The 225,776-nt window shown below is 64.7% G+C and carries 210 protein-coding genes and 1 tRNA gene (2 of these 211 cut by a window edge); 95 read left to right on the top strand and 116 right to left on the bottom strand.

Annotated elements, in window-relative coordinates:
- A protein-coding gene (locus GA0061099_RS11570; protein ID WP_036021630.1) for a TetR/AcrR family transcriptional regulator crosses the window boundary here: on the top strand, nt 1-357 show its 3' portion. Its footprint begins 252 nt before the window's first position; 357 of the gene's 609 nt are visible here — the last part of the coding sequence; the start codon falls outside the window, past its left edge; the stop codon is at nt 355-357.
- Here the strand turns inward: GA0061099_RS11570 and GA0061099_RS11565 are convergent.
- From GA0061099_RS11565 to urtA, 15 genes are all read right to left on the bottom strand, one after another.
- A complete protein-coding gene (locus GA0061099_RS11565) occupies nt 354-2,012 on the bottom strand; it encodes a CHASE domain-containing protein (protein WP_036021629.1) in 1,659 nt (552 codons plus the stop codon). The two genes, GA0061099_RS11570 and GA0061099_RS11565, sit on opposite strands and share 4 nt — an antisense overlap.
- Nucleotides 2,013-2,311: 299 nt before the next feature.
- Nucleotides 2,312-2,935 (bottom strand): urease accessory protein UreG, encoded by a 624-nt coding sequence (ureG, locus tag GA0061099_RS11560; protein ID WP_025033975.1) that lies wholly within the window; start codon nt 2,933-2,935, stop codon nt 2,312-2,314.
- Nucleotides 2,936-2,974: 39 nt separating this feature from the next.
- Nucleotides 2,975-3,703, bottom strand: a complete 729-nt coding sequence (locus tag GA0061099_RS11555) for an urease accessory protein UreF (protein ID WP_063822457.1) — start codon at nt 3,701-3,703, stop codon at nt 2,975-2,977.
- Complete coding sequence (gene ureE, locus GA0061099_RS11550) at nt 3,684-4,295, bottom strand: urease accessory protein UreE (RefSeq protein WP_074447691.1); 612 nt, start codon at nt 4,293-4,295, stop codon at nt 3,684-3,686. The genes GA0061099_RS11555 and ureE overlap by 20 nt, the downstream gene beginning before the upstream one ends.
- A gap of 13 nt (nt 4,296-4,308) precedes the next feature.
- A complete protein-coding gene (locus tag GA0061099_RS11545) occupies nt 4,309-4,608 on the bottom strand; it encodes a putative quinol monooxygenase (RefSeq protein ID WP_035998129.1) in 300 nt (99 codons plus the stop codon).
- Between the two features lie 129 nt (nt 4,609-4,737).
- Nucleotides 4,738-6,453 carry an urease subunit alpha gene (ureC, locus tag GA0061099_RS11540; protein WP_036021626.1) on the bottom strand — a complete coding sequence of 572 codons (1,716 nt, stop codon included), beginning with the start codon at nt 6,451-6,453 and terminating at the stop codon, nt 4,738-4,740.
- A 34-nt stretch (nt 6,454-6,487) separates the two neighbouring features.
- Nucleotides 6,488-7,027, bottom strand: a complete 540-nt coding sequence (locus GA0061099_RS11535; protein WP_036021623.1) for an HD domain-containing protein — start codon at nt 7,025-7,027, stop codon at nt 6,488-6,490.
- A 57-nt stretch (nt 7,028-7,084) separates the two neighbouring features.
- The gene (locus tag GA0061099_RS11530) at nt 7,085-7,390 is read right to left on the bottom strand and encodes an urease subunit beta (RefSeq protein ID WP_026202067.1); all 306 of its coding nucleotides are present in this window, start codon (nt 7,388-7,390) and stop codon (nt 7,085-7,087) included.
- 9 nt (nt 7,391-7,399) lie between these two features.
- Nucleotides 7,400-7,702 (bottom strand): urease subunit gamma, encoded by a 303-nt coding sequence (locus GA0061099_RS11525; protein ID WP_007605424.1) that lies wholly within the window; start codon nt 7,700-7,702, stop codon nt 7,400-7,402.
- A 38-nt stretch (nt 7,703-7,740) separates the two neighbouring features.
- Nucleotides 7,741-8,559 (bottom strand): urease accessory protein UreD, encoded by an 819-nt coding sequence (locus GA0061099_RS11520; RefSeq protein WP_370100949.1) that lies wholly within the window; start codon nt 8,557-8,559, stop codon nt 7,741-7,743.
- A gap of 50 nt (nt 8,560-8,609) precedes the next feature.
- The gene (gene urtE, locus GA0061099_RS11515; protein WP_036021619.1) at nt 8,610-9,305 is read right to left on the bottom strand and encodes an urea ABC transporter ATP-binding subunit UrtE; all 696 of its coding nucleotides are present in this window, start codon (nt 9,303-9,305) and stop codon (nt 8,610-8,612) included.
- Between the two features lie 88 nt (nt 9,306-9,393).
- Nucleotides 9,394-10,155, bottom strand: a complete 762-nt coding sequence (gene urtD / locus GA0061099_RS11510; RefSeq protein WP_036021617.1) for an urea ABC transporter ATP-binding protein UrtD — start codon at nt 10,153-10,155, stop codon at nt 9,394-9,396.
- A 6-nt stretch (nt 10,156-10,161) separates the two neighbouring features.
- Nucleotides 10,162-11,331: an urea ABC transporter permease subunit UrtC gene (gene urtC, locus GA0061099_RS11505; protein WP_036021615.1), complete on the bottom strand. Its 1,170-nt coding sequence runs from the start codon at nt 11,329-11,331 to the stop codon at nt 10,162-10,164.
- Nucleotides 11,328-12,935: an urea ABC transporter permease subunit UrtB gene (gene urtB / locus GA0061099_RS11500; protein WP_035998106.1), complete on the bottom strand. Its 1,608-nt coding sequence runs from the start codon at nt 12,933-12,935 to the stop codon at nt 11,328-11,330. Before urtB ends, urtC begins: the two co-directional genes overlap by 4 nt.
- An 84-nt stretch (nt 12,936-13,019) precedes the next feature.
- Nucleotides 13,020-14,342, bottom strand: a complete 1,323-nt coding sequence (urtA, locus tag GA0061099_RS11495) for an urea ABC transporter substrate-binding protein (protein WP_036021612.1) — start codon at nt 14,340-14,342, stop codon at nt 13,020-13,022.
- 480 nt (nt 14,343-14,822) lie between these two features.
- On the opposite strand from urtA, the gene GA0061099_RS11490 reads away from it, so the two are divergent.
- The 3 genes from GA0061099_RS11490 (at nt 14,823) to GA0061099_RS11480 (ending at nt 17,189) form a co-directional block, all read left to right on the top strand.
- Nucleotides 14,823-16,406 carry a DEAD/DEAH box helicase gene (locus GA0061099_RS11490; protein WP_050995837.1) on the top strand — a complete coding sequence of 528 codons (1,584 nt, stop codon included), beginning with the start codon at nt 14,823-14,825 and terminating at the stop codon, nt 16,404-16,406.
- 23 nt (nt 16,407-16,429) lie between these two features.
- A complete protein-coding gene (gene infA, locus GA0061099_RS11485; RefSeq protein ID WP_035998101.1) occupies nt 16,430-16,717 on the top strand; it encodes a translation initiation factor IF-1 in 288 nt (95 codons plus the stop codon).
- 259 nt (nt 16,718-16,976) lie between these two features.
- Nucleotides 16,977-17,189 (top strand): cold-shock protein, encoded by a 213-nt coding sequence (locus GA0061099_RS11480; protein ID WP_035998097.1) that lies wholly within the window; start codon nt 16,977-16,979, stop codon nt 17,187-17,189.
- 91 nt (nt 17,190-17,280) lie between these two features.
- Here GA0061099_RS11480 and GA0061099_RS11475 read toward each other — a convergent pair whose 3' ends face one another.
- The 4 genes from GA0061099_RS11475 to GA0061099_RS11460 all read right to left on the bottom strand — a co-directional run bounded on the left by GA0061099_RS11475 (nt 17,281) and on the right by GA0061099_RS11460 (nt 20,288).
- Nucleotides 17,281-17,895, bottom strand: coding sequence for a TadE/TadG family type IV pilus assembly protein (locus tag GA0061099_RS11475; RefSeq protein WP_036021636.1), 615 nt, complete (start codon nt 17,893-17,895; stop codon nt 17,281-17,283).
- Between the two features lie 23 nt (nt 17,896-17,918).
- Nucleotides 17,919-18,500, bottom strand: coding sequence for a TadE/TadG family type IV pilus assembly protein (locus GA0061099_RS11470; RefSeq protein WP_036021610.1), 582 nt, complete (start codon nt 18,498-18,500; stop codon nt 17,919-17,921).
- 205 nt (nt 18,501-18,705) lie between these two features.
- Nucleotides 18,706-19,209 (bottom strand): pilus assembly protein N-terminal domain-containing protein, encoded by a 504-nt coding sequence (locus GA0061099_RS11465; RefSeq protein WP_035998084.1) that lies wholly within the window; start codon nt 19,207-19,209, stop codon nt 18,706-18,708.
- A 251-nt stretch (nt 19,210-19,460) separates the two neighbouring features.
- On the bottom strand, nt 19,461-20,288 hold the full coding sequence (locus GA0061099_RS11460; RefSeq protein ID WP_074447690.1) for a sterol desaturase family protein: 828 nt from the start codon (nt 20,286-20,288) through the stop codon (nt 19,461-19,463).
- A 272-nt stretch (nt 20,289-20,560) separates the two neighbouring features.
- Here GA0061099_RS11460 and GA0061099_RS11455 point away from each other — a divergent pair, with 272 nt between their 5' ends.
- The 10 genes from GA0061099_RS11455 (at nt 20,561) to GA0061099_RS11415 (ending at nt 29,493) form a co-directional block, all read left to right on the top strand.
- Nucleotides 20,561-20,725: a Flp family type IVb pilin gene (locus GA0061099_RS11455; protein ID WP_025033956.1), complete on the top strand. Its 165-nt coding sequence runs from the start codon at nt 20,561-20,563 to the stop codon at nt 20,723-20,725.
- Between the two features lie 77 nt (nt 20,726-20,802).
- Nucleotides 20,803-20,943 (top strand): hypothetical protein, encoded by a 141-nt coding sequence (locus GA0061099_RS41085; protein ID WP_162130831.1) that lies wholly within the window; start codon nt 20,803-20,805, stop codon nt 20,941-20,943.
- Between the two features lie 122 nt (nt 20,944-21,065).
- Complete coding sequence (locus tag GA0061099_RS11450) at nt 21,066-21,590, top strand: A24 family peptidase (protein WP_036021607.1); 525 nt, start codon at nt 21,066-21,068, stop codon at nt 21,588-21,590.
- A 129-nt stretch (nt 21,591-21,719) separates the two neighbouring features.
- Nucleotides 21,720-22,517, top strand: a complete 798-nt coding sequence (cpaB, locus tag GA0061099_RS11445) for a Flp pilus assembly protein CpaB (RefSeq protein WP_036021604.1) — start codon at nt 21,720-21,722, stop codon at nt 22,515-22,517.
- Nucleotides 22,514-24,004, top strand: coding sequence for a type II and III secretion system protein family protein (locus GA0061099_RS11440; RefSeq protein WP_085971991.1), 1,491 nt, complete (start codon nt 22,514-22,516; stop codon nt 24,002-24,004). The genes cpaB and GA0061099_RS11440 overlap by 4 nt, the downstream gene beginning before the upstream one ends.
- A 20-nt stretch (nt 24,005-24,024) precedes the next feature.
- A complete protein-coding gene (locus tag GA0061099_RS11435) occupies nt 24,025-24,759 on the top strand; it encodes a CpaD family pilus assembly protein (protein ID WP_035998073.1) in 735 nt (244 codons plus the stop codon).
- The gene (locus tag GA0061099_RS11430) at nt 24,756-26,024 is read left to right on the top strand and encodes a CpaE/TadZ family protein (RefSeq protein ID WP_035998070.1); all 1,269 of its coding nucleotides are present in this window, start codon (nt 24,756-24,758) and stop codon (nt 26,022-26,024) included. The genes GA0061099_RS11435 and GA0061099_RS11430 overlap by 4 nt, the downstream gene beginning before the upstream one ends.
- A 21-nt stretch (nt 26,025-26,045) precedes the next feature.
- Nucleotides 26,046-27,515, top strand: coding sequence for a TadA family conjugal transfer-associated ATPase (locus tag GA0061099_RS11425; RefSeq protein ID WP_035998067.1), 1,470 nt, complete (start codon nt 26,046-26,048; stop codon nt 27,513-27,515).
- 16 nt (nt 27,516-27,531) lie between these two features.
- The gene (locus tag GA0061099_RS11420; protein ID WP_057028159.1) at nt 27,532-28,509 is read left to right on the top strand and encodes a type II secretion system F family protein; all 978 of its coding nucleotides are present in this window, start codon (nt 27,532-27,534) and stop codon (nt 28,507-28,509) included.
- A 9-nt stretch (nt 28,510-28,518) separates the two neighbouring features.
- A complete protein-coding gene (locus GA0061099_RS11415; RefSeq protein WP_036021591.1) occupies nt 28,519-29,493 on the top strand; it encodes a type II secretion system F family protein in 975 nt (324 codons plus the stop codon).
- Nucleotides 29,494-29,541: 48 nt separating this feature from the next.
- Here GA0061099_RS11415 and GA0061099_RS11410 read toward each other — a convergent pair whose 3' ends face one another.
- Together GA0061099_RS11410 and GA0061099_RS11405 are read right to left on the bottom strand one after the other, a co-directional pair.
- Complete coding sequence (locus tag GA0061099_RS11410; RefSeq protein WP_036021589.1) at nt 29,542-30,369, bottom strand: tetratricopeptide repeat protein; 828 nt, start codon at nt 30,367-30,369, stop codon at nt 29,542-29,544.
- A gap of 96 nt (nt 30,370-30,465) precedes the next feature.
- Nucleotides 30,466-31,761: a metallophosphoesterase family protein gene (locus GA0061099_RS11405; RefSeq protein WP_244429303.1), complete on the bottom strand. Its 1,296-nt coding sequence runs from the start codon at nt 31,759-31,761 to the stop codon at nt 30,466-30,468.
- A gap of 659 nt (nt 31,762-32,420) precedes the next feature.
- On the opposite strand from GA0061099_RS11405, the gene GA0061099_RS11395 reads away from it, so the two are divergent.
- Together GA0061099_RS11395 and GA0061099_RS11390 are read left to right on the top strand one after the other, a co-directional pair.
- Nucleotides 32,421-33,794 carry a leucyl aminopeptidase family protein gene (locus tag GA0061099_RS11395; protein WP_036021585.1) on the top strand — a complete coding sequence of 458 codons (1,374 nt, stop codon included), beginning with the start codon at nt 32,421-32,423 and terminating at the stop codon, nt 33,792-33,794.
- On the top strand, nt 33,787-34,641 hold the full coding sequence (locus GA0061099_RS11390; protein WP_036021583.1) for a C40 family peptidase: 855 nt from the start codon (nt 33,787-33,789) through the stop codon (nt 34,639-34,641). Before GA0061099_RS11395 ends, GA0061099_RS11390 begins: the two co-directional genes overlap by 8 nt.
- Before the next feature lie 7 nt (nt 34,642-34,648).
- Here GA0061099_RS11390 and GA0061099_RS11385 read toward each other — a convergent pair whose 3' ends face one another.
- The 6 genes from GA0061099_RS11385 to GA0061099_RS11360 all read right to left on the bottom strand — a co-directional run bounded on the left by GA0061099_RS11385 (nt 34,649) and on the right by GA0061099_RS11360 (nt 43,156).
- Nucleotides 34,649-36,286 carry an ABC transporter ATP-binding protein gene (locus tag GA0061099_RS11385; protein WP_036021581.1) on the bottom strand — a complete coding sequence of 546 codons (1,638 nt, stop codon included), beginning with the start codon at nt 36,284-36,286 and terminating at the stop codon, nt 34,649-34,651.
- 4 nt (nt 36,287-36,290) lie between these two features.
- Nucleotides 36,291-37,469, bottom strand: a complete 1,179-nt coding sequence (locus GA0061099_RS11380; protein ID WP_036021579.1) for an ABC transporter permease — start codon at nt 37,467-37,469, stop codon at nt 36,291-36,293.
- Nucleotides 37,469-38,578 (bottom strand): microcin C ABC transporter permease YejB, encoded by a 1,110-nt coding sequence (locus GA0061099_RS11375; protein ID WP_035998032.1) that lies wholly within the window; start codon nt 38,576-38,578, stop codon nt 37,469-37,471. Before GA0061099_RS11375 ends, GA0061099_RS11380 begins: the two co-directional genes overlap by 1 nt.
- Before the next feature lie 2 nt (nt 38,579-38,580).
- Nucleotides 38,581-40,467 carry an extracellular solute-binding protein gene (locus tag GA0061099_RS11370; RefSeq protein WP_036021593.1) on the bottom strand — a complete coding sequence of 629 codons (1,887 nt, stop codon included), beginning with the start codon at nt 40,465-40,467 and terminating at the stop codon, nt 38,581-38,583.
- A gap of 14 nt (nt 40,468-40,481) precedes the next feature.
- Nucleotides 40,482-42,395, bottom strand: coding sequence for an extracellular solute-binding protein (locus GA0061099_RS11365; protein WP_036021576.1), 1,914 nt, complete (start codon nt 42,393-42,395; stop codon nt 40,482-40,484).
- A 209-nt stretch (nt 42,396-42,604) separates the two neighbouring features.
- Complete coding sequence (locus GA0061099_RS11360) at nt 42,605-43,156, bottom strand: c-type cytochrome (protein ID WP_035998026.1); 552 nt, start codon at nt 43,154-43,156, stop codon at nt 42,605-42,607.
- A gap of 231 nt (nt 43,157-43,387) precedes the next feature.
- On the opposite strand from GA0061099_RS11360, the gene GA0061099_RS11355 reads away from it, so the two are divergent.
- Together GA0061099_RS11355 and GA0061099_RS11350 are read left to right on the top strand one after the other, a co-directional pair.
- Entirely contained in the window at nt 43,388-44,128 is a 741-nt protein-coding gene (locus GA0061099_RS11355) for a 3-deoxy-manno-octulosonate cytidylyltransferase (RefSeq protein WP_035998024.1), read from the top strand.
- A gap of 21 nt (nt 44,129-44,149) precedes the next feature.
- Nucleotides 44,150-45,007: a prephenate dehydratase gene (locus GA0061099_RS11350; RefSeq protein WP_035998021.1), complete on the top strand. Its 858-nt coding sequence runs from the start codon at nt 44,150-44,152 to the stop codon at nt 45,005-45,007.
- Nucleotides 45,008-45,191: 184 nt separating this feature from the next.
- Here the strand turns inward: GA0061099_RS11350 and GA0061099_RS11345 are convergent, their stop codons facing one another.
- Complete coding sequence (locus GA0061099_RS11345; protein WP_036021573.1) at nt 45,192-46,205, bottom strand: LLM class flavin-dependent oxidoreductase; 1,014 nt, start codon at nt 46,203-46,205, stop codon at nt 45,192-45,194.
- 374 nt (nt 46,206-46,579) lie between these two features.
- On the opposite strand from GA0061099_RS11345, the gene metF reads away from it, so the two are divergent.
- Both metF and metH read left to right on the top strand, forming a co-directional pair.
- Nucleotides 46,580-47,500, top strand: coding sequence for a methylenetetrahydrofolate reductase [NAD(P)H] (gene metF / locus GA0061099_RS11340; RefSeq protein ID WP_036021570.1), 921 nt, complete (start codon nt 46,580-46,582; stop codon nt 47,498-47,500).
- Between the two features lie 6 nt (nt 47,501-47,506).
- Nucleotides 47,507-51,349, top strand: coding sequence for a methionine synthase (gene metH, locus GA0061099_RS11335; RefSeq protein WP_074447689.1), 3,843 nt, complete (start codon nt 47,507-47,509; stop codon nt 51,347-51,349).
- 282 nt (nt 51,350-51,631) lie between these two features.
- Here metH and GA0061099_RS11330 read toward each other — a convergent pair whose 3' ends face one another.
- Together GA0061099_RS11330 and GA0061099_RS11325 are read right to left on the bottom strand one after the other, a co-directional pair.
- Nucleotides 51,632-52,261, bottom strand: coding sequence for a glutathione S-transferase family protein (locus tag GA0061099_RS11330; RefSeq protein ID WP_036021544.1), 630 nt, complete (start codon nt 52,259-52,261; stop codon nt 51,632-51,634).
- Between the two features lie 130 nt (nt 52,262-52,391).
- Entirely contained in the window at nt 52,392-52,694 is a 303-nt protein-coding gene (locus GA0061099_RS11325; RefSeq protein ID WP_036021541.1) for an ArsR/SmtB family transcription factor, read from the bottom strand.
- A 27-nt stretch (nt 52,695-52,721) separates the two neighbouring features.
- On the opposite strand from GA0061099_RS11325, the gene GA0061099_RS11320 reads away from it, so the two are divergent.
- From GA0061099_RS11320 to GA0061099_RS11310, 3 genes are read left to right on the top strand one after another with little or no spacing between them, the layout of a single operon-like run.
- On the top strand, nt 52,722-53,705 hold the full coding sequence (locus tag GA0061099_RS11320; RefSeq protein ID WP_036021537.1) for a threonine/serine dehydratase: 984 nt from the start codon (nt 52,722-52,724) through the stop codon (nt 53,703-53,705).
- Nucleotides 53,706-53,716: 11 nt separating this feature from the next.
- On the top strand, nt 53,717-54,136 hold the full coding sequence (locus tag GA0061099_RS11315; RefSeq protein ID WP_036021536.1) for a DUF6636 domain-containing protein: 420 nt from the start codon (nt 53,717-53,719) through the stop codon (nt 54,134-54,136).
- Nucleotides 54,133-54,735 carry a hypothetical protein gene (locus GA0061099_RS11310; RefSeq protein ID WP_036021535.1) on the top strand — a complete coding sequence of 201 codons (603 nt, stop codon included), beginning with the start codon at nt 54,133-54,135 and terminating at the stop codon, nt 54,733-54,735. The genes GA0061099_RS11315 and GA0061099_RS11310 overlap by 4 nt, the downstream gene beginning before the upstream one ends.
- Nucleotides 54,736-54,920: 185 nt before the next feature.
- Here the strand turns inward: GA0061099_RS11310 and GA0061099_RS11305 are convergent, their stop codons facing one another.
- From GA0061099_RS11305 to GA0061099_RS11275, 7 genes are all read right to left on the bottom strand, one after another.
- On the bottom strand, nt 54,921-55,514 hold the full coding sequence (locus GA0061099_RS11305) for a GNAT family N-acetyltransferase (RefSeq protein ID WP_036021534.1): 594 nt from the start codon (nt 55,512-55,514) through the stop codon (nt 54,921-54,923).
- Between the two features lie 269 nt (nt 55,515-55,783).
- Nucleotides 55,784-57,289, bottom strand: coding sequence for a glycerol kinase GlpK (glpK, locus tag GA0061099_RS11300; protein WP_036021533.1), 1,506 nt, complete (start codon nt 57,287-57,289; stop codon nt 55,784-55,786).
- A 378-nt stretch (nt 57,290-57,667) separates the two neighbouring features.
- The gene (locus GA0061099_RS11295; protein WP_036021532.1) at nt 57,668-58,441 is read right to left on the bottom strand and encodes an SDR family NAD(P)-dependent oxidoreductase; all 774 of its coding nucleotides are present in this window, start codon (nt 58,439-58,441) and stop codon (nt 57,668-57,670) included.
- 121 nt (nt 58,442-58,562) lie between these two features.
- On the bottom strand, nt 58,563-59,705 hold the full coding sequence (pimD, locus tag GA0061099_RS11290) for a pimeloyl-CoA dehydrogenase small subunit (RefSeq protein ID WP_036021529.1): 1,143 nt from the start codon (nt 59,703-59,705) through the stop codon (nt 58,563-58,565).
- Between the two features lie 183 nt (nt 59,706-59,888).
- Nucleotides 59,889-61,079 carry a pimeloyl-CoA dehydrogenase large subunit gene (gene pimC / locus GA0061099_RS11285; RefSeq protein ID WP_035997966.1) on the bottom strand — a complete coding sequence of 397 codons (1,191 nt, stop codon included), beginning with the start codon at nt 61,077-61,079 and terminating at the stop codon, nt 59,889-59,891.
- Between the two features lie 19 nt (nt 61,080-61,098).
- Nucleotides 61,099-62,793, bottom strand: coding sequence for a dicarboxylate--CoA ligase PimA (gene pimA / locus GA0061099_RS11280; RefSeq protein ID WP_050995836.1), 1,695 nt, complete (start codon nt 62,791-62,793; stop codon nt 61,099-61,101).
- 158 nt (nt 62,794-62,951) lie between these two features.
- On the bottom strand, nt 62,952-65,048 hold the full coding sequence (locus tag GA0061099_RS11275; RefSeq protein ID WP_036021523.1) for a 3-hydroxyacyl-CoA dehydrogenase NAD-binding domain-containing protein: 2,097 nt from the start codon (nt 65,046-65,048) through the stop codon (nt 62,952-62,954).
- Nucleotides 65,049-65,178: 130 nt separating this feature from the next.
- Here GA0061099_RS11275 and GA0061099_RS11270 point away from each other — a divergent pair, with 130 nt between their 5' ends.
- The 10 genes from GA0061099_RS11270 (at nt 65,179) to GA0061099_RS11225 (ending at nt 76,501) form a co-directional block, all read left to right on the top strand.
- Nucleotides 65,179-66,045: an IclR family transcriptional regulator gene (locus GA0061099_RS11270; RefSeq protein WP_035997958.1), complete on the top strand. Its 867-nt coding sequence runs from the start codon at nt 65,179-65,181 to the stop codon at nt 66,043-66,045.
- A gap of 66 nt (nt 66,046-66,111) precedes the next feature.
- Nucleotides 66,112-66,909 carry an ABC transporter ATP-binding protein gene (locus GA0061099_RS11265; RefSeq protein WP_036021520.1) on the top strand — a complete coding sequence of 266 codons (798 nt, stop codon included), beginning with the start codon at nt 66,112-66,114 and terminating at the stop codon, nt 66,907-66,909.
- On the top strand, nt 66,906-67,619 hold the full coding sequence (locus GA0061099_RS11260) for an ABC transporter ATP-binding protein (RefSeq protein WP_035997952.1): 714 nt from the start codon (nt 66,906-66,908) through the stop codon (nt 67,617-67,619). Before GA0061099_RS11265 ends, GA0061099_RS11260 begins: the two co-directional genes overlap by 4 nt.
- Before the next feature lie 13 nt (nt 67,620-67,632).
- Nucleotides 67,633-68,511 carry a branched-chain amino acid ABC transporter permease gene (locus tag GA0061099_RS11255; protein WP_035997949.1) on the top strand — a complete coding sequence of 293 codons (879 nt, stop codon included), beginning with the start codon at nt 67,633-67,635 and terminating at the stop codon, nt 68,509-68,511.
- A 2-nt stretch (nt 68,512-68,513) separates the two neighbouring features.
- Nucleotides 68,514-69,533: a branched-chain amino acid ABC transporter permease gene (locus GA0061099_RS11250; RefSeq protein ID WP_036021517.1), complete on the top strand. Its 1,020-nt coding sequence runs from the start codon at nt 68,514-68,516 to the stop codon at nt 69,531-69,533.
- Nucleotides 69,534-69,563: 30 nt separating this feature from the next.
- Nucleotides 69,564-70,799, top strand: coding sequence for an ABC transporter substrate-binding protein (locus GA0061099_RS11245; RefSeq protein ID WP_036021515.1), 1,236 nt, complete (start codon nt 69,564-69,566; stop codon nt 70,797-70,799).
- A gap of 116 nt (nt 70,800-70,915) precedes the next feature.
- The gene (locus GA0061099_RS11240; RefSeq protein WP_036021512.1) at nt 70,916-72,142 is read left to right on the top strand and encodes an ABC transporter substrate-binding protein; all 1,227 of its coding nucleotides are present in this window, start codon (nt 70,916-70,918) and stop codon (nt 72,140-72,142) included.
- A 248-nt stretch (nt 72,143-72,390) separates the two neighbouring features.
- Nucleotides 72,391-73,620 carry an ABC transporter substrate-binding protein gene (locus tag GA0061099_RS11235; protein WP_036021511.1) on the top strand — a complete coding sequence of 410 codons (1,230 nt, stop codon included), beginning with the start codon at nt 72,391-72,393 and terminating at the stop codon, nt 73,618-73,620.
- 178 nt (nt 73,621-73,798) lie between these two features.
- Nucleotides 73,799-75,028: an ABC transporter substrate-binding protein gene (locus GA0061099_RS11230; RefSeq protein ID WP_035997932.1), complete on the top strand. Its 1,230-nt coding sequence runs from the start codon at nt 73,799-73,801 to the stop codon at nt 75,026-75,028.
- Between the two features lie 189 nt (nt 75,029-75,217).
- Complete coding sequence (locus GA0061099_RS11225; RefSeq protein WP_036021510.1) at nt 75,218-76,501, top strand: glycerate kinase type-2 family protein; 1,284 nt, start codon at nt 75,218-75,220, stop codon at nt 76,499-76,501.
- 31 nt (nt 76,502-76,532) lie between these two features.
- Here GA0061099_RS11225 and GA0061099_RS11220 read toward each other — a convergent pair whose 3' ends face one another.
- The gene (locus tag GA0061099_RS11220) at nt 76,533-77,054 is read right to left on the bottom strand and encodes a MarR family winged helix-turn-helix transcriptional regulator (protein WP_036021509.1); all 522 of its coding nucleotides are present in this window, start codon (nt 77,052-77,054) and stop codon (nt 76,533-76,535) included.
- Nucleotides 77,055-77,227: 173 nt separating this feature from the next.
- Between GA0061099_RS11220 and GA0061099_RS11215 the strand changes: the two genes are divergently transcribed.
- Genes GA0061099_RS11215 through GA0061099_RS11205 form a run of 3 tightly spaced genes read left to right on the top strand, consistent with a single transcriptional unit; the run spans nt 77,228 to nt 80,771 of the window.
- Nucleotides 77,228-78,268: a branched-chain amino acid ABC transporter permease gene (locus GA0061099_RS11215; protein ID WP_036036742.1), complete on the top strand. Its 1,041-nt coding sequence runs from the start codon at nt 77,228-77,230 to the stop codon at nt 78,266-78,268.
- 5 nt (nt 78,269-78,273) lie between these two features.
- Nucleotides 78,274-80,043 carry a branched-chain amino acid ABC transporter ATP-binding protein/permease gene (locus GA0061099_RS11210; protein WP_050995835.1) on the top strand — a complete coding sequence of 590 codons (1,770 nt, stop codon included), beginning with the start codon at nt 78,274-78,276 and terminating at the stop codon, nt 80,041-80,043.
- The gene (locus tag GA0061099_RS11205) at nt 80,040-80,771 is read left to right on the top strand and encodes an ABC transporter ATP-binding protein (protein ID WP_035997921.1); all 732 of its coding nucleotides are present in this window, start codon (nt 80,040-80,042) and stop codon (nt 80,769-80,771) included. Before GA0061099_RS11210 ends, GA0061099_RS11205 begins: the two co-directional genes overlap by 4 nt.
- 157 nt (nt 80,772-80,928) lie before the next feature.
- Here the strand turns inward: GA0061099_RS11205 and GA0061099_RS11200 are convergent, their stop codons facing one another.
- Entirely contained in the window at nt 80,929-81,552 is a 624-nt protein-coding gene (locus GA0061099_RS11200) for a pyridoxamine 5'-phosphate oxidase family protein (RefSeq protein WP_036021505.1), read from the bottom strand.
- 121 nt (nt 81,553-81,673) lie between these two features.
- Between GA0061099_RS11200 and GA0061099_RS11195 the strand changes: the two genes are divergently transcribed.
- Nucleotides 81,674-82,558 (top strand): LysR family transcriptional regulator, encoded by an 885-nt coding sequence (locus GA0061099_RS11195; protein WP_035997918.1) that lies wholly within the window; start codon nt 81,674-81,676, stop codon nt 82,556-82,558.
- Between the two features lie 55 nt (nt 82,559-82,613).
- Here the strand turns inward: GA0061099_RS11195 and GA0061099_RS11190 are convergent, their stop codons facing one another.
- Complete coding sequence (locus GA0061099_RS11190) at nt 82,614-83,033, bottom strand: PaaI family thioesterase (RefSeq protein WP_035997915.1); 420 nt, start codon at nt 83,031-83,033, stop codon at nt 82,614-82,616.
- Nucleotides 83,034-83,448: 415 nt separating this feature from the next.
- On the opposite strand from GA0061099_RS11190, the gene GA0061099_RS11185 reads away from it, so the two are divergent.
- From GA0061099_RS11185 to GA0061099_RS11170, 4 genes are all read left to right on the top strand, one after another.
- On the top strand, nt 83,449-84,465 hold the full coding sequence (locus GA0061099_RS11185; protein ID WP_036021503.1) for a TRAP transporter substrate-binding protein: 1,017 nt from the start codon (nt 83,449-83,451) through the stop codon (nt 84,463-84,465).
- Nucleotides 84,466-84,745: 280 nt separating this feature from the next.
- On the top strand, nt 84,746-85,255 hold the full coding sequence (locus GA0061099_RS11180; RefSeq protein ID WP_036021501.1) for a TRAP transporter small permease: 510 nt from the start codon (nt 84,746-84,748) through the stop codon (nt 85,253-85,255).
- Nucleotides 85,256-85,257: 2 nt separating this feature from the next.
- On the top strand, nt 85,258-86,577 hold the full coding sequence (locus tag GA0061099_RS11175; RefSeq protein ID WP_035997903.1) for a TRAP transporter large permease: 1,320 nt from the start codon (nt 85,258-85,260) through the stop codon (nt 86,575-86,577).
- A 203-nt stretch (nt 86,578-86,780) separates the two neighbouring features.
- Nucleotides 86,781-87,242, top strand: coding sequence for a DUF3237 domain-containing protein (locus tag GA0061099_RS11170; RefSeq protein WP_035997901.1), 462 nt, complete (start codon nt 86,781-86,783; stop codon nt 87,240-87,242).
- Nucleotides 87,243-87,325: 83 nt separating this feature from the next.
- Here the strand turns inward: GA0061099_RS11170 and GA0061099_RS11165 are convergent, their stop codons facing one another.
- From GA0061099_RS11165 to GA0061099_RS11155, 3 genes are all read right to left on the bottom strand, one after another.
- Nucleotides 87,326-87,532, bottom strand: coding sequence for a hypothetical protein (locus GA0061099_RS11165; RefSeq protein ID WP_025033895.1), 207 nt, complete (start codon nt 87,530-87,532; stop codon nt 87,326-87,328).
- Nucleotides 87,533-87,651: 119 nt separating this feature from the next.
- Nucleotides 87,652-87,927, bottom strand: a complete 276-nt coding sequence (locus tag GA0061099_RS11160; RefSeq protein WP_035997898.1) for a YiaA/YiaB family inner membrane protein — start codon at nt 87,925-87,927, stop codon at nt 87,652-87,654.
- A 52-nt stretch (nt 87,928-87,979) separates the two neighbouring features.
- Nucleotides 87,980-88,675, bottom strand: coding sequence for a PspA/IM30 family protein (locus GA0061099_RS11155; protein ID WP_035997892.1), 696 nt, complete (start codon nt 88,673-88,675; stop codon nt 87,980-87,982).
- Nucleotides 88,676-88,778: 103 nt separating this feature from the next.
- Here GA0061099_RS11155 and GA0061099_RS11150 point away from each other — a divergent pair, with 103 nt between their 5' ends.
- The 4 genes from GA0061099_RS11150 (at nt 88,779) to GA0061099_RS11135 (ending at nt 94,075) form a co-directional block, all read left to right on the top strand.
- Nucleotides 88,779-89,408, top strand: a complete 630-nt coding sequence (locus GA0061099_RS11150; protein WP_074447688.1) for a TetR/AcrR family transcriptional regulator — start codon at nt 88,779-88,781, stop codon at nt 89,406-89,408.
- A 70-nt stretch (nt 89,409-89,478) separates the two neighbouring features.
- Nucleotides 89,479-90,933, top strand: coding sequence for a dihydropyrimidinase (hydA, locus tag GA0061099_RS11145; protein WP_036021456.1), 1,455 nt, complete (start codon nt 89,479-89,481; stop codon nt 90,931-90,933).
- Nucleotides 90,934-91,053: 120 nt separating this feature from the next.
- A complete protein-coding gene (locus GA0061099_RS11140) occupies nt 91,054-92,325 on the top strand; it encodes a DUF892 family protein (protein WP_036021454.1) in 1,272 nt (423 codons plus the stop codon).
- Between the two features lie 127 nt (nt 92,326-92,452).
- Nucleotides 92,453-94,075, top strand: coding sequence for an ABC transporter substrate-binding protein (locus tag GA0061099_RS11135; RefSeq protein WP_036021452.1), 1,623 nt, complete (start codon nt 92,453-92,455; stop codon nt 94,073-94,075).
- Here the strand turns inward: GA0061099_RS11135 and GA0061099_RS11130 are convergent.
- Nucleotides 94,072-95,415: a glycoside hydrolase family 3 N-terminal domain-containing protein gene (locus GA0061099_RS11130; protein ID WP_036021450.1), complete on the bottom strand. Its 1,344-nt coding sequence runs from the start codon at nt 95,413-95,415 to the stop codon at nt 94,072-94,074. The genes GA0061099_RS11135 and GA0061099_RS11130 overlap by 4 nt on opposite strands.
- A gap of 188 nt (nt 95,416-95,603) precedes the next feature.
- On the opposite strand from GA0061099_RS11130, the gene GA0061099_RS11125 reads away from it, so the two are divergent.
- From GA0061099_RS11125 to GA0061099_RS11115, 3 genes are read left to right on the top strand one after another with little or no spacing between them, the layout of a single operon-like run.
- Nucleotides 95,604-97,106: a DUF4153 domain-containing protein gene (locus GA0061099_RS11125; protein WP_036021448.1), complete on the top strand. Its 1,503-nt coding sequence runs from the start codon at nt 95,604-95,606 to the stop codon at nt 97,104-97,106.
- A gap of 19 nt (nt 97,107-97,125) precedes the next feature.
- Complete coding sequence (locus GA0061099_RS11120; RefSeq protein ID WP_036021446.1) at nt 97,126-97,830, top strand: response regulator transcription factor; 705 nt, start codon at nt 97,126-97,128, stop codon at nt 97,828-97,830.
- Complete coding sequence (locus GA0061099_RS11115) at nt 97,827-99,413, top strand: ATP-binding protein (protein ID WP_036021443.1); 1,587 nt, start codon at nt 97,827-97,829, stop codon at nt 99,411-99,413. The genes GA0061099_RS11120 and GA0061099_RS11115 overlap by 4 nt, the downstream gene beginning before the upstream one ends.
- Here GA0061099_RS11115 and GA0061099_RS41080 read toward each other — a convergent pair.
- Nucleotides 99,410-99,550, bottom strand: a complete 141-nt coding sequence (locus GA0061099_RS41080) for a hypothetical protein (RefSeq protein WP_167361649.1) — start codon at nt 99,548-99,550, stop codon at nt 99,410-99,412. The genes GA0061099_RS11115 and GA0061099_RS41080 overlap by 4 nt on opposite strands.
- Nucleotides 99,551-99,629: 79 nt before the next feature.
- On the opposite strand from GA0061099_RS41080, the gene GA0061099_RS11110 reads away from it, so the two are divergent.
- The 3 genes from GA0061099_RS11110 to GA0061099_RS11100 all read left to right on the top strand — a co-directional run bounded on the left by GA0061099_RS11110 (nt 99,630) and on the right by GA0061099_RS11100 (nt 102,719).
- Complete coding sequence (locus tag GA0061099_RS11110) at nt 99,630-100,199, top strand: alpha-ketoglutarate-dependent dioxygenase AlkB (protein ID WP_074447687.1); 570 nt, start codon at nt 99,630-99,632, stop codon at nt 100,197-100,199.
- Between the two features lie 229 nt (nt 100,200-100,428).
- A complete protein-coding gene (locus GA0061099_RS11105; protein ID WP_036021440.1) occupies nt 100,429-101,358 on the top strand; it encodes an alpha/beta hydrolase in 930 nt (309 codons plus the stop codon).
- Nucleotides 101,359-101,492: 134 nt separating this feature from the next.
- Nucleotides 101,493-102,719: an ABC transporter substrate-binding protein gene (locus GA0061099_RS11100; RefSeq protein ID WP_036021438.1), complete on the top strand. Its 1,227-nt coding sequence runs from the start codon at nt 101,493-101,495 to the stop codon at nt 102,717-102,719.
- 201 nt (nt 102,720-102,920) lie between these two features.
- On the opposite strand, the gene GA0061099_RS11095 is transcribed toward GA0061099_RS11100, so the two are convergent.
- Nucleotides 102,921-104,483 (bottom strand): adenylate/guanylate cyclase domain-containing protein, encoded by a 1,563-nt coding sequence (locus GA0061099_RS11095; RefSeq protein ID WP_035997835.1) that lies wholly within the window; start codon nt 104,481-104,483, stop codon nt 102,921-102,923.
- A 192-nt stretch (nt 104,484-104,675) separates the two neighbouring features.
- Between GA0061099_RS11095 and GA0061099_RS11090 the strand changes: the two genes are divergently transcribed.
- The 3 genes from GA0061099_RS11090 to GA0061099_RS11080 all read left to right on the top strand — a co-directional run bounded on the left by GA0061099_RS11090 (nt 104,676) and on the right by GA0061099_RS11080 (nt 107,389).
- A complete protein-coding gene (locus GA0061099_RS11090) occupies nt 104,676-105,767 on the top strand; it encodes an enolase C-terminal domain-like protein (RefSeq protein WP_036021436.1) in 1,092 nt (363 codons plus the stop codon).
- An 80-nt stretch (nt 105,768-105,847) separates the two neighbouring features.
- Nucleotides 105,848-106,324, top strand: coding sequence for an NUDIX hydrolase (locus tag GA0061099_RS11085; protein ID WP_035997832.1), 477 nt, complete (start codon nt 105,848-105,850; stop codon nt 106,322-106,324).
- A 207-nt stretch (nt 106,325-106,531) separates the two neighbouring features.
- Nucleotides 106,532-107,389 (top strand): glyoxalase superfamily protein, encoded by an 858-nt coding sequence (locus GA0061099_RS11080; protein ID WP_035997829.1) that lies wholly within the window; start codon nt 106,532-106,534, stop codon nt 107,387-107,389.
- Nucleotides 107,390-107,400: 11 nt separating this feature from the next.
- On the opposite strand, the gene GA0061099_RS11075 is transcribed toward GA0061099_RS11080, so the two are convergent.
- From GA0061099_RS11075 to cpdR, 4 genes are all read right to left on the bottom strand, one after another.
- The gene (locus tag GA0061099_RS11075; protein ID WP_036021432.1) at nt 107,401-107,643 is read right to left on the bottom strand and encodes a hypothetical protein; all 243 of its coding nucleotides are present in this window, start codon (nt 107,641-107,643) and stop codon (nt 107,401-107,403) included.
- 8 nt (nt 107,644-107,651) lie between these two features.
- The gene (locus GA0061099_RS11070) at nt 107,652-108,125 is read right to left on the bottom strand and encodes an L-2-amino-thiazoline-4-carboxylic acid hydrolase (protein ID WP_035997824.1); all 474 of its coding nucleotides are present in this window, start codon (nt 108,123-108,125) and stop codon (nt 107,652-107,654) included.
- 215 nt (nt 108,126-108,340) lie between these two features.
- Nucleotides 108,341-108,415 (bottom strand) — tRNA-Val (locus GA0061099_RS11065).
- Between the two features lie 74 nt (nt 108,416-108,489).
- Complete coding sequence (cpdR, locus tag GA0061099_RS11060; RefSeq protein WP_007597092.1) at nt 108,490-108,849, bottom strand: cell cycle two-component system response regulator CpdR; 360 nt, start codon at nt 108,847-108,849, stop codon at nt 108,490-108,492.
- Between the two features lie 333 nt (nt 108,850-109,182).
- On the opposite strand from cpdR, the gene GA0061099_RS11055 reads away from it, so the two are divergent.
- Together GA0061099_RS11055 and hisN are read left to right on the top strand one after the other, a co-directional pair.
- On the top strand, nt 109,183-110,073 hold the full coding sequence (locus GA0061099_RS11055) for an N-formylglutamate amidohydrolase (RefSeq protein WP_036021434.1): 891 nt from the start codon (nt 109,183-109,185) through the stop codon (nt 110,071-110,073).
- 523 nt (nt 110,074-110,596) lie between these two features.
- On the top strand, nt 110,597-111,379 hold the full coding sequence (gene hisN, locus GA0061099_RS11050) for a histidinol-phosphatase (protein ID WP_036021430.1): 783 nt from the start codon (nt 110,597-110,599) through the stop codon (nt 111,377-111,379).
- 253 nt (nt 111,380-111,632) lie between these two features.
- On the opposite strand, the gene GA0061099_RS11045 is transcribed toward hisN, so the two are convergent.
- Nucleotides 111,633-112,523, bottom strand: a complete 891-nt coding sequence (locus GA0061099_RS11045; protein WP_036021415.1) for a LysR substrate-binding domain-containing protein — start codon at nt 112,521-112,523, stop codon at nt 111,633-111,635.
- Between the two features lie 90 nt (nt 112,524-112,613).
- Between GA0061099_RS11045 and GA0061099_RS11040 the strand changes: the two genes are divergently transcribed.
- Entirely contained in the window at nt 112,614-113,366 is a 753-nt protein-coding gene (locus GA0061099_RS11040; protein ID WP_036021408.1) for a sulfite exporter TauE/SafE family protein, read from the top strand.
- A 5-nt stretch (nt 113,367-113,371) separates the two neighbouring features.
- Here the strand turns inward: GA0061099_RS11040 and GA0061099_RS11035 are convergent, their stop codons facing one another.
- On the bottom strand, nt 113,372-113,782 hold the full coding sequence (locus tag GA0061099_RS11035) for a GFA family protein (RefSeq protein ID WP_036021404.1): 411 nt from the start codon (nt 113,780-113,782) through the stop codon (nt 113,372-113,374).
- A gap of 54 nt (nt 113,783-113,836) precedes the next feature.
- The gene (locus tag GA0061099_RS11030; RefSeq protein ID WP_036021402.1) at nt 113,837-114,469 is read right to left on the bottom strand and encodes a LysE family translocator; all 633 of its coding nucleotides are present in this window, start codon (nt 114,467-114,469) and stop codon (nt 113,837-113,839) included.
- A 221-nt stretch (nt 114,470-114,690) separates the two neighbouring features.
- On the opposite strand from GA0061099_RS11030, the gene GA0061099_RS11025 reads away from it, so the two are divergent.
- Complete coding sequence (locus tag GA0061099_RS11025; protein WP_036021400.1) at nt 114,691-116,487, top strand: adenylate/guanylate cyclase domain-containing protein; 1,797 nt, start codon at nt 114,691-114,693, stop codon at nt 116,485-116,487.
- Between the two features lie 184 nt (nt 116,488-116,671).
- Complete coding sequence (locus GA0061099_RS11020) at nt 116,672-119,437, top strand: di-heme-cytochrome C peroxidase (protein WP_036021398.1); 2,766 nt, start codon at nt 116,672-116,674, stop codon at nt 119,435-119,437.
- A 161-nt stretch (nt 119,438-119,598) separates the two neighbouring features.
- Here GA0061099_RS11020 and GA0061099_RS11015 read toward each other — a convergent pair whose 3' ends face one another.
- Nucleotides 119,599-120,546 (bottom strand): alpha/beta fold hydrolase, encoded by a 948-nt coding sequence (locus GA0061099_RS11015; RefSeq protein WP_035997802.1) that lies wholly within the window; start codon nt 120,544-120,546, stop codon nt 119,599-119,601.
- Nucleotides 120,547-120,762: 216 nt separating this feature from the next.
- On the opposite strand from GA0061099_RS11015, the gene GA0061099_RS11010 reads away from it, so the two are divergent.
- Nucleotides 120,763-121,227 carry an Hsp20 family protein gene (locus GA0061099_RS11010; RefSeq protein ID WP_035997846.1) on the top strand — a complete coding sequence of 155 codons (465 nt, stop codon included), beginning with the start codon at nt 120,763-120,765 and terminating at the stop codon, nt 121,225-121,227.
- Nucleotides 121,228-121,383: 156 nt separating this feature from the next.
- A complete protein-coding gene (locus tag GA0061099_RS11005) occupies nt 121,384-122,154 on the top strand; it encodes an alpha/beta fold hydrolase (protein WP_036021395.1) in 771 nt (256 codons plus the stop codon).
- A 62-nt stretch (nt 122,155-122,216) separates the two neighbouring features.
- Here the strand turns inward: GA0061099_RS11005 and GA0061099_RS11000 are convergent, their stop codons facing one another.
- On the bottom strand, nt 122,217-122,972 hold the full coding sequence (locus GA0061099_RS11000) for a hypothetical protein (RefSeq protein ID WP_036021424.1): 756 nt from the start codon (nt 122,970-122,972) through the stop codon (nt 122,217-122,219).
- Nucleotides 122,973-123,462: 490 nt separating this feature from the next.
- On the opposite strand from GA0061099_RS11000, the gene gltB reads away from it, so the two are divergent.
- Together gltB and GA0061099_RS10990 are read left to right on the top strand one after the other, a co-directional pair.
- A complete protein-coding gene (gltB, locus tag GA0061099_RS10995) occupies nt 123,463-128,208 on the top strand; it encodes a glutamate synthase large subunit (protein ID WP_036021393.1) in 4,746 nt (1,581 codons plus the stop codon).
- Nucleotides 128,209-128,363: 155 nt separating this feature from the next.
- Nucleotides 128,364-129,815, top strand: coding sequence for a glutamate synthase subunit beta (locus GA0061099_RS10990; RefSeq protein ID WP_036021391.1), 1,452 nt, complete (start codon nt 128,364-128,366; stop codon nt 129,813-129,815).
- A gap of 183 nt (nt 129,816-129,998) precedes the next feature.
- On the opposite strand, the gene GA0061099_RS10985 is transcribed toward GA0061099_RS10990, so the two are convergent.
- A complete protein-coding gene (locus GA0061099_RS10985) occupies nt 129,999-131,741 on the bottom strand; it encodes an outer membrane beta-barrel protein (protein ID WP_036021389.1) in 1,743 nt (580 codons plus the stop codon).
- A gap of 191 nt (nt 131,742-131,932) precedes the next feature.
- Between GA0061099_RS10985 and GA0061099_RS10980 the strand changes: the two genes are divergently transcribed.
- Nucleotides 131,933-132,940: a KpsF/GutQ family sugar-phosphate isomerase gene (locus GA0061099_RS10980; RefSeq protein WP_036021423.1), complete on the top strand. Its 1,008-nt coding sequence runs from the start codon at nt 131,933-131,935 to the stop codon at nt 132,938-132,940.
- 158 nt (nt 132,941-133,098) lie between these two features.
- Here the strand turns inward: GA0061099_RS10980 and GA0061099_RS10975 are convergent, their stop codons facing one another.
- Nucleotides 133,099-133,656, bottom strand: a complete 558-nt coding sequence (locus tag GA0061099_RS10975; protein ID WP_036021381.1) for a carboxymuconolactone decarboxylase family protein — start codon at nt 133,654-133,656, stop codon at nt 133,099-133,101.
- 71 nt (nt 133,657-133,727) lie between these two features.
- Here GA0061099_RS10975 and GA0061099_RS10970 point away from each other — a divergent pair, with 71 nt between their 5' ends.
- Complete coding sequence (locus GA0061099_RS10970; RefSeq protein WP_036021422.1) at nt 133,728-134,054, top strand: winged helix-turn-helix transcriptional regulator; 327 nt, start codon at nt 133,728-133,730, stop codon at nt 134,052-134,054.
- 181 nt (nt 134,055-134,235) lie between these two features.
- On the opposite strand, the gene GA0061099_RS10965 is transcribed toward GA0061099_RS10970, so the two are convergent.
- The 4 genes from GA0061099_RS10965 to hemH form a co-directional block, all read right to left on the bottom strand.
- Nucleotides 134,236-134,679, bottom strand: a complete 444-nt coding sequence (locus GA0061099_RS10965) for an NfeD family protein (protein WP_036021378.1) — start codon at nt 134,677-134,679, stop codon at nt 134,236-134,238.
- Nucleotides 134,680-134,704: 25 nt separating this feature from the next.
- Nucleotides 134,705-135,694 carry an SPFH domain-containing protein gene (locus GA0061099_RS10960; RefSeq protein WP_036021375.1) on the bottom strand — a complete coding sequence of 330 codons (990 nt, stop codon included), beginning with the start codon at nt 135,692-135,694 and terminating at the stop codon, nt 134,705-134,707.
- A 343-nt stretch (nt 135,695-136,037) separates the two neighbouring features.
- Nucleotides 136,038-137,015, bottom strand: a complete 978-nt coding sequence (locus GA0061099_RS10955; RefSeq protein WP_036021372.1) for an ABC transporter substrate-binding protein — start codon at nt 137,013-137,015, stop codon at nt 136,038-136,040.
- A 10-nt stretch (nt 137,016-137,025) separates the two neighbouring features.
- On the bottom strand, nt 137,026-138,063 hold the full coding sequence (gene hemH, locus GA0061099_RS10950) for a ferrochelatase (protein WP_036021370.1): 1,038 nt from the start codon (nt 138,061-138,063) through the stop codon (nt 137,026-137,028).
- 83 nt (nt 138,064-138,146) lie between these two features.
- On the opposite strand from hemH, the gene GA0061099_RS10945 reads away from it, so the two are divergent.
- The gene (locus tag GA0061099_RS10945; protein ID WP_035997738.1) at nt 138,147-138,545 is read left to right on the top strand and encodes an MAPEG family protein; all 399 of its coding nucleotides are present in this window, start codon (nt 138,147-138,149) and stop codon (nt 138,543-138,545) included.
- A 6-nt stretch (nt 138,546-138,551) separates the two neighbouring features.
- Here GA0061099_RS10945 and GA0061099_RS10940 read toward each other — a convergent pair whose 3' ends face one another.
- Genes GA0061099_RS10940 through GA0061099_RS10925 form a run of 4 tightly spaced genes read right to left on the bottom strand, consistent with a single transcriptional unit; the run spans nt 138,552 to nt 142,826 of the window.
- Nucleotides 138,552-138,989 carry an acyl-CoA thioesterase gene (locus tag GA0061099_RS10940; RefSeq protein ID WP_035997736.1) on the bottom strand — a complete coding sequence of 146 codons (438 nt, stop codon included), beginning with the start codon at nt 138,987-138,989 and terminating at the stop codon, nt 138,552-138,554.
- Nucleotides 138,990-138,997: 8 nt separating this feature from the next.
- Complete coding sequence (locus tag GA0061099_RS10935) at nt 138,998-140,110, bottom strand: nickel/cobalt transporter (RefSeq protein ID WP_193375173.1); 1,113 nt, start codon at nt 140,108-140,110, stop codon at nt 138,998-139,000.
- Nucleotides 140,107-140,745 (bottom strand): DUF1007 family protein, encoded by a 639-nt coding sequence (locus tag GA0061099_RS10930; RefSeq protein ID WP_036021366.1) that lies wholly within the window; start codon nt 140,743-140,745, stop codon nt 140,107-140,109. The genes GA0061099_RS10935 and GA0061099_RS10930 overlap by 4 nt, the downstream gene beginning before the upstream one ends.
- Nucleotides 140,745-142,826: a M3 family metallopeptidase gene (locus tag GA0061099_RS10925; RefSeq protein ID WP_036021365.1), complete on the bottom strand. Its 2,082-nt coding sequence runs from the start codon at nt 142,824-142,826 to the stop codon at nt 140,745-140,747. The genes GA0061099_RS10930 and GA0061099_RS10925 overlap by 1 nt, the downstream gene beginning before the upstream one ends.
- A 136-nt stretch (nt 142,827-142,962) precedes the next feature.
- Between GA0061099_RS10925 and GA0061099_RS10920 the strand changes: the two genes are divergently transcribed.
- From GA0061099_RS10920 to GA0061099_RS10900, 5 genes are all read left to right on the top strand, one after another.
- A complete protein-coding gene (locus GA0061099_RS10920) occupies nt 142,963-143,217 on the top strand; it encodes a hypothetical protein (protein WP_036021364.1) in 255 nt (84 codons plus the stop codon).
- Nucleotides 143,218-143,890: 673 nt separating this feature from the next.
- Entirely contained in the window at nt 143,891-145,033 is a 1,143-nt protein-coding gene (locus tag GA0061099_RS10915; protein WP_035997723.1) for a type III PLP-dependent enzyme, read from the top strand.
- A 134-nt stretch (nt 145,034-145,167) separates the two neighbouring features.
- Nucleotides 145,168-145,755: a GNAT family N-acetyltransferase gene (locus tag GA0061099_RS10910; RefSeq protein WP_035997718.1), complete on the top strand. Its 588-nt coding sequence runs from the start codon at nt 145,168-145,170 to the stop codon at nt 145,753-145,755.
- 148 nt (nt 145,756-145,903) lie between these two features.
- Nucleotides 145,904-146,293, top strand: coding sequence for a RidA family protein (locus GA0061099_RS10905; protein WP_036021421.1), 390 nt, complete (start codon nt 145,904-145,906; stop codon nt 146,291-146,293).
- Nucleotides 146,294-146,352: 59 nt separating this feature from the next.
- Nucleotides 146,353-147,795, top strand: a complete 1,443-nt coding sequence (locus tag GA0061099_RS10900) for a homospermidine synthase (protein WP_035997714.1) — start codon at nt 146,353-146,355, stop codon at nt 147,793-147,795.
- A 151-nt stretch (nt 147,796-147,946) separates the two neighbouring features.
- On the opposite strand, the gene GA0061099_RS41075 is transcribed toward GA0061099_RS10900, so the two are convergent.
- From GA0061099_RS41075 to GA0061099_RS10845, 11 genes are all read right to left on the bottom strand, one after another.
- The gene (locus GA0061099_RS41075) at nt 147,947-148,285 is read right to left on the bottom strand and encodes a hypothetical protein (protein WP_036021419.1); all 339 of its coding nucleotides are present in this window, start codon (nt 148,283-148,285) and stop codon (nt 147,947-147,949) included.
- Nucleotides 148,286-148,386: 101 nt separating this feature from the next.
- Nucleotides 148,387-149,103 carry an MgtC/SapB family protein gene (locus GA0061099_RS10890; RefSeq protein ID WP_036021362.1) on the bottom strand — a complete coding sequence of 239 codons (717 nt, stop codon included), beginning with the start codon at nt 149,101-149,103 and terminating at the stop codon, nt 148,387-148,389.
- Nucleotides 149,104-149,133: 30 nt separating this feature from the next.
- The gene (locus GA0061099_RS10885; protein ID WP_036021360.1) at nt 149,134-150,153 is read right to left on the bottom strand and encodes a WD40 repeat domain-containing protein; all 1,020 of its coding nucleotides are present in this window, start codon (nt 150,151-150,153) and stop codon (nt 149,134-149,136) included.
- The gene (locus GA0061099_RS10880) at nt 150,153-151,202 is read right to left on the bottom strand and encodes a CobW family GTP-binding protein (protein ID WP_036021358.1); all 1,050 of its coding nucleotides are present in this window, start codon (nt 151,200-151,202) and stop codon (nt 150,153-150,155) included. The genes GA0061099_RS10885 and GA0061099_RS10880 overlap by 1 nt, the downstream gene beginning before the upstream one ends.
- 56 nt (nt 151,203-151,258) lie before the next feature.
- Complete coding sequence (locus tag GA0061099_RS10875; RefSeq protein WP_036021417.1) at nt 151,259-152,122, bottom strand: metal ABC transporter substrate-binding protein; 864 nt, start codon at nt 152,120-152,122, stop codon at nt 151,259-151,261.
- Between the two features lie 2 nt (nt 152,123-152,124).
- Complete coding sequence (locus GA0061099_RS10870) at nt 152,125-152,994, bottom strand: metal ABC transporter permease (protein ID WP_036021355.1); 870 nt, start codon at nt 152,992-152,994, stop codon at nt 152,125-152,127.
- Nucleotides 152,995-153,000: 6 nt separating this feature from the next.
- On the bottom strand, nt 153,001-153,756 hold the full coding sequence (locus GA0061099_RS10865) for a metal ABC transporter ATP-binding protein (protein WP_036021354.1): 756 nt from the start codon (nt 153,754-153,756) through the stop codon (nt 153,001-153,003).
- A gap of 2 nt (nt 153,757-153,758) precedes the next feature.
- Nucleotides 153,759-154,001, bottom strand: coding sequence for a hypothetical protein (locus GA0061099_RS10860; RefSeq protein ID WP_036021351.1), 243 nt, complete (start codon nt 153,999-154,001; stop codon nt 153,759-153,761).
- A 56-nt stretch (nt 154,002-154,057) separates the two neighbouring features.
- Entirely contained in the window at nt 154,058-154,558 is a 501-nt protein-coding gene (locus tag GA0061099_RS10855) for a hypothetical protein (protein WP_074447686.1), read from the bottom strand.
- Nucleotides 154,555-155,166 carry a permease gene (locus tag GA0061099_RS10850; protein ID WP_074447685.1) on the bottom strand — a complete coding sequence of 204 codons (612 nt, stop codon included), beginning with the start codon at nt 155,164-155,166 and terminating at the stop codon, nt 154,555-154,557. The genes GA0061099_RS10855 and GA0061099_RS10850 overlap by 4 nt, the downstream gene beginning before the upstream one ends.
- A 257-nt stretch (nt 155,167-155,423) precedes the next feature.
- Nucleotides 155,424-156,020, bottom strand: coding sequence for a superoxide dismutase (locus GA0061099_RS10845; RefSeq protein ID WP_027573470.1), 597 nt, complete (start codon nt 156,018-156,020; stop codon nt 155,424-155,426).
- 245 nt (nt 156,021-156,265) lie between these two features.
- Between GA0061099_RS10845 and GA0061099_RS10840 the strand changes: the two genes are divergently transcribed.
- The 3 genes from GA0061099_RS10840 to GA0061099_RS10830 all read left to right on the top strand — a co-directional run bounded on the left by GA0061099_RS10840 (nt 156,266) and on the right by GA0061099_RS10830 (nt 158,805).
- Entirely contained in the window at nt 156,266-156,793 is a 528-nt protein-coding gene (locus GA0061099_RS10840; RefSeq protein WP_035997755.1) for a GNAT family N-acetyltransferase, read from the top strand.
- Nucleotides 156,794-156,875: 82 nt separating this feature from the next.
- Nucleotides 156,876-158,261, top strand: a complete 1,386-nt coding sequence (locus GA0061099_RS10835) for an MATE family efflux transporter (protein ID WP_036021335.1) — start codon at nt 156,876-156,878, stop codon at nt 158,259-158,261.
- Nucleotides 158,262-158,370: 109 nt separating this feature from the next.
- Nucleotides 158,371-158,805 (top strand): DUF2147 domain-containing protein, encoded by a 435-nt coding sequence (locus GA0061099_RS10830; RefSeq protein WP_036021332.1) that lies wholly within the window; start codon nt 158,371-158,373, stop codon nt 158,803-158,805.
- Here the strand turns inward: GA0061099_RS10830 and GA0061099_RS10825 are convergent.
- Nucleotides 158,802-159,953 carry a DUF3095 domain-containing protein gene (locus GA0061099_RS10825; protein WP_036021328.1) on the bottom strand — a complete coding sequence of 384 codons (1,152 nt, stop codon included), beginning with the start codon at nt 159,951-159,953 and terminating at the stop codon, nt 158,802-158,804. The genes GA0061099_RS10830 and GA0061099_RS10825 overlap by 4 nt on opposite strands.
- Nucleotides 159,954-160,174: 221 nt before the next feature.
- Between GA0061099_RS10825 and GA0061099_RS10820 the strand changes: the two genes are divergently transcribed.
- Entirely contained in the window at nt 160,175-160,552 is a 378-nt protein-coding gene (locus GA0061099_RS10820; protein WP_050995834.1) for a hypothetical protein, read from the top strand.
- Between the two features lie 4 nt (nt 160,553-160,556).
- Here the strand turns inward: GA0061099_RS10820 and GA0061099_RS10815 are convergent, their stop codons facing one another.
- The 10 genes from GA0061099_RS10815 to GA0061099_RS10770 all read right to left on the bottom strand — a co-directional run bounded on the left by GA0061099_RS10815 (nt 160,557) and on the right by GA0061099_RS10770 (nt 170,067).
- Complete coding sequence (locus GA0061099_RS10815) at nt 160,557-160,766, bottom strand: hypothetical protein (RefSeq protein ID WP_036021325.1); 210 nt, start codon at nt 160,764-160,766, stop codon at nt 160,557-160,559.
- Between the two features lie 126 nt (nt 160,767-160,892).
- Nucleotides 160,893-161,615: an SDR family NAD(P)-dependent oxidoreductase gene (locus GA0061099_RS10810; RefSeq protein ID WP_036021322.1), complete on the bottom strand. Its 723-nt coding sequence runs from the start codon at nt 161,613-161,615 to the stop codon at nt 160,893-160,895.
- Nucleotides 161,608-162,990 carry a class I adenylate-forming enzyme family protein gene (locus GA0061099_RS10805; protein ID WP_036021319.1) on the bottom strand — a complete coding sequence of 461 codons (1,383 nt, stop codon included), beginning with the start codon at nt 162,988-162,990 and terminating at the stop codon, nt 161,608-161,610. The genes GA0061099_RS10810 and GA0061099_RS10805 overlap by 8 nt, the downstream gene beginning before the upstream one ends.
- On the bottom strand, nt 162,977-163,222 hold the full coding sequence (locus GA0061099_RS10800; protein WP_015688794.1) for an acyl carrier protein: 246 nt from the start codon (nt 163,220-163,222) through the stop codon (nt 162,977-162,979). The genes GA0061099_RS10805 and GA0061099_RS10800 overlap by 14 nt, the downstream gene beginning before the upstream one ends.
- A gap of 143 nt (nt 163,223-163,365) precedes the next feature.
- Complete coding sequence (locus tag GA0061099_RS10795; RefSeq protein WP_036021317.1) at nt 163,366-165,171, bottom strand: long-chain-acyl-CoA synthetase; 1,806 nt, start codon at nt 165,169-165,171, stop codon at nt 163,366-163,368.
- Between the two features lie 211 nt (nt 165,172-165,382).
- Nucleotides 165,383-165,661: a DUF3551 domain-containing protein gene (locus tag GA0061099_RS10790; RefSeq protein WP_035997672.1), complete on the bottom strand. Its 279-nt coding sequence runs from the start codon at nt 165,659-165,661 to the stop codon at nt 165,383-165,385.
- A gap of 168 nt (nt 165,662-165,829) precedes the next feature.
- Nucleotides 165,830-167,707, bottom strand: coding sequence for a molecular chaperone HtpG (htpG, locus tag GA0061099_RS10785; protein ID WP_036021314.1), 1,878 nt, complete (start codon nt 167,705-167,707; stop codon nt 165,830-165,832).
- Nucleotides 167,708-167,818: 111 nt separating this feature from the next.
- Nucleotides 167,819-168,241, bottom strand: coding sequence for a hypothetical protein (locus tag GA0061099_RS10780; protein ID WP_036021311.1), 423 nt, complete (start codon nt 168,239-168,241; stop codon nt 167,819-167,821).
- Between the two features lie 237 nt (nt 168,242-168,478).
- Nucleotides 168,479-169,105, bottom strand: a complete 627-nt coding sequence (locus GA0061099_RS10775) for a nuclear transport factor 2 family protein (RefSeq protein ID WP_036021308.1) — start codon at nt 169,103-169,105, stop codon at nt 168,479-168,481.
- 155 nt (nt 169,106-169,260) lie between these two features.
- Nucleotides 169,261-170,067 (bottom strand): response regulator, encoded by an 807-nt coding sequence (locus GA0061099_RS10770; RefSeq protein WP_035997648.1) that lies wholly within the window; start codon nt 170,065-170,067, stop codon nt 169,261-169,263.
- 231 nt (nt 170,068-170,298) lie between these two features.
- Here GA0061099_RS10770 and GA0061099_RS10765 point away from each other — a divergent pair, with 231 nt between their 5' ends.
- Together GA0061099_RS10765 and GA0061099_RS10760 are read left to right on the top strand one after the other, a co-directional pair.
- Nucleotides 170,299-170,532: a NepR family anti-sigma factor gene (locus tag GA0061099_RS10765; RefSeq protein ID WP_036021339.1), complete on the top strand. Its 234-nt coding sequence runs from the start codon at nt 170,299-170,301 to the stop codon at nt 170,530-170,532.
- Entirely contained in the window at nt 170,532-171,080 is a 549-nt protein-coding gene (locus GA0061099_RS10760) for a sigma-70 family RNA polymerase sigma factor (RefSeq protein WP_018316216.1), read from the top strand. The genes GA0061099_RS10765 and GA0061099_RS10760 overlap by 1 nt, the downstream gene beginning before the upstream one ends.
- Nucleotides 171,081-171,167: 87 nt before the next feature.
- Here the strand turns inward: GA0061099_RS10760 and GA0061099_RS10755 are convergent, their stop codons facing one another.
- From GA0061099_RS10755 to GA0061099_RS10745, 3 genes are all read right to left on the bottom strand, one after another.
- Nucleotides 171,168-171,866 carry a nitroreductase gene (locus GA0061099_RS10755; protein ID WP_035997645.1) on the bottom strand — a complete coding sequence of 233 codons (699 nt, stop codon included), beginning with the start codon at nt 171,864-171,866 and terminating at the stop codon, nt 171,168-171,170.
- A gap of 136 nt (nt 171,867-172,002) precedes the next feature.
- Nucleotides 172,003-174,234 carry a CHASE2 domain-containing protein gene (locus tag GA0061099_RS10750; protein WP_036021292.1) on the bottom strand — a complete coding sequence of 744 codons (2,232 nt, stop codon included), beginning with the start codon at nt 174,232-174,234 and terminating at the stop codon, nt 172,003-172,005.
- A 142-nt stretch (nt 174,235-174,376) separates the two neighbouring features.
- Nucleotides 174,377-179,677: a VCBS domain-containing protein gene (locus GA0061099_RS10745; protein ID WP_074447729.1), complete on the bottom strand. Its 5,301-nt coding sequence runs from the start codon at nt 179,675-179,677 to the stop codon at nt 174,377-174,379.
- Between the two features lie 728 nt (nt 179,678-180,405).
- Here GA0061099_RS10745 and GA0061099_RS10740 point away from each other — a divergent pair.
- On the top strand, nt 180,406-181,137 hold the full coding sequence (locus GA0061099_RS10740) for a transglutaminase-like cysteine peptidase (protein WP_036021290.1): 732 nt from the start codon (nt 180,406-180,408) through the stop codon (nt 181,135-181,137).
- A 177-nt stretch (nt 181,138-181,314) separates the two neighbouring features.
- A complete protein-coding gene (locus GA0061099_RS10735; RefSeq protein ID WP_035997615.1) occupies nt 181,315-182,430 on the top strand; it encodes a lysozyme inhibitor LprI family protein in 1,116 nt (371 codons plus the stop codon).
- Between the two features lie 188 nt (nt 182,431-182,618).
- On the opposite strand, the gene GA0061099_RS10730 is transcribed toward GA0061099_RS10735, so the two are convergent.
- From GA0061099_RS10730 to GA0061099_RS10705, 6 genes are all read right to left on the bottom strand, one after another.
- Nucleotides 182,619-183,818: an ABC transporter substrate-binding protein gene (locus GA0061099_RS10730; protein ID WP_035997612.1), complete on the bottom strand. Its 1,200-nt coding sequence runs from the start codon at nt 183,816-183,818 to the stop codon at nt 182,619-182,621.
- Between the two features lie 81 nt (nt 183,819-183,899).
- Nucleotides 183,900-185,738 carry an AMP-dependent synthetase/ligase gene (locus GA0061099_RS10725; RefSeq protein ID WP_036021288.1) on the bottom strand — a complete coding sequence of 613 codons (1,839 nt, stop codon included), beginning with the start codon at nt 185,736-185,738 and terminating at the stop codon, nt 183,900-183,902.
- 95 nt (nt 185,739-185,833) lie between these two features.
- Nucleotides 185,834-186,622, bottom strand: a complete 789-nt coding sequence (locus tag GA0061099_RS10720; RefSeq protein ID WP_035997607.1) for an ABC transporter ATP-binding protein — start codon at nt 186,620-186,622, stop codon at nt 185,834-185,836.
- A gap of 3 nt (nt 186,623-186,625) precedes the next feature.
- A complete protein-coding gene (locus GA0061099_RS10715) occupies nt 186,626-187,384 on the bottom strand; it encodes an ABC transporter ATP-binding protein (protein ID WP_035997604.1) in 759 nt (252 codons plus the stop codon).
- A complete protein-coding gene (locus GA0061099_RS10710) occupies nt 187,381-188,532 on the bottom strand; it encodes a branched-chain amino acid ABC transporter permease (RefSeq protein WP_036021279.1) in 1,152 nt (383 codons plus the stop codon). The genes GA0061099_RS10715 and GA0061099_RS10710 overlap by 4 nt, the downstream gene beginning before the upstream one ends.
- Before the next feature lie 5 nt (nt 188,533-188,537).
- Nucleotides 188,538-189,413, bottom strand: a complete 876-nt coding sequence (locus GA0061099_RS10705; RefSeq protein WP_036021277.1) for a branched-chain amino acid ABC transporter permease — start codon at nt 189,411-189,413, stop codon at nt 188,538-188,540.
- Between the two features lie 274 nt (nt 189,414-189,687).
- On the opposite strand from GA0061099_RS10705, the gene GA0061099_RS10700 reads away from it, so the two are divergent.
- The 6 genes from GA0061099_RS10700 (at nt 189,688) to GA0061099_RS10675 (ending at nt 195,636) form a co-directional block, all read left to right on the top strand.
- Complete coding sequence (locus GA0061099_RS10700) at nt 189,688-190,437, top strand: ABC transporter ATP-binding protein (protein ID WP_036021275.1); 750 nt, start codon at nt 189,688-189,690, stop codon at nt 190,435-190,437.
- Nucleotides 190,434-191,963, top strand: coding sequence for a hypothetical protein (locus GA0061099_RS10695; RefSeq protein WP_036021273.1), 1,530 nt, complete (start codon nt 190,434-190,436; stop codon nt 191,961-191,963). The genes GA0061099_RS10700 and GA0061099_RS10695 overlap by 4 nt, the downstream gene beginning before the upstream one ends.
- A gap of 91 nt (nt 191,964-192,054) precedes the next feature.
- On the top strand, nt 192,055-192,867 hold the full coding sequence (locus tag GA0061099_RS10690; RefSeq protein WP_035997591.1) for an MBL fold metallo-hydrolase: 813 nt from the start codon (nt 192,055-192,057) through the stop codon (nt 192,865-192,867).
- Nucleotides 192,868-192,935: 68 nt separating this feature from the next.
- A complete protein-coding gene (locus tag GA0061099_RS10685; protein ID WP_050995832.1) occupies nt 192,936-193,880 on the top strand; it encodes an EamA family transporter in 945 nt (314 codons plus the stop codon).
- Nucleotides 193,881-193,951: 71 nt separating this feature from the next.
- Nucleotides 193,952-194,473 carry a hypothetical protein gene (locus tag GA0061099_RS10680; RefSeq protein WP_036021294.1) on the top strand — a complete coding sequence of 174 codons (522 nt, stop codon included), beginning with the start codon at nt 193,952-193,954 and terminating at the stop codon, nt 194,471-194,473.
- A 110-nt stretch (nt 194,474-194,583) separates the two neighbouring features.
- On the top strand, nt 194,584-195,636 hold the full coding sequence (locus GA0061099_RS10675) for an amidohydrolase family protein (protein WP_074447684.1): 1,053 nt from the start codon (nt 194,584-194,586) through the stop codon (nt 195,634-195,636).
- A gap of 83 nt (nt 195,637-195,719) precedes the next feature.
- Here GA0061099_RS10675 and GA0061099_RS10670 read toward each other — a convergent pair whose 3' ends face one another.
- Nucleotides 195,720-196,175 carry a cupin domain-containing protein gene (locus GA0061099_RS10670; RefSeq protein WP_036021269.1) on the bottom strand — a complete coding sequence of 152 codons (456 nt, stop codon included), beginning with the start codon at nt 196,173-196,175 and terminating at the stop codon, nt 195,720-195,722.
- 237 nt (nt 196,176-196,412) lie between these two features.
- Here GA0061099_RS10670 and GA0061099_RS10665 point away from each other — a divergent pair, with 237 nt between their 5' ends.
- Entirely contained in the window at nt 196,413-196,967 is a 555-nt protein-coding gene (locus tag GA0061099_RS10665) for a hypothetical protein (RefSeq protein ID WP_036021267.1), read from the top strand.
- A gap of 88 nt (nt 196,968-197,055) precedes the next feature.
- Here GA0061099_RS10665 and GA0061099_RS10660 read toward each other — a convergent pair whose 3' ends face one another.
- Both GA0061099_RS10660 and pcaB read right to left on the bottom strand, forming a co-directional pair.
- Nucleotides 197,056-198,315 carry an aminopeptidase gene (locus tag GA0061099_RS10660; RefSeq protein WP_035997576.1) on the bottom strand — a complete coding sequence of 420 codons (1,260 nt, stop codon included), beginning with the start codon at nt 198,313-198,315 and terminating at the stop codon, nt 197,056-197,058.
- A gap of 113 nt (nt 198,316-198,428) precedes the next feature.
- Nucleotides 198,429-199,790 carry a 3-carboxy-cis,cis-muconate cycloisomerase gene (pcaB, locus tag GA0061099_RS10655; protein WP_074447728.1) on the bottom strand — a complete coding sequence of 454 codons (1,362 nt, stop codon included), beginning with the start codon at nt 199,788-199,790 and terminating at the stop codon, nt 198,429-198,431.
- A gap of 398 nt (nt 199,791-200,188) precedes the next feature.
- Between pcaB and GA0061099_RS10650 the strand changes: the two genes are divergently transcribed.
- On the top strand, nt 200,189-201,745 hold the full coding sequence (locus tag GA0061099_RS10650; protein ID WP_035997571.1) for a winged helix-turn-helix domain-containing tetratricopeptide repeat protein: 1,557 nt from the start codon (nt 200,189-200,191) through the stop codon (nt 201,743-201,745).
- Between the two features lie 43 nt (nt 201,746-201,788).
- Here the strand turns inward: GA0061099_RS10650 and GA0061099_RS10645 are convergent, their stop codons facing one another.
- From GA0061099_RS10645 to GA0061099_RS10630, 4 genes are all read right to left on the bottom strand, one after another.
- The gene (locus GA0061099_RS10645; protein WP_036021255.1) at nt 201,789-202,466 is read right to left on the bottom strand and encodes a hypothetical protein; all 678 of its coding nucleotides are present in this window, start codon (nt 202,464-202,466) and stop codon (nt 201,789-201,791) included.
- A gap of 90 nt (nt 202,467-202,556) precedes the next feature.
- Nucleotides 202,557-203,270 (bottom strand): hypothetical protein, encoded by a 714-nt coding sequence (locus GA0061099_RS10640; protein ID WP_035997563.1) that lies wholly within the window; start codon nt 203,268-203,270, stop codon nt 202,557-202,559.
- A gap of 133 nt (nt 203,271-203,403) precedes the next feature.
- Nucleotides 203,404-203,652: a hypothetical protein gene (locus GA0061099_RS10635; RefSeq protein ID WP_036021252.1), complete on the bottom strand. Its 249-nt coding sequence runs from the start codon at nt 203,650-203,652 to the stop codon at nt 203,404-203,406.
- A 136-nt stretch (nt 203,653-203,788) separates the two neighbouring features.
- Entirely contained in the window at nt 203,789-204,754 is a 966-nt protein-coding gene (locus GA0061099_RS10630) for an NAD(P)H-dependent flavin oxidoreductase (protein ID WP_036021249.1), read from the bottom strand.
- A gap of 108 nt (nt 204,755-204,862) precedes the next feature.
- Here GA0061099_RS10630 and GA0061099_RS10625 point away from each other — a divergent pair, with 108 nt between their 5' ends.
- Complete coding sequence (locus tag GA0061099_RS10625) at nt 204,863-206,425, top strand: AMP-binding protein (RefSeq protein WP_036021246.1); 1,563 nt, start codon at nt 204,863-204,865, stop codon at nt 206,423-206,425.
- 374 nt (nt 206,426-206,799) lie between these two features.
- Here the strand turns inward: GA0061099_RS10625 and GA0061099_RS10620 are convergent, their stop codons facing one another.
- The 7 genes from GA0061099_RS10620 to GA0061099_RS10590 form a co-directional block, all read right to left on the bottom strand.
- Nucleotides 206,800-207,573 (bottom strand): thioesterase family protein, encoded by a 774-nt coding sequence (locus tag GA0061099_RS10620; RefSeq protein ID WP_035997551.1) that lies wholly within the window; start codon nt 207,571-207,573, stop codon nt 206,800-206,802.
- 22 nt (nt 207,574-207,595) lie between these two features.
- Nucleotides 207,596-208,564: an NAD(P)H-dependent flavin oxidoreductase gene (locus GA0061099_RS10615; RefSeq protein WP_036021244.1), complete on the bottom strand. Its 969-nt coding sequence runs from the start codon at nt 208,562-208,564 to the stop codon at nt 207,596-207,598.
- 271 nt (nt 208,565-208,835) lie between these two features.
- Entirely contained in the window at nt 208,836-210,236 is a 1,401-nt protein-coding gene (locus GA0061099_RS10610; RefSeq protein ID WP_035997546.1) for an aspartate ammonia-lyase, read from the bottom strand.
- A 30-nt stretch (nt 210,237-210,266) separates the two neighbouring features.
- Entirely contained in the window at nt 210,267-210,809 is a 543-nt protein-coding gene (locus tag GA0061099_RS10605) for a hypothetical protein (RefSeq protein WP_036021240.1), read from the bottom strand.
- A 47-nt stretch (nt 210,810-210,856) separates the two neighbouring features.
- Nucleotides 210,857-211,459, bottom strand: a complete 603-nt coding sequence (locus GA0061099_RS10600; protein WP_081492862.1) for a YqaA family protein — start codon at nt 211,457-211,459, stop codon at nt 210,857-210,859.
- A gap of 46 nt (nt 211,460-211,505) precedes the next feature.
- Entirely contained in the window at nt 211,506-211,910 is a 405-nt protein-coding gene (hisE, locus tag GA0061099_RS10595; protein WP_036021238.1) for a phosphoribosyl-ATP diphosphatase, read from the bottom strand.
- A 117-nt stretch (nt 211,911-212,027) separates the two neighbouring features.
- Nucleotides 212,028-212,387: a hypothetical protein gene (locus GA0061099_RS10590; protein WP_074447683.1), complete on the bottom strand. Its 360-nt coding sequence runs from the start codon at nt 212,385-212,387 to the stop codon at nt 212,028-212,030.
- 227 nt (nt 212,388-212,614) lie between these two features.
- Between GA0061099_RS10590 and GA0061099_RS10585 the strand changes: the two genes are divergently transcribed.
- The 6 genes from GA0061099_RS10585 to GA0061099_RS10560 all read left to right on the top strand — a co-directional run bounded on the left by GA0061099_RS10585 (nt 212,615) and on the right by GA0061099_RS10560 (nt 220,277).
- Nucleotides 212,615-213,664, top strand: a complete 1,050-nt coding sequence (locus tag GA0061099_RS10585) for an ABC transporter substrate-binding protein (RefSeq protein WP_036021232.1) — start codon at nt 212,615-212,617, stop codon at nt 213,662-213,664.
- A gap of 81 nt (nt 213,665-213,745) precedes the next feature.
- On the top strand, nt 213,746-215,542 hold the full coding sequence (locus GA0061099_RS10580; RefSeq protein ID WP_036021230.1) for a glucan ABC transporter ATP-binding protein/ permease: 1,797 nt from the start codon (nt 213,746-213,748) through the stop codon (nt 215,540-215,542).
- A 189-nt stretch (nt 215,543-215,731) separates the two neighbouring features.
- The gene (locus tag GA0061099_RS10575; RefSeq protein WP_074447682.1) at nt 215,732-217,237 is read left to right on the top strand and encodes a D-alanyl-D-alanine carboxypeptidase family protein; all 1,506 of its coding nucleotides are present in this window, start codon (nt 215,732-215,734) and stop codon (nt 217,235-217,237) included.
- Between the two features lie 190 nt (nt 217,238-217,427).
- On the top strand, nt 217,428-219,113 hold the full coding sequence (locus GA0061099_RS10570) for a long-chain fatty acid--CoA ligase (protein ID WP_036021219.1): 1,686 nt from the start codon (nt 217,428-217,430) through the stop codon (nt 219,111-219,113).
- Between the two features lie 15 nt (nt 219,114-219,128).
- A complete protein-coding gene (locus tag GA0061099_RS10565) occupies nt 219,129-219,683 on the top strand; it encodes a DUF924 family protein (RefSeq protein WP_036021216.1) in 555 nt (184 codons plus the stop codon).
- Nucleotides 219,684-219,791: 108 nt separating this feature from the next.
- Entirely contained in the window at nt 219,792-220,277 is a 486-nt protein-coding gene (locus GA0061099_RS10560; RefSeq protein WP_028180275.1) for a peroxiredoxin, read from the top strand.
- A gap of 161 nt (nt 220,278-220,438) precedes the next feature.
- Here the strand turns inward: GA0061099_RS10560 and rnhA are convergent, their stop codons facing one another.
- Genes rnhA through ispH form a run of 3 tightly spaced genes read right to left on the bottom strand, consistent with a single transcriptional unit; the run spans nt 220,439 to nt 222,858 of the window.
- Nucleotides 220,439-220,903, bottom strand: coding sequence for a ribonuclease HI (rnhA, locus tag GA0061099_RS10555; protein WP_035997507.1), 465 nt, complete (start codon nt 220,901-220,903; stop codon nt 220,439-220,441).
- The gene (locus GA0061099_RS10550) at nt 220,900-221,883 is read right to left on the bottom strand and encodes a homoserine kinase (protein WP_035997505.1); all 984 of its coding nucleotides are present in this window, start codon (nt 221,881-221,883) and stop codon (nt 220,900-220,902) included. The genes rnhA and GA0061099_RS10550 overlap by 4 nt, the downstream gene beginning before the upstream one ends.
- Nucleotides 221,884-221,889: 6 nt before the next feature.
- Nucleotides 221,890-222,858 carry a 4-hydroxy-3-methylbut-2-enyl diphosphate reductase gene (ispH, locus tag GA0061099_RS10545; protein WP_036021214.1) on the bottom strand — a complete coding sequence of 323 codons (969 nt, stop codon included), beginning with the start codon at nt 222,856-222,858 and terminating at the stop codon, nt 221,890-221,892.
- Between the two features lie 263 nt (nt 222,859-223,121).
- On the opposite strand from ispH, the gene GA0061099_RS10540 reads away from it, so the two are divergent.
- A complete protein-coding gene (locus GA0061099_RS10540; RefSeq protein ID WP_035997500.1) occupies nt 223,122-223,817 on the top strand; it encodes a DUF1013 domain-containing protein in 696 nt (231 codons plus the stop codon).
- An 83-nt stretch (nt 223,818-223,900) separates the two neighbouring features.
- On the opposite strand, the gene GA0061099_RS10535 is transcribed toward GA0061099_RS10540, so the two are convergent.
- The 3 genes from GA0061099_RS10535 to GA0061099_RS10525 form a co-directional block, all read right to left on the bottom strand.
- Nucleotides 223,901-224,647, bottom strand: coding sequence for an OmpW/AlkL family protein (locus GA0061099_RS10535; protein ID WP_036021211.1), 747 nt, complete (start codon nt 224,645-224,647; stop codon nt 223,901-223,903).
- Between the two features lie 193 nt (nt 224,648-224,840).
- Nucleotides 224,841-225,110 carry a hypothetical protein gene (locus GA0061099_RS10530; RefSeq protein WP_036021210.1) on the bottom strand — a complete coding sequence of 90 codons (270 nt, stop codon included), beginning with the start codon at nt 225,108-225,110 and terminating at the stop codon, nt 224,841-224,843.
- 179 nt (nt 225,111-225,289) lie between these two features.
- Nucleotides 225,290-225,776, bottom strand: partial view of a propionyl-CoA synthetase gene (locus tag GA0061099_RS10525; RefSeq protein ID WP_036021206.1) — the 3' end only. Its footprint extends 1,424 nt past the window's final position; 487 of the gene's 1,911 nt are visible here — the last part of the coding sequence; its start codon lies off the right edge, out of view; it ends in the stop codon at nt 225,290-225,292.

Below are 225,776 nucleotides of genomic sequence, written 5' to 3'. Positions count from 1 at the left end.
CCGCCCGCGAGCGCGGGCACGCCCGCGGCACGCGCGCGGCGCCACGCCGCCGCCTATGCCGAGGCGCTGCAGGGCGAGTTCGGCAAGGTGCAGCTCGCCGTCGTCTCCGAATGCATTTCCAAGACCGGGTCGGCCGAGCTGTTCTACGCCCGGTACCTGCAATTCCGCCGCGACGCGCTGGTGGACATGATCGCCGCCGGCCAGAAGGACGGCAGCATTCAGGCCGAGGGTCCTCCTGAGAATCTCTACGACGCGATCTATGGCAGCCTGTTCTACCGCTATATCTTCGGCATCGCACCGATCACACCCGGCTACGCGCGCAGCCTCGTCGATCTGGTGTTGCGGCCGAAGGGCTAACTTCGCACCGGCCTGACGGGCGCCGAGATTTTATCCGTGCGGTCGCGCTCGGTCATGTCGACCACCGTCTCCATCGGCGCGGTCAATTCATAGACGTAGGAGACGTCGGTGAAGAAGCGCTTGGCGGTCCCGCCCAGCGCCTCGGGCGCGACGCGGTCGAGCAGGATCAGGCCGAAATCGGAATCGGGCCGGCGCGTCGCCTCGCTGGTGTTGAACTCCTCCCAGCGGAAATGGAAGACCTCGTCGCCCTCCTCGCCGGTCACCGTCCAGTTGGCGGTGATGTGCGGGTGCTTGCCGACCAGCGACAGGCCCTCGTCGGAATGCGAGGCGAGCTCGAAGAACAGCAGCGACAGGCTCTGTGCGGCACGCGCGCTGACCGCGATGTCGGGGCCGGTGACGGCGATGCGATCGGCATGCGGAATCGCGCGCGCCTCGAACAGGCCCTTCAACTTGACACCCTGCCACTGGCTCTCGCTGAGCAGCGACACCACATTGGACATGGCGTGGATGCGCCCGATCAGGAGCTCGCGCGCGATGTCGATGTCCGAGCCGTGGCGCAAGGTGCGCGTCACGATCGACTGGATCACCGCCAGGATGTTCTTGACGCGGTGGTTGAGCTCGTCGATCACCGCGGTCAACCGCCGCTCGAATCCGATCCTGACCTGGATCTCCCGGCTGAGCCGCAGATTGTTGTAGGCGACGTAACCGAACAGGCCGCACACCATTGCGGTGATGGCAAAGCCGATCGCCGCTACGATGATGGCGGTCTGCTCGGCGCGGCGCACCGAATTGGTCTTCGCGTAATAGCCGAGCTGCCAATCGCGGCCACCGAAGCTCACCGTGCGCGTCGCCGACGGCGCCCCGTCCGCCGCCGCGGTCCGCGTCGAGACCACGCCCTGATCATTGGCGATCAGCTCGCCGCCGTCCTTGCGCGGATCCCTGAGCGCCACCGCGAACAGCGACATGTCGTCATTGGCCAGCATCAGCGAGGCGAGCTCGTAGGAAAATGTGACGAAGCCGGCCGGCTCCGTCGCACCCTCGGGAACGACTGGCGCGGCCACGATGATGCCGATCGGACCGTTTCCGCGGATCAACGGCACCGGGTCGGAGGCAACCGACCTCTTTTGGGCGCGCGCCCGCGTGAGCATCGCGCTGCGAACCGGATCCTGATCGTAGCTGCGGCCGGGCAAGGCCGTGGTCTCGTTGCTGCGCGGCTCGAGATCCAACAGCACGTCGATCGGCTGGGTGACATCGGCAGGATTGATCGGCTTGTCGTCAAACGAGCGGATCTGCGGATTCGGGAAGCCGGCGCTGGCGATGGCGGCCTGCGCCGCCGCAAGCTCGTTCGGCTTCAGCCGGGCGATCCAGCCGGCCACCACAAAGTCGGTCTTGAAGGCGTAGATCGCCGAGCGCAGCGGCTCCAGCATGTTCGGCTTGATCACCGACGGCGCGCGGAACAGGCCCGAGGCGACACGCGCGAGCAGCTCCCGCTCGGTCAGGCGGTCCTGAACCAGGCTCGCATGCACGTCGATCGCACGCGCCAGCGCGATCCGGTCCAGCGCCAGCTCCTGGTCGTGGACGCGATAAGCCGCAAGCCCGGAGAGCAAGGCCCCGAGCAGAGCGATGAAGCCGATGATGAAACCCAGCCTGACCACGCGATTACTCAGGCGAAAGCAGGAGGTCGGCAATGAACACGGAGCACATGAACGCCGCTCGAACGGCCAGAGGCCGAAGCAGGGTAAACCCCAGTGGCGGAGATAATGAAGGAGGAGGCATCAGTACGCAACTTAGGTCGCCTGAAAAGCTTAATCCGCCCGGCCGATGGTCTGGCCGGGATGAATTCGCCCCGGGCGCCGGAGGTAGTTAATCGCCGTGTCCGAAATTTGTTCCGCGGGTTGCGGCACGGCCCAGGCGTTAACGGCGAAAAACGCCTGCGCCAACTGGTCGCGTCCGGTCAGCCCGCCCGTTTCAGGCCGCCTTTGGCCTCGATGAAACCGACGATTCGGTCGAGCCCCTCGCTCTTCTTGAGATTGGTCATGACGAAGGGTCGCTCGCCGCGCATGCGCCTGGCATCCGTCTCCATCTTCTCCAGGGAGGCGCCGACATGGGGCGCAAGGTCGGTCTTGTTGATGACCAAGAGGTCGGACCGGGTGATGCCCGGGCCGCCCTTGGACGGGATCTTGTCGCCGGCGGCGACGTCGATGACATAGATGGTGAGGTCGGCCAGCTCCGGGGAAAAAGTGGCAGCGAGATTGTCGCCGCCGGATTCGATCAGCACAAGGTCAAGTCCGGGAAACTTGGCGCGCATGTCCGCGACCGCAGCGAGATTCATCGAGGCATCCTCGCGGATCGCCGTGTGCGGACAACCGCCGGTCTCGACGCCGGCGATGCGATCCGGCGTCAGCGATCCCGAACGCACCAGGAACTCCGCATCCCATTTGGTGTAGATGTCGTTGGTGATTGCCGCAATGTCATAGCGCTCGCGCATGGTCTTGCAGAGCAGGTCCATCAGCGCGGTCTTGCCGGATCCGACCGGACCGCCGACGCCGACACGCAAGGGACCGTGAGATTTCGCCATGTGACTTGTTCTCTCCTGATGACTTGACGGCCGCACCGCTCACGACCGAAACAAGCGGGTATATTGCGTCTCGTGCCGCAAGCTGGCGAGATCGGCGCGAAACGTCGCGCTGCCGAGATCGTCCAAGGTTGCATTCAGCGCGCGATTGGCGGTGGCGGCGACGGCGGCTTCCAGCTTCACCAGCACACGCTGGCTATCGGTCTGGCCGAGCGGAATGAGCCGGCTGGCGGCGGAAATCCAGTTCGAGACCAGCGCATGCAGGAAGGCGTGCAGCGTCGGCGCCAACGGCACGGCGTGCATCGCGGCAACCACACCGACCGCGACCGGATAGACTAGCGGCGCGCCGCATGCCGCGACCGTCGCGTCCAGTCCGTCGGCATCCCACGCGGCGCGCGAAATATCGATGAAGGCGCGGCCCTGTGAGGTCGTCTCCAGCTGCCGCTCGCGCGACGGCACGAAGGCGCTCGCGAGCTCGGCGATCTCGTTCAAAGCGGCCGTCTCGCCCGATTCCGTGGCGCGATAGGCGTGGACCAGAAACGTCGCGTCACAGAAGCCGGAGCCGTCGCCGAGCATCGCATCGAGCCAATCCGCCAGCGTGGTCGTGTCGGTGACGTCGCCCGCCTCGACCGCCCATTCGATGCCGCTGGAGTAGGAGAAGCCGCCGACGGGAAATGCCGGCGAAAGCCAGGTCATCAGCCGGTACAGCGCCGCCGCCTCGCCCTCGGCAAGATCACCGGCGCCGACCGGCTCATTTGTGGTCATGAGCATGCTTGTGGCCGTGGTGATGGTCGGGATGATCGCAATGCTCGTCGTGGTGATGGTGGTGCTCGTGGCTATGGTCGTGCGAGCCATGATCATGGAGGTGACCATGGTCATGGTGATGATGGCCGTGATCGTGATGCGCATGGTCGTGTCCATGCGCGTGGCCGGCATCGGCGTAGGCGCCGCCTTCGGGATCGAACGGCGCCTCGATCTCGATTACACGCGCGCCAAGGCCCTTCACCATCGCCTCGATGACGTGATCGCGGCGGATGCGCAGGGCCTTGGCCATGATCTGGGTCGGCAGATGACGGTTGCCGAGATGCCAGCCGACGCGGACGAGGTGGTGCGGATCGCGGCCGCGGATTTCGAGCAGCGGCTCGGGCGCCGCGACCACCTCGATCAGCCTTCCGTCCTCAAGCACCAGCGCATCGCCGCCGCGCAGCGCGACGGCATGCTCCAGGTCGAGCAGGAATTCGAGACCACGCGTTCCGGTCATCGCCATGCGGCGGCGGTGCCGATCGTCGAAATCGAGCACGACCGTGTCCACTGGTGCTTCCGTGAAGCGGTGCTGTCCCCTGACCTGCGTCGCCCGGATCATGCGTCTTACCTCTTTACCGTGTCTCGACCTTCTCGGGCGTGATGTATTCGATCTTCGGCGGCGCCGTGAAGCATTTCACAGCAACACGGCCGAACGTCTTCATGTGCTCGGCAGCGCGATGCGGCCCCAGCGCTTCCATATTCTCCCACTGCTCGACGAACACCATCTTGGCAGGGTCGGTGACGCTCTCATGCAGGTCATAGGCGATATTGCCGGGCTCTTTCCGCGTCTCCTTGATGCAGGCGGTGGCGGCTGCAATGAATTCGGCGCGCGTCTCGGGCTTGATGGTCAAGGTTGCAACGACGTAGATCACGAGAAATCCTCCCGGCTTTTCTTCTGAAGGTTACGATACCGGGCGGGACATTAGACCAGGCGGGACCGAACGCAAAACCGCAAAAAGCCGTCCCCGGACACCGCCGGGGACATGCGTCGAGGCGCTATTTCAGTACATGAAATATCGCTGCGCCATCGGCAGCACCTCCGCCGGAGCACAGGTCAGGAGCTCGCCATCGGCGCGCACTTCATAGGTCTCCGGATCGACCTCGATATCGGGCGTCGCGTCGTTGTGGATCATGCTCTTCTTGGAGATCTTGCCGCGGGTGTTCTGGACTGCATAGAGCTTCTTCTCGAGGCCGAGCTTGCGCGCGAGGCCACCGGTGATCGCGGCCTTGGAAGTGAACACCACCGAGGAGGCCGTACGTGCCTTGCCGAACGCGCCGAACATCGGCTGGTAGTGCACCGGCTGCGGCGTCGGGATCGAGGCGTTGGGATCGCCCATGGGCGCCGCGACGATGGTGCCGCCCTTGACGATGCAGTCCGGCTTGACGCCGAAGAAGGCCGGCGACCACAGCACGAGATCGGCCATCTTGCCCTTCTCGACCGAGCCGATCAGCTTCGACACGCCATGCGCGATGGCGGGATTGATGGTGTACTTGGCGATGTAGCGCTTGACGCGGAAATTGTCGTTGTCCTTGCCCTTGTCCTGCGGCAGCGACCCGCGCTGCTTTTTCATCTTGTCCGCGGTCTGCCAGGTCCGGATGATGACTTCGCCGAGGCGGCCCATGGCCTGCGAGTCCGAGGACATCATCGAGAGCGCGCCGAGGTCGTGGAGGATGTCCTCGGCCGCGATCGTCTCCTTGCGGATGCGGCTTTCGGCGAACGCCAGATCTTCGGCGATGGACGGATCCAGATGGTGGCACACCATCAGCATGTCCAGATGCTCGTCGATGGTGTTGCGGGTGAACGGCCGCGTCGGGTTGGTCGACGAGGGCAGCACGTTCTTCAGGCCGGCGACCTTGATGATGTCAGGAGCATGGCCGCCGCCGGCGCCTTCGGTGTGGAAGGCGTGGATGGTGCGTCCCTTGAAGGCCTTGATCGTGTCCTCGACGAAGCCGGATTCGTTCAGCGTGTCGGTGTGGATCATCACCTGGATGTCGTGATCGTCGGCGACCGACAGGCAATTGTCGATCGCGGCCGGCGTGGTGCCCCAATCCTCGTGCAGCTTCAGCGCACAGGCGCCGGCCCTGATCATCTCGACCAGCGCGGCGGGCCGCGAGGCGTTGCCCTTGCCGGAAATGCCGAGATTGACCGGAAAGGCGTCGAACGACTGGATCATCCGCCCCATATGCCAGGGCCCCGGCGTACAGGTGGTCGCGAAGGTGCCGTGCGACGGGCCGGTGCCGCCCCCCAGCATCGAGGTGACCCCTGACATCAGCGCGTGCTCGATCTGCTGCGGACAGATGAAATGGATGTGGCTGTCGAAGCCGCCGGCGGTGAGGATCTTGCCCTCACCCGCGATCACGTCGGTGCCGGGGCCGATGATGATGGTGACCCCGGGCTGGATGTCGGGATTGCCGGCCTTGCCGATGCCTGCGATCATGCCGTCCTTGATAGCGACGTCGGCCTTCACGATGCCCCAATGGTCCACGATCAGCGCATTGGTGATGACGGTATCGGCCGCGCCCTGCCTGTTGGTGACCTGCGACTGCCCCATGCCATCGCGGATCACCTTGCCGCCGCCGAACTTCACCTCCTCGCCATAGGTGGTGAAATCCTTCTCGACCTCGATGATGAGGTCGGTGTCGGCCAGCCGCACCTTGTCGCCGGTGGTCGGGCCGAACATGTCGGCATAGACGGAACGCTTCATCTTGACGGACATCACAAGCCCCGTTTGCGATTGAATGTCTGGTTGGTCACAGCAAGGCCTTTGCTGCTTTCACGGCGTCATCGAATTTTTCGTCGAGCCACGCATTGCCGCCGCGGCACCCCGCCACGACCTGCGTGGCCCAGGCGATATAGTCGGCGAGATCTTCGCGCTCCCCAGCACTCGGATCGGTTTGAATGCGCGCGCCCGTATTGCTGATCTTGTCGGCGATCTTGATCAGCTTGGCGCCCGGCGATTTGTGGGGCGCGTCCTCGATCTGCTTCTGCCGCCGCTTCGCTTTCGGCAAGCTCATGTCGTCGGTGCACTCGGCAACGAGGGACGCGACCCGATCGGAAAATCTCTGCGCGAGTTCCTCGCGCGTGGTGTCGGTGTCCTCGATGGTATCGTGCAGCCAGCCGGCCGCGACCAGCTCGGCATCGGCGCCGTTGGTCGCGGTCGCGAGCAGGTTCGCGACCTCGGCGAGATGATTGATATAGGGCTCGTTGCCGCGGCCCTTGCGCGCCATGCCGTTATGGCGCTGCGCGGCGAGCTCGGCAGCTTCCGAGACGAGGCGGATTGGCGAGAGCATGGAAATTACCTCCGTTTCCGCCTCAACCATGCCGCGGCGTGCTCGTTCCTGCGGAGGTCACAGCTTCCCCATCACATCGCCGCGGAAGCCGTAGATCGTCTTCTTCCCCGCCATGGCGACGAGTTGAACGTCGCGGGTCTGGCCGGGTTCGAAGCGGACGGCGGTGCCGGCGGCGATGTCGAGGCGCATGCCGCGCGCCTTCTTGCGGTCGAACTTCAGCGCGGGATTGGTCTCGAAGAAATGGTAGTGCGAGCCAACCTGGATCGGGCGGTCGCCGGTATTGGCGACCGTCAGCGTCACGGTCTTGCGGCCGGCGTTGAGCTCGATCTCGCCGTCCTGAATGAAGAGTTCGCCGGGGATCATGCTCTGCTCCTACCTGATCGGCTCGTGCACGGTGACGAGCTTGGTGCCATCAGGAAAAGTCGCCTCGACCTGGATGTCGTGGATCATCTCGGGAATGCCCGGCATCACCTGGTCGCGGGTCAGAACTTGCGCGCCTGACTGCATCAGCTCGGCGACGGTGCGGCCGTCACGCGCGCCTTCCAGAATGAAGTCGGAGATGATCGCGATCGCCTCGGGATGGTTGAGCTTGACGCCGCGGTCCAGCCGGCGGCGGGCCACGATCGCCGCCATCGAGATCAAAAGCTTGTCCTTTTCGCGGGGAGACAGATTCATGCGACATCTCTTCCGTTCAACACGTCAATTCAACCAGTCTAGTTCAGCCAGAGCCGCGGCAGGGCCGCACCGGTGCGCGCCAGCACCGTCATCATGTCGGCGCGCAAGCGCGCCGCATCTTGGGCACAGAACCGCGCCATTGCAAAGCCATTCCAGGCCGAGATTCCGGCTTCGCCGGAGAACGATTCCGACGCCTCGCGGATGCGCTCGACCAGGGCTTCGTCGCCGGGCACGATCAGGGCTGTGCCGATCGCCGCGCCACCTTTGGCGACCGCGGGCCGTGCAAGCTTGGCACCGATATCGCCGTCGAGCCGGACGGTCTCGGCGAACACCAGCCGCCCGCCGCGGCGTAGCCGCCAGCGGTCGACGAACTCGCCCTGCTCCATCCGCTCGCCCATGGCGGTGCGGCCGAACACCACGATCTCGCAGAGCAGGAGCGAGGCCGCCTCGTCGAGGTCGATGTCGAAGCGGCGCTGGACGCGGGCACGGTCGAACAGAATCGTCTCCTGGGGCAGCCAGGCAAGATGCGCGTCCGCGCCGACCTTCAGGGCGATGTTGAGCTGCGCTGCCGCTCCGGGCGTGCGATAGACCTTTTCGGCGGCCGCTGTGGTCAGCGTCAGCCGCGCTGCATCCGCCGCCGCTATCTCGATATCAAAGCGATCACCGCCGGCAACACCGCCGGCCGTGTTGACGAACACGCCGGACAGGCCCTGATCTTCCGGCGAGGGAAAGCGGACGCGGAGCGAACCGGATTCATGCAAGGTGCCGCGCCGTGTCACCCCGTCGCGCGCATGCACGTCGAAGCGCACGGTGCCACGGGCACGGTTGGCCTCGAACAGCGTGGACGTGGCTGACAATTCGCTGCGCATCCGTCTCCCCCAACCGGTCGCGGCAGGTCTGTTCCGGCTTACAGCGCCATCTGGCGGCTGATCTCGCCCGGATCGAGATTGGAGCGGTCGCAGGTGAACTTCACCGCGCCGCGATCCATCACCGCGAAACTGTCGCCGAGTTCGCAGGCAAAGTCGAGATATTGTTCGACCAGCACGATGGCGATGTTGCCGAGGTTGCGCAGATACGAAATGGCGCGGCCGATGTCCTTGATGATCGAGGGCTGGATGCCTTCGGTGGGCTCGTCGAGCAAAAGTAGTTTCGGCCGCATCACCAGCGCGCGGCCGATCGCGAGCTGCTGCTGCTGGCCGCCGGAGAGGTCGCCGCCGCGCCGGCCCAGCATGGATTGCAGCACCGGAAACAGCGAGAACACATCGTCGGGGATGTGCTTGTCCTCGCGCTTGAGCGGACCGAAGCCGGTCTTGAGGTTCTCCTCGACTGTCAGCAACGGGAAGATCTCGCGGCCCTGCGGCACGAAGCCGATGCCCTTGCGCGCCCGCTCGTACGGCTTGAGGCCGGTGATATCGCTGCCGTCGAACACGATTGCGCCCGACGAGATCGGATATTGCCCAACCATCGCGCGCAGGAGCGAGGTCTTGCCGACGCCGTTGCGTCCGAGCACGCACGTGACCTTGCCGGGCTCGGCCGAGATCGAGACGCCGCGCAACGCCTGGGCAGCACCGTAAAACAGGTTGATGTCTTTCACTTCAAGCATCGGAAACACCTTTGCGGGCGAATAGCGAATGGCGAGTAGCGAATAGGAGAAGCGGCCAGTCCATTCGCCATTCCCTATTCGCCATTCGCTACCTTCCCAAATACACTTCGATGACCCTCTCGTTGGACGAGACCTGGTCGATGGTCCCTTCCGCGAGCACCGTGCCTTCGTGCAGGCAGGTGACCTTGACGCCAAGCTCGCGCACGAAGGTCATGTCGTGCTCGACCACCATGACGGTGTGGGTCTTGTTGATTTCCTTCAGCAGCTCGGCGGTGAGATGCGTCTCGACGTCGGTCATTCCCGCGACGGGCTCGTCGACCAGCAGCAGTTTCGGATCCTGCGCCAGCAGCATGCCGATCTCCAGCCATTGCTTCTGGCCGTGGCTGAGGCTGCCGGCGAGACGATTGCGAGCCTCGGTGAGGCGGATCGTCTCCAGCACCTTGTCGATGCGTTCGGCCTCCGCCTTGCTGCCGCGCCAGAACAGCGTGCCGCGGACCGAATGGTCGACATTGAGCGCCAGCAGGAGGTTGTCCTGCACGGTCTGGCTCTCGAACACGGTCGGCTTCTGGAACTTGCGGCCGATGCCGAGCTCGGCGATGCGGGTCTCGTCGAGGCGCGTCAGGTCGGTGACGCCGTCGAACAGCACGGTGCCTTCATCCGGCTTGGTCTTGCCGGTGATGATGTCCATCATCGTGGTCTTGCCGGCGCCGTTCGGGCCGATGATGGCGCGCATCTCGCCGGGCTCGAGCGTTAGCGATAGATTGTTGATGGCGTGGAAGCCGTCGAAGGAGACGTGCACGCCGTCCAGATAGAGCATCGCGGAGGTCGCGCGGGTGTCCATGACGTTCATGACCGCTTACTCCGCCATCTTGGGTTCGGTGACGCCGTCTTCGGCCGCGGCGCTCACGGAAGTCGCGGGGGTGCGTTTTTCCTTCGACTGATCCCACCAGGCGTTGAAGGTGCCGACGATGCCCTTGGGCAGCAGCAGCGTCACCAGGATGAACAATGCGCCCAGCATGAACAGCCAGTACGGCGCGAGCACGCCCGAGGTGAAGAACGTCTTGGCGTAGTTGACGACGACGGCGCCGAGCGCCGCGCCGACCAGCGTGCCGCGGCCGCCGACCGCGACCCAGATCACCGCCTCGATCGAATTGCCCGGCGCGAATTCGCTCGGATTGATGATGCCGACCTGCGGCACGTAGAGCGCGCCGGCAACGCCGGCCATGCAGGCCGACACCGTGAACACGAACAGCTTGTAGGATTCGACGCGGTAGCCGAGGAAGCGCGTGCGCGATTCCGCGTCGCGCACGGCAATCAAGACCTTGCCGAGCTTGGAGGAGACGATGGCGCGGCAGATCAGGAAGCCGATGATCAGCGCCAGACAGCTCAGCGCGAACAACGCGGCGCGCGTCCCCTCCGCCTGGACGTTGAAGCCCAGGATGTCCTTGAAGTCGGTCAGGCCGTTATTGCCGCCGAAACCAAAGTCGTTGCGGAAGAAGGCGAGCAGCAGCGCGTAGGTCATCGCCTGCGTGATGATCGACAGATAAACGCCGGTGACACGTGAGCGGAAGGCGAGCCAGCCGAAGCAGAAGGCGAGCAGGCCCGGTACGACCAGCACCATCAGCGCCGCGAACCAGAACATGTCGAAGCCGTACCAGTACCAGGGCAGCTTCTCCCAGTTCAGGAACACCATGAAGTCGGGCAGGATCGGATTGCCGTAGACGCCGCGGGTGCCGATCTGCCGCATCAGGTACATGCCCATGGCGTAGCCGCCGAGCGCGAAGAAGGCGCCGTGACCGAGCGAGAGGATGCCGCAATAGCCCCAGATCAGGTCGATCGACAGCGCCAGGATGGCGTAGCAGACATACTTGCCCCAGAGCGCGACGAGATAGGTCGGCACCTGCAGGAACGAGCCCGCGGGAAGCAGCAGGTTGGAGAGCGGAATGAGGATGCCGCAGGCCGCGACGACGGCAAGGAAGATCGTCGCGCTGCGGTCCAGCGATCGCGTCAGCATGTGAGGGGTCATGCTTCCACCGCACGGCCCTTGAGCGCGAACAGGCCGCGCGGCCGCTTTTGAATGAACAGGATGATGAGAACCAGGATCGCGATCTTGCCGAGCACGGCGCCGGCGACCGGCTCCAGGAACTTGTTGGCGATGCCGAGCGTGAAGGCGCCGACGAGCGTGCCCCAGAGATTGCCGACCCCGCCGAACACCACGACCATGAAACTGTCGATGATGTAACTCTGGCCGAGATTGGGGCTGACATTGTCGATCTGCGACAGCGCCACGCCAGCGATGCCGGCAATGCCCGAACCGAGGCCGAAGGTCAGCGCGTCGACGCGCGAGGTGGCGATGCCCATGGAAGCCGCCATGCGGCGGTTCTGCGTCACGGCGCGCATTTCGAGGCCCAGCGCGGTGTAGCGCAGCATCGCGAGCAGGATCGCGAACACGGCGAGCGTGAAGAGAAGGATCCAGAGCCGGTTATAGGTGATGGTGATCTGGCCGAGCTCGAACGCGCCGCTCATCCAGGAGGGGTTGCCGACCTCGCGATTGGTCGGGCCGAACATGGTGCGTACCGCCTGCTGCAGCACCAGCGATAGGCCCCAGGTCGCGAGCAGCGTCTCCAGCGGGCGGCCATAGAGGAAGCGGATGATGCTGCGCTCGATCAAGACGCCGATCGCGCCGGCGACGAGAAAGGCGAGCGGCACGGCGATCAAGAGCGAATAGTCGAACAGGCCGGGATAGCGGGTGCGGATCACCTCCTGCACCACGAAGGTGGTGTAGGCCCCGATCATCACCATCTCGCCATGCGCCATGTTGATGACGCCCATCACGCCGAAGGTGATGGCGAGCCCGATCGCGGCGAGCAGCAGCACCGAGCCGAGCGAGAGGCCGTACCAGGCATTCTGCACCATCGACCAGACCGCGAGCGAATTCTGGATCGAGCCGATCGCGCTCGCGGCGGCCTTGGTGACCGAGGCCGGCTGGTCGCCCATGCCGGTGAGCAGCGCCAGCGCATCCTGGTCGCCCCGCGCCTTGAGGGTTGCGACCGCTTCGAGCTTCTCGACCTCGGTGGCGTCGGACTTGAACAGCAGGATCGCGGCTCGGGCCTCAGTGAGCGCCGCCTTGACGGATTTGTTGGCTTCCTTGGCAAGCGCGGCATCGACCGCCTCGAGCGCGGTCTCCTCGTGCGACTTGAAGACGGACTGCGCGGCTTGCAGGCGCGTTCCCAGATCCGGAGACTGCAGCGTCAGGCTCCCGAGTGCGGCGTCGACGCTGCGGCGCAGGCGGTTGTTGAGGCGAACCGCGCTCGCACTGTCGGGAACGCTGGCAACGGCCTCGCCGGTCGCAGCGTCGATCGACTTGCCGTCCGCATCGGTGACGTAGACCTTCTTACTGTCGGGATCGGCCATGAGGCGACCGTCCTGAAGCGCATTGATGATCGGAAAAGCCAGCTTGCTGCCGCTGCCCGCGATCACACCGATCGCCTCTTCCGTGTCGGAAAAATCATCGTTGGCGAATTTGGCGACCGCATCCTCGAACGGACCGGCGAAGGCCGGCAGCGCGAACGCAATCAGGAACAACGAGAGTGCAAGCGAACAGAGACGAGCGGACAAATGGGCTGGCACTGTGAATGACCCCGGCAGAAATGAGTGGAGAAGGCGGCGGGATCGCCGCCCTCTCCGGTCTTGCAATGGAGCGTCAGATCGGGATCAGGAGCCCGAGCCGAGGCACTTGTTGGACTTGGTGTTGAAGTTGCCGCACTTCTTGCCGACCCAGTCGCCGATCAGGTCCTTGGAGCCGTCGAGCTCCTTCGACCAGGCGTCGCCGGGGACGAGGCTCGGGGTCTTCCAGACCACGTCGAACTGGCCGTTGCCCTTGATCTCGCCGATGAACACCGGCTTGGTGATATGATGGTTCGGGAGCATCTTGGAGGTGCCGCCGGTCAGGTTCTTGGCTTCGGTGCCCGGGAGAGCGTCGATGACCTTGTCGGGATCGGTCGACTTCACCTTCTCGACCGCCTTGACCCACATGTCGAAGCCGATCACGTGCGCTTCCATCGGATCGTTGGTCACGCGCTTCGGATTCTTGGTGTAGGCCTGCCACGCCTTGATGAACTTCTCGTTCTCCGGCGACTTGATCGACTGGAAGTAGTTCCAGGCGGCGAGGTGGCCGACCAGCGGCTTGGTGTCGATGCCGGCGAGCTCTTCCTCACCCACGGAGAACGCCACCACCGGGATGTCCTTGGCCTTGATGCCCTGGTTGCCGAGCTCCTTGTAGAAGGGAACGTTGGCGTCGCCGTTGATGGTCGAGACCACCGCGGTCTTCTTGCCGGCCGAGCCGAACTTCTTGATGTCGGCCACGATCGTCTGCCAGTCGGAATGACCGAACGGCGTGTAGTTGATCATGATGTCTTCCTGGGCGACGCCCTTGGACTTCAGATAGGCCTCCAGGATCTTGTTGGTGGTGCGCGGATAGACGTAGTCGGTGCCCGCGAGCACCCAGCGCTTCACCTTCTCGTCCTTCATCAGGTAGTCGACGGCAGGGATCGCCTGCTGGTTCGGCGCAGCCCCCGTGTAGAACACGTTACGCTCGCTCTCCTCACCCTCGTATTGCACGGGGTAGAACAGGATGCTGTTGAGCTCCTTGAACACCGGGAGCACCGACTTACGCGACACCGAGGTCCAGCAGCCGAACACGACCGAGACCTTGTTCTTGGTGATCAGCTCGCGCGCCTTTTCGGCGAACAGCGGCCAGTTCGATGCGGGATCGACGACGACGGCTTCCAGCTTCTTGCCGAGCACGCCGCCCTTCTTGTTCTGCTCGTCGATCAGGAAGAGGATGGTGTCCTTCAGCGTGGTTTCGCTGATTGCCATGGTGCCGGACAGGGAGTGGAGTACACCCACCTTGATGGTGTCGTCGGCGGCCTTTGCGCCAGTCAATGAAGCCAGACCGAGCATCAGTCCGGCGGTCGCAGCGAGCACGCCGCGGCGGCTAAATGACGCCGCTATATCGTGAGTGGATTTGTTAAACATGAGTGCCTCATCTCCCTGACGCAGACGTGAAAAACGCTGCGAAACGGCCCCACGGCCGCCTGCGGTTAACGGAATCGCAAGAACCATGCCATGGGCTGGGCACCCATCAACTTATTGAATTTGCAAAACTAATTGGCAGAAATCGAAGTTTCTCCGCAGTCTTGCAGCCTAAATCATAGGCAACATAAATGTATGCGAAAGCGGCAGTCAGACTACTTTCTAAGCAAATCGCCAATTCTGGCTAAATTTCTGGCAGCAGTATTTTTGCATCGCACCCGCTGTTTCGGAGGCAAGTGCCTTGAAAGCGCCCCCTCGATGTTCCATATGAGCGTCCGAGACCTCTTGCGAATCAAGGGGTCGTAGCGAGCCGCGTGTTCTTAAGCCCTCTACGGGCCTCTGGCTTGCCCCATATCATCCAAGCCATCCGACACCCCAAACACGCAGGTGTCTTCTCGACACCCTTTTGCGCGCGCCGCGCTGATGCGCCGGGCGTTCGCTTTTGACATGGAAAGAACCCCTCTTTTGACTTCGTTTCAGGACTTCGGCCTCGCCGAACCCATCGCGCGCGCTCTTCGTGAAGAGAATTACGTCACCCCAACCCCGATCCAGGCCCAAACCATCCCGCTGGCATTGACCGGCCGCGACGTCGTCGGCATCGCCCAGACCGGTACCGGCAAGACCGCGTCCTTCGCGCTGCCGATCCTGCATCGTCTGCTCGAGAACCGCATCAAGGCGCAGCCCAAGACCGCCCGCGTGCTGGTGCTGTCGCCGACCCGCGAGCTGTCCGGCCAGATCCTCGACAGCTTCAACGCCTACGGCCGCCACATCCGCCTGTCCTCGACGCTCGCGATCGGCGGCGTGCCGATGGGCCGCCAGGTCCGTGCGCTGATGCAGGGCGTCGACGTGCTGGTCGCCACCCCCGGCCGCCTGCTCGACCTCGTGCAGAGCAACGGCTTGAAGCTTTCAAGCGTCGAGTTCCTCGTGCTCGACGAAGCCGACCGCATGCTCGACATGGGCTTCATCAACGACATTCGCAAAATCGTCGCCAAGCTGCCGATCAAGCGGCAGACCCTGTTCTTCTCGGCCACCATGCCGAAGGACATCGCCGAGCTCGCCGATTCCATGTTGCGCGACCCCGCCCGTGTCGCGGTGACCCCGGTGTCCTCGACCGCCGAGCGGATCAACCAGCGCATCCTGCAGGTCGACTTCGCGGCCAAGCCGGCCTTCCTGACCAAGCTGCTGCAGGACGAGGCGATCAACCGCGCGCTGGTCTTCACCCGCACCAAGCACGGCGCCGACAAGGTGGTGAAGACGCTGGCCAAGGCCGGGATCGCCGCCAACGCCATCCACGGCAACAAGTCGCAGAACCATCGCGAGCGCACCCTGGCCCAGTTCCGCTCGGGAGAGATCCGCACCCTGGTCGCCACCGACATCGCCGCCCGCGGCATCGACGTCGACGGCATCAGTCACGTCATCAACTTCGACCTGCCGAACGTGCCGGAGACCTACGTCCACCGCATCGGCCGCACCGCGCGCGCCGGAGCCGACGGCACCGCAATCTCGCTGGTCGCGGGCGGCGAGGAGCTCGGCTATCTGCGCGACATCGAGCGGCTGATTCGCGTCGCCCTGCCGCGGGAGGACCACCGCACCGACGCCGGCCGCCGCGATGCCGGTCCCGCCCCGTCGCAGCAACGACAGGGCCGGCCGGGCGGTCGTCCGGGCCAGCGCCCGCAAGGCGCACGCCACGGTGACGGACGTCGCGCCGACGAACGGCATGCCGACGGGCGCCACCATAGTGCCGGCAAGCAAGGCGACGGCAGGCACGGTGAGGGACGCCACGCCGAGGCAAGGCATGCGGACGGACGGCCCGGCAGTGGCCCGAATGCCCCCAAGGGTTCTCGCCGCCGCCGCTCCGGTGGTAAGATGCATTCATCGCCTGTCGACCGTCCGGAACAGCGTTCCGCGCATAGCGCCGGGACCCCTGATGGGATACAAGGCGTTGCCTTTTTGCGCCGCCAGAGTCGGCCAAACAGCCAACCGAACCGCAAACCCTATTCGCACTAGCCGTCCACGACCTGGAGATATCAATGGCTAAGGAAGAGCTGATCCAGTTCGAAGGACTGGTCACCGAAATCCTCCCCGATGCCCGCTACCGCGTGCAGCTCGACGCCGGACACGAGATCGTTGCCTATACCGCCGGCAAGATGAAGAAGAACCGCATCAAGACGCTCGCGGGCGACCGCGTGACCGTGGAGATGTCGCCCTATGACCTCGAGAAGGGCCGGCTGATTTTCCGCCACAAGGACGAACGTCCCAGCACGCCGGGCGGACCGCCCCGTCCCGGACAGCGCGGCGGCCAATTCCGCCGCCGCTAGTCGGCTGCGGCGCGGGTTCGAATTCCGATCTGTTAGGTGATCCGCCGTTGACATCACGGCGGATCAAAAAATCGTGCGCGTCCGGATTGTTTCGAACCGTTGCTTCCGATAAAATGAATTAATCGATTTTCGGCCGGACGACATTGGCATCCACCGGTACAGCCGGTTCAGACCCGCTGACGACCCTTCCAGAAATTCGATCTAACCCTGCCCGCGCGAGCGGGCTCCGACATAGTGTTATCTGAGAGGGACTACCCCCGTGAGCATGGGAACCGTGAAGTGGTTTAACGCAACCAAGGGCTATGGCTTCATTCAGCCCGACGATGGCGGCCAGGACGTGTTCGTTCACATCAGCGCCGTGGAGCGCGCCGGCCTCGGCTCGCTCCGCGAGGGCCAGAAGATCTCCTACGAGATCGTGGCCGACCGCCGTTCCGGCAAGTCGGCGGCGGACAACCTGCGCGCTGCGGGCTGAGCCCGCCGGGCGCCGGCCCGATCACCGAGCCAAAGCAAAAAGGCCGTGCGCAACGCACGGCCTTTTTCATGTCACGGGCGGCTGACAGATCTCAACACGTCGACGGCACGTTGTTGTAGGGCACGCAGGTGACCTGACGCGGCCGCGTGTAGGAGAGATCGCTCAGGGTTACGCTCGACTTCAACACGTAGCCGATGGTGGGCGTGTAAGTGTAGTTGGCTTCGCTCAGGATGAGATAGCTCGACGGAATCAAGAGTGCCGGGGGAATCATCGTGGTGACCGTGTCGCCGGCGTTCCGAGCCGAGGTCGCAAGCGTGGCTTGCGTCGCGCCGCTCGCAATCGTGCCGGCCCTGCTCCACTGGACCTTGGCGATGCTGTTGGCGTCGATGTAGATCTGGGAGATCGTGCCCTTCACGAGCGCAGCGTCGTAAGGCATGACGACGGAGATGCTTGCCGTGAACGTATCCTTCATGCTGGCATCGTTGAGCGTGGTCGACTGCGAGGTCAAATCGGACAATGTCCGCGCGATCAACGTGATTTTGCGGTCGATCGCCACGGCGGACGAAAATTCGACAGTGCCGAAGAACATCACCAGCATCAGCGGTACGATGATCGCGAATTCGGTCGCCGCCAGCGCGCGCTTGTCGGCGACGAAGCCGCGCACGGAGCCGCGTGCATTCCTCCAGATGTTCGCAATCGCCCGCATCGGTCCGCCCAGATCCATCTGCCTCAGAAGGGTTCGTTCTTGAACGCCACCGTCGCCACCATCAGCCGCTTGTTGCTGCATCCCGCGTTGTAGCCGAGGCCGGTGACGATGAGCGGCCATTGATAGAACAGGCGCACCACGACGACCTGACCGGAGCTTCCGGCACTGTACTGCATCCCGGAGGGATTGAAGGTGCAGGAATTGCCGAAATTGGTGAGGCTGAGCGTCCCGAACGAGCTGGTGCTGACGACGTCGACGTACAGCTTGCTGCAATCGAACAGCGCCGGAATCTTGCTGCAGACGAAGGTCTTGAACGTCGTCTGATCGCATGCAGCGACTGTGTTGGGCGCGGACTGGCAGGCCGCCACCGAGCCGCCCTGCGCCTGAGCCTGGCCGGTTAGAATCGCGCGCGCGGAGTCCTGCGCGATGGTCTCGAGCACCTGGCTGGAGAAGAACATGAGCGCCGTCTCGAGGATCGCGAACAGCAGCGCGAAGAACATCGGTGCGACCAGCGCAAATTCGACGGCTGCGGAGCCGCGGCGGTTGCCGCGAAACCGGAGCAGCGCTTTCCGGAGCGTGAACCTCGTAGGTGCAGGCGATGGCATCTCGTCAAATTCCCCAGCGGCCGGCGATCATCTGCCCGTTCAATAGCGGAAACTGATTGTCTAAGTGTTTCAGACGATCCGCTTCCGGCGGACCGCGCCGTTAACACCGCGTTAACCAGCGCCCGCAAGCGGGAGGAAGCACGGCATGCAACGAGGTGCCGCCCTCGAATCGAGCGGCTTGGCGGGATCGAGGCCCGCCCGTGGGCTAGTTTGGCTTGGCAGCCGCGCCGGCACCCGCACCTCCGCTGGCGCTGCTGCTCAGCGTACCGGCCTGGCTCATCGCGTTGTTGAAATAGGTGTCGCTGTCGCCGAGCGTCACGCGGCGCTGGCAAAGCGGCACGCAACTGTAGGACTCCCGCTCGACCCCGCGATAGACGGTGACGAGCCGGTCGCTCGGACCTTCGACCTGGATCTGGCGGTCCACCAGAATCTCGCCGCCGCGGTCGAGCGCGATGAAGTTGGTGGCCCCGTAGCCCTTTCCGGTCACGACGATCATGCCGCCGGGCTGGAGCGTGACGTCGGCGATCAGGGGATTGCCGACCACGATGGTCGCCACCTTGCCGGGCAGCCGCACCAGCTTGGCCTGGTCGACATTGACGGCGATGGTATCGGCGACGGGCTCGGCAAGGCTGGCGGCCGGCGAGGCCAGCACCGCAGCGGCAACCAGAACACAGACGCGCACATGACGGCGCAGCATTTCTTTACGCATACTCTTACCCCCGGGACGTCACAGACCGGCAGAAGCGACCGAATACAGCGGAGCCGGTGCCCGACCCGGCTAACCTGCCTTTAATTCGTGAACGTTCCGCAAACTCGCCGAGTATTGTTTGAACGGACGGACATTTGCGGGGCCTGCCCTCTAAAGCGCGATGAGTTTTGGATGAATCGTCATCGCGCTTTAGGTTGTTGTTTACGCATGATCTTTCCGGAAAACTGCTTCGCACTTTTTCGGATTATGCTTTAGTGCCGGAACGGATAGGCGAGCTGGCCCCCGATCTCCTTGGGCATGGCCGCTTCGTCCTTGCCGTAATCCTGTGGCAGCCTGCCCTCCGGCATGCGGAAGGTGCCGAACAGCACGTCCCAGATCGGGAACGTTCCGGCGAAATTGGTGTCGCCGCCCTCTTCGAGCGAGGTGTGGTGCCAGCGATGGAAGACCGGCGTCGCCAGCACGTATTTGAACGGTCCGAAAGTCCAGTTCAGGTTGGCGTGCACAAAGGCCGAGTGGAAGGTGGTGAACGGGCCGACCCAGACCATGACGTTCGGGGAGATGCCTGCCATCAGCAGCACGACGTCGACGCTGATCGTCCCGAGCAAGAGATTGACCGGATGGAAGCGCGCCGCGGAGATCCAGCCGATCTCCTCCGACGAATGATGGATGGCGTGATATTTCCAGAAGCCGCCGTCGTGGAAAAGCCGATGCAGCCAGTACAGCATGAAATCGGACAGCACCAGGAACAGCACGGCCTGCAGCCACAGCGGCAGCTGCGCCAGCGGACCGTGGCCATTGTCGTAAAAGGCCATGAGCTCGTCGGCGTCGTGGATGTTGAAGACGACGCTGGCGCCGACGACCAGCAGCCCGATCCGCATGGTGCGGGCGAACACCGGGACGAAGAACCAGTAGCAGATGTCGGTGACGATCTCCCGCTTGCGCCACCACGGCGCACCGGGATTGCAAGCCCAGAAATGCTCCAGCACGGTGAACACCGCCGCGAGCACGAAGGTGACCGGGATCACCTTGACGATGGTCTCGCCGAACATCAAGGCGACTTGCATGGGCAGGCTCGACATCGTCGCCTCTCTCCGCGAATTCCGCTGTAGCTCAAGGCCTACTCCGCGAAATTTAAGGGAGGGTGAAGCACGCGCCGCGTTGGCGGCGCATCCGGAACCGCAACGAATTTGCAGGTGCCGTCTTAAGGCGAAATTCACTCTGGGCAAAAGCATCGCGCCGGACGTGGGATTACCCGGTCGAATTAACTCTCCCGAAAGAGCTCGGCTCTCATGGTCGTCGCGTCAACGACAGCGCCGAACGAGGCGGTCCCCACCCAGACGGAGTTTTGTTCATGAAGAACTTGATTGCGCGTTTCGCGAAGGATGAATCCGGCGCCACCGCCATCGAATACGGCCTGATCGCCGCCGGCATCGCGCTGGCCATCATCACCGTCGTCAACAATCTCGGCACCACGCTGAACGCCAAGTTCAGCTCGATCAGCACCTCGCTGAAGTAAGCGGGTCCACGAACGACGGCAAAAGCCCCGGACCTCCGGGGCGTTTGTTTTTCTGAAGACGGCGAGTTCCAGTGGCGTTGCACGAGTTCAGAACCGATGCCGCGGTCGCGGCCCACGAGGCGGAAGCGGCGCAGGCCGGCTCGTCGGTCTATTGGATCTGCCTTGCGCTGCTGGTTGCGACGGTCGCGCTCGCCGCACGTATTGCCAGCTTCTGGTGAAAGCGCGTTCGTCGGCCGAGGCGCCGGCGCGCCCGTGCCTCCGTTGTCGGTTTGTTTAGCATCGCGCGCTAGCATCGCCCGAAGCAGCTCCCGCGACAAACCCAGGCCTCAAGACGCAGCCCATGATTCTCGACCTTGCGCGCCTTCTGCTCTTCCCGGCCCTGATGGCGTTCGCCGCCGCGAGCGATCTCTTCACGATGACGATCTCGAACCGCGTATCGCTGGCGCTGGTGGCGGGCTTCTTCGCGCTCGCCCTCGCCGGGGGCATGGCACCTTACGAGATGCTGAGTCATGTCGGCGCCGGTGCGCTCGTTCTGGTCGTGGCCTTCACCTGCTTCGCCATGGGCTGGGTGGGCGGCGGCGACGCCAAGGTCGCGGCCTCCGTCGCGCTCTGGTTCGGCTTCCCACATCTGATGAACTTCCTGCTCTACGCCTCGCTGTTCGGCGGCGCGCTGACGCTGCTCCTGCTGCAGTTCCGGCAGTGGCCGCTGCCTTACGGGCTGGCAGGACAGGCCTGGCTCGCACGGCTGCACGCCAAGGAGAGCGGCATTCCCTACGGCATCGCGCTCGCGCTGAGCGCGCTGATGGTCTACCCGGAGACCGAATGGGTGAAGGCGATCGACCTCGCTCGCCTCGCGCTGCGCTGAACGCCCCGGGTAAACCCGGCGTTAAGGCGATTTAGATACGCCTCATTAACCATGCTTTGACGAATAGCTGGTCAACTGCCGATCACGGCGGCGGCAGCGTCGCGGCGTATTGTTGGAAAGTTGAAGCGTATGAATAGGGCACGCATTGTCGTCCTGACGGTCGCCATCTGCGCCGGCGGCGTCGCCGCGTACCTGGCGAGCGGCTCCGACAATTCTGCGCCGCCTCCGGTTCCGGTCGCGCAGCTGCCGACCGTCGACGTCCTTGTGGCCAAGAACGATATCGGCCTCGGCCAGACTGTGAAGCCCGAAGACGTGCAATGGCAGACCTGGCCGACCGCGACCGCCAGCGCCACCTTCATCCGACGCAACGAGCGCCCCGACGGTGCGACCCAGGTGACCGGCTCGATCGCGCGCGCGCCTTTCATCCAGGGTGAGCCGATCCGCGACCAGAAGCTGGTCAAGGCCGAAGGTTCCGGCTTCATGGCGGCAATCCTGCCCACCGGCATGCGGGCGATCTCGACCGAGATCTCGCCGGAGACCGGCGCGGGCGGCTTCATCCTGCCCAACGACCGCGTCGACGTCCTGCTCACCCGCCGGCTCAAGAACCCGGATCAGAGCAGCGGCGCTCCCGACATCGTCACCTCCGAGATCATCCTGGCCAATATCCGGGTCCTGGCCATCGACCAGGCACCCAAGGAGAAGGACGGGCAGAACGCGGTGATCGGCAAGACCGTCACCCTCGAGCTCAATCCCGCGCAGACCGCAACGCTCTCCGCGGCTCGTCAGAGCGGCACGCTGTCGCTAGCGCTGCGCAGCATCGTCGACGTCAAGATGAGCGAGATCACGCTCGATGACTCCGCGCAGAAGCGCGACGGTGTCTCAATCATTCGCTACGGCATTCCAAGTCAGACGGCTAAGGCACGATGAAGACAGTCGACATCAAATACAGGGCAGATTCGGCGACGATGCGGACCTCACTGGTCCGCGCCCTGTCGTTTTCGGCCGCCCTCGCGCTGGCGCTCAACCCGGCGATCGCCCCGGCGGTCGCCGCCGATTACCGCCCTGTGCCGCAGGCCGCGGCGGACGGCCAGATCAACGCGCGTTTCCTCTCGCTCGGCATCGGCAAGTCGGTCGTGATCGACCTGCCGCGCGACATCAAGGACGTGCTGGTCGCCGATCCCAAGATCGCCAATGCGGTGGTCCGCTCCGCACAGCGCGCCTATATCATCGGCGCCGCGGTCGGCCAGACCAATATCGTGTTCTTCGATTCCGCCGGGCAGCAGATCGCGGCCTACGACATCGCGGTGAAGCGCGACCTCAACGGCGTGCGGGCCGCACTGAAGCAGGTTCTGCCCAACTCAGACATCCAGATCGACGGCCTGGGCGACGGTATCGTCCTGTCCGGCACGGCCGCCAACCCTATGGAGGCGCAACAGGCCAACGAGCTCGCTGCGCGCCTGGCCGGCGGCGTCGACAAGGTGGTGAACTCGATCGTGGTGCGCGGCCGCGACCAAGTCATGCTCAAGGTGACCGTTGCCGAAGTCGCGCGTACGATCGTCAAGCAGCTCGGTATCGACCTCACCGCCAACCTCAACTACGGCACATCGGTGGTGAGCTTCAGCAACTCCAACCCGTTCACGGCCCTCGGCCGTAATCTGGTGGATGGCAACAATCTCACTGCGAGTTTCGGCGCGACGCCTTCGGTGCAGGCGACCCTGCGTGCGATGGAGAGCGCGGGCGTGATCAGGACGCTGGCCGAGCCGAACCTGACCGCGATCTCCGGAGAGTCCGCCACCTTTCTCGCCGGCGGCGAATTTCCGGTGCCTGCAGGTTATTCGTGCGATCCCGTCACGCGCGTCTGTACCACTCAGATCAGCTTCAAGAAGTTCGGCATCTCACTCAACTTTACGCCTGTGGTCCTGAGCGAAGGCAAGATCAGCTTGCGGGTGATGACCGAGGTCTCCGAACTGTCAAATGAGAATGCGATCACGCTGTCGCAGGCGGTGACCTCGAACACGGTCAACTCGCTGACGGTACCCTCAATCAAGACACGCCGCGCAGAGACTTCGCTGGAAATTCCGTCCGGCGGCGCGATGGCGATGGCCGGCCTGATCCAGCAGCAGACCAAGCAAGCTGTCAACGGAATGCCGGGGCTGATGCAGCTCCCGATCCTCGGCACGCTGTTCCGCAGCCGCGACTTCGTCAACAATGCAACCGAGTTGGTCGTGATCGTGACGCCCTATGTGGTCCGCGCGGTGGCGCCGAAGGACCTGTCGCGGCCGGATGACGGCTTCGCCCCGCCTGCGGATCCGCAGGCGCAGCTGATCGGCAATATCAACCGGATCTACGGCGTGCCGGGCCGGACCGAAGCGGCCAAGAACTACCGCGGCACCTACGGCTTCATTACCGACTGAGGCGGAACGGGGATTTCACGATGATCACGAGACCACCCCAGCTTCGCAAGCGCGCCATCAGCCTCGGTGGCGCGCTCATCGGCCTCGCGCTCGCGGTCGGGGGCTGCCAGCACGACGAAGTCCTCACGGCGTCCATTCCCGACGACTACAAGCAGCGCCATCCGATCGCGGTCGAGGAGCAGAATCGCTCGATCGTCGTCTTCGTGGGTCATGCCCGCGGCGGATTAACCGCGGCCCAACGCGCTGACGTGATGGGCGTGGCATCGGCGTGGTTGCAAGAAGGCACCGGCGCGATTCGCATCGACGTGCCTTCCAATACGCCCAATGCTCGCCCGGTCGCCGATACGATGCGTGAGATCCAGGCGATGCTGGCGGCGGCAGGCGTTCCGCCGCGCGGCGTCAGCCTTCACCCCTACCAGCCGCAAGACAAGCGCTTCCTCCCCCCGATCCGGCTCACCTATTCCAGGATTGCCGCAGTCGCCGGTCCCTGCGGCCTGTGGCCGGAAGACATCGGACCCTCGATGAAGAACAAGCGCTGGTTCGAGAACAAGGACTATTACAACTACGGCTGCGCTTATCAGCGCAACCTCGCGGCCATGGTCGACAATCCGTCGGATCTTGAGCAGCCGCGGCCCGAAACTCCGTCATACACGCCGCGGCGCATCACCGGGTTCGAGAAGTATCGCAAGGGAACGACGACGGCGACCACCTATCCCGAGGCCGACAGGGCCAAACTCAGCGACACCGGCAAATGATCAGTTACGCGCGCCAGACACACGAAGAGCAGCCGGCAGCAGCTCCTCCGCCGGTCGAGGAGCATATTGCGCCCGCGCCGCGCGTCTCGGTTCAGGCCTTCTGCGAAACCGTGGAGACGGCCGCCGCGGTGCAGTCGGCCGGCGAGGATCGCCGTCTCGGCAAGGCTCACCTGAAGATCCAGATGGGCGGCATGGCGGCCGCGATCGAAGCCTACCGCTCGGCTCCCACGCCGAACGTGATCGTGCTCGAGAGCGACGGTCGCAACGACCTGCTGGGCGGACTCGACCAGCTCGCCACTGTCTGCGATGCCGGCACCCGCGTGGTGGTGATCGGCCGCATCAACGACGTCACGCTCTATCGCGAGCTGGTGCGCCGCGGCGTCAGCGATTACGTGCTAGCGCCGGTCGGCGCGATCGACGTCGTACGCTCGATCTGCAACCTGTTCTCGGCCCCCGAAGCCAAGGCAGTCGGCCGCATCATCGCCGTGGTCGGAGCCAAGGGTGGCGTCGGGGCTTCGACAATCTCGCACAACGTCGCGTGGGCGATCGCGCGAGACCTCGCGATGGACGCCGTCGTCGCCGATCTCGACCTCGCCTTCGGCACGGCCGGGCTCGACTACAACCAGGATCCGCCGCAGGGTATCGCCGACGCCGTGTTCTCGCCTGACCGCGTCGACACCGCGTTCATCGACCGCCTGCTGTCAAAATGCACCGACCATCTCAGCCTGCTGGCAGCGCCTGCGACGCTCGACCGGGTTTATGATTTCGGCACTGACGCTTTCGATGCCGTATTCGACACGCTGCGCTCCACCATGCCCTGCATCGTGCTCGACGTTCCGCATCAATGGTCGGGCTGGACCAAGCGGGCCTTGATCGGGGCGGACGACATCCTGATCGTGGCCGCGCCCGACCTCGCCAATCTGCGCAATACCAAGAACCTGTTCGATCTGTTGAAGGCCGCGCGCCCCAACGACCGGCCGCCGCTCTACTGCCTGAACCAGGTCGGCGTGCCGAAACGGCCCGAGATCGCCGCCGCGGAGTTCGCCAAGGCAATCGAGAGCCAGCCGGTCGTCTCGATCCCGTTCGAACCGCAGATCTTCGGCTCGGCGGCCAACAACGGCCAGATGATCGCGGAGATCTCCGCCAACCACAAGTCGATCGAGATGTTCCTGCAGATCGCCCAGCGCCTGACCGGCCGCAGCGAGACCAAGAAGCAAAAGTCGTCCCTGCTTTCACCTCTGATTGAGAAGTTGCGGGGAAGATAAGCCGCCGCATGGAGTTGTTAAGTGTTCGGTAAGCGTAGCGGAACAGACACCGACCTTCGGGCACCCAAGCCCGGCGCCGTGTCGCTCGAGCCTGCCCCGGCTCAGGCGCCGACGGTTTCGCGCGCTCCGCCTCCGCCGGCCGTCGCCTCGCCGCCGCTTGCGCCCGCCAAGGCTCCGCCGCCTCCGGCCATGGAGAGCCGGCGTTCGGACAATTATTACGAGGTCAAGGCGACCATCTTCGGCGCGCTGATCGAGGCCATCGACCTCGCCCAGCTCGCCAAGCTCGATTCGGAGTCCGCGCGCGAGGAAATCCGCGACATCGTCAACGAGATCATCGCGATCAAGAACATCGTGATGTCGATCGCCGAGCAGGAGGAGCTGCTCGACGACATCTGCAACGACGTCCTCGGTTACGGCCCGCTCGAGCCGCTATTGTCGCGCGACGACATCGCCGACATCATGGTCAATGGCGCCAACACCGTCTACATCGAGGTCGGCGGCAAGATCCAGCGTACCGGCATCCGCTTCCGCGACAACCAGCAGCTTCTCAACATCTGCCAGCGCATCGTCAGCCAGGTCGGCCGGCGCGTCGACGAATCCTCGCCGATCTGCGACGCGCGCCTCGCCGACGGCTCCCGTGTCAACGCCATCGTGCCGCCGCTGTCGATCGACGGCCCCGCGCTCACCATCCGCAAATTCAAGAAAGACAAGCTGACGCTGGATCAGCTTGTCAAGTTCGGCGCGATCACGCCGGAAGGCGCCGAGATCCTTCAGATCATCGGCCGCGTCCGCTGCAACGTGCTGATTTCCGGCGGTACCGGCTCGGGCAAGACGACCCTGCTCAACTGCCTCACCAACTACATCGAGCACGACGAGCGCGTCATCACCTGCGAGGACGCCGCCGAGCTCCAGCTGCAGCAGCCTCACGTGGTGCGGCTGGAAACCCGTCCGCCCAACATCGAGGGCGAGGGCCAGGTCACGATGCGCGAATTGGTGCGCAACTGCCTGCGTATGCGTCCCGAACGCATCATCGTCGGCGAGGTCCGCGGACCCGAAGCCTTCGACCTGCTGCAGGCCATGAACACCGGCCATGACGGCTCGATGGGCACGCTGCACGCCAACAACCCGCGCGAGGCGCTGTCGCGCTGCGAATCCATGATCACGATGGGCGGCTTTTCCCTTCCGTCGCGAACAATTCGCGAGATGATCTGCGCCTCGATCGACGTCATCATCCAGGCCGCGCGCCTGCGCGACGGCTCCCGCCGCATCACCCACATCACCGAGGTGATGGGCATGGAAGGCGACACCATCATCACCCAGGACATCTTCCTCTACGACATGGTCGGCGAGGACGCCAACGGCAAGATCATCGGCCGGCACCGCTCAACCGGCATCGGCCGTCCGAAGTTCTGGGAACGCGCCCGTTATTACGGCGAGGAGAAGCGCCTCGCCGCGGCGCTCGACGCGGCGGAAGTCGCGCCGAAGACGTGAGCAGATTGGCAGCGCCATGAACATGCAGGTCCTCGCCCTCGCATTCCTCGCCACCGCAGCAGTTGGTGGCATCGCCTGGGTATTCCTCTATCCGGTGCTGTCTGGGGAGCGAAAGGCGGAAAGCCGCCGTGCCTCGGTCGCGCGCGCCGAAGCGCCCACGGCCCGGCAGGCCGAGAAAACCCAGCGCTCTCGCCGCGAGCAGGTCGAGTCCACGCTGAAGGACCTCGAGGCGCGGCGCGCCCAGGAGAAGAGCGCTCCGCTCAGCGTCCGCCTGTCGCAGGCCGGGCTCGACTGGACGCCGCAGAAGTTCTGGACCGTGTCCGCCGTGGTGGCCGGCGTTTTTTTCGCGGCCGCTATGTTCGCGGGCGGGGGCCTGATCGGCGCCGCCGGTCTTGCCTTTGCCGGCGGCTTCGGCCTGCCGCGCTGGGCACTCGGCTTCCTCAAGAAGCGTCGCGAAACCAAGTTCCTGGCTGCACTGCCCGACGCGGTCGACGTGATCGTCCGCGGCATCAAGGCAGGCCTGCCCCTGTTCGAATCGATCAAGGTCGTAGCCGCCGATTCGCCCGAGCCGCTGCGCAGCGAGTTTCTGGCCATCATCGAGACGCAGGCGATCGGCATGCCGCTGGGCGAGGCCTGCGCGCGGCTTTACGAGCGCATGCCGCTGCCGGAAGCCAATTTCTTCGGGATCGTGGTGTCGATCCAGCAGAAATCGGGCGGCAACCTCTCCGAAGCGCTCGGTAACCTCTCCAAGGTGCTGCGCGACCGCAAGAAGATGAAGGAAAAGATCCAGGCGATGTCGATGGAAGCCAAGGCCTCGGCCGGCATCATCGGCTCGCTGCCGCCGATCGTGATGTTCCTGGTCTATCTCACGACGCCGCAATACATCTCGGTGCTTTGGACTCATCCCACCGGCCAGCTGATGCTGGTCGGCTGCGTCGTCTGGATGTCGATCGGCATCCTGGTGATGAAGAAGATGATCAACTTCGATTTCTGACGGTGTTGCATGGTCGAATTCCTCGTCTCGAAACTGCACGACGTCCGTTTCATGACCATGCTGCTCGCGGCCATCGCCGCGAGCGCCACCGTCTATACGCTGGTGATGCCGTTGTTCGCCGGCGAGGGCCTCTCCAAGCGCATGAAGGCGGTGGCGAGCGAGCGTGAACGCATCCGGCAGCGCGAGCGTGAGCGTCTCAACAAGAGCGAGAAGGTTTCACTGCGCCAGACGCCGAAGCAACTCGTCTCCAAGGTGGTCGAGGACTTCAACCTGACCAAGTGGCTCGCGCAGGAGGCTGCGCGGGACAAGCTCATCATGGCGGGTTACCGCGGCCAGGCGCCCTACATCACCTTCCTGTTTGCCCGCATGGTCGCCCCGATCGTGTTCTTGATCGGCTCGGCCCTCTACGTGTTCGTGATCGGAAACATGCAACAGGCGATGCCGATCAAGATCGGCATCTGTATCGGCGCCGCCTATCTCGGCCTCCAGGCGCCGATGCTGTTCCTCAGGAACGCGATCTCCAAGCGCCAGCTCTCGATCAAGCGTGCGTTTCCCGACGCGCTCGATTTGCTCCTGATCTGCATCGAATCGGGCATGTCGGTCGAGATGGCATTCCGGAAAGTTGCGACCGAAATCGTGGGCCAGTCGATCGCGCTGTCGGAGGAGTTCACCCTGACCACGGCCGAGCTGTCCTACCTGCAGGATCGCAAGGTCGCCTATGAGAACCTGGCACGGCGCACCGGGCTCGAGGGCGTCAAGTCGGTGTGTCTGGCGCTGCAACAGGCGGAACGATACGGCACTCCGCTCGGCCATTCCCTGCGCGTCATGGCGCAGGAAAATCGCGACATGCGCATGAACGAGGCCGAGAAGAAGGCGGCCGCGCTGCCGCCGAAGCTCACGGTGCCGATGATCCTGTTTTTCCTGCCTGTGCTGTTCGTGGTCATTCTCGGACCCACCGCCATCAAGGTCACCGAGATGCAATGAGCCGGGCTGGACCGTACGGTCCGCCACCAAGGCCAGGAAGTCAGATGATCAGCCGGGCTGGCTCAGCGAAGCGACCGGCGTCCGCTTCGGCGCGCCGCGCGGGGCCTCGCTACGGCTCAGCATCTCCTTGAGATAGGCGACATTGGCCGCAGCTTGGTCCGGCGGCAGGTCCGCCTTGACGATGGTCTCCGCCTCCGCGAAGCGGCCCTGCAGGCCGACGACCAAGCCGAGATTCTGCCGGACCCGGGCGCTGGCACGCGGCGAGGCATGCGCCTGCCGCAGCGCCTCTTCCGCCTTCGGCAGCTCTTTCGACAGCATGTAGGACAGGCCGAGGTTGGAGAGCACGCCGGGATCACCCGGTGCGATCTTGAGCGCGCTCGCGTAATAGGATCGCGCCTCCTCATGACGGCCCATCTGGTCGAGCGCGGTGCCCTGCACCGAGAGCAGGCGCCAGTCCGGATTGTCGGGCGAATGCGCCTTCGACAGCACGTCGAAGGCCTGCTGGAAATTGCCGTTGTCGGCGAGTGCGCGGCCGTACTGGGCAAGCAGCGCCTTGTTGCCGGGGTTGGCGATCGTCGCCTGCTCGAGCACGGCGGCGGCCTGGGCGCGCTGGCCGTTGGCACGCAAGGCCTGTCCATAGGCGAGCGCGGCGTCGGCATCTTTGGGATTGGCGCGGTAGCGCTCGCCATAGGCTTCGACCGCACGCGCCGGATCGGTGGGCGCGCGATCGGCGGAGGCCGCGTCCGCCCGGGGGCCGACCGAGCCCGTCACCTCCGAGAGCTTCGACATCGCCGTGCAGCCGCCGAGGCTCATCGCCACCGTCGCGACCAGCGACGTCGAAGCAAGTAGCCGGGTAAGCCTGATCCGTTGACGCATGACGCTTTGACTCTCGAGCTGCTCGATCGAGCCGAACGTGTCAGCAGTAGAATGTTAACCCTAACGGCCGGTTAACAGCGCTCAGACGCGCTTCTCTCACGCCGGCGATGGTTGCGGCGGCGCTTTGCCGCCGAGGCCGAGATCGGGGCCGAGCGCCTGCACCTGCTGATCCAGCTCCAGCAGCAGTTGCAGCCTCTGCCGCCCTCGCCGCTGAACGTCGACACCTTCAGAAGGCAGCCGCGGCACCTGACGCAGGAAGTCGTTACAATTGATCAGGCCTCTCCCGTAGAGCTCATCGAGCTGAGCGCGATCGATGCCGAGCACGTCAGCGGATTGCTCGATCAATCGGCCGAGCAACGTTTTCACCGCGGCGAGCGCGTCGCTGTCGAATCCCGGCCGGGATCTCGCGGCCTTACGCTCGAGCTCCGCCCAGGCATGGGCCGAGACCATGTAGGTGTAGAGCGCTATCGCCCAGTTCGGCTCCGCCTCATCGTAAAAGCTGCCACGCATGAACAGCCGGCGGACGATCGCCGCGACCTGGTCGCGTTTCAGTGTGCGGGACGAGGCCGCCTCGATCGCCGACTGGACGGCCGGATCGCGCGAAAAATCCCGCCCCGCCGGCAGCCTGATGACGCCGCCCGGCAGGTTGGAATCGAGCGGCCTGAAGGCCGCATCGTTGCGGAGCCTCGTATAGCGGGTGATCGCGAAGCGGTGCTCGTTGCGGCCGGTATGGGACGCGGGGCCGAAATGGACGAGGTTGAAACCGGCATCGTCGCCGGCTTGCCCGGTCGAGGACGGACAGGAGAGCACGTAGATCGTGCGCCAGAACGCCTCACCGCTCTCGCTCGACGTCGCACGCGGGTCGGGGATGGAATAGCGGGTCAGCCCCTCGACATGGCGATGACCGTGCAGAACCAGATCCACGTTGAGCGAGGTGGCGGCCTCGAGGAAGGTCGCGGGTGCGGCGAGATACATCAGCGGCTCGTCCGGCATGCCTAGAAAGCGCTTTCCTTCGCCGGTGGCCTGCGGCAGTGGGTGATGGTGCAGGGCCAGCACACGAACCAGATTTTCCGCCGGCTCGGCGTAGTCGGCGCACCCGGCCGAACCGATGCTTCCCGCGACCTCGGCGCTCAGCCGGGCGGAATCGGCGACCATCGCCTTGTAAGCGCTCTCGTCGATCTTGCCGCTCGCGAGCGCCTTCAAGTTGGCGCGATTGGAATCGAGCAGCACCAGGTCGAGGCCTGCCTGACGGTAATAGACATTCTTCGCCGTCCGCGGCAGGTGCAGGTAATCGTAGGCGTCGTGACGGCCCGCACGCTGGCTCGGCCGCTTGACGTCGTGGTTGCCTGCCACGGCTTGGATGTCGGTGAATAGCCCGTCTGCCGGAAGCATGCGATGACGGCGAGCGCCTCGTCGAGCGCGCGCGGCGTTGGGTCGTCCACCAGATCGCCCGTGATCAGCAGGATGCGATCGGGAACATTCGCGGCAGCCGCCATCTTCTCGCAAATCGCGGCCCTGAGCGTCTCGATGGCCGGAAGCAGCCGGCCCGACCCGTCCAGATGCAGGTCGGAAATCTGCGCAACAACGAACGATCTATCCATTTTGCGCCGCTCATCTGCATATGCTGCGCCGCCCAAACAATGAGAAAAATGCTTCGACGAGCAGATTCAGCCGTATCGACCCAACCTGGGCAGGCACCATACCGCCGCGTGTCTGCGTTCGGGCTCATGCAGAACAAGCGACACAATCTAAAATGTTCGTCGATAATGCCACAACCTAAGCGCTAGTAAAGCCCTGCGGCCGTGGCGTTGCGAACGGCAGCTCTCGGCGTGAGATACGAGATTTGTCCGCGGACGGTTTCGTCGCGCCCGGTCGATATTCGATCGTAAGCCGCTTGCAGATCTCGTCGAGCGCATCGAACCGCATGCCCACCTTGCGGCGAGTAGCGGCTCGCTGAACGGTGACGGCAAAGCCGATTGCAGCGGCGGCCAAACTCTGCGAAGTCTCGTCCGTTCGCATGACTCGCCTGAACTGACGATCCGGACCCGCCAATGCCTTCTGTCTTCGAGACGTCATCCACCGCCACCCCGATCACCTTCGTCACCAAATCGAGCTGGGATCAGGTCGCCGAGACGCTGCCGCCGCCGCAACGCCAGTTCGCGCGTGCCAGCGCCTTCGCCGCCAAGCCGGGCAGCTATCTGGCGCTGCCCGCGACCGACGGCACCATTGCGCAGGTGCTGTTCGGGCTCGAGGAAGAGGATGCAAGATCGCGCGACCTGTTTCGGCCCGGCGCCCTGCCCGGCCTCTTGCCGCCCGGCACCTATCGGTTTGCCAATGCACCGCACGATGCGCGGCTGGCCGCGCTCGCCTTCGCATTGGGTTGCTACCGCTTTGCCCGCTACCGCAAGGCAGATCGTCCCGAGATCCGGCTGGTGCCGCCTGACAGTGTCGACGCGGCCGAGATCGATCGGATTGCCGATGCGGCAATGCTCGCGCGCGACCTCATCAACACGCCGTCCAACGACATGGGCCCGGATGAGCTCGCCGCAGCCGCGCAAGCGCTCGCCGCCGAGTTCGGCTCGAGCTTTTCCTGCACCGTCGGCGAGGAGTTGGCGAAGAACTTTCCGCTGATCCACGCCGTCGGCATGGCCTCCAGCCGCGCGCCACGGCTGATCGACATCGTCTGGGGCGATCCTGATCATCCCAAGGTGACGCTGGTCGGCAAGGGCGTCTGTTTCGACACCGGCGGGCTCGACCTGAAGCCGTCGAGCGGCATGCTGATCATGAAGAAGGACATGGGCGGCGCAGCCAACGTGCTGGCGCTGGCGCGCATGGTGATGGATGCGAAGCTGAAGGTGCGGCTGCGCGTGCTGATTCCGGCGGTGGAGAACGCCGTCGCCGGCAATGCCTTCCGCCCGCTCGATATCTTCACCTCGCGCAAAGGGATCACCGTCGAGATCGGCAATACCGACGCCGAAGGCCGCCTCGTTCTCGCCGACGCGCTGGCGCTGGCCGATGAGGAGAAGCCCGATCTGCTGATCGACCTGGGCACGCTGACCGGCGCGGCCCGCGTCGCACTGGGGCCGGATCTGCCGCCGTTCTACACCCATGATGAGACGCTGGCTGCCGACCTCGCCCGCTGCGCGATGAGGGAGAACGATCCGTTGTGGCGCATGCCGCTGTGGCCGCCCTACGATGCCTGGCTGGACTCCAAGACCGCCACCATCACCAATGCACCCTCGGGCGGTTTCGCCGGCTCGATCACCTGCGCGCTGTTCCTGCAACGCTTCGTCGAGCACGCCAAGAGCTGGCTCCATGTCGACATCTATGGCTGGACGCCGTCGGCGAAGCCGGCGCGGCCCGAGGGCGGCGAATGCCAGGCCGCACGCGCCATCTACGCACTGCTGAGCGAGCGCTATGCCTGATCCAGGACACGACCCGAGGCTGACGCCGGCGCGGGGCGACCTTGCCGCCAAATATCTCGAAGGCAAGGTCGAGGCGCAGCGCTTCGTCGAGGGTGACGAGTTCGAGGTCGTCGAGCCGATCGCGCCCATACGCGAGCAGCCGTCCTCGAACGCGACGTTGATGACCGAAGCGCTGCGCGGCGAACGCGTCACCATCTACGACCGCAACGGCGAGGGTTGGGCCTGGGGCCAGCTCAGTAGCGATGGCTATGTCGGCTGGCTCCCGGATGCGGCGCTCGCAAAGCCGTCGGCCGCCCCAACGCACGTGGTCGGCGCACTGCGGACGTTTGCGTTCCCCGGCCCCTCGATCAAGCTGCCGCCGGCCGACACGCTCGTGATGGGATCGAAGCTTGCCGTGGCGCGCGAGGACGGCAGCTTCGCCGTGACGCACGACGGCAGATATCTGCCGAGAACGCATCTCATCCCGCTCGATCATCGCGAGCCGGATTTCGTCGCGGTGGCCGAGCGCTTCGTCGGCACGCCCTATCTCTGGGGCGGCAAGAGCAGCTTTGGCATCGATTGCTCCGGCCTCGTCCAGCTCTCGCTGACATCAGCCGGGATCGGCTGCCCGCGCGACAGCGACATGCAGCTCGCCGGTCTCGGCCGCACGCTGGAGCCGCATGAGCGGAGCAGCTCGCAGCGCGGCGATCTGATCTTCTGGAAAGGTCATGTCGCCATCGTGCGCGACGCCACCACCATGGTTCACGCCAATGCGCATCACATGGCAACGGTGATCGAGCCGATCGAGCCGGCGATCGCGCGGATCAAGGCGGCTGGCAGCGAGGTCGTCGCGATCAAGCGGCTCTGACGGAGCGCTACGTCGCCACCGCCCCGTTCCCGGCCGTCTCCAGCCGGAACGCGGCCGCGAACAGCGCTCGGGTGTAATCCGTCTTCGGATTCCTGAACAATTCGGCCGCCTGCCCCTCCTCGACCACCTTGCCGCCGCGCATCACGATGAGGTGGCTGGCGAGCGAGGCGACGACACGCAAATCGTGCGAAATGAACATGTAGGTGAGCTCGCGCTTGCGCTGGAGCTCGCGCAACAGATCGACCATCTGCGCCTGGAACAGCATGTCGAGCGCGCTGGTCGGCTCGTCCAGCACGACGAAATCAGGCTCCAGCACGATCGCGCGCGCGATCGAGATGCGCTGACGCTGGCCGCCGGAGAATTCGTGCGGATAGCGGAAGCGCGTCTCCGGATTGAGTCCGACATCCTCGAGTGCCTTAACCACGCGCGCCTCGCGTTCCTCGCGCGAGAGCGCCGGCTGATGCACGGACAGGCCCTCGGCGATGATGTCGGCGACCGACATGCGCGGTGAGAGCGAGCCGAACGGATCCTGAAACACGATCTGCATGTCGCGCCGGAAGGGACGCATCTCCTTGAAGCGCAGGCCCTGGATGTCGTTCCCTAAGAACACGATGCGTCCGTTCGAGGAGATCAGCCGCAGCAGCGCCAGCCCCAGCGTGGTCTTGCCCGAGCCGGATTCGCCGACCACGCCGAGCGTCTCGCCCTTGCGTACGGCGACACTGACCCCATCGACCGCCTTGATGTGACCGACCGTTTTGCGCATCAGGCCGCGCTTGATCGGGAACCAGACTTTTAGGTCATTGGCCGACATCACCACCGGCGCATTCGGCTGCGGCGGCGCCGGATCGGGCTTGGGCTCCGCCGCGAGCAGGTCGCGTGTATAGGGATGTTTCGGGGTCTTGAAGACCTGCTCGACCGGACCCTGCTCGACGATCACGCCCCCCTTCATGACACAGACGGTGTCGGCAATGCGGCGCACGATGCCGAGATCGTGGGTGATGAACAGCAGGCTCATGCCGAGCCGCGCGCGGATCTCGGCGAGCAGCGCCAGGATCTGCGCCTGCACGGTGACGTCGAGCGCCGTGGTCGGCTCGTCCGCGATCAGAAGGTCCGGCTCGTTGGCGAGCGCCATCGCGATCATCACACGCTGGCGCTGGCCGCCGGAGAGCTGGTGCGGATAGCTGTTCAGCCGCGTCTCTGGATCGGGAATGCCGACCTGGGTCAAGAGCTCCAGCGTCCGCTTGCGGGCCTGCGCATTGCTGGTCGGATTGTGCAGCTGGATGATCTCGCCGATCTGCGCCTCGATCGTGTGCAGCGGATTGAGCGAGGTCATCGGCTCCTGGAAGATGATGGAGATGTCGCTGCCCCTGATCTCCCGCATCTGCTGCTCGGACTGGTCGATCAACTCCTGGCCCTTGAAGCGGATGCTGCCGGAGGGATGGGAGGCATTCGGATACGGCAGCAGCTTCAGGATCGAGAGTGCGCTGACCGACTTGCCGGAGCCGGACTCGCCGACCAGCGCGACGCATTCGCCGCGCTTGATCTGGAACGAGACCTTGTCGACCGCGAGCGTGGTGGCGCCGCCCTGGTGAAAGGCCACCGAGAGGTCGCGAACGGCGAGCAGGGGCTGGTTGATCGCATCCATGGCCTTACCTGAACGTCTTGCGCGGGTCGAAGGCGTCGCGCACGGCTTCACCGATGAAGATCAACAGCGAGAGCATGATCGCGACCGAGAAGAAGCCGGAGAAGCCGAGCCACGGTGCCTGCACATTGGCCTTGGCCTGCGAGAGCAATTCGCCGAGCGAGGGCGATCCCGGTGGCAGGCCGAAGCCGAGGAAATCGAGCGCCGTCAGCGTCATCACCGAGCTCGATACGATGAACGGCAGGAACGTCATGGTCGCGACCATCGCGTTCGGCAGCAGGTGGCGGAACATGATCAGAGGATTGGAGACGCCGAGCGCACGTGCCGCCTGGACGTATTCGAAATTGCGCCCGCGCAGGAATTCGGCCCGCACGAGGCCAACCAGCGAGACCCAGGAGAACAGCAGCAAGATGCCGAGTAGCACGAAGAAACCGGGCACCAGCACCGAGGACAGGATCAGGAGAAGATACAGCGATGGAATCGCGGTCCAGATCTCGATAAAGCGCTGGAAGATCAGATCGACCCAACCGCCGAAATAGCCCTGCACCGCACCCGCCGCGATGCCGATGACCGACGAAACGATGGTGAGGCAAAGGCCGAACAGCACCGAGATGCGGAAGCCGTAGATCAGCCGCGCCACCACGTCGCGGCCCTGATCGTCGGTGCCGAGCCAATTGTATTCGAGATCGCGGCAGCTCTTCAGTCCCTTCTTCTCCACCACCGGCTTGCACTGCTTCTCCGTCAGCATCCAGGTCGGCGGCGACGGCGCCGGCGTCGGCAGATCGAGATTGTGGGTATCGTAGGAGTAACGGATCAGCGGCCAGACGATGCTGCCGCCCTTCTCCTTGATCAGCTTCTGCAAGTAGGGGTCACGATAGTCGGCCGCCGTCTCGAAATCGCCGCCGAACGTCGTCTCCGAATAGGTGACGAAAGCCGGCCAATAGAGACGGCCATCGAACTTGATCAGGAAAGGCCGATCGTTCGCGATCAGCTCGGCGAACAGCGAAATCACGAACAGGCCGATGAAGATCCAGAACGACCAGTAGCCGCGGTGGTTCGCCTTGAAGTTCTGCCACCGCCGCCGGTTAAGCGGCGATGGAGCGAACGGCTTGCGCGTGATCGGAACGGCATCGCCGAGCGGCGACTTCGCTGTGGTCTCAATCGGCGTCGGCGCGGTGATCGTCATCAGACCTCCCGCGCTTCGAAATCGATCCGGGGGTCGATCCACATATAGGTCAGGTCGGAGATCAGGTTGATCACGAGGCCGACCAGCGAGAAGATGTAGAGCGTGCCGAACACCACGGGATAATCGCGATTGAGCACGCTCTCGAAGCTGAGCAGTCCGAGCCCGTCCAGCGAGAAGATGGTCTCGATCAGCAGCGAGCCGGAAAAGAAGGCGTGGATGAAAGTGCCGGGGAAGCCGGCGATCACGATCAGCATCGCGTTGCGGAAGACGTGGCCATAGAGCACCCGGTTCTCGCTGCAGCCCTTGGCGCGGGCGGTCATGACGTATTGCTTGCGGATCTCATCCAGGAACGAGTTCTTGGTCAGGAACGTCATGGTGGTGAAGGCACCTAGCCCCATGGCGATCAGCGGCAACGTCAGATGCCAGAAATAATCGATGATCTTCCAATACCAGGGAAACTGCGACCAGCCGTCCGAGGTCAGTCCGCGCAGCGGGAACCAGTTGAAGAAGGAGCCGCCGGCAAACAGGATGATGAGGAGAATGGCGAACAGAAAACCGGGGATGGCATAGCCGAGCACGAGCACCGTCGAGGTCCAGGTGTCGAACCGCGCCCCGTCGTTCACGGCCTTGCGAATGCCGAGCGGGATCGAGATCAGGTAGGTCAGAAGTGTTAGCCAGAGGCCAAGCGAGATCGAGACCGGCAGCTTTTCCTTGATGAGCTGCAGAACGCTGACGTCGCGAAAATAGCTCTTGCCGAAATCGAAGCGGGCGAAGTTCCACACCATCAGCAGGAAGCGTTCCGGCGCCGGCTTGTCGAAGCCGAACTGCACTTCCAGCTTCTTGATGAAATCGGGGTCGAGGCCCTGCGCGCCGCGATATTTCGAGTTGACGGAATCGCCGCCCGCACCGACCTGTCCCGGCGCGCGCTGCGCAAAATCGCTGCCGCCCGATATGCGCGAGGTGCCGCCGGTGTCGGCGCCCGAGAGCTGCGCGATCACGCGTTCAACCGGGCCGCCCGGCGCGAATTGCACCACGACGAAGGACACGAAGAGGATCCCAAGCAGGGTCGGAATCATTAGCAGGAGGCGGCGGGCGATATAGGCGCTCATGGCTATTTTGCCTGCTCGAGCTTGGCCGCCTTGGCGGGCTCATACCACCAGATGTCGGGCGCGCCGACGCCGTTGGCATAGCGCGGCAGCTTCGGCGGATGTCCGAACTGATCCCAATAAGCCAGCCGGTGCGTCTTGTTGTACCATTGCGGCACCCAATACCGGCCGGCGCGGAACAGGCGATCGAAGGCGCGGCAGGCGACGGTCAGGTCTTCGCGGCTGTCGGCCGCCATGATCTTCTCGATCATGGCGTCGATCGCCGGACTGGCGACGCCAGCCAGATTGTACGAGCCCTTGGTGTTTGCGACCTGCGAGGAGAAGAACGCGCGCATGGCATCGCCTGGCGTCGCCGACATGCTGAAGCGCTGGATGGTCATGTCGAAATCGAAATCTTCCTGCCGGGCTTTGTGCTGTACGGCATCGACGAGGCGCACGCTCGCTTCGATGCCGAGCGTCGCGAGATTCTTGATGTAAGGCGCGTGGTGCGGCTGGAACGAGGGCTCATCCAGCAGGAACTCGATCTTGAATGATTCGCCGTTCGGCAGCACCCGCTTGCCGTCCTTGATGGGCACGCCGGCCTCGGTCAGCAATTGCTGCGCCTTGCGGAGCAGGCTGCGGTCCTGTCCGGAGCCGTCGGAGGCCGGCGGCGTGAACGGCGCCGCGAACACCTCGTCAGGAACCTGGCCGCGAAACGGCTCCAGCAGCTTCAGCTCTTCCGGCGAAGGCGGCGCATTGCCGGCCATCAGGTCCGAGTTCTGGAACGGCGACACCGTACGAGCGTAAGCGCCGTACATGATTGTCTTGTTGGTCCATTCGAAATCGAAAGCGTTGATCAGGGCCTCGCGCACGCGGGGGTCTTTGAATTTGTCGCGCCGCGTATTGATGAACCAGCCTTGCGCACCGGAGGGCGTATCGTCGGGCACGACCTCCATCTTGACTCGGCCTTCCTTCACCGCGGGGAAGTCATAGCGCGTCGCCCAGATGCGCGAAGTGAACTCCTCGCGATAAAGATAGCTCTTGCCGGTAAAGCCCTCGAAGGCGACGTCGCGGTCGCGATAGAATTCATAGCGGACGACATCGAAATTATAGCTGCCGCGGCAGGGCGGCAGATCAGCGGCCCACCAGTCCTTCACGCGCTCGAACTCGATGTAGCGATTGACCTCGAACCTGCCGACCCTGTACGGGCCCGAGCCGAGCGGAATCTCCAGCGACGATTCATCGAACGGGCGGGAGGCGTAGTACGCCTTCGAGAAGATCGGCAGGCTGGCGACATAGAGCGGCACGTCGCGTGCACGCCCCTTGGCGAAGGTGACGACGAGCGTCGCATCGTCGAAGGCTTCGGCACTGACCATGTCGCGCATCTGCACGGTGATCAGCGGATGCCCCTTGGTCTTCAGAGTCGTCAGCGAATAGGCTGCATCGTGGGCGGTGAGCCTGGTCCCGTCGTGGAATTTCGCCTCGGGTCGCATCGCGAAGCGGTAGACCAGCTTGTCCGGCGATATCTGCACGGATTTGGCCGCCAACCCGTACATTGCGTCGGGCTCGTCAGCTGCGCGGATCATCAGCGGCGAGAACGTCATACCCATACCTTGTGCGCCGTCGCCTTTCAGGATGAAGGCGTTGAGCGAGTTGAAGGTCTGGTAGGACTGATTGTAGGCCCGCACCGACGGGATTAGCGAGAACGTGCCGCCTTTCGGCGCGTCGACATTGACGTAATCGAAATGACGGAAGTCGGCGGGATATTTGAGATCGCCGAATGCCGACATGCCGTGCGCCTCGGTCGCCGCTTCCGATGCTCGCGCGCTGCGCAGCAGCGGCGCGCCGACGGACGCCCCGAGGGCGCCGCCAACACCCAGGACCAGCACATGGCGGCGTGACATCTGCGTCATGCGGGGATTGTCCTTCACGATTTCTTTGCGATCCGTGCCGCCTTGTCTGCGTCGTACCACCAGATGAACGGGAAGCCGGACAGACCATACCTGGGCAATTCCGTCGGCCGGCCGAAGCGATCCCAGCGCGCGGTGCGCACCTTGTTGTAGGTCCATTGCGGCACGACGTAGTGATTCCACAGCAACACGCGGTCGAGGGCCTTGGTGGCCGCGACGAGATCGTCGCGATCAGTGGCGTAGATCACCCGCTCGATCAGCTTGTCCACGGCCGGATTCTTGATACCGGCGATGTTGCGCGACCCGGCGATGTCGGCCGATTTGGAGGACCAAAACTCGCGCTGCTCGTTGCCCGGCGATTGCGACTCGCCCCAGGAGTTCGTCACGATGTCGAAGTCCCACTCGCGCGTCCTGTTCTCATACTGGGTCGGATCGACCGTCCGAACGCTCACCGCAATGCCGAGCCGCTCCAGCGACGGCTTGTAGAACAGCGTAATTCGTTCGAAGCTGGGATCCGAGTTGAGCAATTCCAGCGAGAACTGCGCACCGGTCTTGACGTCGACGAGCTTGCGATCTCGCACCTCGTAGCCGGCTTCCTTGAACAGGCGCAGCGCCTCACGCAAATTGTCGCGCACCGCCTCCGGATTACCCCCGACAGGATTGGTGTAGGGCGTCGTGAAGACCTCGGGCGGTACCTGGGCGCGGACGGTCTCGAGAATTTCGAGCTCCTTACCCTGCGGCAACCCCGTTGCCATCAGCTCCTCGATGCCGTCGAAATAGCTGCTGATGCGCTTGTACTGGCCGTAGAAGATCTGCTTGTTCATCTCCTCGAAGTCGAACGCGTAGTTGAGCGCACGACGCACGCGCGGATCGCTGAACTTGGCGCGGCGCAGGTTCGGCACGAAGGCCTGCATCACGCCCGAGCTGCGATTGACGAATTCCTCGAGGATCACCCGCTTTTCGGTCACGGCCGGGAAATCATAGGCGGTCGCCCAACTCTTCGCGCTGTTCTCGGTGCGCCAATCGACCTGGTCGGCCTTGAAGGCCTCGATCGCAACGGTGCCGTCGCGAAAATATTCGTAGCGCAGCTCATCGAAATTATTGCGGCCCACATTGATGGGAAGATCGCGGCCCCAATAGTCCTTGACGCGCTCCAGCGCGATCGAGCGTCCTGCGACGAATTCCTTGACCTTGTAAGGGCCCGAGCCGAGCGGCACTTCCAGCGTGGTGGTGGCGATATCGCGCTTGCGGCCCTGCGCGTCCGTCCCGTCCCACCAATGTTTCGGAAGGACGATCAGCTGTCCCACGATCAGCGGCAGCTCGCGGTTGCCGGGTGCGTCGAACACGAACTTCACGTCACGCTCGCCGACCTTCTCGGCCTTCACCACATGGCTGTAATAGGCCGAGTACATCGGATGGTTCTTCTTGAAGGAATCGAGCGAGAAGATCACGTCCTCCGGCGTAACAGGCTTGCCGTCATGCCATTTCGCCTGCGGGCGCAGGCGATAGGTGACGAAGGAAAAATCGTCGGGATGGCTGACCGCTTCGGCCAGCGCGCCGTATTCGGTCGAGACCTCGTCGAGCGACTGCGTCAGGAGCGATTCATAGATGAACGCGACGGCACCAGCGACCTGGCCCTTCACGCCCGAGACAACGATGTTGAAATTGTCGAACGTGCCGACGGCGATCTGGCGCGCGACACCGCCTTTGGGGGCGTCCGGATTGACGTAGTCGAAGCGCTTGAAGTCGGCGGGGTACTTGACCTTTCCGAACAGCGACAGCGCGTGGCGCCAAGGCAACCCGCCGGAAGGCAGCTCAGTTGCTGATTGCGCATGCGCCACGCCGACGGGAACGCCCGCGAGGGAGCCAAGGGCTGGAAGCGCTGCGGCTGCAGTGCCGGTGAGCAGGAGATCGCGTCGGGTAATGGCCAAATCAACATCCCTGTCTTGAAGGAGGCTACTCCTTTAAGTTCCCAATATAGGCGAGGTTTCGACCGAATATGTTGCTTTTTCCTCATCTTGGAAGCCCGGCCGGCCTATCGGATGCGGCCAAACGCCCCGATAACGTCGCCGCGAGGCCCGGATAAGGAAACGGCCAGACTTTTCAGCCTGGCCGTATTCGAGCGCCGGTTCTTGGGACCTTATTTTGACGCCGTCGGCAGCGGCTGAGGTTTCTCCGACTGCGAATTCAGATAGGCGATGATATCGGCACGCTCGGAATCCTTGGCAACACCGGCAAAGCCCATCGCGGTGCCCGGAATGAAGCCCTTCGGATTGGCGAGGAACTTGTTGAGGTCGTCGAAGCTCCAGTTGCCACCCTTAGCCTTGATGGCTGCCGAGAAGTTGAAGCCACCACGGCCCTGGCCCTTGGGCTCGCCAACGACGCCATAGAGGTTCGGACCGACCCGGTTCGGGCCGCCCTTCTCGAAGGTGTGGCAGGCGCCACACTTCTTGGCGGCCGCGGCGCCCTTCTCGACGGAGGCGGTTTGGAGCAGCTTTTCGATCGGTTCGGACGGTGCGGCGGCGGCGCCCTCCTTGCCGGAGCCGGCATCTTGCTTGACCGCGATCTCGAAGCCCGGCTTTTCCGGCATCTTGGGGGAGAACAGCGCACTCGCGGTGAAGCTCGTCACCAGCAGGAAGAGACAGGTACCGAACACGGCGCCGAGAATCTTGTTGAGTTCGAAAGAGTCCATTTCCGGCCAGGCCCCACCGCAAGAAGGAAACAGCGGCCCGGATGGCCGCAGGACGAGCCTCGGAGAATCAAACGTTCCTTATTGTTTCCCCGAGTTTTGCCATTGAGATATCGGTTTGCCCGGGGTCTGGCAACCCGTATAAGCGATCCGGCTTCAGGCCCGTCCCCACCCCATGTCCCGGTGCGGAAAACGCTCCGTTTTCAGGCTCTTGACCTCAGACCTTTGAACCCGATGATCGATCCCCGCATCCTGGTGCTGATCCCGGCTCGCATGGCCGCCACCCGTCTGCCCGGCAAGCCGCTCGCCGATATCGCGGGATTGCCGATGATCGTGCATGTGCTGCGCCGTGCCGAGGCCGCCGCAATCGGCAGGGTCGCGGTGGCCACCGACACCGACGAGATCGCCTCGGTCGTGACCGCCCATGGCGGCGAGGCCGTCATGACGCGCGGCGACCACCCCTCCGGCTCGGACCGTATCCACGAGGCCATGCAGAAGCTCGATCCCGAGGGCAAGGCCGAGATCGTGGTCAATGTCCAGGGGGATTTCCCGACCATCACGATCGACAACATCCGCGAGGTGCTGCCGCCGCTGCAAGACCCGGCCGTGGACATCGCGACGCTGGCCTCGCGGATCCACACCGAGGAAGAGGATCTCGCCCCAAGCGTGGTGAAGGCGATCGGAACCTCGGTTGGCGGCAGGCGGATGCGCGCACTTTATTTCACCCGCGCGACCGCCCCGACCGGCGACGGACCGCGTTACCACCATATCGGCCTCTATGCCTTTCGCCGCGCCGCGCTGGAGCGCTACGTCTCTCTTCCGCCGTCTCCGCTGGAATTGCAGGAGAAGCTCGAGCAGCTCCGGGCGCTTGAGGCCGGAATGCGCATCGATTTCACCATCGTCGACACCGTGCCCCGCGGGGTCGATACGCCGGCGGACCTCGAGACCGCGCGCAGCATCCTTTCCAAATCCTGAGCCGCTGCTACAAGGCCGAGCATGAGCAAGATGAAGATCGCATTCCAGGGCGAACCTGGCGCCAATTCCCACATCGCCATCGTCGAGGCCTATCCCGACGCCGAACCGATGCCCTGCGCCACATTCGAAGACGCGCTGTCGGCGATCTCGTCGGGCGAGGCCGATCTCGGCATGATCCCGATCGAGAATTCGGTCGCCGGCCGCGTCGCCGACATCCATCACCTCCTGCCGGCGTCCGGCCTCTTCATCGTCGGCGAATGGTTTCTGCCGGTCCGGCATCAGCTGATGGCCGTGAAGGGCACCAAACTCGAAGACATCAAGAGCGTCGAGAGCCATGTGCATGCGCTCGGCCAGTGCCGGCGCATCATCCGCAAGCTCGGCATCAAGCCGATCGTGCATGCCGATACCGCCGGCAGCGCCCGCGACATCTCGGAGCGCAAGGACAAGACGGTGGCCGCGATCGCCTCGCGCCTTGCTGCAAAGATCTACGGTCTCGACATCCTCGCCGAGGACATCGAGGACGAGGCCCACAACACCACTCGCTTCGTGGTGCTGGCGCGCGAGCCGAAATGGGCGCCCCAAGGCACCGGGCCGCTCGTCACGACTTTTGTGTTCCGGGTGCGCAATTTGCCGGCGGCGCTCTACAAGGCGCTCGGCGGCTTCGCCACCAACGGCGTCAACATGACCAAGCTCGAGAGCTACATGGTCGACGGCAATTTCTTCGCTACGCAGTTCTATGCCGACGTCGACGGCCATCCCGATGACAAGGGCCTCGCCTTCGCCATCGAGGAGCTGAAATTCTTCTCGCGCGAATTTCGCATCGTCGGGGTATATCCGGGCCATCCGTTCCGCGCCACGTTCAGCGAAGTGCAGGATTGATCCCTCACCCTCCCCTGGAGGGGTCCGGGAGAGCGCAGCTCGCCCGTGGGTCGCTCCCCATGGAGCGCAGCGCAATGCGTAGCGGGGTGGGTGACGGTCTCTCCACGTCGAATACTGCCCGAGTGGAGAGATCACCCCGCTCGCGCTGCGCGCAATCGACCCGCCCCCTCCAGGGGAGGGTAAGCTACCCCGCCGCTCTGAGCCCGAATGCCTCCGCCAATAGCGAATACGACTTCTTTCGCGCCGCGTGGTCATATACCGCCGTGATCACCATCAGCTCGTCCGGCTTGCTTGCGTAGATCAGCGGCTGCAGCTTCTTCTGCACCGTCGCGGGACTGCCGACGAACAGGCGCGAGCGGTTGCGCAGGATCGAGGTGCGCTCGGCGTCCGTATACGGATAGGCCATCGCCTCCTCGACGCTCGGCAGCGGCAGATATTGACCGCGGTCGCGGCGAAGACGGTTGAGGTCGAAGGACGAGGCGAGCCTTTCGGCCTCCTCGTCGGTATCGGCCGCAATGACGGCGACCGCGAGAATGGCATGTGGGCTCGCACGCCAGGCCGAGGGTTGAAAGCGATTGCGGTAATGCACCATCGCATCGATCGCGTCGTGGGACGCGAAATGATGGGCGAAGGCGAAGCCCATGCCGACCTGGGCGGCCAATTCCGAGGAATAATCGCTGGAGCCGAGCAGCCAGATAGGCGGCAGTCTGGTGTCGTCGGGCATTGCGACGACGTTGTTGTAGGGGTGCCCCGCGGGGAATTCGCGCGTCTCCCACAGGATCAACTCGTGCAGCCGCTCCAGGAAATCGTCGCCCTCGCGGCGGTCGAGCCGGCTCCTGAGCGCGTAAGCCGTCGCACCATCGGTGCCCGGCGCGCGGCCGAGACCGAGATCGATCCGGCCCGGAAATAGCGCCTCCAGCATCTTGAAGCGCTCAGCGACGACCAGCGGCGCATGGTTGGGCAGCATCACCCCGCCGGAACCGACGCGGAGGTGCTTCGTCACCGCCGCGATCTGGCCGATCATCAGGTCGGGCGCGGGGCTCGCGACGGAGGCGAGATTGTGATGCTCGGCGAGCCAGTAGCGGACATAGCCGAGGCCATCCACGTGACGCGCCAAATCGATGCTGTTGCGCAGCGCCGCGGCGGGCTTGGTGCCTGATGTGACGACGGAGAGGTCGAGGACGGAGAGCGGGATCATCGCGGCTTAAGGTAATCGAGGCGGTCGCGGCGACAATGGGCAGGCTGCGCAGGCCTGACGTGTACGGACGGGCTGGCACGCCAGCGGCTGGAGTTGGGACAACCGCCGCTACTTTGCAGACGATTCTGATCTGCCCACCAAGAAAACCGTTCATAAAAGATGGCTCACGAGAGATAATATCTGAAAATTCAACACATTATGTCATGCAGCGCGCTTCCCACCCAAAACATGATCCGCAAGAATGACCCGTCTAACTGCACCTGAATGGGCAACTTCCCATGCATGATGGGCTGTCGATCAAGGGGCCTTTGCCGTATTTTAGCTCTCCGAGGCTAGACCCCGATTGCCGGCCTGACATTGGAGTGAGTGGCGCCATGACTGACCTGACGACGCCTGCGACAGCCGACCGGCAGGACAGGCACCTGAAGCGGCCCGCGATCTCCTTCGAGTTCTTTCCGCCTAAGACGGAAGAGATGGAGCGCAATCTCTGGGAGACCATCAACCGGCTGGCCCCGCTCGAGCCGAAGTTCGTCTCGGTGACCTATGGCGCCGGCGGCTCGACCCGCGAGCGCACCCATTCGACCATCACGCGCATCCTGAAGGAGACCGCGCTGCTGCCCGCCGCGCATCTGACCTGCGTCGGTGCTTCGCGCGGCGAGATCGACGAGATCGTCGACCGCTATCACGAGGTCGGCGTCCGCCACATCGTGGCCTTGCGCGGCGATCCCGTCGGCGGCATCGGCACGCCCTATTCGAGCCATCCCGAGGGTTATCAGAGCTCGGCCGCGCTCGTCGCCGGCATCAAGAAGCGGCATGGCGACATCGAGGTCTCGGTCTCTGCCTATCCCGAGAAGCACCCCGAAGCGCGCGACTTCGATGCCGATATCGACACGCTCAAGGCCAAGGTCGATGCCGGCGCGACGCGTGCGATCACGCAGGTGTTCTTCGACAACGATCTCTACTTCCGTTACCTCGACCGCGTGCGTGCGCACGGCATCGACATCCCCGTAGTGCCGGGCATCATGCCCATGCACAATTTCAAGCAGGCGCGCAATTTCGTGACGCGTGCCGGCACCACGGTGCCGGACTGGTTCGCGGCGAAGTTCGAGGGCCTCGATGACGATGCCGAAACGCGCAAGCTGGTGGCCGCGACCGTTGCGGCCGGCCAGGTGCAGAAGCTCGCCAAGCACGGCGTCGACACCTTCCATTTCTACACCATGAACCGTGCCGATCTCGTGTTCGCGATCAGCCATTTGCTCGGCATTCGCGCCAAGAGCGCGCAGAAGGCGGCGTAAGAGAACATGACCGTGACCGTCTCTCCGAAGCGAACCGCCCTCCTCGCTGCCGCGCGCGAGCGCATTCTCGTGCTCGACGGCGCCATGGGCACGATGATCCAGAATCTGCAGCTCGACGAGAAAGCCTTCCGCGGCGAGCGCTTCAAGAACTTCCATCGCGACCTGCGCGGCAACAACGATTTGTTGATCCTGACCCAGCCGCAGGCGATCGAGGACATCCACGCCGCGTATTTGCGCGCCGGCGCCGACATCGTCGCGACCAACACGTTCTCGACGACCTCGATCGCGCAGGCCGATTACGACCTCACCGACATCGTCTACGAGATGGCGCGTGAAGGCGCCCGCCTCGCCGGCAATGCTGCACGGCGCGTCGAAGCCGAGGACGGCAAGCCGCGCTTCGTCGCCGGCGCCATCGGCCCCACCAACCGCACGGCCTCGATCTCGCCCGATGTTTCCAATCCCGGTTACCGCGCCGTCACCTTCGACGATCTGCGCAAGTCCTATGGCGAGCAGATCCGCGGGCTGATCGACGGCGGCGTCGACCTCCTGCTGGTCGAGACCATCTTCGACACACTCAACGCCAAGGCGGCGCTCTATGCGATCGCCGAGATCACCGAAGAGCTCGGCATCGACGTGCCCGTGATGGTGTCGGGCACCATCACCGACAAATCCGGCCGCCTGCTGTCGGGCCAGATGCCGGAAGCGTTCTGGAATTCGGTGCGGCACGCCAAGCCCATCACCATCGGCTTCAACTGCGCGCTCGGCGCGGAAGACCTGCGCGCGCATATCGCCGATATCGGCCGCGTCGCCGACACGCTGGTCTGCGCCTATCCCAATGCCGGCTTGCCGAACGAGTTCGGCCAGTATGACGAGACGCCCGAATACATGGCGCGGCTGATCGGCGAGTTCGCGCGTGATGGCCTCGTCAACATCGTCGGCGGCTGCTGCGGTACGACGCCGGACCATATCGCGGCGATTGCCGCGGCAGTGGCGCCGCACAAGCCGCGCATCGTGCCGGAGATCACCCCGCGCCTGCGGCTTTCCGGACTCGAGCCGTTCGTGCTGACCGACGCGATCCCCTTCGTCAACGTCGGCGAACGCACCAACGTCACCGGCTCGGCCCGCTTCCGCAAGCTGATCACCGCTGGCGACTACACCGCCGCGCTCCAGGTCGCGCGCGATCAGGTCGAGAACGGCGCCCAGATCATCGACGTCAACATGGACGAGGGCCTGCTCGATTCCGAAGCGGCGATGGTGACGTTCCTCAATCTCCTCGCCGCCGAGCCCGACATCGCGCGCGTGCCTGTGATGGTCGATTCCTCGAAATTCTCGGTGATCGAGGCCGGCCTGAAATGCGTGCAGGGCAAGCCGGTCGTCAACTCGATCTCGATGAAGGAAGGCGAGGAGAAGTTCATCCTTGAGGCCAAGATCGCCCGCCGCCACGGCGCGGCTGTGGTGGTCATGGCGTTCGACGAGGTCGGCCAGGCCGACACGTTCGCGCGCAAGACCGAGATCTGCAAGCGCGCCTACGACATCCTGGTGAACAAGGTCGACTTCCCGCCTGAGGACATCATCTTCGATCCGAACATCTTCGCGATCGCGACCGGCATCGAGGAGCACAACAATTACGGCGTCGACTTCATCGAGGCGACGCGCTGGATCCGCCAGAACCTGCCGGGCGCGCATGTCTCGGGCGGCGTCTCCAATTTGTCGTTCTCGTTCCGCGGCAACGAGCCGGTGCGCGAGGCCATGCACTCGGTGTTCCTGTATCACGCCATCAAGGCCGGGATGGACATGGGCATCGTCAATGCCGGACAGATGATCGTCTATGACGACATAGATCCCGAATTGCGCCAGACCTGCGAGGACGTCGTCCTCAACCGCGATCCCGGCGCGTCCGAGCGCCTGCTCGCTCTCGCCGAAAAATTCCGCGGCAAGAAGACCGAAGGCAAGGAAGCCGATCTCGCCTGGCGCGAATGGCCGGTGGAGAAGCGGCTGTCGCATTCGCTGGTGCACGGCATCACCGAGTTCATCGAGCAGGACACCGAGGAGGCCCGCAAGAAATCCTCGCGCCCGCTCGACGTCATCGAGGGCCCGCTGATGGCCGGCATGAACGTCGTCGGCGATCTCTTCGGCGACGGCAAGATGTTTTTGCCGCAGGTGGTGAAGTCCGCGCGCGTGATGAAGCAGGCCGTCGCTTACCTCATGCCGTTCATGGAGGAGGAGAAGGCGCGCAACCTTGCGAGCGGCATCGGCACCGACGGCTCCTCGTCCGCCGGCAAGATCGTGCTCGCGACGGTGAAGGGCGACGTCCACGACATCGGCAAGAACATCGTCGGCATCGTGCTCCAGTGCAACAATTTCGAGGTGATCGATCTTGGCGTGATGGTGCCGGCCGCAAAGATCGTCGAGACCGTGAAAGCTGAGAAGGCCGACATCGTCGGGCTGTCAGGCCTGATCACACCCTCGCTCGACGAGATGGCGTTCTTCGCCGGCGAGTTGCAGCGCGAAGGCTTGAGGCTGCCGCTCCTGATCGGCGGCGCCACCACCAGCCGCGTGCATACGGCCGTCAAGATCGACCCGAGCTATCGCGCCGGTCCCGTCGTGCATGTCAACGACGCCAGCCGCGCGGTCGGCGTCGCCTCCGCGCTGCTCTCGCCGGAGAAGCGCGAGGCCTATGCGGCCGAGGTGCGGGCCGAATACGCCAAGATCTCGGAGGCGCATCTGCGCGCGCAGGCCGACAAGAAGCGGCTGAAGCTCGCTGATGCCCGCGCCAACCGCGTGCCGGTCGATTTTGCCAAGAGCAAGCCGGTGAAGCCGACTTTCCTTGGCACCAAGAGCTTCGACGATTACGATCTCGCCGAGCTCGTCGACTGCATCGACTGGACGCCGTTCTTCCAGACCTGGGAGCTCGCCGGACGCTTCCCCGCCATCCTCGACGATTCCAAGGTCGGCGAGGTCGCGCGCTCGCTCTATGACGATGCGCGCAAGATGCTCGACACCATCGTCAAGGAGAAGTGGTTCCGGGCGCGCGCGACGATCGGCTTCTGGCCGGCGAACGCGCAAGGCGACGACATCGTGCTCTATGCCGACGATAACAGGACCAAGAGCATCGCGACGCTGCACACGCTGCGCCAGCAGCTGGAGAAGCGCGAGGGCCGCTTCAATGCGGCGCTGTCCGACTTCATCGCCCCTGCCGGCGTGCCCGATTACATCGGCGGCTTCGTCGTCACCGCAGGGATCGGCGAGGATGCCGTGGCTGACCGCTTCAAGATGGCGAACGACGACTACTCCTCGATCCTGTGCAAGGCGCTGGCCGACCGTCTCGCCGAGGCCTTTGCCGAACGCATGCACGCCCGCGTCCGCCGCGAGTTCTGGGCCTATGCACCGGATGAGGCGCTCTCCAACGAGGAGCTGATCCTGGAGAAGTACTCCGGAATCCGCCCCGCGCCCGGCTATCCCGCGCAGCCCGATCATACCGAGAAGGCGACGCTGTTCGAGCTGCTCGACGCGGAAGCCACCGCCGGGGTGAAGCTGACGGAGAGCTTTGCGATGTGGCCGGGCTCGTCCGTCTCCGGGCTCTATTTTGCCAGCCCCGAAAGCTATTATTTCGGCGTCGGCAAGATCGAGCGCGACCAGGTCGAGGACTACGCCGCGCGCAAGGGCATGAGCGTGGCCGAAGCCGAGCGCTGGCTCGCGCCGGTGCTGAACTACATCCCGTCGCAGGACAAGCCCTTCGCCGCCACGCCGGCGAACGACGAAATGCCGAAAGACCTCGCCTCGCATCCGCCGGGCTGCACCTGCGCGGTGCACTTGGTCTGGCAGAAGAAGCGCGCCGGCGCGGGGTAGACGCCGCCGAAACACAAACGTGAAAAACAACCCCATGCACAGTAGCGATGGGGTTGAAAAGGCTTGACGTTTTCGGACTTGCCGAAAACACGGTTGCGGCGTCGGGCAAAACAGGGGTATTATTGCATCATCGACTGCGGTGGCCGTCCGATACTCTCGCCAGGCCCCGCGCTGTCATTCCGGGGCGCGCCTCTTGGCGCGAGCCCGGAATCCATTGCTCCACATCATCCGCTGCACGGATTCCGGGCTCGCGCTTCGCGCGCCCCGGAATGACAGAGCGCTTCACCCCTTCGGCGGGGACAGCGGCTGCACGATCTCCTTGAACGGCGCCAGTGCCTCGCAACGCTCGCTATGGGCCGCGAGCGCCGGATAGCGCGCGGCATCGAACAGCTGCGGATGCGCTTCGCGGGTGAAGCGGACGACACAGGCGACGGCGACGTCGGCGTGGCCGATGCGGTCGCCCAGCCAATACGGCGTCGTCACCTTGGCGCGCTCGGCCTCGAGCACTTTCAGCACGTCCGCGATCTGCGCCTGGCAACGCTTGACCCACAGCGCGAGCTGCTCCTTCCGCAGCACGCGCTCGTAGAGCAGGCTCACCGCCTTGTCGCCGAGACCGGAGGCGAGCGCGCAGATGCGCAAATGCCTGCGCCGCTCGATGCCGCCGCGCGGCAGCATGGCCTTGTCCGCGCCGACGAGGTCATCGAGATAATCGAGGATGATCATGCTCTCGATCAGGGCCTCGCCGTCGTCGAGCACCAGCGTCGGCACGCGGCGGAGCGGATTGTACGGCGCGATCTTGTCGGCATCGCCGAAGGTCGACCATGGCCTGTGCTCGAAGGCGAGCCCGTAGAGCCGGAGCGCAATCGCGACGCGGCGGACGAAGGGGGAATCATATTGGCCGATCAGGAACATGGTTCTCGCTCTTCTCGATCATTGAACACGACAGGGCCGATCAGTCTCCACGACCAGCTCGGCGCGGCGCAACAAATATCTCGGAAACGGAGCATTGCGCCGGCTGCAACGACCCGCGACCGCCTTGCGCTCAAAGGCCGTCCTGGATCGAGCGCTTGATCGCGGCAATGGCGGTCTCGTTGCGCTTGTACATCGTCCACTGCTTGATCCGCTTGGCACGCACCAGCTTGGCCGCCGTCAGCACCCGCATGTGCTCGCTCAATGTCGGCGCGCTGACCCCGAGCTTTTCGGCGATCAGCAATCCGCAGACGCCGTCCTCGACCAGGTCGCCGTCTTCCTGCTCGCGAAAATGCTTCCGCGGATCCCGCAGCCATTCCAGGATCTGCAGGCGGCGTTCGTTGGCGAGCGCGCGCAAGGCGACGGCAAATTTCATTTAGCCATTTTGCTAATTACCTAATTGATGTCAACTCTCACTTGGGCTATCCTGGACGGCATCATGACAGCGACAATGGACATCACACGGGAGCGGATCGCGGCGACCGAGCCGGTCATCCGTCCGCATATCAGGCGCACGCCGCTGCTTCAGGCCGACCTCGCCGATTTCGGCCTACCGGCAGCGCCCGTTACCTTCAAGCTCGAGATGCTGCAGCATTCCGGATCGTTCAAGGCGCGCGGCGCCTTCGCCAATCTGTTGCTGCGGCAGGTGCCGCAGGCCGGTGTCGTCGCCGCATCCGGCGGCAATCACGGCGCCGCCGTTGCCTATGCCGCGCATCGCCTCGGCATTCCCGCCACGATCTTCGTGCCCGACATCACCTCGCCGGCCAAGGCCGAGCGGATCAGGACCTATGGCGCAAAGCTCGTGATCGCCGGCAGCCGCTATGCCGATGCGCTCGCCGCGAGCGAGGCGCGTGTCGCGCAGACCGGCGCGCTGGCCGTCCATGCCTACGATCAAGCCGAAACCCTGCTCGGCCAGGGCAGCGTCGGGCTGGAGCTTGAGCAGGATGCGCCCGGCATCGACACGCTGCTGGTGGCGGTCGGCGGCGGCGGGCTGATCGGCGGCATTGCGGCGTGGTACGGCGGCCGGACACGCATCGTCGCGGTCGAGCCGGAGCAATCGCCGACCCTTCACAAAGCGTTCGAGGCGGGCGCGCCGGTCGATGCGCCGGCCGGTGGCATCGCCGCCGACAGCCTGGCGCCGCGGCGCGTCGGCGAGCTGATGTTTCCGGTCGCGCGGGCCCATGTCGAGCGCGTCGTTCTGGTCAGCGACGATGCGATCCGGCAGGCCCAGTCCGCGCTGTGGTCGCACTTGCGCCTCGTGGCCGAGCCCGGCGGCGCAGCTGCATTTGCCGCGGTGCTCTCCGGCCGCTATCGTCCCTCGGCCGGCGAGCGCATCGCAGTTCTGGTCTGCGGGGCAAACACGACGGCGGTGACTTTCGAGAGCTGAGCGGGAATGACATGACGGCACGGCGCGGACTGATCCTGATGGCGATCCTGCTGCCGATGATCGGCGCCGCCCAATCCCAGGAGCGCCCGATCGGCTTTCTGACACCGTCGAAGAACATCGCCTGCCAGTTCTTCACCGACAACGGTCAGGGCGTCCTCCGCTGCGACATCATGAACATGGACGCGCGCCCGCGCCGGCCCGCCGATTGCGAGCTCGACTGGGGCCACGCCTTCGAGATGAGCGCGAAGGGCACTGCCGGCCGCATCTGCGCCGGCGACACCGTGATGGACCCCTCGCTGCCGGTGCTGGCCTATGGCGAGGTGTGGCAGCGCGGGGGATTCACCTGCCGGTCGGAGCAGACGGGATTGACGTGCTTCAATGCGATGCAGCGGGGGTTTTCGCTGGCAAGGGGGAGGCAGGAGGTGTTTTGAGGAAGCTCGACCAGAACGACAAGAATGCCGACCAGAAGCCATCGCTCAGTATCTTGGGCGTCTACTCGTTCAGCGCGGACAAGGCCGCCTATGCCCGCTTCATCCGGGAGCTGATCGATTCCCACGATCCGCCTAATTTCAGCGAAGAAGTTAAGGATATCCTCCGTAACGGCGGCAGGGGTGACGAGATCGTGCCGTTGACTCCTGAAGAGCGGCAGGATTGGGAAGGCGAGCTGCGTTTCTATATGGACGACGCCGCGGTTCTCGAGGTGCTGGTGAAGAATCCGGACCCACGATTTAATCCCCATGACTTTGCTCAGATTGACCCGTCCAACCCCAAGGACCACTCGGAGATGGCGTGGAACGAGATGTTCCTGACGGCAGACGGCGAGACGGAGATTGAGACCGACTACAAGCAAAGGCTGCCTGCGGCGAAGCAATATCGCGTGGTATTCGTCATCCATCGCTGGGTGCCTAGCCTCCCACTGCTTTCCAGCTACGGAGAGCTTCAGGCTCCTCCCGTGCAGCCGCTTCCGGAGCGATTATGGTGTCTTGCTTCCTATGACCTTCCGGAGCCGAGTGCTGGTGCAATCCAGTAGTCCGTAGCGCACAATCCGAATGGGTCGGCCCGTTACCCCATCCACGGCCGCCAATTGGAAGATTGACAGCAGCGCAGCACTCCGTCCTTAGCGCAGCGGAGCGATCCAGAATCTCTCCGTACAGACATTCTGGATTGCTTCGTCGCAAGGGCTCCTCGCAATGACGGTGAGGAGGCAGCCGCGCACTATTCGATGATCGGCACATGCTTCGCTGCATCGCGCGGTGCCGTACCGTCGAGGCGCGGATCATCGGCGATTTCGATCTGGCGGCGGAAGGGGCGGAAGCCGGAGCGCTGGTAGAAGGCGACGGCGGCGGGATGGTCGAGGGTGCAGGTATGGACCCAGACGCGGCGGACGTCGTGTGACCAGGCGCGCTCCAGCGCGCGGTTCATCAGGAAGCGGGCGGCGCCGGTGCCGATCAAGCTAGACGTGACGCCGAAATAAGTCAGCTCGCACTGGCCGGGCTCGCGGAAGTCGAGCTCGAACAGGCCTTCGTCTCGGCCGTCGAGGACGAGGGCATAGACCTCGATTCCAGGCGCATGGATGATCGCGGCGAGCTCGGCGTCGGTCATGCGCGCGCGCGAGAACCACAGCCAGCCCTCGCCGACGCGGCGGAAGAGATCGCGGTACCAGGGAAGCGCGGGGGCATCGACCTTGCGCAAGGTCCAGGCGCCGGGCGGATCATCGCGGCGCGCGGGCGGTGCAGTCATCTCCAGATGGGTGACGATTGCGGCGATCTTGCCGTTCGGGACGTCGGAATAGCCGTCGGGGACGATCATGCTTCGTTTCTTCTTTTGTTAGCGATTAGCGGGCGGCGCCGTTTGAGGCACCACAGCAGCGCCACACTCCGTCATTGCGAGCGCAGCGAAGCAATCCAGGATTTTTCCGCAGAGGCAGTCTGGATTGCTTCGTCGCAAGAGCTCCTCGCAATGACGGTGTAGAGGCGGTGGTGTAGCCCGGATGGAGCGCAGCGCAATCCGGGATTTGTGCCACCATCGACAGCGGACCCGGATTACGCTGCGCTCCATCCGGGCTACGACATTTGCCGCTACCCCTCCCCCTCGTCGCTCGCCAGCACGCCCTTTACCGCGCGCGCCCAGCCGGCGAGCTTCCGCTCGCGCGTGGCCTGGCTCATGTTGGGCTTGAAGCGGTGCTCGAGGCGCCAATTGTCGGCGAACTTGGTCGGCTCGGGATAAACGCCCGCCTGGAGGCCAGCGAGGTAGGCGGCGCCCAGCGCCGTGGTCTCCTGGATCACCGGGCGGTCGACCGGCGCATCCAGGAGATCGGCGAGGCGCTGCATGGTCCAGTCGGAGGCGGTCATGCCTCCGTCGACGCGGAGCACGACGCTTGCGGTTTCCGAACTCGGCCAGTCCGCGCGCATTGCGGCCCAGAGATCGAAGGTCTGGTAGCAGACGCTTTCCAGCGCGGCATGGGCGAGCTCGGCGGGGCCGGTGTTGCGGGTGAGGCCGAAGAGCGCGCCGCGCACGCGCGGATTCCAATAGGGCGCGCCCATGCCGACGAAGGCGGGGACGAGATAGACGCTCTGCATGGAGTCAGATTGATCCGCGAGAGGTCCGGTCTCGGCGGCGTGCTTGATGATCCCGAGGCCGTCGCGCAGCCATTGCACGGCGGAGCCGGCGACGAAGATCGAGCCTTCCAGCGCGTAGGTGCGTTTGCCATCGAGCTGATAGGCGACGGTGGTGAGCAGCTTGTTCTTGGAGACGACGGGCGTGGTGCCGGTGTTGAGCAGCGCGAAACACCCGGTGCCGTAGGTCGACTTCATCATGCCCGGGCGGAAGCAGGCCTGGCCGATGGTGGCGGCCTGCTGGTCGCCGGCGATGCCGGCGATGACGATGGGGCCGCCGAACAGGTCCGGCGTGCTCTCGCCGAAGCGGGCGGAGGAATCCTTCACCTCGGGCAGCATCGAGCGCGGCACGCCGATGATCTCCAGGAGCTCGTCGTCCCATGCGCCAGTGTGGATGTTGAACAGCAGCGTGCGCGAGGCATTGGTGGCGTCGGTGGCGTGCACCTTGCCGCCGGTGAGGCGCCACAGCAGATAGCAATCGATGGTGCCGAACATCAATTCGCCGCGCGCGGCGCGGGCGCGGGCGCCGGGGACGTGGTCGAGGATCCAGGCGACTTTGGTGCCGGAGAAATAGGGATCGATGATCAGGCCGGTCTTCTCAGAGATCACCGGCTCGCGGCCTTCTGCCTTGAGCTTGGCGCAGATATCGGCAGTGCGGCGGTCCTGCCAGACGATGGCGCGGTGCACGGCCTGGCCGGTGGCACGGTCCCACACCACGGTGGTCTCGCGCTGGTTGGTGATGCCGATCGCGGCGATGTCCTTGGCGGTGATGCCGGCGTGCTCGATCGCCTCGCGACACACCATCACGGTCGAGGTCCAGATGTCCTCCGGCTCGTGCTCGACCCAGCCCGAAGCCGGAAAGTGCTGCGGAAACTCGGCCTGCGCCTTCGCCGCGATGGAAATATCGGAGCGAAACACGATCGCGCGCGAAGAGGTGGTGCCCTGGTCGATGGCGAGGACGAAAGACATGGCGGCTTACCTTGGCGTTTTCTTTGGGCGTCTTCCCTGGAGGGGTCATTGTGTCGGGCCAAAGGGAGCGGATTAGGGCGGCAAGGTCAAGGTTTGGATCAGTGGGGGCCGCTGCCCTTCCTTCTCCCCTTGTGGGAGAAGGTGGCATAGGCGGCCGTCGGCCGCCGTTCTCAAGAACGCCGAAGCAAGGCTTCGGCTACGGCGCCGGATGAGGGGTATGCTTCAGCGAATACAGCCGCAAAAGAGTCACACGCGGAGGGATACCCCTCACCTGTCTCGCCGCTTCGCCATAGCCGATGCGAAGCATCGGCGTTCTTGAGAACGGCGGCCGAAGGCCGCCTATGCCACCCTCTCCCACAAGGGGAGAGGGGAAGAACCCTACACCGCCGCCGTTGTCACGCCGCCGTCGATGACGATGGTCTGGCCGGTCATGAAGCTCGAGGCATCGGAGGCGAGGTAGGCGACGGCGCCGGCGATTTCGTCGGGCTCGCCGATGCGGCGGAGCGGCGTGGTGGCGGTGCGGCGCTTCAGATTGGCTTCGTCTTCCCAGAGCGCGCGGGCGAAGTCGGTCTTGACGAGGCCGGGCGCGATGCAATTGACGCGGACGCCTTTCGGGCCCCATTCGCCGGCGAGCGAACGGCACAGCGCGAAGTCGGCGGCCTTGGAGATGCCGTAGGCGCCAATCACGGTGGAGCCGCGCAGGCCCCCGATCGAGGAGATGATGATCACCGAGCCCTTGCCGCGCTCGGCCATTTGCGGGATCGCGAGCGCGGAGAGCCAGATGTTGCTCTTGACGTTCGAGCCCATGATCTTGTCGAAGGCTTCGTCGGTGATTTCGAGCAGCGGGCCGTAATAGGGATTCACGGCGGCGTTGCAGACGAGAATGTCGATCTTGCCGTAATGCTTCGTCGCGCCCGCGATCAGCGCCTCGACCTCGTTCTTGCGCGCGATGTTGCAGGGAATGACGATGGCATCGCCGCCAGCGGCATTGATGCCGTCGGCGACTTCCTTGCAGGCCTCCGCCTTGCGCGAGGAGACAACCACCTTGGCGCCTAACTTGGCGAGCAACTCGGCGGAGGAGCGGCCGATGCCGCGGCTGGAGCCGGTGACCACGGCGACCTTGCCGGTGAGATCGAACGGGGTGTTTTGCATTGCTGTTGCCTCAGATGCTTCGTCATTCCGGGGCGCGCCTCTTGGCGCGAGCCCGGAATCCATACTCCCGATCGTGGCTATGGATCCCGGGCTCGCGCTTCGCGCGCCCCGGGATGACAGGTCAGATCAACCCGCCCGCATCCGCGACGCGGCGCTGGTGGTAGTCGGTGTCGCCAAAGGTGTTCTCGATCATGGTGAGGCGCTTGAAGTAGTGGCCGATCTTGGCCTCCATGGTCATGCCGATGCCGCCGTGGAGCTGGATCGACTGCTGGCCGACGAATTTCAGCGATTTGCCGATCTGCACCTTGGCCGCGGCGATCGCGTTGCTGCGCTCCTTGGCGTCCTCGAAGTCGTTCGCCATGGTCGCGAACATCGACATCGAGCGCGCCTGCTCGGTGGCGACGAACATGTCGGAGGCGCGGTGCTGCAGCGACTGGAACGAGCCGATCGCGACGCCGAATTGCTTGCGCGTCTTGATGTACTCGACCGTGGTCTTGAGCGATTCGTCCATCAGGCCGACCGCCTCGGCGCAGAGCGCGACGCGGGCTTCGTCCACCACGCGCTCGATCAGCGCGAGCGAATCCTCGGGGTTGCCGAGCACGGCGTCGGGACCGACCTCGACACCGGTGAAGGTGATGTCGGCGGCGTGCAGGCCGTCCTGGGTCGGATAGGACTTTTTCGCGACGCCCTTGGCATTGGCCGGAACCAGAAACACGCCGATGCCTGACTTGTCGCGGCGGTCGCCCTTGGTGCGCGCGGTGACGATCAGGGTATCCGCGTTCTCGCCGTTCAGCACGACGAACTTCTCGCCGTCGATCACGTAGGCATCGCCCTTCTTCTTCGCGGTCGTGGCGACGTCGAACAGATCGTAGCGCGAGTTCTTCTCGAGCTGGGCGAAGGCCAGCGTCTTGCTGCCGTCGATGATGCCGGGCACGTGCGCGGCCTTCTGCGCATCGGTGCCGGCATGACGCAGGAAGCCGCCGCCGATCACCACCGTCGCCAGATAGGGCTCGAGCACCAGCGCCTTCCCGAGCGCTTCCATCACGATCATGGTCTCGACACCGCCGCCGCCGAAGCCGCCGTCAGCCTCGCTGAAGGGCAGGCCCAAAAGTCCCTGCTCGGCGAGCTTGAGCCAGACCGTTTTGCTCCAGCCGCCCTTCTCCGCCATGTACTTCTTGCGCTGCTCGAAATCGTAGGAATCGGTCAGCAGGCCGTCGATGCTTTCCTTGAGAAGCCGCTGCTCCTCGGACAGATCAAAATCCATTTCTTTGGTTCCTCGTACCCGGACTTATTTGACTTCGTCATTCCGGGATGGCCCGAAGGGCCAGGCCCGGAATCCATTTCGCCTCAGCGTATGGGCCCGATGGATTCCGGGTTCGCGACTTCGTCGCGCCCCGGAATGACGGTGGAAAGATTGCCCTCCCCGCGGTCGCGGAGAGGTGGCAGATCACAGCCCCAGCACCGCCTTGGCGATGATGTTGCGCTGGATCTCGTTGGAGCCGCCGTAGATCGAGACCTTGCGGTTGTTGAAGTAGCTCGGCGCGATCTGGGCGGTCCAGTCCATGGCTTCGTTCGAGCCATCGTCGCCGTGCACGTCGTAGGGCGCGGCGAACGGGCCGATCACTTCCATCAGCAGCTCGGTGGTGGTCTGCTGGATCTCCGAGCCCTTGATCTTCAGCACCGAGGAGGCCGGATTGGGCTTGCCCTTGCCGTGCTTGCCTTCGTCGGCGACGACGCGCAGCTGGGTGAGCTCGAGCGCCTTCAGCTCGATCTCGCAGGCCGCCAGCTTCTCGCGGAAGGCGGGATCCTGGATGATCGGCTTGCCGGCGGATTCGACCTTCGAGGCCAGATCCTTGATGCGGCGGATGCGCTCCTTGGAGACGCCGACGCGGGCGATGCCGGTGCGCTCATTGCCGAGCAGGAACTTGGCGTAATCCCAACCCTTGTTCTCCTCGCCGATCAGGTTCTCGTAGGGAACCTCGACGTCATCGAAGAAGACCTCGTTGACCTCACGGCCGCCGTCGATGGTCTGGATCGGGCGAACGGTGACGCCCTTCGACTTCATCGAGAACACGATGAAGGAGATGCCCATCTGCTTCTTGGCGTTGTTGTCGGTGCGGCAGAGGCAGAAGATCATGTCGGCGTGCTGGGCGAGCGTGGTCCAGGTCTTCTGGCCGTTGATGATCCATTTGTCGCCACGGCGCTCGGCCTTGGTCTTGAGCGAGGCGAGGTCGGAGCCGGAGCCGGGCTCCGAAAAGCCCTGGCACCACCAATCGTCGACATTGGCGATGCGCGGCAGGTACTTCTTCTTCTGCTCCTCGTTGCCGAAGGTGTAGATGACGGGGCCGACCATGCTGACGCCGAAGGCGAGCGGCTGCGGCGCCGGATAGGACTGCAGCTCCTCGTTGAAGATGTAGTGCTGCACGCTGGTCCAGCCGGTGCCGCCATATTCCTTCGGCCAATGGCTGACGCCCCAGCCCTTCTTGTTGAGGATGCGCCACCACGTCACCATCTCGTCCTTGGAGAGGTGACGGCCCTCGACCAGCTTGCGCCGCGTATCCGGCGGCACGTTGTCGCGGAAGAACTGCCGCACTTCGTCGCGAAACGCCTGCTCTTCTCTAGTGAATGCGAGATCCATTGGATCCTCCTGTGAAACGTTACTTCATTTTCGTCATTGCGGGGGCATCAGCAGCGCGAATCCCGGATAGCGGTTTCTGCTGCTGGCGCAATTCGTGGCGCGACAATTTCCCGACCGGCGTGCGCGGCAGGTCGTCGACGAACTCGACCGCGGCCGGCAATTCGTGCCTGCCGAGCTTGCCGGCAAGCTGCGCGCGCAGCTCGTCGAGCGTGAACGGCTTTGCCTCGGGCCTCAACTTGATGAAGGCCTTGGCGGCTTCGCCGCGATAGGGGTCGGGAATGCCGAGCACGATCACCTCGTGCACGCCCGGAATGGTGTAGATCGCCTGCTCGATCATCTGCGGGTAGACGTTGAAGCCGCCGGAGATGATCATGTCCTTCTTGCGGTCGACCAGGAAGAAGTAGCCGTCGGCATCGACATAGCCGATGTCGCCGGTGAGAAAGCGGCCATCGACGAAGGCCTCGGTCGATCCCTCCGGCTTGTTCCAGTAGCCCTTGGTGACGTTCGGGCCCTTGATGCGGATCTCGCCGATTTCGCCCGGCGGCAGCACGCGTCTGGGATCGTCGAGCGCGACGACGTCGAGCTCGATGCCGGGCAGCGTCAGGCCGATCGAGCCCGGTTTCTCGGGGCCCTCGGGCGGATGGCCGGTGCCGGGCGAGCAGGTCTCGGTCATGCCCCAGCCGCTCTTCAGCTTCTTGCCGACCTTGCGCTCGAAGAAGCTCGCGATCTCCACCGGCAGCGGCGCGCCGCCGGAGCCGATGGTGACGAGCGAGGAGAAGTCGCGTTTGTCGAGATCGGGCAGCGCGGCGATCGCGATCCACATCGTCGGCACGCCTGGGAAATACGTCGCACGCTTGACCTCGATGTCGCGCATCACGGCTTCGACGTCGAAGCGCTGATGCAGCGAGATCAGATTGCCGCGGCGGAGCGAGGACAGCAGCACCACGGTGAGCGCGTAGATGTGGAACAGCGGCAGCACGCAGATCACGCGCTCGATTGTCTCGCCGCGGGCGGCACGGGCCGGCTTGCCCCAGACGTCGTAGATCGACACCGCCGAGGTGAGATTGCCGTGCGTGAGCATCGCGCCCTTCGGCAGGCCGGTGGTGCCGCCGGTATATTGCAGCAGCGCGACGTCGTCGGCCGCAACGACAGGCCATTGCGCCGGCGCGATGGCGCCCTCGACGAAAGCCGCGAACGTGACGATGCGGGGATCGTCGGGGATTGCCGCCTGCGGCGTGCCGACCTTGCCCCAATGATCGTCCTCGCAGACGACGAGCTTGTCGATCAGGCCCTTCTCCAGGAATTTCAGCGCGGTCGGCAGCAGGGCCTGGAGGTTGGAGGTGACGAGCAGGCGCGAGCCGGAATCGGTGATCTTGTGCGTCAGCGCGATCTCGCCGTCGAGCGGCGACAGATGCGCGACGCGGCCCCCGGCCTTCAGCGCGCCGAAGAAGCTGACGGGATGATCGGGCGTGTTGCCGAGGAACAGCGCGACCGAGCTGTTCCTGCCGATGCCAGCGCGCAGGAACGCCGCGGCGGCGCGATCGGCCAAGCTTGCGAGCTCGGCGTAGCTGATGGGCCGGTCGCGGAATTCCAGCGCGGTGCGCGGGCCGTAATCGGCGGCGGCCTTGGCGAGAAGGTCCGGCAGCGTGCCCTGGACGATGGTGTCGTCCCACCGCACGCCCTCGGGATAAAACTGTTCGCCGGGATGGGTCATTTTCCTGATTGCTCGAGCGAACAACTAACACAGACCGTCATTCCGGGGCGCGACGAAGTCGCGAGCCCGGAATCCATAACCACCAGCTGGGGTTATGGATTCCGGGCCTGCGCCTTGCGGCGCATCCCGGAATGACGAAGGTTGGGACGAAGCCCCGATCACGCTGCTTTCGACTCCGCAGCCAGCGACGCAAACGTCTTGCCCTCCGCGGCGAGCTTCTTCAGCAGCGGGGCGGGCTCGAGGCTCGGATCGTTGGTCTCCTTGGCGTAGAAGGCCAGACGATCGGCGATGTGCTTGAGGCCGACGCTGTCGGCCCAGAACATCGGGCCGCCACGGTAGATCGGCCAGCCATAGCCGTAGAGCCAGACCACGTCGATGTCGCTGGGACGCGCGGCGATGCCCTCTTCCAGGATCTTCGCGCCCTCGTTGATCATCGGATACATCATGCGCTCGAGGATCTCCTCGTCGCTGACGACGCGCTTCTTGCGGCCGAGACGCAGCAAGGTCTCGTCGATCAGCTTCTCGACGTCGGGGTCGGGCAGCGGCGCACGAGAACCCTGCTCGTACTTGTAATAGCCCTTGCCGGTCTTCTGGCCGAAGCGGCCGGCCTCGCACAGCGCGTCCGCGATCTCCGACTTGATGCCGCGGTCCTTACGCGAGCGCCAGCCGATGTCGAGGCCGGCGAGATCGCTCATCGCGAACGGGCCCATCGGCATGCCGAACTTGGTGACGACGGCATCGACCTGCTGCGGCAGCGCGCCCTCGAACAGCAGCTTCTCGGACTGCTTGCCGCGCTGGGCCAGCATGCGGTTGCCGACGAAGCCGTCGCAGACGCCGACCACGGCCGGCACCTTCGCGATTTTTCGCGCGATGGTCACCGCAGTCACCAGCGCATCCGGCGCGGTCTTGTCGGCACGCACGATCTCGCACAGCTTCATGACGTTGGCCGGCGAGAAGAAGTGCATGCCGAGCACGTCCTGCGGACGCTTGGTCGACTTCGCGATCTCGTCGATGTTGAGATAGGAGGTGTTGGAGGCGAGCACGGCGCCCGGCTTGGCGTACTGGTCGAGCTTGCCAAACACCTCCTTCTTGACCGCCATGGTCTCGAACACGGCCTCGATGACGAGATCGGCATCGCCGACATTCTCGATGCCGACGACGCCGTTGATCAGCGCCATGCGCTTGGCGGGCGCATCGGCCGGGATGCCGCCGCGCGCGGCGGTCGCTTCCCAGTTCTTCTGCATCACGCCCATGCCGCGCTTGAGCTGCTCCTCGCCGGTCTCGATCAGGGTGACGGGAATGCCGGCATTGGCGAAGGACATCGCGATGCCGCCGCCCATGGTGCCGGCACCGAGAATGGCGACGCGGTTCACGGGCCGCGGCTTGGTGCCTTCAGGAACGCCGGCGATCTTGTTGGCCTCGCGCTCGGCGAAGAAGGCGTAACGCTGCGCCTTGGACTGGTCGCTGGCGACGAGCTTGAGGAAGCCCTCGCGCTCCTTCTTCAGGCCTTCGTCGAACGGCAGGTCGATGGCATAGCCGACGGCGTCGGCTGCGGCGAACGGCGCCTCGAGGCCGCGCGACTTCTTGGTCATGGCCGCGACCGCATTGGTGAAGATCGAGCGATCGGCCTTGGCGGCTGCGAGCTTGGAATCGTCGTCGCGCAGGCGGCGCAGCGGGCGCTTCTCCGCGAGCAGCTTGCGCACGAAAGCCTCGCCGCCGGAGGCCGGGCCCTCGACGATCTCCTCGATCAGGCCGTTCTTCAGCGCCTCCGCCGCCCCGATCGGGTCGCCGCCGACGATCATCTTGACCGCAAGCTCCGGGCCCACCGCACGGGGCAGGCGCTGGGTGCCACCGGCGCCGGGCAGAAGTCCGAGCTTCACCTCGGGCAGGCCGAGCTTGGCCTCTTTCACCGCGACGCGGAAATGGCAGGCCAGCGCGACCTCGAGGCCGCCGCCGAGCGCGGTGCCGTGGATCGCGGCAACGACCGGCTTGGGCGAGTTTTCGATCTCGGACAGCACGTCGTTGAGCGCGGGCGGCTTCGGCGGCTTGCCGAACTCGGTGATGTCGGCACCGGCAATGAAGGTGCGACCGGCGCAGGTCAGCACGATGCCCTTGATGGAGGGATCGGCGATCGCGGCTTTGATGCACTCGAGGATGCCGCCGCGGACTGCGGCACTCAGCGCATTGACCGGCGGGCTGTTGACCGTGACGATCCCGACTTCATCATGACGCTCAAGCTTGACCACTTCGCTCACGGTGTCCCTCCTTGGTGGGGATTTACTTTTATTCGATTTCGCATTGCGGAATTTAATTCCGCATCTTGACGGCAGGGTTATTTTGAAGCACGGACGTTGTCAACGACTCCGCGCAAGAAGCAGATCAGGGATGAAGCGTACAGGAAAGAAGACCGCGACCGATCGGAATTTCGTCGTCGCGCTTTCCCGCGGACTGGAAGTATTGCGCGCGTTCCAACCCAATGACGGCCTGCTGGGCAATCAGGAGATTGCGTCCCGCACCAATCTGCCCAAGCCCACCGTGTCGCGGCTGACCTACACGCTGACCAAGCTTGGCTATCTGACGCCGGTTCCTCGCTTCGAGAAGTACCAGCTCGCCCCGGCAGCGATGTCGCTCGGCTACGCGGCGCTGGCCAATCTGGGCGTTCGGCATTTGTCCGAGCCGTTCCGCGAAGAGGTGATGCGCGCGACCGGCGGCGCCGTCGCCGTCGGCGGCCGTGACCGCCACAGCATGATCTATTTCGGGCAGAGCCGCGGCAGCGAGACTGTCGGCGTTCAACTTGACGTCGGCTCGCGCGTGCCGATTGCAACCAGCGCGATGGGCCGCGCCTATTTCTGGGCACTCGATGACGAAGGTCGCGCCGAAGTGTCGCGCATCCTGCGCGAACATTACGGCAGCCGCTGGCCGAAGATGCGCGAGGGCTTGGAACGTTCCGGCGAGACGGTCGCGAAATACGGCTTTGCGATTTCGGTCGGCGATTGGCACGACGACATCGGCGCGGCCGGCGTCGCACTCAAGCTCAACGACGGAACCGGACCTTACGCATTCAATTGCGGCGCGCCCGCATTCCGTTTCACGGAAGAGCGTTTGATCAACGACATTGGACCGCGTCTCTTAGCGATGGTAAGGAACATCGAGGCGGCGCTCGGGGGTCTGATGCCGCATTCAAAAAAAGACATCAGCAAAAAGCTGAAATCAGGAGGAAAAGTTGCGCGTGTGGCCGAGGGATTCAGATAGCCTTTGTCATCATCGGGAGCGGCTCGCATCGCCCCATCGCTCACCGAACGACGTGAGCGAGACGAGATGACGCAGGCACAGCTCGCGCAGGGTAGATCGCCCCTGCTCGCGGTTCGCGACGTCAGCGTCGTGTTCGGCGGCATCGTCGCGCTCAACGGCGTGTCCTTCGACATGCACAAGGGAGCCATCCTCGGATTGATCGGCCCGAACGGCGCCGGCAAGACCACGCTCTTCAACTGCCTGTCGCGGCTGTACCAGCCGTCGTCCGGCGACATCTTGATGGACGGCGTGAGCATCCTGACGCGGCCGCCGCACCGGATCGCCGAGATCGGCATCGGCCGCACCTTCCAGAACGTGGCGCTGTTTCCCAACCTTTCGGTGATGGACAACGTCCGCGTCGGCGCCCATTCGAAGACCTCGAGCGACATTATCAGCGACTCCCTGAAGCTTGCCTGGGTCCGGCGCAGCGAGGCCAGCATCAACAAGAAGGTGCACGAGATCCTTGCTTACCTCGACCTCGAGGACGTCGCCCATACCGTCGTGTCCGGCCTACCGTTCGGTACGCAGAAGCGGGTCGAGCTGGCGCGTGCGCTGGCGGCCGATCCGAAGATCCTGCTGCTCGACGAACCCGCCGGCGGCCTCAACCACGAGGAAGTTCATGTGCTCGGCGACCTCATCCGCAAAATCCGCGACGAGCGCCATATGACCGTGCTCCTGGTCGAGCATCACATGGGCCTCGTGATGTCGATCGCCGACCACGTTGTCGCGCTGAATTTCGGCAAGAAGCTCGCGGAAGGCACGCCCGCCCAGGTGCAGGCGGACCCGGACGTCATCAAGGCCTATCTCGGGAGCAAGGATCAATGACGCCACTGCTCAACGTCAAGGACCTGCGCGCTTATTACGGCCAGGTCCAGGCGCTCCATGGCCTGTCCTTCTCGCTCAATGAGGGCTCGCTCGTGACGCTGCTGGGCGCCAACGGCGCCGGCAAGACCACCACACTGCGCGCGATCTGCAACATGGTGCGCTCCACCGGCGGCGTCGAGTTCGAAGGCAAGCCGCTGAACAACCGTTCGACCGAGAGCATCGTGCGGTTCGGCATCGCCCACGTGCCGCAGGGCCGCGGCACCTTCACCAACATGACGGTGGAAGAGAACCTCCAGCTCGGGGCCATCACCCGCAAGGACCGCGCCGGCATCGTCTCCGACATCGAGCGCATGTACGCGCATTTCCCGGTGTTGAAGCAGCGCCATACCCAGCAGGCCGGCACGCTCTCCGGCGGCGAGCAGCAGATGCTCGCGGTCGCCCGCGCGCTGATGCTGCGACCGCGGCTGATGCTGCTCGACGAGCCCTCCTTCGGCCTCGCGCCGCTGGTGGTGCGCGACCTGTTCGGCATCCTCGGCAAGATCAACCGCGAGGACAAGGTCTCGATCCTGGTGGTCGAGCAGAACGCCCAGCTCGCGCTCGAGCTCGCCGACCAGGCCTATGTGATCGAGACCGGGCGCATCGTGATGTCGGGCAAGGCCAAGGACATCGCGAACAACGAAGAAATCCGCAAATCCTATCTGGGTTACTGAGGGAGCCGGCACAATGGAGCTGTTCACCAACCAGGTCCTGGCCGGCATCGCCACGGGGGCGATTTATGCCTGCATGGCGCTCGCCGTGGTCATGATCTACCAGGCCATCGACCATCTCAACTTCGCGCAAGGCGAGATGGCGATGTTCTCGACCTTCATCTCATGGCAGCTGATGCAGTGGGGCGTGTCTTATTGGGCTGCCTTCCTGATCACGCTGGCATTTTCTTTCGTTGCCGGCATCGCGATCGAGCGCATCCTGTTCAAGCCGCTCGTCAAGGCGCCGGTGCTCACCAACGTCGCCGGCTTCATCGCGCTGTTTGCGATCATCAACTCCTCGGCGGGCCTGATCTGGGACTTCACGATCAAGCAATATCCGACCCCGTTCGGCTCCGCACCGTTCCTCGGCAGCCAGCTGATCTCGACGCACCAGGCCGGCATGATCGGCGTCACCGTGGCGCTGCTGCTCGCGCTCTATTTCTTCTTCCAGTACACGCGCATCGGCCTTGCGATGCGAGCCGCAGCGTCGGTGCCCGAATCGGCCCGCCTCGTCGGCATCAACACGAGCTGGATGATCGCGCTCGGCTGGGGCATGGCGACCGCGATCGGCTCGATCGCCGGCATGCTGATCGCGCCTGTCGTATTCCTCGAGCCGAACATGATGGGCGGCGTGCTGATCTACGGCTTCGCCGCGGCGGTGCTCGGCGGGCTGTCGAGCCCGTTCGGCGCCGTGGTCGGCGGCTTCCTGGTCGGCGTGTTCGAGAACCTCGCCGGTACCTACATCCCCGGCGTCGGCAATGAGCTGAAACTCCCGATCGCGCTCGCGCTGATCATCTCCGTCCTGGTCGTCAAACCCGCTGGTCTGTTCGGCCGGCATATCGTCAAGCGAGTTTGATCATGAGCGCAGCAGAAGAAGTCGTCGCCGAGGGCCACGAGGCGGTCGAGGCGGTTCCGAAGCGGGCCATGACGCTGGGCACCGGCACGTCGCTGGTGGTGCTGGCCGCGCTGCTGATCGTGCCGATGTTCGTCAAGAACTTCATCATCTTCCAGATGACGATGCTCCTGATCTACGGGCTCGCGGTGCTGGCGCTGAACATCCTGACCGGCGGAAGCGGCCAGTTCTCGCTCGGCCAGAGCGCGTTCTACGCCGTCGGCGCCTATGTGTCTGCGGTGCTGATGGAACATGCCAACGTCAACTACGCGCTGACCATTCCGATCTCCGCCGTGATTTGCTTCGGATTCGGTTACCTGTTCGGCAAGCCGGCGCTGCGGCTGTCGGGCATCTATCTCGCGCTCGCGACCTTTGCGCTCGCGACCGCGATGCCGCAGTTGCTCAAGCTGAACTTCCTCGAGCACTGGACCGGCGGCGTGCAGGGCCTCGTCGTCACCAAGCCGGACGCACCGTTCGGCTTGCCGATGTCGCAGGACATGTGGCTGTACTACTTCACGCTCGCCGTGACGGTCGCGATCTACATCTTCTCGGTGAACCTGTTGCGCTCCCGCTCGGGCCGCGCCTTCATGGCGATCCGCGACAACGAGATCGCGGCCTCCTCCATGGGCGTCAACGTCGCGCTGTACAAGACGCTGGCCTTCGGCGTGTCCGCCGGCATCACCGGCGTTGCCGGCTCGCTCGGCGCCATCGCGGTGCAGTTCGTCGCGCCCGACAGCTACACCATCACGCTCGCGATCTCGCTGTTCCTCGGCATGGTGGTCGGCGGCGTCGGCTGGCTGCCCGGCTCGTTCGTCGGCGCGGCCTTCATCATCTTCGTGCCGAACATGGCGGAGAGCATCTCCAAGGGCCTCTCCGGCGCAGTGTTCGGCGTGCTGCTGTTCCTCGTCATCTACCTCGTGCCGCATGGCGCAAGGCAGGTGGCGATCCTGGGCCAGCAACTCGTCGGCAAGCTCAGGAAGAACTGAAGACCCGTTGAATTAACCAAGGAGACCGAATTGTATTTTGGAAGAACACTGCGAGCCGCCGCGCTGATCACGGCAACGGCGGCCATCACTCTCACCTCCGGCGCTGCACTCGCCCAAAAGAAATACGACACCGGCGCGTCCGATACCGAGATCAAGATCGGCAACATCATGCCGTACAGCGGTCCGGCGTCGGCCTATGGCATCATCGGCAAGACCGAAGAAGCCTATTTCAAGATGATCAACGACAAGGGCGGCATCAACGGCCGCAAGATCAACTTCGTCACCTATGACGACGGCTATTCGCCGCCGAAGGCCGTCGAGCAGGTCCGCAAGCTGGTCGAGAGCGACGAGGTGCTGGTCGTTTTCAATCCGCTCGGCACGCCCTCGAACAGTGCGATCCAGAAGTATCTGAACTCCAAGAAGATCCCGCAGCTCTTCGTCGCGACCGGCGCCACCAAGTGGAACGACCCGAAGAACTTCCCCTGGACCATGGGCTGGCAGCCCTCCTACCAGAGCGAAGCGCAGATCTACGCGAAGTGGCTGATGAAGGAGAAGCCGGACGCCAAGATCGCGATCCTCTACCAGAACGACGATTTCGGCAAAGACTACCTCAAGGGCACCAAGGACGGCCTCGGCGCCAAGGCCTCGTCCATGATCGTCATGGAGGAGAGCTACGAGGTCTCCGAGCCGTCGATCGACGGCCATATCGTCAAGATCAAGGCCGCCAATCCCGACGTGCTGCTGATCTACACCACGCCGAAGTTCGCGGCCCAGACCATCAAGAAGACCGCCGAGCTCAGCTGGAAACCGCTCCAGATCCTCACCAACGTGTCGATCTCGGTCGGCAGCGTGATGAAGCCGGCTGGCTTCGAGAACGCGCAGGGCGTGCTGTCGGCCGCCTACGCCAAGGACTCCACGGATCCGCAATGGGCCAACGACCCAGGCATGAAGAAGTGGAACGAGTTCGTCGACAAGTACATGCCGGGTGCCGACAAGTCGGACACCAGCATGGTCTACGGCTATGGCGCCGCGTCGACGCTGGCCAAGGTGCTGGAGATGTGCGGCGACGATCTCACTCGCGCCAACATCATGAAGCAGGCCGCCTCGTTGAAGGACTTTGCCCCGGATACGCTGCTGCCCGGCGTCAAGATCAACACCAGCGCCACCGACTTCGCTCCGATCGCGCAGCTGCAGATGATGCGCTTCAAGGGCGAGAAGTGGGAACTGTTCGGCGAGATCATCAGCGGTGACGTCGCCTCCGAGTGACGCGTGACGCGATGATCGAGGACGAGGAGCCCCCGCGGACAGTCGCGGGGGCTTTTTGTTGACGACAGGCGCCAATCTTGTTCAATGCGATCGATCCATCCCGGGGTAGGAGAGCAATGGCCGCCGTTCGTTCCCAGGTTGCGACGCTCTGGGCCGCGCTTGCCTTGTGCACTGCAATGAGCGGCGAGGCGCTGGCGCAGAAGAAATACGACAGCGGCGCCTCCGATACCGAGATCAAGATCGGTAACATCATGCCCTACAGCGGTCCGGCCTCCGGCTATGCTGCGATCGGCAGGACCGGGGAAGCCTACTTCAACAAGATCAATGCCGAGGGCGGCATCAACGGCCGCAAGATCAGATTCATCTCCTATGACGACGGCTATTCGCCGCCGAAGACGGTGGAACAGGCGCGAAAACTGGTCGAGAGCGACAACGTGCTGCTGATCTTCGGCTCGCTCGGCACCTCCACCAACAGCGCCATCCGCAAGTACATGAACGAGAAGAAGGTGCCGCAATTGTTCGTGGCGAGCGGCGCCTCGAAATGGAACGACCCCAAGCAATATCCCTGGACCATGGGCTGGCAGCCGAGCTACGTCAGCGAGGCTCGGATCTATGCCAAATACATCATGAAGGAGAAGCCAAACGGAAAGATCGGCGTGCTCTACCAGAACGACGATTTCGGCAAGGACTATCTAAACGGGTTGAAGGAGGGCCTCGGCGCCAAGGCTTCGATGATCGTGCGGGAGGAGGCCTACGACACGTCCGAGCCCGCAATCGACGAGCGAGTCGTGAAGCTGAAGGCGGCCGGCGCCGATATCTTCATCAGCCTCACCAACCAGAAATTCGCCGCGCAGGGAATCAAGAAAGCCGCGGAGATCAACTGGCATCCGATGCACATCATCTCCAACGTCTCGGCTTCGGTCAGCGGCGTATTGGAGCCGGCGGGCATTGAAGTCTCGCAAGGCATCCTGTCGGCGACCTACACCAAGGACGGCTCCGACCCGCAGTGGAATGCCGACGACGGCATGAAGAAGTTCTACAGTTTCCTCGCGCAATACGAGCCCAGGGCCAACAAGCTCGATGCCGGCGTCGTGTACGGCTATGCCGCCGCACAGACCATCGTGAAGGTGCTGCAGATGTGCGGCGACGATCTCACCCGCGAGAACGTCATGAAGCAGGCCGCCAGCCTGAAGGACTTCGCACCCGACACGCTGCTGCCAGGCATCAAGATCAACACCGCGCCCGACGATTTCGCCCCGATCGAGCAGCTGCAGATGATGCGCTTCAAGGGCAGGAAATGGGAGCTGTTCGGCGACATCATCTCGAGCGAGATGAGCCACTGAACGACGCAATTCAAAATAGCCGCCTTCTCGTAAAGCAACTCAAGCGGTGAGTTTGCCCCGCAAAAAGAATCTCACGCGCCGGAATATTCAGCACCGCCTTCGACGAGATCGCCGCCTGCGCGAGGGCCGTGCAGGCGTTCTTCTTGCTGACGGCCGTGGATAGGTATTGAATGCGTGACGGAGCGACGCGCAACGATCGCTCCCAATAAGAACAAACGACACATTCAATCCTGTCCAGGGAGATCAAAATGCCTGCAATGCATGTGCGATTGGGGGCCTTCTCGGCTGCCCTCGTGCTAGCCGCCACGCTGTCCACGACAGCGCTCGCGCAGAAGAAATACGACACCGGCGCATCCGACACGGAGATCAAGATCGGCAACATCATGCCCTATAGCGGTCCCGCGTCCGCCTACGGCGTGATCGGCAAGACCGAAGAGGCCTATTTCCGCAAGATCAACGCAGAAGGCGGCATTAACGGCCGCAAGATCAACTTCATCACCTATGACGACGCCTATTCCCCGCCGAAGACCGTGGAGCAGGCGCGCAAGCTGGTCGAGAGCGACGAGGTGCTGCTGATCTTCAACTCGCTCGGCACCCCGCCGAACTCGGCGATCCAGAAGTACATGAACCAGAAGAAGGTTCCGCAGCTGTTCGTCGCCACCGGCGCCACGAAGTGGAACGACCCGCAGACCTTCCCGTGGACGATGGGCTGGCAACCCAACTACCAGATCGAGGCGATCATCTACGCCAAGTACATCCTGAAGAACCATCCGAACGCCAAGATCGCCGTGCTCTACCAGAACGACGATTACGGCAAGGACTATCTGAAGGGGTTCAAGGACGGGCTCGGAGCCAAGGCCGCCTCGATGATCGTCATCGAGGACAGCTACGAAGTCTCCGAGCCGACCATCGACTCCCACATCGTCAAGATGAAGTCGACCAACGCCGACGTGTTCTTCAACATCACGACGCCGAAATTCGCGGCACAGGCGATCAAGAAGAACGCCGAGATCGGCTGGAAGCCGCTGCACTTCCTCAACAACGTCTCGGCCTCGATCGGCAGCGTAATCAAGCCGGCCGGATTCGAGAACGCGCAGGACATCATCTCGTCGCAATATTTCAAGGATCCGACCGACGCGCAGTGGAAAAATGACAAGGCGATGATCGCCTGGAACGAATTTCTGGATAAGTACTATCCTGAAGCGAACCGCGCCGATGCCTCGGTAATGTACGGCTACATCGTCGCCCAAGGCCTCGTTCACGTGCTCAAGGCCTGCGGTGACAATCTCACCCGCGAGAACATCATGAAGCAGGCCGCCAACATCAAGGACTTCGAGCCGGCGGGCTTGTTGCCGGGCATCAAGGTCAACACCTCGGCGACCGATTTCGCGCCGCTCTCGCAACTGCAGCTGATCCGGTTCAAGGGCGAGCATTGGGTGCCATTTGGCGAGGTGCTGAGCGGCGACGTCGGCGGCTGACCATTAACCACTTGCTCAAGATGTAGCCAAATCGACTAAAGACGCAGCCCCTGCGGCCATGCCGCAGGGGCTTTTCCTTGAAGCGTTCAGGCAAATCGTATTGAATTGCGGCCGCGTCGCGAAGAAAAACGAGACAAGAAAAGGGACGCACACACAAAGAAAAAACAGGGAGATTGGAATGCCTGCTGTCACCGGCAAGCTTGCGGCCGCATCATTGGCGCTCGCGCTCATCGCGGCCTCGGCCTCAACCGCAACGGCCCAAAAAAAATACGATACCGGTGCGACCGACACCGAGATCAAGATCGGCAACATCATGCCCTACAGCGGACCGGCCTCCGCCTACGGCATCATCGGTCGCACCGAAGCCGCCTATTTCAAGAAGATCAACGAAGAGGGCGGCATCAACGGCCGCAAGATCAATTTCGTCTCCTACGACGACGCCTACTCGCCGCCGAAGACGGTGGAGCAGGCGCGCAAGCTGGTCGAGAGCGACGAGGTGCTGCTCGTCTTCAACTCGCTCGGCACGCCGCCGAACTCCGCGATCCAGAAATACATGAACTCGAAGAAGGTGCCGCAGCTGTTCGTCGCCACCGGCGCTACCAAGTGGAACGATCCGCAGAACTTCCCGTGGACCATGGGCTGGCAACCCAACTACCAGAGCGAGACGCAGATCTACGCGAAATACATCCTCAAGGCCATGCCGAACGCCAAGATCGGCGTGCTCTACCAGAACGACGATTACGGCAAGGATTACCTGAAGGGCCTGAAGGACGGCTTGGGGGCCAAGGCCGCGAGCATGATCGTGCTGGAGGAAAGCTACGAGACGTCGGAGCCGACCATCGACAACCACATCGTCAAGCTGAAAGCCACCGGCGCCGACGTCTTCATCAACATCACCACGCCGAAGTTCGCGGCGCAGGCGATCAAGAAGATCTCCGAGATCGGCTGGAAGCCGACCCACTTCCTCAACAACGTCTCGGCCTCGGTCGGCAGCGTGATCAAGCCCGCCGGCTTCGAGAATTCGCAGGACATTATCTCGGCCGCCTATCTGAAGGACGTCTCCGATCCGCAGTGGAAGGACGACGCCGGCATGAAGGCGTTCCTGGAGTTCATGACGAAGTACTTCCCCGAGGGCGACAAGCTCGACGGCGGCACCATCGTCGGCTACGGCGTCGCGCAGACGCTGGTCGAAGTGCTGAAGAAATGCGGCGACAATCTCACGCGCGAGAACGTCATGAAGCAGGCGGCGAGCCTGAAGGACTTCCGCACCGAAGTGCTGCTGCCCGGCATCAAGATCAGTACCGGGCCGAACGACTTCGCACCGATCAGCTCGCTGCAGCTGATGAAGTTCAAGGGCGACAAGTGGGACCTGTTCGGCGAGGTGATCAGCGCCGACGCCGGCGGCTAGAAGCTTCAAAGCCCGGACGACGAGCCCCCTGCGCTGATCGCGCAGGGGGCTTCTGCTTGTGTGGCAATTATGATCACGCGATTGCACAATCGAATGACGGCGAAGGCGCTTACGCTTTGGCACACGATGCGGTAGGCAGATGGCGGCGACCTCCTCGCCGCCAGTCCAGTCTGCGCAAGGCCATTGTCCATGACCGACCGACGCCCCCTGCTCCGCGCGCTCTACGACGCGGCCGTCGCCGCCGCCCATCCCGAAATGGTGCTGGCCCCTCACCTGCGACCTGCGCCCAGGGGGCGCGTGATCTGCCTCGCGGCCGGCAAGGGCGCCGGCGCGATGGCCGCAGCCGCGGAGCGGCATTATCTCGATGCGCTGGGATTGGCGCCGGAGCGCCTCGTCGGCATCGCCACCACGCGCCACGGCTACGGCGTGCCGACGCGCAGCATTCGCGTGGTCGAGGCCGGTCATCCCGTGCCTGACGAAGCCGGCCTGAAGGGCGCGGCCGACACGCTCGCACTCGCGGGCGAGGCCGGGCCGGACGATCTCCTGCTGGTGCTGCTCACCGGCGGCGGCTCGGCCAACTGGATCGCGCCGGTGGACGGCATCAGCTTCGCGCAGAAGCAGGCGGTCAACAAGGCGCTGCTGCGCTCGGGCGCGCCGATCGGCGAGATGAACGTCGTGCGCAAGCACCTGTCGCGGATCAAGGGCGGCCGCCTCGCCCGCGCTGGCAGCAACGCCGCGGAGATCGTGACGCTCGCGATCTCCGACGTGCCGCATGACGATCCGTCCGCGATCGCCTCCGGCCCCACCGTGCCCGATCCGACCACGCTGGCGGATGCGCGCGCGATCGTGGCGAAATACAGGCTCGACATCGACGATGCGGTGCGCCGCGCGCTCGACGATCCCAACAACGAGAGCTGCAAGCCGGGCGACGCCGCCTTTGCGCGCGCCTCGTTCGAGCTGATCGCGCGGCCCAAGCAGTCGCTGGACGCCGCGGTCAAGCTCGCGCGCGAGGCCGGCTACGAGACCATCGATCTCGGCGCCGATCTCGAAGGCGAGGCGCGCGAGGTCGCCGCCGATCACGCCAGGCTGGCGCTTCAGGCACGCAGCCAGGGCAAGCGCGTCGCGATTCTCTCCGGCGGCGAGCTCACGGTCACCGTGCGCGGCAACGGGCGCGGCGGGCCGAACCAGGAATACGCGCTGGCGCTGGCTTCGCTCTTGAAGGACACTTCCGGCATCGCGGCGCTGGCCGGCGACACCGACGGCGCCGATGGCGGCGCCGGCCACCCGACCGACCCCGCCGGCGCGCTGATCGATGCGGCGACGTTCGCGAAGATGAAGGCGCTGGGGCTCGAGCCGCATGCCTATCTCGCCAACAACGACGCCACCACGTTTTTCGAGGCGACCGGCGACCTGCTACAGCCTGGACCGACGCTGACCAACGTGAACGACATCAGGGCGATCTTGGTGGATTGACGTTCGCTTACCCTCCCCTGGAGGGTAAGAGTCAAAACTCGTTGGCGATCTTCGCGAGCATCCCGATCAGGGCTTCGCGGTTGGCCTGGCCGAGCAGATCGTTCAGCCGGGCCTCGTGCTTGGTGGCGACGAGCTTCTTGGCGCGCGCCAGCACGGCCTTGCCCTTGTCGGTCAAGACCAGGATGTGCGAGCGGCGGTCGTTGGTGGAGCGGATCCGCGCGCAGAGGTCGCGGCTCTCCAGATTGTCGAGCATGGCTACGAAGTTCGGCCTGAGGATGCCGAGCGTGGAGGCGATCTCGGTCTGGTTACGGCCGGGGTTCTTCTCGACCAGCAGCAGCACCGAGAACTGCGCTGGCGTCAGCTGGAGCGAGGCCATGCAGCGCAGAAAATTCTCGAACACCTTGAGCTGCGCACGTTTCAGGACATAGCCGAGCTGCTCGGAAAGCTCGCCGAGCTGGAGGGCCTCCGCCTGCGGCTCGCTCGCGTCCTTGCGGCCCTTGGCCACGTCGGCCGGCTTGTCGGAGGACTTTTCAGCGGTTTTGGAAACGGTCATCGCCTCGTGCTCGTAATCCCGCTAAATTCCGGGGCGGGTCGTTCCCACCCTTGAAGTTATATTTGATAATTGTTATGGACCATACCAAATATCGCCTGCGTTTTTCAATGGCTGTGAGCGGACCGTCCACCGCAATCGAGGGGACCGGTCCGGATTAGGGGGAGCGTCCGGTCTTGAATACCACCATCATGCTGTTCCTGGTGCAGGACGGCATCACCAATGGCGCGATCTATGCGCTGCTCGGCCTGGCGCTGGTGCTGGTGTTCGCCGTCACCCGGGTCATCCTTATTCCCCAGGGCGAATTCGTCACCTATGGCGCGCTGACCTATGCCTCGCTGGCCGCCGGCCAGATGCCGGGCACGGCAAAGCTGGCGCTGGCGCTCGGCATCGGCGCCTTCGCCTTCGACCTGTTCGTGGCGCGCAAGGCGCTGCACGGGCGGCTGGTCGTCCGCAGCTTCATCGCCAACGTCGTGCTGCCCGCGATCGTGCTGGCGCTGACCCTGTCCCTCGCCGCGCAGAAGCCGCCGGTCGCGGTCTGCATCGCGCTGTCGCTGGTGATCGTGGCGATGATCGGCCTCTATCTCTACCGCATCGCCTTCCAGCCGCTGGCGCACACCTCGGTGCTGGTGCTGCTGATCGCCTCGGTCGGCGTCCACCTCGCGCTGCAGGGCCTCGGCCTGTTGTTCTTCGGCGCCGAAGGCCAGCGTGGGCCTGCCGTGCTGTCCGGCGCCTTCACCGCCGGCGCATTGCGCTTCACCGGCCAGAGCATCACCGTCTATGCCATCACCATCGCCTTCATCGTCGCGCTCTGGCTGTTCTTCGGCCTGACGCTCTACGGCAAGGCGCTGCGCGCGACCGCGGTCAACCGGCTCGGGGCGCGGCTAGCCGGCATCCGCACCACGCTGTCGGGCCAGATCGCCTTCCTGCTGGCTTCCGTGATCGGCGCACTCTCCGGCATCCTGATCGTGCCGATCACGACACTGTATTACGACTCCGGCTTCCTGATCGGGCTGAAGGGCTTCGTCGCCGCGATCATCGGCGGCCTCGTCAGCTATCCCCTCACCGCCGTCGCGGCGCTGGTGGTCGGCATCGTCGAGGCGTTCTCGTCCTTCTATGCCTCCAACTACAAGGAGGTGATCGTCTTCATGCTGCTGATCCCCGTGCTGCTGCTGCGCTCGCTCGCCGCGCCCGCGGTCGAGGAAGAGAAGGACTGAGCCCGATGCAGAGCCGGCTTCCCATCCTCGTCTTTGCGATCCTCATGGCGGCGATCCCGCTCATCCCGGGCGTGCCCCCGTTCTGGATCGTGCTGCTCGACAATATCGGCCTTGCCGCGCTGGTCGCGATGGGCCTCGTGCTGCTGACCGGCGTCGGCGGCCTCACCTCGTTCGGGCAGGCCGCCTTCGTCGGTTTCGGTGCCTACACCACCGCCGTGCTGACGACGGCCTATGGCCTGTCGCCCTGGCTGACGCTGCCGCTGTCGCTCGTGGTCAGCGGCTCGCTCGCGGTGCTGCTCGGGCTGATCACCGTACGCCTCTCGGGGCATTACCTGCCGCTCGGCACGCTCGCCTGGGGGCTTGGGCTGTTCTACCTGTTCAGCAAGCTGGAGTTTCTCGGACGCAACGACGGCATCTCGGCGATCCCGCCGCTGTCGATCGGTGCCTTCAAGATGCTCTCGCCCGGCTCGATCTATTACGCAATCTGGGTCGCCGTGATCCTCTCGGCCCTGCTGACGATGAACCTCTTGGACTCCCGCACCGGCCGTGCCATCCGCGCGCTGCGCCGCGGCCATGTCGCCGCCGAAGCGTTCGGCGTCCACACGCCGCGGGCAAAGCTGCTGGTGTTCATCCACGCCGCGGTGCTCGCCGGCCTGTCCGGGTGGCTCTACGCCCATCTCCAGCGCGCCGTGAACCCGACGCCGTTCGGCGCGCATATGGGCATCGAATATCTCTTCATCGCAGTGGTCGGCGGCGCCGGCTATGTCTGGGGCGGCGTGCTGGGCGCGGCGATCGTCGTGATCCTGAAGGAGGTGCTGCAGAGCTATCTGCCGCTGATCCTGCCGGGCTCCGGCCAGGTCGAGACCATCGTGTTCGGCATCATGCTGGTGGCGCTGCTGCAGCTTGCGCCCGGCGGCCTCTGGCCCTGGCTGATGTCGTTCTTCCCCGAGCGCACCGACGGCAGGAAGCCGGACACCTCGCTGAAGCTGGAGCATCGCACCCGCGCGCCCGCCGAGACCGGCGTCCTGCTTCAGGTCGAGAAGGCGCGAAAGCAGTTTGGCGGCGTGGTCGCGGTGAACAACGTGTCCTTCGACGTGCAGGCCCGCGAGATCGTCGCACTGATCGGCCCGAACGGCGCCGGCAAGAGCACGACCTTCAACCTGATTACCGGCGTGCTGTCGGCAACCTCGGGCTCGATCTCGGTGCTCGGCAGGAAGGTCGACAACGCGCCGCCACAGGAGATCGTCAAGCTCGGCATCAGCAGGACCTTCCAGCACGTCAAGCTCGTCCCCGACATGACCGTGCTGGAGAACGTCGCGATTGGCGCACATTTGCGCGGCCATTCCGGCCCAATCTCCTCGATGCTGCGGCTCGACCGCGCTGACGAGGCCAAGCTGCTCGCCGAGGCCGCCCGCCAGATCGAGCGCGTCGGCCTCGCCGAGCAGATGCACCAGCTGGCAGGCTCGCTCTCGCTCGGCCAGCAGCGCATCGTCGAGATCGCCCGCGCGCTCTGCGTCGATCCGATGCTGCTGCTGCTCGACGAGCCGGCCGCCGGCCTGCGCCACATGGAAAAGCAGCGGCTCGCCGCGCTGCTCCGCGAGCTGCGCGACGGCGGGATGTCCGTCCTTTTGGTCGAGCACGACATGGGCTTCGTGATGAACCTTGCCGACCGCATCGTGGTGCTCGATTTCGGCACCAAGATCGCGGAGGGCACGCCGGCGACGATCAAGACCAATCCCGAAGTGATCAAGGCCTATCTTGGAGTGGCGGCATGAGCACGCTGTTGTCCGTCACTGACGCGCATGTGGCCTATGGCAAGGTCGAGGCGGTGCGTTCGGTTTCGCTCGAGGTGGGCGCCAACGAGATCGTCACCATTGTCGGCGCCAACGGCGCCGGCAAGACCACGCTGCTCTCGGCCATCATGGGAATCCTGCCGCTGAAGGGCCGCGTCGCCTTTGCCGGGCAGGATCTCGCCCGCCTCGACATCGAGGACCGTGTCGCGATGGGCCTCGGTCTCGTTCCCGAGCATCGCGAATTGTTCGTGACCATGAATGTCGAGGACAATCTCGAGCTGGGCGCGTTCCGGATCGAGCGCAGCAAGGCCAAAGCCTCGATGGAGCGGGTCTATGCGCTGTTTCCGCGGCTCAAGGAGCGGCGCAAGCAGCTCGCCGGCACGCTCTCCGGCGGCGAGCAGCAGATGCTCGCGATGGGCCGCGCGCTGATGGGCGAGCCGAAGCTCTTGATGCTGGACGAGCCGAGCCTCGGCCTTGCCCCGATCATCGTCGCCGACATTTTCCGCATCGTCACCGAGCTCCGCGCCGCCGGCGTCTCCGTGCTGCTGGTCGAGCAGAACGCGCAGGCCGCACTGAAGATCGCGGACCATGCCTATGTCATGGAGCTCGGCGAGTTCGTGCTCAGCGGCAAGGCCAGCGACATCGCCGCCAACGAACGGGTGGCCGCGAGCTATCTCGGCTTCCAGCACGAAGGCGAAAGTGTGATTTAGTTTAGAGACGCCTCGGCCTATTCATTGTCATCGCCCGCGAAGGCGGGCGATCCAGTACTCCGAGACGATCGCGATTGAACCGAAATGCCTCGGCGTACTGGATGCCCCGCCTTCGCGGGGCATGACACCGGACGATGGGAGAGGCGAAGCGCGCCGTTTAACCTGCCGCCTTCTCCCCCTTCAACGCCGCAAGCTCCGCCTCCAGCTCTGCGATCCTCGCATCTCTCGCGGCGAGCGCGGCCGCGACATCGGCTGCATCAAACTTCTGCGGGATGTGCTGCGGGCAGTTGGTGTCCCAGGCTGCGATCTTGAAGAGGATCACCTGCTCGGGCCGGGCGCGGTAGTCTTTCGGCATCAATGACGTGGTCAGGGCTTCGTCGTCCTCGACCACGCGCGCCTCGCCCCAGATCTTCACCCGGCGGCGGTGGGCGTAGTCCATCACGAAGATGTAGGCCTTGGGATTCTCCGAGAGATTTCCTTGCGTGATGAACTGCTGGTTGCCGGCGTAGTCGGCGAAGGCGAGCGTCTGCTTGTCCAGCACCTTGAGAAAGCCCTTCGGGCCGCCGCGGTGCTGGATGTAGGGCTGGCCGTCGGCTGAAGCCGTGGCGAAATAGAAGCTGTTGGCGTCGGCCAGGAACGCGGCGAGATTGTCGTCGACCTCGGTGCGCCAGCCGCGCTGCTCGCTGCGCGCATAGGCCTCGCGCGAGCCCTTGCGCGCCTGGATCGTCTTCACCGCCGGCGAAAAGGCCACGTCGCTGGCATAGGTGTGAACTGCCGTCATCGGAACATCTCCTGAAATTCCGGCGCATTGCTGCGTCTTCCGCGCCTAATCTGGACCTTTCGGCGTCTAAAACAATTGAGCAGCTTGACACTTCATCATTGCGATTTATGCAATAATGTCCATGGACCGCCTGGAAGCCATGCACGTCTTCGTCACGGTCGCCGACCTGCGCGGCTTCGCGCCGGCCGCGCGCAAACTGCGGCTGTCGCCGTCGGCGGTGACGCGGATGATCGCGGCGCTGGAGGAGCATCTCGGCGCGCGGCTGCTGCAGCGGACCACGCGGCAGGTGGCGCTGACCGACGTCGGCACGCGCTATTTGGAGCGCGCGCGGCGCATCCTCGCCGACGTCGAGGAGGCTGACGGCTCGGCGCGGGAGGAGCGCAATCGGCCGAGCGGGCGTCTCGTCGTGTCCGCGCCGGTCGGCTTCGGCCGGCTGCATGTCGGGCCTCTCATGACCGCCTATCTCAAGCGCTATCCCGAGGTCGCCGCCGAACTCAGGCTGTCCGACCATCTCGTCAACCTCGTCGAGGACGCCGTCGATGCCGCGGTGCGGATCGGCCATCTCGCCGATTCCTCGCTTGTGGCGCGCCAGGTCGGCGAGATGCGGCGGATCGTGGTGGCCGCGCCCGGTTATCTCAAGCGCAACGGCGAGCCGAAGACGCCGGAAGCGCTCGCCACGCACCAGACCATCCAGTTCGGCCCCTGGTCCGAATGGCGTTTCCTGCGCGACGGCCGCGATATCGGGCTGCCGCTGTCGCCTCGCTTCATCAGCAACAGCGCCGACGCCGCCCTGCAATATGCCGAAGCCGGCGGCGGCGTGACGCGGGTGCTGGCCTATCAGGCCGCCGAGGGCCTGAAGCGCGGGCGCCTGAAGATCGTGCTGGCGCAATACGAGCAGCCGGCGCTGCCGATCCACATCGTCTACCCGACCTCGCGCCTGCTCTCGGCCAAGGTGCGCGCGTTCGTCGACCTCGTGGTGGAGACGGCGGAGTGGAGGTTTGGGTGATCTTTTCCGTCATGGCCGGGCTTGCCCCGGGCATGACGACGGAGAGAGTTGGGCCTCACCCCTTCTTCGGCACTACCCGAAACGTGCCGCTGGCCCGCGCGATCACGGCGTCGTCCGCCTTCACCAGGCACTGCGCGAAGCAGATCGTGTTCCCGGTCTTGATCGCCTCGCCCTCGACCGCCAGCCATTGGCCGATCTCGGCGGCGCCGACATAGTCGACCGACAGCGAGATGGTGACGAATGACGTGGTCCAGCCCGTCGCCTGGGCGCAGCTGTAGCCCATGGCGGCGTCAGCGAGCGCCGCGATCAGCCCGCCATGGATCAATCCGCGGGCGTTGGTGTGCGGCGTCGCCAGGCGCAGTCCGACGGTGACGCCCTTATCGGTCTTCTTCGAATAGAGCGGCTCCCAGGGATCGGTCAGCGGCGCTTTGCGGAAATGTGGCTCGTAGCCGGCGGGGATGTCGGTGCGGGTCATGGCGGTCTCGCTTCATTGCCTCGGCTGCATTGGAAGCGAATGACGCGAGGAATGCATCACCTACAAAGCTTTAAACGGAATTTGTGCAGATGTTTGAAACGAGCCCCGCCATCGCCGCAACGGCCCGACGATTGCGACCTTTGTCCGCAATACATGCTGCTTCCGATCCTGTTAGGCTTTGGCCGCAGCCTGCTTGTGGCAAAGGCTCGCAGGCGATAATTATACCATATAACGTTTGCGCAAAGGGAGAGCGGTGGTCGCCCGAGCAGCGACAAATCCATGCAACATGACTGACGTAGATGGCGCGACACGGCGGGCCTCAGTTCCGGCTTGAACGCGCCGGCGAATTAGATAACATGTTAATTAAAGAGACCGGGCCAACGAAGCCCGCCGTCGCAAAAGGGAGAGACGCGTGATGAGGAAAGCCTGTCTGGCCTTGCTGCTGGCAGCAAGCGTGAGCCCCGCGCTCGCGCAGGACAAGACATTTGACCTGAAGGTCTCGCACTGGGTGCCGGCATCGCATCCGCTGCAGAAATCGCTGGAAGACTGGGTGGCTGCGGTGAACAAGGATTCCGGCGGCACCATTACCGGCAAGGTGTTTCCGGCCCAGCAGCTCGGCAAGGCCTTCGACCATTACGACATGGCGCGCGACGGCATCGCCGACGTCACCTATGTCAATCCCGGCTACCAGCCCGGCCGCTTCCCGATCATCGGCGCCGGGGAATTGCCGTTCCTGATCTCGGATGCCAAGGGCGGCTCGATGGGGCTCGACGCGTGGTATCGCAAATTTGCCGAGAAGGAGATGAAGGACGTCAAATACTGCCTCGCCTTCGTCCACTCGCCCTCCTCGTTCCATTCCCGCACCAAGAAGATCGTCAACCCCGAGGACGTGAAGGGCATGAAGATCCGCCCGGCGCACGCTACCATGGCGAACTTCGTCACCTCGCTTGGCGGCACCAATGTGCAGTCCTCGGCGCCGGAAGTGCGCGACATCATCGAGCGCGGCGTCGCCGACGGCGTCACCTTCCCCTGGGGCTCACTGGTGCTGTTCGGCATCGACAAGGTGACCAAGTACGACATGGAGGCGCCGCTCTACACCACGACCTTCGTGTTCGTGATCAACAAGGACAAGTACAATGCGATGTCCGACAAGCAGAAGGCCGCGATCGACAAGAACTGCACGGTCGAGATGGCAGGCGCGGTCGGCGAGCATTGGGGCAAGTTCGAGGACGCCGGCATCGCCAAGGTGAAGGCGGAATCCAGCCATGAGGTCTACAAGCTGACGCCCGAGCAGATCGCGGCTTGGAAGAAGGCCGCCGAGCCGCTGGTCAAGACCTGGGGCGACGGCGCCAAGAAGGCCGGTGCCGATCCCGACGCCGCGCTCGCGGATCTCAAGGCCTCGCTGAAGAAATACAACGCGCTGGCGGAGTGACGCGGTGGCGAAGGAAACGCGGCGGCGGGATTGGTCCTGCCGCCGTTGCCTTGCAAGCTGAGAGCAGGTGAGGAGCGCACCGTGTCTCTTCCCCCTCTCCCCGCTTGCGGGGAGAGGGTTGGGGTGAGGGGGAGTCTCCGCAGGGACGGTGACAATCGGACGCGTGGATAGTCCCCCTCACCCGCCACGCTTCGCGTGTCGGCCTCTCCCCGCAAGCGGGGAGAGGCGAAGTGCCGCCGCCAGAGCCGAGAATGAGAATAGCAGTGCTTAGGAAACACCCATGAAGCGCTCCTGGATGGATCGCGTGATCGACTCGATCGAATGGATCGCGGCCGGCTTCGTCGGCATCGTCGCGCTCGACATCTTCCTGTCGGTGCTCTTGCGCAACACGCTGAACTATTCGATCCCCGACAGCTTCGACATCGGCCGAATGCTGCTCGGCATCCTCATTTTCTGGGGCATCGCGGCAACCTCCTATCGCGGCACCCACATCACCGTCGACCTGGTCTGGGGCAATGTCGGGCCGCGCCATCAGCGCTGGATCGACGTGTTCGCGACCCTGGTGCTGCTGTTCGTCGTCACCGTGCAGACCTGGACGCTGTTCGACAAGGTCCGGCTGACCTACAACGACAACGTTCAGACCTTCGACCTGCACATGCCGACATGGCCGTTCTTCCTCGTCGCGTGGATCGGCGACGTCTGCGCCGTGCTGCTGATCGCGATCCGCACGTACCGGCTGATCTTCCACCCCGAAGACATGCATGAACCCAACATCAAGGTGACGGAGTAACCATGAGTACCGACGCCGTCGCCGTTATCGGCTTCGTCGCCCTGTTCGCCCTGATGCTGCTGCGCGTGCCGGTCGGCATGGCCATGGGCCTCGTCGGCGTGTGCGGCTTCAGCTATCTCGTGGGCTCGACACCGGCCCTGAAGATGGTCGGTCAGGTCACCATGCGCACCGTGACCGACTACACCTTCGGCGTCATCCCGATGTTCCTGCTGATGGGCTCCTTCGTCAGCAATTCCGGCATGAGCCGCGAGCTATTCCGCGCCGCCAACGGCTTCGTCGGACATTTGCGCGGCGGACTCGGCATTGCCACCGTTGGCGCCTGCGGCGGCTTTGCCGCGATCTGCGGCTCCTCGGTCGCGACCGCGGCGACCTTCTCCGCCGTCGCCTATCCCGAGATGCGGCGCTTCGGCTATCCGCAATCCTTCGCCACCGGCGTGATCGCGGCCGGCGGCACGCTGGGCGCGATGCTGCCGCCATCCACTGTTCTTGCGGTCTACGGCATCATCACCGAGCAGGACATCGGCAAGCTGTTCATCGCCGGCATCATCCCGGGCCTGCTCGCGATGACCATGTACATGATCACGATCTCCCTGATCGGCTATTTCCGCCCCGAGTTCCTGCCCAAGGGCAAGGTGACGCCGTGGCGCGAGCGCTTTGCCGGATTGAAGGAGATCTGGGCACCGGTGCTGCTGTTCATCTTCGTCATCGGCGGCCTCTACGGCCTGCCCTTCCTGCCGCGCTTCACGCCGACCGAGGCCGGCGGCGTCGGCGCGACCGGGGCCTTCATCATCGGCGTGCTGACCGGCCGGCTCGACCGCGAGAAGGTGCTGGCCTCGCTGCTGCAGGCGACGCGCACCGCGGCTGCGGTGTTCACCGTGCTGATCGGCGCGCTGATCTTCGGCTATTTCCTCACGGTGACGCAGACGCCGCAGAAGGTGACGGAATTCCTCACCGGGCTCGGCCTCGGCCCCTACGGCGTGCTGGCGCTGATCATGGTGATGTATCTCGTGCTCGGCTGCCTGATGGATGCCATGGCGATGATCATCCTGACCGTGCCGATCATCTTCCCGGTGATCATGCATCTGGGGTTCGATCCGATCTGGTTCGGCATCATCATCGTCGTGACCGTCGAGCTCGGCCTGATCACTCCGCCCGTGGGCATGAACGTCTTCGTCATAAAAAGCGTGGTGAAGGACGTCTCCTTCTCCACCATCTTCAAGGGCGTAAGCCCGTTCGTGGCAACGGACCTCGTGCGCCTCGTGATCCTGATCGCCTTCCCGCTGCTGGCAACCTGGCTGCCGACGCGGATGATGGCGCATTAGAGGTGACAAGATTGAATGCCGCACGGCGTGGCTGCTTCCCCTCTCCCCTTGTGGGAAAGGGTGGCTCGCCGCGATAGCGGCGAGACGGGTGAGGGATCTCTCTCCGCGAGCACGCTTGTGGAGATAGACCCCTCATCCGGCGCTTCGCGCCACCTTCTCCCACAAGGGGAGAAGGGAAGGCTCGTCGATGATTGGAGGCAGACATGACCACCCCGACCCTCGAAACAAGATACGTTTTCACCATCACCGCGCGGATCGGCGACGTCGTGACCGCGGGCGAGACCGGGATCGGCGTCCGCCGCATCATTCCGATCATCGGCGGCGAGGTGACGGGCGCGGTCAGCGGAAAGGTGCTCCCCTTCGGCGCCGACTTCCAGACCATCCGGCCCAACGAGTTGATCGATCTCGAAGCGAAATACGCCTTCGAGACCGACGACGGTGCGACCGTCTACGTCGAGAACAAGGGTATGCGCTTCGGTCCGGTCGAGCTGTTGCACAAGCTCAAGCGCGGCGAGCCGGTCGATCCGAAGCTGATCTATTTCCGCACCGTGCCGAAGTTCGAGACCGGGCACGAGACGTACCGCTGGCTGATGGAGCACATCTTCGTGGCGTCAGCGGCGCGCCATGCGGATCGCGTCGTGATCGACGTGCATCAGGTGATGTGAGGGAGAGGCCGTAGGGCCTCTAGCCGGATCGCGCCGGACGATGCTGCGCATCGCCGGGGGCGACCCGGATGAGGTGAAGACGCCTACAACGTCTCTTGCTTATGCCCGCAGTTCTTGCAGGCGAACTTGACGCGGGTCTGGCCCTTCTCCGCCTGCACCCGGTTCGGCGCTCCGCACTTGCCGCAGACAGCCTCGATGCGGGTCGTGCCCTGCTTGACCACGATGGTCTTCTTTTCCATCGATTCGCGGATCAGGCGCTCGGCCTCCTCGCGCAGGGATTGTTTCGACAAAGCTCGTCTCCGCCTCTGGAAAGCGCGAGAGCCATATCGCACCTGCACGCGAAGCACAATGCACCCTGCCTGCCGCGCGCGCCCCTGTCGCCCCAGAGCGCGCGCTGCGACCGTTCGCCTTACGCCGCCTTGGAGACCTCCATCAGCAGCCGCTCGGCCTTGGCATCCTCGATGCGGTTCACGAGGCGGCTGCTCTCATGATTGTCGCGCACGGTCTTGGTCAGGGTGACGCAGGTCTGGATCATCATCACGATGCCCATGGTGAGATAACCCTTCATCCAGAGGTCGATCGGCAGGAAGAAGATGCCGATGGCGACGAGGAAGGCGGAAGCTGCGAAGGACGCGTAGGTGAAGCTCACCCAGGCGCCGCTGTGGGGCTGGCCATTCTGGTTCATGATGGTCTCCTGTCGATTGGAATGATGATTGCGTTCGGATTGGAACTTGAGATCAGGCCGCCGGCATGCGCCTGGACTTCAAGCGCGCCAGCACATCGTCGGCGGTCGTCTTGAGCCGCGGGCCGAAGCCCTGCTCGGCGAGTCGTTCGGCGGTGGCGAGCGGGCCGGTGGCCGCGTCGAGCTCGACCAGGGCATCGTCGGCCGCCTGAGCCTCCATCTGCCGCTCGCGCAGACGCCTCAGCGTCCCCTCCGCCTCCGGCAATGTCGATTCATAGGGGCGCGCGGCCTCGATGCCGCTGCGGCGAAGCGAGCGCACCGCTTCCGAGGCGCGGGCGATCCGGCGACCGCGATCGAGCTCGGTGATGCGGGCCTGCGCGTTGGCGACGTGGCGCTTCAGCCTGATGATCTCGGTCGCGAACAGCGCGCGCGCCGTCATGGCCGCATCGCGATCGGCCTCCAGCGCCGCAATGGCTTCGGCGGCCTCCTTGGCGAGGTCCTCGCGGCCGCCATCCAGCGCCGCAACGGCACGGGTCTCGAGATCGGCGATGCGCGCATTCGTGGCCTCGAGCTTGCGGCCTTCCTGCTGGTCCTGCGCGATTGCCAGCGCCAGCGTGCGCTTGCTGCGCTCGACGGCTGCGGCTGCATCGCGCATCTGCTGATCCAGGATCAGAAGGGCGGTGCGATCTTCCAGTTCCTCGCCCGCAGCGGCGACGCTGCCGCGGAAGAGGGTCACGACGGTCTTGAACATTGGTTGCTCCCTGTCGATGAGCGTTGCTCACAGATGGTTTGTAGCAGGAACCTTGAACATCGTTCAATATTATTTTGAGCGACGCTCAAGAATTTGGTTAAGAATGACTAAGGCCCTGGAACGGCGAGAGAAATTGCGTGCGGCCCTGATCCAGGCGGCCGAACAGATGATCGCCGAGCGGGGGCTGGCGGGTCTCAAGACCCGCGATTTGGCCCGCGAGATCGGCTGCGCCAATGGCGCGGTCTACAATCTCGTGGCTGATGTCGACGAACTGATCCTGCGGGTCGGCTCGCGCACGCTGCTCCGGCTCGACGAGACGCTGACTCTCGCAACAAATGCCGGCGAGCCATCGCCACGGGAATCCCTGGTCCGCATCGCCCTCGCCTATTGCGATTTCGCCGCCGAAAACCTCCAGCTCTGGCGCGCGCTGTTCGAGCACCGGATGGAGACGGGCAAGCTGGTGCCGGATTGGTCCGTGCACGACCAGATGCAGCTGTTCCGTCATATCTACCAGCCGCTGGCCGCACTGTTTCCTGGGCGCAGCCCGGAGGAACTCGGCATCACCGCACGCAGCCTGTTCTCGGCCGTGCATGGCATGGCGGCGCTCGGGCTGGAGCGGAAGCTGGTGGCCGTGCCGCTGCCGGCGCTGCGCAAGGAGATCACGGGCCTCGTGCGCGCGATGATCGACGGGCTGATCGCGCACGACGTGAAAGGAGCGGCGGCGGCTGACTAAAATTTCACCTGTCGCATCGCCAGTCGCGCGCTTAGCCTTCGAGCCGTCCCTTCACCTCTCGGAGCACCTCATGCCCCTCCTCATCCGCGGCGGCACCGTCGTCAATCACGATCATTCGCGCCGCGCGGACGTGCTGATCGACGGCGAGACCATCGTCGCGATCGGCGCAGCGCTCGATGCGCCGACAGGTAGCGAGGTCATCGATGCAGGCGGCGCCTACGTCATCCCGGGCGGGATCGATCCGCACACCCATCTCGAAATGCCGTTCATGGGCACCGTCACCGCCGACGACTTCGAATCCGGAACCAAGGCGGCGCTGAGCGGCGGCACCACGATGGTGGTGGATTTCTGCCTGCCCGATCCCGGCCAATCCATGCTCGCGGCATATCAGGAGTGGCGGCACAAATCCGAGAAGGCGGCCAGCGACTACGGCTTCCACATGGCGGTGACGTCATGGTCGAAGCAGATCCATGACGAGATGGAGATTGTGGTCAAAACCTACGGCATCAACACCTTCAAGCATTTCATGGCCTACAAGGGCGCGCTGATGGTGAACGACGACGAGCTCTACAATTCGTTCGCGCGCTGCGCCCATCTCGGCGCCATGCCGGTTGTCCATGCTGAGAACGGCGACGTCGTCGCCCTGATGCAGGACGCCCTGATCGCGCGCGGCGTCACGGGCCCGGAAGGCCACGCCTATTCACGGCCGCCGGAGGTCGAGGGCGAAGCCACCAACCGCGCCATCATGATCGCCGATATGACAGGCACGCCGGTCTATATAGTGCACACCAGCTGCCGCGAGGCGCATGAGGCCATCGCGCGGGCACGCGCCGCCGGCAAGCGCGTCTATGGCGAGCCGCTGATCCAGCATCTGCTGCTGGATGAGCGTGAATATCAGAACAAGGACTGGGATCATGCCGCACAGCGCGTGATGTCGCCGCCGTTCCGCGACAAACAGCATCAGGACAGCCTCTGGGCCGGCCTGCAAGCCGGCTCGCTCCAGGTGGTTGCGACCGATCATTGCGCCTTCACCACCGAGCAGAAGCGGTTCGGGCGCGGCGATTTCAGGAAGATCCCGAACGGCACCGGCGGCCTCGAAGATCGCCTGGCGCTGCTCTGGACCGCGGGCGTCGCCACGGGGCGGCTGACCAAAGAGGAATTCGTCGCGGTGACCTCGGCGAACATCGCCCGCATCCTCAACATCTATCCGCGCAAGGGCGCGGTCGCCGTCGGCTCGGATGCCGATATCGTGGTGTGGGATCCCAAGGCGAGCAAGACCATCAGCGCCAAGCGGCAGATGAGCCGGATCGATTACAACGTGTTCGAGGGTTTTGCCTGCACCGGCGGTGCGGCCGCGACGCTGTCGCGCGGCCGTATCGTCTGGAAGGATGGCGACCTGCGCGCCGAGGCCGGCGATGGACAATACGTCGAACGTCCCGCCTTCTCGCCGGTGCATGTGGCAAATTCGACCTGGAAGGAACTGACGGCCCCGCGCGCCGTCGCGCGCAGTGCGGTGACGCCGTAAGCCATCGCGCTCCCTGGCAGAGGTCCGGGGCAACGACAGCCTCGATCCTGGAGAGACTTAGGAACGAACGGCTGGAGGCCTCGTTGTCGCGTAGTTTCTCTCCAGCACGCGAGTCTCCCCATGTATCACCACGTCAAGAAGCTGATGTTCACCGTGCGCGTCGACGAACCCGATCCGCGCTTCGGCAATATGCTCCTCGAGCAGTTCGGCGGCGCCAACGGCGAACTTGCGGCTGCGATGCAATATTCGATTCAGGGACTGAATTGCGAGGATCCCGACCGCAAGGACCTCTTGATGGATATCGGCACCGAAGAGCTCAGCCATCTCGAGGTCGTCGGTTGCCTCGCCCGGATGCATCTTGCGCCCTCGCGGAACGACCGCCAGGCGGCGGAGGCCGATCCGCTGATCGCGATTGCCGGCGGAGGCGGCGTCAATCTGTTCAACTCGCAAGGCAATCCCTGGACCGCCGATTATCTCAAGATCACGGGCGAGCTCGACGTCGATCTCCGCAGCAACATCGCGGCAGAAGCGCGTGCCAAGATCGTCTACGAGCGCCTGATCAATTTTTGCGACGATGCCGGCAGCAAGGACGCGCTGCAATTCCTGATGACGCGCGAGATCACGCATATGAAGGCGTTCGCGCGCGCACTCGAGAGCCTGTCGAAGCCGGCCTTCAGCATCGGCCGGATTGCCCCGACGCCCGGCCTCGTGAACCAGTACTTCAACGATTCCACCGGCAGCGGCGACCACGGCGAAATCGACACCCGCGGCCCGTGGAACGAGGGCGAGGACTGGGTGTTCACGGAATCGCCTGCGCTGCAATCCGCCGATCCCGGTGCTGCCACCCCGATCGTCGCGGAGAGCTCGCCGCCTGTCGATGAGGCGGGCCTGACCGATCTGCTGCTGCATGAGCTGCGCGACATCCTCCATGCCGAGAAGCAGCTGACCAAGGCGCTCCCGAAGATGGCGCAGGCCGCCCGCTTCGATCAGTTGCGCGAGCTGTTCGAGCAGCATCTGGCCGAGACCGAAAACCAGGTCGAGCGCATCAACGAGTGCTTCGAGCTGCTCGGCGAGAACGCGCGCGCCAAGCCTTGCAAGGGCATGATGGGCCTGATCGAGGAAGGCCAGGAGGTCATGAAGGAAAGCCAAGAGAAGGAGGATGCAGCCGCCGACCTCGCGCTGATCTCTGCGGCGCAACGCGTCGAGCATTACGAGATGTCCGGCTACACCACCGCGCGCAACCTGGCGCAGCAGCTGCGCCACAGCGCGATCGTCGCCCTGCTCTCCAAATCTCTCGCCGAGGAAGAGAATGCCGATCTCCTGCTCAACCAGGTCGCGCGATCGCTGATGTCGGTGGCGAAGATGCCCGCCGCGCTGGAGCAGGCCGAGTAGTCCGCGCCGACGCGCAACACCTATCGATCCAAGCCGCCTCGCCTTGTCGCGGGGCGGCTTGGGGCTTCCTGGCTCTGGCATACAGCTTGCCTCTCGATGCCGGACAATTCCGGAACGGGAGGCACTCTTGAGCATTTCACCCCTCGATTTGAACCGCCGCAGCGTCGTGCTCGGCGGCCTCGGTGTCGCCGGTACGGCAGCCTTTGCGCCGCGTCTTGCCTGGGCGCAGGGACGCAGCGAGACGTTGCTGGTGGTGCAGGAGCTGGGGCCGAATTCGCTGGACATGCAGGGCGTCGGCTCCAACCAGACCGTGAACGGCCTGTCCTGGAATTGCTACGACCGCCTGCTCACCTACGCCTTCAAGACACTGCCGGACGGCACGTTGTCGTATGACCGCGAGAAGCTCGCGCCCGAGCTCGCCGAGAGCTGGGAGGTCGCCGCCGACGGCATGTCCTGCACCTTCAAGCTTCGCAAGGACGCAAAATTCCACGACGGCACGCCTGTGACCGCCAAGGACGTCAAATGGTCGTTTGACCGCGCCGTGAAGGTCGGCGGCTTTCCGACCTTCCAGATGTCGGCGGGATCGCTGGAAAAGCCGGAGCAGTTCGTGGTGGTCGACGACCACACTTTCCGTATCGACTATATCCGCAAGGACAAGATGCTGCTGTTCAACGTGGCCGTCGTCGTGCCCTTCATCATCAATTCCGAGCTCGCCAGGAAGAACGCGACGCCGGAAGACCCGTGGGCGCTGGCCTGGCTGAAGAACAACGAGGCCGGCGGCGGCGCCTACAAGATCGAGAGCTGGAAGCCGGGCAGCGAGACCGTGCTGACGCGCTTCGACGACTGGAAGAGCGGGCCGCTGCCGAAGGTCAAGCGCGTGATCGCGCGCGACGTTCCCTCCGCCGGCACGCGGCGTGCCATGCTGGAGCGGGGCGATGCGGATATTTCCAGCGGCTTTGCCCCGCGCGATTTCGAGCAGATCATCAAGGAGGGCAAGGTCAAGGTCTCGGGCGTGCCGATCCCCAACGCGCTGTGGTACGTCGCGCTGAACACCGCCAAGCCCCCGTTCGACAATGTCAAGCTGCGCCAGGCCATCGCCTGGGCCATGCCGTACGAGCAGATTCAGACCAGCGCCTTCTTCGGCCGCGCCGTTCCCATGTATGGCGGCACCGCCGAAGTCTCAAAGCCGGTGTGGCCGCAACCGTTTCCTTACGTCACCGATCTCGACAAGGCCAAGGCTCTGCTGAAGGAAGCGGGCTTCGAAGCCGGCCTGGAGACGACGCTGTCGCTGGACACAGGCACCGCCACCGTCGGCGAGCCGACCGCGATCCTGATCCAGGAGAATCTCGCCAAGATCGGCATCAAGGCGGCAATCGAAAAGATTCCCGGCGCGAACTGGCGCACGACGCTGAACAAGAAGGAGCTGCCGCTCGCGCTCAACCGCTTCAGCGGCTGGCTCGATTATCCCGAATATTACTTCTACTGGAATTTCCACGGCAACAACTCGATCTTCAACATCTCCTCATACAAGAACAAGGAGATGGACGCCCTGATCGACAAGGCGCGCTTCACCACCGATGCCGCCGAATACGACAGGACGGTGAAGGATTTCATCGCGCTCTGTATGCGCGACGTCCCCGTGGTTCCGCTCAACCAGCCGATCCACGACGTTGCCATGCAAAAGGGCATCTCCGGCTACGAATTCTGGTTTCACCGTGAACCGGACTACCGCCAGTTCGCGAAGGGCTAGTTCTGCCGGGCGACGCTGATGGCGCGTGAGGCAGCTCGTGCCTGCATGGTCGAAAAGCCGCGCTCCAGGCGCGCGGTGCTCGCATGCAGCATCGCCGCGTCGAGCCTGCCCTGTCGCGATCCTTCCAGGGCGCAGGCAAAGACACGGTAGAACTGCGCGCCGTCATAGGCGACCAGCAGCAGATCGACGCCGGCATTGATCGCCTCGACCACGGCCTTGCAGACGTCGTTCTGGTAGATCGCGCCCATGATGAGGTCGTCGGTCATCACCACGCCCTGGTAACCCCACGTCCCACGAATGATCCCATCGACAACGCGCTTCGAATGCGAGGCGGCGCGATCGGGATCGACGGCTGTGAGCGTGACGTGGCCGACCATGAGGGCGCTGCGCGAATGCGACAGCACCTCGCGGAACGGGAGCCAGTCGGTTGCTTCCAGCTCCTTCACCGGCGTGTCAAGATTGGCGCTGAAATGATGCGTGTCGGCGCGCACGCGGCCAATGCCGGGAAAATGCTTGAGCGTGGCGCCGACGCCCGTCTCTTCCAGCCCGCGCACATAGGCGCTCGCGATGGTGCTGACGACGGCGGGATCGCTCGCAATCGCGCGCTGGCCGATCAGCGTGTGAAAATCGAGGCGGTTGCGCCGCGCCGGCGGCTTGAGGTCGAGCACCGGCGCAAGATTGAGGTTGACGCCGACGTGGGCGAGCTCGCGGCCGTGGATGCGGCCGAACTCCTCGGCCTTGGCCTGCTGCTCATCGGAAGCCAGTCCCGTGAGCGTCGCCAGCGCCGGCACTTTCGTCAGCGGCGGCGCAAGATGCCCGACGATGCCGCCCTCCTGATCGGCGGCGACGATCAGCGGCGGCAGGCCGGCTGCGCGCCTGAGATCCTGCAGCGCCGCGATCTCGGCCCGCAGCGTCTCGATGGCACGGCCGCGGATGTTGTGCCGGGTGACATAGACGCCGCCGATCAGGCCCTGCCTGGCGAGACGCGCGACCTCGGGAAAGGAGGAATAACCGACCATGAAGTGCGGCCCGAGCTGCCGCGCTTCGACGGCGCTGGCGTTGAGAACGTCATGCTTGCGCAGCTCGAACTTCAGATGCGCAGCCGACATCAAGAGCGGCGGCAGGCACCAGAGCACGACGAGCGCCTTGCCGGCGATGGTGCGCCAGCGACCTCCGCACAGCAAAAGAGCGACGATTGCGATGCTTGTGACGACAAGGGAGATGTTTCCGGCGCCACGCAGCACGAGCAGATAGGGATCGTTCTTGTTCGCGGCGACAAATGCAGCGAGCGGCGCGGCGAGCCAGAGCAGGACGAGACCGATGCGGTTGAGCAATTGCATGATGCACCAGGTGCGATAGGCGATGAATGTTTCGCACCTAGCAAAGCGAATCACGCTGCGCGAGAGGCAAAAGCGCGCCTGCACGAAAACTGCAAAAAACTCCTGAAGCCGTGCAGACCATGATCCCGCCGTCTGCACAAGTGCCGTTCAGAATTCGTGATGCCACCACTCACGGAGACTCTCTGGACATGACGAGCCTGGCTTCGACGACGGATATCCAACCGATCAGGCCTTCGGCGCTGTCGGCCAAGCTCGCAATGGCGCTGCTGCTGGCTGGGCTCGCCGACTGGTTGTTCTACGGTCAGCGGATCGGGCTGTCGCTGACGCTGTTTGCGATCGCGACCGCCTGCGTGTCGGTGCTGTTCAATCACGCGGCCGTGGACTGGCGGCGCGCGGCGATCAGCGGCGCGATCCTCGTGCTCGGCCTTGTGCCGGCCATGGAAGAGCTCAACACGCTATCGTTCCTGATCCTCGTCGCGTCGCTGACGATTGCGCTGTTGCTTGCAACCAATCCCGATACGACCGGGCTCACCGACCGCGCCCGCGCGCTGTGCAATTTCCTCCTGCTCGGTCCCTTCAGGTTCTTCCTCGATGCGCCCCAAGCCTTCAACATGTCGGCCTTCACCCGCGGCATCGCGCTCTGGCTGATGCCCGCGGCGCTCAGCACCGTCTTCATCGCATTGTTCGCCGCCGCAAATCCGGTGATCGAGCAATGGGTGTCGCTGCTCAATCCCAAGGTCATGCTCGACTATGTCAACATGTGGCGCGTCCTGTTCTGGACCTTGATGCTGGCTCTGGTCTGGCCGTTCATCCATGTGCGCTGGCGGCGCAGGGCGGTCGTCGCCGCCGCCGTGGCCGAGGGCCCCGTGCCACCGCCGCTGCCGCCCATGGTCTCGGCGGAATTTCTCGGCCCCTCCACCATCCTGCGCTCGCTGATCCTGTTCAACCTGCTGTTCGCGGCGCAGTCCATTCTCGACGGCATCTATCTCTGGGGTCACGTGGCGCTGCCCGACAACATGACTTATGCGACCTACTCCCATCGCGGCGCCTATCCGCTGATCGCGACCGCCCTCCTCGCCGCTGCCTTCGTGCTGGTGGCGATGCGTCCGGGCGGGCCGGCCGAGAAATCGAAGGTGATCCGGCCGCTGGTCTATCTCTGGGTCGGACAGAACGTGCTGCTGGTCGTCTCCTCCATCCGCCGGCTCGATCTCTATGTCGACATCTACATGCTGACCTATTGGCGGATTGCAGCGTTCGTCTGGATGGGACTGGTAGCGATCGGCCTGATCCTGATCGTCGCGCGCATCTTGCTCGACAGGTCCAATCAATGGCTGATCGGCGCCAATCTCGCCGCATTGGCGATCGTGCTCTATGGCTGCTCGCTCGTGAACTTCGACGCCTTCATCGCCGACTACAATGTCGTCCACAGCCGGGAAGTTTCGGGAAAAGGCGTGCAGATCGACATCGACTATCTCCTGACGCTCGGGCCGCAGGCGGTGCCAGCCATCGACAAGGCGATCGCGCTACGGCCCGCCGTCAAAGAGGGCTGCCTTGTGTCACGCCGCGACCGCCTTGTAGAACAGCAGCGTCAGGACCTGGCTTGGCGAAGCTGGGGCTTTCGCAACTGGCGACTCCAGCGCAGGCTGGACGCCGAGGCGAAAGCTCAGGCCGGCAGCCAGCCGGCGAGTTGACGAGGACACGGAGAGTTTCTTGGCGCATCGCATTCTCATCGTCGACGACGAAGGCCACATCCGCGAGGTCATCCGCGTCGCCCTGAAGAAGGCCGGCATGGACGTGATCGAGGCCCGCGACGGCAAGGAGGCGCTTCTCCGCTTTGCCGCCGACAGGCCCGATCTCATCGTGCTGGACATCGGCATGCCCGAGTTCGACGGCCTCGACGTCTGCCGCGAGATTCGCAAAGGCTCCGACGTGCCGATCCTGTTCCTGTCGGCGCGCGACGAGGAGATCGACCGTATCCTGGGCCTCGAGATCGGCGGCGACGACTACGTCACGAAGCCGTTCAGCCCGCGCGAGCTGGTGGCGCGGGTCAATGTCATCCTGCGCCGCCTCAGCCCGCGCAACGGCGAGGCCAAGGCCGGGCCCACCGCGCTGACGCAAGGCGGGCTGTTGATCGATCCCGAGCAGCACGTCGCGTCCTTTGCCGGCACGCCGCTGAAGCTGACCGCGATCGAGTTCGGCATCCTGCGCGCATTCCTGACCCGGCCGACGTCGGTATTCAACCGCGAGCAGCTGATGCGGGCCGCCTACCAGCTCAACATCCAGGTTTCCGACCGCACCATCGACAGCCATATCCGCAACATCCGCGCCAAGCTGGCGGCGCTTTCCTGCGACAACGTGATCGAGACCATCCACGGCGTCGGCTTCAAGCTCGGCCGCTGCGAGAAAGAGGCATGAGCGCTGCGCCCGACAAATGGCGTCCGTCGCTCACGCTCGTGATCTTCACGGTGCTGGCGACGGTCGGCATATTGCCGCTGGTCGGCCTGTTCTTCTTCCGACTCTACGACAACCAGCTGATCCGCCAGACCCAGGCCGAGCTGATCGCACAGAGCCGCGTGCTGGCGACGATCTATGCGCAGGAGGTCGCGGCCCGGCTCGACAGCGGCCTCGTGCTCGGCGCCGAGGTGCCGCCGGGCGTGCTGCCCGATCCCGGTGACCAGGTCACGCCGATCCGCCCCGCGCTCGACCTCACCGCGAACGATCTGTTGCGGCGGCGGCCCGACGCATTGCCCGCGCCCGGGCAGGCGCAAGCAGCCTATGTCGAGATCGGGGCCAGGCTGACGCCGATCATCCGCGAGACCCAGAAGGTGACATTGGCCGGCTTTCGCATCCTCGATCCGCAAGGCGTGGTGATTGCCGGGCGGCAGGAGGTCGGGCAGTCGCTCGCCCATATCGAGGAGGTCGCGGACGCCCTGCACGGGCAATACCGCGCGACTTTACGCAACCGCGTGCCGGACAAGCCGCCGCCGCCGATCTATTCCTTCAGCCGCGGCCTCGGCGTGCACGTGTTTTCGGCGATGCCCGTCATCGTCAACAACCGCGTCGCCGGCGTGATCTACACGACGCGCACGCCGAGCAACATTTTCGACCATCTCTATCAGGAGCGGGCCAAGTTCGTGCTGGCCGGCCTTGCCGTCATCCTCGGCACCATCGCGATCGGCCTCGTGTTCTCACGCACCATCACGCTGCCGATGCGCGAGCTGATCGACCGCGCCGCCCGAATCGGCCGCGGCGACCGGGAGGCGTTCCAACCGCTGAAGCATTACGGCACGCGCGAGTTCGCCCAGCTCTCGCACAGCTTCCTCGGCATGGCCGAGCAGCTGGCGCGGCGCTCCGACTATATCGCGACCTTTTCGGCCCATCTCACCCACGAGCTGAAATCGCCGCTGACCTCGATCAAGGGCGCGGCCGAGCTGCTGCAGGATTCGGTTCAGGGCAAGGCCGAGGGCCTGACGCCGGCCGAGCAGAACACCTTCATCGCCAACATCCTGTCGGATACCCAGCGGCTGGAGGCGATGGCGCAGCGGCTGCGGGAGCTCGCCCGCGCCGAGAGCCTGCCGCAGAACGAGCGCACCGAGCTGGCACCCGTGATCGCCGATCTCAGAAGCCGGTTTCCGGCAAGCGCGATCGAGGCCAGCGGCAGCCTCGACCGGGCGATCGGAATGTCCTCGGAGAAGGCGCTGATCGTGCTGTCGCACATCGCCGACAATGCGGTGCGGCACAAGGCCGGCACGATCAGGCTGGAGGCGGTCGACGCACGGACGACCGTGCTTGTGACGGTCAGCAATGACGGCGAGCCGATCTCGGCGCCGAACCGCGACAGGATCTTCGATGCGTTCTTCACCACCCGCCGCGACCAGGGCGGCACCGGGATGGGGCTGGCGATCGCGCGCGCGGTGATGGCGAGCCATGGCGGCTCGATCAGGCTTAAGCCGACCGACGAGGGCGCAGCCTTCGAGCTCCAGTTTCCGGTTGCCTAGATCGCAAAGACCCAGACGGCGACGATGGTGCCGATGGTGGCGAGACCGGCGATAGTCCAGCCGGCGGCGTATTCCAACTCAGGATGACCGGTCGCCCGCATGATCTCAACCGGATCGGCGGTATGCTTCTCTGCCATGACAGCCTCGCACGTTTCTTCCCGCGTCATAGATAAGTCGCATCAGACGCCAACAGGTTCCATCACGGAAATGCGAGGCATGACGCAGCTAAGTTTGTTCGCCGACCCGCAGGAAGGCCCGACCGGCCTTCACTACACGGACGATTTTATCGATCATGCCGCCGAGCAGGATCTGATCGGCCGCATCGCAGCATTGCCGCTCCAGCGCTTTCAGTTCGGCGCGTTCGAGGGCAACCGCCGGGTGGCGTCGTTCGGCTATCGCTATGACTACACGCTGCAGCGTCTCGCCGAGGCCGATCCGATCCCGGACTGGGTGCGGCCGGTCGCGCGCCAGGTCGAGGCCTGGGCCGGGCTGCCGGAGGCCGGCGTCCGGCAGGTGCTGTGCACCGAATACGAGGTCGGCGTCGGCATCGGCTGGCATCGCGACAAGCCGCATTTCGACAAGGTGCTCGGCCTGTCGCTGGGCTCGCCGTGCGCTTTCCGTTTCCGCCGCCGCAACGGCGCCAAGTGGGAGCGCCATACGCTCACTGCCCTGCCGCGCTCGCTCTACATGATGGACGGCGAGGCGCGGTCGCAGTGGGAGCACAGCATCCCCCCGGTCGCGGCGCGGCGCTATTCCATCACCTTCCGGACGATGAAGCGGGCCTGACGGACCAGGCCAAAACAAAAGGTGCGAAAACAACCCCATGCACAGTAGAAAGCCGTTTCAGGCGCGAGCCTCGGCGGCGCTGGACAACGGCCTGACGGATCGGGATAAACGGCGGCTGCGCATCCAAGGTGCCGCGAATTCGCCTCAAGGCCGGCTGACTAATGAGATGAATTGAAAAGACGGGCCAGATCAGCGAGCCGATATGGAGCCCCGCAAGGCCGCCACATCCATGAAGAATTATCTGACATTTTTCCTGTTTCTGACCATGACCACGGCCTTCGCGCACGGACCCGTGCCGGGCCGGCTCCGGCCGCCCTCGGGTCTCGTGCAGGCGGGCCTCACCGATTCCGACACCACCGCAGGCGGCACCGCACGGCTATGCGAGCAGGTCACCTTCTCGCGCGGCCTGCGCTATGGCGAGAGCGAGGCCAATGTGCTCGATGTCGCGACCAGCGCAACCAAGGCCGACACGCCGCGGCCGGTGCTGCTGTTCGTGACGGGAGATACCTTCACCGGCGACCGCGGAGCGCCGGAGCTGTCGCGCCAGATCCAGGACCAGGCGATGTGCTTTGCCGCGCGCAACGGCATGATCGGGGTCCGCGTCGATTATCGCCTGGCGCCCGCGGCGACCTGGCCGGCCGGCGCGACCGATGTGGCCGCGGCGCTGTCCTGGGTTCATGGCAATATCGACCTCTTCAACGGCGATGCCCGCGAGATCGTCGCGGTCGGCTACGGCGCCGGCGCCTTCCACGTCGCGACCATGCTGGCGCATCCCGAGCTGCAGACCGCCGGCGCCGACGTCGCGGGCGTGGTGCTGGTGTCCGGGATCTACCGCGTCGGCAAGGACGCGAGCGACAGCGAGAAGGCCTATCTCGGCGGTGACGCCACCCAGTACGACAAGCGCTCGGTATTCCCCGGCATCCTCAATGTCGACGTGCCGATCGTGCTGGCCTGGGCCGCGGATGATTCCGCCGGCCTCGTGGCGCAGGGCGAGACGCTAAAGAAGACGCTGTGCGGCGCCGGCCATTGCCCGCGCAGCACGCTGCTGCGCAGCCGCGACGGCATCGCGAACGCCTTCGGCCTCGATGGTTCCGGCGACAGCCTCGCGGAGCCGACGCTGCTGCTGGTGCGTCAGCTGGAAGCGCGAGGGTTGCCGTAACGCGTTGCGGCAGCACGCCTGCCGCATTCATCGAAGCGCGACAGCCACACGATTGCCAAACGCTTGACCTAGATCAAGCGGCCTTGGTGGGGATTGAGCCGACCTCGTTGGGGGCCAACCACAAGGCATCGAACATGCGCGTCATCGGCAGGATGCTGTTCGTTTCCGTGATTGCCATCGCATCGCTGGGCGCGATGTCGCGGCAGCAGCACTCGGATCAACCCGCAAGCGATGAGGAAATCCGCATCGGCAATGTTATGCCGTATTCGGGGCCGCTCTCGGAATTCGGCGCGATCGGCCAGGCGGAAGCGGCCTATTTCGACATGGTCAACGCGCGCGGCGGCATCAATGGCCGCAAGATCCGCTTCATCACCCGCGACGACAATTCCGATCCGGCGACCGCGCTGGAGCTGACGCGCAAGCTGGTCGAGAAGGACGGCGTGCACCTGATGTTCGGCTCGTTCGGCACGCCCGGCAATCTCGCCACGCGCTGGTACCTGAACGAGAAGAAGATCCCGCAACTGTTCGTCGCCTCCGGCGACGAAGAGCTGAGCCAGCCGAGCGCGTATCCCTGGACCATGGGCTGGCAGCCGTCGTTCCGGTCGGAGGGGCGCATCTATGCCAACTACATCCAGGCCTCTTACCCGAGGAAGAAGATCGTCGTGCTCTGGCAGAACGACCAGTTCGGGCGCATGCTCTACAAGGGTATCCAGGAAGGCCTCGGCGATCTCAATCGTCACGTCCTGGTCGACATCGCCTTCGACCTTGCCGACGAGCATCTCGACGGGCACGTCTCGATCCTCAAGCGCGCCGGCGCCGACATCTTCGTCTTCCTCGGCGTGCCCTCGACCGCATCCAAGGTGATCAAGCTGGCAGCGTCCCTGAATTGGCGTCCCGTCTTCATCGTCAACGATGCCTCCGCCTCGATCGCCAACGCGATGGCGCCCGCGGGGCTGGAAAACTCTGCCGGCGTGATTTCGGCGGCCTTTTTGAAGGATCCGAGCGATCCCGCCTGGAAGGACGATCCCGGCATGAAGGACTGGTTCGCCTTCATGGACAAATACCATCGGGTCGAAAGCACCAACAACAGTGCGGCCGTCTATGGCTACGCCGCGGCCGAGGCGCTGACGCAGGTGCTGAAGCAATGCGGCGACGATTTTTCACGCGACAACATCATGCGCCAGGCGGCCTCGCTCAGGGACTATCAGCCTTCGGTCGCATTGCCCAACATCAGGATGAACACCTCGCCCAACCGCTACCTGCCGATCAGGCAGATGCGGCTGGTGCAGTTCGACGGGCGGTCGTGGCAGCCGTTTGGGGATGTGATCGAGACGGCGTTCACGGAAGGGGCGGCAAGGTGAGGTCACTTACCCTCCCCTGGAGGGGTCCGGGACGAGCGTAGCTCGCCCGTAGGTCGCTACGCATGTAGCGAAGCGGAATGCGTAGCGGGGTGGGGTGACGGTCTCTCCACATCCGACACCGCCCGAGGGGAGAGATCACCCCACCCCGCTCGCGCTACGCGCGATCGACCCTCCCCTTCCAGGGAGGGTAAGAAGCTCCCCTCACGCCGGCTTGAGCGAGGCCAGCGCGTTCTCCAGCAGCGAGCGCACGCGTGCGGCGTCGCCTGATTTCACCACGGCGGGATCGAGATAGAGCTCGAGGCCCGGCGCGCGTTCGGTGATGATGCCGCTGTTCTCCGCAGCTTTGTCACTCAGTGCATCCACCGAATAGGGGATCACCTCGCGGCTGATGCCCTTCATCGTGATCGCCGGCAGCGCATGCGCGCGGACGATGTCGCTGACGAGGGCGAAGGTCTCGTAGCTCAAGACGATGCCGCCGGGCTCAGCGATCGATTGCAGGCGCGCGGCGAGGTTCGCCTCCGCACCGATGATGGTGTAGTCCATACGGTCGGCGCTCCCGAAATTGCCGACATTGCAATAGCCCGAGTTGATGCCCATGCGCGAGCGGAACGGCTGCTCGATGCCGGACGCCCGCCATTTCGCATTGAGCTCGGCAAGGCGCTGCTGCATGCGCCAGGCCATCTGCAGACAGGCCTGTGCATCGGCGCGATCGCCCTTGGTCTCGGGGTCGCCGAAGAAGATCAGCATGGCATCGCCAATGAACTTGTCGATGGTGCCGCCATATTCGTGGGCGATCGCCGACATTTCCGTGAAATATTCGTTGAGGAGCTGGGTCAGCTGCTCCGGCTGCAGCCGCTCGGCGGTGGCGGTGAAGTTCTGGATGTCGGAGAAGAAGATGGTGAGCTTCTTGCGCTCGGTGTGGATGGTGACGTCCTTCTGGCCCGAGAAGATGCTCTTGTAGACCTGCGGCGGGATGTAGCGCGAGATCTTCATCGACAGCGAGGCCAGGAAGTCGTTGGCGGATTCGAGCTCCTTGTTCATGTTCTTGATGCGGCGCGCCTGACGTCGCTGCAATGACAGGAACGCCAGTCCGCTCCCGGCGGCGATCACGAAATAGGCCAGCAGGAACTTGAACGAGAAGATGTTGGCGGCGATCGGCTGGGCGATGATCACCTCCTGGATGCCGCGGACATCCCCCACCTTCCAGTCCTTCTTCGGGCTCTCGGGGTGGCTGTTGTGGCAGCTGACGCAGGCCGGACCCATCGTGACGGGCGCAACCAGGCGGACCTTGTCGTTGAACAGCGAGGTCTCGGTCTCCACGATCTTCTGCTCGGGATCCCGGCGCAGCGCATCGAGCGCGTCCTTCTCGAACTTGTCGAGCTGGTGCGGAGCGCGGTTCTGGAACGGGAAGTCCGAGACGAAGCGATAGGTGATGTTCTCCTGCTGGGCGCCGATCACCCGGCCGAGCTCCAGCGACAGCGTCGCCGGGATCGGGATCGCGCCGGGCACGGATTCGTAGTTGTGAACGACCTTGGTGCTGCCGTTCGGATTGGCCAGCACGCGGCCGACCACGTTGGAGGCGTAGTAGCTGCGCACGCTCGTGATCACCGAGTTGAGATCGATCGCCTGCCGGCGCAGCGCCGTCTTGCTGAGCTCGGTCAGGTCCAGCCACACCGCGACCGGCAGGGCGAGCAGGAGGAAGACGATCACGGCGCCGGTGAGAATGCCACTCTTGCGCTGTTGTTCGGAGATCTCTTGTTTCACCCTGTGGCTCCGTTCTGTGCGATTTTGTCGCAAATCCTTCCAGAATCCGAGACAATGCATGCGGCGGCACAGAGCCAAGAATTGCCGGCCGGCGCAACCCCATTTTATGGTGGTCGCAGCAAGCGCCTTTTCGTTTGATCACGGATGCTTAAGATCGGCGCCGACCTGCATCCGCTCCGCCGGGAGAGAGCCATGACCGAGACCGTCCGCATCAAGCGCTTCCAGGCACGTCCCGTGATCGTGCCGATGAACCTGCCGCTCCAGACCGCGACCGGGGCGGTCGCCAAGGCACCGCTGGTGCTGATCGACTGCGAGACCGACCACGGCGCGGTGGGTCATTCCTATCTGTTCTCGCTCACGCCCTCGGCCTTGAAGCCGCTGGCGGCGATGGTCACGGAAATGTCGGACCTCGTCGCCGGCGACGAGCTGCTGCCGTTCGAGATCGAGCGCAAGCTGAGCCAGCGCTTCACGCTGCTGGGCCTCGCCGGCCTGCAGCGGCTGGCGCAATCCGGCATCGACATGGCGGCATGGGACGCGCTGGCGCGCTCGCGCGGCCTGCCGCTCGCCCGCCTGCTCGGCGGCACGCCGAAGCCGGTGCGCGCCTACAACTCGAAGGGGCTCGGCATCATGCCGGCAGGCGCCGCGGTGGAGGAAGCCCACAAGCTGCTGGCCGAGGGGTTTCACGCCGCAAAGATCCGCGTCGGCCGACGCGATGCGCGGGAGGATCTCGCCGTCGTGCGCGCGGTGCGCAAGGCCGTCGGCGACGAGGTCACGCTGATGTGCGACTACAACCAGGCGCTGACGGTCACCGAAGCGATCCGCCGCGGTGAGATGCTCGACGACGAGGGCCTCAGCTGGATCGAGGAGCCGATCCGCCACGACGATCATGCCGGCTGCGCCCGCATTGCCGACGCGCTGCAGACGCCGGTCCAGATCGGCGAGAATTTTGACAGCGCGTTTTCCATGCAAGCCGCGCTCTCGGCAGAGGCCTGCGACTACGTGATGCCTGATGTCCAGCGCATCGGCGGCGTCACCGGCTGGCTCCGCGCCGCTTCGCTTGCCCATGCTGCCGGCATCGAGATGTCGTCGCACCTGTTCTCTGAAGTCAGCGCGCATCTGCTCTGCGTGACGCCGACCGCGCATTGGCTGGAATATGTCGACTGGGCCGACGCGGTGCTGGCAACGCGGCTGCAGATCAAGGACGGCTTTGCGCTGCCGAGCGAGGAGCCGGGCAACGGGATCGCGTGGGACGAAGCGGCGGTGAAGAAGTATCTGGTGGAGTGACGGGTCTCTCATCTCGCCATCGCAAGCACACGATCTCGTCCCTCGTTGCGAAAGCATGCGACACGGATTAACGATCCGCCATGACCACTTGGCGCCCACATCCCGGTATCCGCGTCGTCGCGATCGGCCTGCATTGGCGCGGCGGGCGGCTGCTGGCGGCCGAGGTGCGCGACGATGCGGGGCGGATCAAGGGGGTGCGCCCGCTCGGCGGCGAGATCGAGTTCGGCGAGAGCTGGCGCGCGGCCTTGGTGCGGGAATTCAACGAAGAGCTCGGCATCGACGTCGGCATCGTGGGTGAGCCCTTGATGCTGGAGAACATCTTTGTGCACGAGGGATCGACCGGGCACGAGGTGATGTACATCGCAGAGGTCGCGTTTCCGGATGGCGCATTCGCCGGCCGGGAGCGCATCGACTTCCGCGAGGACAATGGAGAGCAGATCGTCGCGCGGTGGTTCGACCTTGCCGATCTCGACCTGGACGGCGGGCCGAAGCTCTATCCGACCGGACTGAAGGACTTGCTGCTGCAGCCTGCGCGTCGTGCATCAACGGAAGAGTGATGCGTGATCCTTGTCGAGACGCCGACGACGTCGGTTGACAAGCATGGCGCTCTCAAGCAAAATTTCGAAAGGTTGATACCGCCGGCCGCTTGCGCCCTTCGGGGTATGGTGAAGTGTATCGGACCGCCGCCCGCTTCCTTTGCTCACGCGAACGGGTCAGTAACGCAAGCCCTGACATTCTCCGTTCATGTTGCAAAGGAACAGAGTATGCGCGATTTCCGCGACGCCAAAGCCATGGCGCAGACGCTCCGAGAATCCCTTAACGCCCGATCGGTCTCCCTCACCGTCAGCGAGAGCCTCGAGCTCATCGCGAGGTTATTCGGGCTGGCCGATTGGAATGTCCTGGCGGCCCGAATCCGTTCTGCGGAGCAGGCCGGCTCGGGCCGCAGCAACGAGGAAAGCACCAAGACCGATGCTGCGGATCAGCTCCGCTCGAGAGCCAAAGAAACTCAGTTGCCGCAGGCGGTGCTGGATCGTTATGCCGGAACATACCAATTCCATAGCGCCGTCTTCACCGTGACGCGTGAACAGGATCATCTGTCCGGACGGCTGAGCGGTCAAAGCTCGGCGCAATATTACGCGGTGGGCGAAACGGAATTCGCCGCGCGGGAGATCGATGTCGAGCTACGGTTTACCCTCGGGCCGGATGGGGTGCCTACCGCCGTGATCCTGCGCCAGCACGGCAACGATCACACCATGCCACGCATCGACACGAGCACGGCGCAAGAGCTCCAACGCGCGATCGAGTCTCGTATGAGCAGCCGGTCCGCCAATCCCGGGACCGCGGCCGCGCTTCGCCGTCTGATCGAGAGCGTCGCATCGGGCCAGCCCAATTACGGCGAGATGAGCGCCGACTTGGCCGAGGCGACACGCAAGCAATTGCCGCGCCTGCAGCCGGGCCTTGCCGAAATGGGTCCGATCACCTCGATCGAATTCCTCGGTGTGAACGCACAAGGACAGGACGTCTATTCCGTCTGGCATCAGGGTGGCGCAGCCTCGCACTGGCACATCGCGCTCGGCAACGACGGCACGATCATCTCGGCCTTCGTCACGCCGGGGCCATGAGCTCGGTCAGGCTACCACACCTCCGCGCCGGGAATTCTCTTCCGCACCGCCATCCGCTGGATCCAGATGCAGCGGCGGACGGACCTGCTGGAGCGGCCGACGGCGGAGATCCCCTCGCCGGCCTGAAGCAGCGGCGCCACGTTCTGGCGCAAGCTGCGGCAGCGCTGGAGCTCGGCTTGCCAGTCGACGATCGCGGCGTCGGCGCGCGGCGCCATCAGCGCCAGCATCGCCATGGCGAGACAGATCGTCCGCATCGCTCCTCTCACTGTGATCCGCCTCCATCCCGGCGGTAGCGGAAATCGCAATGAGAGGCGCCCTGCATGATGGTCTGCGTGCGCGTGAGCCTGACGTCGGGACCGAACCCCTCCGCGGTCGCAAAGTCCGCGGTGCAGATCAGCAGGAAGCCGAGTTCGGGCTCGCCCAGGGCCTTGTAGAACTCGGCATAGGCGCAGCGCGTCACGTCGAACGCGAAGGCGTCCGCCGTCTGTTCGATCACGTCATAAGCGAGCGCATCGTCGCGGGCATAAGTTTTGAAGGCCGACGACACGGCCTTGCCGAGATTGCTCTCGTTCTTGGCCTTCCAGAACGCCTCGCCGAAGCCGCGATAGAGATCGCCGAGCGCCTTGCGCACCAGCGCATTGGCGCGGGCTTCGCCGAGCTCGGCCTGCAACGTCTTGATCAGCGGCACCAGCACCTGCGCCTGGATCTTCGCTTGCTCGATGACGGACACGGTCATGGGCGGCCTCGTGTCGGAGATGTCATTGTAGCCCGGATAGAGTGCAGGGTCATCCGGGACAGCGGCCGGGAAACTGCGGCCGAGATTGCGCGTCGCTGCAACGGGCTAGAAGCTTTCGAGCAAGCCGCACCAGTCCGTCTTCGCTCTTCGAGCTGCGCCGGACACGCTTCGCCGCAATCTTCCAGGCTGTGCCACGCGAAGCCGAAGGCGAAGCGTGGTGGGCACGACAGGGATCGAACCTGTGACCCCTACCATGTCAAGGTAGTGCTCTCCCGCTGAGCTACGTGCCCTAAAGTCCACTTGTGTCGGGTGGGGTCCCTATAACGGCTCAGGGGAGCCGGCGCAAGGACGGAAGGAGGCCGATTCAGGCCGCCAGCATCTTGTTCACTTCGCTGACCAATTCGCGCAGATGCACCGGCTTGGACAGCACCTTGGCGTTCTTGGGGGCGTCCGAATCCGAGTTCAGGGCGACCGCCGCAAAGCCAGTGATGAACATGATCTTGATGTCGGGGTCGAGTTCCGAGGCTCGGCGGGCGAGCTCGATGCCGTCCATTTCCGGCATCACGATATCGGTCAACAGCATCTCGAACGGCTCTTCCCGCAGCCGCTGATAGGCGGCCATGCCGTTGTCGTGGGACGAGACCTGAAAACCGGCGTTTTCCAGCGCCTTGACCAGGAAACGGCGCATGTCGTTGTCGTCTTCGGCGAGCAGGATCTTTGGCATGGCAGGAAACGTCGAATCCCCAGAGGATATCAGCAGAGGTCACTAAGCCCGACAGAGGGTAAATTTGGGGTGAAAATCTTAACCCTGCGCCGGCCCCGCTGCCGGCTCTTTGTGGACCGGAACGAGGTCCAGATCAATCGAGCCGGACCGGCGCGTCCCCATCCCGATGCCTGCACGGTTAAGACGTGTTCCAAGGGGCCATGACATCTTTTCGCTTGGCAGAATGGTTGCGATTCCGGACAATGACGACACATAAGAGCCGCGAGATCGGCCGAATCATTGGACCCGGAGCTTGTCCGGATCGTGCGGCACGAAGGGACGAAGCCTGAGAAGATGACCCGCTTTGACGGCGACATGTCGCCAGCCTTCGAGATCTTCGAGCCTGCCGAATGGCGCGCGCCCGTCATCTTCAACTCGCCGCATTCCGGCTCGACCTATCCTGAAGAATTCCTGGCGGCGTCGCGGATCGACCTGCCCACGCTGCGACGGTCGGAAGATTCGTTCATGGATGAGCTGATCGGCCATCTGAGCGCGCGCGGCTTTCCGACGGTGCGGGTCAACTTTCCCCGCTCCTATGTCGACGTCAACCGCGAGCCCTATGAGCTCGACCCGCGCATGTTCACCGGCCGGCTGCCGAGCTTCGCCAACACCCGTTCGATGCGGGTCGCCGGCGGCCTCGGCACCATTCCCCGCGTGGTCGGCGACGGCCAGGAGATCTACCGCGACCGCCTCCTGGTCGACGATGCGCTGGGGCGGATCGAGACGTTGTACAAGCCCTACCATCGCGCGCTGCGCCGGCTGATCAACAAGGTGCACCAGATGTTCGGCACGGTGGTGCTGGTCGACTGCCACTCGATGCCGTCGGTCGGCGTCAGCAGGGACGAGCCGCGCCGGCCCGACGTCGTGATCGGCGATCGCTACGGCACCAGCTGCACGCCGCTCTTGCCCGATCGCGTCGAGGAGACCATGAGCGGGCTCGGCTATTCGATCGGCCGCAACAAGCCCTATGCCGGCGGCTTCATCACCGAGCATTACGGCAATCCCGCGAGCGGCCTGCACGCCGTGCAGCTCGAGCTCAACCGCGCGATCTACATGGACGAGCGGCGGCGCGAGCGCAGCGCTCGCTTTGCGCAAGTGGCCTCCGACTTCGGCGTTCTCGCCGACGTGCTGGCGACCACGATTCCGTTCGCCGATCTCGGCCCGTTCCAGGCCGCGGCGGAATAGGACGCAGCTTCTTCTCTGAAACGACGAGGCCTTGCGCGCGACTGCGTTTTCGCTTCGCAAGCTTGCGCGCCCCAAATGAAAACGGCGGGGCTCAGAAAAAAGGGCCGCTCGCGAATGACGCAAGCGGCCCAAGTCTAGGGAGGAAACGCCCAAGGAGGGCAGCGGTAACGCGAGGCGCTACCGCACCGCAACAATATGCGACCGCGCCGCACAAAGTGCAAGGGCTTTTGCGCGGTTTCCCATGCAAATCGCACATGGCTCAGTTGCTTCTATGGAAACCCAGATTCAGTTTCTTTGATAAGGGAATTCAATGGGTTGATAGTCATTTGCATACGAACAAGGCAAGGTCGGAACTAAGATTTCAACTCCATGATCGATATTTGGCCAGCAGATGACTGGAATGGGGCAGCCCGCCCCGGCATCCAAAATACCAGGGAGCAACATCAAGACAGCGCTGCACGCGGCAGTCGAATTGAGCTAGGCAGGAGGCAAGCTCTCCAACTTCGCTTCGAGGATTTCGCCTGTGACGGTGATCGACTTCTCCGCCTTCATCGGTCGGCTCGCCACCGCCTCCGGCGAAACCATCCTGCCGTTCTTCCGCACCTCGCTGTCGATCGACGACAAGAGCAAGACCAAGGATTTCGACCCCGTGACGGAGGCCGACCGCGCCGCGGAGGCGGTGATGCGGCGGCTGATCAAGGCCAACTTCCCCCAGCACGGCATCGTCGGCGAGGAATTCGGCAACGAGCGCGAGGACGCCGACTATGTCTGGGTGCTCGACCCCATCGACGGCACCAAATCCTTCATCGGCGGCTTTCCGATTTGGGGCACGCTGATCGCGCTGTTGCACAAGGGCACGCCGGTGTTCGGCATGATGCACCAGCCCTTCATCGGCGAGCGCTTTTCCGGCGACAACGGTTCGGCCAATTATAAAGGGCCGTCGGGCGAGCGCCGGCTCCAGGTCCGCCGCTGCGCCTCGCTGTCGGAGGCCACGACCTACACCACCAGCCCGCTGCTGATGAACGAGAGCGACCGCGCCATCTTCGGCCACATCGAGAAGAGCGCGCGGCTGTCGCGCTATGGCGGCGACTGCTACTCCTATTGCATGCTTGCCGCGGGCCACGTCGACCTCGTGGTCGAGACCGAGCTGAAGCCCTATGACATCGCGGCACTGATTCCGATCGTGACCGGCGCCGGCGGCGTCGTCACCACCTGGGAAGGCAAGCCGGCCCAAGGCGGCGGCCGCATCATCGCCGCCGGCGACGCACGGGTGCACGAGGCAGCGTTGAAGCTTTTGAACCAGTAGCGCGCGGGCGGAGGGCTTGCATCACCGACGCGGGAGCGGAGATGGCGAGGTAGGTGTCTTACCCTCCCCTGGAGGGCAGGGCTATCGCATATGAGATGCCGCTATGGCAGCGTCATGGCCGGGCTTGTCCCGGCCATCCACGCCTTTCCACGCGGCACAAAGAACGTGGATGCCCGGGACAAGCCCGGGCATGACGACCTCTGCAAAATTCAATTGCGATTGTCCTGACCCTCCAGGGGAGGGTAACAGGTCCTCACACCGCCTCGGCTCGCAAATGCTCCACCAGCAGCTTGGCCGGCCTTGGCAGCGCCTTGAAGCTGCGCGCGCAGATCACGAGACGGCGGTTGGCGAAGGCATCGCGCAGGCGGATCATGGCGAGCGGCATGGTCCTGGCGCAGCGGCGGGCGGCGGCTTCGGGCACCAGCGCCACGCCGACATCGGCCGCGACCATCTGGCAGATCGCGTCGAAGTCGCGCAGGCGCGCGCGGAAATGCGGCCGCATGCCGAGCCGCGCGGCGTGCTTCGAGATGTGCATCTGGAGCGCGGTGGCGCTGGTCAGCCCGACGAAGTCGCAAGCCCCTGCCTCCTGAAAGTCGATCTGGCGGCGGCCGGCGAACGGGCCGCGTTTCGACGTCACCAGCGTCAGGCGATCCTCGCTGAAGGGAAAGCGTTCGATATGGTCGGGCAGCGCGTGCTCGGCGGCGAAGCCGAGATCGGCGGCGCCTGCGGTGATCGCCGCCGCGATATCGGTGCTCTCGCGCTCCTCGATGTCGACGGCGACGTCGCGATGCTGGCGCAGGAAACCGGCGAGCGCTTTCGGCAGATGCTCCGACAGGCCCGACGTGTTGGCGAGGAAATGCACGCTGGCGCGCACGCCGCTGGCAAAGCCGGCGAGATCGCCGCGCATGGCGTCGATCTGATGGATCACGAGCCTGGCATGATCGAGCAGGCTCTCGCCGGCCGCGGTCAACTCGACGCCGCGGCGGCCGCGCTTGAGCAGCGCGACGCCGAGCGCATCCTCGAGCCCTTTGATGCGCGCGCTGGCCGAGGCCAGCGCGAGGTGCGAGCGCTCCGCGCCGCGGGTGATGCTGCGCTGGTCGGCGACCGCGATGAAGAGCTGGAGATCGACCAGGTCGAAGCGCATGCGATGTCTCCTTGAGCCTTCGTTGAAGCCGAAGGCTCTCTCCGTAACCTCCAGATTGTGCGCCGGCGCGGCTTCGGTCAATGTGCTGGCATGATCGACCCGCTGCTCATCCTCATCGCCGCCGTGTTCCTGCTCGCCGGATTCGTCAAGGGCGTGGTCGGGCTCGGCCTGCCGACGGTGTCGATGGGCCTGCTCGCCGTGAGCATGGCGCCGAGCCGCGCCATCGCCATCGTCATCGTTCCCGCCATCGTCACCAACATCTGGCAGACCTTCGTCGGCCCGCATTTGCGCGACATCCTGCGGCGGCTGTGGCCGCTGATGATCGGCACCGTGGTCGGCTGCTGGCTCAATGCCGGCGCGCTGACCGGGCCGCATGCGCGCTACGGCACGATCGTGCTGGGCGCCCTGCTCGTCGTCTACGCCGTGATCGGACTGAACAAGTTCCACTTCCGCGTCGCGCCCGAGAACGAGAAATGGGTCGGCGGCGTGGTCGGCGTCATCACCGGGGTGATTTCGGCCTCAACAGGCGTGCAGGTGATCCCGTCGATGCCGTTCATGCAGGCGATCGGCATGGAGAAGGACGAGCTGGTGCAGGCGCTCGGGGTGTTTTTCACCACCGCAACGCTGGCGCTCGCCTTCAACCTGACCGCGGTCGGATTGCTCACGCCCGCCAATGTCGTGCCGGGCGCGATCGGACTCGCCATGGCCTTTGCCGGCATGTTCATCGGCCAATCGGTGCGGGCGCGGATGCCGGCGGAGGCGTTTCGCCGCTGGTTCCTGATCGCGATGATCCTGCTCGGCCTTTACCTCGCCGGCAGCGCGCTGGCGAAGGAATTCGCTTAAGCGCCTTACGATTTCGGCCCGTAGCCCGGCACCCATTTTTCGTGCTGGGGCAGGTCGTCCTGGATTGTCCACCACGACGCGCGCGACGAGGTGAAAACGTGGAGGCGAGGCCGGACTTCCGGGTCGTCATCGAGCAGGCCAGCGGGAATGCTGACGGTCGGGAGATAGCTCGCCTTGCCCGGCGTCGGGCAGCCGCAGGTCCTGCAACGATAGCGGATACTGCCCGGCGAGGATTCGTAAGATGCCGTCATGTCCTCGCCCGCCACGAAGCGAAACTTGTCGGCATCGACATGCGCGTAGGTGGCGAAGGCCGCGCCGCTCAGCTTGCGGCAATTGACGCAATGGCAGTGCGTCAGCGCGCGCACCTTCTCGATCTCGAACCGCACGGTGCCACACAGACAGCTTCCACGGATCATCGAAACCTCCCGAGCGCAGCCTCGATCGGACCGCTTCTCATTCACTAGAAGGAGCTACCGTGTCTCCAGCATGGCGACGCGGATGCCGAGATAGATGAAGAGGCCGCCGAGCGCGCGGTTGACCCAGGCGATCGCGCCCTCGGACTTGCGCAGCCGGTAGGCGGCTCTGGCGGCGAACGCCGCCAGCACCAGGCACCACAGTGTCCCCGTAAAGATGAAGATCAGGCCGAGCGTCAGGAAGGCGAGCGGCTTGTGCGGGGCATCGGCTGCGACGAATTGCGGCAGAAAGGCGAGGAAGAACAGCGCGACCTTGGGATTGAGCGCGTTGGTGAAGACACCCTGGAGGAAGACCCGCTGCAATGAGCTCCGCGCCGGCTCGTCGATGCTTGCAGCCAGCGCCGGGCGCGACCACAGCATCTGGAGACCGGTCACGACGAGATAAGCTGCGCCGACCAGCTTCAGGATCGAAAAGGCCGTGGACGAGGCCATCAGCAGAGCCGAAAGCCCGATCGCCGCGCCCGCGACATGGACGAAGCAGCCGCAACTGATGCCCAGGGCGGCAGCGGCTCCCCCCCGCCAGCCCATCTGCATGCTGCGGCCGATCACATAGACCGAATCCGGCCCCGGCGTGATGTTGAGCACCACGCCCGAGAGGATGAAAAGCCCGATCTCGTGAATGCCCAGCATGAAGGTCCTCCGCTGCCGTCCTGGCGGTTCTGGTTCCGCTTAGTCGGTTCGCCCGTTCCCGTCCACCGCCGGGATTGCGCAGGATTTACCTCGAATTTGCAATGCGGATCATGCTTCCGCTGCGGCGCATCTGCTCTATAAAGGTGGGGTTCTTGAAATGCGGGATTCGCGGCAACCGCCACGCTGTGGCCGGTCATCTGGTCCCTTGGAGCTTTGAGGATATGGAAAGACGTCTGGCCGCCATCGTCTGCGCCGATGTCGCCGGCTATTCGCGCATGATGGGCAGCGACGAGGCCGGCACCCATGCCGCCTTCAAGGCCCATCGTGCCGCGATCCATCCGATCATCCTCAATCACGGCGGCCGCGTCGTGAAGAACACCGGCGACGGCTTCCTGCTGGAATTCGCCTCGATCGTCGGCGCCGCCGAGGCGGCGATCGCGATGCAGACGCTGATGGCCGAACGCAACCGCCATCTGCCGGCCGACCGCGCCATGCAGTTCCGGCTCGGCATCCACATGGGCGACGTCATCGCCGACGAGGACGAAGTCTTCGGCGACGATGTCAACATCGCCGTCCGCCTGGAATCGGTGGCGAGCCCCGGCGGCTTCGCGATCTCGGCCAAGGCCTACCGGGAGGCGGGCAAGCATCTCGCCGTGCCGCTGACCGATGCCGGCAACCATCGCTTCAAGAACATCAAGGATGCGATCGGGGTCTTTACCTGGACGCCCGAGGGCGCGCCGGCGCTTGCCCCCGAGCTCCGTGAGGCCTCGGCGCTGTCGCAGCAGTACCGCACGGCCATCGTCGGCGTGCTGCCCTTCGCCAATCTCAGCGACGCCCAGGACGAATATTTCTCCGACGGCCTCACCGAGGACCTGATCCACGCGCTGTCGCTGCAATCCTTCTATCGGGTGCTGAGCCGCAACTCGACATTCGCCTTCAAGGGCAAGAACGTGGGCACCCGGCTGATCGCGCGCGAGATCGACGCCACCTATCTGATCCAGGGCTCGGTGCGGCGCGCCGGCGCCAAGATCCGCGTCACCGCCGAGCTGATCGCGCCGGAGACCGGCGAGCAGCTCTGGACCGGCCGCTACGACCGCGACATCGGCGATTTGTTCGCGATGCAGGACGAGATCACCACCAATTTGTCCGCCGCCATCGCCACCGAGATCGTCCGTGCCGAGGCCTCGGCGCCGGCGCGGCTCTCGACCGACGTCACCGCCTGGGACCGCTTCCTCAAGGGGCTGTCGCATTACTATCGGCAAACCAAGGAAGATCTGGCCGTCGCGGTCGACCTATTCCGCGAGGCCATCGGGCTCGATCCCAAGCTGTCGATCGCGCATGCCTATCTCGCCACGATCCAGATCCAGAGCATTCAGTTCGGCTGGGTCAAGGGCACGCGCGAGATGTGGGCCGAGGCGATGAGCCTCGCCGAAACCAGCGTCCGGCTGGATCCGCGCTCCTCCTTTGCGTTCTCGATCCTGACTTGGGCGCACGCGTTGGAGGGTCATCACGAGGCAGCAATGGACGCCGCCAAGCGCGCAGTCGCGCTCAACCCTTACGACAATGGCGCGCGCGGCGTGCTCGGCATCTGCCATTTCATGATCGGCGAGCACCGCGAGGCGATCGAGCTGTTCTCGATGGCCGCGCAACGCGACAACAGCGACCCGCGCTATCAATGGGCGGCGCTGAACGCGTTCAGTCATTACCTTCTGCGCCAATATGACGCGACGCTGTCATGGGCGCGAGAGCAGCTCTACATCAACCCGAATCACATGCAGGCGCTGGCGATCCGCGCTGCGGCGTTGGCGCAGCTCGGGCGAAGCGACGAGGCCAGCGAAGCTGCCCGCGTGCTGATGGCAAATTATCCAACGCTGAATGTCGACAGGCACTTGCGCAACTTCCACTGGAAGCGGCCCGAGGACATCGCTCATTATCGCGAGGGGCTGCTGAAGGCCGGCGTGCCGCTCGGCAAGCTGACGCTGGTGCAGAGCGACGTGAAACGGGCCGCAGAATCCTGAGCGAAAGGGCCGCAGGCCCGACGTGGTTCCGGTGCGACCGCCTGCTCGTTGTTGACACGACAGTGAAATGGGCCACACTCGTCACACGCTGAAGTAGTATATCGTGCTGTCGGTTTGTTGGGACTTTCCGCGCTCTAACAGCGCGCCTGCTTTTTCAAGATTCGCTGCTTTCAGGATTTGGGCCATGCATCACCCCGCTTCGAAGCCGCCCCTCGATCCCTCGATTCCAGTCTCGCCGAACAATCCCTGCCCGTTCCTGCGCGGCCTCGTCGGCGAAGGCTTCGTCGAGGGCGGCACCGTCCCGCTCAACACGCTGTCGCAGACCATCGCCAATGCGACCGGTGAGACGGGGCTGAAGAAGGTCTCGGCCCGCATCCAGGTCCGCGGCGTCGCGATGATCGCCAACGGCGTCAAGCACATTCTGAAGAGCATCTTTTCGGGCGCGCAGCTCGACGCGCTGCGCGGCGGCCCGCTGGACAAGCGCGGCGCCGGCTCGCGCATCCTCGGCGTCGACGGCAAGATCGACGAGGACGAGATCGCGCGGCTCGCGAGCTTCGGCCGGAACTACACCGACCCGAACACCGGCAGCAGCGAGCCCGGCCTCAACGCCGCGGAAATCAAGACCTTCATGCGTGACAACCTCGAGCGCGCCGGCAGCGCCGCTCGCTGGTACTACCCGCTGCTGATGAAGTTCGAATGGCCCATCCTTTTGAAGATCATCGGCAAGGGCAAGCAGGGTGAAGAGCGCTATCTCAGCGTGGCCGACGTGCGCACGCTGTTCGAACAGCGCCAATTCCCCGACCGCATCAATCAGCGGATCGTATCGCAGCCGCTGCTGTCGTCCTGCCAGCTCCGCTTTCGCTGGGCGGTCGCGCTCACGGCGTTCGTCATCGGCCTCGGCCTCGTCGCCCTGGTCGCGGTCGCCGAATTCCCCAACCAGGTTCGTGCCATGCTGCCGCAGAAGGGCGTGCTGGTGAATCTCCTGCCGCCGCCCCTGCCGGCGATGCCCGAAACCAAGGCTGCCTATTGGCTCGAGCAAAACTGGTCGCTCAAGGACCGACATTGGTTCCACCACGCCAGCCAGGGCACCGCGACGTTCCCGGTGCCCTATGAGTGGTTCGTGGCGCTGGAGCAGCCGCAGCTCCACCTGTTCTCCAAACCGGGCCTGATCAAGGACAGCGCCTATCTCGAACGCTTCGGCTTCATCCCGAGCCCGCAGACGATCCAGACCGACACGGCGACGCTGCGCCGCTTCGGCTACGCCAATGTCTACGAGACCACGCAAGCGTCGGACTGGTCGACGCGCTGGACGCCGGCGGAGAACGTTGACGGCCTGCCGGTCGGCTTCGCGCGCATGACCGGCGTGGTCGATCCCGCGACGAGCCGCCGCGAGGACGACATGATCGGACTGACCTGCGCCGCCTGTCATACCGGCCAGATCCATTACCAGGGCATCGACGTCCGTTTCGACGGCGGCCCGGCGATGACCGACCTGAAGAAGCTCGAGCTCGCGACCGGCCTGTCGATCGCCTACACGCTGTACGTCCCGTTCCGCTTCCAGCGTTTCGCCGATCGCGTGCTCGGCCCCGACGCCAGCAAGGCGGACCGCGCCGCGCTCAAGCAGAAGCTGAGCACGATCGGCAGCTTCCTGATCGACTGGGCCAAGACCTACGAGAAAACGATCGAAGGCAAGACGACTTGGGACGGCAAGCAGCAGCAGGACACCGAGGAAGGGTTCGGCCGGCTCGATGCCCTCAACCGCATCGGCAACCAGGTGTTTTCGCAGGACCTCGCAATGAGCGGGGTCAAGGGATTCGAGAAGAACCTGCACGCTCAGGACGCGCCGGTCAGCTATCCCGCGATCTGGAGGGTGCCCTGGTTCAAGTTCGCCCAATACGACGCCTCGATCGAGCAGCCGCTGATCCGCAACGCCGGCGAAGCCCTCGGCGTGACGGCGCTGCTCAATTTGTCCGATGCCTATCCGCAGGACAGGCTGTGGCGCTCCTCGGTGAACATCAGGACGCTCGGCTGGATCGAGGACATGCTGAGAGGCCCCGATCCATTCAAGGCGGCTGATGGTCCGAAGTTCGGCGGTCTGCTCGCACCGAAATGGCCCTCGCACATCCTCGGCGATGCTTGGAAGCTGAAGCCCGATCGGGTCGAACGCGGCCGCGCCATCTACGCGGAGATGTGCTCCGGATGCCATCTGCCTGACATCAACACCCCGGCCTTCTGGTCGTCGAAGCGCTGGGAGCCGAGCGGCGACAGCAAGGTGCTGAATGCGGTGACGATCCCGCTCGACGAGATCAAGACCGATCCCGAGCAGTCCCTCGTTCTCAGCAAGCGGACCGTCGACGTGCCCGGCTTTCTGAAAGTCAACACGGCTGACCTGCAGACGTGGTGGCAGTGCGAGATCCCGACCGCCAGCAAATCGCCCAACGAGATGGTCTATGCACTCGGGCTCATGACGGTGGTCGATCTCGTCGCCCGCAAATGGATGGACGACGAGAAGATCCCGGAGGCCGAACGGGCGCAAATGTGGAATATGGCGCGCAAGAACTGTCTCAATCCGGCGCCCGATCCGCGCTATCGCGCGCGGCCCTTGAACGGCATCTGGGCCACTGCGCCTTACCTGCACAACGGCTCGGTGCCTTCGCTGTACTGGCTGCTGAAGCCGCAGAACGAGCGTCCGCAAAAATTCTGCATGGGCCGCCGCGACTACGACCCCGACACCGTCGGTTTCGCAGTCGCCGCCGACGAGCGCTGCAAGACCGGTGAAACGGAGTTCTCCGCGACCGGCTCCGACGGCAAGCCGATCCAGGGCAACAGCGTGCTCGGCCATTCCTTCGAGCGCAAGGACGGTGAGTCGAAGCGCCCCGGCGTCATCGGCCGCATGTTCAAGGACGACGCCGAACGCTACGACCTGATCGAGTATCTGAAGACGCTGTAAAGAATCTTGCTTCGTCATTGCGAGCGCAGCGAAGCAATCCAGGCTGTCGCCGCGGAGATAGCCTGGATTGCTTCGTCGCAAGAGCTCCTCGCAATGACGGAGAATGAGGACGCTCCTCGACTCCGATTCTCATCGTCCTCGTGGAGGCTCCCGATCTCTTCTCACTTGAACAGCGGCGTGCCCGGCACGAAGGCGTCGAAGGCGGCCCAGAACTGCGCGCGGTAGCGGTCCTGCTCCTGGAGGATCTCGTGCTTGGCACCGGCGATCACGAGATGGGAGCCGGCGCGCAAATGATAGGCGAATTCCTCGATCGCCGCGGTCGAGACCACGGTATCGTTGGAGGCCGCCAGCATCAGGATCGGCTGGCGGATCTGGGAGGGGTAGTTCACGCGCTTGAAGGTGTGCATCGCGCGGAAGGCGGTATCGGCCCAGGCGACCGTCGGCGAGGCTAGGCCAAGCGTCGGGTCTTCCTCCAGGATCGCGGCGTTGCGCGCATAGCGGACCGGATCGCTGGTCAAGGGATTGTTGATGAAGGGTTCGAGCCCGGTGAGGCGGTCGCTGCCGCCGGGAACGTAGCGGCCGCCCTGCCCGAGCAGGCGCATCGTCTTGAGCAGCGCACGCACCGGCAGCGAGGTGGTGCGCCCGGGCAGGTCGATCATCGGCGCAGACAGCACCATGCGGTCGAACCAGCGCTTGCCGGCATGGGCCACCCGCAGCAGCACCGTGCCGCCCATGGAATGGGCGAGCGCGAAGAATGGCGGCGGGCAATCCGGCAGCACCACCTGCTGCACGAAGGTCTCGACGTCGATTTCGAAATCGGCGAAGTCGCGCACATAGCCCTTGCGCGGATCGCGCAGGCGGCGCGACGAATGGCCCTGCCCGCGCCAGTCGATCATCGCCACCGCAAAGCCGCGGTCGCGCAGGTCGCGCACGGTCTCGAAATATTTCTCGATCTGCTCGCTGCGCCCGGTGAAGACGCAGACCGTACCCTTGCGGTTCGCCGGCGGCGCCCAGCGCGCAAAGCGCAGCTCGACGCCATCAGGGGTCTTGATGGTGCCGCTGACGACGTTTTCGGGGACCGGATTGGCGGGAATCGAGACCAGCGTCATTGGGCGTGCTTGGGCGGGAAGTGCTGCAAATCAAGGGGCCAAAGCGCCGAAAAGGCGCCTGTCCCGCCCTCTTGAACGCCGTCTCGTTCCACCCATATCACCTTCGTGCAGGCCGCTACCAGTGTTTCGGAACCGGAACATCAGGCTGCACACAGACTAAAGCCCGGCCCGATTGGCGGGCGGGTTACCAACAGTCGCTCAATGGAGGACTTGACCATGCGTAGCTACGATCTCACTCCGTTCTATCGTTCCACCGTCGGCTTCGACCGTCTCTTCAACCTGCTCGACCAGGCCAGCTCCGACGGCAGCCCCGGTTATCCCCCCTACAACATCGAGCGCACCGGCGAGAACGCCTACCGCATCACCGTTGCGGTCTCGGGCTTTGCCAAGGATGAGCTCTCCATCGTCGCCAAGGAAAACACGCTGACGATCAAGGGCGAGAAAGTCGCGAACGAGAACTCGAAATCCGAAGTGCTCTACCGCGGCATCGCCGCGCGTGCCTTCGAGCGCGCCTTCCAGCTTGCCGACTTCGTGCAGGTGAAGGACGCCTCGCTCGAGAACGGGCTGCTTCACGTCGACCTCGTCCGCGAGATTCCCGAGGCCAAGAAGCCGCGCCAGATCGCGATCAACGCCGGCGCCAAGGCGCAGGTGATCGAGAACTCCGCCGCGCAGGCCGCCTGAGCCAGGCGACCAAACCCGGCGACGTCCAGGTTGCGAAAACGCCCCGGTGCCCCGGGGCGTTTTTTTCGTTGCAATGCATCACAGAGCAGTGATGGCGTAACACCGTTGCCTCGCTCTCCGTCCTTTGGGCATCGAACCAAAAACACGGAGAAGATCATGTCACTCTGGCGCAGCCTTTTCGTCGCCGCGAGCCTTTTGGCCGCTCCTCTCAACCTCGCTCATGCCCAGACACCGCAGACGGTCAAAGCGAAGAACGTCGTGTTGGTGCACGGCGCCTGGGCCGACGGCTCGAGCTGGTCGGAGGTGATCCCGATCCTGCAGGCTGCAGGCCTGCATGTGACCGCCGTGCAGAATCCGCTGTCCTCGCTCAGCGACTCCGTCGAGGCGACCAAGCGGGCGCTGGCCGAGCAGGACGGGCCGACGGTGCTGGTCGCGCATTCCTGGGGCGGCACCGTGATCAGCCAGGTCGGCACCGACCCGAAGGTCACCGGCCTCGTCTACGTCGCCGCACGCGCGCCCGATGCGAACGAGGATTTCGTGGCGCTGTCGAAGCAGTTTCCGGCCGGGCCGGCGCGCGCCGGCATCGTCGAGCGCGACGGCTACACCAAGCTCTCGGAAGAGGCCTTCCTGAAGTACTTCGCCAACGGCGTGAAGCCGGCGCAGGCCAAGGAGCTCTACGCCGTGCAATGGCCGACGGCGGCCTCGATCTTCGCCGGCCGCACCACGGAGGCGGCCTGGCGCTCCAAGCCGAGCTGGTACGCGGTGTCGAAGAACGACTACACCATCAACCCCGATTTCGAGCGCTTCCTCGCCAAGCGCATGAACGCCACCACGATCGAGCTCGATGCCGGCCACCTCTCGCTGGTGTCGCATCCGAAGGAGGTGGCGAATCTGATCCTGGATGCGGCGGGGTATCCGCGGAGCTGACACGCGGTCAGTTCACGCAAAAGCGCCCGAGAGATTCTCGGGCGCTTTCCGTTCGCTGACGCTTAGTCCAGCCCCTGCGCAGCCGGCATGTCCTGCGTCGGCAGGATGGTCGGAGCCGGCCGGGCCTGACCGACGGTTGGTGCGATTGCTTGCGGGGCGGCCTCGGCCGGCTTGGCTTGCACCACGGCGGCCTGCTGCGCCGGCTGGGCCTGCACTGCCTGAGCCTGCTGCGCGGTGGGCGCGGCCGGCTTCGCGGCGACCGGCGTCTCAGCGCGCCGCGGGGCGGCCTTCGGCAGCGGCACGGCGCGGCTTGCCACATGCGGGATCGACGCCGGCGGGCGCGGCGGGCCGCCGCGGACCACGGTCGGCGGCAGTGCGGTTTGCGGCCCGTAGGGCGCGACCGCGCGCTCGTCATAGGCGGGCGCCATGCCATAGGCGTCAGGGGCGGGCATGAAGCGGATGATCCGCCCGTCGCGGGCGTCGATCACCAGCCGGCCATCGTCGCCGTTTCTGTCGATCACCGCGATGGTGTAGACGCCGCCGCGCAGGCGCGGAATGCCGAGCGGCGAGAAGCCGTTTTCGCGCAGCACGGCGTAAACCTCGGTCGGCGGCAACAAGGCCAGCGCAGGGCCGCGCTCCTCGTAGCCATAACCGTAGCGCGGCGGCGGGGCGGCTTCCGGCGGCGCATAGGGCCCGTCGAAATCCGAGACCGCGATGACGGCCCCTCTGGCGATACCGCTCGCGGGAACCTGGGCCTGCCCCGCACTGGCACCCAGCGCCAGCACGGCGGCGGCCACACATCCTGTGAAAAACTTCATGATCCAGACGCTCCTGTCAGGCCCTCCGGTGGCCGCCCTCTTTCGCTTCTCGCGGCGTGGCGCGCCTTCCGAAGGGTTGATCCGAAGCTTCATTTGGGATTTCGGCGCCGCCGGGGCCGGATCAGGGCGTGTTTGCCTCAAAACCGGGGCTGCGCAACTTTTGGAAAGCGATCGATTGACTTTTGCGGAATCGGGACTTCCGCGCGCTTGTGTGCTAGACAAAAATTTGGCAAGGTGATGGTTAGGACAGGAAGACTGTCTCATTTTGCTTGCGGTTCCGGCATAGGGATTGCAGCGAGAACTGGTGCTCTCGAGCGCCGGCAAGGTACCAGGCAAAGCCGTTCTCGGGGACGAAGAACGCCTAGGCCTGAATTTAAGAAAATGCGGCTCGCAGAGGACGAGCGGTGGCCCAGGAGCGGGTGCCGCGGGACGCCCAAGGTGCGCCGAAGATGGCGGTGAGGCAGCTTGCCGCATGGAGAGGACAGGAACAATGAACGGGTCGCAATTCGAGCGCGCAAACATCGTGGCAGAAGAGCTGTCGGCGACGGTCGCCTCGAAAACGACCGATCCGATCACCTCACCGATTCAAGAGCACAATTCGCGCCCCGAAGCCGAAGGCCTGTACGATCCCAGCCTGGAAAAGGACTCTTGCGGCGTCGGCTTCATCGCCAACATCAAGGGCAAGAAGTCGCACGAGATCGTCTCGGACGCGCTGAGCATCCTCTGCAACCTCGAGCATCGCGGTGCCGTCGGCGCCGACCCGCGCGCCGGCGACGGCGCCGGCATTCTGGTGCAGATCCCGCACGCCTTCTTCAGCCGTAAGGCCTCCGAACTCGGCTTCAAGTTGCCGGCGCCCGGCGAATACGCCATCGGCGCGTTGTTCATGCCGCGCGACACCGCCTGGCGCAACGTCATCAAGAGCATCGTCGCCGACCAGATCAAGGAAGAGGGCCTGACCCTGCTCGGCTGGCGCGACGTGCCGACCGACAATTCCTCGCTGGGCGTCACCGTGAAGCCGACCGAGCCCGCCTGCATGCAGGTGTTCATCGGCCGCAACGGCACCGCCAAGACCGAGGACGAGTTCGAGCGCCGGCTCTACATCCTGCGCAAGTCGATCTCGCAGGCGATCTACCAGCGCCGCGACCGCGGCCTCGCCGGCTATTACCCGTGCTCGCTGTCCTGCCGCACCGTGATCTACAAGGGCATGTTCCTCGCCGACCAGCTCGGCAAGTACTATCCCGATCTGCACGAGGCTGACTTCGAGAGCGCGCTCGCGCTCGTGCACCAGCGCTTCTCGACCAACACCTTCCCGGCCTGGTCGCTGGCGCATCCCTACCGCATGATCGCGCATAACGGCGAGATCAACACGCTGCGCGGCAACGTCAACTGGATGGCGGCGCGCCAGGCCTCGGTCAGCTCCGAGCTCTACGGCAAGGACATCAACCGGCTTTGGCCGATCTCCTATGAAGGACAGTCGGACACCGCCTGCTTCGACAACGCGCTCGAATTCCTGGTGCAGGGCGGCTACTCGCTGCCGCACGCCGTGATGATGATGATTCCGGAGGCGTGGGCCGGCAATCCCTTGATGGATGAGAAGCGCCGCGCCTTCTACGAATATCATGCCGCGCTGATGGAGCCGTGGGACGGCCCGGCCGCGATCGCCTTCACCGACGGCCGCCAGATCGGCGCCACGCTCGACCGCAACGGCCTGAGGCCCGCGCGCTATCTCGTCACCAAGGACGATCGCATCGTCATGGCGTCCGAGATGGGCGTGCTGACGATCCCCGAGGACCAGATCATCACCAAGTGGCGGCTGCAGCCGGGAAAGATGCTGCTGGTCGACCTCGAGCAGGGCCGCCTGATCCCGGACGACGAGATCAAGGCTTCGCTCGCCGCCAGCCATCCCTACAAGGAGTGGCTTGAGCGCACCCAGATCGTGCTCGAAGACCTGCCGAAGGTGCCGACGACAGGCGTGCGCTCCAACCTGTCGCTGCTCGACCGCCAGCAGGCGTTCGGTTACAGCCAGGAAGACATCACCATCCTGATGACGCCGATGGCGGCCACGGGCGAGGAAGCCGCGGGCTCGATGGGCAACGACACGCCGATTTCGGCGCTGTCGGACAAGGCCAAGCCGCTGTTCACCTACTTCAAGCAGAACTTCGCGCAGGTCACCAACCCGCCGATCGACCCGATCCGCGAAGAGCTGGTGATGAGCCTGGTCTCGATCATCGGGCCGCGGCCGAACCTGTTCGACCTGCAGGGCATGGCCACGACCAAGCGCCTCGAAGTGCGCCAGCCGATCCTGACCGACGCGGACTTGGAAAAGATCCGCTCGATCTCGGAGGTGGCCGAGTCGCACTTCAAGTCTCGCACGCTGGACACCACCTTCCACGCCGGCCTCGGCGCGGCGGGCATGGACCAGGTGCTCGACGAGCTCTGCGCGCGCGCCGAAAGCGCGGTGCGCGAGGGCGTCAACATCATCATCCTGTCCGACCGCATGGTCGGCACCGACCGCGTGCCGATCCCATCGCTACTGGCCTGCGCCGCCGTGCATCATCACCTGATCCGCACCGGCCTGCGCACCTCGGTCGGTCTCGTCGTCGAATCCGGCGAGCCGCGCGAAGTGCATCACTTCGCCTGCCTTGCCGGCTACGGCGCCGAAGCGATCAATCCCTACCTCGCGTTCGAGACCATCACCGCGATGAAGGACCGCCTGCCCGGCTCGCTCGACGACTATGAGATCGTCAAGCGCTACATCAAGTCGATCGGCAAGGGCCTGCTCAAGGTGATGTCCAAGATGGGCATCTCGACCTACCAGTCCTATTGCGGCGCGCAGATCTTCGACGCGGTCGGCCTCAAGGCCGACTTCGTCGCCAAGTTCTTCGCCGGCACGCATACCCGCGTCGAGGGCGTCGGCCTTGGCGAGATCGCCGAGGAAGCCGTGCGCCGTCATGCCGACGCGTTCGGCGAGGCGCAGGTCTACAAGACCGCGCTCGATGTCGGCGGCGAATATGCCTATCGCAGCCGCGGCGAGGACCATGCCTGGACCGCGGAGTCGGTGTCGCTGCTGCAGCACGCCGCGCGCGGCAATTCGCAGGAGCGCTACCGCGCCTTCGCCAAGATCCTCAACGAGCAGTCGGAGCGCCTGTTGACGCTGCGCGGCCTGTTCCGGATCAAGAACGCGGAGGAAGAAAAGCGCAAGCCGATCCCGCTCGACCAGGTCGAGCCGGCCAAGGAGATCGTCAAGCGTTTCGCCACCGGTGCGATGAGCTTCGGCTCGATCTCGCGCGAGGCGCACACCACGCTCGCGATCGCCATGAACCGGATCGGCGGCAAGTCGAACACCGGCGAAGGCGGCGAGGAAGCCGACCGCTTCAAGCCGATGCCGAACGGCGATTCCATGCGTTCGGCGATCAAGCAGGTCGCCTCGGGCCGCTTCGGCGTCACGACGGAGTATCTCGTCAACTCCGACATGATGCAGATCAAGATGGCGCAGGGTGCCAAGCCCGGCGAAGGTGGCCAGCTGCCCGGCCACAAGGTCGACGCGACCATCGCAAGAGTCCGGCACTCGACGCCGGGCGTCGGCCTGATCTCGCCGCCGCCGCACCACGACATCTACTCGATCGAGGACCTGGCGCAGCTCATCTACGACCTCAAGAACGTCAACCCGACCGGCGACGTCTCGGTCAAGCTCGTCTCGGAGATCGGCGTCGGCACTGTGGCCGCGGGCGTCGCCAAGGCGCGCGCCGACCATGTCACCATCGCGGGCTTCGAGGGCGGCACGGGTGCTTCGCCGCTGACCTCGATCAAGCATGCGGGATCGCCGTGGGAAATCGGGCTCGCCGAAACCCACCAGACCCTGGTGCGCGAGCGGCTGCGCAGCCGCATCGTGGTCCAGGTCGACGGCGGCTTCCGCACCGGCCGTGACGTCGTGATCGGCGCGCTGCTGGGCGCCGACGAGTTCGGCTTCGCCACCGCTCCCTTGATTGCGGCCGGCTGTATCATGATGCGCAAGTGCCATCTCAACACCTGCCCGGTCGGCGTCGCGACCCAGGACCCCGTCCTGCGCAAGCGCTTCACCGGCCAGCCCGAGCACGTGATCAACTACTTCTTTTTCGTCGCGGAGGAAGTCCGCGAGATCATGGCTTCGCTCGGCTTCCGCACCTTCAACGAGATGGTCGGCCAGGTGCAGCTGCTCGACCAGACCAAGCTGGTCGCGCATTGGAAGGCCAAGGGGCTCGACTTCTCCAAGCTCTTCGTCAAGCAGAAGGAAGAGAAGGGCCAGAAGATCTATCACTCCGAGCGCCAGAACCATCATCTGGAAGCAGTGCTCGACCGTACGCTGATCGAGAAGGCGCAAGCAGCGCTCGATCGCGGCGCGCCGGTGAAGATCGAGGCCGCCATCAACAGCACCAACCGCTCCGCAGGCGCGATGCTGTCCGGCGCGGTCGCCAAGATCTACGGCCATGCCGGCCTGCCGCACGACACGATCCATGTCAGCCTCACGGGCACCGCAGGTCAGGCCTTCGGCGCCTGGCTCGCCCACGGCGTCACCTTCGAGCTCGAAGGTGAAGGCAACGACTATGTCGGCAAGGGCCTCTCGGGCGGCAAGATCATCGTCAAGCCGCCGAGGAACTCGGCCATCGTGCCGGAAGAGAGCATCATCGTCGGCAACACCGTGATGTACGGCGCGATCGAGGGCGAGTGCTACTTCCGTGGCATCGCCGGCGAGCGTTTTGCCGTGCGTAACTCGGGCGCGGTCGCCGTGGTCGAGGGCGCGGGCGATCATTGCTGCGAATACATGACCGGCGGCATCGTGGTCGTGCTCGGCAAGACCGGGCGCAACTTCGCGGCCGGCATGTCCGGCGGTATCGCCTACGTGCTCGACGAGGCCGGCGACTTCGACAAGCTGTGCAACCTCAGCATGGTCGAGCTCGAGCCGGTGCTGTCGGAGGAGCTGATCAACGCCGGCACCTATCACCATGCCGGCGACCTCGAGGCGCATGGCCGGGTCGACGTGTTCAGGAACCTGCTCGCCTCCGACGTCGAGCGGCTGCACGTCCTGATCTCGCGCCACGCCAAAGCCACCGGCTCCAAGCGCGCCGCCGACATCCTTGCCAATTGGAAGGACTGGCTGCCCAAATTCCGCAAGGTGATGCCGGTCGAGTACCGGCGCGCGCTGCGCGAGATGGCGGCCAACGCGGACGCCGAGCCGAAAATCGCGATCGGGGCGTAGAAAAAACCCTCATGGTGAGGAGCGCGGAGCGCATCTCGAACCATGAGGTCACCATCCGGGCCTCCATCCTTCGAGACGCGGCGCGAAAGGCGCGCCGCTCCTCAGGATGAGGAGTGAGAGAACAAAGAGCTTAAGCGGCAGGGACTTCGGGTTTAATGGGCAAGATCACGGGTTTTCTGGAAATCGAACGGCACGACCGCAAGTACACCCCGGTCGCCGAGCGCGTGAAGCATTACAAGGAATTCGTCGTTCCGCTCTCCGAGAAGGAGGTGCGCGACCAGGCTGCGCGCTGCATGAACTGCGGCATTCCCTATTGCCACGGCACCGGCTCGGTCGCGCCCGGCACGCCCGGTTGCCCGGTCAACAACCAGATTCCGGACTGGAACGACCTCGTCTACCAGGGCAATTGGGAAGAGGCCTCGCGCAACCTGCACTCGACCAACAATTTCCCGGAGTTCACCGGGCGCATCTGCCCGGCGCCGTGCGAGGCGTCCTGCACGCTCAACATCGACGACAACCCGGTCACCATCAAGACCATCGAATGTGCGATCGTCGACCGCGCCTGGGACAATGGCTGGCTCCAGCCTGAAGTCGCTACGGTCAAGACCGGCAAGAAGGTCGCGGTGATCGGCTCGGGTCCCGCCGGCATGGCCTGCGCGCAGCAGCTGGCGCGCGCCGGCCACGACGTCCACGTCTACGAGAAGTTCGCCAAGGCCGGCGGCCTGCTGCGTTACGGCATCCCCGACTTCAAGATGGAGAAGGGCGTCATCGACCGCCGCGTGGCGCAGATGGAAGCTGAAGGCGTCACCTTCCACTACAACAGCCATGTCGGCGCTGAGGGCAACGTCGATCCGCGCGAGATGCTCAACGAGTACGACGCCGTGGCGCTGACCGGCGGTGCGGAAGCCCCGCGCGACCTGCCGATCCCCGGCCGCGAGCTCGCCGGCATCCACTACGCCATGGACTTCCTGCCGCAGCAGAACCGCCGCGTCTCCGAGGAGCCTCTCGGCGGCGTCCAGGAAATCCTGGCCGGCGGCAAACATGTCGTCGTCATCGGCGGCGGCGACACCGGTTCGGACTGCATCGGTACCTCGCTGCGCCAGGGCGCGCTGTCGGTGACCCAGCTCGAGATCATGCCCGCTCCCCCTGAGCGCGAGAACAAGGGCCTGACCTGGCCGAACTGGCCGCTGAAGATGCGGACCTCCTCGAGCCAGGCCGAAGGCGCGGTGCGCGAATACGCCGTACTGACCCAGAAGTTCTCTGGCGAGAACGGCCAGGTCAAGAAGCTGCACTGCGTCCGCGTCGACGACAAGTTCAAGCCGATTGCCGGCACCGAGTTCGAGCTCGACGCCGAGCTCGTCCTGCTCGCGATGGGCTTCGTCCATCCCGTGCACGAGGGCCTCCTGAAGCTGCTCGCGGTCGAGCTCGACCCCCGCGGCAACGTCAAGGCCAACACGCTGGACTACCAGACCTCGCGCCCGAACGTGTTCACCGCCGGCGACATGCGGCGTGGGCAATCGCTCGTCGTGTGGGCGATCCGCGAGGGCCGGCTGTGCGCGCGGTCGATCGATACGTTTTTGATGGGGAAGACGGATCTGCCGCGCTGAGATGTCATTCCGGGGCGCGCGAAGCGCGAGCTATGGTGCGCAATTGCGCACCTGAGAATCCATTCATCACCAACCCAGACGCCCGATGGATTCCGGGCTCGCGCCAAGTGGCGCGCCCCGGAATGACAATTGGAGAGAGCCGCGCCTTTCGGCTTCGTCTCGTGCGACGCGCTAACAAGCGCCTCAATTCTGCAGCCTCACCCCGAGCAGCACCACCGTGCCCTGCGAGCTCGAGCCCGGCTGGCTCGAATTCAGGATGTCGTGGCGCAGCGTGCCCTTGACCCAGATGTTGCGGTTGAGCTTGTAGATCAAATTGCTTTCGAACGAGTAGGTCTTGTCGTTGCGGTTCTGGCCCTGGTAGTCGAGCGTGCCGTAGGTGAACTTGCCGACCGCGGTGAGCCAGCGGCGGAAGTCGTGGTCGACTTGGGCGGAGTAAGTGCGCACCAGGACGCCGGATGAGCCGGGGACCGTGGTCTCCGATATCTGCGTGTCGGTGAAGAACTTCACCGTGGTGAGGCCGCTGGCGCTCCAGATCAGCGAGCCCGTGGTCAGAAACCCTGCGAGCTGGCTGAGGCGCGGATCGGTGTAGCTGCGCGCGGAATAGCCGACCGAGATCTCGCCGGTGAGGATGCGCGAGAACTCGAAGGACGAGCCGACCTTGGCATAGCCGCCGTTGGAATCGCGGAAATAGCCGTTGCGGTCGGAAGCCTGGTCGTGGACGCGGGTATCGCCCTGGATCTCGACGAAGGGTTTTAGGCCGGGCTTGAGGTCGTAGGAGAAGCGGCCGACGCCGCCATATTGGTTGAAGTTGCGGTCGTCGTTGCTGAAGGTCGAGCCGTCGGTGAGCTTGGAATCGGTGTAGGCGGTGCGATCGATGGTGGCGCCGGCGGCGACCTGGAAGCGGTTGAAGGTCTGGTCGAAGCCGAGCGTCGTGCCATAGGCGGCGTAGACCGGATATCTCTGCAGGCCGGCCTGCACGTTGGGGCTGCCGGGATTGTCGGTGGCGAGCCGCAGGCGCAGCTGCGAGGTCAGCTTGAAATCGCGGGTGACGTCGAGGCGGCCATCGACATGGCCGTTGAAATCGGGACGATTGGCCTCGACCGGCGACGGCGAGGCCAAGCCGTTGATCGTCGCCGGCATGTCCTTGGTGTAGCCCGAGAACGAGCCGCGCAGATCGGCGACCAGCGCGTGGCGCTCCCAATCCGACACCACGAGCAGATCGGGCGCGATGACATAGGCCGGCGAGCCGACGGGCCTGTTGAGGCGCGTCGGATTGCTGTCGTAGCCGGCGGAGAGTTCGAGCCCGCCCTTGATCAGGAAGCTGCCGGCGTAATCGCCGACCGCGCCGAACGGATCGTCATCGGCCCTGAGGCGGCGGCGCAGCGGCTGACCGGGCACGTTGCCCGCCATCGCCGCCGGCACCGGGACCTTGTGCGCGGTCTCGGAGGGCGGTGGCGCGATGCGCGGCGGGCCCAGCGTCGTGGCCGGCGTTGCGGGCGGCGGCGGTGAGCCGGGACCGGCGGCGCGCTTCGGCTTCGGCTGGCCCGGATAGAGCTTGGGCTGCTGGCGCTTGCGGTTGAGCGAGTCGTAGCCGGAGCCGCTCGCGCCGGTGGCGGCCGGCAGGCCGTAGGTCGGGACCTGACCGACACGCGAGCTCGCCGGCGCCTGCTGGCGCTGGCGCGGGTCGGCGTTGGGATCAGGCAGTTTCGGCAAGGCATCGGAGGGCGCCTGGGGTACGCCGGCGGTGCGGCGGGTCGGCAGCGTCTCAGGCGAGGCGAAGGCGCCGCGGTTGGGATTGAACAGGTCGGGCGTGAGCCCCTGGGCCGCCGCCGGGCCGCTTGCGAGGGTGGTCAGCGCGAGGCACGGCAAAGAGGCGCGCAGGAAATGCGCGACCTTGCTCCGGCCCCTGCCTGGAGACGACCCCACGATGGAATTACCCCAACGAAATCAAACACTTTCTCGATCATCCCCGCCGACTGGCGAGAACCATCGTTAATGGAGTTAAAACAATTATGGTTAATGACCGGTTGAGGGCATCCGGCCGCGCGTCGCCTCGCTGATCGGGGCGTGCTAAGCAGGCGCCAATGGGCGAACGCCCCTCCTCCCTGGACCCGACCATGCCGAGCTCGAAACCGCTGATGACCCAATCATCCGGCTCCATTCCCGATAGCGTCGAATCCGCGCTCCGCACGCTGGAGACGGAGAGCGGCGGCATCAATGCGCTCGCTAGCGCGCTGCGCGGCCCGCTGGGCGAGCCGTTCGCCAAGGCGGTCGAGCTGATCCGCAATGCCAAGGGCCGCGTCATCGTCACCGGGCTCGGCAAGTCAGGCCATATGGGCCGCAAGATCGCCGCGACGCTGGCCTCGACCGGCACGCCTTCCTTCTTCGTGCACGCCGCCGAAGCCGGTCATGGCGACCTCGGCATGATCACGCCCGACGACGTCATCCTGGCGCTGTCCTGGTCCGGCGAGCAGCCGGAGATGAAGAACCTCGTGAACTATTCGGCGCGCTTTGCGATCCCCATGATCGCGGTGACCTCGAGCGCGTCGTCCTCGCTCGGCCAGGCCGCCGACCTCGTGATCGAGCTGCCCAAGGCGCGCGAGGCCTGCCCGCACAATCTGGCGCCGACCACCTCGACGCTGATGCAGGCCGCGATCGGCGACGCGCTCGCGATCGCGCTGCTGGAGGGACGCGGCTTCACCGCGCTGGAGTTCGCGCATTTCCACCCCGGCGGCAAGCTGGGCGCGATGCTGAAATTCGTCCGCGACTACATGCGCACGGGCGCTGAGATTCCGCTCAAGCCGCTCGGCACCGAGATGTCGGAAGCCGTGGTCGAGATGTCGGCGAAGGGGCTCGGCTGCGTCTGCATCGTTAACGATGCGGGCGAGGCCGTCGGCATCATCACCGACGGCGATCTGCGCCGCCACATGCGGCCCGATCTGCTGACGGTGACCGTCGACGAGATCATGACGAAGCAGCCCAAGACCGTGCCGCCTTCGATGCTCGCGACCGAGATGATCGAGGTGCTGAACACCCGCAAGATCACCTCGCTGCTGGTGACGGAAGCTGGCAAGGTGGTCGGGATCGTGCATCTGCACGATCTGCTGCGCGCGGGCGTGGCGTAGGGCGCGCAGCCCGCTTCACCCGTCATTCCGGGGCGCGCCACTTGGCGCGAACCCGGAATCCATTTCACCCCGAGGTCGCTGCCCGATGGATTCCGGGCTCGCGCTTCGCGCGCCCCGGAATGACGGTAAGGATGAGACGCTCCTCGCAATGACGGCCGCTAGAGCGGCGCCGGAAACCGCGCCGCGTTCTCCTCCAGCGGCAAGCGCAGCCCGTTCGCCAAATACGACACCGTGCGATAGAAGCCGCACAGCAGCATGATTTCCAGGATCTGCGCCTCGTCGTGATGCGCGGAGAGCGCGGCGAATTCATCGTCGCTCAACGTCGCGCGATGATGCAGCGCGTCGACGGCTGCGATCAGCGCCTGTTCGGCCGGCGACCAAAGGGCCGAATTCGCATCACCCAGCACCGTCGCACGCACCTCCTCCGCGGTGAGCTTCGCCGGCCCGGCGAAGATCGCGACATGCACGCCCCATTCGTATTCGCATCCGTTCAGCGCGCAGGTGCGGTCGATGACGATCTCACGCTGCCGCAGAGAGAGCGGCCCCGGATCAAGCAGCCCGCCCGCGCGAAACTTGTCCCAGGCGCGGTCATGGCCCGCCATCACCCGGAACAGCACCAGCGGCGGCGCACCGCGCATGATGCGGTCGAACTGCGCCTGGATGCCCAGGGGATAAGGCGGCGAGAGCGGGGCGATGCGCGGTGAGGCCTGGGACATGAGCGATTTCCGTTGCTACATTTACCGTAGCACTACGCTACATTATCCGTAGCATGACGCAAGAGGTGACCATGGCGAAACGGGCGACAAGAGCAGAACGCCGCGTCCGCGGCTCGCGCACCGGACGGCCGATCATGGCTTTGCTCGACCTGCTCGGCCGGCGCTGGGCCTTGCGGATCTTGTGGGAGTTGCGCGGAGAGCCCCTCACCTCGCGCGCCCTGCGCAGCGCCTGCGACGAGGCCTCGCCCACGGTGCTGCAGGCCCGGCTGACCGAGCTGCGCGAGGCGGGCTTCGTGGAGCTGGGCGACGGCGGAGGTTACGGACTGACACCGCTGGGCCGGGAATTGTGCGAGACCTTCATGCCACTGCACAGGTTTGCGGAGCGATGGAGAAGGTGAGCATCACTCGTTGCCACGCGCTGGTGTTCCTTCTCCCCTTGTGGGAGAAGGTGGCGCGAAGCGCCGGATGAGGGGTCTCTCTCCACGAACTCAGCTTAGCTATCGCGGAGAGACACCCCTCACCCGTCTCGCCGCTTTGCGGCGAGCCACCCTCTCCCGCAAGGGGAGAGGGGAAAAGTCCTCACGCCGCGGCGACCGTCAGGTTCGCGCCGTCGACCTGTACCACCTTCACCCGCGTGCCGGCCGGCGTATCGGGCCCAGCCACGCGCCATACCGTGTCGCCGATGCGCACGGTGCCGGTGCCGTCGATGATCGGTTTCTCCAGCGTGAACTCACGGCCGAGCAGGGCTTCGGTACGCTTGTTGAGGAACGGACTGGCGCTGGCGTCCGGCTTCGGCTTGGCCAGGCGGCGCCAGACCGGCACGGCAGCGGCGGCAAAGATCGCGAACATCACGAGCTGGATCTGCCAGGAGATTGCAGCCGCGAACGAGATCAGGCCGACCAACAGCGCAGCGAGCCCAAGCCAGAACAGGAAGATGCCGGGCGCCAGCACCTCCAGGGCCATCAGGATGAAGCCGAGGATCAGCCAGTTCCAGTTGCCGAGCGATACGAACATGTCGGTCATGACAAGACCTCTGTGAATAGTCCCATTACTGCTGCGGCACGGACGGCGGCGTCGGGCCCGACGACGGTACCGAGCCGCCGCGGCGGGCCGCGGCCACCGCGCTCTCCCCGAACGTGGCCTTCGCAATTTCGCCGATGCCGGCGAGCGAGCCCAGCATGCTCATCGCTTCGACCGGAAGCATGATGACCTTCTGGTTCGGCGAGTCGGCCAGTTGCCCGAATGCCTTGATATACTTGTCGGCGATAAAATAGTTTAGCGCAGCGACATCGCCCTTGGCGATGGCCTCGCTGACCATTTGCGTGGCCTTGGCCTCGGCTTCCGCCGACCGCTCGCGCGCCTCGGCATCGCGGAAGGCGGCCTCGCGGCGGCCTTCCGCCTGGAGGATCTGGCCCTGCTTGGCGCCCTCGGCGCGCAGGATCTCGGACTGGCGTTGGCCTTCGGCCGCGAGAATGTCGGCGCGCTTGACCCGCTCGGCCTTCATCTGCCGCCCCATGGCTTCGACCAGGTCGGCGGGCGGCACGATGTCCTTGATCTCGATGCGGTTGACCTTGACGCCCCAGGGCGAGACCGCGGCGTCGACCACACGGAGCAGGCGCTCGTTGATTTCGTCGCGGTGCGACAGCACCTGGTCGAGGTCCATCGAGCCCATCACCGAGCGGATGTTGGTCATGGTGAGCACCGTAATCCCCTGGTTGAGGTTGGCGACCTCGTAGCTCGCCTTGGCGGCATCGAACACCTGATAAAAGGCGACGCCGTCCACCGTCACGGTGGCGTTGTCCTTGGTGATCACCTCCTGCTCGGGAATGTCGATCACCTGCTCCATCATGTTGATCTTGCGCCCGACGCGATCGAAATAGGGCACGATCAAATTGAGCCCGGGGCTCAGCGTCTGGGTGTATTTGCCGAACCGCTCGATGGTCCAGTCATAGCCCTGCGGCACCGTCTTCACGCCGGCGACCAGCGTGACGATGACGAGCAAAACCAGAACAATCGCGAAAATGTCGAAGCCGCTCATATCTCCTCCAAGCCGGGACAAGACGTCAGGAAAAAGCCCTTTCCGGCGCTGTCATTGGTCGGGATCACGATCCTACCGGTTCAGCGGTCGCAATTCACGTCGGTATCGGAGCAATTCCACACAAGACGCACAGCAAGAGAACGGTCGCGATATGTATTTGCGACAGGCTCTTGAAAGCGCGCGCGCGCAGGCCTGAACCGCGATGCGATCATGATGAATCGTCATCGCGCTTTAGGTCATTGTTTGAGCATGATCTTTTCGGAAAACCGCTTCACGCTTTTCCGGATCATGCTCTAGCGGCGGAGATTAACGAATTCGGGCGAGGCGTCCGTCACGGACGGGTTCATTCGATCACGTCATTCGCAATTGCAAGCAGGCCCGGGGAAAGCGTGATGCCGAGCGCTCTCGCCGCCTTCAGGTTGATCACCAGCTCGAACTTGGTGGGATTCTGCACCGGCAGGTCGGCCGGCCGTGCGCCCTTCAGGATCCGATCGATATAGTCCGCGGCGCGGCGAAGCTGCTCGACGCTGTCGGTGCTGTAGGACATCAGCCCACCTTCGTCGACGAAGGTACGGCTCCAGAACACCGCGGGCACACGCGCCTGTGCGATCGCCGAGAGCAGTTGCGCGCGGTTGGCCATGGTGAAGAAGTCCGGCAGGACCAGGATGGCGCCGTCTTGCCTGGAAGCCAGCGCCCCGATCGAGACGGCGTCACGGACGGGCGCGGGCTCGACCGTCAGGCGCAGCGTCCGTGCGGCGTCCTCGATGGTGCGCAGCATCAGGGGCGCGAACGGCGCGGTGGCGGGATTGAAGACGACCGCAACGCGGGACACCTTCGGCGTGACCTGCGTCAGCATCTCCAGCCATTTGCCGGCCAGCGGACCGTCGTAATCGGTAAAGCCGGTGAGGTTGCCGCCGGGATGCGCGAGGTTTTCGACAAAGCCCTGGCTGACGGGATCGGTGACGACGGCGAACACGATCGGGATCGTCGTGGTGCGCCGGCGCAGCTCTTCGACCGAGGGTGTGCCGACCGCAAGCAGGATGTCGGGCTTGAGCGCGATCAGCTCGTCGGCGAGCTGCGCGATGCGGGCGCGCTCGCCGCCGCCGTTGCGCCAATCGATCTTGAGATTGTCGCGCTCCTTCCAGCCTTGGCCGGCGAGCGCTTCGACCAGGGCGATGCTGCGCGTCTGGCCGATCGCATCATCAGCAGCCGTGACCGAGAGCACGCCGAGCCGCCGTGTCGCGTTCGGCTGCTGCGCCAGGGCCGGGGCCGGCAGCGCCGCGAGCATCCCAAGAAGCGCCAGGCACCGGCGGCGGTTCATGGGATGCCCATCAGATCCAGCCCTGGAGCTCGCGCAGCACCAGGGTGCGGATCACGTTCATGCCCGGTCCGCTGTCGTTGAGGCAGGGGATCGCGGAAAACTGCTCGCCGCCATTGTGCTTGAAGATCTCCGCGTTCTCCTGCGCGATCTCCTCCAGCGTCTCCAGGCAGTCGGCGGAAAAGCCCGGCGTCACCACTGCGATGCGGCGCACGCCCTCTTTGGCAAGCCGCTCCATGGTCTTGTCGGTATAGGGCTGCAGCCACTCGTCGTTGCCGAAGCGCGACTGGAAGGTCAGCAGCAGCTTGGTCTCGTCCATGCCGAGCCGGCGGCGCAGCGCCTCGGTCGTCGCGATGCAGTGCTGCTGATAGGGATCGCCCTTGTCGACATAGGCTTTCGGCATGCCGTGGAAGGATGCCACGATCAGCTCCGGCTTGAAGGACAGCGTCGCCAGATGGCCCTCGATCGAGGCGGCGAGCGCCTCGATATAGGCTTCGTCGTCATAGTAGGGCGGCGTCACCCGCAGAGTCGGCTGGTTCCGCAGCTGCGCGAGCACGCGGAAGACTTCGTCGCAGACGGTCGCCGAGGTCGAGGCCGAATATTGCGGATAGAGCGGCACGGCCAGGATACGCTCGCAGCCCTTCGCGATCAGCGCGTCGATGCCCGACTTGATCGACGGATTGCCGTAGCGCATCGCCCAATCGACAACGACGTTGTCGCGGTCCGACAAGGCGGCCGCGAGCTTGTCGCTTTGCGAGCGCGTAATGGTTTTCAGCGGCGACTCGTTCCGCTCATTGTTCCAGATCTTCTGGTAGTCGAGCGCCTTGGTGCGCGGACGGCTGCGCAGAATGATCCCGTTCAGCACCAGTTTCCAGATCAGGCCCTGGTCCTCGATGACGCGGGCGTCGCTGAGGAACTCCTTGAGGTAGACCCGCACGCCCGGAGCATCGGCCGTATCGGGCGTTCCGAGATTGATCAGGAGCACGCCGACGCGCGGTAGGGCGGATCGGGTGGCCGGTTTCGCGGTCTCGAGGGGGAGGACGCTGTTCATGACTGGTTGGGTCGCGCGTTGGTCCGAACTTGTCAAGATGAGCCGGGGTTCGCTAGGGTCGCACCCAAGCGGGGGGAGGCAGGATGACACTCGCGGAATGGTGCGTCTTCGGGGCGCTGCTGCTCTATCTGTCGACGATCGTCACGGTCAAATGGATCAGGTTTCGCCGCTTCGACAATTCCCGGCCGCGCGACCCCGCCTTCTATGAGGACGCCCTGTCGCAACGCGCGCTCGGCGCGCACCAGAACGGCATCGAGACGTTTCCGTTCTTTGCGTTCGCGGTGCTGCTCGCCGAATACAGGGAAGCGCCGCAGCGGCTGATCGACGAGCTCGCGGCGCTGTTCCTGATCGTGCGGATTGCCTATGTGCTGACGTATCTCGGCAACCGCCCGACGCTGCGCTCGATCCTCTGGAGCATCGGCTTTGCGATCAATCTCGGCATCTTCTTCATGCCGGCATTGAAGCGGTTTCTGCCGGTGTGAGCGGCTTCACGCCGAAAGATGGCGTTCTCGCGTCGCGATCAGTGCCCGCATTGATGCCGGGATCGTGACCGGACGATGGGTGTTCTGGTCCGTATAGACCCAGACGATCTCGCCGGTTACCAGAGCCTCAGTGCCGCCCTTCCGGAAGATGGCGAGCTCGAACAGGAGGCTCGAATTGCCGATCCGCGCCACGCGCGCGCCGACGTCGAGCTCCCAGTCGAACCTAACAGGCGCCTTGTACTCGATCAGCGATTTGACGACGTGGAAATCGATGCCGCTCGCCTTTGCATCCGCATATTGGTCGAAGCCGAGCGCGCGGAAATATTCGGTGATGGTGGTGTCGAAATAGGTCAAATAATGCGCGTTGAAGACGACGCCCTGGCCGTCGATCTCGGAATAGCGCACCCGGAACGGATGGAAGAACCAGAAGTGTTCGCGCGACATCTATCGCCTCAAAAACACGTGGTCCGTTCGGCGGCAATGTAGCCGAACAGGAGGCCGACGCCGAACAGCAGGACCAGACTCGCGGCGCCGAACTCGATGCCGCGCATAAACAGCGCGCCACCGCCGTCGCGTCCGGCGCTGAGGCGGGCGGCAATGTCCTTGGCGGAGACGGCGACGACAGCAATGGCCGCCACCGTGATCGCGGTGCCCAACCCCATCAGGAATGTCGCGGCGATCCCTGCCCAGAACAGGCCCTGCGCCAGCGCGAACACCAGGACCAGGATTGCGCCCGAGCAGGGGCGGATGCCGACGGTCAGGATCGCAGCGAAGCCGCGCCGCCAGCCGCCGGGGCCGGCGAGTTCGCTTGGCGTGGGTCCGTGGGAATGGCCGCAATGCTCGTCGTGGACGTGGTCGTGCCCGTGGTGATGGTGAGCGTGGCCGTGGCCATGGTGTTGATCATGGCCGTGATCGTGGTGATGATCATGCGCATCATGATGGTGGTGATCATGGTCGTGCGGCACGCCCGCCATCGCCGGCACCGGCTGGATGGCCTGAAATGCGCGGATGAAGGTGCGACCCTTGACCCAGACCAGGCGCAGGCCGAACAGCGCGATCAGGGCGTAGCTCGCAATCTCGATCGCGCCTTCCGCCTTGCACATCGTCTTGGCCGTCGCATTCAGCAGCCAGGCCGAGATGCCGACGATGAGGATCGCGACCAGCGACTGCATCAGGGCCGAGGCAAAGGACAGCGCGATGCCGCGCCGCGCAGTCTCGCGGTTGGCGACCACATAGGAGGCGATCACCGCCTTGCCGTGGCCGGGACCGGCGGCGTGGAAGATGCCATAGGCGAACGAGATGAAGAGCAGCGTCCACACCGCCGAGCCATCGGACTTCGCGGCGCGGATGGTTGCCGACATCTGCCGATAGAATTCCGACTGCTTGGCCAGGAGCCAGCCGATGAGGCCGCTCGCTTCAGGCTCGGCCACCTGCGCTGGTCGCGGCGCACCGAACGGGTTTTGCGCGAGAAGATCATGAAGCGCGGCATCAGTCACGGCCACGACCAGCAGCACAGCGGCAGTGGCGAGCAGCCCGCGCGCAAGCGGAGAGAGTTGCGGCTTCAAGGGCAATCCACCGTGATCTTGTTGGCGAACATCATGCCGAAATTCGAGTTCTCACCGTTCAGGAAGGTCTGCTCGTTCAGCTTCTGCGCGCTCGCGGTGCCGTCGTTCGGCCGCTCCAGCTTCATCTGGCACCCCGCGGGCGCACCGACCAGCTTAACCGGACTGTCCTTGGCCATCTGGAAGTCGATGAAGAAGGAGCGGTCGAACACTTCGAGCACCAGCTGCCTGGGCTTGACCGGATTCTTCAGCGGCAAGGTGAAGTGCAGGGTCAGCACCGTGTCCTTGTAGTCGAGGAAATAGTCGACCGGCTCCTGGAACCGCTCCTTCTTCCCGTCGGCCTTGGCGAAGGTGAAGTAGGCGTATTCCTTCAAGGACTCGACGTTGGTCTGCGCCAGGGGCTTCAGCTCCTCGCTTGTGTATGCGCCCTTGGTCTTGCTCTCGAGCCCCTGCACCGCATAGGCCGAGAACATGTCGTCGAAGGTCCAGGCGTGGCGCACGCCGGTGACGCTGCCGTCGGCAGCATAGAGCAATTCGCTGGTGGCGGTGATCCAGACATGCGGATGTGCATTCGCTGCCCCGGCCGCGAGCGTCATCGCGGCGGCGAGCAGGTATCCGAACAGGGCGCGCATGCTCATCAGGCTGCCCTGGCGTCTTCGAGCAGGCCGCGGCGGCGGAGCAGCGCATCCGGCTCCGGCGGGCGGCCGCGGAACGCCTCGTAGGCGGCTTCCGGATCGACCGATCCGCCCGACGAATAGATGTCGTCGTGCAGGCGCTTGGCCACGGCGGGATCGAAGATGTCGCCGGCTTCCTCGAACGCGCCGAAGGCGTCGGCGTCCATCACCTCCGACCACATGTAGCTGTAATAGCCGGCGGCGTAATGGTCGCCGGTGAAGATGTGGCCGAACTGCGTCGGCCGGTGACGCAGCGCGATCTCCTCGGGCATGCCGATCTTCTCCAGCTCGCGTTTCTCGAAGGCGCGGACATCCTGCGCGGCGGCGGCCGGCTGGGTGTGGAATTCCAGGTCGACCAGCGCCGAGGAGACGAACTCGACCGTGGCAAAGCCCTGGTTGAATTTTCGCGCGGCGAGGAAGCGTTGCAGCAGGTCGTCCGGCAGCGGCTCGCCGGTCTGGTAGTGGCGGGCGAACTTCTGCAGCACCTCGGGCCGCTCCTGCCAGTGCTCGTAGAGCTGTGACGGCAGCTCGACGAAGTCGGTGAACACGGAGGTGCCCGACAGCGAGGGATAGGTCACGTTGGAGAGCATGCCGTGCAGGCCGTGGCCGAACTCGTGGAACAGGGTGCGGGCATCGTCGGGCGACAGCAGCGACGGCTCGCCGCCGGCGCCCTTGGCGAAATTGCAGATGTTGAGAACCAGCGGCGCGACGTCGCCGTCGAGCTTCTGCTGGTCGCGCAGCGAGGTCATCCAGGCGCCGGAGCGCTTGGACGGCCGGGCGAAGTAGTCGCCATAGAACAGCGCCTTGTGCTTGCCGCCCCTGTCCTTCATCTCCCAGACCCGGACGTCCGGGTGCCAGACCGGAACGTCCTTGCGCTCCTCGAAGGTGACGCCGAACAGGCGCGTGGCGCAGTCGAAGGCGGCGGCGATCATGTTGTCGAGACCGAGATACGGCTTGATCGCGGAATCGTCGAAATTGGCGCGCTGCAGACGCAGCTTCTCGGCGTAGAAGCGCCAGTCCCAAGGGGCGAGCTTGAAATTGCCGCCCTCCTCCGTGATCAGCGCCTGCATCTCGTCGCGGTCGGCAAGCGCGCGGGCGCGGGCCGGCTTCCAGACCCGCTCCAACAGGCCGCGCACCGCGTCCGGCGTCTTGGCCATGGAGTCCTCGAGCCGGTAGGCGGCGTAGGTCGGATAGCCCAGGAGCCCGGCGCTCTCCTCGCGCAGCTTCAGGATCTCGACAATGGTCGCATTGTTGTCATTGGCGTTGCCGTTGTCGCCGCGCGCGATGAAGGCCTTGTAGACCTTCTCGCGGAGGTCACGCCGGGCGGAGCTCTTCAGGAACGTTTCGACCGAGGAGCGCGACAGCGTGACGATGGCCTTGCCTGCCATGCCGCGCTCTTCCGCCGCAGCCTTGGCGCTGGCGACGAAGCTCTCCGGCAGGCCCTGGCGGTCGGACTCCCCGAGCTCCAGGAACCAGTCCTGCTCGTCGCCGAGCAGATGGTGGCTGAAGCCGGTGCCGAGCTGGGCCAGCCGCTCGTTGATCTCGGCCATCCGCACCTTGGCTTCTTCGGAGAGGCCGGCGCCGGCGCGGTGGAAGCGGGTGTAGGTGCGCTCCAAGAGGCGGAGCTGCTCGGGCGTGAGACCGAGACCCGCGCGGTTCTCGTGCAGATGGGCGATGCGGCCGAACAGCACGGCGTTCATCATGATCGGATTCCAGTGCCGCGCCATCCGCAAGGAGACCTCCTTGTCGATCTCCAGGATGGCCGGGTTGGAATGCGCCGAGACGAGGTCGTAGAAGACCGCCGCGACCTTGCTCAGGAGCTTGCCCGAGCGCTCCAGCGCCGTGATGGTATTGGCGAAGTCGGGCGCCGCGGGATCGTTGGTGATCGCCGCGATCTCGGCGGCGTGGTCGGCGAAGGCCTGCTCGAAGGCCGGCAGGAAATGCTCCGGCTTGATCTCGTCGAAGGGCGGGGTCGCGAACGGTGTCACCCAGGCCTTCAGCAGCGGATTGGTCTCGGCGTCCGTAGTTTGGCGGGGTTCTGACATCACAAGTCCCGGATTTCGTGGCTCGATTGTTGCGGCCAGCTATAGCACGCGTGGGGCTTTTTTGGGCCGTTTGCCCTTGCCCCCAGCCTCCTTTTCGGGGAGATTGCGGCCCTCGAAGCCAGGACTCTCTGAAACCATGAACGCGCCTTCTTCATCGCCCCGCCAGATCGTCTGGTCCAGCGTCATCACCGTCATCAGCGCCGCCATCCTGATCGGCGCGGAGGTGTTCGGCGCGGCGTTTGCCGGCGGCTGGGCGCTCGCGATCCTGTTCGGGCTCGGCGACCAGGGCGCCCATATCCTGCAGGCCGTGCTGTTCGCACTCGGCGTGCTCGTGATGACCGCCTTCATCCGCGGCGCTCAGCGCATCGAGCCCTTCACCAAGCGCGGCTGACGCGTCTCGCGCGTGGGCAGCACGCGCTGCGCGGCGAAAACTTAACGCGCGTTCATCTTCCGCGTCGCTCGCGCAACAGTGCGCAAGCAGATGTTAGGCAATCCTGTCCGCAGCCTAAAAAAATTCTTGCGAACCAGAGTCAAAACGCTTATGTGCGGACTTGCCCAATTTCGCACGTGCCTGTGGTCGTGTGTCAGTCGGTAGGTATCCGGACAAGAGGCCGGACAGCCGCCAAGGGGTGAAGAAGCCGAGGGGCTCTTCGGAAGTGCGGAAGTCGAGACTGAAACGTCGAGCGACCGAAGCAAACCCGGAGCGCCCAGCATCTCTCTCAAAGAGATGCCATGTCGAAGGTGACTTCGCTCTTTGCAACCGTGACTGGCAGCCGGAGGCGAACCGGCGCACCCCGCTCTCAACGGGGGACGCGACTTAAAGCAACGACGGATCGGGCTTTTTTGGTCTCTACCGGCAGTCCAACGCCGGCGCGGGCTACTGAAAAGGCTTGTCCTTCATTGCCAGGTGAGCGGGCGGGAAACTCTCCCAACCAATCCACGGCAGCACAGTCTGGTTTGAGTTTTTTGGCCCCAGCGCGCCTCCATCGCGCGATGCGGCCGAAGCACTCTCATCAGACGTCACGTTGATACGGCTCCCGTCGCTGGGACCGTTGGAGAGTGCCATGACCGAACGTATCCAGGAATTCCTGCGCAACCGCCGCAACGAAGGCCTCGACACCGAGCCGTGCCTCGTCGTCGACCTCGAGGTCGTGCGCGACAATTACCAGAGCTTCGCCAAGGCGCTGCCCGACAGCCGCGTGTTCTATGCCGTCAAGGCGAACCCGGCGCCGGAAGTGCTGGCCTTGCTGGCGTCCATGGGCTCCTGCTTCGACACCGCCACGGTCGCCGAGATCGAGATGGCGCTGGCTGCGGGTGCGACGCCCGACCGCATCTCCTTCGGCAACACGATCAAGAAGGAGCGCGACATCGCTCGCGCCTTCGCGCTCGGCATTCGCCTGTTCGCGGTCGATTGCGCCGCCGAGGTCGAGAAGATCGCCCGCGCCGCTCCCGGTGCGAAGGTGTTCTGCCGCATCCTCTATGACTGCGCCGGCGCCGAGTGGCCGCTGTCGCGCAAGTTCGGCTGCGACCCGGAGATGGCGGTCGAGGTGCTCGACCTCGCCAAGCGCCTAGGCCTGGAGCCGTGCGGCATCTCCTTCCATGTCGGCTCGCAACAGCGCAAGGTGAAGGCGTGGGACCGTGCACTGGCGATGGCCTCGCAGGTGTTCCGCGACTGCGCCGAACGCGGCATCAACCTGTCCATGGTCAACATGGGCGGCGGCTTCCCGACCAAGTACCTGAAGGACGTGCCGCCGGTCGTCACCTACGGCCGCTCGATCTTCCGCGCGCTGCGCAAGCACTTCGGCAACCAGATCCCGGAGACCATCATCGAGCCGGGCCGCGGCATGGTGGGCAACGCCGGCATCATCGAATCCGAGGTCGTGCTCATCTCGAAGAAGAGCGATGAGGACGAGGTGCGCTGGGTGTACCTGGACATCGGCAAGTTCGGCGGTCTCGCCGAGACCATGGACGAGTCGATCCGCTACGCCATCCGCACCCGTCACGACGGCGCGGACATGACCCCGTGCGTGCTCGCAGGTCCGACCTGCGACAGCGCCGATGTGCTGTACGAGAAGACCCCGTATCCGCTTCCGGTGACGCTCGAGATCGGCGACAAGGTGCTGATCGAAGGCACCGGGGCTTATACGTCGACCTACTCGTCGGTGGCGTTCAACGGCATTCCGCCGCTGCGGACGTACCACATCTGATCCGCCTCTCTTTTCCAGAGGCCTGACGAACCCGGGAGCCGGTCCGCCGGCTCCTCATCCAACATCTCGATTTCTGACGACGTCTTGGACAGGCGTGCTGTGCGCACGCCGGTTCAAGCGGGGACTGACGTGCCATGACTGCTCCTCGGAAGCCGCAAGTTGCCCTCACCTCGAAAGCCGCTCCGTTCGTGATCCGTGCGGAACGTGCTGGAGACGTCGCGACGCGTGAAGCGCTGCTCGATGCCTGCTTTGGCGAGAACCGCCATGGCCGCACCTGCCAGCGCCTGCGCGACGGACGCGCGCCCGCTGCAGGCCTTGCCCTGTCGGCGATGCGCGAGGGCAAGCTCGTGGGAACCGTGCGGCTGTGGCATGTCAGCGCCGGAGGCAGGCCCGCTCTGGTCCTCGGACCGCTGGCGGTCGACCCTGCCTGCCGCGAGCTCGGGATCGGCGCCGCGCTGATGCAACAAGCGCTGGCTGCCGCCCGGGCGCGCGGGCATGGCGCCGTGATCCTGCTCGGCGATGCCCCCTATTACGCCCGCTTCGGCTTCACAGCCGAGAAGACCGCCGAGCTGTCGCTGCCCGGCCCGTTCGAGCGCAACCGCCTGCTGGCGATCGAGTTCACTGATGGCGCGCTTGATGGCGCCGCCGGGATGATCGTCCCGACCGGCGCGGCCCTGCCCAAACGGAGGTCGGTTCGCGCGCCTGAGGCGCACGCGGCCTGAGGGATCGCTCGTGTAGCGACGGACCGCAGCCGCATTGAGCGGCAACGCCCTGCCGCGCCTGCGCGAGGCCCGTTCCTTTGGGGTTGCGCAGGCGCCGGAAACGCCCTTTAACCCCGCGAAACACCCCCTTCAGTCGAGGCCCATGACCATGTCCCGTCGCCTGATCTCCACCGGCTCCCCGCTCGAGAAGTCCGTCGGCTACAGCCGTGCCGTGATCGACGGCGAGTTCGCCTTCGTCGCGGGAACGACCGGCTATGACTACACCACGATGACGATGCCATCAGATGTCACGAGCCAGTCACGCAACTGCTTCAAGACCATCGCCGCCGCCCTGAAGGAGGGCGGATTCGAGATGGCCGATATCGTCCGTGCGACCTATTACGTGACCGACGCCAGCTATATCGATGACCACTTCGCCGTCTGCGGCGAGGTCCTCGGCGACATCAGGCCGGCGGCGACCTTGCTGGTCGTCTCTGCCCTGGCGAGGCCCGAGATGAAGGTCGAGATTGAAGTCACCGCCAAGCGCCGCAGCATCTGACAAGCGCTGCAGCGCCTGATCCATCCCTCACTGCCAGCACGTTCCGGAGAATCCATCCCATGAGCCCTCCCTCGCAGATCTACGCGAAGATCACCGGCCCCATCGTCATGGTCGGCTTCGGCTCCATCGGCAAAGGCACGCTGCCCCTGATCGAGCGGCATCTCGATTACGACAAGTCCCGCATCACCGTGCTCGACCCCAAGGACGAGGGCCGCAAGGCGCTTTGCGAGAAGCACAATGTCCGCTTCATCCAGAAAGGGCTGACCAAGGACAATTACCGCGAGGTGCTGACCCCGCTGCTCACCGAGGGCGGCGGCCAGGGGTTCTGCGTCAATCTCTCGGTCGATACCGGCTCGACCGACATCATGGAGCTCTGCAACGAGCTCGGCGCGCTCTACATCGACACCGTCAACGAGCCCTGGCTTGGCTTCTATTTCGATTCCTCAAAGGGTCCGGAAGCGCGCTCCAATTACGCGCTACGCGAAACGACGCTGGCCGCCAAGAAGGCCCGTCCCGCCGGCTCGACCACGGCCATCTCCTGCTGCGGCGCCAATCCCGGCATGGTCTCCTTCTTCGTCAAGCAGGCGCTGCTCAATGTCGCCGCCGATCTGAAGCTCAATGCACCCAGGCCGAAGACCAAGGGCGAATGGGCGGATTTGATGCGGCAGGCCGGCATCAAGGGCATCCACATCGCCGAGCGCGACACCCAGCGCTCGAAGAAGCCGAAGGAGCCGGACGTCTTCGTCAACACCTGGTCGGTGGAAGGCTTCCTGTCGGAAGGCATGCAGCCATCCGAGCTCGGCTGGGGCACCCATGAGAAATGGATGCCCGAGAATGCGCACACCCATGAAGCCGGCTGCGGCGCTGCCATCTATCTGATGCAACCCGGCGCCAACACGCGCGTGCGCACCTGGTGCCCGACCCGCGGCGCCCAGTACGGCTTCCTCGTCACCCACAACGAGTCGATCTCGATCGCCGATTACTTCACCGTGCGCGACGCCTCGGGCAAGGCGATCTACCGGCCGACCTGCCACTATGCCTACCATCCGGCCGACGATGCCGTGCTGTCGCTGCATGAAATGTTCGGCCGCGCCGGGAAGATGCAGGAGAAGCACCACATCCTCGACGAGAATGAGATCGTCGACGGCATCGACGAACTCGGCGTGCTGCTGTTCGGCCATGACAAGAACGCCTATTGGTTCGGCTCGCAGCTCTCCATCGAAGAGACCCGCGAGCTCGCGCCCTACCAGAACGCCACCGGCCTGCAGGTGACCTCCGCCGTGCTCGGCGGCATGGTCTGGGCGCTGGAGAACCCGAACGAAGGCATCGTCGAGGCCGACGAGATGGATTTCGAGCGCCTGCTCGAAATTCAGCTGCCCTATCTCGGCCCGGTGAAGGGCTTTTATACCGACTGGACGCCGCTGACGGATCGTCCGGGACTGTTCCCGGAGGACATCGACACCAGCGATCCCTGGCAGTTCCGGAATATTCTGGTGCGGTGAGGCGGGCTCTCTCCGCCGGTCATTCCGGGGCGCGCCACTTGGCGCGAGCCCGGAATCCATCGGGCGGCAGACTCTGCAGGTAAATGGATTCTCCGGTGCGCAATTGCGCACCGTAGTTCGCGCTTCGCGCGCCCCGGAATGACCGGAAAAACTACTTCTTCTCCATCGGCGGCGCGATCTTCTCGGCCGGGGCCGGCGGCAGCGCCGGTTTGGCCGCACCAGCCGCGCCCTGAGTCCGCGGATCCGGCCGTGCCGGCTCGGGGGCCGGCGTGGTCGGGCGATCACCGCCGGGCTTCGCCTCCGCGGGCACCTTGCTCTGTTCGTCGGACGGGGTGCCCTGGAGCGGGGGCGTCGCCTGCGCCAGCTGCATGCGGCTTTCGGCGCGGATTTGCGCCAGGGACATCACCGACACCGCAACGCCTGCTGCGAACAGCGCACCGGCGATTGTCAGGTTGAGCTTCAGTCTACGTTTGTCATCTCGGCCGGGCATGTCGATCACCGCCTTTGTTCGCGGAATCAACGAAACTGGGGCGCGCCGGTTCCGGAACCTGAAAACGCGCGGAACCCACCCGCACGCGCCAAAACGCCGCGCTACTCCGTCGTGCTGACTTCCCATGTTGCATGCCGGACGCCTGGCAGATGCTGCAGATCGGTCGCGACCGCGTTCAGCTCGTTCGGGTCGACCGCGGTCGCAACCAGCTTGGCGGCGATCTCCAGAATGCCCTCGCTGATCTCGGCGACTTCGATATCGGCCACGGCATATTTCGCCGCTTCGAGCTTGTCGACGAGGCGGTCACGCATGTCGGGCAAGGCGTCGGCCGCAACTGCGAGCTTGAAATAGTAGGTCGCCTCCAGCGCCTTCTCGTTCAGCGGGATGCGGTTGATGGCGTTGACCAGCGGGCGCAGCATGGTGTTGCCGGCGATGACGAACACGGTCAGCGCGGCCGCCTGTGCGATCATGTCGGCGCCCGCACAGGAGCCGACCGCGGCCGAGGCCCACAGCGTCGCCGCGGTGTTGAGCCCGCGCACATCCATGCCCTGCTTCATGATGACGCCGGCCCCCAGGAAGCCGATGCCGGAGACGACATAGGCGATCACCCGGACCGCGCCGTCGGCGCCGTCCAGCTGCATGGCGAGATCGACGAAGGCGGCAGCGCCCACCGCGACCAGCACGTTGGTGCGCAGCCCCGCGGTACGCTGGCGGTATTGCCGTTCGGCGCCGATCAGTGTGCCCAGCACGAAAGCCGTGATCAGGCTGACCAGGGTGTCGCCAAAGTCGGCAAGCTGGAAGGTCGTCAGAAATCGCATGGTTCCCTATACGGCGGGAACCATGACAGATTAAAGCTCGAGCAGACCGCCGTCCCCATTTTCGTCGGCAAAGGCCAGCAGCGTGCCTTTGGCGTTCCAGGCGATCGCGGCCACCGGCGGCGTGCCATTGCGGCGGACCAGGATCTCCGCGCCATCCTCCAGACGGACCATCAGCACGGTGCCATCGCTGTAACCGGCGGCGAGGATGTCGTTCTTGGGATGACAGGCGACCGCGGAGACGCGCGCCTGCAGCGGCGCGAGCATCGCGGGCTCCTTGCCCATCGGGCCGTCCTTGCTGCCGAACGGCCAGATGATCACGGTGTCGGCGCCCGAGGTCGCCAGCCCCTTGCCGCCGGCGCTCCACGACATCGAGCGGACGCGGCCCGGATAGCCGGTCATGCGCATGTGCCTGTTGTCGGCGAGCCGCCAGCCGTGCAGCGCCGGCTCGTGCATGGCGGTGACCAGGAATTTGTTGTCGGGGCTGAAGGTGACCGCGTGATGCGAGCCGGCCCAGGGCAGGAATTCGGCCGATCCCGCCATGTTCGGAAACCACAGCGTCACGCCGTTGTAATGCGCGATTGCGAGCCGCAGGCCCTTCGGCGCGAAGGCAAGGCCGCCGACGGTCGAGGGCACGTCGATCGACTTCTCCTCGGCCTTGCCGCTCTTGACGGTCGCGGTCTTGCCGGCCGACCAGGCGAACGCGCCGTCGGCGTGCAGCGCCACCGCGTCGATCCAGCGCCGCTTGGGATCGGTGGCGAGCAGCGTCACCTCGCCCTTGGCATCGATCGAGACGACCTTGCCGTCGTCGCCGCCCATGACGAGGCGCTTGCCGTCGGAGGCGGTCGAGAGAATGCCGCCGCTATGCACGGCAACCGTGGTGATCTCGCAATTGGCATCGACGAATGCGACGTTCTCCTCGCCGCCGACGAAGGCGGCGCGATCCTTCAGGAAATGCACCGAGGTCACGGCCATGCCGAGCGCAATCGGCTGGACGCGGTCGGTGACGGAAACGATCGAAGCGGACTCGGGCGCTGGCGTAAACTCTTTCATCACGAGACGATGCAGCTCTCGAAACCCTTGCGGATCGCCTCTTCGGGCAATTCGCGGCCGATGAAGACGAGGCGGCTCTCGCGCGGCTCGCCCTCCTTCCACTTCCGCTGGTGGTTGCCCTCCAGCATCATGTGGACGCCCTGGAAGACGTAGCGATCGTCGTCGTCGAGGAAGGCGAGGATGCCCTTGGAGCGCAGGATCTTGCCGCCCTCGACCTGCACCAGGTTCTGCAGCCAGGGCATGAACACGTTGGGATCTAGCGGCTTGTCGGTCTTGAGCGAGAGCGATTGCATCTCCTCGTCGTGATAGTGCTTCAGGCCGTGGCCGTGATCATGGTGATGGTGATCGTGGCCGTGATGGTGGTGATGATCATGATCGTGGTCATGATCGTCGGCCTCCAGGAAGTCAGGCTCGATGTCGAGGATGCGGTCGAGGTCGAATGCGCCGCGGTCGAGCACGTCGGCCAGCGCCACCGCGCAGCGCTCGGTGCGATGCAGCTTCGCATAGGGATTGATGCCGCGGATGCGGGCCTCGACCTCGGCGAGCTCGCCCTTGTTGACGAGGTCGGTCTTGTTCAGAACGATGACGTCGGCAAAGGCGATCTGGTTCTTGGCCTCTGGTGCATCCTTCAAACGGTCGGACAGCCATTTGGCGTCGGCGACCGTCACGACCGCATCGAGCCGGGCGTTCTTCTGCACGTCCTCATCGACGAAGAAAGTCTGCGCGACGGGGGCGGGATCGGCAAGACCGGTGGTCTCGACGATGATGGCGTCGAACTTGCCCTTGCGCTTCATCAGGCCGTCCATGATGCGGACGAGGTCGCCTCGTACGGTGCAGCAGATGCAGCCGTTGTTCATCTCGAACACTTCCTCATCGGCGCCGATGATGAGGTCGTTGTCGATGCCGATCTCGCCGAATTCGTTGACGATGACGGCGTATTTCTTGCCGTGGTTCTCCGACAGGATGCGGTTGAGCAGCGTGGTCTTGCCGGCGCCGAGATAGCCGGTCAGCACGGTCACGGGAATCTTCTGGGAGGTCGCGTCAGACATAACAACTCCGGACTTCAAGGCTTTTTCGCGCGACGCGAGGCGGGGTGGCCCCTGCCCTAATGGTCAAGCGCGCTGGTCAGGGCCTTTATATTGTGCCTGACCATGTCAATGTAAGTGGGTGCAGGCCCCTTTTCGCCGGTCAAACCGTCCGAAACCAGGGTGCCACCGACCCTGGCACCGGTCTCGGCGGCGATCCGCCGGATCAGGCGATCGTCGCTGATATTTTCAAGGAACACGGCCGGGATTTTCTGGACCTTGATCTGGCCGATGATGGCGGCGATATCTCGCGCGCTCGGCTCGCTCTCCGTGGAGACGCCCCGGGGGGCGATGAACCGGATACCGTATTCGCTGGAGAAATAGCCGAAGGCGTCATGGGTGGAGATCACCTTGCGCCGCTCCGGCGGGATTTTTGCGACAGCGTCGCGGACCTCGCGGTCCAGTGTTTCGAGCTTTTCCAGATAGGCCTTGGCCTGGGCGCGGAAGAACTCTGCATCGTCAGGAGCGGCCGTGGCGAGCGCGCTCGCAATGTCGGTGACGTAGATCTTGGCGTTCGGGATGGATTGCCAAGCGTGGGGATCAGCGGCCGAACCCAATTTCAACGGCGCGATGCCGGCGCTTGCGGTGATCACCTTGGCCTTGCTGCCCGCGGATTGCACGAGGCGCGGCAGCCAGCCCTCCAGCCCGAGCCCGTTGACGATGACGAGCTTCGCCGCCGCGACCCGCTTGGCATCGGCAGGGGCCGGCGTATAGACGTGGACGTCGCCGTCGGGTCCGACCAGCGTCGTCAGGTTGACGCGGTCGCCACCGACATTGCGGACGAAATCGCCGAGGATCGAGAAACTCGCGACGACGTTGAGCCGCTCCGCGGCCTCAAGCGGCGAGGCGATCAGCAACAGCGCACAAACCAGGATGAGCCGCATCGTCATGCTTCCAGATGCCGGCCGGGAAACAGCTGCCGGACGATGCCGCCGACGCGGCCGAACAGGACGGAGACGATGTAGAGCACCGTCGCTACCAGAATGATCGCCGGGCCCGAGGGCACGCGGGTCTGAAATGAGAGCACGAGGCCGGCATAGCCGGACACCGCAGCAGCAGTGACGGCGATGCAGATCATCGCGGTGAGATCGCGCGACCAGAACCTTGCGATGCCCGCAGGCAGGATCATCAGCCCCACCGCCAGCAACGTGCCCAGCGCCTGAAAGCCGTTGACGAGGTTGATGACGACCAGCGCGAGGAAGGCGAGATGGGCGGGGCCACCGGCGCGGCTCACGGTGCGCAGGAACAGGGGATCGACGCTCTCGATCACCAGCGGGCGGTAGATCACCGCGAGCACCAGCAGCGTCACCGTGGCGTTGAAGGCGACCACCAGCAGGGTCTGATCGTCCATTGCGAGGATGTTGCCGAACAGCACGTGCAGGAGATCGATGTTGGTGCCCTTGATCGAGACGATGGTGACGCCGAGCGCAAGCGAAGCGAGATAGAAGGTGGCGAGCGAGGCATCTTCCTTCAGCCCGGTCGAGCGTGCGACCACGCCAGCGAGGATCGCGACGGCAAAGCCGGCGACCAGGCCACCGGCCGTCATCGCGAACAGATTGAGGCCGGAGAGCAGGAAACCGACCGCCGCGCCAGGCAGGATCGCGTGCGCCATGGCGTCGCCGACGAGGCTCATCCGGCGCAGCATCAGGAACACGCCGATCGGCGCCCCCGCCAGCGCCAACGCGATCACCGCGGCGAGCGCGCGCCGCATGAACTCGAATTCGGTGAACGGACCGATCAGCGCGTCATAGAGCATCGGATATCAGGCCGCCCGCGAGCTGATATCATCGGCCGCGCAGGCCGCGGCGCTGTCGTCGAAGGCCTCGCACATCCGCATCGCGACCAGCAGATTTTCCGGCGTCAGCACCTCCGCCGTCGGACCCCACGCGACCGGGCCGCGCGCCAGCACCAGCGTTTCGGTGAAATGATTGCGCACCATCTCCATGTCGTGCAGCGCGGCGAGCACGGTGCGACCCTCGCCATGCCAGCGCCTCACCAGCGCGAGCAGATCAGTGATGGTCTTGGCATCGATGGCGTTGAAGGGCTCGTCGAGCACGATCAGGCTGGCATCCTGGAGCAGCACACGGGCGAACAGCACGCGCTGCATCTGACCGCCGGAGAGCGTGCCGATCGGGCGGTTCTCAAAACCGCTGAGGCCAACTGCTCCGATTGCCCGGAGAATCTTGTCGCGCGCGGCCTTGCCGATGCCGCCGAACAGGCCTGTGCCACGCCACAGCCCGGTGCCGACGAAATCGAACACCGAGATCGGGAAGCTGCGGTCGATCTCCGCACTTTGCGGCAGATAGGCGATGTCGCGGGCGTCGAGCCCGCCGAGATGGATCGTGCCGTCGAGCGGCTTGAGGATGCCGACGATGCCGCGCAACAGCGTCGACTTGCCGGCGCCATTCGGGCCGATCACGGCGACCAGCGCGCCCGGCGCGACCTCGCCGCTGAGATGATGCACGGCGGGGTGCCGATCATAGCCGAGCGTGACGTTGTGAAAGTGCAACGCTGCCATCGTCACCTCATCGCCAGCAAGACGATGCCCCACAGCACGGCACAGACCGCGAGCGCGGCCGCGAGACGGCCCGCCATGGCCATGCGCAGGATCGACCAAGGCGCGGTCTGGGCCGGATGCGGCGAGGTCGCATCGTGGACATGGGCGTGGGCGTGATCGTGCCCGTGCGAATGTCCATGGCCGTGACCATGGGAATGGCCATGAGCATGGTCGTGCTGGTGGGCGTGGGACGCGGCGGGAGCCATTTGCGGACGTTATATTATAACATTACGCCTGTCCACGGCGGGACTGACATCGCGGCTCAGGGCTTGCCGATCACCATGGCGATGGCGGCTGCCACGAATGGGAACGGCACCGAGACGGCGCAGCGGAACCAGACGAAACGGGCGGGCATGAACGGGATCTCCCACAAGATCACCCGCTGGAAGGCGAACAGCGCCCAGGCGACGACATAGGCGACCACCTGCGGCACCCCGCCGCCCGACTTCAGCGCGACGGCGCCAATGGAGAAGCCGACCACGGGACCGCCGGGCGTGGCGGCGCCGGCGACCACGGCGGTGGCAACCCCGAGCCAGCCGCTATCCGGGCCGAGCCAGCCGGTGATCACCTCCTGCGGGATGATGGCCGCGATGTAGCCGGAGCCGATCACGCCAAGCGCGATCCGCGGCACGATGTTGACGAAGTCCATCGTGCCCTCGCGCAGCGAGGCCACGAACACCGGGCGCCCACGACGAAAGGCGATCAGCCCGACGCCGAGCACCGAGCTCCACAGCAGGATGTCGATCAGAAGCGCTGCGCTCAACTCTCGTCGTCCTTCGCGAGCGGCTTCGGATAGAGCCTGACATAGACGAAGCGGCCGAGCGCGCCGGCGAGCACCGGCAGCGGCAGCGAGATCACGATCCGCCACAGCGTGAAATCGGTGCCCATGATCGGGATTTCCCAGGCGACCGCCCGGCCATAGCCGATCAGCGTCCAGCTCACGACCATGGCGATGGTGGCGCCGAAATCGGCGCCGACCGCGAGCAGCGCGCTCGCCACCGGGTAGGCCGTGAAGGGACCGCCGGGCAGAATCGCGCCGAACGCCGTGCCGATCAAAAGGCCCATCAGGCCGGACTTCGGCCCGAGCGAGCGCGAGACTTTCTCGTGCGGCAGGATTTCCGAGATGAAGGCCCCTAACAGGCAGCCGGCGAGCACGCGCGGCAGGATGCCCGAAAACAAGGAGAGATCGTGGGTAAGGATGTCCAGAACGCCGTCGGTGCCGTCCCGCCGCCAGACCAGTGCCGCACTCACCGCCACCAGAGCTGCGATGATGATGGTCGACCAGCCGATCGGCTTGCGGACCCGGCCCGGCCGCGGCTCGGATTCCGCGTCGCCGGAAGGCGCTGGATGGTTCGGGGAAGGTCCTGACAACGGGCTGGGTCGCTCGAGGGTGATGCCCGTCCTGATTAAGGGCGGTGTTCCCCCGATGCAAACGGTGTGACGACAGACCCATGCGCGCGCCACGCAGGGCAATTCCGCACAGCAAAAAGGCGGTCGCGCCTGCGACCGCCTTTGTTTCTGTCATTCCGGGGCGGCGCGTCAGCGCCGAACCCGGAATCCATCGGGCGTCACCCGAGCAGACAAATGGATTCCGGGCTCGCGCTTCGCGCGCCCCGGAATGACACCTGTCACGCCTTCTCGAACAGGGACTCCACGTATTCCCAGTTCACGAGGTTCTCGACGAACGCCTTGAGATAGTCGGGACGGCGATTGCGATAGTCGATGTAGTAAGAGTGCTCCCAGACGTCGCAGCCGAGGATCGGTGTGGCGCCGTGCACCAGCGGATTCTCGCCGTTCGGGGTCTTGGAGATCTCGAGCTTGCCGTTCTTGACCTGGAGCCAGCACCAGCCGGAGCCGAACTGGCCGACGCCGGCCGCCTGGAAGTCGGTCTTGAACTTCTCGAAGCCGCCGAGGTCCTCGTTGATCTTCTTCTCGAGCTTGCCCGGCAGCTTGGTGCCGCCGCCATTGGGCTTCATCCAGCTCCAGAAGTGGATGTGGTTGTAGTGCTGGCCGGCGTTGTTGAACACCGCGGGGTTCTTGCCGAACGAGCCCTTGACGATCTCTTCAAGGGACTTGCCTTCCCATTCGGTCCCCTTGAGCGCGTTGTTGCCGTTGGTGACGTAGGCCTGATGATGCTTGTCGTGGTGATATTCCAGCGTCTCCTTCGACATGTACTGGCCGAGGGCGTCATAGGCGTAAGGAAGTGGGGGCAGCGTAAAGGTCATGGCTTCTTGTCCGCAACTGGTGGGGAACGAGTTCTAACGGTCACCCCTTATAGAAGGTTCCGCCGCCATTAAATACCTCAGAATTTGCGAAAAGGCGTGACTTGGCGCGTCCTGCTTGAATGCACAAATTCGCCGCAACCCGGCCGCCGTGATCAGACCTGCAGTTCGCTGTAAAATATCATTGCCTTTGAGGCGCTTAAGACAGAACAAACGCGCGAAGAAGCGGAGCTGTGGAGGACGAGGCCATGAGCATCGAGATCGACATATTGAACGGCGACGCCTCGTGGCCGAGGGCCGAGCCGCTACTTCAGGCGGTCTGGGCACCGCAGTTGGTCGCAGGCAAGCCCTGGGCTCATGTCAAATGGGCCAATGCCGATCTCCGCGTGCTGGTCGAGACGCCCGAGGATGGTCTCGTGTGCCATGTCGGCATCTACTTCCGCACCATCACCTGGAATGGACAGAAGGTTCATATCGGCGGCATCGGCGGCGTCTCGACGCGCGAGGACCAGCGCGGCCGTGGTTATGCGACCGTGGCGATCGACGCGGCGGTGCATACCATGCGCGCCAACGAGGCGGTTCGGTTCGCCCTACTGGTCTGCGAGCCGCACAATTTCGCGTTCTACGAGGCCCGGAGCTGGCTGCCGTTCAAAGGCGAGGTCTATTGCGAACAGCCGGAAGGGCGGATTCGGTTCACCTACATGGCGCCCTATGTCTTCCACATCGTGCGCGCGCCGACGCTGGGCACCATCGACCTATGCGGCCTGCCGTGGTGAGCCCTGCGTGAGCCAGGGCTGCGCCGGCCGGCTCATTCTCTTATAATATGTCGGTCATCATTTAATTTTCCGCCCGGTGAACATGACGATCGACGCCCCCGCAGATGCCGTCCCGCCGGTTGCGCCGGTCGCCTCCCCCATCGCGAGCCTCCTGACCGCGCCGATCCTGCCGACGCTGCTGCGGCTCGCGATCCCCAACATGATCGCGATGGTCGGCAGCACGCTCGTCGCAGTGGCTGAGACCTCCTATATCGGCCGGCTCGGCACCATCCCGCTCGCCGCGATCGCGCTGGTGTTTCCGTTCGCGATGCTGACGCAGATGATGAGCGCGGGCGCGATGGGCGGCGGCGTCTCGTCCGCAATCAGCCGCGCCCTCGGCGCAGGGGATCGCGACCGCGCCGCGACGCTGGCGCTGCATGCCGCCATCATCGGCCTTTGCGGCGGGCTGTTCTTCACGGTGATGATGCTCGCCTTCGGCCGCTCCTTCTTCGCGCTGCTCGGCGGACGCGAGCGCGTGCTCGAGGAGGCCAGCGGCTATTCGCAGGTGCTGTTCTCCGGCGCGGTCGCGATCTGGCTCGTCAACACGCTGGCCTCGGTGATCCGCGGTACCGGCGACATGCGCCTGCCTTCGATGATTCTGATCGGCGCGAGCGCGCTGCAGATCGTGCTCGGCGGCACGCTGGGGCTCGGCCTGTTCGGAGTGCCGCAATTCGGCATGCCGGGCGTGGCGAGCGGGCAGCTGATCGCGTTCAGCTGCGCGGCGATCTTCTTCATCTGGTATCTGTTGTCGGGGCGCAGCCGGCTGCCGCTGGATGTCCGCGCCTTTCATTTCGAGCGCGCGATGTTCCTGGACGTTCTCAAAGTTGGCGCGGTGGCCTGCCTGTCGCCGCTGCAGACCGTGCTCACCATTCTGATCTTCACGAAGATCCTCGCGACCTTCGGCACCGAGATGCTGGCCGGCTACGGCATCGGCTCGCGGCTGGAATTTCTGCTGATCCCGATCACCTTCGCCTTCGGCATCGCCTCGGTGCCGATGGTCGGCATGGCGATCGGCGCCGGGCATGTGAAGCGCGCGCGGCGTGTCGCCTGGACCGCGGCCGCCGCCTCGGGACTCACGGTGGGGCTGATCGGCCTCGTCGTTGCGCTCGCGCCGTCACTGTGGGTCGGGCTCTTCACCCGCGATCCCGGCGTCACCGCCGCCGCGCACAGCTATTTCCACTGGGCCGGTCCGGCTTTCGTGTTCTTCGGCATGGGCGTGTCGCTTTACTTCTCCTCGCAAGGCGCCGCACGCGTCGGCGGTCCGGTGCTCGCTTCCACGGCACGGCTTCTGATCGTTGCGATCGGCGGCATCGGACTGATGACCGCGCAAGCGCCGGCCTGGACCCTGTTCGCGCTGGTCGGCGGCGCCATGGTCGTGTTCGGGCTCTCGACCGCCGCCTCGGTCGCTTTCGCGCGCTGGGGCAAATGATCGCAGGCAAATAAGCGCAGGCAGATAAGCTCAGAAATGTGATTCCATCGGGCGTTGCGCGCGCTCGAATTGCTGCTATGGAGGCGCCTCCATTCCAGGGCCCCTCTCCATGACATTCAGATTCGCCGCTCTCACCGTCATTCTGGCTGCGCTGATCGGTGCGCCTTTCGCCCATGCGCAGAGCGCCGACGGGACCTGGCTCACCCAGGCGGGCGATGCGCGCGTCAAAATCAGCAAATGCGGCGGCGGCATCTGCGGCCACATCGTCTGGCTGCGCGAGCCCATGGACAGCGCGACCGGCCAGCCCGCCACCGACAGCAAGAATCCCAATCCCGCGCTGGCCAGGCGTCCGATGATCGGCCTGCCATTGTTCAGCGGCATGGAGCCGGCTGGACCGAACAAATGGTCGGGCCAGATCTACAATGCCGACGACGGCAGCACCTATGCGAGCAACATCAGCCTGACTGGCGCGGACGCGCTGCGGGTCGAAGGCTGCGTCGGCGCGCTCTGCGGCGGTGAGACCTGGACGCGCGCGGGGCGCTAACCCGCTGCCATCATCGCCTTCAACGCCGTCGCCGCCGAGGCATAGCCGCCGCGCGCGCCGTCGATGAAATGGACGTGATCGCTGCGCAGCGCCGACGGCGCGAAGCAGGTCATCATCGCAGCGTCCTGCTGGTAGAGGCCGTAGCGCACGATGCCCTCGCGCGCGGCGGCTTTGAGACGATCGTTCAAGGCGCGCTCGAGCTGCGGCGTGCAGTCCAGAATCATGCGCAGGCCGTCGTCGTATTTACGGAAGTCCGAGTTCTCGACCACCTGCCGCTTGTAGAGGCTGGGCACGAAACCGCCGATCTTGATGTCGAAGCGCATGATGAAATAGGCGAACAACGTATAGGCGAGTACGCTGGCTCTGCGCGCGAGCAGCGGACCCCCGCGCCTGGTTCGGGCCTCGAATTCCACGCCCTGCGGCGGCCATTTCAGCGGGGGCCCCTGCGGCGGCACCGGCCGGCCGCCCTCCGGGCTGCGCTCGACGAGATGAATGATGTCCTCGATCACCCTGCGGAAGGCCACCTGATCGACGCCGCGCGCCGGCATCACCAGCACCGACAGGATCAGGCCGCGCGCCGCCGGCATCACCTCGAAACGACACGACAGGCCCGAAAGGTCCGGCTGCGTGCCGGCGGGCGCCTCATCGACGGCAAACTCGCCGCGCTTCATCGCGGCGTCGGCCCAGGCGAGCCCGCCGCCCGAAAACATCGCATAGGACAGGTTGGCCGACGGCCCGAACCGGGCGACGCGCACATCGAGGCCGTGTGTGCGAATGACGCTGACCGGCACCAAGGCGACGCGCAGGGTCAGATCGAGGCCTTCGCGCACCCAGGTCGCGGTCGCAGCCAGCGCCTGGCGGGCAAGCTCGACGTCGTCTGGCGCCACCGCGAAGCTGGCGCCGTCGCCGCCGAACACGAAGGGAAATTCCCGCCCCTGCAGCGCATTGGTCACCGCCGCGATCACGGCGGCACCGGCCATGTTCACGGCCTTGTAGCGCTGCGCCGCGATCGCCTTGGTCGAATCGACGATATCGGCAACACCGATGCTCCAGTCGTCCGGCAGCGGCGCATAAAGCGCAGGATCCATCAGGCTGGTGAAGCCTCGGAAGACGGGAATGCCGCCATAGAAGGACTCGCCTGAGCTCATCGGGATTGCCGGACTGTTGGAATGCGAAGCAAGATACGTGGCAGGATCGATCCGGGTTCGCTGGCTCGCGCCCCCTTTCGATCATTGGCCGAAAGTGGCCCGGACAACAAGATGCGGCCGCCTTGCAATGCCTCGGCGGGATCATTGATCGGCATCAAACGGCCATCCGGGGAGAGCGGCTATCGTCGGTCGGCTCCAAGGGGTTGCATGGGAAAATCGAGGTGTCCGACTTCAGCAGCAAGGACTCCACCTCTCCGGTCCGCCGGCGCACGGGTGTCGACCCGATCAGCGCGGTGAAGATGCCGGAAAGATTGACGGAGGCGGTCGATGCCTGGGCTGAAGCTCACCGCCTGACCCGCTCGGATGCGATCTGCAAGCTGATCGAGCTGGGGCTGAAGTTGGCACTCCCCGTCTCCGCGCCCGCGCACCCGGTCGTATCGGACGCGACCAAGATCGAAGAGATCGCAGTGCATGAGATCGAGTTACTGCTCGATCCGGCATTGCCGCCAGACGAACGCGAGCGCCGCATTCGCCGCCTCACCGAAGGGCCGCCGGAATTTTCACAGGAACGATTCGACCTGCCGAAGCAGCGGCCGTGAGCGGCTAGTGCAGCTTCTCGTCCCGACGCTTGCGCAGCTGGGATGCAGGGACGTCGTGGCAGCCGATCAGGCGCACGAATTGCTGCGGATACGCCTCGTGGCCGTGATCGCCGGAATTCTGATGCGACATCGGCGGGCAGCGGACCTCATCCGACTTCACACGCACCGGCTCTTTCAGGGCTCGGCTTGAAGCGGTCATGTCTGAAGTGGCCATCGACTGCTCCCCTTCGTTTAGGGCAGATCGATTGACGTAAACCAATCGATTGCGGGGCATCTTACGACCAAATCCGGCTGGCTGTCATTGCGCACGATCAGCGCAATTGTGGCAGCCGGGTTCCGTCTACGCCGTGTTCCCGGCATCGATGGTGAACACGGTGCCGGTGACGTTGCGGCCGCCTTCGCCCAGGAGGTATTCCACCATGCGCGCGACGTCATCCGTCTCCGGCAGCCGGCGCAGCGCGCTGCGGCCCGCAATGCGCTTGCGGCCTTCCTCAGACAGATTGTGGGTGAGCTCGGTGTCGATGAAGCCCGGCGCGATCGCGTTCACGGTGATGCCGAGCTTGCCGACCTCACGGGCCAGCGAGCGGGTGAAGCCGGTCGCGGCGGCCTTGGTCGCGCCGTAGACGGAGAGGCCGTTATAGCCTGTCGTCGCGATGATCGAGGAGATGTTGATGATGCGCCCGGCGCCGTCGGCCATCATCTGGCGCGCCACATATTTGGTGAGGATGATCGGCGACAGCACGTTGAGCTGCACCAGCGCCTCGATCTCGGAATTGTGCATGGTGGCCAGCAGGCCTTCGGTGCCGAGACCGGCATTGTTGACGAGGCCGTAGATCGGGCCGAATTCGTCGCGCACGAGCTTTGCGAAGGCCGGGATTGCATCGATCACGGCAAGATCGCAGGCACGGAAATGCAGGCGCCCGTCGGCGGCTGCGATGGCCGCCTTGAGCTCTTCGCTTTCGCGCCGCGCCGCCGCGATGACGTTGAAGCCGGCCGCGACAAGGCGCTTGCCGATCGCAAGCCCGATGCCGCGGCTGCCGCCGGTGACGAGAACATTATGCATCGGTGCGCGCCAGTTTTCCGGCCGGGGTGACGTCGAGCGCCTCGACGAAGCGGAGGACCGCCGGCACCTTGTGGGATGCGAGCTGGGCGCGGCACAGATCCAGGATTTGGTCGCGGATCTCTTTCGCGCGCGCCGGATCGGTGCCCTCGGTGAGGATCACGTCCGCGACGACGATGCCGCCGGTGATCGGGCTCTTGCGCGACTTCGCGCGCGACATCCGCACATCCGGATGGCGGTTGATCACCGCCTCGATCTCCTCGGGGTGGACCTTCAGCCCGCCGATATTGATGATGCCGCCGCGCCGGCCGACGAAATAATAGCGGTTGCCGCGCAGCTCGACGATGTCGCCGCTGTCGACAAAGCCGTCGTCGTCGGTGAGCGCGGAGGCGTTGCGGCCGATATAGGCATGAGCCGTGCGCGTCGAGCGGATGCGCAGCGAGCCGTCGACGACTTTCATCTCGACGCCGTTGCGGTTGCCGAGATAGTCGGCCGGAAAGCCTTCCAGCCCGTCATTGACGGCGAACCCGACGCCGGCCTCGGTCGAGGCATAGGCATGGCCGACGGACGCATGGGGGAATGCCGCCTTCAGGCCGTCGAGCACGGCTTGGTCGGCGATCTCGCCGGAGAGACGGACGTAAGCCGGGGCGAACTGGGCGGCCGAGCCGCTCATCAGGAGCTTGCGCCAATGCGAAGGCGTGCCGGAGATATGCGAGACACCGCGCGCCTTCAGCCGCGCGACGTGATCGGCGAGCGCCTCATGGGGATCGGACAGCACCAACGAACCGCCGGAGAGGATGGCACGGAGAAAGATTTGCAGGCCGCCATAGCGGCGGATGTCGTAGAACGTTGCCCAGACCGGTGCAGGTCCGCGCGATGGGCCTTCGGCGACGATCGCGCCGGTCAGCGCTTCCAGCGTATGGCCGGCGATCTTTGGCACCCCCGAGGTGCCCGAGGTGAGCATCAGCCATTCGGTGCCGCGCGCGGTCTTGGCCGGCGCGGCGGCTTGCGGCGGCAATTGCGCGGTGACGACCAGCGGCACGCCGGACGCCGCCCAGAGTTCGGGCTCGTCGGTGACGACGGCATCGATCCCGGCATCCGCGATCAAGGCGCCGAGATGCGCCGGGTTGAGGTCCGGCGGACACAACAGCATGCGGCGGGCGATGCCGTCGAGCTCGATCATGGCAAGGCCGGACCGGAGCTGGTCCGACAGCTTGAGCAGCACGGCACGGCCAGAGAGCTCGTGCAGCCGCCCGCCCAGAACAGTGTGCGACAGGATGCCCGTCAGCGATACGACATCATGCGCATCGGAGATGGTGCGGCCTTTCAGCTCCGCGCCAAGATGGTCGCGAAGTGCAAAGATCTCACGCGGGGACATTTTCGTAGGCCCGCACGAAATCGCCCACCGTGGCGGGGAACGCTGCGTCCTCGGAAATGGTGAAGGGATCGACGCCGGTCTCGTCCTCGAGGCGGGCGACCAGGATGGCGAAGGCGAGCGAGTCGAAGCCCGTCTCATGCAGGGACAGATCGTCCGAGAGGGCGGGAAGCGTGACGTGCTGCTCCTTGGCGATCTGCTGAATCGCTTCAATGACCTTTGACCTTACCGACATGGCTGGCTCGCTTTGTTATCGATCTCGTTGTTGCGGCGGCTCTTGCTGACCGCCTCCCCATCGCGGTCTGTTTACCCGACAGAAGTAAATGGCTTCTTGGACAATTCAGATAAAATTGGACCTATCTCTCGATTTTGGTTGCCCTACAGCCTGATCGTACCGCCCGAGATGGCCGCATATGTCTCCGCGTCCAGCGCGACGTAGACGCCGGATATCGGGTCGAGCATGAACAGCGGATCGGCGACCGCGGCCGGGTCAAATCCCTCGCGGGCGAGCTCGCCCTTCTTCTGCTTGAAGGTCTCGGTGGCGTCGAGCTCGCGCGAGATACGGATGAAGAGCGGGCGGGCGTAGACCGGCAGGCGTTGCGCGAGATGGGCGGGCAGCGCGCTGATGTCAAAGCCCTCGTTCACGACGATCGCGCTCATCCCGGCCCGGCCGTCGGCGCCGGGAATGCTGACGCCATAGGTGGCGGCATCGACGACGCCAATGAAATCGCGCACGGCATCGTTCACCTCGGAGGTCGCGACATTCTCGCCCTTCCAGCGGAACGTGTCGCCGATACGGTCGACGAAATGGAAAAATCCCTTGTCGTCCATCCGCATCAGATCGCCGGTGCGGAACCAGGCATCGCCCTTGACGAAGACGTCACGCAAGACTTTTTTCTCGGTCTCACCGGCATCGGTGTAGCCCTCGAAGCGCCCACCGCCCTCGTCCGCGGTGCCGATGCGGCCGATCGCTTCGCCGGCCTCGCCGCGGCTGCAGGCGATGCAGAAGCCCTCTTCATTGCGCAGCGGCGCGCCGCTATCGGGGTCAAGCTTGACGAGCCTGGCAGGAAAGCGGTGCGCGAGCAGCGCCGGGACGCGGCCGATCGCACCCGGCTGGCCCTCGACGTTGAACAGCGAGAAATTGCCTTCGGTCGCGGCGTAGAATTCGAGGATGCGCGGAATGGCGAAGCGCGCCTGGAAATCCTCCCAGATATCGCCGCGCAGCCCGTTGCCGCAGGCGAGCCGCAGGCGATGCCGATTCTCGTATTCCGAGGGCGCGGCCTTGAGCAGGTAACGGCAGAGCTCGCCGATATATTGAAACAGCGTGCAGTCGTGCCGGACGATGTCGGACCAGAAATGCGAGGCCGAGAATTTCTCGGCGATCACTACCGAACCGCCGGCGGCCAGAATGCTGCACGGCGCGACGATGCCGCCGACCGAATGGAACAGCGGCAGACAATCGTAGAGCCGATCCTGCGGCGTCGCGCCGGTGAGGCCAGCGAACCAAAACCCCCAATTCAGGATGCGGCGGTGGCTGATGCTGGCCGCTTTCGGCAGGCCGGTGGTGCCGGAGGTGTAGATCAGCAGCGCACGGTCGTCGATGGTGACCTCGCCATGCTCCTCCGGCGATAGCGGGCCGTCGTCGAGAACGGCAAGCGCGACGTCGATCGCACGTTCGCTGCGGCTATCGCCATGCGTCCAGACTTTTGCCGCCGTCTTCAGATGAGGTGCCGCGCTGTCCAGCATCCCCGCTAGCTCATGCGCAACGATGACATGCATCGGCTTCGCGACATCAAGGCAGTGCGCGAGCGATTGCCCGACGAGCTTGGTGTTGATCAGTGCGACCACGCCGCCGACGCGGCTGATGCCGAGCCAGGCCGCGATATAATCGATGCCGTTCGGCATGATCAGCGCAACGGTATCGCCCTTGGACAGGCCGAGCGAGCGCGCCCAGCGGGCGTAGCGATTGATCCTCTTCGAGAGGCCTTCGTAATCGAGGCTTGCCTCGTCCGCCACCAGAGCAACGCGGTTAGGCTGGCGCTGCGCCCAATCGTCGACGACGTCGGCGAACAGGCGGCCCGGCAGCGTTTCGATCCGCGCGGTGAGCTCGATCGCCCTCAACCAGATCTTGGAAGCCGACGGTGCGCGCGCGGCTTTCGGCTTCTCGATGACGCCGGTGGTCATATTGTTTACTCTTTCGGGCGGTCTGCGGTTTCCGGCAGTTTAGCCCGCGCGCCCTGACCCAGGCGTTAAGAGACAAGGTAAAACCCGGTTAGGGCGCGATTAACTGTCGGCAGCGCGCAGCCAAGGTCGCACCCGCCGGCAGCGCGCCGACGGGTGTGACCAGGTCGAAAGAGCGATGAATGCAGAATTCCCGGCCTTGGTCCCGTTCGCCTCAGTGCACCTTCTTGGGACGCCGGCGCGGCGGCGGCGATTCGTTGAAGGCGTAATAGGGATTGAGGTCGCAGGTCGCGGCAAGGCCCGACGCCGTGGCGCGGCACTGCTCCAACGAGGTGAACGAGCAGTCGAAATAGTCACTGCCTCCGCCACCAGGGCCGCCACCGACGTAGCGGTGCATGCAGACGGGATAGGCCGGATCGTATCGCTGCGCGCTGGCATCCGCTGCGCCCAGCAGCGTGAAGACCGCGGTAAGAGTGAGGAATGACAAGCGCATGGGAAATCCTCGAACTGGTGACGTCGCTTCATATGACACAACATCTCGCCGTCCGCGACTGTTCCTGAGACCTGATGACGTCAAGGTGAGTGAGACGCGCAGCGCCAGAGGCGTTGCGCGATGAGCGATCTGACAACCTGGCGGTCCGAATGATGCTGCGAGGCAGCGCTAGCCGCCGAGCCCCTGCAACACCAGCCGGTTCAGCCGTGCCGCGAACGCCGCCGGGTCTTCCGGCAATTCGCCGTCCAGGATCTGCGCCTGCTCGAGCAGAAGCAGGCTGATATCGTCGACGACTGTCGAGCCAGCCTGCGCCTTGGTGACCGCGGTGACCAGCGGATGGCGCAAATTGATCTCGAGGATCGGCTTGGTCTTCATGCCGCGGTTCTGCTGCGACAAGATGCGCTCGAGCTCGCGGCTCGGACCCTGGCTGTCGGCGACGAGGCAGGAGGCCGAGCTGGTCAGGCGCGTCGAGACCTTGACGTCGCTGACGCGCTCGCCCAGCGCGGCCTTGATCACCGCGATGGTGGCTGCTTCGTCCGCAGCCGGCTCGTCCTTCTTCGCCTCGTCCTTATCGTCGATACGCGGAATCAAATCGAGATTGAGATCGCCCTGGCTCAGCGACTTCAGCGGCTTGCCTTCGAAATCCGAGGGCATCGAGGTCCAGAACGCGTCGACGGGATCCGACAGCAGCAGCACCTCGATGCCGCGCGCGGTCGCAGCTTCCAGCCGCGGATTGGACTTCAGCCGCTCAATGCTGTCGCCGACGAGATAATAGATCTCGGTCTGGTTCGGTTTGAAATCGGCGATGACCTGCTTCAGCGACCGCTTCTCGCCCGACGTGGTGGTGAAGCGCGACAGTGCGAGCAGCTTTTCGCGCCGCTCGAAATCCTCGTAGATGCCTTCCTTCAGCACCGGGCCGAAGGCGTCCCAGATCTTGGCAAAATTCTCGGGGTCCTTGTCGGCAAGGCTTTCGAGCTCGGACACCACACGCGTCGCCACCGCCTTGCGGATCTGCGCCAGCTGCGGATTGTTCTGGAGCATCTCGCGCGAAATGTTGAGCGGAAGATCCTCGCTGTCGACCACGCCGCGGATGAAGCGCAGGTACCCCGGCAAGAGGTCGGCATCGTCGGTGATGAAGACGCGCCGGACGTAGAGCTTCACGCGGCCCTTGCGGTTCGGCTCGAACAGGTCGAACGGCTTGGTCGAGGGCGCGAACAGCAGCACGGCGTAGGAGTAACGTCCTTCCGCGCGGTAGTGCAGCGTCATCGCGGGATCGTCGAAGGCAGAGGCGATCTGCTGATAGGCCTTCTTGTAATCGTCAGCCGTGAGCTCGGATTTGGAGCGCTGCCACAACGCGCTCGCCGAATTGATCTGTCGCGGCTCGCCGTCTTCGGGCACGAGCTCGATCGGAAACAGGATGTTGTCGGAATAGGCGGTGACGATACGCTCGATCTCGTAGGTCTCGAGATATTTCTTGGAATCGTCCTTCAGGTGCAGGACGATCTCGGTGCCGCGCGTCAGGCGCGCCGCTTCCTCGTCGCTGGCACGGGCGATCTCGAAGCCGGAGCCGCCGGAGGACGTCCAGGTCCACACATCGCTCTCGCCGGCGCGGCGGCTGATCACGACGATCTTCTCGGCGACCATGAAGGCGGAATAGAAACCGACGCCGAACTGGCCGATCAGGCCGAGCCCGTCCTTGGCCTCTTTCAATTTGGACACGAACGCCTTGGTGCCGGAGCGGGCGATGGTGCCGAGATGGTCGATCAGCTCCTGCCGCTCCATGCCGATGCCGTTGTCGGCGATCGTGAGCGTCTTGGCCGTCTTGTTCGGGACGATGCGGATCTTGAGTGCGTCGCCTTCGCCCAGCAGGGCGGGACTGGCGATGGCCTCGTAGCGCAGCTTGTCGCAGGCATCGGAGGCGTTGGAGATGAGCTCGCGGAGGAAGATGTCGGTTTCCGAATAGACGGAGTGCACCATCAGGTGCAGCAGTTCGGAAACTTCGGCCTGGAAAGGCTGCGTATGCACAGCCGTATCTGACGTCGTCATGCGCTTACCCGGTCAAACAAAAGCGAGGGAACCCGGATATAGCGCGAGGCAATGGCGGATCAAGAGGATGTGAAGTCTGGGTCCGCCAAACCACCCCTCGCGGAGAGGGGGTCAGGTCACGCAGCGGCCGGGCTGGAGCAGCCTTGCGACCTCGGTCAGGGAGCTGACCATCGGCTCACAGGCGATCGTCGGCTTGTTGCGAGGCTTCTTCTGGTTCTGGAGCAGCACCGGCGTCTTGGCATTGCCGGTCTCGATCACGGCGGGGACCCGCAGCAGCACCGACGTATCGGCGAGGTCGTTCAGCCGCATCGAGACGGTACGGGTGGGAACGGCTGCCGGTTTGATCTCTGCAAGCCGGTCTGCCTTGGCGGTGCGGTTGACGTTGTGACCCACCGCGACGGTGGAACCGTGGCTGGGGAGGTCGGCGACGGCCTGCCAGCGGTCTGCGAGATCATGCCCGGAGGCCAGTTGCACGGCACCGAGGGTGGCGACGACCGCAATTGCGCTCAAAAAAACCTTTTGAATCTGTGACATGGCTGCCGATCCCTCGCCCCATGGCGGGCACGGGAACAACGCCGCCGCAGGATCGGGGGTTCTCGACAGCTACGATCACTTAACCGTGTGCGAAAAATGCAGCAGACGGCAAAATATTTCGCGCGCCTTGGAACGACTTTCGCGCACAGGAGTCGTCTCAGCAGCCGGCTATTCCCCCCTGCCCCATAAGCCGGCGACGTAGGGCGCGACTGTGGTGATGCCAGTCGCGCCTTACTTTTATCTGGGGCCTACTTTCGCCTTTCCTGCCAGCCACTCCCGGCCCTCGCCATAGAGCTTCTCGACCTCGGGGCCGATCAGGCCCGGCATGTCGCGCTTCACGTTGTAGCCGATCAGCTCCTGCATGTAGGCGAGGTGGCGGTAGCCCTCGGGGAGTGCAGCCAGCGCATCCTGGTCGAGCCGAAGCGTCGCGGCGGGATCGACCGGGTCGATGCGGTCCTTCTCGTAGATGGGCTGGCGGCGGACGATGCCCCATTTGCCGATACCTGATGGGTCGTTCCGCTTCTCCAGGAAATCGTAGAAGCGTCCAGTGCAGACGACGTCGCAGAGCACGTCGTGCACGAGGCCGCGCTGCGAGATGGTCATCTTGGTCTGCGCGATCGCTCGCGCACCCGCAAGATCGATGCTGGTGCCGCCGAGGAAATGCAGGATGCGCACGCCCCTGGCAAAACCCTCCTGGCTGACCCGCATGAAATCCCGGGCCGGCCCCTGAAACCAGGTCGCGGACATCCAGCCTTCTTCGTGCCAAACCGTGGCAAAGCGCTCCCAGTCGCCGGCATCGCGCCACACCGCCCAGTTCTCGACGAGATCGCGGATGGCGAGACGATCGAGGAGTTGCTGGTCCATGGGCACGTCTCCGATTGGCGTGGTCGCACGCGCAGCTGCTACATGAGCTATGGGCGGCGAATTCAGCGCCCGTCAAGCGGGCCGGCGGCATGAAAAAAATCCGGCGTGCCTTGGGCACGCCGGACTTCGCTATTGGGACGGCCGCAGGCGCCTTGTTACGCCGCAGGCGCTTTGGGCGTGCGATTGCGCGAATTGCGCTGGAAGAACAGGGCCTGGCTCGCCACCGCCGATACCATCGCGGGCTGGAACGGCTTTGAGATCAGGAACGCCGGCTCGGGACGCTCGCCGGTGAGGAAGCGCTCCGGATAGGCGGTGATGAACACCACCGGCACCTCAAAGGTGCGCAGGAGCTCGTTGACGGCGTCCAGGCCGGACGAGCCGTCGGCAAGCTGGATATCGGCAAGGATCAGGCCGGGCCGCTTGTTCTTGGCCAGCGCCACCGCATCGGCATGGGTGCGCGCGACGCCGACGACGTTGTGGCCGAGATTCTTCACCAGGCTCTCGAGGTCCATGGCGATGAAGGTCTCGTCCTCGATGATCAGCACGTCGGTGGCGATCTCGGCGGCCATCTCGCGTCCGGCTGCGTCCGCAAGACGGCGCGTCTCGGCAACATCGGTGCCGAGAATGAAGGCGACTTCCTCTTCCGAAAAGCCCTCGAGCGAGAGCAGCAGGAAGGCTTGGCGCGGCAGCGGGGTGATGTTCGACAGCCGCCGTTCCGGCGGCATCGGCAAGGTCGTCACCTCGGCATCGTCGTTGATCGAGACTGAATTCCAGATCTGGGTGAAGAGCCGGAACAGGCCGGCCCGGGGCCCATGGTTCTCGTCGAGCACCGACGGATCGCCCAGCATGGCTTCCAACATGGCGGCGACATAGGCGTCACCGGAGGCCTGGCTGCCTGTCAGAGCCCGCGCGTACCTGCGCAACAACGGCAAGTGTTCAGCAACTACCTGTGAACGGGACATCCCCACTCCATTCGTCTTTGGGCCAACCTTGAGGTCCAATCCTGAGGTCAGGCATCACGCGGGGGGCCCAGGTTCCCCTGCTGGGCTGTCTACGCCTCACGACAACAAAAGTTCCGCCAAGCTGGGAACTTTTTGGCGCAGCTGGAATTGTGCCTATCCAGGGAACGGCTCCCGGTTGAGAAAACTTCTCGATTTTACAGTCACTTAACTCGGGGAAACGTGGAACAGGTCATGAAAGATCTCAAGTCTCAAGCCAGCAGAAGCACGAGCCCCGGCAAGGGAGGCCTGACTCCGGAGATTCAATCCCGGATCGGGCACCAGTTGCGCGCCATGTACGACGATGTCGTGCGACAGGGGGTTCCGGATCGGTTCGCAGAACTGATCAAGAAGCTTGATGCGCCGGGAGCGTCACCCCACGTAGAAAATGAGGGCGGATCCAACGACAACAACAATGGGAGGGATTAATGCCTCTCACGGACTCCCTGCGTAACGACATCTTGGCGGCCGTGCCTAGTCTGCGCGCCTTCGCCATCTCGCTCAGCGGCAATGCGGATCGGGCCGACGATTTGGTCCAGGAGACGCTGCTGCGTGCGCTCGCCAACATCGACTCGTTCCAGCCCGGCTCCAACCTGCCGGCCTGGCTATTCACGATCCTGCGCAATTTGTTCCGGTCGGACTATCGCAAGCGGCGGCGCGAGGTCGAAGATGCCGAGGGCAATTACGCCAAGACGCTGAAGACCCAGCCCTCGCAGAATGCGCACCTCGAATTCGAGGAGTTTCGCACCGCGCTCGACAAGCTTCCGCAGGATCAGCGTGAAGCCTTGATCCTGGTCGGCGCGTCCGGCTTCTCCTATGAGGACGCGGCCTCGATCTGCGGCTGCGCAGTCGGCACCATCAAGAGCCGCGTGAACCGCGCCCGCTCGAAGCTCGCCGCGCTGCTCTATGTCGACGGCGCCGAGGATTTTGGGCCTGACGAGACTGTGCGGGCCGTGATCGGCGGCAGCGGCGGCTGACCGCCGCCGTCAATCGCACCGGAACGAGACGAAGACGGCCGCTTCCACGGCTGTCTTCGCGCGCGATGCGTCCGGCTCACGTCGCGATCACACATCCACGAAGGTTGCGGTCTCGGCCACGCTCGCCCGCGAGGTGCGGTAGCTGTTGACCTTGTGCGCATGGTCCGCATAGCCGAACGAGATGCCGCAGACGACGCGGCGGTCATCGGGCAGATCGAAGTGGCGGCGGATCAGGCCGGAATGCCGCGCCAGCGCGGCCTGCGGAATGGTGCCGAGCCCGAGCGCCTGCGCCGCCAGCACGAAGTTAGAGACATAGGCGCCGCAATCGATCGCACCGTAGATGCCGAGCGGCTCGTTGGTGTGGATGATGGCGACATGCGGTGCGCCGAAGAAATTGTAGTTCTCCAGCGCCTGCTTGGCATAGGCCGCCTTGTCGCCGCGGGCGATGCCGAGCGTGTTGTAGAGCTGGAAGCCGCTCTCGCGGCGGCGATCGAGATAGACCCCGACATATTCGCGCGGTGGCGTGAAGTCGTAGTCATCGCCGAGGCCCTTCGAGGCCTCCGCGTAGATCGCCTTGCGAAAGCGCTCCTTGGCCTCGCCGCTGGCGATGATGACCTGCCAGGGCTGGCTGTTGCACCAGGACGCCGTGCGCTGCGCGGTCGCCAGCACATGCTCGATGGTGGCGCGATCGACCTCCTTGGGGAGAAATGCGCGAACGGAGTAGCGCTCGTTGAGGAGCTCTTCGAGCACCCCGATGCGGTCGTTCTGTCTCACTTGTGCGTCCATCACTCAGCTCGCCCTTTTTTCTTTTGGTTGGGCAGAGGCGCCAAGCGCCGTCCCACCACCATACTTACCTCGACGCACCTGCATATGGTAGGCATGCAATGTTTTGCCCACCCTGCACGAGCGGTGACCGTGACGACTACTTGGTCAGCAGGGCATAGGCGCCGGTCCAGCCCTCCGGCGGCGGATCGATCTGGAAATCCTTGATCCGCGCCTCGTAAAGCCTGAACAGCTTCTCCAGCGTGTCGGCGTCCTCGCTCTTGCGGCCGCGCTCGATGGCATCCAGGGCGCCCTGCCAGTCGCGGCTGCGGTAGCAGCCGAGCATCTCGATGGTGATGTTGCGCAGGCGCTGGAACGCGGCCGAATGCATCACGTCCTCGCGGCCGGCGATGGCGTAGATCACTTCCGGCTCGGTCTTGCCCTTGACCATGATGAAGTCGAGCTCGAGGATCGCGAATTTCTCCTTGGCAGCGAGTGCCGTGCGCGAGCCCACGATGATCGGAAATCCGTATGCCTTCGACTGGCCCTCGAGGCGCGAGGCCAGGTTCACGCTGTCGCCGAGCACCGAATAGTTCTTCTTCAGGTCGGACCCCATGTTGCCGACCACGCCGATGCCGGTGTTGAGACCGATGCCGACATTGAGCGGGATATAGACGTGGCCGCCGTCGGCGGCCTCCTGCTCGCGCTCCTTGTTGACCTCGTCGATCTGCTCGAGCATCTGGATCGCGGCTTCGCAGGCGTTGATCTCGTGCTCGGCGTCGTCGAGCGGCGCGTTCCAGAACGCCATGATGGCGTCGCCCATGTACTTGTCGATATAGCCCTTGCGGTCGATGATGACGTCGGTCAGCGGCGTCAGGAAGCGGTTCATCAGCTCGATCAGCCCCTGCGGATCGTGCTTGTAGCTCTCGGAGATCGTGGTGAAGCCGCGCACGTCGGAGAACATGATCGTCATCTCGCGTTCCTCGCCGCCGAGCACGAGCTTTTCCGGCGACTGCGCCAGCTGCTCGACCAGCACAGGCGACATGTATTGCGCGAATTGCCCGCGGATCTGCACGCGCTGACGCTGCTCGCGCACGAAGCTCGCAAAGATCAGCGTCAGGTAGACTGCGGTCGTCGACAGCAGCGGATAGGTGAAGTCGATGAGATAGCGGTGCTGCGTGTAGGAGAACCAGGACACGCCGATCAGGATGGCCGCGAAGGCCGCGCCCACCAGCACGAGGCGGACGGGGCCGAGATTCGGCGTGAAGATGATGACGAGCAGGCCGATGATCAGCGCCGCGATCAGCTCGACGCCCAGGGCATAGTTCGGCTGCGAGATCACCGCGCGGCTCAGCACGCCCTCCAGCACCTGGGCATGGATCTCGACACCCGGCATGGCCCGGGACACCGGCGTGGTCTTGATGTCGTTCAAGCCGCCCGCGGAAGTGCCGACCAGCACCAGCTTGCCGGCAAACCTCGTGGGCGGCACCGCATTGTCGAGCACGTCGACCGCGGAGACGTAGATCGAAGGATCCCGGCGGGCATAGTGCACCCAGAGCTGACCGTTCTTGTCGGTCGGAACCTCCAAACCCTTGAGGCGGATCGACTTGATGCCCGTCTTATCGGTACGGACCAGCAGGGTCGGCGTGCCCGTGACGACGCGCAGGATCTCGAGGCTGAGTGAGGGCATGATGTTGCCCTGGGCGCGCATGATCATCGGCACGCGGCGGATCAATCCGTCACGCTCGGTCCGGATCGAGAACAGGCCGCGGCCGGCCGCGGCCCTCTCGATGACCGGCACGTTGCGGAGCAAGCCGGGGAATTCGAACAGGAAACGCTCGGCCCCGTCCTCCCCCACCGTTGCAACCCCCGAGAACGGCAGCGACTTGTCGAGCTCGGACAAGACCTCCGGAAGCCCGGTCTCGCCCAGCACGACGTGCGAGCGCTTGATCGCGTCGGCGAGGATCTGATCGTTGCTCGGCAGCTCACGCAGCTTGGCGCGGGTCGCGTCGTCGAGATAGCGCATCTGGCTCGCGACCTGCTCCGGGTTGAGCCGGTCGGCTTCGGAGAAGACCATGTCGAAGCCGATCGCCACCGCGCCGTTCTTGGTGAGGTTCTGGACCATGTCGGCGATGCGCGTGCGCGGCCACGGCCACTGTCCGAGTCTGGTGAGGCTCTTGTCGTCGATATCGACGATGACGACCGGCCGCGCCGCCTTCTCGCGCGGATCGATCAATTGAAACATGTCGAAGGTGCGCAGCCGCAATTCCTGGATCGGCGGCGGATCCCACAGGCGCGCGCCCGCGAACAAGACCAGCAGCGCAAGGCAGATCAGTCGCGCAAGGCCGAACTTCTGCGCAAACCACCGCCGCAGGATTTTGAAACGCTTCATGCCAGTCAGACTTCCTGACCCAGATCATGCCGGGCGCACCGATCATGAAGCGTCGGCGTGCGATTGGCTATTCCCCGAGTGCTGAGGATTATGGATTTTTTGCCGCGGTCGAGGTGCAAACCGGAAGCGCCGCCTGCTTCCACTAGCCGACGTGAGTGCCGAAGATGAAATCGCTGGACTGGAGATTCGCGACGGCGACACCCTTGAGCAGGATCGTCTCGTGGCTATCCAGCGTAAGCAACGTGCCGCCATCCTGCGCGGCGGTCGGGGCAAGGTCGTTCAAGGAGCTGATGCCGCTGAACTGCCGCAGGTCGAGCTTGTCGAGGCCGTACTCGAAATCATTCACGGTGTGCTGAACCGAATCCTGCGACGAGGCCGGTGCGAATACGAACTGATCCTTGGCACTGCCGCCGATCAGCGTATCACTCGACTCGGTCGCGAAAATGACGTCCTTGCCCGCGGTACCTTGCAGGGTCATGCCCTGGCTCTCGGCTCCTTCGACGAAGATGAAGTTCACCGTGTCCGAGCGGCCCGCCGAATCGGCAACGGTCAGCGTGATCTGATCGGTGGCGGGCAGTCCCGCCTCGGGATCAGCGCCGGTCGGCTCGTAGACGATGCCCGCGCCTTGCGCGAGGGCGGTGTTGATCTGCTCGAGCGTGCCGGTCGTCGGATAAACACTTGCGAGGCTGACGTCCGGATTCGCGGTCGACAGCGTGACCGTGAAAGTGTCCGTCGCAGCGCCGGGATCGGCGTCCATGACGACGAGGTCGGTAATGATCTCGTTGCTGTTCTCGGTGATATGCTCGACCTGGAAGCTCTCGGTGTTGATGACCGGGCCCGCACCGTCGTCCGCACCGGTCACGTTCACCTTGAGCGTTGCCGTTTCGGTCGCACCATGGATATCCGTGGTCTGGACCGTGAACGTATCGACATACGATCCGTCCGCCAACGCATTGATCGCAGCATCATTCGGAACGTAGCTGTAGCTGCCGTTGGAATTGACCGTCAGCGAGCCGTAGAGTCCCGCGACCGTCGTGGCCGCCTGGTGATCTGAATTGAGGACGGCATAGGTCAGCGTCGCCGTCTCACCGCTGTCGGCGTCGGTCCCCGCCAGTTGCCCGGAGAGATTGGAGAAGGTGTCGTCGTCAGCGGTGTCCGTGAGCGGGCCGATGTGGAGATCGGACAGCGTCGGTGCGTCGTTCGTGCCGGTGATGTTGATGGTCACGACCGCGCTAGTTCCAAAGCCCTGAGCATCCGACGGAACGATGGTGTATTGCAGCGATAGCGTCTGACCGGCGGCGAGGAAGTCGAAGGCCTGGCCGGCCGAGTTGAATTGCCAGGTAAACTGGGCGTGGGTCGCCGTGCCGTTGAGAATGTCGCCGGACGGCACGGTCAGATAGTTCAGGAGATCGGCATGCGACAGCCCGCCGACACTGCCCGTTTGCAACACGTTGTCGAGCTTAACCTGCACCGCATCGACCGATACCGTGACGTGATCGGTCGCGTCGACGTCGGAGACCGCCAGCACGCCATGCGAGAGCTGGCCGCCATTGGTCTCCGTCAGATCGGCAAATGCGCCGCCCGGCCCGGAGGTCCCGCTGGCCCAATCCGCATCACCTTCAATGGCGAGGCTCTTGGTTGGGTTGACCGTGTTGGAGGCCGTGCTCCCGCTGCCGTCGCCAAGCGTATAATAGGCGGCCAGATTGGCCTCGTTGCCGGTGAGCGCGGTGAAGTCGTACGACTGGATTTGCGCCTGCGTGAGTGCGGTGGTCCAGACGCTGACATCGGCGATCGAGCCGGTGAAGCCTTGCGTACCGAAGCCCGGAGCGTACCTGCCGCTCGCCGCTCCGATCATCATGTAGGACGGCTCCTGAGCGCCAGCGATCGCGTTGACGCCGCCACTGTGGGAATAGACGGCGTTGCCATCGACATAAAGCGTGAAGATGCCGTCGTCACGCGTCAAGGCGAGGTTATGCCATTGCCCCGCAGTAAGCGCGAAGCCGGTATCCTGGATCTCGACGCCGCCCTCGAGAATCGCGATCTCCAGCTTGCCGCTGATGACAGTGCCCATGAGGCCGAAACCGGTGGTCGAGGTATTGCCATTGTAGAACAAGACCTGGCTGGCGGAGGCAGCGTCTCCGTTCCAGTTCACCCAGCCGTCCAGCGTCACGTCGTCGGTGGCGACCGTCGGTACGTCGCCGACCGCGATGGTCGCACCGTCGAAGTTCATGTAGTCCGACGTCACATAGGAGACGGTCGGCGCATCGTTGGTGCCGGTGATGGTGACAGTGACGTCTTGCGTGACAGTCGCGTTGTGATTGTCCTTGAAGGTGACGGTGTAGACCTGAGTTATGGTCTGCCCTTCCGCCAGCGACTGCAGCACGGGATCGTTGTTGTCGAGCGTGAAGTGCCAGTCGAGCGTCGCGCCGGTGCTGGTGTCGGCGTTGGATTCGGACACCGCGCCGATGGAGAAGGTGCCGATATTCGTGCTGTCGTCCTCGAATCCCGGCAGAGCCGAACTGACGGACGATGACTTGAACTGCACCTGCACCGTATGGGTGTCGATCAGGTCAACGTCCTGGATCGCCAGCGTACCGCTGGTCGTCAGCGAGGCGCCGTCATCCTCGGTAACCGCACCCGTTGCCGCCTCGGGATCGCTCGTGATCGTCGGCGCGTCGTTGGCGCCGTTGATCGTGACAGTGACGTCCTGGGAGACCTGCGCACCGTGATCGTCAGTAAAGGTGACGGTGTAGACCTGGGTGATGGTCTGGCCATGCGCCAGCGATTGCAGCACCGCATTGTTGTTGTCGAGGCTGAAGTGCCAGCCCAGCGTCGCGCTGTTGTCGGTATCGGTGTTGAACTCCGCGACCTCGCAATCGATCGTGAAGGTGCCGAGCGGCGCATTACCATCGAAGCCCGGCAGATGCGCGTTCGACGTCGCTGACTTGAATGCGGCCTGCGCGGTGTGGGTGTCGATCAGATCGAGATCCTGAATCGCGAGCGTGCCCTCGATCGACAGCGTCGCGCAGGCATCCTCGGTGACGCTGCCCTTTGCAGCGTCTGCATCACTCGTGATGGTCGGCGTGTCATTGGTGCCGGTGATGGTGACCGTGACGTCCCGGGTGACGGTGCCACCGTGATGGTCGTCGACGGTCACGGTGTAGACTTGGGTGATGGTCTGGCCTTCGGCCAGCGACTGCAGCACCGGATCGTTGTCGTTGAGCGTGAAGGTCCAACCCACTGATCCGCGCGTGCTGACACCCGGACTCTCGCTCACCGCGGTTAGCGCGAAGGTCCCGATATGCGAGGTGCCGCTGCCGAAGCCGGGCAGATGCGCGTTCGACGTCGTCGACTTCAGGACGTAACTGGCAGTGTGCGTATCCGTGAGATCGGGGTCGTTGAAGGCGACGCTGCCGTTCGCCGTCAGGGTTGCCGCCGTATCCTCTGTCACTTCTCCGGTGGGCGTCGTCGAGTCCTCGACGATCGTCGGCACGTCGTTGGTGCCCTCGACATTGACGTCCGCACCGTCGATGGACACGGTGATCGGCGTGCTGACGACGCCGCCGTGCCCGTCATCGACCTGCACCACGTAGTTGAGGATCAGCTTCTCGTCCTCGGCCAGGAAGTCGAAGAGATGGTCGGGAACGCTGTAGGTCCAGGTGGCCGTGCCGTTGTTGCTGTTTCCGGCACCCTGAACCACGGTCAGCGGCACTTTGACGGCAGCGATCGCCGCGAGTTGCTCCGGCGTCAGGGACGCAGTGATATCGTTGCCTTCGGCATCGAGATATTTGAACGGCTCGACGGATGAGAGCGCCGCGCTCACGATCGGCCGGTCCGTCAGATCGACGTCGGTGAAGGTGACCGTGCCCGTGATGATGTCCAGCGCCTCGTTGCCGGTCCCGACCTGTTCGATGACGGTGCCGCCTGACGTCGCAACGGTAGGCTTGTCGTTCGTTCCCGTGATCGTGATGGTGATCGGGATGAACCTGGACTCGGGGTTCACCGTGAAATTGGTGTCGACGCGGACCATGTAGGTCAGCGTCAGGGTTTCGCCGGCCGCGAGGAAGTCGAAAACGTGGTCGGGGATCGTGTAGGTCCAGACCGCCGAGCCGTTGTTGTTGTTGGCGGGGTCGGGGACGACGCTGATCTGGATCTGCGTCGCCGCGATGCCCTGCTTCTGGAGCTCCGAGAGGGAGCCGGTGACGTCGTTCTGGCCCGCGGTTTTGTAGACGTAGTTCGGCGCCTCGGCGAGGCTGATGCTCACCGTCGGCCGGTCGCCGAGGTTCTGATCGACGAACCTGATCACGCCGGAAATCGTGTCGGCGCGCGTGTCGCCGGTCGTGTCCGCACGCTCCGTCAACGCGAACGCCGTCTTCACGTTGCCGCTCGCGTCGAAGCTCTGCGCGATCGGCTGGCCGGGAATGCGTACGATGAGCGGCGTGGAGGTGGTGGGCGTCTCCGATCCCTGCGGATTGAGATTGACGAATGTTGCGGTGGCGCTAGGGCCGGACGACGATTTGAGTAACACCTCATAGCCGAACGGCGTGATCGTATCGGTGTAGTTCGTGGTCAGCTTGGTGTTGGTGTTGTTGTCGGTGAACTTCAGCGTGAACACGTCCGTGATCAGCTTCTGCACCTCCGGCGACATCAGTGCATTGGTGATCGAGACGTTGCCGCCGCTGATCTGGATCATCTGGCCGGCCTGGTTGACCGTCGCGATCGGCAGCAGCGTGACCTTGTCGAACAGGATGTAGGAGCCGGTCGTGCCGTTCGGCTCGACCAGCACCTGGAAGCTCGCCTGCGGCTGCGGATCGCCGCCGCCGGCGGGAACGACGAAGTTGATCTGGGTCAGCACCGCCGTGCCGCGGATGCCCATGGTGGCGACCGGCGTGTCGACCTTCATGTCGCCGCGCTTGGCGGTTTCGCCGGCGACGAAGGTGATGGTGCCCGCGACGAGGCTGAGCAGCGAGGAATTGTTCGACCCGTTGGGGTCGTAGACCATCTCGTTCAGCACCATCCGCGCGTTGGAGGACAGGCCGAACACGGTGCCGTCAATGAAGGTGATGCCAAGCGTCGAGTCGGCGCCGGTCGAGACCACGTCGCCCTTCTCGACGTTGTCGCCATTGTTCAGGATGACCGAGACGCCGTTGCGGATCGCGGTCGCGCTTCCCACGAGCTTGGTGACGTGACCGATGACCTGGCCCGCACCGGCACCGGGCGCGGCCTGGGCAACCTGGACATGGCCGGTGAGGGCGTTGACGACGTCGCCGCTGAGGTGGGCGCCGTCGGGCGAAGCGAGCGCGGCGCGCTTGTCGCCCCTGAAATAATCGTGAACGACGAACTCATGACCGTCGTGGGACGACACAAGGTCGAGCCCGGCACGCTTGAACTCGCCGTTGAAGATCAGATTGGGGTCGGGAACGACGAACGCGCCGTCGGGCACGTGACCGTTCGCCTTTGCGGTAAAAGAATCGATATTTGCCCCGACGGGCGAGCGGGAACCCTGGCCGTCCAAAGAAATCGCGCCGTCAAATTGGCCAGCGTAATTCAACCGGGCACCGTATAAAGGGTTAAAATTTAAGTAAGTATCGACCGCCTAAGCTTGCATAGCATTAGCAAGTCCTTAGCGATACCATCTATTGCTTGTGTGATTTCGCATCACTTGGCCCCGGGAGGCCCCACGGCGTGGCGCCGCGACAGAGGAGTGAAAGTAATTCCTCAAATATTCGTATGTCGAACTCAGCCTGTTTCCACGCATTTCCAGTCATCCAAAGTAACCTGCTGTATAGTTACGAAGCAGATACTTTCATCATCTTTCCTTCGCGAGCTCCCGCAGCATCCTGCGGCAAATACGGAGTTAAATCTGTGACCTATCTAACAGAACCCCATGAAATGGGGGTTGTTAGCCATAGGACCCAGATTCGGCACTGCCACAACCTGTGTCTGCAATTGGCTCCATTTCGCGGCAACGCGACACCTCCTAGCCGGCGAATCGTAAAATTTTACGCAATTTGGGTAGGCCCATTTCAGCCTGTCACCCGGTTTTGGAACCCCTGCCGGGCGCGTTAAGCAGAACAAAACGGCCCGTCTCGCACTATCTCCGCGAAAGCAACAAAGCCCGGCACGTCGAGATCGAGGGGGATCTCGTGAAGCCTGGGAAGGGGATGTCAGATGGAGACCGCTGCTCGCTCGCGCGCCTGGCGCGCAATCCTTGTCATGTGCGGCTTGATCCTGCTCGGATCGGCCGCCGAGCTTCGCGCCGGCACGCTGCTGTCGCCCGGCGCCGGCGTCCTAGTGCGCAAATCCGCCGAACCGTTCGGCGTGTTCGCCTTCGCCATCTCGTCCGGTAGCCTGCAGCAGAGATGGTCCGTGCTGAAGGACAAGCTCGACGACGACATGGTGCAGCTCGCGCTGTGCGACGGCGACCGGGACAATTGCGCTTCACCGGCAGCGCTCGAGCTGCTCGCCATAGTCGACCACGCCCGCGCCCGCGACGGTCGCGCGCGGCTCGGCGAGGTCAACCGCGCCATCAATCTCGCCATCCATGCCGCCAATGATGGCACCGACGACGTCTGGAGCTCGCCGCTTTCGACCTTCGCGCGCGGGACCGGCGATTGCGAGGACTATGCCATCGCCAAGCTGGCCGCGTTGCGGCTGGCGGGAATTGCCTCTGAGGACCTCCGCATCGTTGTGGTGCGAGACGTCAGGGCCGGCGAGGCGCACGCAATTGCCGCGGCAAAGCTCGACGGGCAATGGCTGATGCTGGACAATCGCCGCATGGCGATGGTCAAGGATGACGCGACGCGGAGCTATCAGCCACTGTTCGTGCTCCACCAGTCGGCCGTGCTGAAATATGTCGACGAGCCGGTGCAGGTCTCGATGGCGGCCGCCGAGGCACGTTGATTGTTCGTAGCTGGATAGAGCGCAGCAAAATCCGGGACTCTTACCACTCGCACCGGCCCCGGATTAAGCTTGCGCTCCATCCGGGCTACAGACCTTCCACTGCTCGTCCCCACAAACCCATTTCACCGCGCAAGACCAGACGCTAGCATGGCGCCTTCCGTGCGGGGGCGACTTGGAATGCGATTCATCGTGCTGTCTGTGCTTGCGCTGCTGGCATTGCCGGCGGTGCCCGCGTCCGCGCAATCCGACCGCGCGATCGCCGACAGGCTGCCGCTGTTTGCCAGGAACAACTGCCAGCCGATTCGCGACCCCGGCAACCAATTGTTCTGCGGTGATGCCGCGCTTGCCGCCGCCGCCGAGAAGCTGAGCATCGCGATCGAGGAGCGGCTCGCCCGCCTGCCGGATCGCCTGCCCGCTATCGAGGAGAATGCGATCTGGGTCCGCCAACGCAACCTCAGCTGCGGCATCGTCGGCCAGACCGCGATCCGCCCCGACCAATTCGAGACGGTCAAGGCGTGCCTGCTCAAGGTCACCGAGGAGCGCGCCGCGATCGTTCGCGATCCGGATTTCGACTGCCTTGCGGCCAACACTGCTGCGGGCGCGGTGATCTGCGCAGACCCCTCGCTGACGCTTGCCGAAACCGAGCTCAACGGCCAGGTGCTCGGCCTGATCGGCAAATTGGACCCGACTGCGGCACGCTTTGCCTTCGCCGAATATGGACGGTGGACGCGCGAGCGCGACCGCAAATGCAATCTGGTCGGCAAGGAGAACGTGCCGCTGCAGGAGCTGGAATCCGCGGAGGACTGTCTCGCCGACCATTTGAAGCGCAAGACAGATGAAATCCGCGCCGCGAAGGGCGATCCCAAAAAAGTGTTCGGCCGGCAGGTCGCGGCCCGCATTCCCGACGCCGACGCCGTCGATTTCTGCGCCGCGCGGATTCATGCGGCCAATTCCTGCGGCAACTTCCTGCGCATCAACCGCGTCTATGCGCTCGACAGCCAGGTGACCGACCAGGAGGCACAGGTCACGGGCGAAATCGAAATGGCCGTGCTCGCTCCCTTCACCGTGTGCAGCAGGATCGCCTCCATCTGCACCGGCACCTGCTGGGACGCCACGACGGGTCGGCCGCAGCAGGGAGCCGGCAACAAGACGCGCCCAGCAGACGTCTTCAACGTCACGCGCCGGCTGAGGGTCCAGCGAACCTTCGCCTTCGTCAAAGCCGCCGACGGCTGGCGCTGCCGGGAAGACGAGCTCGCCCCGGTGAATTCGGGCACCGCGGGCGGAGGATCGTAGGGTTCTCTCTTCCTTCTCCCCTTGTGGGAGAAGGTCGCGCCCGCAAGCGCGCGGGATGAGGGGTTCTCTCCGCACGCAAGACCGTGCGTGAAGGATAGAGACCCCTCACCCGGCTCGCCGCTTCGCGGCGATCCACCCTCTCCCACAAGGGGAGAGGGTGCACTGAGCTCGACGCAAGAGAGCCCGCATCAGAACATCAGATTGTCCTTCACCAGCACCCAGCGGCCGCCCTTGACCTGCTGCACCTGGGTGATGGTGTTGGCGAGGTGGTCGGTCTTGGAGAACTTGGTGGGGGGCGAGTTGAAGATGTCGAGGAATTTCTCGCCCGACTCGAGCGCATCGAGCATCTTCTGCCCGGTGAGATCCTTGCCGGCCTTGTTGGCATAGAACGCAAAAGTCATCATGGCATTGTAGCCGATGATGGCTTGCGTGTTGGCGTCGGCGTTGAACATCTTCTTGTAGTTGACGAGCCAATCCTTCACCTTGCCCTTGGCGGTGTCCTCATAAGGAATCTCGAAGCCGCTGGCAGCATAGAGACCCTCGACGGCGTCCTTACCCAGCGCAGGAACCTCCATCACGTTCGTGGGGGTGGCCCCGAGGAAGGTGACGTCCCAGCCGAGCTTCTTGGCTTCGGTCATCGCCCCAATGGTCTCGCGCAGCACGGTGCCGAGCACGACGAGGTCGCAGCCATCTGACTTCATCTTGGCGATCTGCGCGCTGAAATCGGAGGCGCCGCGCTTGTAGCTCGTGATCGAGGCCGGCTGCGCCTTCATGGCAGTGAGCTGCTGATTGAAGCCATCGAGCACGTTCTTACCGTACTCGTCGTCCTGATGCATGATGCAGGGCTTCTTGAAGCCCTTCCACTCGATCATGTATTTCACCGCAGCCCGCGTGCTCTCGACATAGGGCAGCAAATTGTTGAACTTCAGGCGCTCCTGCGGCTTGGCCGGATCGAACTTGAAGGTGAATTCGGCCGCCGTCAGCGGGAACAGCTGCAGGACACCGGCATCGAACAGGATGTCTTGCGCGGCGAGCACCGTCGGTGATCCCATCGGCCCCACCATCGCGAAGATCTTGTCGCGCTCGATCAGCTTTTGCGACGCCAGCACGGCCTTCTTCGGATCGTAACCGCTGTCCTCGACGACCAGCCGGATCTTGCGGCCGTGAATTCCGCCGGCCGCATTGATCTCCTCGGCCGCCATCTTCATGCCGTTCGCGACCGGAACGCCCCACCCCTTGATCGGGCCTGACAGGTCCTGGTGAGTGCCGATGACGATCTCGGTTGCCGAGATGCCCTCGTTGGTGACCTTGGTTTGCGCTGCGGCCGGCAGACAGGTGAGCACCACGGCACCCACAGCAAGGCCGAATGCGCTGAACGATTTCGACATTGACGTCTCCTCTCCTAAAGGCCCGTATTGCACGAAGGGCGGGGCCACAGCTCCTTCGCTTTCTCGAAATGGACCGACTCGTCACGCCACCGCACGCTCGCGATACATCGCCTCGATCTCGGCGGCGTAGCGCTTGTTCACGAAGCCGCGCTTCAGCTTCATGGTCGGCGTCAGCTCCTCGTCCTCGGGCGTGAGCTGGCGCTCGATCAGGTAGAACCTCTTGATGGTCTCGACGCGGGCAAAATTGCCGTTGACCTGCTCGATCTCGCGCCCGATCAGGTCCTGGATCTCCCTCGCCCGGCACAGGCTGGCATAATTGGTGAAGGGGATGTCGTGATCCTGGGCGAACTTCTCAACATTCTCCTGGTCGATCATCACGAGGCAGGTGAGATAGGGCCGCTTGTCGCCGATCACGACCGCGTCGGAAATGTAGGGCGAGAACTTGAGCTGGTTCTCGATCTCGGACGGCGTGATGTTCTTGCCGCCCGAGGTGATGATGATGTCCTTCATCCGGTCGGTGATGCGCACGAAGCCCTCATTGTCGATGGTGCCGACGTCACCGGTGTGCAGCCAGCCGCGGGAATCGATCGTCTCTGCGGTCTTCTCCGGCTGGTTCAGATAGCCCATGAACAGGAAGTCGCCCTTGATCAGGATCTCGCCGGCGGGCGACAGCGCGACCTCGCCCCAGGGCACCGCGGTGCCGACCGAGCCGAGCTTGATCTTGTCCGCGGGCATCATGGTTGCGACCCCGCAATTCTCGGTCTGACCGTAGACCTCGTGCATGTCGATGCCGAGCGCCAGATACCAGCGGATCAGCTCCGGTGCGATCGGGGCTGCGCCGGTGAACGCGATGCGGCAGCGGTCGAGTCCGATCATGCGGCGGATGTTGCGGAACGCGACCAGGTAGGCGATGCGGTTGGCGATGCGCAGCGATAGCGGCGGCGCCCTGCCCTCGAGCCGGCAATCGACCATGCGGTAGCCGATGCCGATGGCGCGGCGATAGACCCATTGCTGCAGCGGCGTTGCATCCTTCAGCGCGATGGTGATGGCGGAATAGAACTTCTCCCAGACGCGCGGCACGGCCAGAAAGGCGGTCGGCTGCACCTCGCGCAGATTGTCAGGCACGGTTTCCGGGCTCTCGGCAAAATTCATCACCGAGCCGAGCGCGACCGAGATGTAATAGCCGCCGATACGCTCTGCGACGTGGCAGAGCGGCAGGAAGACCAGCCGGTTCTCGTCCTCTCGCGCAGGTATGAAGTCGTTGGCGTGCCGCATCTGGTGGGTGACGCTGCGATTGGCGTGCATCGCGCCTTTCGGCGGGCCGGTCGTGCCGGACGTATAGACGAGGACCGCGAGATCGCCGGCACTGCGGCTGTCGATCATCTCCTGCCACAGCGCTTCGCGGCCGACCATGTGGTTGCGGCCGAGCGCGCGAAACTCGTCCAGCGACATCACCATGTCATCCGAGAAGCCGCTGAGGCCTTCCATGTCGAACACGATGATCTTCTGCAAGCTGGGGCATCGCGCGCGGCAGGTGAGAATCTTGTCGAGCTGCTCCTCGTCCTCGGCGAAGATCACCTTCGTGGCGGAGTCGTTGACGAGATACTCGACCTGGGACGAAGAATCGGTCGGATAGATTCCGCTGGAGACGCCGCCGGCGCACAATATGCCCATGTCGGCATAAACCCATTCGGGCACGGCATTGGCGATGATGGAGGCGACCTCGCCGGGCATGAAGCCGACGGCGCGGAGCGCGTAGGCGATCTCTTTGGAGATCTCCAGCCATTCTAGCCAGCTCGTCGGCTGCCAGATGCCGAACTTCTTCTCGCGGATCGCCGGCCTGTCGCCCCGCGTCTCGGCGGCGCGCAAGAAGCTCTTCGCGATCGTATCAGCGACCGTCAGCACCGCCGGTCGGGCCATGCACCTCTCCTCCTTGTCGCCTTCCCTCCGCTGCCTGCCTTGCCAGCCGGTCTTTGCTCAACGTTGGGCAAGCTCATCTTACTGCCAGCTCGTCCTCACCGCCACGTCTTCTTCTTTTTCCAGCGCCGCTCGCCGCGCGCGCCGGCTTCCTTGGCGCCAAGGTAGAATTCCTGGATGTCCTGGGAATGCATCAAGCGGTCGCAGGTATCGTTCATCACGATACGGCCGATCTCCAGCACATAGCCGTAATGGGCGGTTTCCAGCGCCACCTTGGCGTTCTGCTCGACCAGCAGGATCGACATGCCCTGCTCCTCGTTGACCCGGCGGATGATGGTGAATATCTCCTTCACCAGCAGTGGCGACAGGCCGAGCGAGGGCTCGTCGAGCAAGAGCAGCGTCGGCCGGTTCATCAGCGCGCGCCCGATCGCGAGCATCTGCTGCTCGCCGCCGGAGAGCTGGCCCGCCGGCTGGTTGATGCGCTCCTTCAGGCGCGGGAAATAGCCGTAGACGCGCTCCATGTCCTCCGCGACGCCGTCCCGGTCCTTGCGCGGATAGGCACCCATCATCAGGTTCTCGCGCACCGAGAGGAACGGGAACACCTCGCGCCCCTCGGGCACGTGGCTGAGGCCGAGCCGCACGATGCGGTCGGCCTCCATGCGCTGGATCGGCTTGCCCATGAACTCGATCGCGCCCTTCTGCGGATCGAGGATGCCGGAGATGGTCTTCAGCACCGTGGTCTTGCCGGCCCCGTTGGCCCCGAGCAGCGTGACGATGCGCCCGCGCGGCACCTCCAGCGAGATGCCGCGGATCGCCATGATCGGCCCGTAATAGCTCTCGATGTTGGAGAGCTTGAGGATGATATCCTGGGGCGCAGCGGCATCCATCGGTCAGGCTCCCAGATACGCGGCGACGACGTCGGGGTGCTGCTGCACTTCAGCGGGCGAGCCCATCGCCAGCACCCTTCCGTAGTTCAGTGCGATGACGCGATCGGAGACCCGGTTGACCAGCGACATGTCGTGCTCGACCATCAGCACGGTGATACCGAGCTCGGTCCTCATGTCCCGAATCCAGAACGACATGTCGCCGGTCTCCTCCACGTTGAGACCCGAGGACGGCTCGTCCAGCAGGATCAGCTTCGGCTCCGAGCAGAGCGCGCGCGCCAGCTCGATCACCTTGCGCACGCCGTAAGGCAGGCCCGAGATCAGCTTGTCGCGATAGGGTTCGAGGTCGAGGAATTCGATGACCTGCTCGACCCGGCGGCGGTGAACCTTTTCGTTGGCCCGCACGCTCGGCAGGAATAAGAGCTCCTGCCACAGCTGCGTGGTCGAATGGCGGTGGCGGCCGACCAGAAGGTTCGACAGCACGGTCGCGTTCTCGAACAGCTCGATGTTCTGGAAGGTACGGGCGATGCCGAGCTTGGCGATGTCGTAGGGCGGCTGCTCGGTGATGTCCTGGTCCTCGAAGAAGATACGGCCCGAGGTCGGCCGGTAGATCCGCGAGATCAGGTTGAAGATCGAGCTCTTGCCGGCTCCGTTCGGCCCGATGATCGAGAGGATCTCGCCCTTCTCCACCGCGAACGAGACCGCATCGACCGCCTTGAGGCCGCCGAAATGCAGCGACAGGTTCTCGGCGCGGAAATAGCTCATCGATTGCGCTCCGACTTCACGTAGATCTTCTGCCGCTTGAAGGTGGCGCGCTTGTAGAGAGGGAACAGCTGGAAGAAGAGCTTGATCTTGAGCCAGCGGCCGTAGAGCCCGAGCGGCTCGAACAGCACGAACAGCACGATGATGATGCCGTAGATCGCGCCCTTCAGGCCGTTGAGCGAGGCGAAGGCCGCGACCTTCGCCTCGATATTGCCCGCAGTCGCCGCGCCGGCGCCGAATGTCGCGGCAATGCCGGCGATGATGCCGGGCATGTCGTCCTTGAGATAGGTGAGGAACGGGTCGATCATCACGATGAAGATCGCGCCGAGCACGGCGCCGTGCAGGCTGAAGGTGCCGCCGATCAGGATCACGATGATGAACTCGATCGAGAGCTGAAGCGTGAACATCTCCGGCGAGATGAAGGAGAGCTTGTGCGCGAACAGGACGCCGGCAAAGCCGGTGATCGCGGCCGAGATCGCGAACGACTTCACCTTGTAGAGCGCGACATTGACGCCCATGCTGCGCGCCGCCGTCTCGGAATCGCGGATCGCGACGAAGGCGCGGCCCGTCGGCGAACGTAGTAGATTGAGCGTGCCGACGATGGTCAGCACCAGCACGGCAAGGCAGAGGTAATAGAAGGTCGGGCTGTCGCGCGGCACGGCGACGCCGAGCAGCGACAGCGTCTTGACCCGCATGCCCTCGTTACCGTGGGTAACGCTTTCCCATCGCGCCAGGATCTCCTCCACGATCAGGGCAAACGAGATGGTGGCGATGACGAGATAGATGCCGGTGAGGCGCAGCGCCGGAAAGCCGACCATCGCGCCGATGATGCCGGTCAACAGCCCGGCGGCGAGGAAGTAGACGGGGAACGGCACGTTGTATTTCTGCAAGTACGCCGCCGTGTAGGCGCCGATGGCGAGGAACGCCGCGTGCCCAAGCGAGGCCTGGCCGGTGAAGCCGGTCAGAATCAGCAGCGCCACGCCGACGATCGCATAGATGCAGACGAAGACGAGCTGGCTCATCAGATAGCTGGAGAGCACGTGAGGCGCGATCAGCAGCAGCGCGAGCAGAACGCCGTAGGTGACGACGTAGCCGGAATGCGGGAACAGCTTGATGTCGTCCTCGTAGTCGGTCTTGAACAGGAAGCGCATGGCGTTCAGACCTTCTTGCGGACGTGGAGGCCGAACAGGCCCTCGGGCTTCAGCAGCAGCACGGTGAGCAGCACGATGTAAGGCGCGGCGTCCTTCCAGCCCTCGGGCAGGTAAAAGCCGGCCATGCTCTCGATCACGCCGATCAGGACGCCGCCGACCACCGCGCCCGGGATCGAGCCGAAACCGCCGAGCACGGCGGCGGGAAACGCCTTCAAGCCGAGCACGAGGCCGACATTGGAGTGGATGAAGGTGATCGGCGCCAGCAGCACGCCGGCGCAGGTCGCGACCGCCGCGCTGATCGCCCAGACCACCGCCACCACGCGCTTGACCGGAATGCCCATGTAATAGGCCGCCAGCATGTTCTCGGAGCTGGCGCGCATGGCGGTGCCGAGCGTGGTCTTGTTGAAGAACAGCCAGAGCAGGGTGCACAGGATCATCGTCGCTGCGATCACCGAGAGCTTGTCGTAGGCGAGCACCAGCGAGCCCATGCGCAGCACGCCCTGGCTGAACGGCGTTTCGATCTTCAGGTCGTCGGTGCCCCAGATCATCCCCGCGACCGAACGCAGAAAATAGCCGAGACCGATCGTGACCATGATGATGGAGAACTGGGGATAGCCGAGGATCGGCCGCACGACCACGCGCTCGGCCAGCATGCCGAACAGCGCCATGGCGGCGACCGCACCGGCGAAGCCGATCCAGTAGTTCAGGCCCATCATGCCGATGAAGGTGAAGGCGAAGAAACCGCCCAGCATCATCAGATCGCCCTGGGCAAAATTGACGACTTCGGTGGCCTTGTAGACGAGCACGAAGCCGAGCGCGATCAGGCCGTAGACGCAGCCGAGCGCAACACCGCTGACCAGCTGCTGAACGAAATCCAGCATTGACGCGCGTCCTCCCCGATGCAACCGGCGTTCTTCGAGGCCGCCTTGCCGCATCTTGTGTCCAGTCGCTACGCAGTCGTTTCGCCGCGTTAGCGCCATTTGTCCGGAATCAATTCAGCCTGAACGCCCGCGCGCTGTCAACAAACGGTGACTTGTCGGGATGCCTTGCCTTTAGTCCAATCCGGTTGGCGGAATTTGCGGCAGTGCGATTCACGGTGCCGAAACATCTTCGGGTCATGGTCGCGGGCGATGCAAACCGGATGGTGTGGCCGTCATGAAGCCGGACAACTCGGCCCTGGAAGTCCGAGGGTTAACGAAGCGTTTTGACCGTCTGGCGGTCGACAGCCTCGATCTCACCATTCACGCCGGCGAATTCTACGCGCTGGTCGGCCCCAATGGCGCCGGCAAGACCACCACTTTACGCATGGTTGCGGGCCTGCTCAGGCCCGATGCCGGCGCCGTCTCGATCTTCGGCATCGATGCGCTCCAAGACCCCGTCGCCGCCAAGCAGGTGATGGCCTGGGTCTCCGACGAGCCCATGATCTATGACAAGCTCACCCCGCTCGAATATCTCGAATTCGTCGCCGGCCTCTGGGGCATCGCGCCGTCGATCTCGCAACCGGCCGCCGAGGAACTGCTCGATTCGCTCGGCCTCGAGGCGCACCGCCACGAGCGCTGCGAGGGCTTTTCCAAGGGCACGCGCCAGAAGGTCGCTCTCGCAGGGGCGCTGGTGCACGATCCCCGCCTCATCATTCTCGACGAACCCTTGACGGGGCTCGATGCGGTTTCCGCCCGCCATGTGAAGGGCCTGCTCAGCGCGCGTGTCCGCGCCGGCTGCACCGTCATCATGACCACGCATATCCTCGAAGTCGCCGAGCGCATGGCCGACCGCATCGGCGTGATCGCCTCCGGCCGCCTGGTCGCGGAAGGCACGCTCACCGAGCTGCGCCACCAGAACGGCCATGCCGACACCAGCCTGGAAGACCTCTTCATCGCGCTGGTGACGCTTCAGGAAGCGGCATGAGCTCGGCCACCGCGCTGTCCTGGTTTGCCCGGCACGAGCTGCGGCTCGCCTGGCGCGAATGGCTCGCCATGATGACGGGCGGGCGGCGCAAACGGGCGCGCGCCGCAATCATCGGCCTCATGTGCTTCGCCGCGCTGCTCCACCTGCCGGCCTGGGCGGTGATCGGCCGTTTCGCCGACCTGCAGTTGCCGCTCGACAAATCCTCTCTGATCGTGATTTCGGCGACGATCTTTCTCGCCTGGACCTTGATGCTGTCGCAGGCGATCGAATCCGTGACGCGGGTATTCTACGCCCGCGCCGATCTCGACCTGATCATGTCCTCGCCGGCGCGGCTGGCCAATCTGTTCTCGGTCCGCATCGCCGCGATCGCGCTGACCGTCACCGTGCTGGCGCTGCTGTTCTCGACGCCCTTCATCGACGTTCTGGTGATCGGCGGCGGCGCGCGCTGGCTGGCGGCCTTCGGCGTCGTCATTGCGATGGGCCTGTCCGCGGCGGCGATCGCGATCGCCGTCACCATTCTCCTGTTCCGGTTGATCGGCCCGGCGCGGACGCGCCTGATCGCACAGATCCTCGCCGCCATCATCGGTGCGGGTTTCGTGATCGCGCTTCAGGTCGCCGCGATCATGTCCTACGGCACGCTGTCGCGCTTCACCATCCTGACCTCGGGCAGCGTTGCCGCCTACGCCCCCGACGTCGACAGCATCTGGTGGTGGCCGGCGCGGGCAGCGATGGGCGACAGCGAGGCGCTAGCGCTGCTTCTCGCGCTCGCTCTGGTCATGCTCGGCGGCGTGATGGCGATCTTCTCGCACCGCTTTGCCGACACCGCGATCGATGCGGCGGCCTACGCCACGTCCGGCCGCGTCCGTGCCAAGGAGCGCCCGTTCCGCGGCGGATCGCGCCAGCAGGCGCTGCGTCGCAAGGAATTCATGCTGCTGTGGCGCGATCCATGGCTGATCTCGCAGACCTTGATGCAGCTGCTCTATCTGGTGCCGCCGGCGCTGCTGCTCTGGCGTAATTTCGCCGACAGCTCCGCGGCGCTGACACTGATCACACCCGTCATCGTGATGGCGGCCGGACAGCTCGCCGGCGGACTCGCCTGGCTGACGATCTCGGGCGAGGACGCGCCCGACCTGGTCGCGACCGCGCCCTTGATGCCGTCCGGCATCATCCGTGCCAAGATCGAGGTGGTGCTGATCGCGATTGCCGCAATCTTCGCTCCGCTGCTCGCGGCGCTAGCCTTTGCCTCGCCATCCCAGGCCGCAATCAGCGCGGGTGCGATCATCATCAGCGCGGCCTCGGCGACCGCGATCCAGCTCTGGTTCCGGGTGCAGGCAAGGCGCAGCCAATTCCGGCGCCGTCAGACGTCTTCGAGGCTTGCAACCTTCGCCGAGGCCTTTTCCTCGATCGGCTGGGCCGCCACCGCCGCACTGCTGCTCGCCCTTCCCGTGGCCGGCCTCATCAGCGGCCTGATTACCGCAGGCCTCGTCGCGGTCACCTGGAAGTTCAGCCCGAAGCGCGAGCAATAGGTGCGACACTGACGCGCTGTTGATCGCACCCCATTGGCGATGCTCCGCATTGCACGCTAGACTTCGCTGTGAAGTCATCGGGGACGGATCCATGCGACGACTGGTTTTGGCGGCTATCGCGCTGTTCGGCGCATTCCTGACCCCTGCCCTGGCCCAGCAACCACTGCGCAGCGAATGCCTGGCGATGGCCAACGCGGCGCCGCGGATCATGCCGGTCGTCTTCAGGCAGGCTGCAGCTGCGCCCGAGGTCGAGATCACCTATGCCGGCCATTCCACCTATTTCATCGACACGCCCGCCGGCTTGCGCATCGCCACCGATTATAGCGGCGCCTACCAGGTCGGGCGACTGCCCGATGTCGTCACCATGAACCGGGCGCACAGCACCCATTACACTCTCTTTCCGGACAAGCGCATTCCCCACGTGCTGCATGGCTGGAGCGAGGACGGCAAGCCGGCGATCGTGTCGCAGCGCATCAGCGACACCTTCATCCGCAACGTCACCACCGACATCCGCCGCTATTACGGCGACGATGCCGGCAGCGACATGATCCGCGACGGCAATTCCATCTTCATCTTCGAGGCAGCCGGCCTCTGCATCGGCCATCTCGGCCACCTCCATCACAAGCTCGACGACAGCCATTTCGCCCAGATCGGACGGCTCGACATCGTGATGGTGCCGATCGACGGCACCTATACCATGACGCTCGACGGCATCTCCGAGATCACCAAGCGGCTGCGCGCCTCGGTGGTACTGCCGATGCACCGCTTCGCCACTCCGCTCGACGACTTCATGCGCCGGATCGGCCAGCAATTCGAGATCGACCGGCGCGTCGAGCGCTCGTTCCGGATGTCACGGGATACGCTGCCGACGAAGCCGACGGTGATCATCCTCGACGGGGTCTAACTCAGAACCGGAACGCATCACCCGTCAACGACTTGGTTGCTCCAAGACCCACCTCAGTCGGAGCAATCATGAGCAGACGGTTCCTGGTCATCGGCTCGTTTGCGGCCATCTATCTCCTGTGGGGTTCCACCTATTTCGCCATCACGCTGGGCTTGCAATCGATACCGCCGTTTCTGCTGATGGCAGTTCGATCGTTATGCGGCGGCATGATCTTGCTCGCCTTCAGCGGCAGGCATGTCGCGAATACCCCGGGCCGGACATGGTTGCAGGCAGGCCTTTGCGGGCTGCTTTTCTTCGTCGGCTGCCACGGCGTTCTCGCCTTCGCACAACAATCGGTTCCGTCCGGCGTGGCCGCCATCGTGCTCGCCACGATTCCGTTCTGGATCCTTCTGGCGGACACGCTTTTTCCGGGCGATCAGCACCCGCGGCCGATCGCGCTGCTCGCGCTCATCCCCGGCTTCGTGGGCGTCGGGCTCGTGGCATGGCAAAACGCCCAGCAGGCCGGCATCAGCATGCTTCCGATCGTCTGGCTGCTCGCGGCGGCGCTGTCGTGGTCGATCGGCACCGTGCTGTCGCGCAGCATGTCGCATCAAGCATCCGCGATCGCGCTGTCTGGCATGCAACTGTCGATCGGGGGCGCCGTGTTGTTCGCGATCAGCTGGCTGACGGGCGAGCTGGAGAGTTTTAGACCGAGCGAGGTCTCAATGACGTCCGTTGCAGCAGCTCTTTGGCTGATCGTCTCCGGCAGCGTCATCGGCTTCGCCGCCTACAATTGGCTGCTCGAGAATGTCTCGACCTCCCTGGTCTCGACCTACACATTCGTCAATCCGGTCATCGCGGTGCTGCTCGGCACCCTCGTGCTCGGAGAGCCGTTCTCTCGCATGATGCTCGTGGGCGCGAGTCTCGTCATTGTCGCCGTTGTCGCCATCTGGCGTGCTGAGAGCTCGAGCAATCGGTCGACGCAGGCGGAGGCCGATCGTCCCATGAGACATCTGTCGCTGCGCAAGACCTGACGACGGCCGGCAATTTTCTCCAAGTCGCCCGCGGCTCATCCGTGCTGAATCCTCCGCAGCAGGAGAGCAACATGAACGACTTTGCGAGACTTCTTCACGCCAGCGCACCGCATCCCGAGCACGCGGCCGCGCTTCAGCTCTACGGCCGTTTCGTCGGCGACTGGGACGCTGAGATCACCGCCTTTGGACCGGACGGCAGAAGCCACACCGCGCCGGGCGAAATCCATTTCGGCTGGGTGCTGGAAGGCCGTGCGGTGCAGGACGTCTGGATCATTCCCCGGCCAGCGGGCAGCGCAGCCTTTCCGATCGCCGGCAATTGGTACGGCACCACGCTGCGCGTCTACGATCCGGCCATGGATGCGTGGCGGATTTCCTGGTTCGATCCGGGCCGCCGCGTGTTCCGGCAGCAGATCGGCCGTCCCCGCGGCGAGGACATCGTGCAGGAAGGCACGACCGAATCCGGCGAGCTGACGCGCTGGAGCTTTACTGAGATTACCGGGGACTCCTTCCGTTGGCGTGGGGAGGTCAAGCCGGCCACGGCAGTGGACTGGCGGCTGATGGTCGAAGTAAGAGCAAGACGGCGGACGGGCTGACGAGCATACCGCATTGCTCGTGATGATGGGTGCGGTTGCGCAAGGCGCGCTGCTGCATGCGGAAATGAGGTGCTAGGCTCCCGACACAAAACATCAGGGAGCGAAGGCCGATGGCAGCAAGCGGTGTGCCCGCCAACACGAGCGGGCTGTTCGTCGATCCGCGTGAGGACTGGCTCGCGCTGCATCGGGAGGAGACCATCGATCCCTTGCGGCCGATCGTCGATCCCCATCACCATCTGTGGAATCGCGGGCACCGCTATCTGATCGAGGAGATGGCCGCCGACGTCGCCTCCGGTCACAACGTCATCGCCACCGTCTATGTCGACTGCCGTTCGATGTACCGCGCGCATGGACCCGAGGCGTTCCGGCCCGTGGGCGAGGTCGAGTTCGCCAACGGCGTCGCCGCCATGAGTGCAAGCGGTGGCTACGGCAAGGCCGCGATCTGCGCCGGCATCGTGAGCCATGCCAATCTGCTGCTCGGCGACGCTGCAAAGCGCGTGCTGGAAGCCGAGATCGCCGCAGGCAACGGCCGCTTTCGCGGCATCAGGCATTCCTCGGCCTGGGATGAAGATCCTGTCGTCGCCGGCATGTATGCGAACAGGCCGAAGGGATTGTTGCAGGACCCGGCCTTCCGCAAAGGCTTTGCCTGCCTCGCGCCCCTCAAGCTCAGCTTCGATGCCTGGCTGTTCCATCCGCAGATCGGCGAGCTCACGGCGCTGGCGCGCGCCTTCCCCGACACCAGGATTGTGCTCGACCATTGCGGCGGCCCCGTCGGAACCGGCCGCTTCGCGGGCCGGCGCGAGGAGGTGTTTGCGCAATGGCGCGCCTCGATCCGGGAGATCGCCACATGCGAAAATGTGGTGGTGAAGCTCGGTGGTCTCGCGATGTGCCTGCTTGGCTACGACTTCCATTTGCGCGAGAGGCCGCCGACATCCGAGGAGCTTGCCGCGGCCTGGCGGCCCTATGTCGAGACCTGCATCGAGGCGTTCGGCCCGAAACGCGCGATGTTCGAGAGCAATTTCCCCCCGGACAAGGGCCAGTGCAGTTACCAGGTGATCTTCAACGCCTTCAAGCGTATCGCCTCAAAGCTGAGCGAGGCCGACAAGACGGCGTTGTTCTCCCAGACCGCGATCGACGTCTACCGGCTCGAGCTGCCGTCATGACGAAAAGAGGGGCCGGGACATGGATCCCGACCCCTCTTCGTCGTGGCCGCTGGGAAGCGTCCTTGAAACCTTTGGGTGTCCGCTTAGCCAGTGCCCATCAGCGAGGCGGGACGCGGCGCGGCGGTAGAGGTGAAGATCTTCTTTAGCTTGTTGACGACGCGGATCAGGAAACCGATCATCACCGGATTGGTCTTGCGGCAGAAGGCGATCTTCTTGACGTGGCCTTCGACATGCCATTTGGCATGCGCGCCGTCGCGGAAGAAAATGACGTCGCCGGGGCCGTAGCGCTTGGGCGGCATGCCGTCGCTCTCGAGCACGATCGATCCTTCCATGATCATGATCGTCTCGTCGATGTCGTAGTACCAGTTGAAGCGGCCTTCGGTGCAGTGCCAGATGATCGTCTGCGCGGTGCCATCGGCGCTGGTCGACAGCACCCGGGAGCGGGATACCGGATTGCCCTCGATGATCCAGGACGGCTCGATCGGCCGCAGCTCGAGGTCCACATTGCAACTACCGATTTCAATCAATGTGCGCGACATCTGCTTCCCCAGAAGATTTAAATATGAATGGCCGGGTCTCGGCCCGGATTGCTTCGAAAGAAGTTGGGACGCTAGTAGGCTGCTTTTAATTCTTTCTTACATGGCACTCGACAATCAGCCCCGAGTTGCGGGTGCGATACGGTTAACGTCACGATTTCCTCTGCGAATTCGCACATATGAACCTAGCTTGTCCGGGGTGCGACAAAGTGCGCGAAGTCTTGGGAAGGAGCCGCACCGATGCCCCTCACGCCGGAGATTCTGACAGCCAACAGCGAGGTCGTCGCCAGGCTCCGCAGTCTCGACGTCTCCTTCGAACCGGACGAGGAGCCCTGGTTCACCATCGACGGCGTCGAAAGCCCGCGGCACATCGGCAGTGACGGCTCCGGCAGCGCGTTCGTGCTGCTGCCGTCGCAGAATGTGCTCTATGTCTCGTCAGAGGGCCGCGCGGGCATCATCGCGGAAAGTTTCGATGCATTGATCCAGCTTGTCGTTGCCCGTCCCTACTGGCGCGACATCCTCAAATTCTCCGGGGGCGGCGACCTTGCAGAGATGCGCCGCGCGGCGGATGCGCTGGAGGAAAGGCTCCAAGACGAGGATGACGTCAGCGAGGCCCGCGAACAGATCCGCGGCGCGCTCGCGCTGCCGGACGCGGACGATCCGATTGGCGCGCTCTACGAGGCGGTGGCGGCGTCCGACGCGATCGTGCGGGCCACCGACGGCAGCCCGTTCACGACGCTGTTCAACCGCTTCAGCATCGACAACAGCCCGACCCAGCGCAACGCGGCGGCGTGAGGGGGAAGACTGACGCGAGGACGTTCACCTCTCCCCAGCGGGGAGAGGTTGACCACGTCCTGGACTGCCTATTGGACCAAAATCTAGATTACGACTTCGCCCATTCGCCCTTGCGGAAGACGGGCACCTTGCTGCCGTCGGCCAAGATGCCGTCGATGTCGGTCTCGGCCGAGCCGATCATCCAATCAATATGGATCAGGCTCTGGTTGCCGCCTTGCGCCGCGATCTGCTGCGGCGTGAGCTGGGCACCGTTGACGAAACATTTCGAATAGCACTGGCCGAGCGCGATGTGCGAGGCCGCGTTCTCGTCGAACAGCGTGTTGTAGAACAACAGTCCGCTCTGCGAGATCGGCGAGGAATGCGGCACCAAGGCCACCTCGCCGAGGCGCCGCGCGCCCTCGTCGGTATCGAGCACCTTGTTCAGCACCTCGGCGCCGCGCGAGGCCTTGGCGTCGACGATCTTGCCGTCCTCGAACCGCACCGCGATGTTGTCGATCAGCGTGCCCTGATAGGACAGCGGCTTCGAGCTCACGACGTGGCCGTAGACGCGGCGGCAATGCGGCGTGGTGAAGACCTCTTCGGTCGGGATATTGGCGTTGCAGCTGATGCCGTTCTTGGACAGCGAGGCGCCGCCTTCCCATTCGTGGCCGTCGGCAAGGCCGATGGTGAGATCGGTGCCGGGACCCGAGTACTGAAGCGCGCGGAAACGCTGGCCGTTGAGCCAGTTGGTGCGCTCGCGCAGCACCGCATTGTGGCTCGCCCAATTGCTGATCGCGTCCTCGCGATCGACACGGGACGCGGCGAAAATCGCGTCTGCGAGCTTGCCGACCGCAACGTCCTCGGGATCGTTCGGGAACACCAGCTTCGCCCAGGACGCGCTCGGATAGGCGATGATATTCCAGTTGGTGTCGAAATTGACGATCTTCTCCAGCGCAGGCTGATAGGCCATCGAATTGGCCTTGCTGGCGCGCGCCACCTTGGAAGGATCCTCGCCGGACAGCAACATCGGGTTGTCGCCGACGATGGCAAGCCGTGCAGTGTTGTCGGAGAACGCCTTGGCCATGCCCTCGTAGAGCCAGCCGGCGGCACGATCGAAACTGTTGTCGTGGCCGTGGCGGTAGCGCGCCAGCGTCATCTCCTCGTCCGACAGGATCGGCGTCACGAGGCCAGCGCCGGCCTTGTAGGCATGCACGGCGATCCGCCGCACCAGCGGCAGCGCGATCGCGGGCGCCGTCAGAAGCAGATCCTGTCCCGGCCGCAAGCCCAGGCCCACTTTCACCGCCACCTCGGCCAGTCGGTCGAGCTTCGCCGGATCGATGGGAGTGGAAGGATTGCGTTGATCAGTCATGCCGGGCCCTCTGCCGAAAGTCGCTCACACAATTTAAGTCTAGCATCGCGGGGCACAAGTATGCGAGCGTCTTGCGCCCTTGGAAAGATACGCAGTTTCACGCATTTTGGTTTTCAACGCGTTGCCGATGCCAGCACCCGGTCGACCATGGCGGGCGCAAGGCCGAGGTAATTTTTCGGTGAAGTGAGCGCCTCGATTGTGGCACGATCGATGTGGCTCGATATCCGTGAATCTGCGGATAGCGCGTCAGCAAGGGTCATTCCCTTCTCGTTGGCCTGACGGCAGGCGTCATAGACGACGTCGTGCGCCTCCTGCCGGCCGATCTGCGGGGCGAGGCCCATCATGACCGCTTCGGCCACAATCAGGCCGCGGCTGATGGCGAGATTGTCGTTCATCTTCGCCTCGTCCACGATGAGGCCCGCAAGCGCGAACTTCGCCTGGTGCAGCGCGCCGGCGGCCAGCACGAAGCTTTCGGGAATCGCCATCCATTCCGCGTGCCAGGGGCCGGTGGCACGCTCAAAATCCTGCACCATGGCGTCGAGCATCAGGCCGGCGTGCTGGCGCACCGCCTTGGAGGCCGCAAGCATCAGCTCCGAGGAGATCGGGTTGCGCTTCTGCGGCATGGTCGAGGAGGCGCCGCGCCCCTTGACGAAGGGCTCGTAGACCTCGGCGAACTCGGTCGAGGCCATGATCATGATGTCGAGCGCGATCTTGCCGAGAGAGCCGGTGACGAGAGCAAGGAAGTTCACGGCTTCGGCGAAGCCGTCGCGCGCGACGTGCCAGGTCGAGGCGGGAACGCCGAGCTTCAGCTCGTTGCAGAGCGCCTCCTGCACCTCGAACCCCCTGTCGCCGAGCGAAGCCAGCGTACCGGCCGCGCCGGCGAACTGACCGACCAGCACGCGCGGCTTCAGCTGCGCCAGCCGCTCGGCGTGGCGGTCGAACATCGCGAGCCAGATCGCGCTCTTGTAGCCGAAGGTCACCGGCAGCGCCTGTTGCAGATGGGTGCGGCCCGCCATCGCCGTGTCGCGATGGCGCTTCGACAGATCGGCGAGGATCTTGCGCAGCTCGGCGATGTCACGTTCGACGATCTCGAGCGCGGCGCGCAGTTGCAGCACCACGGCGGTGTCCATAATGTCCTGCGTGGTGGCGCCCCAATGCACGTAGCGGCCCGCCTCGCCGCATTGCTTCACCATTTGATGCACCAAAGGCAGGATCGGGTAGCCGACGACATCGGTCTCCTGCCTGAGCAGATCGAAGTCGAGCGCGCCGATGTCGGTCCGCGCCGCGATCGCTGCGGCCGCCTCGTGTGGGATCACACCGCACTTCGCCTCCGCCTTCGCCAGCGCCACCTCGACCTCGGCATAGCGTGCGACCGTCGCGACGTCCGAGAACACCTCGCGCATCTCAGGCGTACCGAAGGCGTCGCGAAACAGCAGGGAGTCGATCACAGTGCTGGCGGCAGGGAAAGCAGGCATGGGCGATTCTTTATGATTGGTGTTTTGTGTGGGCGACAGCTTACGCAGGCTGCGCAGCTCGGCAATGGACATTCGCAGTTTCGCCACACATTCGTCCTGCCCGGCAAGCGCGCGCCCATTGCCCGTTATCTTGGGTGCCGGAGCGAAGCGGAGGCCTCGGAGGCTGCTTCACAGCCTGCGTCCCGCACCTCAACATGACGGGATGATTGCGGTGGGAGATCTCGGCGGCCCCGACCGCAACATTCTAGCTGCGGATGTATTCCCCTCGGAAAACCACATGGCTGCCATCACGCGATTGCGATGAACCAAACGCCCCCTTCGGCAGACACACGATCTTTCGACCCAAATTTCATTTTGTTTGTTTGACCCGATTTCGCAATGAGGCCCGAGTTTTCGACGTGCAGTTTCTGTTCCGGGACCACCTTCTCGATACCGACCGGCGCGAGCTGAGCCGCGAGCAGGTTCCCATTGCCGTGGAGCCGCAGGTTTTCGACCTCGTCGTCCACCTCATGCAGAACCGCGACCGGGTCGTCAGCAAGGACGAGCTGATCGACAAGATCTGGCACGGGCGCAGCGTCTCCGAATCCACCCTGACCAGCCGGATCAACGCGGCGCGCAAGGCGATCGGCGACGATGGCGCGAGCCAGTCGCTGATCCGTACCATCACCCGCAAGGGTTTTCGCTTCGTCGGCGACGTCCAGACACAAATCGGCGCGGTCGCGCCGGAGCCGGTCCGGATCGCCCCGTCCCAGGCCACCTTCGCGCTGCCGGAGCGGCCCGCGATCGCTGTGCTGCCCTTCACCAATATGAGCGGCGAGGTCCAGCAGGATTATTTCTCCGACGGTATCAGCGAGGACATCATCACGGCGCTGTCGAAGCTGCGCTGGTTCTTCGTCATCGCGCGCAACTCCTCCTTCGTCTACAAGGGCCGCGCCGTGCACATCCACGAGGTCGCGCGGGAGCTCGGGGTGCGCTACGTGGTCGAGGGCAGCGTGCGGCGGAGCGGCGAACGGGTGCGCATCTCGGCCCAGCTCAACGACGTCTCGACCGGCAGCCATCTCTGGGCCGAACGCTACGACCGGGAGCTCGCCGACATCTTCGCCGTGCAGGACGAGATCACGGAAGCGATCGTCGCCGCCATCGAGCCGCAGCTCTATGCTGCCGAAAGCTTCCGGGCCCAACAGAAGCCGCCGGGCAGCCTGGATGCATGGGACCTCGTGATGCGCGCGTTGTCGCATTATTGGCGCATCACCCGCGAGGACAATGCCGCCGCGCAGAAGCTGCTGGAAGAAGCGGTGGCGGTCGATCCCGCCTATGGCAAGGCGCTCGGCCTGCTCGCCACCAGCCATATCTTCGGCGCGCATATGGGCTGGGCCGACATGGCTGCCACCGTGCCGGTCGCCGAACGTGCGGCGCTCGCGGCGGTGGAGGCCGATCGCGAGGATGCCTGGGCCCATCACGGCCTTGCTTACACCTATCTGTTCCGCCGTCGGTTCGACGACGCGCTGGCTGAATTCGAGCTGGCCTTGCGGCTCAATCCGAATTTCGCGATGGCGCATGCCTTTCACGGCGTGACGCTGTGCTATGCCGGACGATGGCAGGACGGCGATGCCGCCGCCCGCCGCGCGCTGCGGCTGAGCCCGCGCGACCCGCTCGCGGCGATCTATTGCGGGGTTGCGGCCTATGCCCGGTTCGTCGGCCGCGACTACGCGGGCGCCGTGCAGATGGCTCGGGAATCGATGCGCCAGCGCGGGGATTTCGTCGGCGCCCACCGCGTGCTGACGGCCGCCGCCGGCATGCTCGGCGATCCCGCCCTCGCGGCATCCGCCCTGGAAGGCCTGCGCCGCACCCAGCCCGAGGTCTCGCTGGCCTGGATCACGCGCGAGCTGCCGATGCTGCGGGAAGAGGATCGTACGCACTATCTCGAGGGATTGCGGCGCGCCGGAATGACGTGACGGTCGCTGGCGCGACCGCTCCGCTTGATCCCCGTGTCAGGTGCTAATCGTCGTCAGGCCCGAACAGCCTGATCTGCGGGAAGCCGCTGCGCGACCGCCCCGCGTAATCGCGCGCATCGGAATCCTCGCGGATGTTGCGCGCGACGTCATCCCAATCGGTGCGGTCGCGCATGCCGCGCGGCTCGCGGGCCTCGTAATAGTAGCGGCGCTCGGCCCAGCGCTCGCGACGCTCGGCTCGGCGCCGTTCGGACGCGGCGCGCTTCACATCGGAATCCCTCGCCTTGGCATAGGCGTTATTCGGTGAGGACGACGGCTCGGTCGAGGCCTGCTGCTCGGCAGGCCTTGCGGCCTGTGGCGCAGCGGCGGACTTGGGCGGCTCGACTGCAGCGGCTTGCGAGGGTTGCGGCGCCGGTGGGACATTCGCCTGCGTGGTTGGCGTGTCGGGTTTTACGGGTTCAGGCTTTGCTTCGGCCTGTGCGGGCGCGGCGATCATCGCACCGAAGGCTTGTGAGCCGGTGAGATAGTTCACACGCTCGGAGGGAGCGTTGGTGCTGGCCGGCGTGGGACTTGCCGCGCGCTGCGCCATCTTGCTGGTGTCCGGCCCCTGCTTGGACGCAACCGGATTCATGATGTTGCCGGCAACGATGCCGCCACCGAGACCAATGGCGATGGCCGCGACGATGGTTCCGGCACCGACAAAATAGGCTGTCGAGGCGCGCATTCATCCACTCCCTCTTTCGGAGCGGGCAACGCGTGGGGATTGCCAGATGTTCCTGATAAGCCGCGGCTCCTCGACGAGGAACCGCGTGCGTCAGATCTGCTGCGCGACCTTCTCAAGCCCGATGAGGCGAGCGAGCTTGCGCACTTCTTCCTTCTGGTCGTCGCGAAGCTGGAACAACAGCGGCATCGCGGCCGACTTCAGCTGCTGCACCTCGTCGCAATTCGGATCGATCTGCGCGCTGGGCGGCGCATTGGGATTCGACAGCCTGTTCGCCTGGATCTTGCGGGCGACGTTGCGCAGCGCGGTCTCGACCGAGGGCCAGTAATATTCCTGGGACGAGGAGAGTTTCAGGCGATCCCTGATGCCCGCGATCTGCACGTCGGACAGCAGCGAATAGGATTTTTGCGGCTGCGGCTTGGCGACGACTTTCGGCTTGGCCGGAACTTCGATGGCCGGAACCTCGGTCGCGGCGGGCGCCTCGTGCGCGCTCGGCTTCGGCATCGGAAAATCGGAGGGGGTGGCGGCGGCGAAGGCCTGACGCAGCGGCTCGGTCAGGACCGGTGCCTGCGCCAGCTTGTCGGCGGCAACCTGGACCGGCTCAATCGCGGCCGAGGCCAGCGCGAGCGTCGGAACCAGACGGTCGGCCTTGGCGGCGCGGTTGGTTGCGAGCGGCTTGGCTGGGGGCGTCTCGGCGATCATCGCGGCGCTGACGCTGGGAACGCTGTCGCGGCCGAGGATGGCGGTGGTGGCGGCGCCGAGGACGAGGAAACAGGTCAGCGCGACGATGGTGATGGCTTTGGACAAACGTCTCTCCGCGTCCGACTTCAAGTCCACGTGATCACTGCCCGGAAACTGGGCGATAATTAAGGCTGAACCGTGCTATTGCGGCGGCAATCGCGCGGACTAAGGCGACATCGCCCGGAAACCCCCAACGAAATCAGGCTGCTGCCGCAAGGTCATAGGCATCCTGGATGTCGGCGACGATCTCCGAGGCTTCCCAGACCGCGCGCGGCTCGACCGATTGCAGCGTCACCGTCCAATTGCCGCCGCGGCGGGTCCGGGGGACGCTGACGATGTCAAACCGGACGTTGCGACACAGCGGGTGGCGGGCCAGCGCATGGGCGACGCGGACGCGGATCTCGTCCAGGGTCGCAGCCGTTTTGCCGTTGAGATAATTGAAGTCCATCGCCTGTCCCTCTCGTCCTGATTGGCGGCCACAAGAAGGATTCTTGGCTGGCGATGGTTAATCCGCCGTTAAGTGGGATGGGTCGGAGGCATGCGGGATTAAACCTGCCCGATCCCCTGTGGGAGAGGCGACGACGCTACCGCCCACCCGCTTCCCGATATTCGGCGATGGTCTGCGCAACGAGATCCTCGACCGCGAGCACATCGGTGACACCCGAGGTCGAATGCCCCCCGCTCCAGATATCGCGCCAGCGCTTGGGGCGGCTGTCGCGGGCGGCGACGTCGATATCCTCAGTGATATTGATCGCGCCGCGCGCCGGCAGATTGTCGGGATCGAGCCCGGCGGCCGCGATCGATGGCCTCAGCATGCTGGTCTGCAAGCCCGTGAACGCGGTGGTGAGCAAGATGTCGTCGGCGCTGCTCTCGACCAGCATCTGCTTGTGACGCTCGTCCGCCATGCTCTCACGCGTCGCGATGAACTTCGTGCCCATATAGGCGAGCTCGCAGCCGAGCACTTCGGCGGCACGCAGCGCGCGACCGTCGCTAATTCCGCCCGCGAGCACGATGATGCCGTCGTAGAATGCGCGCACCGCACGGACGAAGGCGAACGGGTTGAGCCAGCCGGTCTGGCCGCCAGCACCGGCAGTGAGCAGGACCAGCCCGTCCGCCCCCGCTTCCGCGGCGCGTTCGGCATGGCGGATCGAGGCCACGTCCGCCAGCACCAGCGCGCCGGCGTCGTGCAGCGGCTTCAAGACTGGCGCCGGCGAGCCGACCGACGTAATGACGATCTCCGGCTTGTGCCGCAGCAGCACGGCGAGATCCTGCTCCAGCCGCGCATTGGAGCGGTGGACGATCAAGTTCGGGCAAAGTGGCGCTGCCTTTCGCCCGGTTTGATCTTCATGCTGCCGCAGCCGCAGCTTGATTTCGGTCAGCCATTCATCGAGCTGTTCCGCGCCACGGCAATTCGCGGTGGGAAAGCTGCCGATCACCCCGTTGCGGCAGGCTGCAACCATGAGCTCGACGCCCGATACCAGAAACATCGGCGCCGCGATCAGCGGCAGAGCAAGACGATCGCGGAAGCGTTGCAGTCGATCTGATGGCATGCATGCCTCCCTCGCGCGGGCTTTGTGGTTTCCTCCCGCAGTCTCTGTGCTAGCGTCGTCAGCAACATTGGCACGCCATAAGCCGGTGACAAAGCAACGAGGAAACATATGCCTGATCCGCTCCACGCATCATCCCCGGCTTGTGCGCAGACGCTACGGGCGCTGTCGCGCTATCCCGACCGCATTGCTTTCGCCTGGCCCGAGGGATCGCTGAGCTATCGGGGTGCCATCGACCTGATCGGACGGATCCAGGGCGTGTTCATGCGGCTCGGCTTGGAGCCCGGCGCCCGCGTAGCCTTCCTCACCGCGAACCGCGCCGACAGCTGGTGCGCCGGCGTCGCCGCCCAATTGGCCCGCCTCTGCATCACCTGGCTCCACCCTCTGGGCTCGCTGGAGGACCAGCTGTTTCAGCTCGAGGATTCCGAAGCCGAGATGCTGGTGGTGGATGCGGCCGCCTTCCGCGACCGCGGCGGCGAGCTCGCCGCGAAGGCCGGCCGGCTCAAGGCGGTCTTCAACATGGGACCGGCCGGCTACGGCGTCGATCTGCTGGCGGCGGTCGAGAGTGCGGGGCACGCCAGCGCACAGTGCCTCGCCGGCTCCGACGATCTCGCCACACTGAACTACACCGGCGGCACCACCGGAAAATCCAAGGGCGCGCTGCGCTATCACCGCGAAAATGCCGGCGCTGCCGGCGCGATCCTGGCCGACTTCGAGATTCCCGAGGCTGCGCGCTACCTCACGGTCGCGCCGATCAGCCATGTCGCGGGCACGAAGGTGCTGCCGACCCTGATGCGCGGCGGCACCGTGCACATGCTGAAAGGCTTCGATCCCGAAGCCGTGCTGTCAACGATCGCACGCGAGCGCATCAACTTCACGCTGTTCGTTCCGACCATGATCTATGTGCTGCTCGATCAGCCCGTGCTCGGCAAGACCGACCTCTCCTCGCTCGAGCTCGTGCTCTATGGCGCCTCCGCGATGTCGCCGAGCCGACTGCTGGAGGGCATCGAACGCATCGGCCCTGTGTTCTCGCAGCTCTACGGGCAGACCGAATGCTATCCCGTCTCGGTGCTGCGCAAGGCCGACCACGATCCCCAGCGGCCGGAGCTGTTCCTGTCCTGCGGCTTCCCGATCGCGGCCTGCGAAGTCAAGATCCTCGACGACAACGACCAGGAGGTGAAGACGGGCGAGGCCGGCGAGATCTGCGTGCGCGCGCCGCATGTGATGGCGGAGTACTGGAAGCGGCCCGATATCACCGCCGAGACGCTGAAGAACGGCTGGGTCCACACCGGCGACATCGCACGTCAGGACGAGCGCGGCTACATGTTCATCCTCGACCGCAAGAAGGACATGATCGTCACAGGCGGCTTCAACATCTTCCCCCGCGAGGTCGAGGACGTCCTGTCGCAGCACGCGGACGTGGCGATGGTCGCGGTCGTCGGCATTCCCGACGAGAAATGGGGCGAAGCCGTCACCGCCATCGTCGTCCGGCGCGAAGGGACGAACCCCAATCCGGACGAGCTGATCAACCTGGTCAAGACGCGAAAGGGCTCGGCGCATGCGCCCAAGCAGATCCAGTTCGTCAAGCAATTGCCGATGACCGGCGTCGGCAAGGTCGACAAGAAGGTGCTGCGCGCGGGCTTTTGGAGCGGGCGAGACCGGATGGTGGGGTAAATACTCCGGAATTCTACGGTGTCGTTGTTGCTTCGGCACCACAGCCCGCAACGGAGTCTGCGACGGCGATGCCCGCGCAATTGCCGGCGAATCAGGGAATCAACTAGACCGCTGACGGGGCTGGGAAGCGGAGAGTGAAATGAGAGTCGCTTCCCTGGAAAGTGCAGTCGCCGCGATCACGTTGATCACGGCCATCATCGTGGTGCTGTGGGGGATCAAGATCTTCTACGGTGTGTGAACTGGCAGGATGTCCTGGTCGAACACGACCTTGCATCCCTTCCGCGGCGGCGGAAGTCTGCCGTTCAATCCCGCGATACGCGAGAGAGCTCTCACACGATCGGTGTCATCGCCCGGCTGATCGCACATAGCGCCTCTCACCGCTTCTCGATCACGAGGCTCTGCACCGCGCGGCCGAAATAGCCTTGGCGGTCGGCGAGGCGTGACATCGCAAGGCCCGCGCCGTCGGGGCCGATCCAGGAATCGCCGTCGAGCAGGATCCACTCGCCGACCGGCTGGCGTGCAAAGCTCACGGTGAGGTCGGCGTTGATGTAGGTCCAGGCACGGAAGTCGAGCGTCGAGGCGGTGCCGTTGGAGAAGTCGGCGGCAACCACGGCGCGCATCGCCTGCGAGACGGCCTCGCCTTCGATCAGCGGATGGTCGACACGAAACCAGATCGCGCCGGCGCCGGCCTGGCCGAAGCGGCCGCGCGCGGCGCGCATCGAGACCGATCGCACGAACGGGCTGGTGGCGGCGTGACCGTCCTCGACCAATGAATCCTCCGGCGACGGCAACGTGACCGGAAGTTCCTCGACCTCGTCGGGCAGCGTCAGCGCCTGGCGCCTGATCTTGAGCACGGTGGCGCCGACCACCTGCACGCCGTCGGCGAGCAGCTTGATCCCGCAGAGCTGGATCTTGCGGCCCTCGCGCAAGATTTCGGTGGCGATCGTGAGCGGCGCCACCGGTACCGGGCGCATCAGATCGATGGTCACGCGCGCGACATCCATCGGCACCGCCGCAGGGATGCGCTCAGCCGCCCATGTCACCAGCGATGCCGGTGCCGAGCCGTGCTGCATGCGCCGGTCCCAGGGGCCGGCTGCATCGGGGCTGGTGACGACGTCGTTGCCGTCGACGCGGTAAATGGGGGGCATGCAGCACTCGATCTGGGTGCGATCACAACGGCGGATCGATCGCTTCGTCGTATTCCTTCTTGAAGCGCGCGATCAGCTCGGCCGCCGGCACGACCTTGTCGATGCTGCCGATGCCCTGGCCGCTTCCCCAGATCTCCTTCCAGGCCTTCGGCTTGGCGCGCTCGCCGGAGGCGTCGGTGCCGAAGTTCATCTTGGAGGGATCGGACGTCGGCAGATTTTCGGGGTCCATACCCGCCGCCAGGATCGAGGGCTTCAGATAATTGCCGTGCACGCCGGTGAAGAGATTGGAATAGACGATGTCGTCGGCGCTCGAGCCCGCGATCATCTCCTTGTACTTCTCGACCGCATTGGCCTCCTTGGTCGCGATGAAGGCCGAACCGATATAGGCGAAGTCGGCCCCCAGGATGCGCGCGGCGCGGATCGCCTTGCCGTTGCCGATCGCACCCGACAGCGCGATCGGACCGTCGAACCATTTTCGTGTCTCGGCCACGAAGGCCAGCGGCGAGATGGTACCGGCATGGCCGCCGGCGCCGGCCGCGACCAGGATCAGGCCGTCGGCGCCCTTCTCGATCGCCTTGTGCGCGAATTTCTGGTTGATCACGTCGTGGAAGACGATGCCGCCCCAGCCGTGCACGGCCTGGTTCAGCTCCTCGCGGGCGCCGAGCGACGAGATGATCATCGGCACCTTGTACTTGGCGCAGAGCTGCATGTCGTGGTCGAGCCGGTTGTTCGACTTGTGCACGATCTGGTTGACCGCGAACGGCGCCGACGGCCTGTCGGGATGGGCGCGGTCATAGGCCGCGAGCTCTTCGGTGATCCGCGCCAGCCATTCGTCCAGCAGCTCCGGCGGCCGCGCATTCAGCGCCGGAAACGAGCCGACCACACCCGCCTTGCACTGCGCGATCACGAGATCGGGCACCGAGATGATGAAGAGCGGCGAGCCGATCACGGGGATCGACAGGCGGCCCTTGAACAAGGCAGGCATGGACATTGCGGTACGATCCTCTCAGCCGGTCAAATTGAAGTTGGGAGCCATACCAACAAGGCAATCTTTCCACTGTCAAGTATTGCGTTTTGGCGCCGCAGCGGAGGCCATTGCCGCAATTCCAAGCAGCGGAATTCCTTCACCCGTCATTCCGGGGCGAGGCGGAGCGTGGAGCTATGATGCGCGATTGCGCATCAGAGAATCCATCGGGCGTCAGCACGCGCGGCGAAATGGATTCCGGGCTCGCGCTTCGCGCGCCCGGAATGACAGCGACCGCCTACCCGATCAAATCCGGATTGATCAGCCGCTCGAACGAGAACATCTCGTCCCACTTCTCCTGCGTCAGCAGCTTGCGTTCGGTCACGACGATCTGGTGCAGCGACTTGCCGGTCTTGTAGCCTTCGCGCGCGATCTCGGCGCATTGCTTGTAGCCGAGCAGCGGCTTCAGCACCGTGACGATGCCGAGCGAGTTCAGCACCATGTTGCGGGTGTGCTCCTCGTTGGCGGTGATGCCGACGACGCAATTCTCGCGCAGGCTGTTGACCGCGCGCTCCATGGTGCGGATCGAGAAGAACAGCGCGAACGAGATCACCGGCTCCATCACGTTGAGCTGGAGCTGGCCGGCGCTTGCCGCCAGCGTCACCGTGGTATCGAGGCCGATGACGAGGAAGCTGGTCTGGTTGACGACTTCGGGAATGACCGGATTGACCTTGCCGGGCATGATCGAGGAGCCCGGCTGAAGCTGCGGCAGGTTGATCTCGTTCAAGCCCGCGCGCGGACCGGAAGCGAGCAGGCGAATGTCGTTGCAGATTTTCGTCAGCTTGCTGGCCGTGCGCTTGAGAACGCCGGAGAGCTGCACATAGGCGCCGGTGTCGGAGGTCGCCTCGACGAGATCGCCGGCGAGGATGAAATCGACGCCTGTGAGCGCGCTGAGGTGCCGGACGGCGAGCTTGGGATAACCGACCGCCGCCGTGACGGAGGTGCCGATCGCGGTGGCGCCGAGATTGATCTCGCGCAGCAGCGCGCGCGCTTCCGAGATGCGGTCGACCTCCTCGCCGATCGTGGTGCCCCAGCCCCGGAATTCCGCGCCGAGCGACATCGGCACCGCGTCCTGCAGATGCGTGCGGCCCATCTTCAGCACCCGCTCGAACTCGCGTCCCTTGGCGAAGAAGGCTTCCTGGAGCTGACGCAACGCCGTCATGTAGCTCTCGAGCCGCAGGATCAGGGCCAGCCGAAAGGCGGTCGGATAGGTGTCGTTGGTGGACTGGCCGTAATTGACGTGATCGTTCGGACTGACGTGCTGGTAGTCACCCTTGGCAAAGCCGAGCGATTCCAGCGCGAGGTTCGCGATCACCTCGTTGGCGTTCATGTTGGTCGACGTGCCGGCACCGCCCTGGATGAAATCGGTGACGAACTGATCCATCATGTCGCCCGCGATGACGCGGTCGCAGCCGAGGATGATGGCGTCCGCGACCTTGGCGTCGATCGCGCCGAGGTCGCGATTGGCCATCGCGGCGGCCTTCTTGACGTAACCGAGCGCCTTCACGAAGTAAGGCTCCTGGTTCATCGGAATGCCGGTGATGTGGAAGTTCTCCTTACCCCGGATGGTCTGGACGCCGTAATAGATGTCGTCGGCGATCTCACGCTGTCCGAGGAAGTCCTGCTCCGTGCGGCTCATGGGCGCTCCTTGGTTCTCGCGCGCCGGCCTTCAGTTCTGGCACAGCGCGCTGGTCACGAAAGTGTCGGTGCGGCAGTCGTCCGGTTTACGTTGCCGGCCCGGGATCAGGACCTTGGCCGAGCATTTTTCCGCGGAGTCGGCGTTCAGGCTCTTGCCTTCCTTGTAGCCCTTGCCCTGGCAGAGCTGGTCGGCCGCCTGCTTGCAGTCGGGCGCGCCGTTCGCAGAGACCGGGCAGATCACGCGCCCCGACACCATGGTCGAAGGCTTGGCCAGCCGCGACAGGTCGTCCATGGTTTCACTGGGGCTTTTGATCGGCGGCAGGATCGAAGGCAGCTTGTCGAACAGCTTGCCCATTTCGTTGATCAGCCCGGGATTCTCCTCGCGCGCCGGCGGCGCCGAGGGAGCGGGCGTGGATGGCGACGGGCCGGCCTGCGCTCCCTGCTGCTGAAGGCCGAGCGCCGGCGGGGCGGATTGCGGCCGGGCCGTCCCTCCGGCAGCGAGCAGCAGCAGCAGCAGCGCTGTCGACATCAGCGTCCCATGCCGTGCCGCCGGATTGCCGGATCGAACCATCATGACGACAACCGTAGCCGAAGCCGGCGCGGCGGCAAAGCGCCGCGGCTCTAGATCAGCTTGATGGCGATAACGAAGCCGAGCACCAGCACGATCGCGCCGAGCGCGACCCACAATCCGAGATGCCGCTCGATCCTGACCCGGATCCAGTCACCGTAGCGGTTGAGCAGGATCGCGACGACGAAGAAGCGTCCGCCGCGCGCGACGATCGAGCACAGGACGAACAGGAGGATGTTGTAACCGGCAAAGCCCGAGGTGATGGTGACGAGCTTGTAGGGGATCGGCGTCAGTCCTTTGAGCAGGATGATGACCGCACCCCATTCCGCATAGGAGGCGCGGAAGGCGTCAACCTTGTCGGCGAGGCCGTAGACCTGGATCAGCCACTGGCCGACCGAGTCGAACAGCAGCGCGCCGATGGCGTAGCCGACGACGCCGCCGAGCACCGAGGTCACGGTGCAGATCGCGGCATAGAACCAGGCGCGCTGCGGCCGCGCCAGGGACATCGGAATCAGCATCACATCCGGCGGGACCGGAAAGAAGGAGCTTTCGGCGAAGGACACGATGCCCATGATCCAGAGCGCATAGGGCTTGTGGGCGGCGTCGATGCACCAGTCGTACATTCGTTTCAGCATGGCGCCGCGATGAAGCACCATGGGACGGATTTGTCCATCGCCAGTTTTTGAGCGATTTGTGACGTTTCTAGTGGCGCTTGCGCGCGGCACGGCCGTCGAGCGCGACAATAGGCCGCCGCGAGGCTATGCGCGGTGACGCGACTTTGGGCAATTTCGGCGGCGACTTCGGCAGTTTCTCGGCAATTCCGAGCATGTCCTCCCGCCGCGTCATTTCCCGCCAGACGTCCTCGGGGCGCACTCCGGCCGCAGCCCACAGCACGGTGAGATTGTAGAGCAGGTCGGCGCTTTCCCGGATCACGGCCTCGCTATCGCCATTGACCGCATCGATGACGACTTCGATGGCCTCTTCGGCGAGCTTCTTTGCCATTTTTGAGGGCCCACGCTGAAACAGCCGGGCCGTGCGCGATGTTGCCGGATCAAGGTCTCTGGCCGCGAGCACAGCCAGATATAGCCGCTCAAGCGAATCACTCATGGTACGCAAAACTACTCGAAACAAATGGCCGGCGTGTTAACACGCGGCAATGTAAGCAAAAAACAGGCCGCCGCGGCAAGCGCGACGGCCTGTTCGTCGATCAGAATGGCCGATCCGTCAATAGCAGCTGTAGCCGGAATAGCCGTGGGCGCAGGGGTTCTTGTAGCCGCCATAGGTGTAGCGGCGGCCCGAGTCGTAATAATAAGAACCATAGCCGGGGCCGCTGTAATAGGCCGGGCCGCCCTCGTAATAGTAAACCGGACCCGGATCATAGGCGTAGGCATTGCGGCTGGCTGCGATCGCGAGGCCGGTCGCGGCGAGGCCGAACATCGCGGCAGCAGCGGCGCCGCCACCACCGCCATGCCAATGACGACCGCCCGCGTAAGAGGCGGTGGGTGCAGCGGCAGTCAGGGCCACCACGGCGGCCGTGGCCAGAACGGCCTTGCGGCCGACGAACTTCGAAAGGCTGTCAAACATGATCTGGACCCTCCTTGGGACCTCGGATTGTGCCTGACGACAGGCTGATGTCAGTCAAACACTCACCACCTAAGTAGGTTCCCCAACCCCAACACAAGCTGAACGGGGTTGCGTAACGATGCCGCAAGCCCGCTCATCCGCCGTTCATGTTCGCGCGCGCACGTTCGTCGCGGGCCGGCGCTTGCCAAGCGTCACGAAACCATAACATTGCGGGGCCGGCGCGACCGATGTCCGGATTCAAGACGATCGCCCTTCAATACCTTTTGGCCCTTGCAATCGCGTTCACCGCATCGACGGTGCGCGAATGCATTGCGGCCGAGAGCGGCACTCCCTCGACCGCCATCCATTTCACCTTCGACCGTCCTATCGATGCGAGCATGGCGCCATTCTTCCTTGCGGCGAAGGACGGCAGGTTCGGCGCCGAGCATCTCAACGTGTCGTTCAACAGCGCGAGCGGATCGCCAGAGGCGCTCGCACGGCTCGCCAAAGGCGACAGCGAGCTCGCGCTCGTCGACATCAACGAGCTGATACGCTTTCGTGACAAGGACGACGCGGCGCCGGTCAAGGCCGTGTTCGTGCTGTTCGACCGCGCGCCTTACGCGATCGTCGCGCGCAAAAGCCGCGGCATCCGTCTCCTGCCCGACCTCGACGGCAAGACCGTCGGCGTTGCCGACGGCGATCTGTCGATGCGGCTGTGGCCGGCGCTGGCGCAGCAGAACGGCATCAAGGCATCGCACGTCAAATTCCACAAGATCAGTGCCGCGGTGCGCGAGCCGATCCTGTCCGCAGGACAGGTCGATGCCGTCGCCGGCTTCAGCTATCTCTCGGCGGTGAACCTGCGTGATCGCGGCGTACCCGAAGCCGATCTCGTCGTGCTGCGCTATGCGGACTACGGCTGTGAGGCCTACGGCTTTGCCGTGGTCGCCAACACCGCCTTCGCCGCAGCGAAGCCGGATGCCGTGAAAGGCTTCGTCCGCGCCTTGATCGCGGGCATCACCGCGACGGCCAGGGAGCCGGCGCGTGCGGCGGAGGAGGCCGCGAGCCGCATCGAGGACGGCGACCGCAATTTGGAGCTGAAGCGCCTGCATGCGGTCCTTGCCGACAATATCCTGACCGACGAGGTCAAGCGCTACGGCCTCGGCGGCGTCGAGCCGGCGCGCCTGGAACGTTCGATTGATCAGATCGCGCGGGACTTCAAATTCCGCAAACGGCCGACGGCTCGCGACGTCTTCGACGGCCAGTTCCTGCCGCCGCTGGCAGAGCGGCTGATCAACTGAGCAAAACTGAAAGCTTGCGCTGTATCTCGCGGCGGTCCCTGCTTAGAATGTGAGCTCCGTCGTCACCGAGTCCCCGCCCGCATGTCCATCCTCCGACTCTACACCCGCGTTCTCGAGTTGCTCGGCAAGGAGGCGCGGCTGGGCTGGCTGCTCGCGGTCGCCAACCTCCTGCTGGCGGGATCCCAGTTCGCCGAGCCCGTGCTGTTCGGCCGGATCGTCGACGTGCTCTCGGGTAAGACCGTGGCCGGCTCGAGCTCGGCCTGGCCGTTCCTGGTCGCCTGGGTCGCGTTCGGACTGTTCACCATCGTCTGCAGCGCGCTGGTGGCCTTGCAGGCCGACCGGCTCTCGCATCGTCAGCGCCAGGCGGTGCTGACCGACTATTTCGAGCACATCCTGCAGCTGCCCTTGACCTTCCACTCCGGCACCCATTCCGGCCGGCTGATGAAGGTCATGCTCAACGGCACGGACGCGCTGTGGCGGCTGTGGCTCGGCTTTTTCCGCGAGCATTTTGCCGCGATCCTTTCGGTCCTGGTGCTGCTGCCGTTGTCGCTCTACCTGAACTGGCGGCTGGCGATCCTCCTGTTCGTGCTCTGCATCGTTTTCACGGCGCTGACCACCTTCGTGGTGCGCAGGACCTTCGGCATGCAGATGGCGGTCGAGGAGCACTACAGCGAGCTCTCCGCGCGCGCGTCTGATGCGCTCGGCAACGTCGCGCTGGTGCAGAGCTTCGTGCGCGTCGAATCCGAGGTCAAGGGGCTGCGCTCGGTCGCCGACGAGCTGCTGGCCGCGCAGATGCCGGTGTTGTCGTGGTGGGCGCTGGTCACGGTGATCACGCGCGCCTCCACCACCATCACGGTGCTCGCGATCTTCACCCTCGGCATCGCGTTGCACGACCAGGGCCTGACCTCGGTCGGCGAGATCGTGATGTTCGTGAGCTTCGCGACGCTGCTGATCCAGAAGCTCGAGCAGGTGGTCAGCTTCATCAACAACGTGTTCATGGAAGCTCCGCGGCTGCGCGAGTTCTTCAATGTGCTCGACGCCGTGCCCGCGGTGCACGACCGGCCCGACGCAATCGATGCCGGCAGGCTGTCGGGCCTCGTCGAGTTCCACGACGTCACGTTCTCCTATGACGGCAAGCGGCCGGCGATCGAGGACCTCACCTTCACCGCGCTGCCGGGCCAGACCATTGCGCTGGTCGGCCCGACCGGAGCCGGCAAGTCCACCGCGATTGCGCTCCTGCACCGGGCCTTCGATCCGCAATCCGGCGTCATCAAGATCGACGGCATGGACGTGCGCGGCGTCACGTTGACCTCGCTGCGGCGGAACATCGGTGTCGTGTTCCAGGAAGCGCTGCTGTTCAACCGCTCGATCGCGGAGAACTTGCGCGTCGGCAAGCCGGATGCGACCGAGGCCGAGATGCGTAAGGCGGCGGAGCGCGCGCAGGCGCTGGAATTCATCGAACGCAGCGGCGGCTTCGAGACCAATGCCGGCGAGCGCGGCCGCATGCTCTCCGGCGGCGAACGGCAGCGGCTCTCGATCGCCCGCGCCCTGCTGAAGGACCCGCCGATCCTGATCCTGGACGAGGCGACCTCCGCGCTCGACGCGGTCACCGAGGTCAAGGTGAACGCCGCTCTCGACGAAGTGATGAGGGGCCGCACCACCTTCGTGATCGCCCATCGCCTCTCCACCATCCGAAACGCCACGCGGATCCTGGTGTTCGAGAATGGGCGGGTGATCGAAACCGGAACTTTCGATGAACTCGTGGCCAAAGGCGGCCATTTTGCCGAGATGGCCAAGGCCCAGTTCATGGTGCAGGAGAACGCACGGGCCAGCGTGACGGCCGCCGAGGCTGCCGCGACAGCTGTCAAATCCCCCTAGCAAGTCCCGAGAGGACCGTCGAAATTCGGCCTACTTCGTTGCGGAATACCGCGCCGATCCCCCTATTCTCGACGCACCAGCCGGTATAGGTTTGCGACGCCGCAAGCGGCGGCGCTGGATTTCAGAACCGACAATCAGATCACGAGAACCGGCCGTATCAGGCTGATCTCCAAGGACCGGAATCGGATAGTGCACGCCCTTCGCCCGCTGCTTCGCAAATCCCTGTTCAACCTGTTCGCTGCGACGCTCGCCTGTGCCGCGATGCTCGCGCCGCGCACGGCGAGCGCCGAAGCGCTCCTGCTGATCGAGGCCGACAGCGGCAAGGTGCTGCAGGCCGAAAACGCGACCCTTCCCTGGTACCCGGCCTCCGTCACCAAGATCATGACCGCCTATGTGACGCTGAAGGCGGTCAAGGACGGCAGGCTGACGCTCGACACGCTGCTCACGGTGTCGCCGACCGCGGCCTCGCAATCGCCATCGAAGATGGGGTTCCGCCCGGGAACCCAAGTCACCGTCGACAACGCGCTGAAGATGATGATGGTCAAGTCGGCGAACGACATGGCCGTGGTGCTCGCCGAAGGCGTCAGCGGCTCGGTCGACGGCTTCTCCGCGGTGATGAACGACACCGCGAGGAAGCTCGGCATGGCGCAGACGAGCTATGTCAATCCAAACGGCCTGCCCGCCGAAGGCCAGATCACCTCTGCGCGCGACCTCGGCATCTTGGCGCGGTCTTTCCTGCGCGACCTGCCGGAATACGAGTACTACATGCATATCCCGGCGATCCGCTTCGGCAAGCGCGTCACCGGCAATTTCAACAAGCTGATCGGCCGCTATCCCGGCGCCGACGGGTTCAAGACCGGCTTCATCTGCGCCTCCGGCTACAACCTCGTCGCCTCGGCCACGCGCAACGGCCGCCGGCTGATCGCGGTGGTGCTCGGTGCAAACTCCGGCACGGCACGCGCGGTGAAGGCGGCGCAGCTGCTGGAGCGTGGCTTCGCTCCGGACAACCTCACCTGGCTGCGCCCCTCGCTCGGCACGGTCGACAATCTCGTGCCGGTCGATGCCACGCCGCCGAACCTGCGCGACGAGATGTGCGGACCCAACCGCAAGCGGCCGGCCAGCGACGACGACGATGCGCTGATTGCGGCCAGTGGCGGCGCGACCGGATCGGGCTCCGCCACCGGCGGCGCGGCCCAGTTCACCTTCTTCACGGCAGGCCTGCAGCCGCCGCTGATGAAAGCTTCCGAGCTGATGGCCTCGGCTGCGGCTCCGACCGAGCCCGTGCTGGTCTATACCGGCCCGACCCGCACCGGCACCGCCCTGATTGCCGCTGTGGCAGCCGATGCCGACCAGCAGGCCGCGTCCAAGCCGCGCGCCAAGAAGCCGCGCGTCGCCAAGAAGCCAGACGCCGCCGACAAGCCGGCCGATAAGCCCAAGGACACCAAGACCGCGGCGGCCAAGCCGGATGCCAAGCCGACTGACGGCAAGGCGGCCAAGCCGGCCACGCCCCAACCGGCCGCAACCAAGCCGGCTGGCGCCAAGCATGCCGCGACCAAGCCGGATGCGGTGGCGAAGCCCGCCGAGAAGCCTTCGGCCGGCGGCGATCAGGCGGCGAAGCCCGCCAAGCCCAAGGCAGCGACGACCCCCGCTGCGACGAAGCCTCCCGCCGCGGCCAAGCCGGCCAACAACAGTTAACGCCGCTCGGCACTAAACCGCAGCCCCGCTTCGCACCTGCGGCAGCACCGTTTTGCGACGATTCCAGTAGCGACGGCCCGACCTTTGCCCTAAGCCACGACGGCTTGCCACCCGTTCCGGCAAGCTGGATACTGGCGACAACGAGGCAAGCCCGAGAACAACGGGCCCTGGTCAATGAGGGGAGTCTTCCATGGAGCGCATCTGGCTCAAGCAATATCCGCCCGGCGTGCCTGCCGATATCGAGCCGACGCAATACGCATCGCTGGTCGACCTGCTGGAGGAGAGCTTCACCAAGTTCGCCGACCGCAAGGCATTCATCTGCATGGACAAGTCGATCAGCTATCGCGACCTCGACCAGATGTCGGTCGCGCTTGCCGCTTACTTGCAGGGCCGCGGGCTGCAGCGCGGCGCGCGTATCGCCATCATGATGCCGAACGTGCTGCAATACCCGGTCGCGACGGCCGCCGTGCTGCGCGCCGGTTTCGCGGTGGTCAACGTCAACCCGCTCTATACGCCGCGCGAGCTCGAGCACCAGCTGAAGGATTCGGGCGCCGAAGCGATCATCGTGCTGGAGAACTTCGCCCACACCGTCGAGCAGGTGATCGCGAAGACGCAGGTGAAGCACGTCATCGTCGCCAGCATGGGAGACCTGCTCGGCTTCAAGGGCGTGATCGTCAACCTCGTCGTCCGCCGGGTCAAAAAGATGGTACCGGCTTGGTCGTTGCCGGGCTCGGTCTCCTTCAACGACGCGCTGTCCGCCGGCCGCGGCATGACGTTCAACAAGCCGAAGCTGTCGCCCGGTGACGTCGCCTTCCTGCAATATACCGGCGGCACCACCGGCGTCTCCAAGGGCGCCACGTTGCTTCATCGCAACATCGTCGCCAACGTCTTGCAGAACGATGCCTGGCTGCAGCCGGCGCTCGCTTCGCCGCCGCATGTCGAGCAGCTCATGATCGTCTGCGCGCTGCCGCTCTATCACATCTTCGCGCTGACGGCCTGTTATCTGCTGGCTGTGCGCGCCGGCGGCTGCAACCTGCTGATCCCGAACCCGCGCGACATACCCGGCTTTATCAAGGAGCTGGCGAAATACCAGGTCAACACCTTCCCGGCCGTGAACACGCTCTACAACGCCTTGATGAACCATCCCGACTTCAAGAAGCTCGACTTCTCCAAGCTGAAGATCTCGAACGGCGGCGGCATGGCGGTGCAGCGCCCCGTTGCCGAGCAATGGAAGAACATCACGGGCTGCAGCATCGCCGAGGGCTACGGCCTGTCGGAGACGTCGCCTGTCCTGACCTGCAATCCGCCGACTGCGACCGAGTTCGCCGGCTCGATCGGCATCCCCGTGCCGTCGACTTACATCTCGATCCGGGACGACGAGGGCAACGAGGTCCCGCTCGGCCAGGCGGGCGAGATCTGCGCCAAGGGCCCGCAGGTGATGTCGGGCTACTGGAACAGGCCGGAAGAGACCGCCAAGGTGATGACCGCGGACGGCTATTTCCGCACCGGCGACATCGGCGTGATGGACGAGAAGGGCTATATCAAGATCGTCGACCGCAAGAAGGACATGATCCTGGTCTCCGGCTTCAACGTCTATCCGAACGAGGTCGAGGAAGTCATCGCGAGCCATCCAGGCGTGCTCGAATGCGCCGTGATCGGCATCCCCGATTCCAAGTCGGGCGAAGCGGTGAAGGCCTTCGTGGTGAAGAAGGATCCGAACCTCACGGCGGATGCCGTGATCAAGTTCTGTCACGACCAGCTCACCGGCTACAAGGTGCCCAAGCACGTCGAATTCCGCAATGACCTGCCGAAGACCAATGTCGGCAAGATCCTGCGTCGGCAGCTGCGCGACGAGAAGAAGGCGGAGGCGGCGTAAGGCGCGCCTCCATTCATGGCTGACGCCCGCGACATCACGCCATCAGGCGTTCTCGCCTTCTGGCGAGAGGCCGGGCGCCAACGCTGGTACGAGCGCAGCGATGATTTCGATGCGGAGATACGACGCCGCTTTCTCTCGCTGTGGCAGAAGGCAGCCGCCGGCGAGCTTGCCTCATGGGAGACAAGCGACGACGGCGTGCTGGCACTCGTCATCGTGCTCGACCAGTTTCCCCGCAACATGTTTCGCGGCACGCCGCAGGCCTTTGCCAGCGACGCACAGGCGCGCGACGTCGCCCGCCGCGCCATCGCGCGCGGCGTCGATCGCAGGGTCGATCCCCTCCTGCTGGAATTCCTCTATTTGCCCTTCATGCATTCCGAGCACCTGGCCGACCAGTTGCATTGCGTCGCGCTGTTTCGAAACACCGACAATACCGAAAGCCTGAAATACGCGCGCGACCACGCCGATATCATCGCGCGGTTCGGCCGCTTTCCCCACCGCAACCGTCTCCTCGGCCGCGACACCACCGAGGAGGAGCAGGCCTTCCTCGACGGCGGCGGTTTTGCCGGCTGATGACATCACGGTGAACGGCCGCCATCCTCGCCGCTTCCGCCACTGGCAATATTGTGCAGGCCCGCCGCCCGGTCTAAAAAGCGGGACCGATTTTCAGGGAGACTGACGATGGCGATCCAGATTGGCGACAAGCTGCCCGAGGCGAAATTCCGCGTGATGACGGCGGAAGGCCCGCAAGTGAAGACCACCGACGACATCTTCAAGGGCAAGAAGGTGGCGCTGTTCGCGGTCCCCGGCGCCTATACCGGCACCTGCCACAAGATGCATCTGCCGAGCATCTTCCTCAACGCCTATGCCATGAAGGACAAGGGTGTCGACACCATCGCCATCGTCTCCGTCAACGACGCCTTCGTCATGAACGCCTGGAAGCGCGACACCGACCAGCGCGACGAGGCCGTCTTCCTCGCCGACGGCAATGCCGACTTCACCAAGGCGATCGGCATGGAGCTGGACGCCTCCGCCAACGGCCTCGGCATCCGCTCCAAGCGCTATTCGATGCTGATCGAGGACGGCGTGGTCAAGAAGCTGAACCTCGAGGCGATGCCCGGCAAGGTCGAGGTCTCCGGCGGCGATACGCTGCTCGGGCAGCTGTGAGGCGCCACCGGTCTTAGCCACACATGACGCTGTCATGCCCCGCGAAGGCGGGGCATCCAGTACGCCGAGGCTTCTCGGTTGAATCAGAAACGTATCGGAGTACTGGATCGCCCGGTCAAGCCGGGCGATGACAGTGGTGAATGAGGCGACGATGGCGCCCCCTACTCCCTCACCCGCTGCTGCAACCGCGCCATGACGATGCCGTCGCGCGCCAGCTGGTCGGCGCGCTCGTTCTCGGGGTGGCCGGCGTGGCCCTTGACCCAGTGCCAGCGGACCTCGTGCTGCTTCAGCGCTGCGTCGAGGCGCTGCCATAGCTCGACATTCTTCACCGGCTTCTTGTCGGCGGTGCGCCAGCCGTTGCGCTTCCAGCCGAAGATCCAGCCGGTGATGCCCTGCCGGACATACTGGCTGTCGGTGTAGAGGTCGACCGTGCACGGCCGCTTCAGCGCTTCGAGCGCCGAAATCGCCGCCATCAATTCCATCTGGTTGTTGGTGGTGTGCGGCTGGCCGCCGTTCAGCTCTTTCTCCTTGTCGCCGAACTTCAGGATCGCGCCCCAGCCGCCCGGCCCGGGATTTCCGGAGCAGGCGCCGTCGGTATAGATCGTGACATTGGGTAGCTCGCTCACGCCACCAGCCCCGACGGCATCAGCCCATAATCGCGCACGCTCGTCACGCTCTGATGGAAGCGCAGCTTGCGGACATACTCGAGAGGATCCTTCGGCTTGACCAGCGCGCCTGCGGGCACGTTGAGCCAGTCGACCAGCCGCGTCAGCAGGAAGCGGATCGCCGCGCCCCGCGCCAGCAGCGGCAGCGCGGCCTCTTCGGCTTCGCTCAGCTTGCGCACCCGGCCATAGGCGTTGAGGAAGGCACGCGCCTTGGTGACGTTGAAGGAATGATCCGGCTCGAAGCACCAGGCGTTGAGGCAGATCGCGACGTCATAGGCCAGCATGTCGTTGCAGGCGAAGGTGAAGTCGATGATCCCCGAGAGCTTGTCGCCGAGGAAAAAGACGTTGTCGTTGAAAAGGTCGGCGTGGATCACGCCTTCGGGCAGGTTGCTCGGCCAGACGCCGCTCGAGAGATAATCAAGTTCGGCGGCAAGAAAATCGCGCAGACCGGGCTGCACCTCGTCGGCGCGGCTTGAAGCTGCGTCGAACAGCGGCCGCCAGCCGGAAACCGAGAGCGCATTGGTGCGCTTGATCGCAAAATTCGCGCCTGCCAGATGCATCTTCGCCAGCCCCTCGCCGACCCCGGCGCAATGGGTCGCGTTCGGCTTGCGCGGCCAGACGCCTTCGAGGAAGGTGATGATCGCTGCGGGCCGGCCTGCCAGCTCGCGCAGCGCCTCGCCGTCTCTTGCCTTCACAGGCAGCGGACAATTGACGCCGTGCTCGGCCAGATGCGTCATCAGCGCGAGAAAGAACGGCAGATCGTTCCTTGCCACGCGCTTTTCGTACAGCGTGAGGATGAACGAGCCTTTGCTTGTGTGCAGCAGGAAGTTGGAATTTTCGACGCCCTCGGCGATGCCCTTGTAGGAGAGCAATTCGCCGAGATCGTATTGCTTCAGGAAATCCGCAAGCTCGTCGGCGGCGACGTCGGTGTAGACCGCCATCAAGGTCTACTCGGCGGCAGCTTCGGGGCGCACCTGACGCGGCAACGGGAAGAACTCGTTCTCTTCCGCGGCCGAGACCGTCTCCACGTGCAGCGTGTACCGCTCGGCGAAGGCGTCCATGATCTCCTCGACGATCACCTCAGGCGCGGACGCGCCAGCGGTGATGCCAAGGCTCTTGATGTTGCCGAACCTGGTCCAGTCGAGGTCCGCGGCGCGCTGCGCCAGCACCGCGATCTTGCAGCCCTCGCGCTCGGCAACCTCGCGCAGGCGCTGCGAGTTCGACGAGTTGGGAGCACCGACCACGATGAGCGCGTCCACCACCGGCGCCACCTTCTTCACCGCGAGCTGGCGGTTGGTGGTGGCGTAGCAGATGTCTTCCTTGTGCGGCCCGTTGATGTTGGGGAAGCGTTCCTTGAGCAGCGCGACGATCTCCGCGGTGTCGTCGATCGACAGCGTGGTCTGCGTCACGAAGGCGAGGTTGTTGGGGTCCTTCGGCGTGATGGTCTTGGCATCCTCGGCGGTCTCGATCAGGGTCACTGCGCCGGGCGGCAGCTGGCCGAGCGTGCCGACTACCTCGGGATGGTGGGAATGGCCGATCAGGAAGATCTCGCGGCCGCGCTTGAAATGGATCGCGGCCTCGCGATGCACCTTGGTCACCAGCGGGCAAGTCGCATCCAGCGAGAACAGGTTGCGGGACTGGGCGTCGGCCGGAACCGATTTCGGTACGCCATGGGCCGAGAACACCACCGGGGCGGTGGTATTCTCGGGGATTTCGGCGAGCTCCTCGACGAAGATGGCGCCCTTCTTCTTCAACCCATCGACGACGTACTTGTTGTGCACAATCTCGTGGCGAACATAGACGGGGGCGCCGTACTTATCGAGCGCCCGTTCCACGGTGTCGATCGCCCGGACCACCCCGGCACAGAAGCCGCGGGGAGAACAAAGCACGATCTTGAGGTCTGGTTTGGCTGACATTGAGCGATCTCGGGACCGAATCACCCGATCGCGTTCTGCCGGGGCGGTCGGTGGATGGGAATTTGGCTTAAAACTGTCGGCTTGAACCTTACAGCGGTTCAAAGGGAATTGGGCCCCCTTTCGGGCGGTGTCAAGGCACTATCTATAGCAGAACCATTGCATGGCTACCCCCTCCGGGCTTATATAGCGCGAATTCCCTGTCATCGCTGATGACCACCGGTTTCGCCTCCAGAGGGGTGGGCGAAGCACAAAGGAGATTTGCCATGAGCAACGCACCTCTGATGCCCAAGGCGACCGCCGTTTGGCTGCTCGACAACACCGCGCTGACCTTCGACCAGGTCGCCGATTTCACCAAGATGCATCCCCTCGAGGTGCGTGCCATCGCCGACGGCGACGCCGCCCAGGGCATCAAAGGCATGGATCCCCTCTCCAATGGCCAGCTGACCCGCGAGGAAATCGAGAAGGGCGAAAAGAACCCGGACTACCGGCTCCGCCTCCAGGAGAGCAAGGTGGTGCTGCCGCCCCAGCCCAAGCGCAAGGGCCCGCGTTATACCCCGGTCTCGCGCCGCCATGAGCGCCCGAGCGCCATCCTCTGGCTGCTGCGCAACCATGCGGAGCTCAAGGACGCCCAGATCATGCGCCTGGTCGGCACCACCAAGAGCACGATCGCGAGCGTGCGCGACCGTACCCACTGGAACACCTCGGCGCTGACCCCGATCGACCCGGTCACGCTCGGTCTGTGCTCGCAGATCGAGCTCGATTTCGAGGTGCAGCGCGCGGCGAAGGAGAAGCCGATCGACGCAGCCTATGGCGGCGCCACCCTGCTGCCGGCCTCCGAGACCACCCGCAAGGACGAGTACGAGCCCGCGGAGAAGTCCAGCGACGACCTCAACGTCGACGCCGTGTTCGCCAAGCTGAAGACGCTCGGCGGCAAGAAGCACGAGGACGAGGAGGAGTAATTCCTCCCGTTCATCCACCATCAACGCGAACGCGGCAGGAAAACCTGCCGCGTTTTGTTTGTACGCCCGAGCTGGGCTTCAGGTCAGAACTTGTAGGTCACACCCGCGCCGACCAGCCACGGATCGATATGCGCGGTGCCGGTGACCGGCAGGCCGGAGACGATGGCGCTGTAGTTCGGGCGCAGCCAGAGCTTCTTGACGTCGACGTTGAGACCCCAGTGCCGGTCGATCATGTAGTCGAAGCCGAACTGGACGGCGCCGCCCCAGGTGTTGCTGACGTGCAGGTTGGTGGTGGTGGCGACGATCGCGGGCGGACCGGCGATCGCGGAAGGCGCATTGGCCGCGGAATTGTTGAAGAACACGGTGTAGTTCACGCCCGCGCCGACATACGGCTTGAACGCGCCGAACTGGTCGAAGTGATATTGCAGCGTCAGCGTCGGCGGCAGCAGCGTGGTCTTGCCGATCGGCAGATTCGCGAGCGAGCCGGTGCCGCTGATCGAATGCCTGGTCACGCCCAGGATCAATTCGGCAGCGATGTTCTTGGTGAAGAAATAGCTGATGTCGAGCTCGGGGACGACCTGGTCGCTGATCGACAGGCCTGAATTCGGCGACGACAGCGAAGGCACGCCCGCGACATTGACGGTGCTCCCGCCCGCATCCGGCAATACGCCGAGCACCCGCAGGCGGATCATCCACGGATTGAACGCCTCCACCGGCACCGGCGCCTTCTTGTAGACCGGCAGATCTGCCGCCTGCACTGATGCAAAAGTGCCCAGGAGCATCGCGCCGAGCGTCGCGACCCGCGCCAAGTTTCTTATCGTTCCATCCATTTTCAATCCCCTTCAACCATGTCGACGCGTCGTTGCGCGACATCAGCGTCAGAGCAGAAAGAGAATGGTGAAGGATTTGATGCCGATCAAACCAGGACTATCGCGACGCGATTTGGCCCCCGGCGTTGCAGATGTGTCACGGAAACCGAGAATGCGAAGCGGGTGGCGCGGCAGCATAGTGCCGCAGCTCACATCACGGGCGCACGGGGTTGTTCAGCATGTACTCGCCGAGATCGCGCTGGCGGCGGTCGGCGCGCGCGGTGGCGGCGTTGCGCTGGACGTCGCGGTCCTTGCGGCAGGCCACGTAATCCGGCGAGCCCTGCGCATAGCCCCGGCTCTGGCAGACGGCATCGTCGTCGTCGCCGCCCACAGCTACCGGATTCTGGTAGCGCGCCGAGCAGGCGGAGAGAGCAATGGCGAGTGCTAACGCGGTCAGCAGGCGTGGCACGGCGGCAAATGGCATCGAGGGTCCCCTGTTGGCCCGCCCTGTTTAGCGTGGAATGAGGAGATTGTAAGTCGGCAGCACCGTCATTCCGGGGGGGGTCCGCAGGACCGAACCCGGAATCTCGAGATTCTCAGGTGCGCAATGCGCACCATAGTTCGATGCCTCGCATCGCCCCGGAATGACAGACCAAGTTCGCCTCACACCCGTCCCTTCAGCGCCTCGCCGATCTCGTCGAGCGCCTTGGGATCCTCGATCGTCGCCGGCATGGTCCAGGATTCGCCGTCGGCAATCTTCTTGATGGTGCCGCGCAGGATCTTGCCGGAGCGCGTCTTGGGGAGGCGGCCGACGGTGATGGCGAGCTTGAAGGCAGCGACCGGGCCGAGCTTGTCGCGCACCAGCGCGATGATCTCCTTCTCGATCTCGGCGGGCGGGCGCTTCACGCCCGCCTTCAGCACCAGGAAGCCGCAGGGCACCTCGCCCTTGATCGCGTCCTTGACGCCGAGCACGGCGCATTCGGCGACATCGGGATGCGAGGCCAGGATCTCCTCCATGCCGCCGGTGGAGAGGCGATGCCCGGCGACGTTGATGATGTCGTCGGTGCGGCCCATCACGAAGATATAGCCGTCCTCGTCCTTGTAGCCGGCGTCGGAGGTTTTGTAATAGCCGGGGAATTCGCTCAGGTAA

This window comes from Bradyrhizobium yuanmingense (genome assembly GCF_900094575.1).
In the GTDB taxonomy this organism is placed as follows: Bacteria; Pseudomonadota; Alphaproteobacteria; order Rhizobiales; family Xanthobacteraceae; genus Bradyrhizobium; species Bradyrhizobium yuanmingense.
The sequence above is the reverse complement of the archived record's forward strand: the minus strand, read 5'-3'. Positions and strand labels throughout refer to the sequence as shown.

Excerpts from the sequence above, each read along its gene's own strand:
- GA0061099_RS11230 (WP_035997932.1), top strand. The coding sequence starts at position 73,799 with ATGCCTGCTGTCACCGGCAAGCTTGCGGCCGCATCATTGGCGCTCGCG.
- GA0061099_RS11125 (WP_036021448.1), top strand. The coding sequence starts at position 95,604 with ATGACGAGCCTGGCTTCGACGACGGATATCCAACCGATCAGGCCTTCG.
- GA0061099_RS11155 (WP_035997892.1), bottom strand. The coding sequence starts at position 88,675 with ATGTTCAAGACCGTCGTGACCCTCTTCCGCGGCAGCGTCGCCGCTGCG.
- GA0061099_RS11200 (WP_036021505.1), bottom strand. The coding sequence starts at position 81,552 with ATGACGGCAGTTCACACCTATGCCAGCGACGTGGCCTTTTCGCCGGCG.
- GA0061099_RS11370 (WP_036021593.1), bottom strand. The coding sequence starts at position 40,467 with ATGACGCAGATGTCACGCCGCCATGTGCTGGTCCTGGGTGTTGGCGGC.
- GA0061099_RS10695 (WP_036021273.1), top strand. The coding sequence starts at position 190,434 with ATGAGCTCGGCCACCGCGCTGTCCTGGTTTGCCCGGCACGAGCTGCGG.
- GA0061099_RS10975 (WP_036021381.1), bottom strand. The coding sequence starts at position 133,656 with ATGTCCCAGGCCTCACCGCGCATCGCCCCGCTCTCGCCGCCTTATCCC.
- GA0061099_RS11355 (WP_035998024.1), top strand. The coding sequence starts at position 43,388 with ATGATCGATCCCCGCATCCTGGTGCTGATCCCGGCTCGCATGGCCGCC.
- cpdR (WP_007597092.1), bottom strand. The coding sequence starts at position 108,849 with ATGCCAAAGATCCTGCTCGCCGAAGACGACAACGACATGCGCCGTTTC.
- GA0061099_RS11260 (WP_035997952.1), top strand. The coding sequence starts at position 66,906 with ATGACGCCACTGCTCAACGTCAAGGACCTGCGCGCTTATTACGGCCAG.
- GA0061099_RS11190 (WP_035997915.1), bottom strand. The coding sequence starts at position 83,033 with ATGACCCGCACCGACATCCCCGCCGGCTACGAGCCACATTTCCGCAAA.
- GA0061099_RS41080 (WP_167361649.1), bottom strand. The coding sequence starts at position 99,550 with ATGGCAGAGAAGCATACCGCCGATCCGGTTGAGATCATGCGGGCGACC.
- ispH (WP_036021214.1), bottom strand. The coding sequence starts at position 222,858 with ATGTCAGCCAAACCAGACCTCAAGATCGTGCTTTGTTCTCCCCGCGGC.
- GA0061099_RS10740 (WP_036021290.1), top strand. The coding sequence starts at position 180,406 with ATGGAGACCGCTGCTCGCTCGCGCGCCTGGCGCGCAATCCTTGTCATG.
- GA0061099_RS11360 (WP_035998026.1), bottom strand. The coding sequence starts at position 43,156 with ATGGACTCTTTCGAACTCAACAAGATTCTCGGCGCCGTGTTCGGTACC.
- GA0061099_RS10665 (WP_036021267.1), top strand. The coding sequence starts at position 196,413 with ATGCCCCTCACGCCGGAGATTCTGACAGCCAACAGCGAGGTCGTCGCC.
- GA0061099_RS10835 (WP_036021335.1), top strand. The coding sequence starts at position 156,876 with ATGACGATCGACGCCCCCGCAGATGCCGTCCCGCCGGTTGCGCCGGTC.
- GA0061099_RS10965 (WP_036021378.1), bottom strand. The coding sequence starts at position 134,679 with ATGACCGACATGTTCGTATCGCTCGGCAACTGGAACTGGCTGATCCTC.
- glpK (WP_036021533.1), bottom strand. The coding sequence starts at position 57,289 with ATGTCTTTCGTCCTCGCCATCGACCAGGGCACCACCTCTTCGCGCGCG.
- GA0061099_RS11235 (WP_036021511.1), top strand. The coding sequence starts at position 72,391 with ATGCCTGCAATGCATGTGCGATTGGGGGCCTTCTCGGCTGCCCTCGTG.
- GA0061099_RS10765 (WP_036021339.1), top strand. The coding sequence starts at position 170,299 with ATGAAAGATCTCAAGTCTCAAGCCAGCAGAAGCACGAGCCCCGGCAAG.
- GA0061099_RS11455 (WP_025033956.1), top strand. The coding sequence starts at position 20,561 with ATGAAGAACTTGATTGCGCGTTTCGCGAAGGATGAATCCGGCGCCACC.
- GA0061099_RS10865 (WP_036021354.1), bottom strand. The coding sequence starts at position 153,756 with ATGGCAGCGTTGCACTTTCACAACGTCACGCTCGGCTATGATCGGCAC.
- GA0061099_RS11460 (WP_074447690.1), bottom strand. The coding sequence starts at position 20,288 with ATGTCGAGCCTGCCCATGCAAGTCGCCTTGATGTTCGGCGAGACCATC.
- GA0061099_RS10580 (WP_036021230.1), top strand. The coding sequence starts at position 213,746 with ATGTCCATCCTCCGACTCTACACCCGCGTTCTCGAGTTGCTCGGCAAG.
- GA0061099_RS10735 (WP_035997615.1), top strand. The coding sequence starts at position 181,315 with ATGCGATTCATCGTGCTGTCTGTGCTTGCGCTGCTGGCATTGCCGGCG.
- GA0061099_RS10720 (WP_035997607.1), bottom strand. The coding sequence starts at position 186,622 with ATGGATGCCGCTGCGCCCCAGGATATCATCCTCAAGCTCTCCAACATC.
- GA0061099_RS11105 (WP_036021440.1), top strand. The coding sequence starts at position 100,429 with ATGAAGAATTATCTGACATTTTTCCTGTTTCTGACCATGACCACGGCC.
- GA0061099_RS10710 (WP_036021279.1), bottom strand. The coding sequence starts at position 188,532 with ATGCGCTTCCTGTTCAAGACCGACTACGAGGACGACATCAAGCTGTTC.
- ureG (WP_025033975.1), bottom strand. The coding sequence starts at position 2,935 with ATGGCGAAATCTCACGGTCCCTTGCGTGTCGGCGTCGGCGGTCCGGTC.
- GA0061099_RS11435 (WP_035998073.1), top strand. The coding sequence starts at position 24,025 with ATGATCACGAGACCACCCCAGCTTCGCAAGCGCGCCATCAGCCTCGGT.
- GA0061099_RS10945 (WP_035997738.1), top strand. The coding sequence starts at position 138,147 with ATGACACTCGCGGAATGGTGCGTCTTCGGGGCGCTGCTGCTCTATCTG.
- GA0061099_RS11055 (WP_036021434.1), top strand. The coding sequence starts at position 109,183 with ATGACCCGCTTTGACGGCGACATGTCGCCAGCCTTCGAGATCTTCGAG.
- GA0061099_RS10845 (WP_027573470.1), bottom strand. The coding sequence starts at position 156,020 with ATGACCTTTACGCTGCCCCCACTTCCTTACGCCTATGACGCCCTCGGC.
- GA0061099_RS10700 (WP_036021275.1), top strand. The coding sequence starts at position 189,688 with ATGAAGCCGGACAACTCGGCCCTGGAAGTCCGAGGGTTAACGAAGCGT.
- GA0061099_RS10890 (WP_036021362.1), bottom strand. The coding sequence starts at position 149,103 with ATGCGATTTCTGACGACCTTCCAGCTTGCCGACTTTGGCGACACCCTG.
- GA0061099_RS11305 (WP_036021534.1), bottom strand. The coding sequence starts at position 55,514 with ATGATCGTCCCCGACGGCTATTCCGACGTCCCGAACGGCAAGATCGCC.
- GA0061099_RS11010 (WP_035997846.1), top strand. The coding sequence starts at position 120,763 with ATGCGTAGCTACGATCTCACTCCGTTCTATCGTTCCACCGTCGGCTTC.
- GA0061099_RS10960 (WP_036021375.1), bottom strand. The coding sequence starts at position 135,694 with ATGAGCGGCTTCGACATTTTCGCGATTGTTCTGGTTTTGCTCGTCATC.
- GA0061099_RS11385 (WP_036021581.1), bottom strand. The coding sequence starts at position 36,286 with ATGGATGCGATCAACCAGCCCCTGCTCGCCGTTCGCGACCTCTCGGTG.
- GA0061099_RS10645 (WP_036021255.1), bottom strand. The coding sequence starts at position 202,466 with ATGCGCGCCTCGACAGCCTATTTTGTCGGTGCCGGAACCATCGTCGCG.
- GA0061099_RS11405 (WP_244429303.1), bottom strand. The coding sequence starts at position 31,761 with ATGCTTCCGGCAGACGGGCTATTCACCGACATCCAAGCCGTGGCAGGC.
- GA0061099_RS11410 (WP_036021589.1), bottom strand. The coding sequence starts at position 30,369 with ATGCGTCAACGGATCAGGCTTACCCGGCTACTTGCTTCGACGTCGCTG.
- GA0061099_RS11000 (WP_036021424.1), bottom strand. The coding sequence starts at position 122,972 with ATGAAGTTTTTCACAGGATGTGTGGCCGCCGCCGTGCTGGCGCTGGGT.
- GA0061099_RS11160 (WP_035997898.1), bottom strand. The coding sequence starts at position 87,927 with ATGAACCAGAATGGCCAGCCCCACAGCGGCGCCTGGGTGAGCTTCACC.
- GA0061099_RS11430 (WP_035998070.1), top strand. The coding sequence starts at position 24,756 with ATGATCAGTTACGCGCGCCAGACACACGAAGAGCAGCCGGCAGCAGCT.
- GA0061099_RS11045 (WP_036021415.1), bottom strand. The coding sequence starts at position 112,523 with ATGCGCTTCGACCTGGTCGATCTCCAGCTCTTCATCGCGGTCGCCGAC.
- GA0061099_RS11175 (WP_035997903.1), top strand. The coding sequence starts at position 85,258 with ATGAGTACCGACGCCGTCGCCGTTATCGGCTTCGTCGCCCTGTTCGCC.
- GA0061099_RS10825 (WP_036021328.1), bottom strand. The coding sequence starts at position 159,953 with ATGAGCTCAGGCGAGTCCTTCTATGGCGGCATTCCCGTCTTCCGAGGC.
- GA0061099_RS11440 (WP_085971991.1), top strand. The coding sequence starts at position 22,514 with ATGAAGACAGTCGACATCAAATACAGGGCAGATTCGGCGACGATGCGG.
- GA0061099_RS10625 (WP_036021246.1), top strand. The coding sequence starts at position 204,863 with ATGCCTGATCCGCTCCACGCATCATCCCCGGCTTGTGCGCAGACGCTA.
- GA0061099_RS10570 (WP_036021219.1), top strand. The coding sequence starts at position 217,428 with ATGGAGCGCATCTGGCTCAAGCAATATCCGCCCGGCGTGCCTGCCGAT.
- GA0061099_RS11030 (WP_036021402.1), bottom strand. The coding sequence starts at position 114,469 with ATGCTGGGCATTCACGAGATCGGGCTTTTCATCCTCTCGGGCGTGGTG.
- GA0061099_RS11525 (WP_007605424.1), bottom strand. The coding sequence starts at position 7,702 with ATGAATCTGTCTCCCCGCGAAAAGGACAAGCTTTTGATCTCGATGGCG.
- GA0061099_RS10875 (WP_036021417.1), bottom strand. The coding sequence starts at position 152,122 with ATGCGGCTCATCCTGGTTTGTGCGCTGTTGCTGATCGCCTCGCCGCTT.
- GA0061099_RS10885 (WP_036021360.1), bottom strand. The coding sequence starts at position 150,153 with ATGAAAGAGTTTACGCCAGCGCCCGAGTCCGCTTCGATCGTTTCCGTC.
- htpG (WP_036021314.1), bottom strand. The coding sequence starts at position 167,707 with ATGACGACGTCAGATACGGCTGTGCATACGCAGCCTTTCCAGGCCGAA.
- hemH (WP_036021370.1), bottom strand. The coding sequence starts at position 138,063 with ATGAACAGCGTCCTCCCCCTCGAGACCGCGAAACCGGCCACCCGATCC.
- GA0061099_RS10900 (WP_035997714.1), top strand. The coding sequence starts at position 146,353 with ATGAGCCCTCCCTCGCAGATCTACGCGAAGATCACCGGCCCCATCGTC.
- GA0061099_RS10565 (WP_036021216.1), top strand. The coding sequence starts at position 219,129 with ATGGCTGACGCCCGCGACATCACGCCATCAGGCGTTCTCGCCTTCTGG.
- GA0061099_RS11465 (WP_035998084.1), bottom strand. The coding sequence starts at position 19,209 with ATGCGTAAAGAAATGCTGCGCCGTCATGTGCGCGTCTGTGTTCTGGTT.
- GA0061099_RS10970 (WP_036021422.1), top strand. The coding sequence starts at position 133,728 with ATGGCGAAACGGGCGACAAGAGCAGAACGCCGCGTCCGCGGCTCGCGC.
- GA0061099_RS10560 (WP_028180275.1), top strand. The coding sequence starts at position 219,792 with ATGGCGATCCAGATTGGCGACAAGCTGCCCGAGGCGAAATTCCGCGTG.
- GA0061099_RS11205 (WP_035997921.1), top strand. The coding sequence starts at position 80,040 with ATGAGCACGCTGTTGTCCGTCACTGACGCGCATGTGGCCTATGGCAAG.
- urtC (WP_036021615.1), bottom strand. The coding sequence starts at position 11,331 with ATGACCCCTCACATGCTGACGCGATCGCTGGACCGCAGCGCGACGATC.
- GA0061099_RS10810 (WP_036021322.1), bottom strand. The coding sequence starts at position 161,615 with ATGCATAATGTTCTCGTCACCGGCGGCAGCCGCGGCATCGGGCTTGCG.
- GA0061099_RS11475 (WP_036021636.1), bottom strand. The coding sequence starts at position 17,895 with ATGCGGGCGATTGCGAACATCTGGAGGAATGCACGCGGCTCCGTGCGC.
- GA0061099_RS11380 (WP_036021579.1), bottom strand. The coding sequence starts at position 37,469 with ATGACGATCACCGCGCCGACGCCGATTGAGACCACAGCGAAGTCGCCG.
- GA0061099_RS11035 (WP_036021404.1), bottom strand. The coding sequence starts at position 113,782 with ATGATCCGTGGAAGCTGTCTGTGTGGCACCGTGCGGTTCGAGATCGAG.
- GA0061099_RS10805 (WP_036021319.1), bottom strand. The coding sequence starts at position 162,990 with ATGTCCCCGCGTGAGATCTTTGCACTTCGCGACCATCTTGGCGCGGAG.
- GA0061099_RS10675 (WP_074447684.1), top strand. The coding sequence starts at position 194,584 with ATGGCAGCAAGCGGTGTGCCCGCCAACACGAGCGGGCTGTTCGTCGAT.
- GA0061099_RS11325 (WP_036021541.1), bottom strand. The coding sequence starts at position 52,694 with ATGAAATTTGCCGTCGCCTTGCGCGCGCTCGCCAACGAACGCCGCCTG.
- GA0061099_RS11295 (WP_036021532.1), bottom strand. The coding sequence starts at position 58,441 with ATGCAAAACACCCCGTTCGATCTCACCGGCAAGGTCGCCGTGGTCACC.
- urtD (WP_036021617.1), bottom strand. The coding sequence starts at position 10,155 with ATGAACGTCATGGACACCCGCGCGACCTCCGCGATGCTCTATCTGGAC.
- GA0061099_RS10925 (WP_036021365.1), bottom strand. The coding sequence starts at position 142,826 with ATGTCAGAACCCCGCCAAACTACGGACGCCGAGACCAATCCGCTGCTG.
- pimC (WP_035997966.1), bottom strand. The coding sequence starts at position 61,079 with ATGGATCTCGCATTCACTAGAGAAGAGCAGGCGTTTCGCGACGAAGTG.
- GA0061099_RS10730 (WP_035997612.1), bottom strand. The coding sequence starts at position 183,818 with ATGTCGAAATCGTTCAGCGCATTCGGCCTTGCTGTGGGTGCCGTGGTG.
- GA0061099_RS11180 (WP_036021501.1), top strand. The coding sequence starts at position 84,746 with ATGAAGCGCTCCTGGATGGATCGCGTGATCGACTCGATCGAATGGATC.
- GA0061099_RS10690 (WP_035997591.1), top strand. The coding sequence starts at position 192,055 with ATGCGACGACTGGTTTTGGCGGCTATCGCGCTGTTCGGCGCATTCCTG.
- GA0061099_RS11020 (WP_036021398.1), top strand. The coding sequence starts at position 116,672 with ATGCATCACCCCGCTTCGAAGCCGCCCCTCGATCCCTCGATTCCAGTC.
- GA0061099_RS11265 (WP_036021520.1), top strand. The coding sequence starts at position 66,112 with ATGACGCAGGCACAGCTCGCGCAGGGTAGATCGCCCCTGCTCGCGGTT.
- GA0061099_RS10940 (WP_035997736.1), bottom strand. The coding sequence starts at position 138,989 with ATGTCGCGCGAACACTTCTGGTTCTTCCATCCGTTCCGGGTGCGCTAT.
- GA0061099_RS11415 (WP_036021591.1), top strand. The coding sequence starts at position 28,519 with ATGGTCGAATTCCTCGTCTCGAAACTGCACGACGTCCGTTTCATGACC.
- GA0061099_RS10955 (WP_036021372.1), bottom strand. The coding sequence starts at position 137,015 with ATGAACCGCCGCCGGTGCCTGGCGCTTCTTGGGATGCTCGCGGCGCTG.
- GA0061099_RS10830 (WP_036021332.1), top strand. The coding sequence starts at position 158,371 with ATGACATTCAGATTCGCCGCTCTCACCGTCATTCTGGCTGCGCTGATC.
- GA0061099_RS11115 (WP_036021443.1), top strand. The coding sequence starts at position 97,827 with ATGAGCGCTGCGCCCGACAAATGGCGTCCGTCGCTCACGCTCGTGATC.
- GA0061099_RS10780 (WP_036021311.1), bottom strand. The coding sequence starts at position 168,241 with ATGTCACAGATTCAAAAGGTTTTTTTGAGCGCAATTGCGGTCGTCGCC.
- GA0061099_RS11240 (WP_036021512.1), top strand. The coding sequence starts at position 70,916 with ATGGCCGCCGTTCGTTCCCAGGTTGCGACGCTCTGGGCCGCGCTTGCC.
- GA0061099_RS10670 (WP_036021269.1), bottom strand. The coding sequence starts at position 196,175 with ATGTCGCGCACATTGATTGAAATCGGTAGTTGCAATGTGGACCTCGAG.
- GA0061099_RS11330 (WP_036021544.1), bottom strand. The coding sequence starts at position 52,261 with ATGTTCCTGATCGGCCAATATGATTCCCCCTTCGTCCGCCGCGTCGCG.
- GA0061099_RS10905 (WP_036021421.1), top strand. The coding sequence starts at position 145,904 with ATGTCCCGTCGCCTGATCTCCACCGGCTCCCCGCTCGAGAAGTCCGTC.
- pimD (WP_036021529.1), bottom strand. The coding sequence starts at position 59,705 with ATGGATTTTGATCTGTCCGAGGAGCAGCGGCTTCTCAAGGAAAGCATC.
- GA0061099_RS11395 (WP_036021585.1), top strand. The coding sequence starts at position 32,421 with ATGCCTTCTGTCTTCGAGACGTCATCCACCGCCACCCCGATCACCTTC.
- GA0061099_RS11040 (WP_036021408.1), top strand. The coding sequence starts at position 112,614 with ATGATCGACCCGCTGCTCATCCTCATCGCCGCCGTGTTCCTGCTCGCC.
- GA0061099_RS10685 (WP_050995832.1), top strand. The coding sequence starts at position 192,936 with ATGAGCAGACGGTTCCTGGTCATCGGCTCGTTTGCGGCCATCTATCTC.
- GA0061099_RS11350 (WP_035998021.1), top strand. The coding sequence starts at position 44,150 with ATGAGCAAGATGAAGATCGCATTCCAGGGCGAACCTGGCGCCAATTCC.
- GA0061099_RS11005 (WP_036021395.1), top strand. The coding sequence starts at position 121,384 with ATGTCACTCTGGCGCAGCCTTTTCGTCGCCGCGAGCCTTTTGGCCGCT.
- GA0061099_RS10550 (WP_035997505.1), bottom strand. The coding sequence starts at position 221,883 with ATGGCGGTCTACACCGACGTCGCCGCCGACGAGCTTGCGGATTTCCTG.
- GA0061099_RS11320 (WP_036021537.1), top strand. The coding sequence starts at position 52,722 with ATGTCAACTCTCACTTGGGCTATCCTGGACGGCATCATGACAGCGACA.
- GA0061099_RS11015 (WP_035997802.1), bottom strand. The coding sequence starts at position 120,546 with ATGACGCTGGTCTCGATTCCCGCCAATCCGGTCCCCGAAAACGTCGTC.
- GA0061099_RS10600 (WP_081492862.1), bottom strand. The coding sequence starts at position 211,459 with ATGGTGCTTCATCGCGGCGCCATGCTGAAACGAATGTACGACTGGTGC.
- GA0061099_RS11255 (WP_035997949.1), top strand. The coding sequence starts at position 67,633 with ATGGAGCTGTTCACCAACCAGGTCCTGGCCGGCATCGCCACGGGGGCG.
- GA0061099_RS10815 (WP_036021325.1), bottom strand. The coding sequence starts at position 160,766 with ATGGCCACTTCAGACATGACCGCTTCAAGCCGAGCCCTGAAAGAGCCG.
- GA0061099_RS10680 (WP_036021294.1), top strand. The coding sequence starts at position 193,952 with ATGAACGACTTTGCGAGACTTCTTCACGCCAGCGCACCGCATCCCGAG.
- GA0061099_RS11130 (WP_036021450.1), bottom strand. The coding sequence starts at position 95,415 with ATGCAATTGCTCAACCGCATCGGTCTCGTCCTGCTCTGGCTCGCCGCG.
- GA0061099_RS10725 (WP_036021288.1), bottom strand. The coding sequence starts at position 185,738 with ATGGCCCGACCGGCGGTGCTGACGGTCGCTGATACGATCGCGAAGAGC.
- GA0061099_RS10915 (WP_035997723.1), top strand. The coding sequence starts at position 143,891 with ATGACCGAACGTATCCAGGAATTCCTGCGCAACCGCCGCAACGAAGGC.
- gltB (WP_036021393.1), top strand. The coding sequence starts at position 123,463 with ATGAACGGGTCGCAATTCGAGCGCGCAAACATCGTGGCAGAAGAGCTG.
- GA0061099_RS11210 (WP_050995835.1), top strand. The coding sequence starts at position 78,274 with ATGCAGAGCCGGCTTCCCATCCTCGTCTTTGCGATCCTCATGGCGGCG.
- GA0061099_RS11080 (WP_035997829.1), top strand. The coding sequence starts at position 106,532 with ATGCGCGATTTCCGCGACGCCAAAGCCATGGCGCAGACGCTCCGAGAA.
- GA0061099_RS11470 (WP_036021610.1), bottom strand. The coding sequence starts at position 18,500 with ATGCCATCGCCTGCACCTACGAGGTTCACGCTCCGGAAAGCGCTGCTC.
- GA0061099_RS11225 (WP_036021510.1), top strand. The coding sequence starts at position 75,218 with ATGACCGACCGACGCCCCCTGCTCCGCGCGCTCTACGACGCGGCCGTC.
- urtE (WP_036021619.1), bottom strand. The coding sequence starts at position 9,305 with ATGCTTGAAGTGAAAGACATCAACCTGTTTTACGGTGCTGCCCAGGCG.
- GA0061099_RS10590 (WP_074447683.1), bottom strand. The coding sequence starts at position 212,387 with ATGTTTGACAGCCTTTCGAAGTTCGTCGGCCGCAAGGCCGTTCTGGCC.
- GA0061099_RS10615 (WP_036021244.1), bottom strand. The coding sequence starts at position 208,564 with ATGTCCATGCCTGCCTTGTTCAAGGGCCGCCTGTCGATCCCCGTGATC.
- GA0061099_RS10910 (WP_035997718.1), top strand. The coding sequence starts at position 145,168 with ATGACTGCTCCTCGGAAGCCGCAAGTTGCCCTCACCTCGAAAGCCGCT.
- GA0061099_RS10930 (WP_036021366.1), bottom strand. The coding sequence starts at position 140,745 with ATGAGCATGCGCGCCCTGTTCGGATACCTGCTCGCCGCCGCGATGACG.
- GA0061099_RS10705 (WP_036021277.1), bottom strand. The coding sequence starts at position 189,413 with ATGCTGGATTTCGTTCAGCAGCTGGTCAGCGGTGTTGCGCTCGGCTGC.
- GA0061099_RS11345 (WP_036021573.1), bottom strand. The coding sequence starts at position 46,205 with ATGATCCCGCTCTCCGTCCTCGACCTCTCCGTCGTCACATCAGGCACC.
- metF (WP_036021570.1), top strand. The coding sequence starts at position 46,580 with ATGACTGACCTGACGACGCCTGCGACAGCCGACCGGCAGGACAGGCAC.
- GA0061099_RS11375 (WP_035998032.1), bottom strand. The coding sequence starts at position 38,578 with ATGAGCGCCTATATCGCCCGCCGCCTCCTGCTAATGATTCCGACCCTG.
- infA (WP_035998101.1), top strand. The coding sequence starts at position 16,430 with ATGGCTAAGGAAGAGCTGATCCAGTTCGAAGGACTGGTCACCGAAATC.
- GA0061099_RS11025 (WP_036021400.1), top strand. The coding sequence starts at position 114,691 with ATGGAAAGACGTCTGGCCGCCATCGTCTGCGCCGATGTCGCCGGCTAT.
- ureE (WP_074447691.1), bottom strand. The coding sequence starts at position 4,295 with ATGATCCGGGCGACGCAGGTCAGGGGACAGCACCGCTTCACGGAAGCA.
- GA0061099_RS10795 (WP_036021317.1), bottom strand. The coding sequence starts at position 165,171 with ATGACCACCGGCGTCATCGAGAAGCCGAAAGCCGCGCGCGCACCGTCG.
- GA0061099_RS11085 (WP_035997832.1), top strand. The coding sequence starts at position 105,848 with ATGACCACTTGGCGCCCACATCCCGGTATCCGCGTCGTCGCGATCGGC.
- hisE (WP_036021238.1), bottom strand. The coding sequence starts at position 211,910 with ATGAGTGATTCGCTTGAGCGGCTATATCTGGCTGTGCTCGCGGCCAGA.
- GA0061099_RS11100 (WP_036021438.1), top strand. The coding sequence starts at position 101,493 with ATGCGCGTCATCGGCAGGATGCTGTTCGTTTCCGTGATTGCCATCGCA.
- GA0061099_RS10540 (WP_035997500.1), top strand. The coding sequence starts at position 223,122 with ATGAGCAACGCACCTCTGATGCCCAAGGCGACCGCCGTTTGGCTGCTC.
- GA0061099_RS10775 (WP_036021308.1), bottom strand. The coding sequence starts at position 169,105 with ATGGACCAGCAACTCCTCGATCGTCTCGCCATCCGCGATCTCGTCGAG.
- GA0061099_RS10770 (WP_035997648.1), bottom strand. The coding sequence starts at position 170,067 with ATGTCCCGTTCACAGGTAGTTGCTGAACACTTGCCGTTGTTGCGCAGG.
- GA0061099_RS10980 (WP_036021423.1), top strand. The coding sequence starts at position 131,933 with ATGCCGAGCTCGAAACCGCTGATGACCCAATCATCCGGCTCCATTCCC.
- GA0061099_RS11090 (WP_036021436.1), top strand. The coding sequence starts at position 104,676 with ATGACCGAGACCGTCCGCATCAAGCGCTTCCAGGCACGTCCCGTGATC.
- GA0061099_RS11075 (WP_036021432.1), bottom strand. The coding sequence starts at position 107,643 with ATGCGGACGATCTGTCTCGCCATGGCGATGCTGGCGCTGATGGCGCCG.
- GA0061099_RS10920 (WP_036021364.1), top strand. The coding sequence starts at position 142,963 with ATGAACGCGCCTTCTTCATCGCCCCGCCAGATCGTCTGGTCCAGCGTC.
- GA0061099_RS10870 (WP_036021355.1), bottom strand. The coding sequence starts at position 152,994 with ATGCTCTATGACGCGCTGATCGGTCCGTTCACCGAATTCGAGTTCATG.
- GA0061099_RS11420 (WP_057028159.1), top strand. The coding sequence starts at position 27,532 with ATGAACATGCAGGTCCTCGCCCTCGCATTCCTCGCCACCGCAGCAGTT.
- ureC (WP_036021626.1), bottom strand. The coding sequence starts at position 6,453 with ATGTCCGTCAAGATGAAGCGTTCCGTCTATGCCGACATGTTCGGCCCG.
- GA0061099_RS10530 (WP_036021210.1), bottom strand. The coding sequence starts at position 225,110 with ATGCCATTTGCCGCCGTGCCACGCCTGCTGACCGCGTTAGCACTCGCC.
- GA0061099_RS41075 (WP_036021419.1), bottom strand. The coding sequence starts at position 148,285 with ATGCCCGGCCGAGATGACAAACGTAGACTGAAGCTCAACCTGACAATC.
- GA0061099_RS10635 (WP_036021252.1), bottom strand. The coding sequence starts at position 203,652 with ATGGACTTCAATTATCTCAACGGCAAAACGGCTGCGACCCTGGACGAG.
- GA0061099_RS11185 (WP_036021503.1), top strand. The coding sequence starts at position 83,449 with ATGAGGAAAGCCTGTCTGGCCTTGCTGCTGGCAGCAAGCGTGAGCCCC.
- pimA (WP_050995836.1), bottom strand. The coding sequence starts at position 62,793 with ATGACCCATCCCGGCGAACAGTTTTATCCCGAGGGCGTGCGGTGGGAC.
- GA0061099_RS10880 (WP_036021358.1), bottom strand. The coding sequence starts at position 151,202 with ATGTCTGACGCGACCTCCCAGAAGATTCCCGTGACCGTGCTGACCGGC.
- GA0061099_RS10605 (WP_036021240.1), bottom strand. The coding sequence starts at position 210,809 with ATGATGGTTCGATCCGGCAATCCGGCGGCACGGCATGGGACGCTGATG.
- GA0061099_RS10660 (WP_035997576.1), bottom strand. The coding sequence starts at position 198,315 with ATGACTGATCAACGCAATCCTTCCACTCCCATCGATCCGGCGAAGCTC.
- GA0061099_RS10760 (WP_018316216.1), top strand. The coding sequence starts at position 170,532 with ATGCCTCTCACGGACTCCCTGCGTAACGACATCTTGGCGGCCGTGCCT.
- GA0061099_RS11170 (WP_035997901.1), top strand. The coding sequence starts at position 86,781 with ATGACCACCCCGACCCTCGAAACAAGATACGTTTTCACCATCACCGCG.
- hydA (WP_036021456.1), top strand. The coding sequence starts at position 89,479 with ATGCCCCTCCTCATCCGCGGCGGCACCGTCGTCAATCACGATCATTCG.
- GA0061099_RS10840 (WP_035997755.1), top strand. The coding sequence starts at position 156,266 with ATGAGCATCGAGATCGACATATTGAACGGCGACGCCTCGTGGCCGAGG.
- GA0061099_RS10585 (WP_036021232.1), top strand. The coding sequence starts at position 212,615 with ATGTCCGGATTCAAGACGATCGCCCTTCAATACCTTTTGGCCCTTGCA.
- GA0061099_RS11110 (WP_074447687.1), top strand. The coding sequence starts at position 99,630 with ATGACGCAGCTAAGTTTGTTCGCCGACCCGCAGGAAGGCCCGACCGGC.
- GA0061099_RS11530 (WP_026202067.1), bottom strand. The coding sequence starts at position 7,390 with ATGATCCCCGGCGAACTCTTCATTCAGGACGGCGAGATCGAGCTCAAC.
- GA0061099_RS10620 (WP_035997551.1), bottom strand. The coding sequence starts at position 207,573 with ATGCCCCCCATTTACCGCGTCGACGGCAACGACGTCGTCACCAGCCCC.
- GA0061099_RS11150 (WP_074447688.1), top strand. The coding sequence starts at position 88,779 with ATGACTAAGGCCCTGGAACGGCGAGAGAAATTGCGTGCGGCCCTGATC.
- GA0061099_RS10630 (WP_036021249.1), bottom strand. The coding sequence starts at position 204,754 with ATGCCATCAGATCGACTGCAACGCTTCCGCGATCGTCTTGCTCTGCCG.
- GA0061099_RS11195 (WP_035997918.1), top strand. The coding sequence starts at position 81,674 with ATGGACCGCCTGGAAGCCATGCACGTCTTCGTCACGGTCGCCGACCTG.
- GA0061099_RS11070 (WP_035997824.1), bottom strand. The coding sequence starts at position 108,125 with ATGACCGTGTCCGTCATCGAGCAAGCGAAGATCCAGGCGCAGGTGCTG.
- GA0061099_RS11535 (WP_036021623.1), bottom strand. The coding sequence starts at position 7,027 with ATGCTCTCGCCAATCCGCCTCGTCTCGGAAGCTGCCGAGCTCGCCGCG.
- urtA (WP_036021612.1), bottom strand. The coding sequence starts at position 14,342 with ATGTTTAACAAATCCACTCACGATATAGCGGCGTCATTTAGCCGCCGC.
- cpaB (WP_036021604.1), top strand. The coding sequence starts at position 21,720 with ATGAATAGGGCACGCATTGTCGTCCTGACGGTCGCCATCTGCGCCGGC.
- GA0061099_RS11220 (WP_036021509.1), bottom strand. The coding sequence starts at position 77,054 with ATGACCGTTTCCAAAACCGCTGAAAAGTCCTCCGACAAGCCGGCCGAC.
- GA0061099_RS10860 (WP_036021351.1), bottom strand. The coding sequence starts at position 154,001 with ATGGCTCCCGCCGCGTCCCACGCCCACCAGCACGACCATGCTCATGGC.
- GA0061099_RS11450 (WP_036021607.1), top strand. The coding sequence starts at position 21,066 with ATGATTCTCGACCTTGCGCGCCTTCTGCTCTTCCCGGCCCTGATGGCG.
- GA0061099_RS10800 (WP_015688794.1), bottom strand. The coding sequence starts at position 163,222 with ATGTCGGTAAGGTCAAAGGTCATTGAAGCGATTCAGCAGATCGCCAAG.
- pcaB (WP_074447728.1), bottom strand. The coding sequence starts at position 199,790 with ATGCCTGCTTTCCCTGCCGCCAGCACTGTGATCGACTCCCTGCTGTTT.
- GA0061099_RS10750 (WP_036021292.1), bottom strand. The coding sequence starts at position 174,234 with ATGAAGCGTTTCAAAATCCTGCGGCGGTGGTTTGCGCAGAAGTTCGGC.
- GA0061099_RS10790 (WP_035997672.1), bottom strand. The coding sequence starts at position 165,661 with ATGCGCTTGTCATTCCTCACTCTTACCGCGGTCTTCACGCTGCTGGGC.
- GA0061099_RS11490 (WP_050995837.1), top strand. The coding sequence starts at position 14,823 with ATGCGCCGGGCGTTCGCTTTTGACATGGAAAGAACCCCTCTTTTGACT.
- GA0061099_RS10535 (WP_036021211.1), bottom strand. The coding sequence starts at position 224,647 with ATGGATGGAACGATAAGAAACTTGGCGCGGGTCGCGACGCTCGGCGCG.
- GA0061099_RS10755 (WP_035997645.1), bottom strand. The coding sequence starts at position 171,866 with ATGGACGCACAAGTGAGACAGAACGACCGCATCGGGGTGCTCGAAGAG.
- GA0061099_RS11250 (WP_036021517.1), top strand. The coding sequence starts at position 68,514 with ATGAGCGCAGCAGAAGAAGTCGTCGCCGAGGGCCACGAGGCGGTCGAG.
- metH (WP_074447689.1), top strand. The coding sequence starts at position 47,507 with ATGACCGTGACCGTCTCTCCGAAGCGAACCGCCCTCCTCGCTGCCGCG.
- GA0061099_RS10990 (WP_036021391.1), top strand. The coding sequence starts at position 128,364 with ATGGGCAAGATCACGGGTTTTCTGGAAATCGAACGGCACGACCGCAAG.
- GA0061099_RS10610 (WP_035997546.1), bottom strand. The coding sequence starts at position 210,236 with ATGAGCCGCACGGAGCAGGACTTCCTCGGACAGCGTGAGATCGCCGAC.
- GA0061099_RS11390 (WP_036021583.1), top strand. The coding sequence starts at position 33,787 with ATGCCTGATCCAGGACACGACCCGAGGCTGACGCCGGCGCGGGGCGAC.
- GA0061099_RS10715 (WP_035997604.1), bottom strand. The coding sequence starts at position 187,384 with ATGAGCTATTTCCGCGCCGAGAACCTGTCGCTGCATTTCGGCGGCCTC.
- GA0061099_RS11315 (WP_036021536.1), top strand. The coding sequence starts at position 53,717 with ATGACGGCACGGCGCGGACTGATCCTGATGGCGATCCTGCTGCCGATG.
- GA0061099_RS11270 (WP_035997958.1), top strand. The coding sequence starts at position 65,179 with ATGAAGCGTACAGGAAAGAAGACCGCGACCGATCGGAATTTCGTCGTC.
- GA0061099_RS11555 (WP_063822457.1), bottom strand. The coding sequence starts at position 3,703 with ATGCTCATGACCACAAATGAGCCGGTCGGCGCCGGTGATCTTGCCGAG.
- GA0061099_RS11140 (WP_036021454.1), top strand. The coding sequence starts at position 91,054 with ATGTATCACCACGTCAAGAAGCTGATGTTCACCGTGCGCGTCGACGAA.